Origin of the sequence: Vreelandella sp. F11, from assembly GCF_042466685.1 — a bacterium.
Taxonomy (GTDB): domain Bacteria; phylum Pseudomonadota; class Gammaproteobacteria; order Pseudomonadales; family Halomonadaceae; genus Vreelandella.
Map to the genome: position 1 here is coordinate 1,654,219 of NZ_CP170448.1, position 225,908 is coordinate 1,880,126.

At 55.1% G+C, this 225,908-nt stretch carries 212 protein-coding genes, 1 tRNA gene and 1 other RNA gene (2 of these 214 only partly in view); 126 read left to right on the plus strand and 88 right to left on the minus strand.

Features of this window, described 5'->3' with window-relative positions; all coding sequences use genetic code 11:
- The 5 genes in view from ACFIOZ_RS07425 to ACFIOZ_RS07445 are tightly spaced (at most 8 nt apart) and all read right to left on the minus strand, a layout consistent with a single transcriptional unit that may run on beyond the window.
- Positions 1-1,563 carry the beginning of an SDR family NAD(P)-dependent oxidoreductase gene (locus tag ACFIOZ_RS07425; RefSeq protein ID WP_386083048.1) on the minus strand. The gene continues 5,898 nt to the left of window position 1, outside the view, so the window shows 1,563 of its 7,461 coding nt (coding positions 1-1,563); it begins with the start codon at positions 1,561-1,563; its stop codon lies beyond the left edge, outside the window.
- Positions 1,560-3,185 carry an LTA synthase family protein gene (locus ACFIOZ_RS07430; RefSeq protein WP_386083050.1) on the minus strand — a complete coding sequence of 542 codons (1,626 nt, stop codon included), beginning with the start codon at positions 3,183-3,185 and terminating at the stop codon, positions 1,560-1,562. Before ACFIOZ_RS07430 ends, ACFIOZ_RS07425 begins: the two co-directional genes overlap by 4 nt.
- The gene (locus ACFIOZ_RS07435) at positions 3,178-4,011 is read right to left on the minus strand and encodes an SDR family NAD(P)-dependent oxidoreductase (protein ID WP_386084013.1); all 834 of its coding nucleotides are present in this window, start codon (positions 4,009-4,011) and stop codon (positions 3,178-3,180) included. Before ACFIOZ_RS07435 ends, ACFIOZ_RS07430 begins: the two co-directional genes overlap by 8 nt.
- An 8-nt stretch (positions 4,012-4,019) precedes the next feature.
- Entirely contained in the window at positions 4,020-5,261 is a 1,242-nt protein-coding gene (locus tag ACFIOZ_RS07440) for a capsule biosynthesis protein (RefSeq protein ID WP_386083051.1), read from the minus strand.
- A gap of 1 nt (position 5,262) precedes the next feature.
- Complete coding sequence (locus tag ACFIOZ_RS07445; protein WP_386083052.1) at positions 5,263-7,269, minus strand: capsular polysaccharide biosynthesis protein; 2,007 nt, start codon at positions 7,267-7,269, stop codon at positions 5,263-5,265.
- Between the two features lie 265 nt (positions 7,270-7,534).
- Here ACFIOZ_RS07445 and ACFIOZ_RS07450 point away from each other — a divergent pair, with 265 nt between their 5' ends.
- The 7 genes from ACFIOZ_RS07450 (at position 7,535) to ACFIOZ_RS07480 (ending at position 14,413) form a co-directional block, all read left to right on the plus strand.
- On the plus strand, positions 7,535-9,556 hold the full coding sequence (locus ACFIOZ_RS07450; RefSeq protein ID WP_386083053.1) for a sensor domain-containing diguanylate cyclase: 2,022 nt from the start codon (positions 7,535-7,537) through the stop codon (positions 9,554-9,556).
- A gap of 116 nt (positions 9,557-9,672) precedes the next feature.
- The gene (locus ACFIOZ_RS07455) at positions 9,673-10,620 is read left to right on the plus strand and encodes an AEC family transporter (RefSeq protein ID WP_386083054.1); all 948 of its coding nucleotides are present in this window, start codon (positions 9,673-9,675) and stop codon (positions 10,618-10,620) included.
- 89 nt (positions 10,621-10,709) lie between these two features.
- Positions 10,710-10,786, plus strand: a tRNA-Arg gene (locus ACFIOZ_RS07460).
- 541 nt (positions 10,787-11,327) lie between these two features.
- Positions 11,328-12,269, plus strand: coding sequence for a DnaJ C-terminal domain-containing protein (locus ACFIOZ_RS07465; RefSeq protein WP_386083055.1), 942 nt, complete (start codon positions 11,328-11,330; stop codon positions 12,267-12,269).
- A gap of 3 nt (positions 12,270-12,272) precedes the next feature.
- Positions 12,273-12,578, plus strand: a complete 306-nt coding sequence (locus ACFIOZ_RS07470) for a chaperone modulator CbpM (protein WP_386083056.1) — start codon at positions 12,273-12,275, stop codon at positions 12,576-12,578.
- Between the two features lie 283 nt (positions 12,579-12,861).
- Positions 12,862-13,347 carry a hypothetical protein gene (locus tag ACFIOZ_RS07475; protein ID WP_386083057.1) on the plus strand — a complete coding sequence of 162 codons (486 nt, stop codon included), beginning with the start codon at positions 12,862-12,864 and terminating at the stop codon, positions 13,345-13,347.
- Positions 13,348-13,411: 64 nt separating this feature from the next.
- Positions 13,412-14,413, plus strand: a complete 1,002-nt coding sequence (locus tag ACFIOZ_RS07480) for a GGDEF domain-containing protein (RefSeq protein WP_386083058.1) — start codon at positions 13,412-13,414, stop codon at positions 14,411-14,413.
- Between the two features lie 27 nt (positions 14,414-14,440).
- Here the strand turns inward: ACFIOZ_RS07480 and ACFIOZ_RS07485 are convergent, their stop codons facing one another.
- Entirely contained in the window at positions 14,441-14,767 is a 327-nt protein-coding gene (locus ACFIOZ_RS07485) for a TraR/DksA family transcriptional regulator (RefSeq protein WP_386083059.1), read from the minus strand.
- 149 nt (positions 14,768-14,916) lie between these two features.
- Positions 14,917-15,366, minus strand: coding sequence for a hypothetical protein (locus ACFIOZ_RS07490; RefSeq protein WP_386083060.1), 450 nt, complete (start codon positions 15,364-15,366; stop codon positions 14,917-14,919).
- A 462-nt stretch (positions 15,367-15,828) separates the two neighbouring features.
- On the opposite strand from ACFIOZ_RS07490, the gene ACFIOZ_RS07495 reads away from it, so the two are divergent.
- On the plus strand, positions 15,829-18,495 hold the full coding sequence (locus ACFIOZ_RS07495; protein ID WP_386083061.1) for a GNAT family N-acetyltransferase: 2,667 nt from the start codon (positions 15,829-15,831) through the stop codon (positions 18,493-18,495).
- A gap of 118 nt (positions 18,496-18,613) precedes the next feature.
- Here the strand turns inward: ACFIOZ_RS07495 and ACFIOZ_RS07500 are convergent, their stop codons facing one another.
- Complete coding sequence (locus ACFIOZ_RS07500; protein WP_386083062.1) at positions 18,614-19,315, minus strand: helix-turn-helix domain-containing protein; 702 nt, start codon at positions 19,313-19,315, stop codon at positions 18,614-18,616.
- An 885-nt stretch (positions 19,316-20,200) separates the two neighbouring features.
- Between ACFIOZ_RS07500 and hutC the strand changes: the two genes are divergently transcribed.
- Positions 20,201-20,914, plus strand: a complete 714-nt coding sequence (hutC, locus tag ACFIOZ_RS07505) for a histidine utilization repressor (protein WP_386083063.1) — start codon at positions 20,201-20,203, stop codon at positions 20,912-20,914.
- 65 nt (positions 20,915-20,979) lie between these two features.
- Here hutC and ACFIOZ_RS07510 read toward each other — a convergent pair whose 3' ends face one another.
- Positions 20,980-22,302, minus strand: a complete 1,323-nt coding sequence (locus ACFIOZ_RS07510; protein ID WP_386083064.1) for a YjiH family protein — start codon at positions 22,300-22,302, stop codon at positions 20,980-20,982.
- Between the two features lie 309 nt (positions 22,303-22,611).
- On the opposite strand from ACFIOZ_RS07510, the gene hutI reads away from it, so the two are divergent.
- From hutI to ACFIOZ_RS07535, 5 genes are all read left to right on the plus strand, one after another.
- Entirely contained in the window at positions 22,612-23,826 is a 1,215-nt protein-coding gene (gene hutI, locus ACFIOZ_RS07515; RefSeq protein ID WP_386083065.1) for an imidazolonepropionase, read from the plus strand.
- The gene (gene hutG, locus ACFIOZ_RS07520) at positions 23,816-24,763 is read left to right on the plus strand and encodes a formimidoylglutamase (protein ID WP_386083066.1); all 948 of its coding nucleotides are present in this window, start codon (positions 23,816-23,818) and stop codon (positions 24,761-24,763) included. Before hutI ends, hutG begins: the two co-directional genes overlap by 11 nt.
- Positions 24,764-24,844: 81 nt before the next feature.
- Positions 24,845-26,524, plus strand: coding sequence for a urocanate hydratase (gene hutU / locus ACFIOZ_RS07525; RefSeq protein WP_386083067.1), 1,680 nt, complete (start codon positions 24,845-24,847; stop codon positions 26,522-26,524).
- A 65-nt stretch (positions 26,525-26,589) separates the two neighbouring features.
- Complete coding sequence (hutH, locus tag ACFIOZ_RS07530) at positions 26,590-28,125, plus strand: histidine ammonia-lyase (protein WP_386083068.1); 1,536 nt, start codon at positions 26,590-26,592, stop codon at positions 28,123-28,125.
- A 92-nt stretch (positions 28,126-28,217) separates the two neighbouring features.
- Positions 28,218-29,564 carry a Na+/H+ antiporter family protein gene (locus ACFIOZ_RS07535; protein ID WP_386083069.1) on the plus strand — a complete coding sequence of 449 codons (1,347 nt, stop codon included), beginning with the start codon at positions 28,218-28,220 and terminating at the stop codon, positions 29,562-29,564.
- 661 nt (positions 29,565-30,225) lie between these two features.
- Here the strand turns inward: ACFIOZ_RS07535 and ACFIOZ_RS07540 are convergent.
- The 3 genes from ACFIOZ_RS07540 to ACFIOZ_RS07550 form a co-directional block, all read right to left on the minus strand.
- Positions 30,226-30,549 (minus strand): hypothetical protein, encoded by a 324-nt coding sequence (locus tag ACFIOZ_RS07540; protein WP_386083070.1) that lies wholly within the window; start codon positions 30,547-30,549, stop codon positions 30,226-30,228.
- A gap of 788 nt (positions 30,550-31,337) precedes the next feature.
- The gene (locus tag ACFIOZ_RS07545; RefSeq protein WP_386084015.1) at positions 31,338-31,697 is read right to left on the minus strand and encodes a helix-turn-helix domain-containing protein; all 360 of its coding nucleotides are present in this window, start codon (positions 31,695-31,697) and stop codon (positions 31,338-31,340) included.
- A complete protein-coding gene (locus ACFIOZ_RS07550) occupies positions 31,697-31,993 on the minus strand; it encodes a type II toxin-antitoxin system HigB family toxin (protein WP_386083071.1) in 297 nt (98 codons plus the stop codon). Before ACFIOZ_RS07550 ends, ACFIOZ_RS07545 begins: the two co-directional genes overlap by 1 nt.
- Positions 31,994-32,198: 205 nt before the next feature.
- On the opposite strand from ACFIOZ_RS07550, the gene ACFIOZ_RS07555 reads away from it, so the two are divergent.
- Together ACFIOZ_RS07555 and ltrA (ACFIOZ_RS07560) are read left to right on the plus strand one after the other, a co-directional pair.
- A complete protein-coding gene (locus ACFIOZ_RS07555; protein WP_386083072.1) occupies positions 32,199-32,600 on the plus strand; it encodes a CreA family protein in 402 nt (133 codons plus the stop codon).
- Between the two features lie 463 nt (positions 32,601-33,063).
- Entirely contained in the window at positions 33,064-34,452 is a 1,389-nt protein-coding gene (ltrA, locus tag ACFIOZ_RS07560) for a group II intron reverse transcriptase/maturase (RefSeq protein ID WP_386079569.1), read from the plus strand.
- A gap of 175 nt (positions 34,453-34,627) precedes the next feature.
- Here the strand turns inward: ltrA (ACFIOZ_RS07560) and ACFIOZ_RS07565 are convergent, their stop codons facing one another.
- The 3 genes from ACFIOZ_RS07565 to ACFIOZ_RS07575 form a co-directional block, all read right to left on the minus strand.
- A complete protein-coding gene (locus ACFIOZ_RS07565) occupies positions 34,628-35,200 on the minus strand; it encodes a CAP domain-containing protein (RefSeq protein WP_386083073.1) in 573 nt (190 codons plus the stop codon).
- The gene (locus ACFIOZ_RS07570) at positions 35,181-35,669 is read right to left on the minus strand and encodes a pyridoxamine 5'-phosphate oxidase family protein (protein WP_386083074.1); all 489 of its coding nucleotides are present in this window, start codon (positions 35,667-35,669) and stop codon (positions 35,181-35,183) included. The genes ACFIOZ_RS07565 and ACFIOZ_RS07570 overlap by 20 nt, the downstream gene beginning before the upstream one ends.
- A gap of 316 nt (positions 35,670-35,985) precedes the next feature.
- A complete protein-coding gene (locus ACFIOZ_RS07575; protein WP_386083075.1) occupies positions 35,986-36,375 on the minus strand; it encodes a lysozyme inhibitor LprI family protein in 390 nt (129 codons plus the stop codon).
- Between the two features lie 115 nt (positions 36,376-36,490).
- On the opposite strand from ACFIOZ_RS07575, the gene ACFIOZ_RS07580 reads away from it, so the two are divergent.
- On the plus strand, positions 36,491-36,754 hold the full coding sequence (locus tag ACFIOZ_RS07580; protein WP_386083076.1) for a DUF333 domain-containing protein: 264 nt from the start codon (positions 36,491-36,493) through the stop codon (positions 36,752-36,754).
- On the opposite strand, the gene ACFIOZ_RS07585 is transcribed toward ACFIOZ_RS07580, so the two are convergent.
- The 7 genes from ACFIOZ_RS07585 to ACFIOZ_RS07615 all read right to left on the minus strand — a co-directional run bounded on the left by ACFIOZ_RS07585 (position 36,751) and on the right by ACFIOZ_RS07615 (position 43,068).
- Positions 36,751-37,083 carry a hypothetical protein gene (locus ACFIOZ_RS07585; protein WP_386083077.1) on the minus strand — a complete coding sequence of 111 codons (333 nt, stop codon included), beginning with the start codon at positions 37,081-37,083 and terminating at the stop codon, positions 36,751-36,753. The genes ACFIOZ_RS07580 and ACFIOZ_RS07585 overlap by 4 nt on opposite strands.
- Before the next feature lie 103 nt (positions 37,084-37,186).
- Complete coding sequence (locus ACFIOZ_RS07590; RefSeq protein ID WP_386083078.1) at positions 37,187-37,468, minus strand: amphi-Trp domain-containing protein; 282 nt, start codon at positions 37,466-37,468, stop codon at positions 37,187-37,189.
- A complete protein-coding gene (locus ACFIOZ_RS07595; protein ID WP_386083079.1) occupies positions 37,469-38,800 on the minus strand; it encodes a metallophosphoesterase in 1,332 nt (443 codons plus the stop codon).
- Positions 38,801-38,827: 27 nt separating this feature from the next.
- Entirely contained in the window at positions 38,828-39,517 is a 690-nt protein-coding gene (locus tag ACFIOZ_RS07600) for a histidine phosphatase family protein (RefSeq protein ID WP_386083080.1), read from the minus strand.
- Complete coding sequence (locus ACFIOZ_RS07605; RefSeq protein WP_386083081.1) at positions 39,517-40,626, minus strand: HprK-related kinase B; 1,110 nt, start codon at positions 40,624-40,626, stop codon at positions 39,517-39,519. Before ACFIOZ_RS07605 ends, ACFIOZ_RS07600 begins: the two co-directional genes overlap by 1 nt.
- Positions 40,626-41,549: a GAK system ATP-grasp enzyme gene (locus ACFIOZ_RS07610; protein ID WP_386083082.1), complete on the minus strand. Its 924-nt coding sequence runs from the start codon at positions 41,547-41,549 to the stop codon at positions 40,626-40,628. Before ACFIOZ_RS07610 ends, ACFIOZ_RS07605 begins: the two co-directional genes overlap by 1 nt.
- The gene (locus ACFIOZ_RS07615; protein WP_386083083.1) at positions 41,542-43,068 is read right to left on the minus strand and encodes an aminoglycoside phosphotransferase family protein; all 1,527 of its coding nucleotides are present in this window, start codon (positions 43,066-43,068) and stop codon (positions 41,542-41,544) included. The genes ACFIOZ_RS07610 and ACFIOZ_RS07615 overlap by 8 nt, the downstream gene beginning before the upstream one ends.
- Before the next feature lie 207 nt (positions 43,069-43,275).
- Here ACFIOZ_RS07615 and ACFIOZ_RS07620 point away from each other — a divergent pair, with 207 nt between their 5' ends.
- From ACFIOZ_RS07620 to ACFIOZ_RS07630, 3 genes are all read left to right on the plus strand, one after another.
- Positions 43,276-44,511, plus strand: a complete 1,236-nt coding sequence (locus ACFIOZ_RS07620; RefSeq protein ID WP_386083084.1) for a GAK system CofD-like protein — start codon at positions 43,276-43,278, stop codon at positions 44,509-44,511.
- 4 nt (positions 44,512-44,515) lie between these two features.
- Entirely contained in the window at positions 44,516-45,496 is a 981-nt protein-coding gene (locus tag ACFIOZ_RS07625) for a GlxA family transcriptional regulator (protein WP_386083085.1), read from the plus strand.
- Between the two features lie 107 nt (positions 45,497-45,603).
- Complete coding sequence (locus ACFIOZ_RS07630) at positions 45,604-46,602, plus strand: ABC transporter substrate-binding protein (RefSeq protein ID WP_386083086.1); 999 nt, start codon at positions 45,604-45,606, stop codon at positions 46,600-46,602.
- A 9-nt stretch (positions 46,603-46,611) separates the two neighbouring features.
- Here ACFIOZ_RS07630 and ACFIOZ_RS07635 read toward each other — a convergent pair whose 3' ends face one another.
- From ACFIOZ_RS07635 to ACFIOZ_RS07650, 4 genes are read right to left on the minus strand one after another with little or no spacing between them, the layout of a single operon-like run.
- Positions 46,612-47,445: an alpha/beta hydrolase gene (locus ACFIOZ_RS07635; protein WP_386083087.1), complete on the minus strand. Its 834-nt coding sequence runs from the start codon at positions 47,443-47,445 to the stop codon at positions 46,612-46,614.
- A 2-nt stretch (positions 47,446-47,447) separates the two neighbouring features.
- The gene (locus tag ACFIOZ_RS07640; protein WP_386083088.1) at positions 47,448-47,903 is read right to left on the minus strand and encodes a thioesterase family protein; all 456 of its coding nucleotides are present in this window, start codon (positions 47,901-47,903) and stop codon (positions 47,448-47,450) included.
- The gene (locus tag ACFIOZ_RS07645) at positions 47,903-48,856 is read right to left on the minus strand and encodes an L-carnitine dehydrogenase (protein ID WP_386083089.1); all 954 of its coding nucleotides are present in this window, start codon (positions 48,854-48,856) and stop codon (positions 47,903-47,905) included. Before ACFIOZ_RS07645 ends, ACFIOZ_RS07640 begins: the two co-directional genes overlap by 1 nt.
- Complete coding sequence (locus tag ACFIOZ_RS07650) at positions 48,853-49,761, minus strand: 3-keto-5-aminohexanoate cleavage protein (protein WP_386083090.1); 909 nt, start codon at positions 49,759-49,761, stop codon at positions 48,853-48,855. Before ACFIOZ_RS07650 ends, ACFIOZ_RS07645 begins: the two co-directional genes overlap by 4 nt.
- Positions 49,762-50,025: 264 nt before the next feature.
- Between ACFIOZ_RS07650 and ACFIOZ_RS07655 the strand changes: the two genes are divergently transcribed.
- Entirely contained in the window at positions 50,026-51,306 is a 1,281-nt protein-coding gene (locus tag ACFIOZ_RS07655; RefSeq protein WP_386083091.1) for a PQQ-dependent sugar dehydrogenase, read from the plus strand.
- A 101-nt stretch (positions 51,307-51,407) separates the two neighbouring features.
- On the plus strand, positions 51,408-51,725 hold the full coding sequence (locus tag ACFIOZ_RS07660; protein WP_386083092.1) for a c-type cytochrome: 318 nt from the start codon (positions 51,408-51,410) through the stop codon (positions 51,723-51,725).
- Between the two features lie 61 nt (positions 51,726-51,786).
- On the opposite strand, the gene ACFIOZ_RS07665 is transcribed toward ACFIOZ_RS07660, so the two are convergent.
- The 4 genes from ACFIOZ_RS07665 to ACFIOZ_RS07680 are packed head-to-tail and all read right to left on the minus strand — an operon-like array spanning position 51,787 to position 57,744.
- Complete coding sequence (locus ACFIOZ_RS07665; protein ID WP_386083093.1) at positions 51,787-52,974, minus strand: lipocalin-like domain-containing protein; 1,188 nt, start codon at positions 52,972-52,974, stop codon at positions 51,787-51,789.
- Positions 52,971-55,472, minus strand: coding sequence for an ABC transporter permease (locus tag ACFIOZ_RS07670; protein ID WP_386083094.1), 2,502 nt, complete (start codon positions 55,470-55,472; stop codon positions 52,971-52,973). The genes ACFIOZ_RS07665 and ACFIOZ_RS07670 overlap by 4 nt, the downstream gene beginning before the upstream one ends.
- Positions 55,469-56,134 (minus strand): ABC transporter ATP-binding protein, encoded by a 666-nt coding sequence (locus ACFIOZ_RS07675; protein ID WP_386083095.1) that lies wholly within the window; start codon positions 56,132-56,134, stop codon positions 55,469-55,471. The genes ACFIOZ_RS07670 and ACFIOZ_RS07675 overlap by 4 nt, the downstream gene beginning before the upstream one ends.
- Positions 56,135-56,184: 50 nt before the next feature.
- A complete protein-coding gene (locus tag ACFIOZ_RS07680) occupies positions 56,185-57,744 on the minus strand; it encodes a diguanylate cyclase (protein ID WP_386083096.1) in 1,560 nt (519 codons plus the stop codon).
- Between the two features lie 352 nt (positions 57,745-58,096).
- On the opposite strand from ACFIOZ_RS07680, the gene ACFIOZ_RS07685 reads away from it, so the two are divergent.
- From ACFIOZ_RS07685 to ACFIOZ_RS07730, 10 genes are all read left to right on the plus strand, one after another.
- Positions 58,097-58,828 carry a GntR family transcriptional regulator gene (locus ACFIOZ_RS07685; protein WP_386083097.1) on the plus strand — a complete coding sequence of 244 codons (732 nt, stop codon included), beginning with the start codon at positions 58,097-58,099 and terminating at the stop codon, positions 58,826-58,828.
- Positions 58,829-58,935: 107 nt separating this feature from the next.
- Positions 58,936-59,895 (plus strand): C4-dicarboxylate TRAP transporter substrate-binding protein, encoded by a 960-nt coding sequence (locus tag ACFIOZ_RS07690; RefSeq protein WP_386083098.1) that lies wholly within the window; start codon positions 58,936-58,938, stop codon positions 59,893-59,895.
- Between the two features lie 93 nt (positions 59,896-59,988).
- Positions 59,989-60,483: a TRAP transporter small permease gene (locus ACFIOZ_RS07695; RefSeq protein ID WP_386083099.1), complete on the plus strand. Its 495-nt coding sequence runs from the start codon at positions 59,989-59,991 to the stop codon at positions 60,481-60,483.
- Positions 60,480-61,769 carry a TRAP transporter large permease gene (locus tag ACFIOZ_RS07700; protein WP_386083100.1) on the plus strand — a complete coding sequence of 430 codons (1,290 nt, stop codon included), beginning with the start codon at positions 60,480-60,482 and terminating at the stop codon, positions 61,767-61,769. The genes ACFIOZ_RS07695 and ACFIOZ_RS07700 overlap by 4 nt, the downstream gene beginning before the upstream one ends.
- Before the next feature lie 245 nt (positions 61,770-62,014).
- Positions 62,015-63,226 carry a D-mannonate dehydratase ManD gene (gene manD, locus ACFIOZ_RS07705; protein WP_386083101.1) on the plus strand — a complete coding sequence of 404 codons (1,212 nt, stop codon included), beginning with the start codon at positions 62,015-62,017 and terminating at the stop codon, positions 63,224-63,226.
- 14 nt (positions 63,227-63,240) lie between these two features.
- A complete protein-coding gene (locus ACFIOZ_RS07710) occupies positions 63,241-64,263 on the plus strand; it encodes a Zn-dependent oxidoreductase (RefSeq protein WP_386083102.1) in 1,023 nt (340 codons plus the stop codon).
- Between the two features lie 76 nt (positions 64,264-64,339).
- Positions 64,340-65,308, plus strand: a complete 969-nt coding sequence (locus ACFIOZ_RS07715; RefSeq protein WP_386083103.1) for a TRAP transporter substrate-binding protein — start codon at positions 64,340-64,342, stop codon at positions 65,306-65,308.
- A 115-nt stretch (positions 65,309-65,423) separates the two neighbouring features.
- On the plus strand, positions 65,424-66,002 hold the full coding sequence (locus ACFIOZ_RS07720) for a TRAP transporter small permease (protein ID WP_386083104.1): 579 nt from the start codon (positions 65,424-65,426) through the stop codon (positions 66,000-66,002).
- A gap of 2 nt (positions 66,003-66,004) precedes the next feature.
- Entirely contained in the window at positions 66,005-67,285 is a 1,281-nt protein-coding gene (locus ACFIOZ_RS07725; RefSeq protein ID WP_386083105.1) for a TRAP transporter large permease, read from the plus strand.
- Positions 67,286-67,288: 3 nt separating this feature from the next.
- On the plus strand, positions 67,289-68,752 hold the full coding sequence (locus tag ACFIOZ_RS07730; RefSeq protein WP_386083106.1) for a mannitol dehydrogenase family protein: 1,464 nt from the start codon (positions 67,289-67,291) through the stop codon (positions 68,750-68,752).
- Between the two features lie 112 nt (positions 68,753-68,864).
- On the opposite strand, the gene ACFIOZ_RS07735 is transcribed toward ACFIOZ_RS07730, so the two are convergent.
- The 4 genes from ACFIOZ_RS07735 to ACFIOZ_RS07750 all read right to left on the minus strand — a co-directional run bounded on the left by ACFIOZ_RS07735 (position 68,865) and on the right by ACFIOZ_RS07750 (position 73,339).
- Entirely contained in the window at positions 68,865-70,364 is a 1,500-nt protein-coding gene (locus ACFIOZ_RS07735; RefSeq protein ID WP_386083107.1) for a sodium:solute symporter family protein, read from the minus strand.
- A 233-nt stretch (positions 70,365-70,597) separates the two neighbouring features.
- Complete coding sequence (locus ACFIOZ_RS07740; protein ID WP_386083108.1) at positions 70,598-70,990, minus strand: RidA family protein; 393 nt, start codon at positions 70,988-70,990, stop codon at positions 70,598-70,600.
- Positions 70,987-72,474, minus strand: coding sequence for an N-acyl-D-amino-acid deacylase family protein (locus ACFIOZ_RS07745; protein WP_386083109.1), 1,488 nt, complete (start codon positions 72,472-72,474; stop codon positions 70,987-70,989). Before ACFIOZ_RS07745 ends, ACFIOZ_RS07740 begins: the two co-directional genes overlap by 4 nt.
- A 1-nt stretch (position 72,475) precedes the next feature.
- Positions 72,476-73,339 carry a MurR/RpiR family transcriptional regulator gene (locus ACFIOZ_RS07750; protein ID WP_386083110.1) on the minus strand — a complete coding sequence of 288 codons (864 nt, stop codon included), beginning with the start codon at positions 73,337-73,339 and terminating at the stop codon, positions 72,476-72,478.
- A 113-nt stretch (positions 73,340-73,452) separates the two neighbouring features.
- On the opposite strand from ACFIOZ_RS07750, the gene ACFIOZ_RS07755 reads away from it, so the two are divergent.
- Positions 73,453-74,661 carry an amino acid deaminase gene (locus ACFIOZ_RS07755; protein WP_386083111.1) on the plus strand — a complete coding sequence of 403 codons (1,209 nt, stop codon included), beginning with the start codon at positions 73,453-73,455 and terminating at the stop codon, positions 74,659-74,661.
- Between the two features lie 39 nt (positions 74,662-74,700).
- Here the strand turns inward: ACFIOZ_RS07755 and ACFIOZ_RS07760 are convergent, their stop codons facing one another.
- From ACFIOZ_RS07760 to ACFIOZ_RS07810, 11 genes are all read right to left on the minus strand, one after another.
- Positions 74,701-75,492 carry an IclR family transcriptional regulator gene (locus ACFIOZ_RS07760; protein WP_386083112.1) on the minus strand — a complete coding sequence of 264 codons (792 nt, stop codon included), beginning with the start codon at positions 75,490-75,492 and terminating at the stop codon, positions 74,701-74,703.
- A gap of 61 nt (positions 75,493-75,553) precedes the next feature.
- Positions 75,554-76,306, minus strand: coding sequence for a 2-dehydro-3-deoxy-D-gluconate 5-dehydrogenase KduD (gene kduD / locus ACFIOZ_RS07765; RefSeq protein WP_386083113.1), 753 nt, complete (start codon positions 76,304-76,306; stop codon positions 75,554-75,556).
- A gap of 24 nt (positions 76,307-76,330) precedes the next feature.
- Positions 76,331-77,161 (minus strand): 5-dehydro-4-deoxy-D-glucuronate isomerase, encoded by an 831-nt coding sequence (gene kduI / locus ACFIOZ_RS07770; protein ID WP_386083114.1) that lies wholly within the window; start codon positions 77,159-77,161, stop codon positions 76,331-76,333.
- A 33-nt stretch (positions 77,162-77,194) separates the two neighbouring features.
- Positions 77,195-78,469 carry a TRAP transporter large permease gene (locus tag ACFIOZ_RS07775; RefSeq protein WP_386083115.1) on the minus strand — a complete coding sequence of 425 codons (1,275 nt, stop codon included), beginning with the start codon at positions 78,467-78,469 and terminating at the stop codon, positions 77,195-77,197.
- On the minus strand, positions 78,466-79,008 hold the full coding sequence (locus ACFIOZ_RS07780) for a TRAP transporter small permease (protein ID WP_386083116.1): 543 nt from the start codon (positions 79,006-79,008) through the stop codon (positions 78,466-78,468). The genes ACFIOZ_RS07775 and ACFIOZ_RS07780 overlap by 4 nt, the downstream gene beginning before the upstream one ends.
- Positions 79,008-80,006 (minus strand): TRAP transporter substrate-binding protein, encoded by a 999-nt coding sequence (locus tag ACFIOZ_RS07785; protein ID WP_386083117.1) that lies wholly within the window; start codon positions 80,004-80,006, stop codon positions 79,008-79,010. Before ACFIOZ_RS07785 ends, ACFIOZ_RS07780 begins: the two co-directional genes overlap by 1 nt.
- 283 nt (positions 80,007-80,289) lie before the next feature.
- Positions 80,290-80,967, minus strand: a complete 678-nt coding sequence (locus ACFIOZ_RS07790; protein ID WP_386083118.1) for an HAD family hydrolase — start codon at positions 80,965-80,967, stop codon at positions 80,290-80,292.
- Positions 80,964-81,938, minus strand: a complete 975-nt coding sequence (locus tag ACFIOZ_RS07795) for a 2-hydroxyacid dehydrogenase (RefSeq protein WP_386083119.1) — start codon at positions 81,936-81,938, stop codon at positions 80,964-80,966. The genes ACFIOZ_RS07790 and ACFIOZ_RS07795 overlap by 4 nt, the downstream gene beginning before the upstream one ends.
- Positions 81,939-82,000: 62 nt before the next feature.
- The gene (locus ACFIOZ_RS07800) at positions 82,001-82,984 is read right to left on the minus strand and encodes a sugar kinase (RefSeq protein ID WP_386084017.1); all 984 of its coding nucleotides are present in this window, start codon (positions 82,982-82,984) and stop codon (positions 82,001-82,003) included.
- A gap of 85 nt (positions 82,985-83,069) precedes the next feature.
- Positions 83,070-84,086: a substrate-binding domain-containing protein gene (locus tag ACFIOZ_RS07805; protein WP_386083120.1), complete on the minus strand. Its 1,017-nt coding sequence runs from the start codon at positions 84,084-84,086 to the stop codon at positions 83,070-83,072.
- A gap of 115 nt (positions 84,087-84,201) precedes the next feature.
- The gene (locus tag ACFIOZ_RS07810) at positions 84,202-85,341 is read right to left on the minus strand and encodes an HD domain-containing phosphohydrolase (RefSeq protein ID WP_386083121.1); all 1,140 of its coding nucleotides are present in this window, start codon (positions 85,339-85,341) and stop codon (positions 84,202-84,204) included.
- Between the two features lie 486 nt (positions 85,342-85,827).
- On the opposite strand from ACFIOZ_RS07810, the gene ltrA (ACFIOZ_RS07815) reads away from it, so the two are divergent.
- Complete coding sequence (gene ltrA / locus ACFIOZ_RS07815; protein WP_386079569.1) at positions 85,828-87,216, plus strand: group II intron reverse transcriptase/maturase; 1,389 nt, start codon at positions 85,828-85,830, stop codon at positions 87,214-87,216.
- On the opposite strand, the gene ACFIOZ_RS07820 is transcribed toward ltrA (ACFIOZ_RS07815), so the two are convergent.
- The gene (locus ACFIOZ_RS07820; RefSeq protein ID WP_386083122.1) at positions 87,156-87,857 is read right to left on the minus strand and encodes a hypothetical protein; all 702 of its coding nucleotides are present in this window, start codon (positions 87,855-87,857) and stop codon (positions 87,156-87,158) included. The genes ltrA (ACFIOZ_RS07815) and ACFIOZ_RS07820 overlap by 61 nt on opposite strands.
- A 362-nt stretch (positions 87,858-88,219) precedes the next feature.
- On the opposite strand from ACFIOZ_RS07820, the gene ACFIOZ_RS07825 reads away from it, so the two are divergent.
- From ACFIOZ_RS07825 to ACFIOZ_RS07840, 4 genes are all read left to right on the plus strand, one after another.
- A complete protein-coding gene (locus tag ACFIOZ_RS07825) occupies positions 88,220-89,737 on the plus strand; it encodes an amidase (protein WP_386083123.1) in 1,518 nt (505 codons plus the stop codon).
- Positions 89,738-89,772: 35 nt separating this feature from the next.
- A complete protein-coding gene (locus ACFIOZ_RS07830; protein ID WP_386083124.1) occupies positions 89,773-90,612 on the plus strand; it encodes a methyltransferase domain-containing protein in 840 nt (279 codons plus the stop codon).
- A complete protein-coding gene (locus tag ACFIOZ_RS07835) occupies positions 90,609-91,613 on the plus strand; it encodes a methyltransferase (protein ID WP_386083125.1) in 1,005 nt (334 codons plus the stop codon). The genes ACFIOZ_RS07830 and ACFIOZ_RS07835 overlap by 4 nt, the downstream gene beginning before the upstream one ends.
- A gap of 120 nt (positions 91,614-91,733) precedes the next feature.
- Complete coding sequence (locus tag ACFIOZ_RS07840) at positions 91,734-92,462, plus strand: SIMPL domain-containing protein (RefSeq protein ID WP_386083126.1); 729 nt, start codon at positions 91,734-91,736, stop codon at positions 92,460-92,462.
- A gap of 33 nt (positions 92,463-92,495) precedes the next feature.
- On the opposite strand, the gene greB is transcribed toward ACFIOZ_RS07840, so the two are convergent.
- On the minus strand, positions 92,496-93,026 hold the full coding sequence (gene greB, locus ACFIOZ_RS07845; protein WP_386083127.1) for a transcription elongation factor GreB: 531 nt from the start codon (positions 93,024-93,026) through the stop codon (positions 92,496-92,498).
- A gap of 183 nt (positions 93,027-93,209) precedes the next feature.
- Between greB and ACFIOZ_RS07850 the strand changes: the two genes are divergently transcribed.
- The 6 genes from ACFIOZ_RS07850 (at position 93,210) to cysN (ending at position 98,487) form a co-directional block, all read left to right on the plus strand.
- Positions 93,210-93,869 (plus strand): hypothetical protein, encoded by a 660-nt coding sequence (locus tag ACFIOZ_RS07850; protein WP_386083128.1) that lies wholly within the window; start codon positions 93,210-93,212, stop codon positions 93,867-93,869.
- Between the two features lie 72 nt (positions 93,870-93,941).
- Complete coding sequence (locus ACFIOZ_RS07855) at positions 93,942-94,676, plus strand: NUDIX domain-containing protein (protein WP_386083129.1); 735 nt, start codon at positions 93,942-93,944, stop codon at positions 94,674-94,676.
- A 2-nt stretch (positions 94,677-94,678) separates the two neighbouring features.
- Positions 94,679-95,125 carry a DUF1249 domain-containing protein gene (locus ACFIOZ_RS07860; RefSeq protein WP_088698491.1) on the plus strand — a complete coding sequence of 149 codons (447 nt, stop codon included), beginning with the start codon at positions 94,679-94,681 and terminating at the stop codon, positions 95,123-95,125.
- Positions 95,125-95,889, plus strand: coding sequence for a metallophosphoesterase (locus ACFIOZ_RS07865; RefSeq protein WP_386083130.1), 765 nt, complete (start codon positions 95,125-95,127; stop codon positions 95,887-95,889). Before ACFIOZ_RS07860 ends, ACFIOZ_RS07865 begins: the two co-directional genes overlap by 1 nt.
- 161 nt (positions 95,890-96,050) lie before the next feature.
- Positions 96,051-97,043: a sulfate adenylyltransferase subunit CysD gene (cysD, locus tag ACFIOZ_RS07870; RefSeq protein ID WP_088698493.1), complete on the plus strand. Its 993-nt coding sequence runs from the start codon at positions 96,051-96,053 to the stop codon at positions 97,041-97,043.
- A 1-nt stretch (position 97,044) separates the two neighbouring features.
- Positions 97,045-98,487 (plus strand): sulfate adenylyltransferase subunit CysN, encoded by a 1,443-nt coding sequence (gene cysN / locus ACFIOZ_RS07875; protein ID WP_211593597.1) that lies wholly within the window; start codon positions 97,045-97,047, stop codon positions 98,485-98,487.
- A 69-nt stretch (positions 98,488-98,556) separates the two neighbouring features.
- Here cysN and ACFIOZ_RS07880 read toward each other — a convergent pair whose 3' ends face one another.
- The 3 genes from ACFIOZ_RS07880 to ACFIOZ_RS07890 are packed head-to-tail and all read right to left on the minus strand — an operon-like array spanning position 98,557 to position 100,843.
- Positions 98,557-99,366, minus strand: coding sequence for a substrate-binding domain-containing protein (locus tag ACFIOZ_RS07880; protein ID WP_386083131.1), 810 nt, complete (start codon positions 99,364-99,366; stop codon positions 98,557-98,559).
- 44 nt (positions 99,367-99,410) lie between these two features.
- Complete coding sequence (locus ACFIOZ_RS07885) at positions 99,411-100,142, minus strand: ATP-binding cassette domain-containing protein (RefSeq protein WP_386083132.1); 732 nt, start codon at positions 100,140-100,142, stop codon at positions 99,411-99,413.
- Positions 100,139-100,843, minus strand: a complete 705-nt coding sequence (locus ACFIOZ_RS07890; protein ID WP_088698498.1) for an ABC transporter permease — start codon at positions 100,841-100,843, stop codon at positions 100,139-100,141. The genes ACFIOZ_RS07885 and ACFIOZ_RS07890 overlap by 4 nt, the downstream gene beginning before the upstream one ends.
- A 157-nt stretch (positions 100,844-101,000) precedes the next feature.
- On the opposite strand from ACFIOZ_RS07890, the gene ACFIOZ_RS07895 reads away from it, so the two are divergent.
- The 12 genes from ACFIOZ_RS07895 (at position 101,001) to ACFIOZ_RS07950 (ending at position 114,640) form a co-directional block, all read left to right on the plus strand.
- Positions 101,001-101,915, plus strand: a complete 915-nt coding sequence (locus ACFIOZ_RS07895) for a substrate-binding domain-containing protein (RefSeq protein WP_386083133.1) — start codon at positions 101,001-101,003, stop codon at positions 101,913-101,915.
- 109 nt (positions 101,916-102,024) lie between these two features.
- Entirely contained in the window at positions 102,025-102,588 is a 564-nt protein-coding gene (locus tag ACFIOZ_RS07900; RefSeq protein ID WP_386083134.1) for a type 1 glutamine amidotransferase domain-containing protein, read from the plus strand.
- Positions 102,588-103,706: an App1 family protein gene (locus ACFIOZ_RS07905; RefSeq protein ID WP_386084019.1), complete on the plus strand. Its 1,119-nt coding sequence runs from the start codon at positions 102,588-102,590 to the stop codon at positions 103,704-103,706. Before ACFIOZ_RS07900 ends, ACFIOZ_RS07905 begins: the two co-directional genes overlap by 1 nt.
- A 143-nt stretch (positions 103,707-103,849) precedes the next feature.
- Complete coding sequence (locus ACFIOZ_RS07910) at positions 103,850-104,524, plus strand: zinc metallopeptidase (RefSeq protein ID WP_088698501.1); 675 nt, start codon at positions 103,850-103,852, stop codon at positions 104,522-104,524.
- Between the two features lie 260 nt (positions 104,525-104,784).
- Complete coding sequence (locus ACFIOZ_RS07915) at positions 104,785-106,890, plus strand: type VI secretion system Vgr family protein (RefSeq protein ID WP_386083136.1); 2,106 nt, start codon at positions 104,785-104,787, stop codon at positions 106,888-106,890.
- Positions 106,881-107,684 (plus strand): DUF4123 domain-containing protein, encoded by an 804-nt coding sequence (locus ACFIOZ_RS07920; RefSeq protein ID WP_386083137.1) that lies wholly within the window; start codon positions 106,881-106,883, stop codon positions 107,682-107,684. The genes ACFIOZ_RS07915 and ACFIOZ_RS07920 overlap by 10 nt, the downstream gene beginning before the upstream one ends.
- On the plus strand, positions 107,677-109,587 hold the full coding sequence (locus tag ACFIOZ_RS07925) for a hypothetical protein (protein WP_386083138.1): 1,911 nt from the start codon (positions 107,677-107,679) through the stop codon (positions 109,585-109,587). The genes ACFIOZ_RS07920 and ACFIOZ_RS07925 overlap by 8 nt, the downstream gene beginning before the upstream one ends.
- 22 nt (positions 109,588-109,609) lie before the next feature.
- Entirely contained in the window at positions 109,610-110,806 is a 1,197-nt protein-coding gene (locus ACFIOZ_RS07930) for a WD40 repeat domain-containing protein (protein WP_386084021.1), read from the plus strand.
- Positions 110,803-111,516 (plus strand): hypothetical protein, encoded by a 714-nt coding sequence (locus tag ACFIOZ_RS07935; protein WP_386083139.1) that lies wholly within the window; start codon positions 110,803-110,805, stop codon positions 111,514-111,516. The genes ACFIOZ_RS07930 and ACFIOZ_RS07935 overlap by 4 nt, the downstream gene beginning before the upstream one ends.
- A 72-nt stretch (positions 111,517-111,588) precedes the next feature.
- Entirely contained in the window at positions 111,589-112,047 is a 459-nt protein-coding gene (locus tag ACFIOZ_RS07940) for a hypothetical protein (protein ID WP_386083140.1), read from the plus strand.
- Positions 112,048-112,141: 94 nt separating this feature from the next.
- Positions 112,142-113,218 (plus strand): WD40/YVTN/BNR-like repeat-containing protein, encoded by a 1,077-nt coding sequence (locus ACFIOZ_RS07945; RefSeq protein WP_386083141.1) that lies wholly within the window; start codon positions 112,142-112,144, stop codon positions 113,216-113,218.
- A 297-nt stretch (positions 113,219-113,515) separates the two neighbouring features.
- Positions 113,516-114,640 carry a hypothetical protein gene (locus ACFIOZ_RS07950; protein ID WP_386083143.1) on the plus strand — a complete coding sequence of 375 codons (1,125 nt, stop codon included), beginning with the start codon at positions 113,516-113,518 and terminating at the stop codon, positions 114,638-114,640.
- A 79-nt stretch (positions 114,641-114,719) separates the two neighbouring features.
- On the opposite strand, the gene cmoB is transcribed toward ACFIOZ_RS07950, so the two are convergent.
- Positions 114,720-115,730, minus strand: coding sequence for a tRNA 5-methoxyuridine(34)/uridine 5-oxyacetic acid(34) synthase CmoB (cmoB, locus tag ACFIOZ_RS07955; RefSeq protein WP_386083144.1), 1,011 nt, complete (start codon positions 115,728-115,730; stop codon positions 114,720-114,722).
- Positions 115,731-115,732: 2 nt separating this feature from the next.
- Positions 115,733-116,476 (minus strand): carboxy-S-adenosyl-L-methionine synthase CmoA, encoded by a 744-nt coding sequence (gene cmoA / locus ACFIOZ_RS07960; RefSeq protein ID WP_386083145.1) that lies wholly within the window; start codon positions 116,474-116,476, stop codon positions 115,733-115,735.
- A 111-nt stretch (positions 116,477-116,587) separates the two neighbouring features.
- On the opposite strand from cmoA, the gene pgi reads away from it, so the two are divergent.
- From pgi to serB, 5 genes are all read left to right on the plus strand, one after another.
- Positions 116,588-118,270, plus strand: coding sequence for a glucose-6-phosphate isomerase (gene pgi / locus ACFIOZ_RS07965; protein WP_386083146.1), 1,683 nt, complete (start codon positions 116,588-116,590; stop codon positions 118,268-118,270).
- Between the two features lie 147 nt (positions 118,271-118,417).
- Positions 118,418-120,313 carry a DNA topoisomerase IV subunit B gene (gene parE, locus ACFIOZ_RS07970; protein WP_386083148.1) on the plus strand — a complete coding sequence of 632 codons (1,896 nt, stop codon included), beginning with the start codon at positions 118,418-118,420 and terminating at the stop codon, positions 120,311-120,313.
- 172 nt (positions 120,314-120,485) lie between these two features.
- Complete coding sequence (locus tag ACFIOZ_RS07975; protein ID WP_088698651.1) at positions 120,486-122,402, plus strand: methyl-accepting chemotaxis protein; 1,917 nt, start codon at positions 120,486-120,488, stop codon at positions 122,400-122,402.
- 74 nt (positions 122,403-122,476) lie between these two features.
- Positions 122,477-124,732: a DNA topoisomerase IV subunit A gene (parC, locus tag ACFIOZ_RS07980; protein ID WP_386083150.1), complete on the plus strand. Its 2,256-nt coding sequence runs from the start codon at positions 122,477-122,479 to the stop codon at positions 124,730-124,732.
- Between the two features lie 20 nt (positions 124,733-124,752).
- Entirely contained in the window at positions 124,753-125,673 is a 921-nt protein-coding gene (gene serB / locus ACFIOZ_RS07985; RefSeq protein ID WP_386083151.1) for a phosphoserine phosphatase SerB, read from the plus strand.
- Positions 125,674-125,732: 59 nt separating this feature from the next.
- Here the strand turns inward: serB and ACFIOZ_RS07990 are convergent, their stop codons facing one another.
- From ACFIOZ_RS07990 to ACFIOZ_RS08015, 6 genes are read right to left on the minus strand one after another with little or no spacing between them, the layout of a single operon-like run.
- Positions 125,733-126,119, minus strand: a complete 387-nt coding sequence (locus tag ACFIOZ_RS07990) for a Na+/H+ antiporter subunit G (RefSeq protein ID WP_386083152.1) — start codon at positions 126,117-126,119, stop codon at positions 125,733-125,735.
- Positions 126,120-126,162: 43 nt separating this feature from the next.
- Positions 126,163-126,432, minus strand: coding sequence for a K+/H+ antiporter subunit F (locus ACFIOZ_RS07995; RefSeq protein ID WP_386083153.1), 270 nt, complete (start codon positions 126,430-126,432; stop codon positions 126,163-126,165).
- The gene (locus ACFIOZ_RS08000) at positions 126,426-126,923 is read right to left on the minus strand and encodes a Na+/H+ antiporter subunit E (protein ID WP_386083154.1); all 498 of its coding nucleotides are present in this window, start codon (positions 126,921-126,923) and stop codon (positions 126,426-126,428) included. Before ACFIOZ_RS08000 ends, ACFIOZ_RS07995 begins: the two co-directional genes overlap by 7 nt.
- On the minus strand, positions 126,920-128,434 hold the full coding sequence (locus ACFIOZ_RS08005) for a monovalent cation/H+ antiporter subunit D (protein ID WP_386083155.1): 1,515 nt from the start codon (positions 128,432-128,434) through the stop codon (positions 126,920-126,922). The genes ACFIOZ_RS08000 and ACFIOZ_RS08005 overlap by 4 nt, the downstream gene beginning before the upstream one ends.
- Positions 128,431-128,763, minus strand: a complete 333-nt coding sequence (locus ACFIOZ_RS08010) for a Na+/H+ antiporter subunit C (protein WP_008958597.1) — start codon at positions 128,761-128,763, stop codon at positions 128,431-128,433. The genes ACFIOZ_RS08005 and ACFIOZ_RS08010 overlap by 4 nt, the downstream gene beginning before the upstream one ends.
- Positions 128,763-131,603 carry a monovalent cation/H+ antiporter subunit A gene (locus ACFIOZ_RS08015; RefSeq protein ID WP_386083156.1) on the minus strand — a complete coding sequence of 947 codons (2,841 nt, stop codon included), beginning with the start codon at positions 131,601-131,603 and terminating at the stop codon, positions 128,763-128,765. Before ACFIOZ_RS08015 ends, ACFIOZ_RS08010 begins: the two co-directional genes overlap by 1 nt.
- A gap of 171 nt (positions 131,604-131,774) precedes the next feature.
- On the opposite strand from ACFIOZ_RS08015, the gene ACFIOZ_RS08020 reads away from it, so the two are divergent.
- From ACFIOZ_RS08020 to ACFIOZ_RS08030, 3 genes are read left to right on the plus strand one after another with little or no spacing between them, the layout of a single operon-like run.
- Positions 131,775-132,665: an ion transporter gene (locus ACFIOZ_RS08020; protein WP_386083157.1), complete on the plus strand. Its 891-nt coding sequence runs from the start codon at positions 131,775-131,777 to the stop codon at positions 132,663-132,665.
- A gap of 16 nt (positions 132,666-132,681) precedes the next feature.
- A complete protein-coding gene (leuA, locus tag ACFIOZ_RS08025) occupies positions 132,682-134,388 on the plus strand; it encodes a 2-isopropylmalate synthase (protein ID WP_386083158.1) in 1,707 nt (568 codons plus the stop codon).
- Between the two features lie 33 nt (positions 134,389-134,421).
- A complete protein-coding gene (locus tag ACFIOZ_RS08030) occupies positions 134,422-135,540 on the plus strand; it encodes a hypothetical protein (RefSeq protein WP_386083159.1) in 1,119 nt (372 codons plus the stop codon).
- Between the two features lie 70 nt (positions 135,541-135,610).
- Here the strand turns inward: ACFIOZ_RS08030 and ACFIOZ_RS08035 are convergent, their stop codons facing one another.
- Together ACFIOZ_RS08035 and ACFIOZ_RS08040 are read right to left on the minus strand one after the other, a co-directional pair.
- Complete coding sequence (locus ACFIOZ_RS08035) at positions 135,611-137,692, minus strand: pyrroloquinoline quinone-dependent dehydrogenase (protein WP_386083160.1); 2,082 nt, start codon at positions 137,690-137,692, stop codon at positions 135,611-135,613.
- Positions 137,693-137,702: 10 nt separating this feature from the next.
- Complete coding sequence (locus ACFIOZ_RS08040) at positions 137,703-138,068, minus strand: hypothetical protein (protein ID WP_386083161.1); 366 nt, start codon at positions 138,066-138,068, stop codon at positions 137,703-137,705.
- Positions 138,069-138,306: 238 nt separating this feature from the next.
- Between ACFIOZ_RS08040 and ACFIOZ_RS08045 the strand changes: the two genes are divergently transcribed.
- Both ACFIOZ_RS08045 and ACFIOZ_RS08050 read left to right on the plus strand, forming a co-directional pair.
- Entirely contained in the window at positions 138,307-138,546 is a 240-nt protein-coding gene (locus ACFIOZ_RS08045; RefSeq protein ID WP_386083162.1) for a type II toxin-antitoxin system Phd/YefM family antitoxin, read from the plus strand.
- Between the two features lies 1 nt (position 138,547).
- Entirely contained in the window at positions 138,548-138,934 is a 387-nt protein-coding gene (locus ACFIOZ_RS08050; RefSeq protein WP_386083163.1) for a type II toxin-antitoxin system VapC family toxin, read from the plus strand.
- Positions 138,935-139,006: 72 nt separating this feature from the next.
- Here the strand turns inward: ACFIOZ_RS08050 and epmB are convergent, their stop codons facing one another.
- Positions 139,007-140,041, minus strand: coding sequence for an EF-P beta-lysylation protein EpmB (gene epmB, locus ACFIOZ_RS08055; protein ID WP_386083165.1), 1,035 nt, complete (start codon positions 140,039-140,041; stop codon positions 139,007-139,009).
- A gap of 178 nt (positions 140,042-140,219) precedes the next feature.
- On the opposite strand from epmB, the gene efp reads away from it, so the two are divergent.
- Both efp and epmA read left to right on the plus strand, forming a co-directional pair.
- Positions 140,220-140,786 (plus strand): elongation factor P, encoded by a 567-nt coding sequence (gene efp / locus ACFIOZ_RS08060; RefSeq protein WP_386083166.1) that lies wholly within the window; start codon positions 140,220-140,222, stop codon positions 140,784-140,786.
- 86 nt (positions 140,787-140,872) lie between these two features.
- Positions 140,873-141,853, plus strand: coding sequence for an EF-P lysine aminoacylase EpmA (epmA, locus tag ACFIOZ_RS08065; protein WP_386083167.1), 981 nt, complete (start codon positions 140,873-140,875; stop codon positions 141,851-141,853).
- Here epmA and asd read toward each other — a convergent pair.
- From asd to rsgA, 3 genes are all read right to left on the minus strand, one after another.
- Positions 141,850-142,683 carry an archaetidylserine decarboxylase gene (gene asd, locus ACFIOZ_RS08070; RefSeq protein WP_386083169.1) on the minus strand — a complete coding sequence of 278 codons (834 nt, stop codon included), beginning with the start codon at positions 142,681-142,683 and terminating at the stop codon, positions 141,850-141,852. The two genes, epmA and asd, sit on opposite strands and share 4 nt — an antisense overlap.
- Positions 142,684-142,864: 181 nt before the next feature.
- A complete protein-coding gene (locus tag ACFIOZ_RS08075; protein WP_386083170.1) occupies positions 142,865-143,707 on the minus strand; it encodes a sulfurtransferase in 843 nt (280 codons plus the stop codon).
- A gap of 18 nt (positions 143,708-143,725) precedes the next feature.
- Positions 143,726-144,745 (minus strand): small ribosomal subunit biogenesis GTPase RsgA, encoded by a 1,020-nt coding sequence (gene rsgA, locus ACFIOZ_RS08080; RefSeq protein WP_386083171.1) that lies wholly within the window; start codon positions 144,743-144,745, stop codon positions 143,726-143,728.
- Positions 144,746-145,308: 563 nt separating this feature from the next.
- Between rsgA and ACFIOZ_RS08085 the strand changes: the two genes are divergently transcribed.
- The 9 genes from ACFIOZ_RS08085 (at position 145,309) to orn (ending at position 153,935) form a co-directional block, all read left to right on the plus strand.
- Complete coding sequence (locus ACFIOZ_RS08085; RefSeq protein ID WP_386083172.1) at positions 145,309-146,334, plus strand: TRAP transporter substrate-binding protein; 1,026 nt, start codon at positions 145,309-145,311, stop codon at positions 146,332-146,334.
- A 58-nt stretch (positions 146,335-146,392) separates the two neighbouring features.
- Entirely contained in the window at positions 146,393-146,914 is a 522-nt protein-coding gene (locus ACFIOZ_RS08090) for a TRAP transporter small permease subunit (protein WP_386083173.1), read from the plus strand.
- The gene (locus ACFIOZ_RS08095) at positions 146,904-148,211 is read left to right on the plus strand and encodes a TRAP transporter large permease (RefSeq protein WP_386083174.1); all 1,308 of its coding nucleotides are present in this window, start codon (positions 146,904-146,906) and stop codon (positions 148,209-148,211) included. Before ACFIOZ_RS08090 ends, ACFIOZ_RS08095 begins: the two co-directional genes overlap by 11 nt.
- Before the next feature lie 12 nt (positions 148,212-148,223).
- The gene (locus ACFIOZ_RS08100) at positions 148,224-149,423 is read left to right on the plus strand and encodes a mandelate racemase/muconate lactonizing enzyme family protein (protein WP_386083176.1); all 1,200 of its coding nucleotides are present in this window, start codon (positions 148,224-148,226) and stop codon (positions 149,421-149,423) included.
- Between the two features lie 11 nt (positions 149,424-149,434).
- Complete coding sequence (locus tag ACFIOZ_RS08105; RefSeq protein ID WP_386083177.1) at positions 149,435-150,202, plus strand: SDR family oxidoreductase; 768 nt, start codon at positions 149,435-149,437, stop codon at positions 150,200-150,202.
- Positions 150,203-150,210: 8 nt separating this feature from the next.
- Positions 150,211-151,254, plus strand: a complete 1,044-nt coding sequence (locus ACFIOZ_RS08110) for an L-idonate 5-dehydrogenase (protein WP_386083178.1) — start codon at positions 150,211-150,213, stop codon at positions 151,252-151,254.
- A 94-nt stretch (positions 151,255-151,348) separates the two neighbouring features.
- Entirely contained in the window at positions 151,349-152,059 is a 711-nt protein-coding gene (locus ACFIOZ_RS08115; RefSeq protein WP_386083179.1) for a GntR family transcriptional regulator, read from the plus strand.
- A 39-nt stretch (positions 152,060-152,098) separates the two neighbouring features.
- A complete protein-coding gene (locus ACFIOZ_RS08120; RefSeq protein ID WP_386083180.1) occupies positions 152,099-153,073 on the plus strand; it encodes a 2-hydroxyacid dehydrogenase in 975 nt (324 codons plus the stop codon).
- Between the two features lie 256 nt (positions 153,074-153,329).
- Positions 153,330-153,935: an oligoribonuclease gene (orn, locus tag ACFIOZ_RS08125; protein WP_386083181.1), complete on the plus strand. Its 606-nt coding sequence runs from the start codon at positions 153,330-153,332 to the stop codon at positions 153,933-153,935.
- 4 nt (positions 153,936-153,939) lie between these two features.
- Here the strand turns inward: orn and queG are convergent, their stop codons facing one another.
- Complete coding sequence (gene queG / locus ACFIOZ_RS08130; RefSeq protein WP_386083182.1) at positions 153,940-155,067, minus strand: tRNA epoxyqueuosine(34) reductase QueG; 1,128 nt, start codon at positions 155,065-155,067, stop codon at positions 153,940-153,942.
- Between the two features lie 125 nt (positions 155,068-155,192).
- Here queG and ACFIOZ_RS08135 point away from each other — a divergent pair, with 125 nt between their 5' ends.
- The 11 genes from ACFIOZ_RS08135 to ACFIOZ_RS08185 all read left to right on the plus strand — a co-directional run bounded on the left by ACFIOZ_RS08135 (position 155,193) and on the right by ACFIOZ_RS08185 (position 168,291).
- A complete protein-coding gene (locus ACFIOZ_RS08135; protein ID WP_386084023.1) occupies positions 155,193-156,665 on the plus strand; it encodes an NAD(P)H-hydrate dehydratase in 1,473 nt (490 codons plus the stop codon).
- Positions 156,666-156,676: 11 nt separating this feature from the next.
- Positions 156,677-157,192: a tRNA (adenosine(37)-N6)-threonylcarbamoyltransferase complex ATPase subunit type 1 TsaE gene (tsaE, locus tag ACFIOZ_RS08140; RefSeq protein WP_386083183.1), complete on the plus strand. Its 516-nt coding sequence runs from the start codon at positions 156,677-156,679 to the stop codon at positions 157,190-157,192.
- On the plus strand, positions 157,183-158,646 hold the full coding sequence (locus ACFIOZ_RS08145) for an N-acetylmuramoyl-L-alanine amidase (RefSeq protein WP_386083184.1): 1,464 nt from the start codon (positions 157,183-157,185) through the stop codon (positions 158,644-158,646). Before tsaE ends, ACFIOZ_RS08145 begins: the two co-directional genes overlap by 10 nt.
- Before the next feature lie 18 nt (positions 158,647-158,664).
- Positions 158,665-160,560 carry a DNA mismatch repair endonuclease MutL gene (gene mutL, locus ACFIOZ_RS08150; RefSeq protein ID WP_386084025.1) on the plus strand — a complete coding sequence of 632 codons (1,896 nt, stop codon included), beginning with the start codon at positions 158,665-158,667 and terminating at the stop codon, positions 160,558-160,560.
- Positions 160,561-160,607: 47 nt separating this feature from the next.
- The gene (miaA, locus tag ACFIOZ_RS08155; protein WP_386083185.1) at positions 160,608-161,546 is read left to right on the plus strand and encodes a tRNA (adenosine(37)-N6)-dimethylallyltransferase MiaA; all 939 of its coding nucleotides are present in this window, start codon (positions 160,608-160,610) and stop codon (positions 161,544-161,546) included.
- A gap of 193 nt (positions 161,547-161,739) precedes the next feature.
- Positions 161,740-161,988, plus strand: a complete 249-nt coding sequence (gene hfq, locus ACFIOZ_RS08160) for an RNA chaperone Hfq (RefSeq protein ID WP_007114649.1) — start codon at positions 161,740-161,742, stop codon at positions 161,986-161,988.
- Between the two features lie 37 nt (positions 161,989-162,025).
- Positions 162,026-163,336, plus strand: a complete 1,311-nt coding sequence (gene hflX, locus ACFIOZ_RS08165) for a ribosome rescue GTPase HflX (RefSeq protein ID WP_386083186.1) — start codon at positions 162,026-162,028, stop codon at positions 163,334-163,336.
- A gap of 149 nt (positions 163,337-163,485) precedes the next feature.
- Positions 163,486-164,760, plus strand: coding sequence for an FtsH protease activity modulator HflK (gene hflK, locus ACFIOZ_RS08170; RefSeq protein WP_386083187.1), 1,275 nt, complete (start codon positions 163,486-163,488; stop codon positions 164,758-164,760).
- Entirely contained in the window at positions 164,761-165,657 is an 897-nt protein-coding gene (gene hflC / locus ACFIOZ_RS08175) for a protease modulator HflC (protein ID WP_386083189.1), read from the plus strand.
- Positions 165,658-165,799: 142 nt separating this feature from the next.
- The gene (locus tag ACFIOZ_RS08180) at positions 165,800-166,996 is read left to right on the plus strand and encodes an ATP phosphoribosyltransferase regulatory subunit (RefSeq protein ID WP_386083190.1); all 1,197 of its coding nucleotides are present in this window, start codon (positions 165,800-165,802) and stop codon (positions 166,994-166,996) included.
- Positions 166,996-168,291, plus strand: a complete 1,296-nt coding sequence (locus tag ACFIOZ_RS08185; RefSeq protein ID WP_088698541.1) for an adenylosuccinate synthase — start codon at positions 166,996-166,998, stop codon at positions 168,289-168,291. Before ACFIOZ_RS08180 ends, ACFIOZ_RS08185 begins: the two co-directional genes overlap by 1 nt.
- A 50-nt stretch (positions 168,292-168,341) precedes the next feature.
- Here ACFIOZ_RS08185 and cobO read toward each other — a convergent pair whose 3' ends face one another.
- Positions 168,342-168,941, minus strand: a complete 600-nt coding sequence (gene cobO, locus ACFIOZ_RS08190; protein ID WP_386083191.1) for a cob(I)yrinic acid a,c-diamide adenosyltransferase — start codon at positions 168,939-168,941, stop codon at positions 168,342-168,344.
- Positions 168,942-169,187: 246 nt separating this feature from the next.
- Here cobO and ACFIOZ_RS08195 point away from each other — a divergent pair, with 246 nt between their 5' ends.
- The 4 genes from ACFIOZ_RS08195 (at position 169,188) to ACFIOZ_RS08210 (ending at position 174,237) form a co-directional block, all read left to right on the plus strand.
- The gene (locus ACFIOZ_RS08195; RefSeq protein WP_386083192.1) at positions 169,188-169,673 is read left to right on the plus strand and encodes a YajQ family cyclic di-GMP-binding protein; all 486 of its coding nucleotides are present in this window, start codon (positions 169,188-169,190) and stop codon (positions 169,671-169,673) included.
- A 66-nt stretch (positions 169,674-169,739) separates the two neighbouring features.
- Positions 169,740-172,370: an aminopeptidase N gene (gene pepN, locus ACFIOZ_RS08200; protein WP_386083193.1), complete on the plus strand. Its 2,631-nt coding sequence runs from the start codon at positions 169,740-169,742 to the stop codon at positions 172,368-172,370.
- A 44-nt stretch (positions 172,371-172,414) separates the two neighbouring features.
- Positions 172,415-173,374: a lipid kinase YegS gene (yegS, locus tag ACFIOZ_RS08205; protein ID WP_386083194.1), complete on the plus strand. Its 960-nt coding sequence runs from the start codon at positions 172,415-172,417 to the stop codon at positions 173,372-173,374.
- A gap of 62 nt (positions 173,375-173,436) precedes the next feature.
- Positions 173,437-174,237 carry a hypothetical protein gene (locus ACFIOZ_RS08210; protein WP_386083196.1) on the plus strand — a complete coding sequence of 267 codons (801 nt, stop codon included), beginning with the start codon at positions 173,437-173,439 and terminating at the stop codon, positions 174,235-174,237.
- 69 nt (positions 174,238-174,306) lie between these two features.
- Here the strand turns inward: ACFIOZ_RS08210 and ACFIOZ_RS08215 are convergent, their stop codons facing one another.
- A complete protein-coding gene (locus ACFIOZ_RS08215; RefSeq protein ID WP_007114660.1) occupies positions 174,307-174,510 on the minus strand; it encodes a cold-shock protein in 204 nt (67 codons plus the stop codon).
- Positions 174,511-174,643: 133 nt separating this feature from the next.
- Between ACFIOZ_RS08215 and ACFIOZ_RS08220 the strand changes: the two genes are divergently transcribed.
- Entirely contained in the window at positions 174,644-175,300 is a 657-nt protein-coding gene (locus ACFIOZ_RS08220; protein ID WP_386083197.1) for a LysE family translocator, read from the plus strand.
- A 35-nt stretch (positions 175,301-175,335) separates the two neighbouring features.
- Here the strand turns inward: ACFIOZ_RS08220 and ACFIOZ_RS08225 are convergent, their stop codons facing one another.
- Positions 175,336-177,285, minus strand: coding sequence for a transglycosylase SLT domain-containing protein (locus ACFIOZ_RS08225; RefSeq protein ID WP_386083198.1), 1,950 nt, complete (start codon positions 177,283-177,285; stop codon positions 175,336-175,338).
- Positions 177,286-177,423: 138 nt separating this feature from the next.
- Between ACFIOZ_RS08225 and ACFIOZ_RS08230 the strand changes: the two genes are divergently transcribed.
- The 4 genes from ACFIOZ_RS08230 to sixA all read left to right on the plus strand — a co-directional run bounded on the left by ACFIOZ_RS08230 (position 177,424) and on the right by sixA (position 181,529).
- Positions 177,424-177,756: a YkvA family protein gene (locus tag ACFIOZ_RS08230; protein ID WP_386083199.1), complete on the plus strand. Its 333-nt coding sequence runs from the start codon at positions 177,424-177,426 to the stop codon at positions 177,754-177,756.
- 149 nt (positions 177,757-177,905) lie between these two features.
- Entirely contained in the window at positions 177,906-179,840 is a 1,935-nt protein-coding gene (gene htpG, locus ACFIOZ_RS08235) for a molecular chaperone HtpG (protein WP_386083200.1), read from the plus strand.
- Positions 179,841-179,950: 110 nt separating this feature from the next.
- Positions 179,951-181,054 (plus strand): NAD(P)H-dependent glycerol-3-phosphate dehydrogenase, encoded by a 1,104-nt coding sequence (locus tag ACFIOZ_RS08240; protein WP_386084027.1) that lies wholly within the window; start codon positions 179,951-179,953, stop codon positions 181,052-181,054.
- Positions 181,047-181,529 carry a phosphohistidine phosphatase SixA gene (gene sixA, locus ACFIOZ_RS08245; RefSeq protein WP_386083201.1) on the plus strand — a complete coding sequence of 161 codons (483 nt, stop codon included), beginning with the start codon at positions 181,047-181,049 and terminating at the stop codon, positions 181,527-181,529. Before ACFIOZ_RS08240 ends, sixA begins: the two co-directional genes overlap by 8 nt.
- A gap of 51 nt (positions 181,530-181,580) precedes the next feature.
- On the opposite strand, the gene gatB is transcribed toward sixA, so the two are convergent.
- The 3 genes from gatB to gatC all read right to left on the minus strand — a co-directional run bounded on the left by gatB (position 181,581) and on the right by gatC (position 184,878).
- Complete coding sequence (gatB, locus tag ACFIOZ_RS08250; RefSeq protein WP_386083202.1) at positions 181,581-183,035, minus strand: Asp-tRNA(Asn)/Glu-tRNA(Gln) amidotransferase subunit GatB; 1,455 nt, start codon at positions 183,033-183,035, stop codon at positions 181,581-181,583.
- The gene (gatA, locus tag ACFIOZ_RS08255) at positions 183,035-184,495 is read right to left on the minus strand and encodes an Asp-tRNA(Asn)/Glu-tRNA(Gln) amidotransferase subunit GatA (protein ID WP_386083203.1); all 1,461 of its coding nucleotides are present in this window, start codon (positions 184,493-184,495) and stop codon (positions 183,035-183,037) included. Before gatA ends, gatB begins: the two co-directional genes overlap by 1 nt.
- Positions 184,496-184,590: 95 nt before the next feature.
- Complete coding sequence (gene gatC, locus ACFIOZ_RS08260; RefSeq protein ID WP_386083204.1) at positions 184,591-184,878, minus strand: Asp-tRNA(Asn)/Glu-tRNA(Gln) amidotransferase subunit GatC; 288 nt, start codon at positions 184,876-184,878, stop codon at positions 184,591-184,593.
- A gap of 229 nt (positions 184,879-185,107) precedes the next feature.
- On the opposite strand from gatC, the gene ACFIOZ_RS08265 reads away from it, so the two are divergent.
- The 7 genes from ACFIOZ_RS08265 to tldD all read left to right on the plus strand — a co-directional run bounded on the left by ACFIOZ_RS08265 (position 185,108) and on the right by tldD (position 195,004).
- The gene (locus tag ACFIOZ_RS08265) at positions 185,108-186,145 is read left to right on the plus strand and encodes a rod shape-determining protein (RefSeq protein ID WP_007114671.1); all 1,038 of its coding nucleotides are present in this window, start codon (positions 185,108-185,110) and stop codon (positions 186,143-186,145) included.
- 24 nt (positions 186,146-186,169) lie between these two features.
- A complete protein-coding gene (gene mreC, locus ACFIOZ_RS08270; RefSeq protein WP_386083206.1) occupies positions 186,170-187,099 on the plus strand; it encodes a rod shape-determining protein MreC in 930 nt (309 codons plus the stop codon).
- Positions 187,099-187,587: a rod shape-determining protein MreD gene (gene mreD, locus ACFIOZ_RS08275; RefSeq protein ID WP_386083208.1), complete on the plus strand. Its 489-nt coding sequence runs from the start codon at positions 187,099-187,101 to the stop codon at positions 187,585-187,587. Before mreC ends, mreD begins: the two co-directional genes overlap by 1 nt.
- On the plus strand, positions 187,584-188,165 hold the full coding sequence (locus ACFIOZ_RS08280; protein ID WP_386083209.1) for a Maf family protein: 582 nt from the start codon (positions 187,584-187,586) through the stop codon (positions 188,163-188,165). The genes mreD and ACFIOZ_RS08280 overlap by 4 nt, the downstream gene beginning before the upstream one ends.
- A 70-nt stretch (positions 188,166-188,235) precedes the next feature.
- Complete coding sequence (rng, locus tag ACFIOZ_RS08285; RefSeq protein WP_386083210.1) at positions 188,236-189,699, plus strand: ribonuclease G; 1,464 nt, start codon at positions 188,236-188,238, stop codon at positions 189,697-189,699.
- Positions 189,700-189,701: 2 nt separating this feature from the next.
- Complete coding sequence (locus ACFIOZ_RS08290; protein ID WP_386083211.1) at positions 189,702-193,556, plus strand: YhdP family protein; 3,855 nt, start codon at positions 189,702-189,704, stop codon at positions 193,554-193,556.
- Positions 193,553-195,004: a metalloprotease TldD gene (gene tldD, locus ACFIOZ_RS08295; protein ID WP_386083212.1), complete on the plus strand. Its 1,452-nt coding sequence runs from the start codon at positions 193,553-193,555 to the stop codon at positions 195,002-195,004. The genes ACFIOZ_RS08290 and tldD overlap by 4 nt, the downstream gene beginning before the upstream one ends.
- A 23-nt stretch (positions 195,005-195,027) precedes the next feature.
- Here the strand turns inward: tldD and yjgA are convergent, their stop codons facing one another.
- Positions 195,028-195,549 (minus strand): ribosome biogenesis factor YjgA, encoded by a 522-nt coding sequence (gene yjgA / locus ACFIOZ_RS08300; RefSeq protein WP_386083213.1) that lies wholly within the window; start codon positions 195,547-195,549, stop codon positions 195,028-195,030.
- Positions 195,550-195,673: 124 nt separating this feature from the next.
- Here yjgA and pmbA point away from each other — a divergent pair, with 124 nt between their 5' ends.
- A complete protein-coding gene (gene pmbA / locus ACFIOZ_RS08305; RefSeq protein WP_386083214.1) occupies positions 195,674-197,014 on the plus strand; it encodes a metalloprotease PmbA in 1,341 nt (446 codons plus the stop codon).
- 18 nt (positions 197,015-197,032) lie between these two features.
- Here the strand turns inward: pmbA and ACFIOZ_RS08310 are convergent, their stop codons facing one another.
- From ACFIOZ_RS08310 to ACFIOZ_RS08355, 10 genes are all read right to left on the minus strand, one after another.
- Positions 197,033-197,302: an HPr family phosphocarrier protein gene (locus tag ACFIOZ_RS08310; RefSeq protein ID WP_088698562.1), complete on the minus strand. Its 270-nt coding sequence runs from the start codon at positions 197,300-197,302 to the stop codon at positions 197,033-197,035.
- Between the two features lie 45 nt (positions 197,303-197,347).
- Positions 197,348-198,280, minus strand: coding sequence for an RNase adapter RapZ (rapZ, locus tag ACFIOZ_RS08315; protein ID WP_386083215.1), 933 nt, complete (start codon positions 198,278-198,280; stop codon positions 197,348-197,350).
- Between the two features lie 91 nt (positions 198,281-198,371).
- Positions 198,372-198,842 (minus strand): PTS sugar transporter subunit IIA, encoded by a 471-nt coding sequence (locus ACFIOZ_RS08320; protein ID WP_386083217.1) that lies wholly within the window; start codon positions 198,840-198,842, stop codon positions 198,372-198,374.
- Positions 198,843-198,846: 4 nt separating this feature from the next.
- A complete protein-coding gene (gene hpf, locus ACFIOZ_RS08325; RefSeq protein ID WP_088698565.1) occupies positions 198,847-199,155 on the minus strand; it encodes a ribosome hibernation-promoting factor, HPF/YfiA family in 309 nt (102 codons plus the stop codon).
- 98 nt (positions 199,156-199,253) lie between these two features.
- Positions 199,254-200,669: an RNA polymerase factor sigma-54 gene (locus tag ACFIOZ_RS08330; protein ID WP_386083218.1), complete on the minus strand. Its 1,416-nt coding sequence runs from the start codon at positions 200,667-200,669 to the stop codon at positions 199,254-199,256.
- A 164-nt stretch (positions 200,670-200,833) separates the two neighbouring features.
- Complete coding sequence (gene lptB, locus ACFIOZ_RS08335; RefSeq protein ID WP_386083219.1) at positions 200,834-201,583, minus strand: LPS export ABC transporter ATP-binding protein; 750 nt, start codon at positions 201,581-201,583, stop codon at positions 200,834-200,836.
- A gap of 11 nt (positions 201,584-201,594) precedes the next feature.
- The gene (gene lptA / locus ACFIOZ_RS08340) at positions 201,595-202,089 is read right to left on the minus strand and encodes a lipopolysaccharide transport periplasmic protein LptA (RefSeq protein WP_386083220.1); all 495 of its coding nucleotides are present in this window, start codon (positions 202,087-202,089) and stop codon (positions 201,595-201,597) included.
- Positions 202,086-202,670, minus strand: coding sequence for an LPS export ABC transporter periplasmic protein LptC (gene lptC / locus ACFIOZ_RS08345; protein ID WP_386083221.1), 585 nt, complete (start codon positions 202,668-202,670; stop codon positions 202,086-202,088). The genes lptA and lptC overlap by 4 nt, the downstream gene beginning before the upstream one ends.
- Positions 202,671-203,213, minus strand: coding sequence for a KdsC family phosphatase (locus tag ACFIOZ_RS08350; RefSeq protein ID WP_386083222.1), 543 nt, complete (start codon positions 203,211-203,213; stop codon positions 202,671-202,673).
- 54 nt (positions 203,214-203,267) lie between these two features.
- Positions 203,268-204,254: a KpsF/GutQ family sugar-phosphate isomerase gene (locus tag ACFIOZ_RS08355; RefSeq protein ID WP_144814771.1), complete on the minus strand. Its 987-nt coding sequence runs from the start codon at positions 204,252-204,254 to the stop codon at positions 203,268-203,270.
- Positions 204,255-204,524: 270 nt separating this feature from the next.
- Here ACFIOZ_RS08355 and ACFIOZ_RS08360 point away from each other — a divergent pair, with 270 nt between their 5' ends.
- From ACFIOZ_RS08360 to hisD, 9 genes are all read left to right on the plus strand, one after another.
- Complete coding sequence (locus ACFIOZ_RS08360) at positions 204,525-205,346, plus strand: ATP-binding cassette domain-containing protein (RefSeq protein ID WP_386083224.1); 822 nt, start codon at positions 204,525-204,527, stop codon at positions 205,344-205,346.
- A gap of 53 nt (positions 205,347-205,399) precedes the next feature.
- On the plus strand, positions 205,400-206,200 hold the full coding sequence (gene mlaE / locus ACFIOZ_RS08365) for a lipid asymmetry maintenance ABC transporter permease subunit MlaE (RefSeq protein ID WP_386083225.1): 801 nt from the start codon (positions 205,400-205,402) through the stop codon (positions 206,198-206,200).
- 16 nt (positions 206,201-206,216) lie between these two features.
- The gene (gene mlaD / locus ACFIOZ_RS08370) at positions 206,217-206,681 is read left to right on the plus strand and encodes an outer membrane lipid asymmetry maintenance protein MlaD (RefSeq protein ID WP_386083226.1); all 465 of its coding nucleotides are present in this window, start codon (positions 206,217-206,219) and stop codon (positions 206,679-206,681) included.
- A gap of 90 nt (positions 206,682-206,771) precedes the next feature.
- Positions 206,772-207,413, plus strand: coding sequence for an MlaC/ttg2D family ABC transporter substrate-binding protein (locus tag ACFIOZ_RS08375; protein WP_386083227.1), 642 nt, complete (start codon positions 206,772-206,774; stop codon positions 207,411-207,413).
- The gene (locus ACFIOZ_RS08380) at positions 207,410-207,748 is read left to right on the plus strand and encodes an STAS domain-containing protein (protein WP_386083229.1); all 339 of its coding nucleotides are present in this window, start codon (positions 207,410-207,412) and stop codon (positions 207,746-207,748) included. Before ACFIOZ_RS08375 ends, ACFIOZ_RS08380 begins: the two co-directional genes overlap by 4 nt.
- Positions 207,749-207,841: 93 nt before the next feature.
- A complete protein-coding gene (locus tag ACFIOZ_RS08385) occupies positions 207,842-208,093 on the plus strand; it encodes a BolA family protein (protein ID WP_007114696.1) in 252 nt (83 codons plus the stop codon).
- A 10-nt stretch (positions 208,094-208,103) separates the two neighbouring features.
- Complete coding sequence (gene murA, locus ACFIOZ_RS08390; RefSeq protein ID WP_386083230.1) at positions 208,104-209,366, plus strand: UDP-N-acetylglucosamine 1-carboxyvinyltransferase; 1,263 nt, start codon at positions 208,104-208,106, stop codon at positions 209,364-209,366.
- Between the two features lie 43 nt (positions 209,367-209,409).
- On the plus strand, positions 209,410-210,063 hold the full coding sequence (gene hisG, locus ACFIOZ_RS08395) for an ATP phosphoribosyltransferase (RefSeq protein ID WP_386083231.1): 654 nt from the start codon (positions 209,410-209,412) through the stop codon (positions 210,061-210,063).
- A 13-nt stretch (positions 210,064-210,076) separates the two neighbouring features.
- On the plus strand, positions 210,077-211,399 hold the full coding sequence (hisD, locus tag ACFIOZ_RS08400; protein ID WP_386083232.1) for a histidinol dehydrogenase: 1,323 nt from the start codon (positions 210,077-210,079) through the stop codon (positions 211,397-211,399).
- 51 nt (positions 211,400-211,450) lie between these two features.
- Here hisD and ACFIOZ_RS08405 read toward each other — a convergent pair whose 3' ends face one another.
- Entirely contained in the window at positions 211,451-212,716 is a 1,266-nt protein-coding gene (locus tag ACFIOZ_RS08405) for a Do family serine endopeptidase (protein WP_386083234.1), read from the minus strand.
- 128 nt (positions 212,717-212,844) lie between these two features.
- Here ACFIOZ_RS08405 and ACFIOZ_RS08410 point away from each other — a divergent pair, with 128 nt between their 5' ends.
- The gene (locus ACFIOZ_RS08410; protein ID WP_386083235.1) at positions 212,845-213,606 is read left to right on the plus strand and encodes a Nif3-like dinuclear metal center hexameric protein; all 762 of its coding nucleotides are present in this window, start codon (positions 212,845-212,847) and stop codon (positions 213,604-213,606) included.
- A 55-nt stretch (positions 213,607-213,661) separates the two neighbouring features.
- Here the strand turns inward: ACFIOZ_RS08410 and ACFIOZ_RS08415 are convergent, their stop codons facing one another.
- Positions 213,662-214,120: a YhcB family protein gene (locus ACFIOZ_RS08415; RefSeq protein ID WP_386083236.1), complete on the minus strand. Its 459-nt coding sequence runs from the start codon at positions 214,118-214,120 to the stop codon at positions 213,662-213,664.
- 208 nt (positions 214,121-214,328) lie between these two features.
- Here ACFIOZ_RS08415 and zapE point away from each other — a divergent pair, with 208 nt between their 5' ends.
- The 8 genes from zapE (at position 214,329) to ACFIOZ_RS08455 (ending at position 220,704) form a co-directional block, all read left to right on the plus strand.
- Positions 214,329-215,513 (plus strand): cell division protein ZapE, encoded by a 1,185-nt coding sequence (gene zapE / locus ACFIOZ_RS08420; RefSeq protein ID WP_386083237.1) that lies wholly within the window; start codon positions 214,329-214,331, stop codon positions 215,511-215,513.
- Between the two features lie 176 nt (positions 215,514-215,689).
- A complete protein-coding gene (gene rplM, locus ACFIOZ_RS08425; RefSeq protein WP_022523919.1) occupies positions 215,690-216,118 on the plus strand; it encodes a 50S ribosomal protein L13 in 429 nt (142 codons plus the stop codon).
- Between the two features lie 13 nt (positions 216,119-216,131).
- Positions 216,132-216,521 carry a 30S ribosomal protein S9 gene (rpsI, locus tag ACFIOZ_RS08430; RefSeq protein WP_226249779.1) on the plus strand — a complete coding sequence of 130 codons (390 nt, stop codon included), beginning with the start codon at positions 216,132-216,134 and terminating at the stop codon, positions 216,519-216,521.
- 208 nt (positions 216,522-216,729) lie between these two features.
- Positions 216,730-217,329 (plus strand): ubiquinol-cytochrome c reductase iron-sulfur subunit, encoded by a 600-nt coding sequence (gene petA / locus ACFIOZ_RS08435; RefSeq protein WP_386083238.1) that lies wholly within the window; start codon positions 216,730-216,732, stop codon positions 217,327-217,329.
- The gene (locus ACFIOZ_RS08440; RefSeq protein WP_386083239.1) at positions 217,329-218,588 is read left to right on the plus strand and encodes a cytochrome b; all 1,260 of its coding nucleotides are present in this window, start codon (positions 217,329-217,331) and stop codon (positions 218,586-218,588) included. The genes petA and ACFIOZ_RS08440 overlap by 1 nt, the downstream gene beginning before the upstream one ends.
- Positions 218,588-219,355, plus strand: a complete 768-nt coding sequence (locus tag ACFIOZ_RS08445) for a cytochrome c1 (RefSeq protein ID WP_386083240.1) — start codon at positions 218,588-218,590, stop codon at positions 219,353-219,355. Before ACFIOZ_RS08440 ends, ACFIOZ_RS08445 begins: the two co-directional genes overlap by 1 nt.
- Before the next feature lie 149 nt (positions 219,356-219,504).
- Entirely contained in the window at positions 219,505-220,131 is a 627-nt protein-coding gene (gene sspA / locus ACFIOZ_RS08450) for a stringent starvation protein SspA (protein ID WP_088698587.1), read from the plus strand.
- 66 nt (positions 220,132-220,197) lie between these two features.
- Positions 220,198-220,704: a ClpXP protease specificity-enhancing factor gene (locus ACFIOZ_RS08455; RefSeq protein WP_386083241.1), complete on the plus strand. Its 507-nt coding sequence runs from the start codon at positions 220,198-220,200 to the stop codon at positions 220,702-220,704.
- Positions 220,705-220,780: 76 nt separating this feature from the next.
- Here the strand turns inward: ACFIOZ_RS08455 and ACFIOZ_RS08460 are convergent, their stop codons facing one another.
- The 4 genes from ACFIOZ_RS08460 to ACFIOZ_RS08475 all read right to left on the minus strand — a co-directional run bounded on the left by ACFIOZ_RS08460 (position 220,781) and on the right by ACFIOZ_RS08475 (position 223,938).
- Complete coding sequence (locus tag ACFIOZ_RS08460; RefSeq protein ID WP_386083242.1) at positions 220,781-221,353, minus strand: BON domain-containing protein; 573 nt, start codon at positions 221,351-221,353, stop codon at positions 220,781-220,783.
- A 64-nt stretch (positions 221,354-221,417) separates the two neighbouring features.
- Positions 221,418-222,008 carry a phosphoheptose isomerase gene (locus ACFIOZ_RS08465; protein WP_008958676.1) on the minus strand — a complete coding sequence of 197 codons (591 nt, stop codon included), beginning with the start codon at positions 222,006-222,008 and terminating at the stop codon, positions 221,418-221,420.
- A gap of 60 nt (positions 222,009-222,068) precedes the next feature.
- Positions 222,069-222,440: a YraN family protein gene (locus ACFIOZ_RS08470; protein ID WP_211593562.1), complete on the minus strand. Its 372-nt coding sequence runs from the start codon at positions 222,438-222,440 to the stop codon at positions 222,069-222,071.
- The gene (locus ACFIOZ_RS08475) at positions 222,430-223,938 is read right to left on the minus strand and encodes a penicillin-binding protein activator (RefSeq protein WP_386083243.1); all 1,509 of its coding nucleotides are present in this window, start codon (positions 223,936-223,938) and stop codon (positions 222,430-222,432) included. The genes ACFIOZ_RS08470 and ACFIOZ_RS08475 overlap by 11 nt, the downstream gene beginning before the upstream one ends.
- A 114-nt stretch (positions 223,939-224,052) precedes the next feature.
- Here ACFIOZ_RS08475 and rsmI point away from each other — a divergent pair, with 114 nt between their 5' ends.
- From rsmI to rsmH, 3 genes are all read left to right on the plus strand, one after another.
- Positions 224,053-224,910 carry a 16S rRNA (cytidine(1402)-2'-O)-methyltransferase gene (rsmI, locus tag ACFIOZ_RS08480; RefSeq protein ID WP_386083245.1) on the plus strand — a complete coding sequence of 286 codons (858 nt, stop codon included), beginning with the start codon at positions 224,053-224,055 and terminating at the stop codon, positions 224,908-224,910.
- Positions 224,911-224,942: 32 nt separating this feature from the next.
- Positions 224,943-225,313: RNase P RNA component class A (rnpB, locus tag ACFIOZ_RS08485), an RNA gene on the plus strand.
- Positions 225,314-225,380: 67 nt separating this feature from the next.
- Positions 225,381-225,908: the 5' portion of a 16S rRNA (cytosine(1402)-N(4))-methyltransferase RsmH gene (gene rsmH, locus ACFIOZ_RS08490; protein WP_386083247.1), read on the plus strand. It continues 429 nt past the right edge of the window; the window shows 528 of its 957 coding nt (coding positions 1-528); its start codon is at positions 225,381-225,383; the stop codon falls past the right edge of the window.

The following is a 225,908-nucleotide window of genomic DNA, read 5'->3' on the forward strand; positions in this document are numbered from 1 at the left end:
CTCCAGCGTAATAACGCTATTGGCTTCACCGGCGGCAAACTCGCTGAGTTGCGCAGCGGCTTCTTCCGCCGTTTGGGCGTACAGCAGCGCTCCATGGCTATGCTGGTCGCGGTGGTTGAACAGCGTATAGGCGATATCGTAAAAGCTGGCGCTGTCGTTTTCGCGTAAGTCGTTTTCACGCAGAAAGTTAGCCAGGGCTTCAGCGCTTTGGCTAAGCGCGGCTTCACTGCGGGCGCTAAGGCGAAGGGGTAGCGGTGTATCCGGCGTTTGTGGTTCGGGGTTTGTCCGCTCGGGCGGGCTTTCCAAAATAACGTGGGCGTTGGCGCCGCCAAAACCGAAGGAGTTCACGCCAATGACCAGGCGGCCCTGCTTCTTAAGCGACTGAGCCTTGGTAACCACCGAGATATTCCACTCATCAAACTTGATGCGCGGATTGAGTTTACGTATGCCAATGGTGGCGGGGACTTCGCGATGCTGAATGCTGTAGAGCGCCTTGGCCAGACCCGCCACGCCGGAGGCGGTTTCCAGGTGGCCCAGGTTGCTCTTTACCGAGCCAATCAGCAGCGGCGTTTTACGCTGCTGACCGAGTGCTTCACCAATTGCGCGGGTCTCGATCGGGTCGCCAACGGCGGTACCGGTGCCGTGGGCTTCCAGGTAGTCGATTTCATCCGGCGAGATGCCTGCCTGCTGGTAGGCGCGCTTCATTAAGTCAATTTGGGCGTTGGGGTTAGGCACCGTTAGGCCGGATTTATGGCCATCGGTGTTGACCGCAGAGCCTGCCACTACGGCAATAATGTTGTCGCCGTCGGCTACCGCTTGGTCATACTCCTTGAGTAGGAAAAGGCCTGCCCCTTCCGAGCGCACATAGCCGTTGCCCGCTTCATCGAATACCTGACAGCGGCCAGTGGGTGAGAGCATGCTGGCTTTGGAGAAGATGATAAAGCCATAGGGGTGGAGGTGCAGGCTAATACCGCCCGCCAGCGCCATTGTGGTTTCGCCACTGCGAATCGATTGGCAGGCCTGGTGAAAGGCTACCATTGAGGACGAGCAGGCGGTGTCCAGCGACATGCTGGGGCCATGCAGGTCAAATACGTACGACAACCGGTTAGAGGCAATACTGGAGGTGTTGCCGGTAGCGGTGGAGGCGTCAATCGCCGCCATGTCGTCTGCGATGCGATACGAGTAGTCGAGACTGGCAACGCCTAAAAATACCCCACACTGGCTGCCGCGCAGGGAGCTTGGCTGAATGCTGGCGTTTTCCATGGCTTCCCAGGCGAGTTCCAGGAGCATGCGCTGCTGGGGATCCATGTTGGCTGCTTCGCGGGGGGAAATACCAAAAAACTCAGCGTCGAACCCACTGATATCGCCCAGGCTGCCAGCGGCAAAGGTCACGCTGGTGCCGGGGTGGCGCTTATCCGGGTGTAAAAAGACGTCGTGGCTCCAGCGATCGGCGGCCACTTCGGTAACTAAATCTTTTTCGGCTTGCAGGTCCTGCCAGAACGTTTCAGGGGTGGTGCCGGGGAAACGATGGGCGGCGCCGATAATGGCAACGCGTTTAGTCATTCTTGCTCCTGAGGTTCTGGTTCTGCCTTGATCACATCGTTACTTATATCGTGTCCAAACACCTGTTTAAATAACTGGACACCAAGTTCGTTTGCGGCTAATTCGAGTGGCTCATTAGTCGTTTCCCAATGCGCCGTTGCCAACCGCTCGCTTGCTGCTTTCCAATCCGCTGATGACCATACCATGTAGGGGGTGCGGCTATCTGGAGGCGTAAAGTGCGCATACGCCTCAGGCAGAATCGGCACATGATCCCCATACCAGCCTAGCAGCCCTGGTCGCTTTGCAGTATTTAGCGAATTTTTAACGCTGGCTAGCATCTTGTCGGATTCACTTAAATGGTGCAAATAGACCGCCAAATCACGCAAATGATCGGGCAGCGGCCATGGCGCGTTGGGCAGCGTAGTGGCTAGCGTCGCCCGATTGGGGGCTTCTAAATGGAGCGGGCCGTGATTCTCCATGGTGATAACAAACACAAATAGCGGTCTATTATCGTCATCTTCAAGCAGCCGTCCAATCTTTCGTGCAACCGCCTGGTCACTAACGTACTGGCCACTTTTGTCGCTGCTCTTGAAGGCATTGATATCTATAAAGTGATCGAAGCCTAATTGGGGCATCACTTTGTGGCGAAAATAGAAGCTTGCCAGATAGGGGTGCACGCACACCGTGCGGTAGCCCGCTGCTTTTAACGCACTCGCTAAACTGGGCATTGGGTGGCGAGCAAGCGTGCGGTAAGGGTTGAACTGGCGCGCGCCCCACTGACTGGGGGCAGTGCCGGTTAACAGGGCACACTCGGTGCGCACTGTATTGGCGCCCCAGGCGGGTACGCTTAACGCGCCGTGCAGGCTGGCACTTGCGCGAGTGGCATCAAAGTGGGGGAGCAGGTCGCTGTGAACTTCTGCACACCAGGGGCGCGGGTCGAAAAACGATTCGCTCTGCACCAGCACTATATTGGGGAGTAGCTGCTCGCTTTGATGCGCGCTCGCCACCGCCGTTAAAGCGTGAAAGGGGGATTGCTCCGGCGCAGGCACGGGTGAGCGCATCAGCGCGACACCGTAAGCCCACAGGCTGGCGAATAGCCCCAAGCGGTATAGGTCGTCTGCGGGGCGTAAGGTAATGGCGGGGAGCCTGCTCACGCTCAATACCAGTAGAAAAGCGCCTGCCGCTATTAACCCCAACGCATTGGTTAAAAAACGGCTGGCACCCTCGCTGGTTACCAGTGAGCCTTCCCAGTAAAAGAAGCCGCCAATCGCTACCGCAGCGGCGCTGCTGGCGGCAATCGCCAAGCCAACCCCGAAGAAAGGCACGTAGAGGCGCGGGTGGAGAATGGCGTCCCAAAAGTATTCAAAGTCGTGGCAGATAAACGGCTCGTTGAGCGTATGGGATTTAGCATTGCTCGACTGCACGACGACCAGTTGCAGTGAGAGAAACACCATCAACGCAAACCACGGGCGCTGGAGTAGCAGCACCAGCACTCCGAAAAGCAGTAGCCATGTGCCAAGGTGGACACTATTGGCGGCTGCTCCGCGCTGCCAAAAAGGGCGCGGCCGCGGGCTGAGCAGGGCTTCAAACGCGCCGCTTATCAACAGCCCCAATAGCAGCGGCCCTATCAGCGCGCTAATCATGGGGCGTGTCTCCCGGGTGATTAAAGCCCAGGCGTTTGATCAGCCACTGAGAGACTCCTGCGGGCAGAACCGCCAGCCACCAGGTGCCAAAATTAAGCGGGAAGGGGAAGCTGATGCGTGCGCGGTTTGCAGTGATACCGCGCTTAATGACCTTGGCAGCACGCTCGGGGGGCCACTCCCAGGGTTTGGGGCCAGGCATGGCTTCACACATCGGTGAGGTGACATAGCCGGGCATGACCACCGTTACGCCGATACCGTGAGGCGCGAGCAGCCCACGTAGCCCTTCGCCATAGGCCTTGATACCCGCTTTGCTGGCGCTATAGCTGGGTGTAGTGGGTAAGCCGTGCCATGCTGCCAGGGAGCTGATCAGCACGAGCTGACCGCTGCCGCGGGCCTGCATGACAGGCACCAGGTGCTGCACCATGGCGATAGGGGTTTTCAGGTTAATATCCAGCAGCCCCTGTACGTCCTCCCAGGGCTCTAGGAGAGCTGGCCCTTGGGGGTGGGTATTCTTGCCCGCGTTGGCAATCACGATATCCGGTACTTGTTGGGCGCAGAGTTCGGACAGCCAACCTTGCAGGGCGTGATCATCGGTTAGATCGACCGTGGATAGGGTGACTTGAGCGCCTTGCAGGCGGCAAGTGCTGGCAATTGCCTCTAGCTTCTCCTGCTGCCGACCGTGCAGCACCAGGTGGGTGCCGGTGGCGGCATAGGCGTTGGCCAGAGCGCCCCCAATTGCACCAGTGGCACCGGTGATCAGCACGCAGCGGTTATTAGGCGGCTGTTTCGTCGTCGCTTGCTCAGTAGCGGTCACGGGTTCTGTTATAGAGTCAGTCACAGCAGCTTCTCCAGCGGCGACGGACAGGCTTCGAGTATGCGGGCGGCGTTATCCACGGCTAAGTCGATGCCGGGCTGGCAGTAGTAGCCACCGTTAACCTGAACGGCGTGCATGACGGTCTTGTGAAAATAGCCAAAAAGCTCGTCGTTGGGCGGCTGCGGCTGCTGCCAAAAATCCGCCAGCTCGCCTTGATAGGTCAGTCCATCTAAATTGTAGATCGGATCGCTCAGCGCATAGGTGGGACAGTTCTTCTCTAGCGATACGATGCCCACTGTGCTGTTAACGGTCACATTGCCCCTGGCGTGTTTGAGCAGGGCGTTGAGATCCCCCGACTCCAGGTAAACGATGCGCCCTTGCAGGCCATGACGCTCTTCAAGCTGTTTGATGATCTTGGGGTAATTGACCAGGCCCATATCCAAAGGGTGGTTCTTGATGCACAGCTGCGTCTCGCTGGGTGCATGTTTAGCGAACGATGCCATCACATCGTCCATCACTTCCTGCATACTGGCGTAGGGGGAGTGATCGCGAATTTGCGCATCGCTATTTAACTGCAGCGGCAGCATAAAATAGGGAAGACCGCTTTCGATTAGCGCTTTGATGCGCGCCGCATCGCGCTTTTTCCAAACCGCTTTTAGCTGTGCAAACCGCTTGATGTAGCCTGCGTACTCAACCGGAGCGGTGATTGGCGCGTGATTGCGGTAGTGCGGCGCGACCAGCGGATTGGCCAGCCCGGCCAAGTGGTAGCCCACATCGTGCATGGCGCGAATTTTAAAAGATGAGCGAAAGCGCACCGGTGCGGGTGGCTCGGGCAGTGCTTTGCCCGTCTCATAAAACCAATTGGGATCGCGGGGCAGCAGCGAGTGGCCGTTAACCCCTTCGCGCTCCAGTGTGATCCAGAAAGGGCGAAAGTAGCCCTCTTCAAACACATGGGTGCGTACGCCTGCGGCGGCGGCATTATCGACTGCGGGGCGGTGGATAGGGCGACGATCACCGAACACTACCTGGTCGGTGATGGCGTACTGCTCCCAGAGTGATTTGATATAGCCGGGTAATTCCGCGGTTGGGCCGCGATACAGGTGGCTTTCGCTGTGGGTACGCTGCCAATAGGCGATATCGCCCGCATTAAAGTTGACCTTAACGACTCGGTGCCCATCGTTAACCAAGCGCTTGGCCAAGCGCTGGTAAAAGGGTGAGCAAACGCCCTGCAAAAATAAGAATGCACGCTTCTGATGCTTCAACTCAATGCCTTCCGATCAACAAGTTACGATAACAGCGGTAGAGATGCTGTTTCCATGTAAGGATGTTTTTTTGGGTTTTTGCCTGTTCCAACAGGCTGACGACGGTTTCAGCATTGCATAGCTGGCGGGTCGTTGGGTCTACATAGCCGGGGTAGAGAATCAGTGTCCCGGCAACCAGCGCATCCAGCGAGAGTGAGCGCGTACGGCGTGGGCAGCTAAGCGCATCCTGCGTTAGGCCCCAGCCAGCATAAAATGGTAGCCCGTAGGTGCTGACTTCTCGCTGGCGCAAAAGTGCTTCAAATCCGGTCAAGGAGCTCATCGTATGCACTGCATCGACGCGCTCTAACAGGGTGGCGATGTCGATGTCGCTGGCATCTAGATCATACAGGCGTTTGGCACTGGTATCGAGTGCCCCGATACGCGCACCGCTCAATACATCTGGGTGCGCTTTGTAAACGATGTAGGCATCCGGATGGGCGCTACGTACAGCGTTCAATAGCCCGCTATTGGTATTAATGTGCGGCGAGCCGGTGGCAATGGATGCGTCGCTCTCGACTTGGCCGGGCACTAATATGGTGTAACGATCCTGGGGCAGCTCGACCTCTGACTGGCCGCGCACATTGTATTTGGATAGCTTGAGCGCCACCAGCCTTTCACGTAAATGCCGGGCGCGTAGCAGCAGGTCGTCACTAAAGTGGCTGCTATTGAGCAGTTCTTCCAAGTCGCTGGGCTGGCTGGGGTCGTAATAGATGCCTCGGGAATCAATCACCAGTGACAATGGTTGAGTGAGATCGACACCCAGCCCCACCGAGCGAATAAAGCCATCTTCCATGCGCCATACATCGGCCATGTGCTGCGCGTGCTGGCGTTTAAAGTCAGCATCAATGCGGCTTGACCACACCAGCTGCCGTTCGTCGGGCTGTTTGTTGGCTGCCAGTTCGGCCTGAAAATTCACCTTGGCAGCGGGGCCTAAAAAATCGCCAATAAAGCGCCGTTTCCATGAGGAGAAACCACACGCCCGCCAGCGGCCCTGGTAGCGCTCCTGCTGGCGCTTTTGGTCGGCGATTAAGGCAATCGTCTCTTCCAGCGTGGCGGACTGGCGGGTGTAAGGGTTGGCGTAGCGGCAGTAGCGTAGATAGGCGGCAGCAAACAGCTCAACTAATGTGCGTGTAACGCGACGGCGGGGGCAGGGCAACTGGTCATGGGTAAGTCCCCAGCCCGCGTAAAACGGAATGCCGAAGCAGTGTACCTGCTTACCGGCAAGCAGGGCCTCAAAGCCAAGCTGGCTGGTGACCACATAGACGTGGTCGACCTGATCAAATAATGCCCAGGGGTTAAGGTCTTCGCCGATTACCTGGCAGCGTGGGTGAGCCGCGGCGTTTAGCAGGTGGCCCTGTTTTTTCCCGGCGATGACATCCGGATGGATCTTGACCAGAATTTCGCTGTCCGGGTGCTCTGCTAACGCGGCCTCGAGCATTTGATCGAAGCTACTACCGCTGGCGCCACCGTAGTGAATAGAGGCGTCCCCGGCGGTTTGGTCAACCACCAGCACGCGCCCACGGCTGTTACTGTTAATCGGTTTGTCGGGGGCGTGGTTATATTTGGAGAGCCGGTAGTGGGCAATCAGCGCCATACAGCACTCTGCCTGGGCTAACTCCTCAGCGTCAAATGTGGCCGTATTTAGCCAGTTTTCTAAATCAGAAGGTCGCGATGCATCGTAATAAATACCGGTCTCATCGACCACCAGACTGTGCGGCTGAAAGCCGTTTACGCCTAACCCTAACGAACGTATAAAGCCATCTTCCAAGGCGATGTAAGCGAGTTGTCGACGCTGGGCATACCGCCTGGTGCGGACGCTGGTGGGCTTTAACCCCCAGCCAATCACCGCGTCGGGTTGGGGCTTTAGTGCACTTATTCTGATGAATTGGTCAAATTCGGACAGCAGCGCAGGCAGGGCAGCCAGCTTGCCAATACCTGAAGATGTGTAGCCTGCTGTTCGTTTCGCCATAAATAAGGTCGTGGTGAGGAATCAGGATAAGGTGTAGGCGGGCGAACATACGTGATTTGTAGGGGGTTATCAATTCAGGTTTTGTGAGTGTTCACTATTTTGTCTACCCCCGGCAATCATTTGCATGTTAATAAAATTGCCTCAAGTTTGGTTTGTTCAACGCGAATAGTTGCTACTTTTTTGGTAAGTTTGTCTGTTGCCTGTATCGTTGATACTGCTCTGCTGAACCTGGAGTGAAGTAAAGGATGCATAAAAAGGATAATCGGTGCGCTTTGCCCATCTGCTAAAAAAGCTATTTTCTTTCAGTTCGTTAAAGAGCCGGCTTCTGCTGGGGCTCTCCTTTACCTTGTTGTTGCTGATCGCGTTGGTGCTGGGCATGGCGTGGCAAATTGGTAAGACCATGGTGCAGGAAACGAATATGTCGCACCTGCGTTATGAAGCCACCTTGCTCGCTGATGAGGTCACTCAGCAAATCGATATGCGCTTTCAGGCGTTAGAGCGATTAAGCGAAATGATAGGCCCCACTGATGATGCGAGCTGGATCAGCCACCAACTGCGGCAGAACGATAGCCTAATGGCATGGTTCGAGGGAATTGTGGTGGCCAACCGCGATGGAAGGATTATTGCTGACTGGCCCGCTATCGTTGGCAGGGTGGGGCTCGAAACCGCTGAGCTTGAGTATTTTCGTATGCTGCGCGGTATTCGCCGCCCCTATGTTAGTGAACCTTTCGTAGGCCGGGCGAGCGGCATGCCAATGGTGGTAGTGGGGGTACCGCGTTTCACCGAGCAAGGCGATTTCGATGGCTTTATTGGGGGGATTCTTAGCCTGGATTCTGGGGGGATATTTAGCCGTTTAGCCAAAGTGCGTTTGGGTGAAAAAGGCTATGCAGGCGTTGCTACCTCCTCTGGGAAAGTTTTATACCACCCGAATAGTTCCTTTATTAATGCTTCTGTGCCCAGCAAGGAGTTTAACCCCTGGTTGGACTTGGCGCTGGATGGCTGGGAGGGGGATGCCGTAGGGCAGCTAGTGCAAGGGGAAATGGCGCTTCAATCCTACGCACAGGTCTGGTCTGCCGGTTGGGTCGTTGGTCTTTACTTGCCCATCTCTCAAGCGCAACTTCCGTTAGCAGATTTTATTAGGCAGCTATGGTGGACATGGGTGGTGCTGGTTTTACTCATTTTCCCGCTGCTTTTGTGGATGCTGGGTCGCGTGCTTTCGCCCTTGAGGCATTTGGAAAAACAGATTGGTGAAGTGGGGTTAGGGCATCGTGAGAGCGTCAGTCTGGCGACCAGGATGCAAGAGTTGCAGCAGGTGGCGGGCACCTTTAACCGTGTAGAAGATGAACGGCAACTGCTGCTAGGCAATCTTCAAGAGCGCGAGGCGTTTCTTGACTCGGTGCTCAATGCGGCGCCTCAGGGTATGTTTGTCGCCAATATTAAGGGCGACATTACCTATATGAACCCCGCGCTACTGGAGATGCTGGGCATATCCACTGACGTGCCCATGAAAACATGGCTTGAGCAGATTCATACAGACGATATCGACGGTGCGAAGGATATGTGGCTGCACAGTCTGCAAACCGGTAGCGATTTTGTCCGCCAGTTGCGCTTTTTACGTAGTGATAATGAGCTGCTGTGGCTGGATATTCATGCCCGTGTTGTTATGCTCTCCCAGGATGGGCATACCCTCGGTTTAGTGGGGGTCGTCAAAGATATTACCGAGCGCCGTCAGCAGGAAGCCATTCAGCGCTGGGAGGCGGAGCACGACCCATTAACCGGCCTGTTGAATCGCCGAGGCTTCGAGCGCCGCCTGGAAGAGGCGTTTGCCGACTTCCAAAAAACCAGCACCCCTTCAGCCCTTTTGCTGTTTGATTTGGATCACTTCAAACCCATCAATGACGAAGGTGGCCACGCGTTAGGCGACGAAATGTTGCGCCGTATCGCCCAGGTGGTTGCTTGGGAAGTGCGCCGTAGTGACCATGTGGCGCGCCAGGGGGGCGACGAGTTTGGCGTGCTGCTGCCCAGTTGTACGTTGGCTCAGGCAAGGAGAATTGCTGAGTCACTGCGTCAATCTGTCAGTGAAATCTCCGTTACCCATGCAGGCAAAGAGTACAGGGTCACCTTAAGTATTGGTGTGACTACCTTTGATGAGACTGATACCAGCATGGAGGATGTTTTAGCGCGAGCCGATGCCGGTAGTTACAAAGCCAAGGAGCACGGGCGTGATGGGGTGGTGGTTAATATGCCCAACGATGATGTCATGGAGCTCTTTGATCAGCTCAAGTAACCTCTGGTAAGCGTGCGTTCTGTGCGACACATCAGACGCCGCTTGCCAGTCGACAAACGTTGCCCGGCAGTACAGTATAAGCAGGCGCTAAATTTAAGGCTGACCGAGATACTGTTGTGAACCTATTTGAACTGTTTGCCCGCACGCTTGATGTCACGCTGCCTGTCTTCGCGATGGTATTTGTTGGCCTGGGGCTCAAGCGCTTGAAATGGATCGATAGCGCTTTTGTCTCGACCGCCTCGGCGCTGGTATTTAAAGCAACGCTCCCCACCTTGATTTTCCTCAGTTTGATAAAAGCCGACTTAAGCGTTGCTCTGGACGTTTCGCTGATGGTGTTTTTTGCGGTGGCAACCCTCGGCCAGTTTTTGCTCAGCTGGGCATGGGCGCACTACCGTGTGGCCCGCCAGGATCGCGGTATTTACGTTCAAGGTGCGTTTCGCGGTAACTGTGGGGTGGTGGGCTTAGCACTGGCGGCGGGGATGTACGGTAATTATGGCCTATCAGCGGGTAGCCTTCTGCTGGGTGTGGTGATTGTGATGTACAACGCGCTTTCGGTTGTTGTACTGGCATTTTACCAACCTGGTCAATCGACTGATTGGCGCAGCCTGCTCAAACATGTGGCCACCAACCCGCTGATCATCTCAGTGTTTGCGGCACTACCTTTTACCGCACTTTCGATCCCTCTGCCCTCCTGGGTGATCACCTCCGGCGACTATTTTGCCTCGTTAACACTGCCACTGGCGCTGATTTGTATTGGCGCGACGCTCTCCGTTTCGAGCATGCGCGACAGCAGCCAAGTGGCACTCGGCGCTAGCCTGATGAAGATGGTCACGCTCCCAATACTCTCCACGTTCGCGGCCTGGATGATGGGCTTTTCAGGCGAGCAGTTGGGCCTGTTGTTCCTATTCTTCGCCAGCCCCACCGCCGCCGCCAGCTTTGTGATGGTGAAGGCGATAGGCGGCAATGTGCCACTAGCCGCCAATATCATCGCCATCACCACACTGATGGCGAGCATTACCGTTACGCTAGGCATCTTCGCGCTGCGTTTGCTCGGCTGGATATAGCACGAATAGCTCTGCTAAATAGCCCAACGCGGTTGGCCCTACCTAAGTCGACGCGTTATACTACGCGCCCGCTAGTTAAGACCACGTTTGTCCCTGTAGCTCAGTAGGATAGAGCAGCCGCCTCCTAAGCGGCAGGTCGCAGGTTCGACTCCTGCCAGGGACGCCAGCGGCCATTCTTGAGACGTCCTGAGAAGGCCTAAAAAAGAGTACAATACTCTGAAATACATGGTTTTTTAGCTCATCAATGTTCCTCGCTGTTCCTTCCATATCCCGCTGCTAAGTGGTATACATTCCGGTATATGCCTCCATGGCACTAACCGCTCGACAGATAAACTCAACCAAACCAAGCACGAAAATTTTAGCCCTCAACGATGGCCAAGGATTAGGACTTATAATCTGCCCAATGCAGCCAACCCCGGCACCGCTGCGCGCTGCTTTCGCGGGTGCGCCTTAGGCTTACCACGCGCTACGAGAACCCATCGTTCCAGCTTCGTGCACATACCGTAGCGCGTGGTAACGAGAACGCGAGTTCAGCGAGCGTTTGAGGCACCCGCGGGAGGCGTCGGCACGACGCCCAGTGGCGCCCGACCAAACTTGTAAGCATGCAAGGTGAACCTCGACTATCCTTGAGTCATTTACTGCTTGTTACCCGGGATACTTGGCGGAACAGTGCCTGGAGCCCATTCCGACTGCGGGAGGCTCTCAACATGGAGTTTAAGGATTATTATCAGATGCTCGGCGTGGAGAAGTCCGCAACGTCCGAGGAGATTAAAAAAGCCTACCGCAAGCTGGCTCGTAAGTTTCATCCCGATGTGAGCAAAGAGCCGGATGCCGAGCAGCGCATGCAGGAAATCAATGAGGCCAAGGCAGTGCTGTCTGATCCCGAGAAGCGTCTTGCCTATGACCAACTGGCTGAGCAGTATCACTCTGGCCAGGATTTCCATCCCCCTCCGGACTGGGATGCAGGTTTTGAGTTCAGCGGGCGTGGCTTCGAGGAGGCTGACCTCGGTGAATTCAGTGATTTCTTTGCGAATATTTTCGGCCATGCGCGCCGCCCAAGAAGAGGCGCCGGCGGCTATCAAATGCGTGGCGAAGATCGTCACGCCAAGGTAGTTATTGATCTCGAAGATGCCTACCTCGGTGCTACCCGGCCGATCACGTTGCTTGTGCCACAGGCCGATGCCCAAGCTCGCGTCAGTTCTAAAGAACATACCCTCAACGTGCGCATACCCAAAGGCGTTAAAGCGGGCCAGCATATCCGTCTTACGGGGCAGGGCGGCCCCGGTGTCGGCGGGGGCTCTCCGGGGGATCTGTTCCTTGAGATCCACTTTACCCCCAACTCGCTTTACCGTGTTGAAGGGCGTGATGTGCATCAGACGGTACCGGTCACGCCCTGGGAGGCTGCGTTAGGTGCCAGCATTGAAATCCCCACCCCTTCCGGGGGTGTGAAACTAAAGGTGCCTCCTGGCTCTCAAACAGGGCGCCGGTTGCGCTTGAAGGGGCGTGGTATTCCTGGGCCTGAGCCGGGCGATCTATATGTGGAATTAGAGGTCGTACTGCCCCCAGCCGATAGCCATAAGGCACGGAAACTCTACGAAACCATGGCGCGGGAAATGTCTTTTGATCCGCGCCAACGTAAGGGAGGCTAAGCCATGGTACAGCGAGCTACTATTAGCGGTGATCTAATTGATGAGGCGACCCTGACACTTGATGAGTTGGCGCGTGCCTGCTCAGTTGAAACCGACTGGGTCATCGAGCGTATTGAGCGTGGCTTACTGGCTGATGGTTCGCCTTTTGTGGCGAGCTGGCGTTTCACCAGCTTTGATTTGATCCGTGCCCGGCGTATGCATCAGTTGGAACGCGATTTTGAGGCCGTGCCCGAACTTGCCGCACTAACGGCCGACCTAATTGAGGAAAACCAGCGACTTAAAGATCGATTGCGCGCTGCTGGGCTGTGAGGAAATCCTGCCCGATAGGGTGGCCAGTGGTGTCGCCTGTATTAATTAGTGCTTTTGTTTATGCGCAAATGCAATATTAGCATTAATACGATATCTTAATTTTGGTGAAAGCACACAATAAATAAATTAATGGTGATGGTTGGGTTTTTTTAATTAGTTTTTTGTATATTTTTAACCGCGATATAAAAGTTGACCTATGTCATAGAAAGCTGGCTTTGTTTCACTCTAGTATGCACCCGTGGGTACCAATTTCCCTCTTTTTTATTGCCCAAAGGTCGTGATCATGAATAATTTAGCAGCTCTTTCTCTTCTGCCTCAAGAGCAGTTAAACTTAGCCTATTATAATGAAGCTAGTGAGCTAAACCGCTATAAATGGCTAGCCCTTACTTTTCTACCTTTTGATTCATCGGTTAGTCGCTTGATGAATGCGATTAGCATGGAGTGTGTGCACCGCCTTTGTAATTTACAGGAGGTGGCTAGGAAAATGGATCTCTGCGCTTGCGTTAATGCTGAGGGATTAGGAAAAAAACCTTTGCTCAATATAAAAGAGCAGCACTTTTTTGTAGTGAATGATCAAGTGGGAGACCAAATTCTCGCTAAAGCTGAAGAGGCTGCTAAAAATTCGTGCACGTTTTTTGGCTGGTTGCTAGAGACCAATGCCACTCCTGAGTTACATAATACTTTATTCGAATTTGTAACACAGAAAAATAATGAGTTTCGCGTCATACAGGAGTGTCGCGAACAACGTTCTATAGGTTTTTATAAGTAGCTTGTGGTAGTCAAAGCTGAAATAGAGTGTTGTATATATGTACTCATATCAGTGAGGTGTGTTCATGCTTTCTTCAGTATGTAATAAACCGGATTTTTTTAGCTGTTTTGATTGCGATTTTAATTCAGTGGCTAAAAGCCTTTGGGAGTGTTTCCCTAAAGAGATGATGATCGTACGTGTTACTGAACGAAATCACTATATCATTGAAGAGATTAAGCATCTGCAACCTGCTGGATTTAGCAACCATCTAATAAGTATGGGTAAACCTTTCAGAAATCTACTTCCACCACCCCTAGCCGAGGAGTTGATTGTAAACTGCACACGCTGTGTTAAAGAGGGAGTGCCTGTTAATTTTGAAGTGGCGGGTGGTTGCTTCAATACAGGGTGTGACCAGCACAGCTTTAAGCTTCTTCTATTTCCTATCATGCACCAACCAGGGGTAGTGTCGCATCTACTCTGTATCGTCTTGAACTCAGATATGACCAGCATGACGCAGGTTGCAGCATACTCCGAGCAAGAAGTGGAGCGCCGGGTTATAGAGCGTACCGCTGAGTTGGTAGCTACCAATTTGCACCTGACCTACCTGGCTACCCATGATGGCCTCACTGAAACGTATAATCGACGCCATCTCCTTGATTTGGCAAACACTGAGTTCAAGCGGGCTGCTCGTTATGGCTTATCGCTCTGTGTGATGATGTTGGATATTGACCACTTCAAGACTATCAATGATGAGCAGGGACACGCGGCGGGTGATCATATGCTGAAAACTCTTGCCCATGCGATGCGTTCCACGGTGCGCGATTGGGATTTGGTGGGTCGTTACGGTGGGGACGAATTTATCATCATATTACCTGAAACCGATATCCAAGGCGCCCAGGTGATAGCAGAGCGACTGAGTAACACGCTGCAGGGTGCCAGGCTATATGTCAGCATTGGCATCGCCACGCTTGAACTGAATGATCGCTGCATTGATGATTTGATCAACCGTGCCGATCACTTGCTACTGAATGCCAAGCGAAACGGCCGCAACCGTATTGAATGTACTTCTTATGCGCTCACAGCCTAATGAGTACTGAATTAATAGCGCATCACTTTATGGAGTGGCGCACTCGTTGCAACGCGTCGCGTAAGGTAAGGCCTGGAGGCGGTGAATGTCTATTACTTCGCCACACACCTCACAGCGCTCTCCCACGTGGGCGTCAATACGAGAGATGGCTTTTTCAATTTGGGTAAGCTCAGCATGTGCTTCATTGTCCAAAAGGTCGACGATATCATCACTCTGAATTTGAGGCGCCTGTTCTTCCAAATCTTTATCTAAGGCGCCACTTCGCTGGTGCTGATGTGCTTCGTAGCGTTGTATACGTTCGAGCGTTTCTATCCGGAGTTCTACAAGCGCTCTTCTTCTTTCATTTGTAATCATGGTACACCCTTAGTGCTTAATAAAAAGTAAAGAAAGCTTCACTTTATTTGGTGTCATTGTCTCATGTTCAGTTATTTGGCCAGAAATTATTTTAATGAAAAATTAGCTTTGGTAGTTTTTGAAACTCGTGAGTGCCTTTAGTTAGAGCGCTAAAGATCTTCAAGCTCTTGCGCGTCACGAACCATGCGCATTGCTTCATGCTGTTCAAGAGTGAGGAGATTGTTCAGTAGCTCATTTGCAACTACTGTCTCTGCACGTAGCGCCAAATAGCGATAAAGCTCAATGATTTTGTTATGTATGGTTACGATTGAGCGCATGATTTCTGCGAAGGTCATGCTGCTGTAATCTATGTTGTCGAGTGCAATAGCGTGCTTGTCGAAATACTCAACGCACCATGTGTGAATAGCAGCTGACTGAGCGTCTTGCTCACTCAGTGCCAAGACACGGCTCAGCTCTTTTTCATGCAGTGATAGATAATCAAGCAGCATGAGCACTTTTTCATTTTTTGTTGAAAGCGATGCCTTTTCTAAGCTATTAGCTAAGTTAGTGTGTAATAAGCGCGTCATCTTCAACAATTGTTGAACAGTTTCGACTGACATGATTTGTCCAGCTTTGGTTAGAGTTTTGATTTTGTAGGTTTTTCGTGGCCTATGTTTCGCATCAAAGACACTATTAGGATGTTCTCGTTAAACTCAAACACCTTATGCATTCGCCCTATGGTTACGTCAGCTATATCATTCGTTACTTTATACTTGAGTGCGTTCAAGGTTTTTTGAGATGTTTGACTTTAAAGTTGTCATGATAGTCAATTTTTTACACCCAGGACTTAAAGAGAGTATAGACGCTAATAGGCACTTGTCTTACCATTAATCAATGCTTTGATGCTGTAGATCAATGTTTTTGCTGTTAATAAACCGTTACGGCAACAAGTAGTGTCATACAATGATTTAGTCCACGTCATTTCTCGCTAAACGCCAATGTGAGCGTCGATTTTCTTGATTCAGGTGACTTTACAAACGATGTGAGGCGTCCCGAAATCCCACGATGATCGGAGATTTTAGATGTCGATTCGCAATTTAGACGTGCTGTTCTCTCCTGACACAATTGCGCTCATTGGTGCTAGCAACCAGCCTGGATCGGTGGGTGCCGTGTTGGCGCGCAATTTACTCTGTGCTGGTTTTGCCGGGCCGGTACTCACCGTCAACCCTAGTGAGCGTGCCATTCGATCAACCCTGAACTACCACTCTGTTAGTGAGTTACCGCTGACTCCTGATCTGGCAATTATCGCGACCCCGCCGGAGAGCGTGCCGGGCTTGATCAAGGAACTTGGCGAGCGGGGCTGCCGTGCGGCGGTGGTTATCACCGCAGGCTTTGGCGAAGGGGAGCAGGCGGATGGAAAGGCGCTTCAGCAGGCAATGCTCGATGCGGCACGCCCTTATCTAATGCGTATTGTAGGGCCCAACTGTTTGGGTATTTTGGCTCCTCACAAGGGTATCAATGCCAGTTTCGCTCATCTTACCCCTCTGAAGGGCGATATCGCTTTCGTTACCCAGTCGGGGGCTGTGGCAACATCGATCCTCGACTGGGCGTCAGCGCGCGGTATCGGCTTCTCGTATATCATTTCGCTAGGCGCAATGAGCGATGTTGATTTTGGCGATGTGCTCGACTTCCTGGCGCTTGACCCAAAAACGCACTCCATTCTGCTCTACGTCGAGGCCATTTCCGGCGCACGTAAATTCTTGTCGGCTGCACGCATGGCTTCACGAAACAAGCCGGTCGTGGTGGTGAAAGCCGGCCGCAGTGATGCAGGTGCCAAAGCGGCGCTTTCGCATACTGGGGCTCTGGCGGGATCCGATGCTATCTATGACGCTGCCTTTAGGCGTGCGGGAATGCTTCGGGTGAAAACCCTGGATGAGCTATTTCAGGCGGCAGGAACGCTTGCCACGGGCATCCGCGTCCAGGGAGAACGGCTGGCTATATTCACCAACGGTGGCGGGGTCGGTGTGTTAGCCGTGGATGAACTGATCGATGTGGGTGGCCACTTGGCAGAGCTCTCCGAGGCAACCTTGGCGCGTTTGAATGCCGTGTTGCCCAAGGCTTGGTCACACGCCAATCCCGTTGATATTCTCGGCGATGCGTCGGGCCAACGCTATGCAGAGGCGGTTGACGTACTGCTTGATGAACGCGGTGCTGATGCGCTCTTCGTTATTAACTGCCCAGTCGCGGTTACCGACAGCCTGGAGGCTGCTCAATCGTTAATCACGACACTTGAGAAACATCAGCTACCCGTTTTGACCTGTTGGCTCGGCGAAGGCGCGCCCGCAGAAGCCCGACGACTGTTTGCGGAGAAACGTATCCCCTCGTATGGCACGCCGGAGCAGGCGGTTCGTGCCTTTTTGCACCTCTCCAGCTACTGTCGCAATCAGCGAGCCCTTATGGAGACGCCAGCGGCTGTTTCTGATCTTATTACCATCGACATGGCTAGCGCGAACGCGATCATTGATCGTGTAACTGATGAGGGTCGCAGTGTACTGACGGAACCCGAAGCATCAGCTGTCTTGGCTGCCTATGGCATACCTACGGTGCCAGCCATGTTGGCTCGCACGCCGGAGGAGGCCAGTCACGCAGCAGAGCAGCTGGGCTTCCCGGTTGTGCTGAAAATTTTGTCGCGCGATATTTCTCACAAGTCTGATGTCGGGGGCGTGCAGCTAAACTTGGCTTCGGGCGAGGCCGTGTCTCTGGCGGCCGAGAATATGCTTAGGGTCATTCACCAGGAGGCTCCCTCGGCACGGGTCGATGGTTTCAATGTGCAACCGATGATTCGATGTCCAGGGGCGCATGAACTCATTTTAGGCGTCGCTGAAGATCGCGTTTTTGGCCCCGTGATTCTGTTTGGGCAGGGTGGTAAAGCCGTTGAAGTCATTGGTGACCGCGTGGTTGGTTTGCCCCCGCTTAACTCACTGCTGGCTCAAGATATGATCAGCTCGACACGCATATCGCGTCTGTTGAAAGGCTATCGTGATCGTCCGGCCGCTGATTTGGAAGCGATCACGCTCACGCTGATAAAATTGTCACAACTGGCCAGCGACTTGGAGCGCGTAGTCGAACTGGATATCAACCCGCTGTTGGCTGATGCTTCTGGTGTGATGGCTTTGGATGCGCGCATCGTGATTAGGGTCGGTCAGCGACAACGGCTGCCTATGGCCATCCGACCTTATCCCAAGCAGCTCGCCCAAACAATCATGACACGCAGTGGCCAAGCCTATTGCTTGCGCCCCATACGCCCCGAAGATGAATCGGCGCTGGTTCACATGCTGGGCCAGTCTTCTCCCAGTGATGTGCGGTTGCGCTTCTTTGCAGCCATCAGAAAGTTTGACCATGCTTTTGCGGCGCGACTAACTCAGATAGATTACGACCGGGAAATGGCCTTTGTAGCGATACCTTCTGGAAGCGACGAGATTGTGGGGGTAGTGCGCCTGTCTGCCGATCCCGATAAAGAGAAAGCGGAGTTTGCGGTCATGGTGCGTAGTGATTTTAAAGGAACCGGGCTGGGTTATAGCCTTATGCAGCAGATAATTGATTTTGCCCGCATGAACGCGATTAAGCAGATATTTGCGGATGTGCTGCGGGAGAATCACCCAATGCTCAAGATGGTAAAAGAGTTTGGATTTCTGGTGGTGCCAACGGATCATCAGGTGGATAGCGTCACCGTCGTGCTTAATTTGTAATGGAAACTCGTCTCCGAACCGAATGTTATGCGTGGTCAGGCCAGCACAGCTAGGCTTGTTCACTCCTTTTCTTGTCTGGCGGATGGTTAACTCTTTCGCATGGGCAATGGCGATAAATTCACTTCCTTTTTGCAGCTATAGACGCTAATGCATCAGGGTTTACTATGCAGTACTCATGACCACGTGCTGTTAATATTTCTTGCTGCTGAAAGCGACTGATGAGGCGACTTAGCGTCTCTACTGCCATACAGAGATAATCGGCCATTTCTTGTCGCGACATGGCCAGCCTGAAAGAGTAGGGCGAATAGCCCCGAGCAAAAAAATTCCTCGACATCGCAGCAAAAAAAATGGCTAATCTGACGTCTGCAGGCTGGCTAATCATTTGCCACATTCGTGAGTGTTCAATGCTCATGGCCTGACTCAAACAGCGCAGCAATTGCATATGGCTAGTTTGAAGGTTGGGAAACTCTTCAATTCGTCTAAAGGGAATGTGCAGTAAGCCTGATGTTTCAATGGCAATTATGGTGCCTGCATAAAATCCCTCGCCAATAGCATCTAGGCCAATAATTTCGTCAGGTAGAAAAAAGTGTGTGAGCTGCTCATTGTCGCTTTTACACTGAAGCGTTTGTTTTAGCATGCCACACTGCACGATGTATAAGCCTTGGAAAGGATCTCCTTGGTATAAAAGAGTTTTTTTTCTACGCAAGGTTAATATAGATTGAGAAAGTTTTTTCAATTCTTGTACAATTAAAAGAGAGGAATGACCGGAAGTCATACCTTGTTTGATATACGGCTTATCCAAACCAGCTGTCGTTTCCATACGTTTTACCCCAGGTTCTGCAATAAAATTTCAGTGCAAGCTCCGTGAGCCACGAACGTTTTTTAAAAATGGTTTTATTGAAAAGATTATAATTCAAATGGTTATGTGATTTTTGATTTATTTTAGACGTTGGCGAAGTTAAGCGTAGATGATGCTGTTAGTTATGCAATGCGAAAAGGTAGTTATTTTTATATTTGAAGTCTATTTCAGTAATTACTTTTTGTGATGACTTTTAAGTTAAGAAAGAGGGTGAGATGTCATCAATATTAGGTAGCTCCCCGAAGGTGCTTTTTTGCCAGTTTATTCAGTCTTGGCGTTTCGCTGGCGAACTGATGCTCAATTTATCTCGCCGAAAAGAAAACTTTGTTCATGGCTGCTTCACATAGCTCCCCGGTGCATCTTCTAATGGCGGATAGTCGTTTGACCCTAGAGTTGGCATTCTAACCAGAGGCCCGGAGCGTTTCTCAAGCCAGATTTGCCACTCCTCCCACCACGAGCCTAGCTGCATGGTTGTGCTCTCAAGCCAAGTGTCGGGGTTGATATAACTATCGTTTTCATGCGCCACCGTCATTCGGTAGTGCCGGTGAGAGTGCTCAGGAGGGCTAATAATGCCCGCATCATGGCCGCCGCTGCTGCTGCAATAAAAAACTTTGATAAAGCACGTTGTATGGATAGACGCGCCAGCTAGGGTCGCGAAAGCGACGATCCTGAGGTAAGGGGATAATACAAGGGGGGAGCGACGACCCTTTGTCTTTATGGCTCCTTAATAAAAATTGCATCTTGGGTTGGCAAGTAGCAGGTGTTGTCCTGGCACTAGTGTGCTTTGTTCACCAAGGCGAGTAAGATAGCTGTATAGACAAACGGTCTTAATCGAAAAGGAGCTTCATGACGCGTTCTCCCCTCTACCAGCAGATCCGTCAACATCTGTTGGATAAGATTCAGTGTGGAGATTGGCAGCTGAATCATCAGATACCTACGGAAGAGCGGCTGGCGAAAGACTTTGGCGTGAGCCGGATGACGGCTAATAAGGCCATCAGGGATTTGGTGCAGCAAGGGTACCTCGTGCGTCAACCCGGTGTCGGTACCTTCGTTACCGACCGTAAGGTTGAGTCCTCTTTGGTGGAGGTATACAACATTGCCGAAGAAGTACTTTCGCGTGGGCATCGATACAGTAATAAGGTCATCACCCAAGAGGCGATTGAGGCAGATGATGAAGTGGCGCTGCGCTTAGGCGTGAGACTTGGCAGCCGGGTGTTTCATACCCTCTTGGTGCACTATGAGAATGACATTCCGATTCAACTTGAGAACCGTTACGTCAATCCTCGTTGGGTGCCGGATTATTTGGACACCGATTTTTCGCGCCATACACCTAACGAAGTGCTGGTCGCCGCTTGCCCCATAACGGATATGGAGCATATCGTTGAAGCGGTGCTCGTGGATGAGCAAACCGCAAAGTGGCTAAGTATTGATACCCAGACCCCCTGCCTGAGCATGGTGAGGCGTACCTGGTCTGATGAGCATTTGATTAGCTATGCGCGCCTGCTCCACCCTGGCGACCGCTATAAGTTACGCTCCTCCCTGCAACGAAAAACCGCCTAAATCGATGTTAAAAGCTCAGCGAGGTCGGTTCCTTCGACCTCGTGATTTGTCATTAATGCCAGCATTCAACTGATCAGTGACTGAACCAGGTAGCCCGCGGGCACCGCAAGTAGCAAGCTCAATGCAACGCGAATAAACCACACGATGAGCATGCGGCCTACTGAAAACGGAATAGTGGTAGAGAGAATGCAGGGGATGGAAGCAGAAAAGAACAGCACAGCAGAGACTGATACCACGCCTGCCGCGAAACGGGCGACGAATTCGGCCTCGGCCATCAGTAGAGCCGGTAAGAACATTTCTGCCAACCCGGAAGCAGATGCCTGGGCCAGTGCCGCGGCGTCATCTAACCCCCAAATGGCGACAAAGGGGTAAAACAGCCACCCCAGCCATTCAAATAAAGGTGTGTATTTGGCGACGAGCAGCCCGATTAAGCCTACCGACATGATCGACGGCAGGATGCTGATAGCCATTATCAACCCTTCTTTAAAATTGAGCGCTACGCTGCGGTGAAGGCTTGGCGCGTTGGCGGCAACCTCCGTGCCTGCTTGCCAGGCAGTACTTAAGCGCTTCCCCGCGATTGCCTCCGGTTCTCCGTCACGCTTATGGTCATCCATGTTTGCCAGAGGCGGCAGTCGTACCGTGACCGCCGTGACGATGAACGTAATCACCAGGGTGAGCCAGAAGTACAAATTCCAAACGCTCATAAGATCCAGCGTACGCGCCACGATGATCATGAACGTTGCCGACACCGTGGAAAAACCGGTGGCGATGATGGCGGCTTCCCGGGCTGAATACTGTCCCGCTTGATAAACCCGATTGGTAATCAATAGCCCGATCGAGTAACTACCCACAAAAGAAGCAACGGCATCGATTGCCGAGCGCCCAGGCGTTCGCCAAATGGGCCGCATGACCGGCTGAACCAGTACGCCAATCAATTCCAGCAATCCATAGCTGATCAGCAGTGCCAGGAAAATAGCACCAATGGGTACGATTAAACCTACCGGAATCACCAGTTTTTCAAATAAGAAGGGCAGCATATCCGGTTCGTGCAGAAATGCTGGGCCCCAGCCCGTTAACGCCATGACGGCAATAACAACACCGATGATTTTCAGTACGGTAAAAATGCTTTCGGTCACTGTTCGTCGCCAATAGCCTTTGAAAAGTGGGTAGGCGGCGCCCGCCACGATCATCACTAACGCATAAATGCCGCTGTAATCGCCCATCAAAGAGCGCAGCCCTGTGACCATATGGTCAAGCAGGATAGTGCTTCGCCCACCTATCTCGATGGGAACAAAGAAAATCAGGATACCCAGTGCGCTAGGCACAAACAGTTTAAAGATAGTGGCAGCGCTAGTTCGCTGCTTGGAAGGCGGGTTCATGGGCTGCATGGGTAGGCCTCTCATTGTGAGGTTATCGTTCTGATGACTTGGGCTTGTTTTATGTATATACAATAAGCTAACCCCATACAGCATTTGCGCATAGCACTTGGCAATAGACATTAGTCTAGTGAGGTGGACGTTAGACGATCTTTTGTTTGTCAATTTATTAAGATAAGTATTTGTTATTTATGTGTTTTACTTATTTTTTGGCGTTTTTTTTAACTTTGCAACTGCTTATTTGCTTAGTTCATTGCTTGACGAAGTAATCCGGCATGGGCTTAATTGTATATACATTGTGTTTGCTCCAAGGAGACCTCCATGGCTAATAACAAACAACGCTACATTTGGCGCGATATCAGTCTCTTCGATGGTCTGAAAACATTGCCTAAGCCCATGGCTGTGATTACTCAAGGTGAGCGTGTTGTCACCATGACGCCCATGGATGGCTTCGATGAGTCACAGGCTGATGGTTGTCATGACATGGGGCGGGGCGGCGTGATGACACCCGGCCTGGTGGATTGCCATACGCATTTGGTGTTTGGCGGAGCGCGCGCGGACGAATTCGAGGCGCGTTTGGAGGGCGCCAGTTATGAAGAGATTGCGCGCCGCGGCGGAGGCATTCTGAGTACCGTTTATGCGACCCGGGAAGCGAGCGAACAAGCCCTCTTCGATGCCGCCTTGCCACGTCTTAAAGCGCTGGTTGAGGAAGGCGTCACTACGGTCGAGATCAAATCGGGCTATGGCTTGGACGTGGCTAATGAACTGAAGATGCTGCGGGTTGCCCGGCGTTTAGGTGAAGCGTTGCCAGTGCGGGTATTGACGACCCTGTTAGGCGCCCATGCCTTGCCGCCGGAGTATGAGAACGATAGCGACGGCTATATCGATCTGGTCTGCAATGAAATGATTCCTGCCGCAGCTGCGGAAGGGTTGGCCGATGCTGTCGATGTCTTTTGTGAAAAAATCGCCTTTTCAGTAGCGCAGTGTGAGCGGGTTTTCAAAGCAGCGCAGGCCCATGGCTTACCCATCAAAGCGCATGCCGAACAGCTCTCTAACTTGGGTGGCGCCGCGTTGGCAGCCCGCCACGGCGCATTGTCCGCTGACCACATTGAGTATCTTGACGACGCCGGTATTGCTGCCATGCGCGAAGCAGGCAGCGTGGCCGTCATTCTCCCCGGCGCTTTCCACACCCTGCGTGAAACGCAGCAGCCGCCCATTGCGGGGCTGCGCGAAGCGGGCGTGCCGATGGCTGTGGCCACCGACGCCAATCCAGGCAGCTCGCCGCTATTTATGCCCACGTTAATGCTCAACCTGGCGTGTACGCTGTTTCGCATGACGCCCCAGGAAGCACTGGCGGGGATGACCGCCAATGGTGCTGCCGCACTAGGATTGAAAGGGCAGGGGCAGCTTCACGAAGGCGCGGTGGCGGATCTGTGTATCTGGGATATTGAGACACCCGCTGAGCTGGCCTACGCGGTGCAGCCAGGTCGCCTACGGCAGCGTGTCTATCAGGGGGAGTTAACCCATGGCCGCTGATACGCCCATTGATATGGCGCTCTGGCAGGGGCGCACGGATCCTGAACCCGATAGTGACCGTTGGCACCAGCGTATCGAGCCGTTAACCAACAACGCCGCGCAGGGTTGTGCACTGCTGGGTTTTGAAAGTGATGCAGGTGTTGCGCGTAACCAGGGCCGCACCGGCGCTGCTGAAGGCCCTAATGCGTTACGCCGTGCGCTGGCGCCGTTGGCTTGGCATCGCACTGCGCCTGTTTATGATGCCGGCAATGTGCGCTGTGTTGATGATGCGTTAGAGGCAGCGCAACAGACGCTGGCTGATCGTCTGACGTCACTATTAACCGCTGGCCACCTGCCAATTGTGTTGGGTGGTGGTCATGAAGTGGCTTACGCCAGCTGGCTCGGTCTGGCGCAGTCTTTTATGCCCAAAAAGGCGCCGCCGCGGATTGGCATCATTAACCTGGATGCGCACTTCGATTTGCGCGATCCAGTGCATATTCGCTCCTCAGGCACCCCCTTCGCCCAGATTGCCGATAAGTGCCAAGAGTGGGATTGGTCGTTTCGATACGCCTGCCTGGGGGTAAGCCGCGCTGCGAATACGCGCGCCTTATTTACCCGCGCCGCCGCGCTCGGAACACTGGTTCGCGAAGATCGCGAGATCGAAGCGCTACGCCTTGATTCTATCATCAGAGACGTACAGCGCTTCATCGCCAAGTGCGACCACATTTACCTAACCATTGACCTGGATGTACTGCCTGCTGCCGAAGCCCCCGGCGTGAGTGCGCCTGCCGCACGCGGTGTCTCGCTTGCCTTGATTGAGCCGCTGATTGAAGCCGTGCGTGACAGCGGCAAGCTTCGCCTGGCGGACTTGGCAGAGCTTAACCCCAGCCTGGATATCGACAGCCGCACCGCCCGAGCGGCGGCTCGGCTCGTGCATTTGCTGACCTTAGATAACTGAATTTAGTGAGCTAACCCTGAATAAGTGCCAGGGCACAACTTAGACCAACGAATAACGAACAGAAACACAAGGAATGACGCCATGCCAACCAACGATAAACGTCACGATGCTTCACGTAAGATCATTGCCCCGACCGGTACGGAACTCAGCTGTAAGAGCTGGCTGACCGAAGCGCCGCTTCGTATGCTGATGAACAATCTCCACCCGGATGTTGCTGAAAGCCCGGAGGATTTAGTGGTTTATGGCGGTATCGGCCGTGCTGCCCGTGACTGGGCGTGCTACGACAAAATCGTCGAAACGCTGCAGCGCTTGGAAGATACCCAGACGCTGCTAGTGCAGTCTGGCAAACCCGTCGGTGTCTTCGAAACCCATAAGGATGCGCCTCGGGTGCTGATCGCCAACTCCAATCTGGTCCCCGCCTGGGCGAACTGGGAGCACTTCAACGAGTTGGACTGCAAAGGCTTGATAATGTACGGCCAGATGACGGCAGGTTCATGGATCTACATCGGCTCCCAGGGCATTGTACAAGGCACCTATGAAACCTTTGTTGAGGCAGGGCGGCAGCACTACGACGGTGAACTCAAGGGGCGCTGGATTCTGACCGCTGGACTTGGAGGCATGGGCGGCGCCCAGCCGCTGGCGGCGACGTTGGCCGGTGCCTGTTCGCTGAATATCGAGTGTCGGCAGGCAAGTCTCGACTTCCGCCTGCGCACCCGTTACCTGGATGAACAGGCTGACAATCTTGATGATGCCCTGGCGCGTATTGAGCGCTATACCGCCGAGGGTAAAGCTATTTCTATCGGCCTGTGCGGTAACGCTGCGGATGTGCTGCCGGAACTGGTTAAGCGCGGCATCAAGCCGGATATGGTCACGGATCAGACCAGCGCACACGACCCGCTGCACGGCTACTTGCCTTCCGGCTGGACATGGGAGGAGTACGTGACCCGTGGCAAGTCCGAGCCTGAAACCACCGTGAAGGCGGCCAAGCAGTCGATGGCGGTGCATGTGCAAGCGATGCTCGACTTCCAGAAGATGGGCGTACCCACCTTTGATTACGGTAATAACATTCGGCAGATGGCAATGGAGGAGGGGGTTGCCAACGCCTTTGATTTTCCGGGTTTTGTGCCTGCCTATATTCGTCCTCTCTTTTGCCAGGGTATCGGCCCCTTCCGCTGGGTGGCGCTCTCCGGGGATCCTGAGGACATTTATAAGACCGACCAGAAGGTCAAAGAGCTCATTCCCGACGACCCGCACCTGCATAACTGGCTCGATATGGCGCGCGAGCGGATTAGCTTCCAGGGGTTGCCAGCACGTATTTGCTGGGTGGGGCTTAAAGACCGTGCCCGCTTGGGGCAGGCCTTCAACGAAATGGTCAAGAGTGGCGAGCTAAAAGCACCGATCGTTATTGGTCGGGATCACCTCGATTCGGGATCCGTTGCCAGCCCCAACCGCGAAACCGAGGCGATGATGGATGGTTCTGACGCCGTTTCCGACTGGCCACTGCTCAACGCACTGCTCAATACCGCAGGCGGTGCCACCTGGGTATCGTTACACCATGGCGGCGGGGTAGGCATGGGCTATTCCCAGCATTCTGGCGTGGTGATTGTGTGTGACGGCAGCGATGATGCCCACGCCCGCTTAGGCCGTGTGCTGCGCAACGACCCGGGCACCGGCGTGATGCGCCATGCCGATGCTGGCTATGACATTGCTAAACAGTGCGCTCAGGAAAATGGTCTTGATTTGCCGATGCTTAATCAATAAAGCCCGCACAAATACAACAGTTGAGAAGGTGGGATGACCACCTTCCTGTCTCTATAGGCGATCAAATGAAACATCTCGACATTCAGCCCGGCAAAATGACCCTTGCCCAAGCCCGCCAGATCCATCAAGCGCATGTGCCTGTTACGTTACCGGAGAGCGCCAGTGCGGATATACAGCGCAGCGTTGATTGCGTTAACCGGGTCGTTAGTGAGAACCGCACGGTTTACGGCATTAATACGGGGTTCGGCTTATTGGCCCAGACCCGCATTGCTAACGAAGACCTTGAATCGCTACAGAGCTCTCTGGTGCTTTCTCATGCCACTGGCGTGGGGGTGGCGATAGATGATGCCCTGGTGCGTTTGATTATGGTGCTCAAGGTCAACAGCCTAGCAAGAGGCTTCTCCGGCATCCGCCGTGAGGTCTTGGATGCTCTGGTGGCACTGATCAATGCCGAGGTTTACCCGCATATTCCCCTTAAGGGATCCGTCGGGGCATCCGGTGATTTGGCGCCCCTGGCGCATATGAGTGTTGTACTGCTGGGCGAGGGCAAAGCCCGCTACAAAGGGGAGTGGGTTTCCGCTGAAAAGGCGTTGGAAATCGCTGGACTGGCGCCCATCACGCTGGCACCCAAAGAGGGCCTGGCGCTGCTTAATGGCACCCAGGTATCCACCGCCTATGCCTTGCGGGGCCTGTTCGACGCCGAAGACCTGTTTGCTGCGGCGACGGTGTGCGGTTCGTTAACCGTAGAAGCCACGCTTGGGTCACGTTCACCCTTCGATGCCCGGATTCATGAAGTGCGTGGCCAGCGCGGCCAAATTGACGCCGCCGCCGCTTACCGCCATCTGCTCGGTGAAAGCAGTGCCGTCGGTGACTCCCATGCTAACTGCGATAAAGTTCAGGATCCCTACTCGTTGCGCTGCCAGCCACAGGTGATGGGCGCTGTGTTAACCCAGATCCGTCAGGCGGCCGAGGTGCTCGCGTCGGAAATCAACGCGGTCTCTGATAACCCGCTGGTGTTTGCCGAGCAGGATGACATTATTTCCGGCGGTAATTTCCATGCTGAACCGGTAGCCATGGCCGCTGACAACCTGGCGTTAGCTATCGCCGAGATCGGCTCTCTTGCCGAGCGGCGTGTCTCCTTGATGATGGACAAACACATGTCGCAGCTACCGCCATTTTTGGTTGAGAATGGCGGGGTCAATTCCGGGTTTATGATCGCCCAGGTCACCGCCGCGGCGCTGGCGAGTGAAAATAAAGCCTTGGCGCACCCCCATAGTGTCGACAGCCTGCCTACCTCGGCTAACCAGGAAGACCATGTCTCAATGGCGCCCGCCGCCGGTAAGCGGTTGTGGGAAATGGCGGAGAATGTGTGCGGCATTTTAGCCATCGAATGGCTGGGGGCGTGCCAGGGGCTGGACATGCGCCAGGGCTTGACCACTACCCAGCCGCTAGAGCAAGCCAGGCAACTGCTACGCGCCCGCGTCAGCCACTACACCCAGGATCGCTTCTTCGCGCCGGATATCGAAGCCGCCAGCGACCTGATACGCGAGCGTACGTTAACCCCATTGGCTCATCCGCATACGCTGCCAAGCCAGGTTTAAGGCGTTTTATGCTTCCCTATGGCGAGAGGCTGTGACGACCCAATGCCATAGGGAACGCACTATTTACCATCTAACAACAAAGTAGGCTTTTCATGAATGCTATCGTTCTGGCTATCCTAGTGATGGTCGGCTTGAGTCTTGCGCGCGTTTCAGTTGTGTTTGCGCTTATCGTCGCCACGCTGGTTGGTGGGTTATACGCGGGTATGCCGATTGGTGAGATCCTTGACGCCTTTAATGAGGGGCTGGGTAATGGCGCCACCATCGCGCTCTCTTATGCGGTGTTAGGGGCCTTTGCCGTCGCTTTATCGCGCTCTGGTATCACCGAGCTACTGGCCAGCCGGGCCATTAGGCGCTTCCAGCTAGATGAGTCTGGGGGGAGCCGCCGCACGGTTACCTATACACTGCTGGCGGCGCTGTTAGCCGCGGCAGTCAGCTCGCAGAACCTGATCCCTGTCCATATTGCTTTTATTCCAGTGCTGGTGCCGCCGCTGCTAAAGCTGATGAACCACCTGAAGCTTGACCGGCGACTGGTGGCTTGCGTGATTACCTTCGGTATCACGGCGCCTTATATGTTACTGCCCGTTGGGTTTGGGGCGATATTCCTGAATGACATACTGCTCGCGAACCTCAACGAAAGTGGCGCGGCGCTGGGATTGGAAGTGACCCGCCAAATGGTGCCTCTGGCGATGGCGATTCCCATTGGTGGCATGGCGTTAGGATTAGCGGTGGCTGTGTTCTGGAGTTATCGCAAGGGGCGAGACTATGAAGATCGTGAGTTGGCACATGGTGATAAATCGCCCCAGGAAGCTGCGCTTTCTCTAGCCGGGTGGCAGAAGGCCATGTTGGTTATTTCTCTGGTAGGTACGGTCACCGTGCAACTGATGACGGGCTCTATGGTACTGGGCGGTATCTTCGGTTTTGCTTTGCTCTCCATGAGTGGCGTTTTCCGCTGGCATGAGCAGGACGGTATCTTTACCGAGGGAATGCGCATGATGGCCCTGGTCGGCTTTATCATGATCTCAGCGGCAGGTTTTGCCAGTGTGATGCAAGCCAGTGGCGAGGTGGAAGGGCTGGTGGCGAGTTCTGCCGAGCTTATCGGCGACAATAAAGGGCTGGCCGCATTGATTATGCTGTTGGTAGGGCTGTTTATCACCATGGGCATCGGCTCTTCGTTTTCGACCATTCCCATTATTGCTTCGCTCTATGTGCCTTTGGCTTTGAGTTTTGGCTTTTCACCCATGGCGACAGTAGCATTGGTAGGCACGGCCGCCGCCCTGGGCGACGCTGGATCACCCGCGTCAGACTCCACCCTAGGCCCCACCGCAGGCCTCAATGCTGATGGGCAGCATGACCACATCTGGGATAGCGTGGTGCCCACCTTTCTGCACTACAACATTCCGCTGATTGTATTTGGCTGGGTTGCTGCCATGGTGCTTTAGTTCAGTTGAAGGGGGCTGCTCGCAATACGATCTCGACGACAGTGCTACCTAATCATTTGCCCGTTTATGACCAACGCCCCGCCTTTGTGCGGGGCGTTGGCGTGTTAGGAAGGTTAGCGGGTTGCAAACGGCGGAGTTGATATATGAGTTGGTGTATTTTAAATTAAGTTATTTAAAATCATATTGTTATGTGGTTTTTAGACTCCTGCCAGGTACGCCAACGGGCTATCTGCGAATTATTTCCCCTGACTTTTTTCTCCTTAACATCTAGTGATGATGTGCGTTGGGCAAGTATTTGCCTGCTTTGATGCGTAATAGCTATTAGATTTTGCTCTTCACCTCCATACTGCAGCCACGAATAATAATTAAAGGGAAAGCCCGTGCTTATCAAAGCAATGATGTTGATGCTGGCGCTATGTTTCGCCAGTGTGGCAAGCGCTGAACAAACGCCTGACATGTCTGGTGAATGGGTAACCCAAGCCGAACTTATCGTGAGCGGTGAAGAAACCGAGTGCGACCTAGTGTTTGATACGATACCCGAAGAGCTTTTATTTACTCAGGGCGGATGCTGTCGCACCTGCTCCAAAGGAAAAGCATGCGGTAACTCATGCATTAGCCGTAACTATACCTGCCATCAACCGAGAGGCTGCGCTTGCGATGGTTAGGTCAAGGCATTAGGCAGCGGAACGACGCCCAAGGGCACTTCAGCCAAACCCTGCACCGCTGCGCGCTGCTCCCGCAGGTGAGCCGTAGGCTTACCACGCACTACGAAACCCACCGACTTAGCTTCGTGCAGACACCCGTAGCGCGTGGTAACGAATCTCGCGAGGGACGAGCGTATGAGGCATCCGCGGGAGGCGGCGGAACGACGCCCAAGGGCACGGAACCAACTCTGCCCACACAAGCCAAACCCCGGCACCGCTTCGCGCTGCTCCCGCGGGTGCGCCGTAGGCTTACCACGCGCTACTAAATCACGCTTGCACATGAAGGCGTGGATTCCAAGGGAGTGTGCACGTTATGCATATGGCCGAGGCACGTAATCACCCCACCGAAATCGAGTGAGTGCACATACCCGTAGCGCGCGGTAACGAAGAACGCGAGTTCAACGAGCGTTCGTAGGCACCCGCGGATGGCGGCGGAACGACGCCCAAGGGCACCACACCAACCCCGGCACCGCTGCGCGCTGCTCCCGCGGGTGCGCCGTAGGCTTACCACGCGCTACAAACCCACCCAAATCAAGTCAGCGCACATTCTGTAGCGCGTGGTAACGAATCTCGCGAGGGACGAGCGTATGAGGCACCCGCGGGAGGCGGCGGAACGACGCCCAATGGCACTTCAGCCAACCCCCAGCACCGCTGCGCGCTGCTCCCGCGGGTGCGCCGTAGGCTTACCACGCGCTACTAAATCACGCTTGCACATGAAGGCGTGGATTCCAAGGGAGTGTGCACGTTATGCATATGGCCGAGGCACGTAATCACCCCACCGAAATCGAGTGAGTGCACATACCCGTAGCGCTTGGTAACGAAGAACGCGAGTTCAACGAGTGTTCGCAGGCATCCGCAGCGGCAGCCCGGCACGAATGGCGGCGGAACGGCGCCCAAGAGCACCGAACCAACACAGCCTGCACAAGCCAAACCTTGGCACCGCTGCAAATGGAGTAATTACCGAGGCTGGACGATTTGGATAGCGCTCAAGCCTAACCCCAATCATTCGCTAGCGTATGGCCAACGCCCCGCCTTTGTGACCTGCACCCCAAAAGTGGGACAGTAAAAACTAAGCGGCCTGACTCATCAAGCTCTCATAAGGGATTCGAAGCCCCTCATGCAGGTTCTTGATCATGCGAAGGCTGAGTTTTCGCTTACGGTTCAGCACCTCTGAAACTCGTCCGCTAGAGCCGATGTATGCTTCAAGATCGCGCGGCGTTAGCCCCTGCTGCTCCATGCGGAATTTGATCGCCTCAATAGGATCAGATGGCCCGATGGGAAAGTGTTTGTCCTCGTATTTCTCTATGAGGATTGAGAGCACTTCGATCTCGTCCGCTTCAGGAGTGTCTGGCTCAGCAGCCCAAAGCGCCTCAAGACGAGCAAATGCGCGCTCAAGATCAGCATCGTTATGGATAGGTTGGATGTTCATCATATTGTCTCTGCATCGACTTGATCGTACTGGGCGTGGGTGCCAACGAAACGAACCCAGGCAATTTGCTGCTCATACCGAATGGAGAGTATGACTCGGTACTTGTTGCCGCCGATATTGAAAACAACACGGCCACCTTTAAGGATGCTGGCGGTTCCAATATCGGCCTTCAACTGTTGTGGCGTTTCCCAGGATGCTCTGAGCATCATGTTGTACCACTCGGTTAATGGGGTCTTGGCGTCGTCATAGCCCTGCTCCCAAAACTCTTTCAGTGTGCGCTTCGCTATGCCCCTCATGTTTTCTACCGTTTTGGGAGTAAAGCCTGTGTTCAATTAATTATAGGGCTTGTTTTCCTCCTGCCAAGACGCCAATCACCTTGCTCAATTCGCTTTTTTCTCGACCTCCACCATCATTTTTCCGTTCATTCCCCAACAACTACGCGCATCAGGTATCCTCTCTGCATGCCTATCCCCCGGCTAACTAATCCCAAGGAAGCTGCCCATGTTGTTGCCTAAACGCGTTGCCTTTACATCGCTCATTGCCATGTTTGCGCTACTGCCACCCACACTGTTCGCCCAGGATGCCCACATCGGCAGCGTGCGCACGGAGTTCAAGCTGCTGGGCCCGAACAACACCATTGAAGTGGAGCGCTTCGATGACCCGAAGGTTGAGGGTATCTCCTGCTACCTCTCTTACTCACAGATTGGCGGGATCTCCGGTGCGGTGGGGCTGGCTGAGGAGGCCAGTGAGGCGAGCGTGGCGTGTCGCCAGACAGGGGAGATTGTCTTCGACCCTGCGGAAGTAGAGGAGCAGGAGGTGATTTTTAGTCAACGCCGCTCGGCGCTTTTCAAGAATATGCGCGTCGTGCGCATGCATGATGCGGAAACCCAGACCTTTGTGTAGTGCGCCAGGCATGGCGCGCAGCGCCTTGACCGGCGCTGTTCCTGGGGGTGGTGCTTCAGGATGACTTGGGGGTGAAAGTCCCCTGCACGCCCGGCAAGGGGAAGTGCTAGCCGACGGCAAGGGTGTCCCTCGCGAGGGGGAATCCAAAGGCAGCCCGAGGCAAAACGCTGGCCTGACGAACAGGAAGCGGATACGAGGCGTCATGGCGGGGTAAGGTGGCTACACTCACCAAAGCCCGATACTTGCACGGAACGCCATGACGTAAATCCGACAGGCATAAGCGGGAAGGTCGCGCGTCTTACCCTGGGAGGTCTGGTGGTCTGCCACGGTGCTACCGGCGTCGAGAGGCGACGGGATGGATCACCAGACGTCAGCCGAGGCCATAGTAAGTGCCGGTTCACCACGGCACCAAGGGCCGAACATGAAGAACCGCGAGTAGGCGATAACGTCTCGAGGATCGATCATGAAGACAGACCATGACGCGAATACCGTCACTCACCCAGAGGGGCAGGGGCAGTACTCCGAGTCCCAGCCGGTGAGCGTCGAGACGAGCCCGGCGTCGTTATCGTGGACGAAAGCGGAGCCAACCTCGCTCATGGAACGGGTCGTTGACCCGGAAAACATGGAGCGAGCTTACCGTCGGGTGGTTGCCAACAAAGGCGCACCGGGTGTCGATGGCATGATGGTGTATCAGCTAGCCGACCACCTAAAGACGTACTGGCCAACGCTGCGCGAGCGGCTGCTGGCCGATCAGTACCACCCCAGCCCGATCCGAGCAACCACGATCCCTAAGCCCAAGGGTGGGACGCGGCAGCTCGGTATTCCCACGGTTACCGACCGCCTAATCCAGCAAGCGCTGTCCCAGGTACTGATGCCGATCTTCGACCCGGGCTTCTCCGAGTCGAGTTACGGCTACCGCCCCAAGCGGAGCGCCAAGCAGGCCGTCTCGGCCATGAAGGCCCACGTCACCGCCGGTCACCGCTGGGTGGTCGATCTTGACCTGGAAGCCTTCTTCGACCGAGTGAATCACGACCTGCTGATGGCACGGGTCGCGCGGCGCGTTGACGACAAGCGTGTACTGCGTTTGATCCGTCGCTATCTGGAGGCGGGTATGTTCCAGCATGGCTTGCCCACGCCGAGGCGGCGGGGGACACCCCAAGGCGGGCCCCTCAGCCCGCTACTGGCGAACATCCTGCTGGACGACATGGACAAGGCGTTGGAACGCCGAGGCCACCGCTTCTGCCGCTACGCCGACGATGTACAAATCTATGTACGGAGCCGACGAGCAGGCGAGCGGGTCATGGGCAGCTTGAGTGAGTATCTCGAGAGCTCACTTCGGCTGACGGTCAATCGCCGTAAAAGTGCGGTGGATCGGCCATGGCTACGCGGATACCTGGGCTACAGCCTCACTCGGCACAAGCAGTCGAAACTGACGCTCGCCAAGACAAGCCTGACACGCATGATGCAGCGTGTCCGTGAGATCCTGAAACGTGGCAGGGGGCGTAACATCCAACGGGTAATCGAAGGGTTGAGGCCAGTCCTACGAGGATGGGCTAACTACTTCAATCTTGTTGATGTGAAACGCCCCTTGGAAGCACTGGATCAATGGATACGCCGGCGCTTACGCGGCCTGATCTGGCGACAATGGAAACGCCCATCGACTCGGCGTCGGAAGCTGCGAGGGCTAGGCCTAGACGGGCACCGCGCCTGGAAATCGGCGGGGAACGGTCGAGGCCCCTGGTGGAATGCCGGGGCTTCGCACATGAATCAGGCCCTGCCGAGGAAATGGTTTTATGACCAGGGACTGATCTCGGTACTGGATACGGTAAGATGGCTTAAACGTTCTGCATGAACCGCCGTGGTACGGAACCGTATGCCCGGTGGTGTGAGAGGACAGGGGAGGCGACTCCCCTTCCTACTCGATCCTAACCTATAGCACCAAACTGGTCGATGGCTCGCCTAAAAACGCGATTACGGCTGTTCACTACGGTGATTTAGGAGGCGGGCAATAATTGACTCGTGGGCGCTTAGCGCGGGTTGCCGAGCGTTTGTGTCCAGTAGGTTGAATAGCGCGACTCTGGATCTTCGGCTTTCGCCATGCCCATTTCGGTGAAGGCGTTATTCATAAGGTTGCGGCAGTGGCCGGGGCTGTCTAGCCAGCCCTCTACCGCGGCAGAAACAGAGGTGTGGCCCGCGGCGATATTCTCACCCACGGCTTGCCATGTGTAATCCTGATTGCCCACCCGTTGCTCGATACCTGCGCCCTCCGGGCTGGTATGGCTAAAGTAGTCATTCTCGGCCATATCTTTGGAGTGGCTTTCGGCCGCCGCTTCAAGCTTGCAGCTCCATGTTAACGGCTCTGCGGCCTCAAACTGTTGGTCACCGCATTGGCGTGCTTGGCTACGCGCTTCGTTGACTTGAGAGAGCATTGCCTGCTGCCGGTCGTTGGGGGCGCATTCACCCTGAGGGGGAGCATCATCACTCCGGGGCTGATCATTGGCCCATGAGGTGGATGCACCCATGAGCATGATGATGATCAGGCTGAAAAGCGCCCCGGCAGTGGGGCGCTTGGGTAGCAAGTTACCCACCGAACTTTTCATTCTCACCAAGATCCGGGGTGGCATCCTTTTTGAGGTTGGCTTTGGCGATTTCGTAAAGCTGGAAAGTTTTACTCTCTTTGGCTTTCCAGTGCTCGCCCATCTCAACTTTAATTTCCAGTAGGGCAACGTCTGGGTCGTCTTTACCTTCCGGGAACCAGGCGGCGATGAAGGGGTTCCAGTATTTCTCGATCAGTTCGCGGTTATCGGTCAGGTTGGCTTTGCCCGACAGCGAGACGTAGACGCCATCTTCCTGGTCGGAGAAGCTAAGGCACACATCGTGGTCGCTTTTGGTTTCAAACACCTTTTCGGCACTGCGGCGGGTGAAGAACCACAGGGTGCCGTCGTACTCTTCCTGCACTAGATGCATCGGGCGTGCCCGGGGCGTGTCGTGATCTAGGGTTACCAGCATGCCGACTTTAATATCTTTGATCATCTTCCAGATCTTCTGCTTATGCTCTGGGCTGGACATAATTTCACTTTCCTTATGAAATGGATTTATATATGAACACGACCATCTTTGTGTATATGGCCTGTATAAGGCTAGCTGTTATTTTCGATAACAGCAAACCGAGTCTCCTGCATGCCCCACGGCGGATGCAGGCGCTTATTCCTAGGCTCTGTCTGAAAACTGGCTGCGCTCGACCATACGGCGTTAAAAATCGACTCGTGCGCGAGTCCGATCAAAGTACTCATTTACAACACGTAAACTCGCGCGCGAGTCCGATCCGTCTTTTCGCCGATTTTTGCCTTGTCTGGCCTTCGCTCACCGACTTTTCAGACAAAGCCTAGGGTTGCATGAGTGCTTCGAGCTCATCTGCGCGGTTGGTCGTTTCGGTGAGTACGCAAGAGTTGGCACTGATCCGCGCCAAGGTGCCACCTTCTGGGTTGGCATAAAAATCACAGTTAGCCTCCTTATACGCAATCCAAGCTCGCTGGGCGGTTAGCAGTTGCTCTTGACGACTATCACTCAACTGGCTGCGCAGTTGCTGGTAGTTGTCGTTGAGCCGCTTATCTTCGCGTTCAAACTCTTCGGTAATGCAGGCCACAATGTCTACGGTGGTGACCGCGCTTTCCAAACAGGCATCATGAGACTGCCGGGCTTCTTCACCATAAACGACAGCACTCGCCAGTAGAGTAGTGCTGAACAGGCAGAGCGGAAGTAGGGAGTGTTTCATTAGGCTTTTTCTCTATTTCGGTGCTGACACTGGGTTACTGGGATTGGCAACTTCGTCATTGATCTACGAATATGAAGGGTAGTCGATGAAAGGCTAGGGACGAAGGAAGATCACAATGTCGGGATGTATGGGTAACCTATATCGCTACTTAGTAATGCCAGCAGGACTACTGCTACTCGCCGGTTGTGCCAACGGCGGGGGTGGCCCGGATTCTGAAAACCAGATGACGCAATATGCCGCTGAATACTGCAGAAGCCTCGGCGGGGAGAATGAAATTCGCGAAAGCAGCCTGGGCACCGGTCGCTACTGCCGCTTGCCTGATGGCCGGGTTGAAAATGAGTGGAAGCTATACCGTACTGAGCGTCTCGATAATGACTAGCTGGCGTTTTTTATCGCATTCTTGGCGGTACGCCGTTTTTTAAACTCAATCAGAACTGCCAGCAGCCCGCATGCCAGTGCTGGCAGCAACACATCAAGCACTGAGTCTAACGTCCACGCACCCCAGACGCCTTCAAACATACCGACCGGTAGCGTTTCGCCCCACGCCCAACCACGGTGAATGCCTAGCCGGTATTCGTGCTGTGCAATCTCGCGCCCGAGCAGTATTGCCACCGGAATAACACCAGCCACACGTGCAGAAACAAACGGCAGTAGTGAGAGCTGAATAAGTAAAGCGATAATAACGTGCTCTAAATGTGTAACGTCCATTTCCATGCTCCTACCGCCTTTCCTGAGCCGAAAGGGCTCTGGCGTAAACATGGGCATCATACTCCCATATTCATGGGGGTAGGGCTCGGGACGTCTGTGGAGCCTAGCGTTTACCCGCTTTGGTTTTAATTCTGGGTGGCGTATCGGAAAGCGCTTTCTCTTTGGTGCGCCACTTAATCTTTACTTCCACCTCCTGTTTGTCGCCTTCATCGCTGGCACGTAGGGAGACTTGCAGCAGCTGCTGGGGCGTCAACACTAGCTCGCCTTCGCTCTCCTGGAAGGCAAGCTCGCCCTTATTGATTGCATTTGCCAGGGTGATCAACAGCTCCTGGGTTGCCTGACGATCCAGCAGCGAGTCGTGGCTGAATTTAGTTTTGGACTTCATTTAGTGGGCTCCCGTCAGTTTTCCTTTGCGGCCAGGTTTGAATACTTTTGCCTGAGGGTAATCACAGCTCAGGCCAACTACACCGCGCTTTTTGTCGATTAACGTTACCCCCACACCGCAGCCATCAAGCCCCTCGTTTTTACGCGAATGGGTGTCTAGGGTGATATCGGCTTCAATATGTATAAGGCCGTTTTTAAGCGTGACCCGCTGGCCAAAGTGTTGGTTGATATGGCCGTGAACCAGCACTTGAATGCCTGCCTGCCGGGCGGTATAGGCGCCGCGGGGCGTAAGGGGCAGGTCGGCTTTACGATATTTGGTTCTGAAGGTGTTGGCCAAAGAGCCGTAATAGAAACTGAACAGATTCTGGTGCATCAGGTTTTGTTTGAAGGCGCGGTTGGCATACTTGACGCCATGATTGGCGAGTAGTTCGGTCATATGGTCATCAAGGCCTGCATGCAGAAACAGAAAAGAGCCGCGCTTTTTGACCAGCCGCATGCGGCTGAAAAACCAGCTAAACTCCCCCGACTTTTTGAGGAACAGCGAACGGCACTTCATAGCGGCGGCGTAGACTTGGGAGAGCGACAGGCCATTTTTTGCACAGTGCGCTTCAAAGTTCTGGGCTTTGGTCGTCATCTTGCTAATTTCACGCGCTATGCCCTCATCCGTTAGGAACCCGGCGGCATAGAAGGGGAAGTTCTCGAACCAGTCACTGCCTGGAAACAGCGCTTGTCGGCACGCCTCCTCAGACGGTAAGCCTTTGTCCCACTGGGTGTCGGCCAGGTATTGATCGAAGACCTCCTTGAATAGTGGCACCACCTTTTTACCCATGCGCACAAAAAGGTGCTGGCTACCGGCGTCTGTGTCGCGTTCCAGAGAAAGCAGCCCCATCAGCAGACGCAGGTCATGGTTACCGGCCAGCAGGGTTACCTTGGCGTTGAGGCGGTATAAGTGGGCCAGGCTGCGCAGCATCATCAGATTGCTGGGGCCTTTATCCAGGCAGTCGCCGCCCACCACGATGTCGGCTTTTTTGCCGAATTGGGTCAGTGCATATTCACACAGGTGAGCACCATCGCGTTCGATCACCCCGGCGGCAATCAGCGATGCTTCAAAGGCCTCGGCATCCGCATGGGGGTCTGAGATAAATACCACCGGCTTTTTGGGCCAGGAGAAGCCTTTTTTCTGTGTGCGCTTGGCAAAGGTGCTTAGCGCCTCATCATGATTGACCGAGCTGGAATCATTGGGCCAGGGCGTCCACTCCGTTGGCAGGCGAGCTAAGATGGCACTGTGATAGGGGTGGTCGGTTACGTTTGGAATAACATTGAACGCGGTCATGGAAGCCATCTTGTGGGTCGCTATTGTTTAATCGAGTGGGTCAGCCGACTGGCGCCGTTTCCAGTTGCCGTACAGTTGGTTCCAGCCTTGGTGATGCCGCTCGAAAACGACCGGATGACCATGAAACATACTTAACCGTTTAATATCGCCGAAGGGGATGACATTTAAATGATAGCTCGCGTGGCGAAGGGAGGCGCCGTGGCCCACCACCAGTTGTAGTTGCTTACCCGCAAACCGTGGCGATGGCGCTAAAAGCGTTTGTAGATGGGCAGCAACCCGCTCACCAGCCTCTAACAGGGACTCTGCGCCATCGAAAGGTAGTCTAAAGTCGCTGGTTGATTTCCAGCCCGCTGGAAGCGGCTCAAGGCGGGGGTCTAAAGCAACGATGCGCTCTATTTCCTGAACGCTAAGGTTGGCCAGCGCCCCAACGCTGCGTTCACAAAGTGCCGAGACGCTACATAAACGGGGTAGTTGTATAAAAAACGGGGCTAGCTCTTCCCGGTAGATCTCGGCGGTTTGCCAGGCTCTTAACAGCGTCGAGCAGTGTATCTCGGCATTGAGCTGATAGCCTGATGTGGCTAGCCATTCACCGAATTGCTGCGCCTGCTCTCGAACCTCTTCCGCACCTTTTTCCGTGAGGGGGTAGGGCTGCAGGGCGCTGGGCGTATCCGCCAGCTGTGCATACTCGCCGTGGCGAATCAGCGCCAGCGCCACCATTAGAGAATGCCCCTCTCTTGGAGTAGCGCAATGGCCCGTGCAAAGTCGATAGCACCAGTGAGACGCAGCACGTCAACGCCCGCTAGGTGGTCTGCATAGGTCTGGGCAGATTGGGCTTGCTCAGCAGGAAAGCTGCCATCCGCTTGCTGAAAAAACGGCCCTGGGCTTTTGCGTAAGCCCTCAAGCGCCTCAGGCGTTTGGGTGATATCCACGCTACTCAGGGCTGTCGAGGCGGTAGCGTCTAATGCCCAGTCCAGCAGTATTAGGTGTTTGAGCGTGCCGGAGAGAGCGGTTTTACCCTCGCCATAGGCGTTAGGAATCAATACATCGTACTTCTGCTCAATATCCCATAGCTGGCTTTTGGGCATGCCGGTAAATCGGTCGCGCTCTTCAGTGGGCAGTATGTCGCTCAAACGCGGCGAGTTGATCAGCGTGCCTGGGTTAACGCGGGGGTGTTTGGCGACCCCAAGGGCGTTTATCTTGCCGTTTGCGGGCTTAAATAGAATCCGGTCATTGGAGAGAAAGCGTGCTTTGGCGGTTTCCAGCGCTTTCAGCATCAGTGTCGATTTACCGCCACCGGAACTGGCGGCAATGGCCGTGACGTCGCCATCGATATCGAAAGCCGAGGCGTGGCCGAGCAGGTAACCATGGCGTTGGTGATGATTGAGAAACTGGTTGTTAATAAAGTTGATGACTTGTGAGGGGTGCCTGGTTAATTCACCCAGCGCGACCGGCGCCGTTAGCGACTGGAACAGCACCATCCCGGTGCGTACTTTATGAATCCAGCGCCCTTGGGGCGTATCCACGTAAGCCTCTTTCAGGCCCAGCGGGCTGGTTCTGGCCCGCTTGACCGCTATCCACTCACGGCCGCTGGTATCCACCTGCTGATCCAGTAGCCATACCGGTAGCTCTGGCTGGTCAACGGTATGGACTTCTTTCGGGAGCAGACCAGACGCCGTTAAACCAGCATAGTAAACCTCCAGGTGGTCAAGAATGGCCGGCTGGTCGGCCCGTACGCGCACCGTTAAACCATTGAACGTCAGCGGTAGCGCATAGTGACACGCGGCCTTGGCCTGAATGATGTGCTGGTCGTCAAAAAGGTTGATCATTAGCCTGCCTCTGCTGTTGCTGCCTCTGCTGTCTCTGTCTCAAGTTGGCTCAGCACATAGTCACTCAGCTTTTCGGCGGCATCGATCCCACACCCTTTTTTGGCGCCGCTAAACCCGCCAAAGGCGGAGACCTCAAACACCACGGGGCCTTTGTCGGTCAAGGCAATGTCCACAGTGGTAAAGCTGAGATCGAAGCATGCCTGGGCTTTACGGCCAAGTTCAATCAGTTCAGGGCTGGCCTCATAGCGTTGGTATTTGCCGCCGCTGTGGATCGTCGTGTTCCAGGCTTTGCCATCGCTAACACGGGCATAGGTGCACAGATACTCGCCACCTAGAAATACCATGCCTAGATCCTGTCCGCCCAGGTTCACGAACTGCTGAAGGTAAAACAGGCCATGCTTCGCCTTAAACTTTTCAAGCTTTTGGGTGTTGGCTTTTACACCGTCTGCCGCTTTGAGCACTACCATGCCGCGGGCTTTGGTTGAGTAGAGCGGCTTTAGGATCGCTTTGCCGAACGCTTGAATCGCCTCCAGCGCTGCAGCCGTGCTCTCGGTAACTCGCGTTGCGGGCAGCGGGACGCCGCCTGCCGCCAGGGCGGCGGTGCCTTCCAGTCGATTAATCAAACGGCTTACCTGGCGTGGGCTGCTAAAACAGCGCACACCCTGTGCTTCGAGGCTGCTGAGCATGCGGAGTCGGTCATCTGCGGCAGGGGAGTAGTCGGCGCTTATTTTTTTGATGATCACCCCGTCAAGTGTATTGAGCAGGGTGTCCCGATAACGCAACTGGCCGGTTTCAAGCTCTAGCACGACGTCCGCCATATCGATGACGCAACGGTAGCCGGTGCGCTGCTCTAAATGCGTCGCCAATACGTCGGTTGACCATTTGCCAGGTATCCCAATGACTGCAATCCGCTTATTAATCACTAAAAATGTCCTCTAGGGGAAGCCGGTACTTCTCAATGTTTTCAGGGTTTAGAAGCGTCACTGCCTCTAGCAGATAGCTCGCTCTAAGGGCGAGTCTGGTGGCAAAAGGCTTGTCATAAATAAAGCGCGTGGAGGTGGCAAAGGAGCGACCTAAGGCGATCGCTAGCCGGGCGTCAAAATGTGTATCGCTATTCTCCTTGGCAAACCGGCGAGCAAACTGATAGAGCTGCCCGATTAATGCCATTAATTCGGCTCTAGGGCCAGCATCCATAATGGGGAGTCGATAAATCGACGCCATCAGTACGGATAGATCCTGCACATAATCAGAGTAGGAGGCGCGGTGCAGGTCAATGAAGTAGATGCGATTTTTGAGGTCGTCATAAATGAGGTTATCGACGTTAAAGTCGCCGTGGATCAGTACTGAAAATGGCGCCCTAAGCTGACTCTCAAGAGGCTCAAGTCGATCAATCAGCTCGTCAAAGCTGGGGCGGGTCAGCCCACAAATAGTCTGGCGTTCGTTAAACAGCGTCGGGTGGGTGTGGCGGGTTTCCGGCATGCGTTTACGCAACTGCTGCATATACTCGGCTTGCGCGGGTTCTGGCGTGCGCGAGCTCTTCCAGATTTTTCTCAACGTCCGCTGGAGTGTGCGGATAAGTTGCTTGGCGGATTTCCACTGGCCGTTTAACAGCAGTGATTCAAGGGTTCGGCCAGGGAGGTGCTCAATGACCATTGAACCCAGCTCGCCCCCTTGCTCCACATGGTGCGAGAGCACCGTGGGGGCCACCTTGGGGTAGACCCGCTTCCATTGATCTACTCCGTACAGCTCTTCAATGACTTTCTGACTTTCACCCTCTTTATAGACGGCCATCCTGTTGCCGGAGGCGGCGTGCTCGGCTTTCAGCGTGGCGATGGTGCTGCCGCTGCGGGTAAGTGCCAGCCGCTCAACGGTAAATTCGTCGCTCTGGGCGGTCATAGCATGGGCGGCGTCTTGCAACTGCTTGTAGTTTTGTAAGCGTACAGCGGGGCCAAAGTTAGCGGCGAGCAGGGCGTCGGCGAGTTCTGAGAGCAGGTGGATCATACGGTGAAGCTGAAAATCCACCACGGCGCTGTTTTTGACGCCTGAATTGTCAGGGGCGAAAGCCGTCGTTAAACGGTTAGTTATTTTGGGTATTCGACGACCTATTTTAAGGCCTTGGCGAATGTTCGCGTCATCGACGTTAATGATCACCAGCTTCAATGATTTACCAACCAGCCGAAGCAGCTTGGCGTACTCTTTTCGTGACTTATCAGGAAGCTGTTTTAGTGCTTTGATGGCTGTGAATTCAAGGCAGGCTTGGCCAAGCTGGTCAAGCAACCGGGCTAAACGCTCAAGGGATTTGGATTGTTGAAAGCCCTGTCCATCGACTTTGCGTCGCTGCACATCCATGGCGACGGCAAGCTCGACCTTCTCCAGCAGTGTGCTTCTATACCCTTTACGATTGATGAGGCGCTGCGCGAGAGGTTGACTAGACTGAGTCACATAAACTTCAAGTAACTCGAAGTGATTTTCAACTTCGAATCGTAGAAAATAGAAATGCTCCAAAATCGACGTATTGATACGCTGCCTCACCGAGATAAAGTGCGCTTAACTAATTTGGCCACACTTGGCCCCACTGTTTTAGTGTCATCAGTATAAATAACCGTGCCGTCATTTACGTTACATGTTTCTTACAGTTCAAAGAGTTGTATGAAAAAAAGACGTTTTACCTGTAGCCGGATGTGCCTGCCCCGTGCGCTCGACAGGGGGTGGGATCTACGCCTGGCCCGATACCGAAAAGCCCCCGAGCTGGGGCCGAAAATACTCTTCTTCAGTGGCGGTACGGCACTGAAAGGCTTTTCAGAAGTATTGACGGACTATACCCATAACTCCATTCATCTGGTGACGCCGTTTGATTCGGGGGGCAGTTCGGCAGAGTTGCGCCGGGCCTTCGCGATGCCTGCCGTGGGTGATCTGAGAGCACGCCTGCTGGCGCTGGCGGATGACTCAGTGACTGGCCACCCAGAAGTGGCTGCGCTTTTTTCCCATCGGCTAGCGGCGCAGGGGGAGGATGAGGCAGCGGTAAAGGCAGCCCTGGAGCAAAACCTGCAGGCCCTTGTCAGTGCTAAGCACCCGCTGCTTAAAGCGATCGCTGAGCCTATGCGATCACTGATCCAGAGCTATATCGCTGCCTTCTACAAACATATGCCAAAGGATTTTAGCCTCGCTGGCGCCAGTGTGGGGAACCTTATCTTGACCGGCGGCTACCTGATTCATGAGCGCTCCCTGGATCCCATCGCCTTTCTATTTGGCCAATTGATCAAAACTCGCGGCACCGTTCGCACCACGACGGATGCCAACCTTCAACTGGAGGTGTTGCTAGCGAATGGGCGAAAAATTATCGGCCAGCACCGCTTTACCGGCAAAGAGATGGCTGAAATCGATTCGCCTATCCAAGCGATAAAATTATCCGGTGAGGCGGACGATATCGATACCCTGGATGCCTCCAAGGTGTGCAAAGAGACCCGTAACCTTATCGATTCGGCAGAGCTGATCGTCTTCCCACCGGGCAGCTTTTACAGCAGTGTCATTGCCAACCTGCTGCCCAAAGGGGTGGATAGGGCGTTGGCTAAAAACCCGTCAGCCCAGGTGTATGTGCCGAGTCTGGGCACGGATCTTGAAACGCTTGGCATGACGCTGGTGGATCAGGTTCAAGTGCTCAATGCACACTTGTCTGGCACACTGGAGCCCTTGTCGTCTAAGCGCTCTTCCATTGATTTTTTACTGTTTGATTCGCAGCTGCTGAGTGTTTCTCCCCAACAGATTGAGACGATCCGCGATGAAATGGGAATACAAGTGATTGACCTGGATCTTGCGCCGGAGGACGCCGACAGCCACCGTTATGATGACGTTAAGCTGGCTGAAGCGCTGCTGGGGTTGACCTGATTTCATGCGTCTTAATTATCAAGGCCCGCTGCCTGAAATGGTCGGATTTTTACTGCTGCCGCAGTTTTCCATGATGGCCTTTTTTGCGGCAGTGGAGCCGCTGCGTATTGCCAACCGCATCGCCCATCGCCCGCTGTTCGACTGGACATTGATCAGCGCTGATGGCGGGCCGGTGACGGCATCTAATGGCATGACTCTGATAGCCGATCAAGCAACGGCGGAGGTGCACCATCTGCCTTCTCTGGCAGTGTGCAGCGGCTTCACTCCTGAGGCGCACCTTACCCGGCCGTTAATGGCCTGGCTGCATCAGTTGGATCAGGCGGGCTGCTGTCTGGGCGGTATCGATACTGGGGCGTTTCTGCTCGCCGCCACCGGGTTGTTAAAACACGAACGTGTGGCGCTACACTGGGAGAGCCTGCCCGCCTTTCGCGAGCGCTTTCCGGGCATTGATACCACCGATGAGCTTTATGAGTTGGGCGAACGACGCTTCTCCTGCGCAGGTGGGGCTGCGGCGATGGATATGGCGCTGGAAGTGATTGCGCGGCGGCATGGGGCGAAGCTGGCCATCGACGTCTCCGAGCAGCTTATCCATGATCGGATCCGTACCCGCAGCGATCAGCAGCGCATGGCGTTGGTGAAGCGCTTAGGCACGCATAACCGGCGGGTTGTGGAGGCGGTGGCGTTAATGGAGCAGAACCTTGAAGAGCCGCTCCCCCTTGACGAGATAGCCAGCCGAGTAGACGTATCGGTGCGCCAGTTGCAGCGCTTGTTTGAGCAGGAGCTCAACGAGTCTCCGCGCCAGTGGTATTTGCAGCTACGCGTTAAACGCGCCCGGCGGCTGCTGGCGGAGACCGATCTCGCGGTGCTGGCGGTGGGCGTAGCCTGTGGGTTTAATTCCTCATCGAGCTTTGCGCGTACCTTTCGTGCCCATTACGGCTACTCGCCCCGGCAGGTTCGTGCTGGCATGGCGGGAAAAGACCTTTAAAGCGCACTGAGTGTCGCTTAATGTCTGGTAATCGTCGCCTATTGTCTAGTAGTAGAGGGGAAGCCGCGCATACTAGCTAAACCCAACTAATAAAGAGGTTTAGCCAAATGTCGGTCACTGCTCTCTCTATCACCACCAGCTCTGCCACCACCAGCTCTGTCACCACCAACTCTGCCACTACCAAGACGCTGTCGTTGACGGCGGGCTTTTTACTCTCTGCGTTTGCCGCCACCCCTGCCATGGCGGAGCTTGATGAACTGCGCTTTGGGGTGCCGCCGTGGCCCGGGGTTACAGTGAAGTCCGAAGTGGCCGCCCAACTACTTGAGGCCATGGGGTATGAGACCCGCCAGCAGGATTTAGCCGTGAGCGTCATTCTGGAAGGCCTGACGCGTAACGATCTGGACATCTATTTAGGCGGCTGGTACCCGGTTCAGACCGATATGGTCGAGCCCTTGGTGGCCGATGGCAAAGTAGAAAAAGTGGTTTCCAATATCCGCGGCGCCAATTCGGGGCTAGTGGTTCCTCAGTATGTGTACGATGCCGGCGTTACCACGGTCGCGGAGCTAGCTGAGCACCGTGACCGCTTCGATGGCGAAATCCAGGGCATTGAAGCGGGCACCGGCATTAATGATGCCATTCTCAACGCCATCGATAACGACCTTGCCGGGCTAGGCGATTGGCAGCTCCGCGAAAGCTCAACGTCGGCCATGCTGGCCCAGGCTGAGCAGAAAATGGCGGATGAGGAGTGGGTGACCTTTGTCGGCTGGGAGCCCCACTGGATGAACGTGAGCTTCGATTTGGCCTACTTGGCCGATAGCGATGGCGCGGGCGTGGCTTCTATTGAAAGCACGGTATGGACGATTACCCCTGCCAGTCTGGCGGACGACGCGCCGGAGGTTCACCGTTTCCTGTCGCAGTACGTGATCGATATCGAAGACCAGAACGAATGGGTACACGAGTATAGCTACGAAGACCGCCCGGCGGATGAAGTGGCCCATGAGTGGATTGGTAATAATCTAGACACCGTGGCTGAGTGGCTCGACGGTGTCAAAACCCGCGATGGCGAGTCCGCGATTGAGCAGGTGCGGGCCCAGTTCGACGCTTAAATAGTTTATTTATCCATCAAGCCGCTGCTTGAGTGCGTGGCAGAAATCCTGCCACGCACTGCCCATTTCGGGGAGCTGCGATTGGGCGTGAAGGGCTGCGTGTACCATCTGCGGCGCACAGCGATAGCCCACGGAGGCGCCTGCTGCTCGCCAGTTGGCCACTGCGGCTTCGATGGGCTGAGTTAGCGGGTCGTGTGCGACTGTCAGGATTTCCATGCTCTGGGTAGGAGAGTGGCGATCCCGCTGAGTGGCGATAATCTCAGGGCACTGTCCGCGAATACTGAGCACATCGTGGCGCGAAAGCAGTGGGGCATCTTCACCCAGGCAAGCTGGCGAAAGTTCGCCAACGGGCGGGTAGATTAATCCCAGCGGCGGCGCTTCACTTAGCGGGTGGGCAAGGTCGATAGCTAGTCGCCCTCCAGCGCTGTCACCCACCAGGGCAATAGGTTGAATGGCTGTTAACACCGTTTGGCACTCTGCCAGCATGGTGGGGTACGTTACTTCCGGTGCCAGTCGGTAGTTAACGCTGACCACTTCGCGCTCAAGCTGGTGGGCCAAGCTGGCAGCAGGGCCATGATGGCTCTCTGTTGAGCCGATGGTAAAACCGCCGCCATGTATAAACAGCACGCACCCCGGCGCTTGCTGCTGAGGAGTAAAGCGGCGCACGCTCACACCACTAATAATGCTATCTTCGACCCGCATACCGGCCGGGTCGGGTGGGGCGAACGAGCGGCAGAGCTTGTCGTAAGCGCGCCTTGCCTGAGGCAGGGGCTGCTCCTCCATGACTGCCAGCCCTGCGCTAAAGCGCTGAATAAAGGCGTCTACGTTCATCGCTACTGTCATCCTTAGCGCCGTATACCGATGGTGCGCCCGGCAAGTTCTGGCCAGGCGCCGCTATCTACTTTGGGCAGTGCTGCAATGCGATTCACGACCGCTTCAGGAAACGGGCTTGGACGTCCAGACGCTTGTTTCATGCCCATTAGCATCTGCTCGCTGGTCGCTACCAGGTTGTCTTCGTCATCGAACAGGGTGAAAAAGAGGTGCAGGCGCTTTGTGTCGCTATCGAGCAGTGTAAGACCTACGTTTAGCGCTTGGCCTTGGTGTGCCTCGCGGCGGTAGCAGAGGTGCGTTTCCAGGGTATAGATCGTGTAGCCGTAGTGCTCACGGCCCGCTTCATCCAGCCCAATGTGGTCAATCAGTGCTTCACAGGCCAGGGAGAAGACGCGGGCGTACTCCGCGTCGTTCATATGCCCGTTGTAGTCGACCCATTCGGGAGCGACCTGGGTTTTATAAATGATCATTAAATGCGTCCTTCCAAGCCTTCGGCTTCCGGCCAGTATTTTTGCACTACTTCAAGCAGCTCGACCAGGAAGTCATCCCGGCGGCGGTCAAGGGTAGCCACTGATCGACCCGCGGCCTGATGTTCACAGCCTTCTACCACTTTATCAATCAGTTCGTCGGTGAGTTCCGGGGCTTCCAGCTTGGTCCAGGGCAGTTTTAACGCCGGGCCGAACTGCTCCAGCATATGGCGCATGCCCGGTTCGCCGCCCGCCAGGTGGAAGGTCAAGAAAGTGCCCATCAACGGCCAGCGCAGCCCACAGCCGTAAACCACCGCCGCATCGATCTCTTCGGTGGTGGCCACCCCATCGTTAACCAGATGCAGGGCTTCCCGCCACAGCGCTTCCATTAAGCGGTCGGCGATATGGCCCTCTATTTCACGGCGAACCACTAACGGCCGCATGGCGAGGGCCTGATAGCGTTTCTGGGCGGTGGCAATCTGCGCGGTCTGGGTTGATTCGCCGCCCACAAGCTCCACCAGCGGTAGTAAATACACCGGGTTGAAGGGGTGAGCGACGATCACGCGACCAGGCGCTTGCTGGCACTGCTGCTGCAGGTCGGTGGGCTTAAAGCCGGAGGTAGACGAGCCAATAATAACGTCCGGCGCGGCAGCGGCATCAATGGCGGCCAGAATTTCTTGCTTAAGCGGTAACCGCTCGGGCACGTTCTCCTGAATCAGATCAGCGCCGCTCACGGCCTCTTCTATTGTAGCCACAAACGTTAGCCGCTCAGGGCTGGCATTAGACGACAGGCCTAGCTGGGTTAACGAAGGCCAGGCGTTGTCGATAAATGCACGGGTGCGCGTAGGTGCTGATGGGTCTGGATCAAACGCAACCACGTCCCAGCCTTGGGCGAGGGCGCGGGCAATCCAGCCATTGCCAATCACGCCGGTACCAATCACGGCTAAACGGCTCATGCGTCACCTCCTGCCGGAGCGCGCAGCTCTGGGTCACGTAACCTAAGATGGGCGCGGGTTTCTGCAGGTGTCATTACCCGGGCGCCGAGGTTTTCAATAATGGTTGAGGCTTTTTCGACCAGTTGGCCGTTAGTGGCCAGCACGCCTTTCTCTAAAAACAGATTGTCTTCCAACCCCACCCTGGCGTGACCGCCCAGCAGCACCGCCTGGGCGACCATGGGCATCTGATGGCGGCCAATGCCGAACGCTGCCCAGTTGGCGTTTTCTGGTAACTTGTTGCGCATGGCGAGCATGGTTTCGGTGTCTGCTTCGGCGCCCCAGGGTATGCCCAGGCAGAGCTGATAGAGTGGATCATCATCGATCAAGCCCTCTTGCTGAAGCTGGCGGGCAAACCAGACATGGCCCAGATCAAAGCACTCAAGCTCCGGCTTGACGCCTGCGGCTTGCACCAAACGGGCGTGTTCGCGTAGCCAGTCAGCGGGATTCACGTAGACCATGTCGCCAAAGTTGAGGCTACCGCAATCCAGCGTACACAGCTCGGGGAGCAGCTCACCCACCGGGGCGTGACGTTCAGCGGGCGTTTGAATATCGGTGCCTGGGCCGCCGCGGGTCGGGTCTGTGGCATCCGGTATCCAGTCGCCGCCGCCGCCAGCGGTAATGTTCATCACAATACCCTCATCCGCCTCGCGAACGCGCTCCATCACTTCGCGGAAATGGTCGGTCGAGTGGCTGATGCCGCCGGTTGCCGGGTCGCGAACATGGATATGCGCAATGCTGGCCCCGGCGCGTGCAGCTTCAATGCAGGAAGCGGCGATAGCCTTGGGCGTGACGGGTACGTTGGGGTTTTTAGCGATGGTATCACCTGCGCCTGTTACGGCGCAGGTGAGAATGACATTGCGATTCATGGCGAGCTCTCTTGTCAGCAGTTTATTCGCTTACCAGTGTGTCGCGGTGGGCAAACATTAGTTGTCGTAAAGCGACATTCGCTATACACAAAATGCAGTTTTGACCCTCGCTAATTAATTCACTGCTCCGCACTCCAACTCCTCACTCCTATCTCCTCATTATGGGAGCGGTAAATATTGACCGGCATGGCTGCCGATCTAAACTGAAAAAGCCCATGGCAAAGTTGATAACAATTACAAACAACACTAGGAAGGAGAGACCCCATGTCCCATAAACCCACTCTGCGGCCGCTGCCCGCAATCATCGCTTCGGCGATGATTATCGGCTTGCCCGCCATTGCGACTGCCAACAATGCGCCTGAACTCAGCCAAACTGAGGTGTTAACCGGTCTTGAAAACCCGTGGGATATGGCCTTTCTGCCAGATGGGACGATGTTTTACACCGAACGCTGTCGAGGGCTGTCGGTAAGGCTACCCGATGGTGAGGTAGAGCACCTGCTAGGCATGGAAGGCACTGACGACTATGCCACCACAGCGGATGATCTTGTCTGCGAGGGGCAGGCTGGTATGAACGGTGTTGCGGTCGATCCTGATTTTGACGAAAACCGGACGGTCTACGTCTACTCTGCTTCCAACATGTCTGAGCCACGCACTAATCGCGTGCTGCGCATGACAGTGAATAGTGATTTTGATGAAGTTTCTGATCGCACTGATATTGTCGATGACATCCCGTACAAACCCGCTGCCACTGATCATCCGTTTGGCGACGCTGGTGCTCATAATGGGGGCCGTATCCGCTTCAGTCCCGATGACGGTTATCTTTATGTGACCACTGGCGATAACCATAACAGTGAGCTCCCTCAGTCACCGGAACTTCTTGGTGGTAAGGTGCTGCGTATTGACCGGAATGGCGAGGCTGCCGAGGGCAACGAACCGCCTGAGGGTTTCGATCCACGTATCTATACCTACGGTCATCGCAACGTACAAGGTATCACTTTCCACCCGAGCACAGGTCAGCCGATCGTGACCGAGCATGGCCCCTGGCATTCGGATGAGATCAATGTGCTCGTTAATGGCGGCAACAGTGGCTGGGATCCGCGTCCTAACATGGCGGGGCGTGGTGATTGCCCGGACGATTACTGCGGTTATGAACCCAACCAGACCGAAGGGATGGATCCCAAAGAGCGGGCTGCTTATATGCCGGTGACCGACTTGGAAACCTACCCCGATGCCATGAAGCCTGCCTGGGGTAATGATGGTCTTTCGCAAGGTATGGTGGCTACTGAGTTTTTAACCGGTGAACAGTGGGGGGATTGGGACGGACGTCTGCTGGTTGGCTTTATGGGGATTGGTTTTGGCGGTACGCCGGTGGGTCAACGCATTAATCTAATCGATATCGCGGAAGATGGCCTTTCGGTCAACGACGTTGCCGAAATGCCGGTGCCCATGGGGGCGGCCCGCTTCCGATCATTGGTGCTGGGGCCTGATGGTGATCTCTATACGGCAGTTGATGAAGGCAGCATTTACCGTATCACTCCGGAGTGAGCTATAGGCAGCCGCGCTGGCGTTTGGCAGTGCGGCTGCGCACTCACCTTAATCTGGCTCAAGCTTACTGTTCAAGACCACTCTACCGGGAAGAGGTCACCATGAAGATATTTCTGTTTTGCGTCACTGCGACGGCGTTGGCGATGGGGTCGGCTACTCTAGAAGCGGCAGATAAGTCCGCTGGAGCCACACTCTATGCGGACGCATGCGCTCAGTGTCACGGCCCAAGCGGAAAAGGAATGGCGAGCTTTCCATCGCTGAGCGGGCGGGACGCAGATTACATCACTTCGCGTCTTGAGACGTACCGGGCGGGAGAAAAGGTGGGATCAAACTCCTTCTTAATGATCCCCAATGCCACTGATTTGTCTGATGATGATATCGCTAACCTCGCCGCTTACATCGTAGATAATGCCGAGTGAATTAGCTTTGTGTATTAGCTCTGTGTATTAGCCCTGTGCATTGGCAACACAATTCGCCATGTTAATACCCGGTCATTTCCAGGTAACCTACGCCACGTGGTTCGCCGCTGGCGCGGTCGTTGACCACCACTTCACCTTCCCAGTAGGGCACGCTGGTGGTCATCCAGCGGTTGGCGTGGGGTGCTTCGATATTGATATCGAGCCCAACTGAGGCTATTTCCAGTCGCCAGCGGGTGGGTACTTCGCGACCGGCGACGGATGAAGTTGCCAGTGGTGTTAGTGTGATGTCGTCGGTGGCTAAAGGTGTGGCGTCGCCTTGTGGGGTAACCCAGGTACCGGAGCGGTAGTCCGCATCTTGTTCGGCTTCAGTGTCGTCACTACTGTCACCACCCCCACGTAATTGAAACGCCATCAGCTTGTGGCCGTCATTCAGGTGAATCGAGAACCAGTCCCAGCCGGATTGGCGGGCATCAAGCAGTTGGCTACTCCATTCACGATCCAGCCAGCCGCGGCCGCTGACGGACTTAGTTTCGCCGTTAAGGGTGACATCGCCCTCTATCTGCCAGAAGGGCTGGCTGTAGTACATCGAACCTTGCCCATTGGCGGCTTTCTGGCTGAACCCCTTTTCACCGTGAAAGACGAGCGGCCCCTCGGTAGTAAGCGTCAACGTATAGCCAAAACGCGACGTATCTTCGCCGCTGTAAGCGGAGAGGGTGAGATCATTGAAGTCGGCATTATCGACCTTTCTAGTCGCTTTAAGCTGCCAGTCGTCTAACCAGGCGTGGAACGGAGTAGCGATAACGCCAGCCTGAGCATCGTGGGGTTGATAAAGCGGGGCTTGGGAGTGGCTGCGCCCAAAGCGCTCGGCAACGTGATGCTGCTCGCCTTGGGAGATCGCCATATGCGCCATCCAGAGTTGGTCGGCTGCCCAGGGCGTGGGTTCGGGGCGCTCGCCGGGCGGCATAAGTGCCTGACGAAACAGCGTCCACTGCAGGCCGAGGGGCACACCGTCGGCGTCTTCCAGATTAGCGGTGAGGTACCACCACTCGATACGGTAATCCGGGTGGGCAGCATGATCTTGGGGAAAGCGAATAGCCTGGTTGGGTTCTGCATGCTGAAAACCCTCTGCCGTTTGCCCCAAACCGGCAAAGCCTGCGCTGCTGTTGGTTGGCTGCTCTTCCCCACAGCCGTAGAGCGCCAGAGAATTGCTGATAAGTAGGCTGAGGCTCAACCATCGAAGTAAGCTCATTGATTGGCCTCTTCTGCCAGTAAGGCCCGTGGCGAGGCGCGCCAGAAACGCAGCGTAGGCAGGGCAGCCGCCAGTAGGGCGACACCCACGGCGGTCGCCAGGGTAACGGCCATTTCCCAGGGGAATAGGTAGAGCGGCAGTCGCCAGCCAAAAGCGGCCACATTGATGATAGCCACTAAGCCCCAGGTAATGGCGATACCCAGCGGAATCGCCAGCAGGCCGGTCGCTAATGCAGCGCCACCGAGTTGGGCCAGATTCAATGGCGCCAACTGCGCACGGGGAACGCCCAGCGCCCAAAGAGGTGCTAACTGTTGGCGCCGGCTGCGTGCCTGGGTCAGCAGACTGGCGAGCAGAGCCAGGGCTGCTACCGCTAGGGTCAAGCCATTGAGGGCGCGGGTAATAGTAAAGGTACGCTCAAAAATCTCGGTGGCGACACGCTTGATATCCCTTTGATCACTCAGCGCATCGCTGCCGAGGTCAAAGCGTTCGCCCAGGGCTGCACGTAGTTCATCAACATCCGCGTTATCACTCAGCACTAAGCCCATGGAGCTTGGCGGCGCATCAAATCGAGCGGCAAGCTGGGGCGATGCCATCAACACCTGCCCGCTGGGGTTGCCGTAATCGGGATAAATAGCGGCGATGGTCAGCGTTTCATTGGCGCCCGGCGCGCTAAGGGTTAGCTGGTCGCCAGGGGAGAGGTTCTCTGCGGTGGCGAGCTGCTCGTTGATAAACATGGCGCCCTTGCTAAAGGCTGCCCAGGCGGATGAGCGGCTCTGCTCGGTGGCCAGCAGCGGCCAGTGTGGGGTTAATGATTCACCTGGGGTAATGCCGTAAAGCTCGATGGGCGAGCCTATTAAACGGCTGCCTTCTGGCGTGGTGGCGGCCTGCAGCGTTGCGTCACTGCGCCGAGTCAGCAGCCGTTCAGACACCTCCGGGCGGCCAGCGAGCCAGGCGTCGATCTCTGCGTACTGCTCGCTGGGGGCATTTAAATAGAGCGGGGCGACCAGGCGCTGATCAAGCCACTCTAAAAAGGTGAGGCGAAAGCCGCCAACCATACTGCCGACGCCCAGATTGGTCGCTAACGCAATGAGAAGTGCCATCATGGCCAGTGACAGCCTGGGTAACTGTAGCTGCATATCCGCCATTGCCCAGTGGATAAGTGGGCGCCGCCGGGCAAGATGGGCCAGCCCTTTCAGCAGTAGTGCTAATAGGGGGGGAAGCCATAGCGCGCTGGCCAATAGCAGTGCGGCAATCAGCCCGAAGCCCGCCATCAAACCATCGCCAGGGGGCTGAAAGCGTAGCCAGGCATACAGCGCTAGCGCAATACTCAAGGCGAGGGTACCGCTGATGCTCATCAGCGTTAATTGACGCCGGTAACCGCGGCGCCAGGCCTGCATCTGGCCTAACTCCAGCATGTTCAAGCGGGCAGCGCGCCATAACACGCCGCTGCCCGCCAACAGTAGCCCGCCAAGACTAACCGCCAGCCCACCGACCCAGTAGTGCCAGGGCAGGTTGAGATCTTGCCCCACGCCTGCACCATAAAGCGAGCCCAGGGTCGCCGCGACATCGGGCAGTAGCAGGCGTGCCAGCCAAACGCCGCTGGCAATACCGGCCAGAGCGCCGATCAGGCCGAGCAGGATTAGCTCTAAACTGAGCGCTAAAACTAAGCGGCGCCCTGATACACCCAGCACCCGCAGGGTGCGCAGCATGCCCAGGCGTTGCTCCAGCGCCAGACCTAGCGCTGCCTGAACAATAAATAGCCCCACCACCCAGGCCAGTAGCCCCAAAGCGGTAAGGTTGAGATGAAAGCTTTCCGTTAGTTGTCCGGGGGAGGCAACCGTCGTGGCGCGGGTGAGGGTTAATCCGGCCGGTGCTTCCGCTAGTGCCCCCGGGGCGGCCACCATGCGGGTAATCTCGTTACCGCTTTCAAGCAACCGCGCCGCCGCTGCCATATCCATAATCAGCGTGTTCGGTGGAAGCGCTGGCGATAAAATCAGCGGTGGAAGTTGCTTGCCATCGGCTAAGGTTGGGGTGGCGCCTGATGCGCTTTCGCGCGTTATCCCCAGAGCTATCAGGGCGTCAGGTGCTAGGCGTGTTTGCCACGGGGAAAGTAGAAAGTCATTTAGCGACGCAGAGGTATCTGCTTGAGCAAACGGGTTGTCACCGGACAGGGTGAGTGGATCAATGCCGATCAGCGTGAGCCGGGTGCCATCCTGGGTAACGATTTCCCCCTCCAGCATGGGCGAAACGGGCAGGCCTGCCTGGCGCAGGGCGAGATACTCGGCGCGGGTGAGTGGGGCACCATCGCGGCGCTCAAGCTGATCGAGTTGGGTGGCAAACAGTGCATCGGCGCGGGCGTAGCTCTCTTTTGCTGTAGCATTGATCGCTTGGATGCCGCTCCACAACGCGCTGGCAACCCAAAGCCCAAGTAGCAGCATGATCAGTTGGCCAGGATGGCGCCGGTAGTGGCTAAGTAGCGTGGATAGAACCTGGGTCATGGTGCCGCGTCTAGTAGGCGACCGTGGCGCAGGCGAAGGCAGCGATCTAGCGGTGCCGCCACTTGCAGGCTGTGGGTGACGATGAGCAGGGCGCACTGGGTTTCGTGGACGAGGCTTAATAACAGTTCAAGCACTTCGCCTGCCGTGGTTTCATCCAAGTTACCCGTGGGTTCGTCGGCCAGCAGGAGGGCCGGGCGGGGAGCCAGGGCACGACCGATCGCTAAGCGCTGCTGCTGCCCACCAGAGAGCTGTTCTGGGTAGCGTTTCTCCAAGCCTGTCAGTCCTAGTCGCTCAATCAAGTAGCCTGCCCAGTCGGCGTCATCGCGCTTGGCTAAGCGCGCCTGCAAGCGCAGATTGTCGATCACCGTTAGGCTGGGGACTAAATGAAACTGCTGGAAGACTAACCCTAATTGCTCGCGGCGTAGCTTGGCGCGGGCGGGCTCAGGTAATGAGGCGACGTTCTGGCCTTCAAGGGTAATTGTCCCTTGGTCGGGGAGATCCAAACCAGCGGCAAGATGCAGGAGGGTGGATTTGCCGCTCCCGGATTCACCCATTAACGCCAGGCTTTCTCCTCCGGCCAAGCGTAGGGAGACATCTTCGAGTACCCTTAGCGGCCCCTGTGGCGTCGCGTAGGTTTTATGTACCTGACGAAGTTCCAGCATAGAAGACTCATATATTGCTATAGAGGGAGGCGTTCCAGTAATAAAAAGGGCTAGTCGTTAATAGGCGTGACCATCGCACCCCGATCTCCGTATATCGCTATGCCACCGCGTCCTGTGTGCTTGATGAAATACATACTTTTATCGGCCGCATCAATAAGCTCATCCGCACTGCCAAATCCACCGTCATCCAAACAGGCGATACCGATGGATACGGATACATGAATGGGTTCCTGATCATCGTGTGCCATCGGCGTTTTTGCCAGCCGCTGGGCAATTCGTTTAGCGAATACCTGGGCTGACTGTGCATCTTCATCTGGCAACACGACCAGAAACTCTTCGCCACCCCAGCGCCCTGCAAGATCGCCGTCACGAATGAGCGACTGTAGCGTTTTGCCAAATGTTTGCAGCACACTGTCGCCCATTTGGTGGCCGTATTGATCGTTTAGCTTCTTAAAGTGATCAAGATCAATAAACACTACGGACATGATGCGTGACTGTTGCTGACACAGGACAAAGCGCTTGTGCATCTGCTCTTCAAGCCAGGATCGGTTGGCAAGCCCGGTAAGCGTATCTATCCGGGAGCGCTCTTCCAGCTCATCTTGCCGCTGACGAAGGGAGGCGAGTTCTGCTTGCTGGGTATCAAGGCGCGCTTTGAGCTGTAACGTTTGTTGAAACAGCAGCTGCTGAGCCTCAGCCAGTAGCGATTCGTTGTTCTGCAAAGGGGGAGCCGTCATCTGCAGCATGTCCGCCAGAGCAGGCAACTGTTCCTGAATATTCTCTAGCAAATGCCGTAAAGAGATCGTTTGGGCGCTCTGGTAGGTTTCAAATTCCCGCACCACGGCGACTAGCGATTGCGCTGGATGGGAAGAGAGCCAGGCGTCGGCAATGGAACCAGAGAGCTGAACGCACAGCTTGTCGGGGGCGTTAATGTCGTATTCGCTGTGACTGTCGCAGATTCGCTGTGCCAGTGGCGTCGGAACTCCCCACTTGGCGGCAAGCCAGGCGCCTACCTGTGAGTGATCACAGCCAAAGAGCCGCTGTTCCGACTCCGATAGCTGCCGATGAGAGAGTGCGGTTTCTGTATAGAGATTGTTGCTCTCTTTAGGGTAGGTTGCCCTTAATGCCATGATGCCAATGTCTTGGAGCAAGGCTGCCGTAAACACGGGCCCCGCCATTTCGGGGCAGAGATAGATGGCAAGGTGACGGGCTGCTAATGAAGCAATGATGGAGCGCATCCATACACGCTGGTAATGAACATCAATGCCCCTGTTTTGAAGCAGGCTGAAACTCATTACCGCTGCCAGCGTGGTGTCTAACCCCAGACGAGCCGTCGCTTCCTGGCAACCATGCACCTTTGTATGGCTACGCGAGAAAAAGGCGCTGTTGGCCAGGGTAATGATCCGTATGGTCAAGGCAGGATCACGCTCTATCGCATTAGCGTACTCGTTTACTGAGGGGTGCTCAGTGCGGGCTATTTTCAAGACGTTGATAGCGACCGATGGCAGACTGGGAAGAGCCGGACAGTTAATTAGATCTGCTACCAAAAATGGCGGTAATTCAGTCGATAAGACCAAGTCTTTCGAATTATCACTTGCCTGGATGGCCTGCATTATTCTCTCCTGGCTCTCATCGGCTTGCAGCAGCCCAGCCTAAACTTTTCCATGTCACTTGCCTCAGGGCAGTGATAATAGAATTCATTCGTTTGTATTAAACCATTTTAGGCGCTAGCTGGTTAAATACCTACACATAAATGCCTGCAACGTTACAGAACTACAGTCAAAAAATACGCTAAGCCAAGCTGTTATGTAAGATATTTCTTTGAATTTGGTGTTTGTCAATTCGTTAGATGTGCGACTAAAGGGTAAACCATTGACCCTTTTTTTATTTTAATACCACTACCATACTAGTCATATCAGTTTTCGCAGCTAACCTACACGTGCTGCTCTATCAGGATCAGGTGCAATGCCCACAACATTACAAACGCTTTGGCAGGAAACCCACGATGGAGAATCGGTACGCCAACGGCTATTTCACGTGCTGAGGCAGTCAATTATCCAGATGGTGTTGGCACCGGGGCAGGCGCTATCGGAGAAGGAGATTGCGAATTTGTTTACCGTCAGTCGCCAACCTGTGCGCGAAGCGTTTATTCGCCTTTCTGAGTCAGGCCTGGTGGAAGTTCGTCCCCAACGGGGCACCTATGTTGTGCGCATTTCGCGCCAAGCGGTGCTGGAGGCGCGATTTATTCGTGAGTCGCTTGAGGTTGCCATTGCTTTAGAGGCAGCTAAATGCACGCTTCCATCAAGCGTATTAATGGAGTTAAACGAGCTGATTGAGCGCCAGCGTGGCTGCATTGAGCGGCAAGATCATGACCGTTTTTTCTTTCTTGATGAGATGTTTCATCGCACCTTGGCAATCTCTGCGGGGCAAACCATGGCGTGGAACGTGATTGAAGATGTTAAAGCGCAGTTAGATAGGGTGCGGTATTTGAGTATTCCTGATTCGACACCCATCCCCAAACTGGCAGATCAACATCAGGCCATAGTGGACGCGATATCGGCTGGGGATACTGAGGCGGCCAAGCAGGCAATGAGTACCCACCAGCGTGAAATACTTCATTCGCTACCTGAACTAGAGCGCCGCTTTCCAGAATTGTTTGAAAATGTGGGCATCAATGCTCATGCGCTATCTATATAAAACCCGCTTGAGAACAACAAAAAAGCAACATAGGCCGCATTACGAAGGATCAGCCAGAACTGGTTGGTAAATCATCAATAATAAATGAAAGCCTTTAGGAGCCTGAAATGAAACTCACAAAATTACTTCCTGCTGTAGCGCTGATTGTCGCAAGCCATTCGGCTCACGCCGCGTACCAGCTTAATGTCTCAATAGCTTTGAGCCCTCAAGATCCTATCGCCCAGGCAATGGAGAGTGCTAAAGAGGCGATTGCGGAGCGCTCAGAGGGCGAGTTGACCATTCAGATTTTTCCCAATAGCCAGCTTGGTTCAGACGAAGACGTGATCGAACAAATTCGTAGTGGCGCTAATATCGCTATCTTAGTTGATGCTGGTCGCTTGTCGGAGTATCAACCCGAGCTAGGTATCTTGAGTGCCCCTTATTTAGTCGAAGATTATCATGACTATGATCAAATCACCTCGTCTCCGCTCTACCTGGATTGGGTAGAGAGTATGGCTGAAACAAGTGGTTTACGACTGCTCAATTATAACTGGTTTCAGGGGTCGCGGCAGATGCTGACCCAAAATGAAGTAAAGACACCTGATGATTTAAGTGGTGTGCGTATCCGCACTATCAACTCACCTGTTTGGGTGAAAACCGTTGAAGCGATGGGCGCTACTCCAACCCCACTGCCTTGGTCAGAGGTTTACTCAGCCCTACAGCTAGGGTCGATCGATGGGGCTGAAGCACAGCTCACCGCCGCTGAAGGTCAAAACCTGCATGAAGTTATTACTCATGTGGCATTAACCAACCATATCCATTTGATGACCGGTATTGCCACTTCCGAACAGTGGTACCAAGCATTACCTGATGAATTACGCACTATTCTAGATGAAGAGCTGCTAAAAGCTGGCGGAGAGGCCAGCGAAGCAACTGCAGCAGCCCAAGCCTCAGTGCGGATGCGTATGGTGCAGGAAGGCGTAACGTTTTCTCAGGTTGATATGGACGTCTTTAGAGATCGCATGAGCAGCGTTTATGAAGAGCTAGGTTACAACCAGTATCGTGATCAGCTGCTTTCTAAAGAGTAAGTCTAAGCCCCTGCCTGCCAGGGCGGGGCACCTCTCTTTCCTCTTTGCTATTACTTAACTATCCAGATGCCCGTATAGGGCGAGGAATGCTGTATGTGGCATTGGTACGATAAAGGTGAGGAGTGGCTGGCTATTATGCTACTCGGTGGTACCTCTCTCACCATGTTTGTTAGCTCAGTGGCTAGAGCAATAGGAAATCCTTTTGCAGGAGGTGCTGAGCTTGCGCAATTTCTGTTTATTTGGACTGCTGTGTTAGGCGCTGACATTACTCTGCGCCAGGGTGGTCAAGTAAGAATAGATGCGCTTGTTATTCGTTTGCCTATTAAGTTGCAGCTCATTATTACCAGCCTGTGTGTTGGCATGATGATGCTCTTTTTGGCTCTTTTAATCTGGTATGGTTATGCCTTAGCGACCTCCAACTGGCAACGGCCTATGGGGGTGGCAGGGCTAAGTTACGGTTATATCACCCTGGCACTACCCGTTGGCGCTGGCTTGATGTTGATTTCGTTACTTCGCCGTATCTTCACCAATGGCATTATCGGCAGCTTAGTGGCTGACGATGATGAACAGGTGGAGGAAGCGCTATGACGGCCGCGTTACTATTAGGATTCGGCCTGCTTTTAATGGCCATTGGTATGCCCGTTGCTTTTGCCATTGGTATTGCAGGCTTCTCTTACTTCTTATTACCTGAGACATTTTTGCCGACCAGTATTGCTGTCCAACGCATTGTCTCGTCAACGCAATCATTTCCCCTGCTGGCCGTTCCACTGTTTATCTTCATTGGTCATCTGATGAACGCCAGTGGGATTACTCCCCGCTTGGTTCACCTTTCGACCCTATTAGCGGGATGGATGAGCGGCGGTTTAGCCCAGGCAAGCATTGTTTTGAGCACATTAATGGGTGGGGTTTCCGGTTCTGCTGTGGCGGATGCCGCCATGCAATCCCGCGTGCTGGGCAAGAGTATGATCAAGGGCGGCTATTCTGCGGGGTTTACCGGCGCGGTACTCTCCATCGGCGGGTTAATTACTGCGACTATCCCGCCCAGCATTGGCTTGATTCTGTATGGCTACCTTGGCGAAGTTTCCATCGGGCGCCTGTTTATTGCAGGCCTGGTACCGGGCTTCTTATTAATGGTGGCGCTGATGGTGACCACTTACATCATGGCTAAACGCCGGGGGTATCAACCGGTTAGGGAGAAACTACCTACGGGGAGTGAAGTGCTCAAAGCCTTACGTAGCAGTATTTGGGCAATCCTCTTCCCCGTATGGCTTTTAGTCGGTATTCGCTATGGACTGTTTACTCCTTCAGAGGCGGGCGCCTTTGCCGTCGCTTACGCCTTATTGGTGGGGTGCGTGATTCACCGTGAAATGGGGGTTAAAGAGATACTTAATGCCATGCGTGCCAGTGTAAGAGATATTGGCATGATAATGTTGATTATTATGTTTTCAGGCATTATTGGTTATGTCGTCTCTTTTGAAAGGGTGCCGCAAACAATAGCAGAGCTAACGCTAGGGGTATTCTCTAGCCATATAACGCTGTTGCTGGCAGTGTCAGTAATTCTTGTCTTTCTAGGCATGCTGCTAGAAGCCACTGTTGTTGTCATGTTGTTAACCCCCATTCTGGTGCCCGTTATTAAAGCTGCTGGTGTTGATCCTGTTCATTTTGGACTGTTAATGATGACGCTGGTTACGTTCGGCGGTATGACACCTCCTGTCGGTATTTCAATGTATACCGTATGCGGGATATTACGCTGCTCATTCTATGAGTATAGCCGTGAGTTACTGCCGTTTGTCTTTGCTGTATTTGTGGTTGTGCTGGGTATTCTCTTCTTCCCCAATGTAGTGCTGTTTTTGCCTAACTTACTGCTGGGCTAAATCTGCCTATAAAAGTCTCGTTATGAAGGAGTGAAAATGATGTTAAAAGATAATGTTGAGTTCATGGGTAATGACTTTCTGTTAGACGATGAAGTAGCCCAGCGGCTTATCATAAGCACACAGCAATTATGTCGATTTTGATGATGATTCTGGTCGGCGAGATGATGCGTACAGTGCGTTACCACTATGTGCAGTGTTACTTATTTGAGCGTTAATTTCTTCTTACCTCTTGTGATGGGCTCACTATGATCATTAGCGATGCATACTTAATTGTAACATCCCCAGGCCGCAACTTTGTCACACTGAAAATTGTTACCGAATCGGGCGTGTATGGGATTGGCGACGCCACTTTAAACGGCCGCGAGATGGCAGTGGTCGCCTATTTGGAAGAGCATGTATTACCCACACTGATTGGGCGTGATGCCGGTCGTATTGAAGATATCTGGCACTACCTTTACCGCGGCGCTTACTGGCGGCGCGGGCCTGTCACCATGAGTGCCATTGCCGCTGTTGATATGGCGCTTTGGGACATTAAGGCAAAGCTTGCAGGCATGCCGCTGTATCAATTGCTGGGCGGCAAGAGCCGTGACCGCGTTATGGTCTATGGCCATGCAACGGGGCGTGATATTGACGCCTGCCTGGAGGAGGTAGCCCGTCATGTGGATGAGGGCTATAGAGCGGTACGCGTGCAAGCTGGCGTGCCCGGGATTGCCAGTATTTATGGGGTCGCTAAAAAAGATGGCGAGCCGTATGAGCCTGCCGATGCTGATTTGCCCGCAGAGCACGTCTGGAGTACCAGTAAATATTTAAATCATGTTCCCAAGCTGTTTGCCGCCGTGCGTGAGCGCTTCGGTGAAGACCTGCACGTGCTGCACGATGTGCACCACCGCCTGACGCCCATCGAGGCCGCCCGCTTAGGCAAGGAGGTTGAGCCCTACCATCTATTCTGGCTTGAGGACTGCGTGCCGGCTGAAAATCAGGAGTCGTTTGGGCTTATTCGACAGCACACTACCACGCCGCTGGCCGTGGGCGAGGTCTTTAATAGCCTGTATGACGCCAAAGCACTGATCGAGAATCAGTGGATCGACTATATACGCGCCACCCTAACCCATGCGGGTGGTATTACCCATATGCGCCGAATCGCCGATTTAGCAGGTCTTTACCACGTGCGCACCGGCTTCCATGGCCCAACGGATCTTTCGCCGGTGTGCCTGGGTGCTGCCATTCACTTTGATACCTGGGTACCCAATTTCGGCATTCAGGAGTATATGCCGCATACCAGCGCCACTGATGAGGTCTTTCCCCACGATTACCGCTTTGAGGACGGCCATTTCATTGTCGGCGAAAAGCCGGGGCACGGCGTTGATATCGACGAGCAACTAGCTAAGCAGTACCCCTATAAGCGCGCCAGCCTGCCGGTGAACCGGTTGGAAGATGGCACTCTGTGGCACTGGTAAGGAGGGTTTCAACAATGAAAGCATTTCAGGTCAAAGCGCCACACGACTACCAAGTGGCTGATGTTGAAGTTCCTGAGGTTGCCAGCGGGGAGGTACTTGTTCGAGTAGCCTTCGCCGGTATCTGCGGCTCGGACATGCATATCATTCATGGCGACAACGCCTTTGTGCGCTTTCCGCGCATCACGGGTCATGAGTTCGCCGGGGTAGTGGAAGCGGTAGGGGAAGGGGTGGCTGACGTCGCTGCTGGGGATCGCGTGTGTATTGATCCGGTCATCAGTTGCGGCACCTGCTACCCATGCCGCATTGGGCGCCCCAACGTATGCAGTTCGCTTGAAGTGATCGGCGTGCATCGCGATGGCGGTTTTGAAGAGTTTGTGGCGGTTCCTGCGGCTAACGTACACCGCCTACCTGAACATATCGGGCTAGACGCCGCTGCGCTGGTTGAGCCTTATACCATTGCTGCCAACGTACTTGATCGCATGCAGCCCCACCCCGGCGACCGGCTCATGATTTTGGGCGCGGGCGTGATCGGGATGACGATTCTGCAGATGGCCCTGGCCAAGGGCATTGAAGATGTCATTGTCACGGACGTTATCACTGAGCGATTAGCCGTCGCTAAGCAGCTTGGTGCCTCACAGGTATTTAATAGCCGCGAGCAGGATATTGAAAAAGAAGTGCTCGCTCTCACCCAAGGCGAAGGTGTGCCGCTGATTGCCGATGCGGCCTGCGTGCCAGCGCTGCTACCGCAAATGCTGCGTTTAGCCTCGCCAGCAGGGCGCATTGGACTGCTGGGCTTTAGCGTTCAGCCCAGTGACCTTGTACAGCTAGAAGTGATTAAGAAAGAGCTGACCCTGGTCGGCTCGCGACTTAACAACCGTAAGTTTCCGGAGGTGCTTGAGCTGATGGCCAGCGGGCAGTTGGATCCGTTGGCGTTAGTCAGCCACCGGCTGCCACTCAGTGACATGCCCAACGCCATCGACATGCTTGATCACCGGCCAGAAGAGGCCCGTAAGGTACTGATTCAAATTAGTGCTTAAGGGTAACCACGCCAACTCGCGCGCAACTAACAGCCGCAATCAATAATTAACAACATCCGTGTGTAGGAGAAAGATAATGATCAAACAACTTATCACCAGCGCTGTTATTGGGGCCGCCATGCTAGGTAGCCACTCATTAATGGCGGCAGATTACACTCTGCGCTTTGGCCATTTAGCCAACGAGCAGAACATATGGCACCAGGCCGCCGAGAAATTCAAACAGGAAGTCGAAGCAAACTCTGACGGGCAGATAGAAGTACGTATCTATCCCAGCGAGCAGTTGGGCAACGAGATGGATGTAATCAACAGTATTCAGCTGGGCACGGCGGATATGACGATTACCGGTGAGAGCTTACAGAACTGGGCGCCTAAAGCCGCGATGATGGCGGTACCTTACGCCTTTCGAGACTCTGAACACCTTCATGCAGCGGTGAATGGTGATATCGGTGCTGAGATTGAAGCACAAATCACTGAGCGCACTAACCTGGTGCCTCTGGCGTGGTTTGAGCGTGGGCCACGTGAGCTGACCTCCAATCGGCCTATCCGCACGCCTGATGAGCTGGACGGGCTGCGCCTGCGCGTGCCTAACGTGCCGCTGTTCGTTGATACCTGGCAGGCAATGGGCGCACGTCCAACCCCAATGGCGTTTAGCGAAGTATTTACCGCACTTCAGCAGAACACCCTGGAAGGGCAAGAGAACCCGCTTAGCCTAATTGAGAGCGCCAGCTTCAACGAGGTGCAGGACTACGTCAATATGACTGGCCATGTGCGCAGCTGGATCTACGTAGTGATTGGCCGTAATCAGTTTGAAAGTATGCCGGATGAGCTCCAGCAGGTAGTGCGAGACGCTGCTCAAACGATGCAGGAGTACCAGGCCGAGCTCTTCATTGAGGATCAAGAGCGCCTCGAGCAAGCGCTTCAAGAGCGTGGCATGGAGTTCGTGGAAGTCGACGTCGATGCCTTCGCAGAGAAAGCGCGCCCCGCTGTTCTTGAGGCCTTAACTGACGAGCAGCGCGAACTCTTTGACGCTATCCAGGACTTGTAATGCCGTTTGTAAGGACGCTGGTAAGGCGTTGTTAGTGAATTGGGAATGAATATGGGCTGGCATTCGCCAGTCCATTCTCTAACGGCACAAGCAGCTTGCCCATGAGGAATCGGTTATGAACTCGGATCAAAAAGCGCTTGAACAGGAAGCGTTAGAGAGTCTGGCTTCAATGTCGGCGGTGCCTAAATTTAAAGGCCCCATTGGGCGCGTCATTGGTTGGGTTGACACGTGCTTGCTGACCTTGGCCGTTACGGCGCTGATTGCGATTGCCGCCACGGTACTGCTACAAATTTGTTCGCGGCTATTTTTGCCATTTTCGATAGCCTGGACGGAAGAGCTTTCACGCTATCTGTTTATTTATATGGTGGCGCTATCCGCTGGTGTGGTGCTGCGTCAGAACCGCAACATCAGCGTGGAGCTTTTTCATCACCTGCTAGGGCCGCGGATGCAGGCGGCTTTTCAAGTGTTGATCTGTGCGCTGATAGGTCTATTCGCCTTTATGGTGCTGCCTTACGCTTGGCAGTATGCGCAAAACGGGGCTTGGCAGACCTCGCCAACGCTGCATGTTCCCATGCTGTATATCTTTTTCTCAACGGTGGTCACCTTTGCGCTACTCCTGGTTTACAGCTTGCTGGGGTGTCTTGAGGGAATGATCGCAATGTGTCGCTCCTCTGCCTCCCTTCAGGAGTCCTAAGCATGGAAGTTATTATCCTCTTTAGCGTTTTCCTGGTTTTGCTGTTGGTGGGCATGCCCATTGCGTTTGCATTGGGGTTAGCGTCGCTCTCTTATCTGCTGCTTGAAGGCATTTCATTAACCATTGTGCCGCAGCGTATGTATGCGGGTATCGACACCTTCGTGCTGCTCTGTATCCCCGGTTTCGTGCTGGCTGGCAATTTAATGAATGTGGGCAATATTACCGATCATATTGTGCGCTTCTCCAACGCTCTGTTAGGCCATATTCGCGGCGGCCTTGGCTTGGCCAACGTGGCGGGGTCGATGATTTTTGGTGGTATCTCCGGTACGGCGGTTGCCGATTCCGCCAGCATCGGTTCGGTGATGATTCCCGGTATGGCGCGCTCGGGTTATGACAAGCCGTTCGCCGCTGCGGTCACCGCTGCTTCGTCAACCGTTGGGCCCATTATACCGCCCAGCGTGCCGATGATTATCGCCGGGTCGCTGAGCGGTATTTCGGTCGGACGGATGTTCCTGGCAGGCGCCGTGCCGGGGCTTTTAATGGGCCTCGCCATGATGGTCACTGTCTATATTCTTGCCGTTCGCCGTGGCTACCCTAAAGAGCAGCGAGTGCCTTTTTTGCAACTGCTGCGCGAAGCCAAAACAGCCTTCTGGGCGCTGCTGATGACCGTGATTATTCTCTACGGCATTATTGGTGGCTTCTTTACCCCCACTGAAGCGTCTATTGTGGCTTGCCTCTATGCGTTGGTCGTCGGCATGTATGTCTATAAAGGCCTAACGTGGAAAAAGCTCCCGACGATTTTATCTGACACCGTATTGACCTCTTCGGCACTGCTGCTGATGGTCGGTTTGGCGAACCTGTTTGGCTGGATACTGACCAGTGAACAGATCCCTCAGATGATTGCCTCACTGATTCTCTCTATCAGCGATAACCCACTGATTGTTTTGCTCATCCTTAATCTGATTCTGCTGTTCGTCGGCGCTTTTATGGAGACCATCGCCGCCTTAATAATTCTATTCCCTGCATTGGTGGGGGTCGCCACTGGCGTCGGTGTTGATCCGGTGCATTTTGCAGTGATCGCGGTGTTGAACCTGATGATTGGACTAACAACGCCACCGGTGGGCGTGTGCCTATTCGTGGTAGCGGGGATTGGCAAGCTGCCCATGTTGACGGTGGCAAAAGCCATCGTGCCTTTTTTGCTGTGCAACTTGGCGGTGCTGTTGCTGGTGACCTATGTCCCGGCAATTTCGCTTTGGTTGCCTAACTTGCTAATGGGAGAGTAGTTGATGATGGCTCCAGAGCTTATTGAAGCAATTCCGAAAAGTGGTCAGATGGGTATTGTCCATTTGGGGTTAGGCGCGTTTCACCGCGCCCACCAAGCGGTCTATCTAGAGCGTTATCGACAACGCAGTGGCGATGGTGAGTGGGGGGTCTGTAGCGCGAATTTGCGCTCTAGCGTGGGTTTAGTCGACGGCTTGAGAGCAGCAGGGCATCGCTATCATGTAGCGGAGTACGCCGATAGTGAGAACATTACGCTGCGGGAAATTGGTGTGATTGAAGAGACGCTTTTCTCGGGCCGTGATGGCGCGGGTAACTGGAGCCGAGACCGAGAGGTACTACTGGCACGAATGGCCTCTGCGGATACCCGTGTCGTTACGTTAACAGTCACTGAGAAGGGCTACTTTTTAAACCCCGCGAGCGGTGAGTTAAAAGTCGATGACCCAATGATCATCGGTGATATTGCCTCGCCCCAACAGCCGCGAACGGCCCCAGGCTTATTGGTAGAAGCGTTGGCTCAGCGGCGTGAGGCTGGCATTGCCCCCTTTACCGTGCTCTCTTGCGACAATATGCCAGATAACGGTAAGCGGACACGCCAGGCGGTGGTGCAACTAGCCGAGCATCGTGACGCAGAACTGGCCAGTTGGATTGCCAGTGAAGTAGCGTTTCCCTGCAGCATGGTGGATCGCATCGTCCCCGCGATGACGGATGCCGACTTTGAGCGCTTAGCGGCGCTGGGAATTTCCGACTCAAATGCGGTGGTATGCGAAGCGTTCACGCAGTGGGTGGTCGAAGATACCTTCTCCCAGGGACGACCCGACTGGGAAGCTGAGGGCGTTGAGATGGTGGCAGATGTGGCGCCGTTTGAAACCATGAAACTGCGCATGCTCAATGGTAGCCACTCCTTGCTTGCCTATATTGGCGCTCTCGCAGGTATCGAAACGGTTTATGACGGCATCAATCATGTCGAGCTTCGGGCGCTATTGCGCCGTTATATGCTTGAAGAGGCGGCGCCTACGCTTGAGATGCCCGAGGGAATCGATTTAGACGCCTATGCCGACTCGCTACTGGCACGCTTTGCCAACGACAGCTTGCGCCATCGCCTGCAGCAGATCGCTATGGATGGTAGCCAAAAACTTCCGCAGCGCTGGCTCTCTGGCGCGAAGGAGCGTAGCGCCGCAGGACAAACATCGCCCTGCGTGGCGTTGGGGATGGCGGCCTGGATACGCTATACCGCGGGTCATGACTTACAAGGAAATAGTCACCGCGTGGATGATCCGCTAGCCAAGCGCTTTGCAGAGTTGCACCAGACATATGGTCGCGATCCCAGCGCGCTGGTAGCGGCCTATTTAGCCATGGACGATGTGGTGCCTAGCGCATTGGCACAAGACGAAGCCTTTGCGCAGGCGGTGCTGGCGGCATATCAAGCACTAAGCCATGGTGGATTGAGTGAAGCACTAGCGGCGCTATAGTTCTGTTAAATAAGCTCTGTTAAATAGTTCTGTTAAATAGCTCCGTTAATAGCAAAACCCCACTGATCGATTCAATCAGTGGGGTTTTTTATTGTGCACTTATGGCTAACGATTAGTGAGGGGCAGCGGGCGCTTCAGCGTTCGTGAGAGTCGGTTCCGGCACTTGCTCCATACGCTTGCGCTCTTGGTCAAGAATCGCCAGCGCCTGGGCAGAAGTGACGCGGGAAGCGGGCGTCACTAGACTAACAATCACACCGGCTATCAGCGCTACTAGCACTGCGGGGATGCTGGGGTTACCCCAGAAGGCTGTCCAGTCGCTATTGGCGATAATCGTCAAGGAAGTCACCGAGGCGCAAATCAGCGTAGCGATAGCACCCTGCCAGTTATAACGAGGCCAGAAGCGGCCCAGCATGGCACTCACAAACAGCCCTGAAAGAATCGTCGAGATCATGCGGGTGATATAGGTGATGACATTGTCCGAGGCCAGTGCGAATAGCAGCGCCAGACCAATAGTCGCCACAAGCGCAATCCGCGAGAAGCGCACCACGTTGCGCGCTGAGGGCGTGCGGCCTGTGGCCAGCACATAGAGATCGCGAATTAGTGTGGACACCCCGGCGATGGCATCGGAGCTGGCGCTCGACATCGTAGCGGAGAGGCCCGCTACCAATAGTAGTAAACCCAGCCCAAGCGGCATGATCTCTGTGGCCAGGAAAGGGAAGGCGTAGTTGCTGTTTTCAAGCCCAGGGTTAAGGGCATGGGTGGCCATACCAATAATCGCGGGAATGATCGAGAAGCCCAGATAAAGAACGCCAGTGATTAAGAACGAACGGCGTACCGACCCAACTGATTTACCTGAGTAGATACGCTGACGGAAGGAGGGGGTCGCCAGCACGCCAATCGCAATAACGGCGGCTAAAGAGAGCGCTGGCAGGGCGCCAATCTGGTCAATACCTAGAAAGCTGGTGGCGCCTGCATCCATGCCCGCCGTAAGCCCCGAAAAACCGCCAACTTCTATCAATGCCAGTACCGCCATCAGTATAAACCCTGCAAACAGCACAACCGCTTGGATGGTGTCCGTCCAGATAACCGCAAAATATCCCCCCACTACGCAGTAAATGCCGAAACCTAGCGCCACCAGAATGCGCGCCGTGGTGAGATCAATACCTGCCATCCAGGAGAGGTAGAGGCCGCCACCAAGAATGTGCGCCCCCAGCCACCCTATACAGGCGATATAGATAAGTAGCGCGACCACATTGCGTACCAGCCGATTCGCACCGACGTAATAGGCCAGCTCCTCACTCATGGTCATAAAGCGAAATTTACGTACGGGAGCAAAGCAGACCGCGAGCAATAGAATACCCACGGCACCCCCAAGCCCGTATAAAGCACCTGCCCAACCGTTTGCGTAACCGAACCCAACGGCGCCCATGCTGGAGCCGGTGCCCACCATCGTCGCCACCGTGGTTCCCACGGTAAGAAAGAGTGGAACGCTTCGCCCGCCGAGTAGAAAGTCGTCACCGCTACCGCGTTTATGCCTTGAGACCCACCATCCGAAGGCGATCATAGCGATAATGTAGAGCACGAAGGTGACAAGGAATATTTGACTGTTCATGTTAACCTCTTATCGTTGTGTATCCGGCCGTTGCCGCGGCCGAAGGTAGACAATGGAAGCGATTACCGCGGGGCTTTTATCCTAATCGCGCGGTAATCTGGCGCTGCACCCTTGCCGGGGTGTGGCGCTTTTTTTGGAGCTTTTTTCGTGATGCTTTTTTCTTAGTGTTTAGGCTTTATTAGCGTCTGGATTGGGTTATACCTGAATATGCATAGCGCTTAACTTACTGAGTACTAGGCGCGATCAGCGCGGTAGCACTTCACGTCAACCTCCACTTTGCAATCCACCACCAAGTCTTGAACGCTACAGATACGCGCCGGTGGGTTGTCGCCAAAGACCTCCTTAAACACCTTATTGAAAGAGGTGAAATAGCGCGCATCGGTGAGTACGGTGGTGACATGCACGACGTCTTCAACGCCATACCCGGCTTCCTGCATAATGGCCAGGCAGTTATCGAAGGCGAGACGGGTCTGCTCAACAATGCCGCCTTCAACGACTTCGCCGTCGGTCATGGGTGTTTGGCCAGAGACGTACAACCAGCCGCCTGCCTCTACGGCGCGGGCAAAAGGCAGCTTCTGACCGCCGGTGCCTACACCGCCTTCGGTGCCGTATCGAGTAATGCTCATGGGGTTTGCTCCTGATTGGGGTGAAAGTTGGGTATTGATTGAGAAATACGTTCTGTTCTGCGCAGCATCCTGCCAGCGCGTTGGTCTGAAATGGCGCCGTGTTGATAGGCGATTTTGCCGTTCACTATGACCATTTCGATGCCTTTAGCGGCCGCGATGGGGTTCTCGTAATTGGCCGTATCCTCAAGAGTCGTGAGATCAAAAAGGGTGAGGTCTGCATAGGCGCCTATGCGGATCACGCCGCGATCCGTTAAGCCAAAATTGGCCGCTGAAAGAGAGGTCATTTTGCGCACCGCTTCCGACAGTGGCATTAGCTTTAAATCGCGGCTGTAGTGGGCCAGCACGCGCGGAAATGCACCCCAAAGGCGCGGATGTGGATGCGGATCGTTCGGCAGGCCGTCGGAGCCCACCATGGCGAGCGGGTGCGCTAACACCTGTTGCATATCCGCTTCGCTCATGTTGTGGTAAACCGCGCCCGCAGGCTGTAGCTGCCTGGCAGCGTCCAGCAGTGACACACCCCACTCGGCGGCGATTGTTTTTAGTGGTCGACGCGCCTGCTCCGGGTGCGGGGTCGACCAGGTAATAGTGATCTCTATTTCGTCCGTTACCTGGCCCAGGTCGAGAGTGGAAGAGCCCGCGGTGTAGGGGTAGCAGTCGCAGTGAGCATGTTGGTGTTGGGCGGCAGCTTCCAGTTTGCTCAGCGCCTTACCCGCGCCTCCCCAATTGCCCGCGCCGGCGCATTTAAGGTGCGAAATTACCAGCGGTACTTGGCCATCACGAGCGGTGGCAAACGCTTCGTCCATGGCCTCCAGCAGGCCCGCGAACTCATCACGAAGGTGTGTTGTATAAACGCCTCCCGACTTGCCAACGGCTTCTACCAGGGGAGCCATTTCGGTGGTCGGTGCCTGTATCGCATTGCGGTAGGCAAGCCCAGAGCTCAACCCCAGCGCGCCTTCCTCAAGCGCTTGGCGAAGCAGGGTTTCCATTTTGGCGACTTCTTTCGACGTAGCGGGGCGAGCAAAGCTATCCATTACCTGGCTGCGAAGACTGGTATGCCCCACCAAAGCGGCAACGTTAATGCTTGGTTGAGCGGCGTCTACGGCGTTGGCGTAATCGGAGAAGCTTGGATAGCGGAAATCCTCTAGCTTGCCCAGTAAATTCATTGGGTCGGGGACTTCACTGGCGAGTGTCACCGGACTTGCGCTGATACCGCAGTTGCCTACGACTACGGTGGTGACTCCCTGGGTCAGCTTGGGCAGCATTTCGGGTGTACGAATTACATTGGTATCGTCGTGGGTATGCACATCGATAAAGCCTGGGGTCAGATAGCGCTCTTCGGCATCGATAATCGTCGTTGCGGTGGCATAGGGCATAGCGCCGATAGCGCAGATACGCTCTCCCTGAATAGCTATATCGGCACGGAAATGAGCAGCGCCTGAGCCATCCAGGACGTTGGCATTACGAATCAGCAGGTCGTAAACCATCCTAATCTCCTAATGGCTGGCGATTGTCGCCACCGCGATGATCATCCAGGCTCAGCTTGAGGCGGCGCAATTTGGTACGCGAGCGTTCGCGGTGGCGCATGGCAAGTTCAAGTGCCAACACATCAACGACCGCCAGCATGGCGTAACGGGAAGCCGAAGGGTGGTAGATAAAGTCGGTCTCTCGGGAGGTGATCGGGAGCACAATGTCGGATGTTTCGGCTAATGGAGAATTCATTGCGGTTATCGCAATCACCTTGGCGCCGTACTGTTTTGCGATCTTTGCTGACTCCACCATCTCTGGTGTGTAGCCAGTCACCGACAGCACGACGACTACATCATCAGGCTCAAGAGTGGACGCCACCATGCGGGGTAGCAGTGCTTGAGGGTAAGCACAGATCGCATAGCCAAGGCGTACCAGGCGAAACTGAAGCTCTTGGCAGAGAATGCTGGAACCACCACCGGCGCCAAACACCAATATCTGACGGGCTTTATCTAACTGTTCAACTGCCCCGGTCACATCGGCTTGGGCGAGTAAGTCGCGGTTAAGCGCGAGGGTTTGCGTAGCAATGTCATACACCACGCTTGAGCTGTCTTCAGGCGTGGCTTCTTGAATAAAACGACGACCAGCGGCTAAGGCGCGGGTTAAGCGTGTTTTTAAGTCGCGCACGTTAGTACAGCCGATGGCGCGGGCAAAGCGTGTGACGCTGGCGTCGCTGACCCCCGCGCGCTGGGCGATGTCACTGATACTTGCTTCGGTGACAAATTCGATGTCAGCAAATATTAGCTCAGCAACCTTCTTTTCAGCGTCGCGGAGGGCAGCAAAGTCAGTGGTAATGCGTGACAAAATGTCGATTTCTTGGCTCACCGTGGACTCCTAATGGTTGCCTGATTTAAAAAGTATGTTAGTTTCTAACTTGAAGTCAATAGTTGTGAAAATATCTAACATTGATGCTTATTAAAAAATGAGGATGCGGGCGAATGCAGACAATGGCGTTAGCGGTTGATAAAGGCGGTGTGGAATTGGGTTCAAACCTTCTGTCAGGTGTCAGCCTGCCTGCCGCCGTGGTGCATGAAGGCCCCCTGAACCATAACGTAGAGTGGATGCAGCGCTTCGCAGAAGCTCACGGCGCTCACTTGGCGCCCCATGGCAAAACCACCATGACGCCCGCGCTTTTCGATCGTCAGCTTCAGGCGGGTGCGTGGGGGATAACACTAGCCACTGCGCCCCAGTGCCGTGCGGCCTTCTCTAATGGCGTCCCCCGTTTGTTAATGGCCAACCAACTGGTCGGCCAGGCCAATATGGCCATTATTGCCACTCTGATTGAGCAGGGCGCTGCGTTTTACTGTGTGGTCGATAGCCATGAGAACGCTCGCCAGCTCGGGCGCTTTTTTGCTGAACGGGGCATGGCGTTATCGGTGCTTATTGAGGTGGGGGTAGAGGGTGGCCGCTGTGGCTGCCGCAACCAGCAGCAGATTCTTTCGCTGGCGGAGGTAATTGCTAATGAGCCAGCACTTTCTCTGGTGGGCTTGGAGGGCTATGAGGGTGTGGTTCACGGGGATAATCCCGAGGCCGGCATACGTGCCTATGCTAAATACCTGGTGGATATTGCCGTCGAGCTTAAAACTGCTGGGCTCTTTGCTGAAGAGAGCCCGATTGTCACCGCATCAGGTTCCGCCTGGTATGATGTGATCGCAGAAGCCTTTGACGGCGCACCGCTGTATGGCAAGTTTACCCCTGTGCTACGGCCTGGTTGCTACGTCGTCCACGACCATGGCCTTTACCGTGAAGCGCAATCAGCGGTATTAGATCGCCGGCCGGATTTGCAGCAGGGACTTGAGCCTGCCCTGGAAGTCTTTGCCCAGGTGCAGTCGCTTCCCGAGCCTGGGCTTGCCATTGTGGCGCTAGGTAAGCGTGATATTGGTCATGACCAGTTACCGATTGCGCTCCGTCGGTTTCGTGAAGAAGGCGACCCCGTGCAGTCCTTGTCGGTGGATGGCTGGGAGGTGACGAAAATTATGGATCAGCACACCTTTGTGCGCCTTCCGGAAGGGGCTCAAGATGTCGAGGTCGGTGATATTGTTGCCTTTGGCGCCTCTCATCCCTGTTTAACCTTCGATAAATGGCGCCGGATACTGTTAGTGGATGATCAACTAAACGTTAAAGAGCGTATAGCCACCTACTTTTAGAGTGCTGTTATTGCGAGCGACGTGATAGAGAGAGCAGATTTAGCTCGCTGATGCTGGTAGGCGCCCACCAATAGCCAGCGTCAGGGCGTCTGCCAGCTCCCCTAACTGCTCCCGGCAGCGGTCGATGCTGGGAACTTCCCGGTGCATCGCTTCTGGAATCAGCGTGAGGTAAGGGATGGTGATAACGGCTTCGATAACGTCATGAACCCCAAAGACGGGGAAGCTGATATTGGTTAGCCCCTGGACTTGAGGGCTTGGCCCCACGTGGTAGCCACGTTGGCGAATCGGATCAAATAGCGCCCGCGTTCGGTCAACCTCTTGTTGGGTTGCATCGCTGGCGGCGAGAATGCGCTCACGGCGTTGCTCATCCAAAAAGGCCAGCATGACGGCCCCTGAACCAGAGCCGCATATATCGATTTTGGCCCCCAGGCGCAGCCCAAAGCCCATCTTGTCGGGGTTTTCATACTGGGCCACTACCAATAGATGACCAGGACGAGCAACGCTAAGGTGACACGACTGGGAGATGTCATGGCACAGCTCTTCCATGCGTGGCAGCGCGGCCTGTACTAACCGTTTGGTGGGCGGGAAGCGGTGGGCCATTTCAAACATCTTAAGCGTTAGCTGATAGCGGCTACCGCTATCATCCATGCTAACGTAGCCACGATCCCTCAGTACCATCAGCATGCGGTACATCTCATTGGTTTTACGGCCGATCTGCTCGGCAATCGCTTGGGTGCTTAGCGGCTGGGGGGATTGGGCAAGCAGCTCCAAAATATCCAACCCTTTCTCTAAGGCAGGGGCGTGGTACTGCGTTTCAGCCTTCTCCTTCATTTAAGCTCCCTTACGTGATTGCCTATCGCTCGTTGATCGTGGCGTTAACCAAAATGCTTGGTTAGCGTGCCAGCCAGCCGCCGTCTACCGCCAGGGTATGCCCATGCACGTAGCGGGCGGCATCGGAGCATAAGAATATCACAGCGCCGGCTAAGTCTTCTGGCGTGCCCCAGCGTCCGGCGGGGATTCGGCCAAGAATTTCAGCATGGCGCTGGGGGTCGTCGCGCAGTGCTTGGGTGTTGTCGGTGGCCATATAGCCAGGGGCGATGCCATTAACGTTGATGTCATGGCCCGCCCACTCATTGGCGAGCAGACGCGTTAGACCGAGAATGCCGCTTTTGCTGGCGGTGTAGGAGGGCACACGAATGCCGCCTTGAAACGACAGTAATGAAGCGATATTGACGATCTTGCCCGGCGCCTTGCGCTCGATAAGGTGCTTGGCAACCTGCTGGGCGAGAAAGAAAGCGGCTTTCAAGTTAACGTCAATGACGTCATCCCAATCTTGCTCTGAAAATTCAACGGCTGCCGCCCGGCGAATAATCCCCGCATTGTTGACCAGAATATCCACCTTGCCCGCTTTCGCGATCGCCTGTGAAACAATCTCGCTAGGCGCTTGGCTGCCTAGCTCAGCCGTAATGTCGTAAAACTTGCGCCCTAGGGCCTCGACCTGCTGGCGGGTGTCATCAGCAGGGCTGCGGTTGACCCCCACAATATCGGCACCCGCCTCTGCCAGTGCAATGGCAATTCCCTGGCCCAGCCCTTTGTTGCAACCAGTCACCATGGCAACTTGGCCGTTCAGTGAAAATAGTGTCATTGGTCACTCTCCCTAAGTAGTGGTTTAGCGCAGCTCTTTGGAAGCGATAAAATCCATATCATCGTAGGTCAGATTTTCACCGCACATACCCCAAATAAAGGTGTAGCGGCGAGTGCCAAAGCCGCAGTGAATCGACCAGCTGGGGTGAATCACGGCTTGTTCGTTGGCAACCACGATATGCCGGGTCTCTTGGGGTTCGCCACACAGGTGGAACACCACGTCGTCTTCGCTCAGGTCAAAGTAGAAGTACACTTCCATACGCCGTTCGTGGGTATGACAGGGCATGGTGTTCCACATACTGCCGGGCTCTAACTGGGTAAGCCCCATGGAGAGCTGGCAGGTATCCAGTACATCGGTATGCAAGTACTTATTGATGGTACGCACATTGCCGGTTTCGGGGTCGCCAAGGGTGGTGGGCGAGGCATCTTCCGGGCGGACATGGCGAAGCTGGTAACGTACATGGGCAGGCGTTGAGTTGATATAAAAGCGCGCAGGCTTGGTTGCTTCGAGGCTCTCAAAGCTGACCTCACGACTCTCTTTGGGAATATACAGGCCGTGGTGGGTGCCCAGCTCGACCGTTTCACCGTCGACAGTAATGCGCCCGGGCGCGCCAATGTTAATAACGCCCATTTCCCGCCGCTCTAGAAAATAGTCAACGCCAAGCTCTTTGCCACAGCTCAGGGTCAGCGGCGAATCAGTGGGCACCGCGCCACCCACAATAATTCGGTCAACGTGGCTGTAGGTGAGCGACAGTTGGCCTGGCACCATAATCTGGGTGACCAGCATTTTGTCACGCAGGCCCTGGGTATCGAGGGTTTTAAAATGATCGCTATGAAGCGCTTGGCGAATATCCATATGAATTTCCTTTAATGGTAAAAGTAAATGGGCTCACGAGAACAGCGTGAGCGGCCACAGGGTGATGGCTGGAAAGGCAATGACCAGCAGCATCACCAGGAGGTTAGCGAGCAGAAACGGCAGGGCGCCGCGGAAAATACGCCCAATCGAGAGGCCGGTGATGGAGGAGCAGACGTTCAGGCACATGCCCACCGGCGGCGTGACCAAGCCAATCGCCAGACCGCTAATCAACAGGACACCAAACTGCACGGGTGAAATATTGGCCAGGGCAAGCACCGGCAGCACCACTGGGGTAATCAGCAAAATCGCGGGGGTTACATCAATAAAGGTGCCGATCAGTAGCACGGCAGCAGCAATTACCAGCAGGAGCAATATCGGGGTAAGATCCAGCCCGCCTAAAAAGCCTGCCAACAGCTGGGGAATCTGCTCCATCGAGAGAATCCACACGTATAGCTGGCTCATGGCGATAATGATCATTACCGTGGCGCTGGTCATGACGGCAGAGCGAAACAGTGCAGGCAGTTCACGCAATTTGAGGCTTTTAAATACTACCAATGCCAGGATCAGCGCATAGCCCACGCCTAACGCGGCAGACTCAGTGGCCGTAGCGACACCGCCGACCACCGCACCCACTACAAACAGAGGAATTAATAGCGCGAGTACCGCACGCTGAATCACCTGACGGCGCTGTTGCGGGTTTAACCCTGCGTGGGCACGGGGGTAGCCTTGACGACCGGCCATTAGTGCAATGATGCCCATCATCAGCAGGCCAATGAGTAGACCGGGGATAAGGCTCGCCATAAACATGGTGCCGATAGACTGCTGCGCGGTAACGGCGTAGATCACCATAGGCACACTGGGGGGAATAATCATGCCCATGGTGGAAGAGGCCACGGTAATGCCGCTGGCGGTTTCGACGCTGTATCCCTTGCGTGCCATCTCCGGAATCATGGCGGAGCCCACCGAAGCCGTATCCGACACTGAAGAGCCCGATATGCCGCCAAAGATCATCGAGGTCGAGATGTTGACATGCCCCAACCCACCTGGAAAACGGCCTACCAACATCAAACAGAAGTCGATTAAGCGCGCGGTAATGCCTGAGGCGTTCATCACCAAACCCATCAAAATGAACAGCGGCAGGGCAATCATGGTGTACAGATCCATCCCGGACAGTACTCGCTGGGGCAGCACGCCAATCAAGCCTGGCTGCATGATCAAGAAGTAGACCAGCCCCGAAAGCCCTAGCGAATAGGCGATGGGCACCCCAATCAACAGCAGCACCATCAAGCTAACAAGCAGTAAAATCATGCCTGGCCCTCCTGCGCGTCTTCGCGTTGAGCGGAGGGGCGCTCTCCACCCACTAGCACCGCCAAGGAGAATAGAATGACCAGTAGCGCGCCAATGGGGACACTGATTTGCACTACCCAATTAGGTACATCCAGCACGGCGGAGCGGAAACGACCCACCTGCCCAATCCAACTGATGCTGAGCCATGCCAAATAGCCATTGAATAGCATCACGAGACAGTGGCGTAAGCGGTTCAGCCAGACGGCTATTGCCGTAGGCAGTGCATCCACAAGCACGCTGATGCGGATATGCTCGCCGCGCAAAATGGCGACCGATGCCCCCAGTGCGGTGGAATACACAAATAGAAAGCGCATCACCTCCTCAGCACCGGCAAAGCCAATGTTGAATACGTAGCGCAGTATCACCAGTGCCAAACAGAGCAGGAAAACCGCCGCAATTAATGCGGCGATCAGATTTTCCAGCAGGCTAGCGAAGCGGCGCATTACCCGCATCAAGGCGGTATCTTCCGCCATCGGCTGCGCCAGTGGAGGTGGATTCATTACTCCAGTACCTCGGCTTGATCGGTCAGTGCGAGCAGTTGCTCTAACTGCTCCTGGCTAAAGTCACCACGCTCAACAAAGTGCTCCCAGACAGGAACGACGGCATCTACAAAGCCTTGGCGGTGTTCATCGGCGATGCCATTAATGCTCATGTGCTCGCCAAGGGTTTCGAGGTAGTTGGCTTCGGAAGCGAGCCAAATTTCGTTGGAGCGCGTCATCGTCTCCTGAGCAACATCGTCGACGATCATCTGCAGCTCTTCAGGTAGCTGGTCGTACCACTGGGCGCTGATAAAGAAAGGGTCAGGATGGATTTGCCAGTTCAGTAATGACATGTACTCCTGAGCTTCATGGAACTTCATATCGGCGATATTGGAGGGCGGGTTTTCTTGTCCATCGACCACGCCGGTGCGCAGCGCCATATAAGTCTCGGTGTAAGGCACTTGCTGGGGGGAGGCTCCCAACGCTTCAAATGCCCGCAGCGTGGGTGCCAGTGGCGGGGTGCGAATCTTCAAACCACGGAGGTCATCCACTTGATTAACGGCGCGAACGTTATTGGTTAACTGGCGCATACCGCCTGCAACGCCGGTCACCGGTATGTGCAGCTGACTTTCACGTGCGCCTTCATTAATGGCCTGGCCAAGCTCGCCCTCCATAACGTCAATGGCTTGTTCCGGCGTGGTGAACAGGAACGGCATGGTATAGATCAGGTAGGCGGGGTTAGCTTGAGCAAACAAACCACCGCGATAGCCTTGAATAAGCCCCATTTGGACTTGCTGAAGTACATCCTCCTCCTTCCCCAGGGTGCCATTGAAATAGAGTTCGACGGCGATGCGCCCATCACTGCGCTCTTCCAGCGCTTCTTTGAAGTAGCGCATGGACTCAGAGCGCGGCGCCTCATCGGTTTGCGAATGAGCGTACTTGAAGGTGAAATCGGCAGCTTGAAGCGACGTGGTGAAGCCAATCGCGAGGCTGGCCATCATTAAGTGGGTTAGGCGCATGGAAGGCTCTCCGTTTTATTGTGATGTTCTTGTTGCGATGCGATGGTTTTCTCAAATATAAAATCTGTTTTTATATTTGATGTAAGGCCAAGCTTAACGTCATTCCTGTGTAGGTCAATGCTTGGGCTATGCGACATTGGTCGCGATGCGTATTTTCGGTGCAGAGGGAGGGAGTTATAAGCGCACAGGGGCTATCGTCGGCAGGCACGGAAAACATGCCTGTCGAGAGCGGGTGTTGGAGAGTTGATTAGCGGCAGTTGATCAGTTAATCAAGCAACCGTGATCAGGCGTTTAGGCGCGCAATGGCGGTGGGAAGCTCGCTGGCATGGTGGATACCAATCGCGCCCTTAGGTGTTACTTCCTCGTTGGGGAAGTGGTTGAGGTGAATGACATGCATGCCCGCCGCCAGCCCAGCTTCCACACCCACCGCCGCATCATCGATCACGACACACGCTTGTGGTGCGTAACCCATGGCGGCAGCCGCCTTGCGATACAGCTCGGGGTCGGGTTTCCAGACGTTGAGGGTATAGGCGCTGAAGAGCCTGTCGGCAAAATGATGGCCTAGCTCGGTGCTCTCCAGGGCGCAGCGAATTTTGCGCTCGGGGCCATTGGATACCACGGCCTTGGGGTGGCTGCTTAATTCTTCCAGCGCGGCGGTCATACCAGGGATGGTCACTAGCTCGGCGCGCATACGGGCTTCCATGCGCGCCCGCATACCTGCCTCAAGCTGGGGAAAGGCGTCTTCTGCCAACGCCTGGAAGCGCTTTTCCAGCGTTTGTACGATGGTCTGGAAACGTACCCCGCGAAACTCATCCATATATTGCCGTGCTGAGAAAGGTAAACCGAATTCGGGCAGAATATCGCCCATCACCTCGGCAAGCAGTATTTCGCTATCCACCAGGGTGCCATCGCAGTCAAACAGTAGGCAGAGAGGTGTGGTCGTATTCAGCGCAGAATTCATGGATAGACTTCCTCGTTGACTAAGCTGATAGGGCGTTCACCCTGAAGCGCCAGGCGGATATTGTCCACCGCCCGTTGGGCCATGGCGTCACGGGTTTCATGGGTGGCAGAGCCGATATGGGGCAGGGCGACCACATTGGCCATCTTTGGCAGCGGTGATGAGGCAGGCAGTGGCTCCTGCTCAAAGACATCCAGCCCGGCGGCTTGAATAACGCCGTTTTCAAGGGCGTGTATTAAGGCGCGCTCATCAACCACTTTGCCGCGGGCGATATTGATGAAAATGCCCGTTGGCTTCATTTGAGCGAACTCCTGGGTGCCAATCAGGTGTTCGGTCTCGGCAGTTAGCGGCACCGTGACACAGACAAAGTCGGCCTCGGCCAACAGCGCGTTGAGTTCGCGGCGCTGCGCGCCAAGTTCGTGTTCGAGAGCGGGTTTAGGAGAGGCGTTGGAGTAGAGCACCCGCATGCCAAAGCCCAGGGACCCGCGCCTGGCAACGGCCTGGCCAATACGGCCAAATCCCACCATGCCCAGGGTTTTGCCATGTATATCGCTGCCAAACAGCGCCGGGCCAATACTGGCTTGCCATTTACCTGTTTTCACCCACTCGGCTAACTCTACCACCCGCCTCGCGGTGGCCATAATCAGTGCAAAACCGGTATCGGCGGTGGTTTCGGTCAGCACATCCGGCGTATTGCACAGCATAATGCCGCGCTTAGTCAGTTCATCAACCGGGATGTTGTCGTAGCCAACCGAGATGGTGGCAATGACGTTCAAGTTGGGCGCTGCGTCCAGCAACTGGGGGGTAATCGCCAGGCCGGAGCCAATAATACCGTGTGCCTCCGCTAACAGAGCGCGATTTTCAGGGGCATCAAGGGCGCTGGTTTTCGGCAGTACAGCCACTTCAAACAGATCGCGAAGCTCAGCCAACTGAGCATCGCTGAGCCGTCCTTGAACCACGAGGCGTTTTTTCATTGTTATCTCCTTAGTGAAAACCTGCTTTCGAGAAACTGTTTATCAGAATACGACTTGGTGCATTAGACGTTAGGGAACTCGGCTTCAAGCGCTTGGAGTTGCGCTCGGTTAGGCAAGCCTTCCATATCTCCCACTACCTGGATAGCCTGGGCGCCAATTAAGTTGCCGCGTTGGGCTGCCTGGCGAGCCGTGCCTCCGTCCAGCAGGGCACTGATGACACCGACGGCAAAACCATCGCCTGCGCCTACGGTATCCACCACCTCCGCTACCCGGCAGCCAGGTACGGTAAAGTTCTTCTCTTGGCCGTCCAGGTTGCCACGATAATAGCTGCCTTCCGGGCCTAGTTTGATAATCACCGCTGAAGCACCTTGATCCAGATAGTAGCCTGCTATGTCGTAAGGCGTCTGCTGCCCGGTGAGCAGTTGGCCCTCGGAAAGCCCTGGTAGAACCCAGTCGGCAAGGCTGGCGAGCTCATTGAGGGTCGAGCGCATAATGCTTTCGCTGGACCAAAGTGATGGTCGTAAATTGGGGTCAAAGGAGATGGTAGCGTCGTGGGCGCGGGCCTGTTCCATCAAGTGATGGCTAAGCTGGCGGGCGCTCTCTGATAGCGCCGGGGTAATGCCCGTCGCGTGAAGGTGGTTAAGCGCCTGAAAGTCGACCTCCTGGGCGTCGTCGATAGTGAGATGGCTGGCAGCACTGCCACGCCTGAAATATTCGACTCGCGGGTCGGCGCCGTCCTGGGCGCGCTCTTTAAAGAGCAGCCCGGTGGGGTGCTGTGAGTCGGCATGAATATAGCGGCCATCGATACCTTCCGACGTTAAAGCCGCCTGGATAAAATCGCCGAAGCTATCGGTGCCCACTCGGCTTAACCAGCCCACGTGAAAACCCAGCCTTGAGAGGCCAATCGCGACATTGTTATCGGCACCGGCCAAGCGCCGGTGAAAATGCTCAATGCTGGCTAAACCGCCCGGCGTTTCCGCCACAAACATGGCCATGGCTTCGCCAAAGGTAAGAATTTCGGGTGGGCTAGAGATAGGGTGGGGCATGCTCATTACTCTCTTTGTGCTGTTTATTATCATTCAATGGGAACGATACCATTTTTGCGACGCTTTTCTAGCGGTGACTTAAAAATTAGCGCTGGGTAGAGCCTCGTTCAATCAGGCTAGGTGCAAAACTTACCGTGGTCGGCAGTGCCGACGTATGTGGCGCAATGCGATGCATCAAGCACTCAACCGCCGTTTTGCCGATCACATCGGTGGGCTGGGCAAGCGTGGTAATACCGGGAGGAACCAAGGCGCACCAATCGAGCTCATCAATTCCCATCAAACCTACCTTGCCAAGCGGTAAGCCCAACTGCTGAAACAGGCGAGTCACCGCTAGGGTGGCATTGCCGTTACCACATAAAACGGCACAAGCGTGCTGCTGATGGGCGACTAAAAAGTCGCTTAGCGTTTGCTGCGATGCCGTGCCTTTGGCGGTGGCAAGCAGTAATGCTGCTTGATGCAGACCTCGCTGTTCGGCAGCTTGATGAAAACGCGAAAAACGCCTTTGTCGCGTGCTTGACTGCTCTGGCGCTTCGCTAACATACAGCACGGCCTGGTAGCCTTGATCGGCTAAGTGTTCGAGCGCCATATCAATCGCCAGGTGATTATCGAGCCCGACCACTTCCGCCGCCACATGGTCGACTTCCCGATCTAGCAGCACGATAGGGGTTCCCTGGCTGATAAAGGTGTGCAACTGACGTTCGGGGCTGCCGGAGGCATTCACCACCAGCCCTTCGACTTGGTACGCACCAAGGAGGTCTAGGTGCTGGTGCTCCTGTTTCGGGTCATTGTCGGTATTACACACCACCAGCGAGTAGCCGTATTGGCGGCAAGCTTGCTCGACCCCGTGAGTGATGGCAACGGAAAATGGGTTGCGGATATCGGCAACTAACATGCCTATTAATTTAGAGCGCCCACCTTTTAGTCCGCGCGCCATTTGATTTGGCTGGTAGCCAAGGGTGCCTGCCGCATGGGCGATGCGCGCCTGAAGTGAGGGCGATAGCCGGTCTCGCTCTTCGCCAAAATAGCGGGATACGCTGGTTTTAGAAGCGCCAGCTAGTCGGGCTACTTCAATAATGGTGGAGCGACGTGAAATGGAAGACATAAACCACTTGAGTGAATGGTATCGATCCCATTTTGAGCAATCACTGATTACTTAGCAACGACTTTTGAGAGTGACTATGTTTAAGCGTGGCTATGTTTAAGAACGGTAAGCCTAGCTATGCTTTTTTCATGTTGACACTATAATCGCTAGGGTTGACCGTCCCTTCGAGTCGACCAATCTGGTTAAAATCGTTACTAAACAGCACGGTATCAATGGACGTATCCCTAAAAGCCAAATTTTTAACCACGTCTACTTTACAAGGCATGCCCTTTGCATCTACATCCACAATCCAGGCTAGAAAACCGTTTGAAAACCTAGCCAGGCTGCCGATAGGGTAGAGGCCAAAGTGCTGGATATACTCAACCAGCAATGACTTTTCATACGCCTCAGGGCGGCTATTGACCCACCGGTAGGCGTCCAAAGGTTGCTGTGGGTGCTGTCCATTACGTTCATGGGTCAGCTTGTTGATTATTTTGATAACACTCATTAAACGCACAACGTCTGATAACCCTTCTGCCTGTATGCCTTTGGGGTAGCCGCTGCCATCAAGCCGCTCGTTTGCATTGAAGATAATGTCGCTGCACGTTGGGCTGGGTGTCCAGTTGAGAACCGACAGTTTTTTGCTAAGCGCATGTACGTGCTGCTTGAGTATCTCCCCTTGTGACGGCGACATGTGGATTTTCAGTGAGGGCAACTCTTCACTAATCAGTAGTGGTTTACCCATGGTATGAAGTAAGGCGCCCGCGACTGCCTCCCGCGTTTGGTAGGCATAGGGGTCACGGCTAATCAGCATTATGGCGAGCTGGCTAGCGACTTGGATAGCGTGGCGTACCCACTCGGGCTCATCATGCAAATACGTTAGCGCATACTGTAGGGCTTTGCGGTCATGGTTGACCATATACAGAATGCTGTCTACACACTCATATAAAATTTCATCGGGTAATAAATGTTTATTTTTCATAAACATCAACATGATTTGGAGCTGCTGGGCTATTTCGAGGACGCCTCTCAGTAAGGGGGTATGTTGCGTACTGACTACCTGGTCATGCTCTTCTTGACGCTGCATTTTTTTCTCTTTCGCATCGGCTATAAACAGTTTTGATCTTGCCCGCGCGTTATGTTGAGTGCCCGAGCGTAAAGCGGCCTCGAATTCAGCTTCAGCAACGTAATGGAATAGCGTTTCCGTGGAGGTGGGACTCATATCGATGAACTCTATGCCAACGGCGGCATGGCCATGATTGCCAAAAGGGCGCATATGACGTATGCGCCCTTGAGTAGTGCGCCAGGCATGGCGCGCAGCGCCTTGACCGGCGCTGTTCCTGGGGGTGGTGCTTCAGGATGACTTGGGGGTGAAAGTCCCCTGCACGCCCGGCAAGGGGAAGTGCTAGCCGACGGCAAGGGTGTCCCTCGCGAGGGGGAATCCAAAGGCAGCCCGAGGCAAAACGCTGGCCTGACGAACAGGAAGCGGATACGAGGCGTCATGGCGGGGTAAGGTGGCTACACTCACCAAAGCCCGATACTTGCACGGAACGCCATGACGTAAATCCGACAGGCATAAGCGGGAAGGTCGCGCGTCTTACCCTGGGAGGTCTGGTGGTCTGCCACGGTGCTACCGGCGTCGAGAGGCGACGGGATGGATCACCAGACGTCAGCCGAGGCCATAGTAAGTGCCGGTTCACCACGGCACCAAGGGCCGAACATGAAGAACCGCGAGTAGGCGATAACGTCTCGAGGATCGATCATGAAGACAGACCATGACGCGAATACCGTCACTCACCCAGAGGGGCAGGGGCAGTACTCCGAGTCCCAGCCGGTGAGCGTCGAGACGAGCCCGGCGTCGTTATCGTGGACGAAAGCGGAGCCAACCTCGCTCATGGAACGGGTCGTTGACCCGGAAAACATGGAGCGAGCTTACCGTCGGGTGGTTGCCAACAAAGGCGCACCGGGTGTCGATGGCATGATGGTGTATCAGCTAGCCGACCACCTAAAGACGTACTGGCCAACGCTGCGCGAGCGGCTGCTGGCCGATCAGTACCACCCCAGCCCGATCCGAGCAACCACGATCCCTAAGCCCAAGGGTGGGACGCGGCAGCTCGGTATTCCCACGGTTACCGACCGCCTAATCCAGCAAGCGCTGTCCCAGGTACTGATGCCGATCTTCGACCCGGGCTTCTCCGAGTCGAGTTACGGCTACCGCCCCAAGCGGAGCGCCAAGCAGGCCGTCTCGGCCATGAAGGCCCACGTCACCGCCGGTCACCGCTGGGTGGTCGATCTTGACCTGGAAGCCTTCTTCGACCGAGTGAATCACGACCTGCTGATGGCACGGGTCGCGCGGCGCGTTGACGACAAGCGTGTACTGCGTTTGATCCGTCGCTATCTGGAGGCGGGTATGTTCCAGCATGGCTTGCCCACGCCGAGGCGGCGGGGGACACCCCAAGGCGGGCCCCTCAGCCCGCTACTGGCGAACATCCTGCTGGACGACATGGACAAGGCGTTGGAACGCCGAGGCCACCGCTTCTGCCGCTACGCCGACGATGTACAAATCTATGTACGGAGCCGACGAGCAGGCGAGCGGGTCATGGGCAGCTTGAGTGAGTATCTCGAGAGCTCACTTCGGCTGACGGTCAATCGCCGTAAAAGTGCGGTGGATCGGCCATGGCTACGCGGATACCTGGGCTACAGCCTCACTCGGCACAAGCAGTCGAAACTGACGCTCGCCAAGACAAGCCTGACACGCATGATGCAGCGTGTCCGTGAGATCCTGAAACGTGGCAGGGGGCGTAACATCCAACGGGTAATCGAAGGGTTGAGGCCAGTCCTACGAGGATGGGCTAACTACTTCAATCTTGTTGATGTGAAACGCCCCTTGGAAGCACTGGATCAATGGATACGCCGGCGCTTACGCGGCCTGATCTGGCGACAATGGAAACGCCCATCGACTCGGCGTCGGAAGCTGCGAGGGCTAGGCCTAGACGGGCACCGCGCCTGGAAATCGGCGGGGAACGGTCGAGGCCCCTGGTGGAATGCCGGGGCTTCGCACATGAATCAGGCCCTGCCGAGGAAATGGTTTTATGACCAGGGACTGATCTCGGTACTGGATACGGTAAGATGGCTTAAACGTTCTGCATGAACCGCCGTGGTACGGAACCGTATGCCCGGTGGTGTGAGAGGACAGGGGAGGCGACTCCCCTTCCTACTCGATTTAAATGCCTCTCCATTTGGAAATTTTAGCGTTACGCCTGGAAGTATCTGATCGACAGACAGTGCAATGCTATCTTCGAGGCGCACATCCACCATACAGCCGCCCACTGAAAGGTTGCGCACTTTACCTTCTATATTAAGTTCATGGGCAAACACTTCCAGGTAAACGCGAGCCTGCATGCCAAGGACAAAAGGGACTCTTAATGCACCACGGTTATCGGAGGAAAAGATCGAGTGGGGGAGTTGGCACGTTAGGTGGTAAGTGTCGGGGTCTATTTGAATAATATGAGCAGGAACGTGCTCGATATTATAAATTTCTTCAGCATCATACCCATGCCGTGAAGCTTCTATATCAAACGATATGGTGTCGTTATTTAGGTAAGGAGAGAGCGAAAGACCCGCGTACTTTATCTCTAACGTGATTTTTCTATTATCAGGCTCAACTTTAATAGCTGTCGCCGCTATGGATTGCGCAGCTTCCTTAGAAAAAATCGTAATGGTGTGGTCTTTATCGAACAACGATTTCATTATTTGGCTGGTAGTATTGTGAATAGTCGTATCGATAAGCATGCAAATTCCACCCTTTGTATTGTTTTTGTAAAGCTAGGTGACTTTGGTTGTCTTTTTTGATCAGCCCCCGTCGGAAATATTAATGAGATACCTGCTAATAACCTTCTAGTTGATTAGCTAGTATTCCGAAAGCATTTGCAAACCTATATCAATAGATTTTTTTTATCAATAATCGTTTTTTGATAGTTTTTGTTTTGGGGTGGGTTGCAATGACACCAGCCAGGGTGACATTGAAAGCCAGTTTCGAGCAAATAAGGTAACTACCCGCCTTAAATGTTGGTACGACAGCGCATATGCTGGAGCGCTGATGGGAGCGATATGCATGCTCTCTGCTAGGTTGAGGAAAATATAAGGCTACTATCATGCACCTTGACGAGTACCAGCAGTATGACGCGATGGGCTTAGCCGAGCTAATCCGTTGCCGTGAAGTCAGTCGGGAGGAGGTGCTTGAAGCGGCCCTAACGGCTATTGAGAAGCTTAATCCTTCATTAAATGCTTTGGTAAGAACGCGTTACGAGCGTGCCAGACAAGAGAGTCAAAAACTTCCGACTGATACTCTATTCGGCGGAGTGCCCACCTTAAGTAAAGATCTGTTGATGGGCCTAGCCGGTGAGCCACTGGCCTTTGGAAGCGCATCTCTATCCCAGTGGTGCCCCAAGGAAGATGCGTTACTGATTCAGCGTGCAAGAGCCGCTGGCTTGGTCATCGTAGGGCAGACAGCCACCCCTGAACTTGGTTTGATGGGGATTACTGAGCCGAAAGCTTATCCGCACCCCCAAAACCCTTGGCGGGCTGGGTACTCGCCTGGAGGCTCCAGTGGTGGGGCCGCGTCAGCAGTGGCGGGGGGAATCGTACCCATGGCCCTCGCCGGGGATGGTGGAGGCTCTATTCGTATTCCTGCCAGCTATTGTGGGCTGTTTGGTTTTAAGCCTTCGCGGGGCCGGGTTCCCCTCGCGCCTGCTCATGGTGAGGTATGGCAAGGTGCGGTCATTGAGCATGCCGTGACGCGTAGCGTTCGCGATAGCGCCGCCCTCCTTGAACACACCAACGGTATGGCGGCGTCGGGGCCCTATCCGGTGCTGAAGGAAACCGGCTATGTGGCTGCGTTGTCGGTTCAGTCTCCGCCGTTGCGCATTGCCGTCTCGCTGGGTGAGCCGTTAAGCCGAGGCTTGGGAACGACGTTAAGCTGTGAGGTTCGCTTGGCGGTTGAGAAGGCGGCTACGGCGCTGGCAGCGATGGGACACGAGGTCGAGTGGTGTGACCCGCCCGTTGATGGAGAGGCGCTCGCCGATAGTTATCTCACCCTCTATTTGGGCCATTTGGCCGCGGATCTTACCTGGGTGAGTCAGCAAACCGGGGTACCTGTCCACAAGCTCGATATTGAGCCCTCAACCCGTGCCATTGGTCGGTTAGGCACAAAGCTTTCCGCACGGGATTACGAATTGGCTAAACGCTATTGGCATATGGCAGCCGAGCAGATGAGTCGGTTTCATCAGCGCTATGACGTCCTGATCATGCCAGTCGCCGCAGACTCAGCTCCAAAAATTGGCGAGCTTTACCCGTCAGTAGCGCGAGAGCGGATGATGGGCATGTTGGCGATGCCGGGGTTGCCATCTCTGGCGTTGAAGGCGGGTATGCTGAAACGTTTGGCGGTAGACGCCCTCAGCCGAACGCCGTATACCCAGCTAGCCAACCTCACTGGGCAACCTGCCATGTCAGTGCCTATGCATGTAGCGGCCAACGGTTTGCCGGTTGGCGTTCAGGTGGTGGGCCGCCTTGGCGAGGATAAACAGCTGCTTCAGCTTGCTGCTGCCATGGAGCAGAATGAGACCTGGCAACACTTCTCCCCCCAGCAGGCGTTTCGCGCCCAAGCAGGGTAAACTACGCCGCTTTGATGCGACGCTTGGTCTTATGCATGCACCCCAACGATAAATTAATCAATGCCGAATTTAAAAGCTATCAATTAACCCAGGCTGGGGATCGCTATTTTGATGGTTTAGCCGATAAGTTTTCGCGTTCGCTCTATCAAGCGCCGCGTGGCGAGCTGCGTTTAGCCATGCTGGACTATCTGTTGCCGCAAATGCTCACTTTGAGCCACCAGAAAGTACTCGATGTCGGTGGTGGTCTGGGCCAGCAAGCGGCATGGTTTGCTGAGCGTGGGCACCGGGTAACGATGGCTGAGCCTTCAGCGGATATGCTGAACTACGCAAAAACCTGGCACCGAGACGCTAAGACATTGCCGGAAGAGGCCATCACTTACCTGCAGGCGCCGCTGCAACAGTTAACCCAGCATGTCCCAGGCTCATGGCCGCTGATTACCTGCCATGCCGTGTTGGAGTGGTTAGGTGACCCGCAAGCGGCGCTGGCTACCTTGAGTGATTTATTGGCACCGGGTGGTCAGCTTAGCTTGATGGTGTTTAACCGCGATGCGCTGCGCTTTTCCAATGTGGTCAAAGGCAATCTTGAGAAGGCGTTGAGCGACCGCTTGGCGGGGAAGGGCAAGCGCCAACGGCTGACGCCTATTTCGCCGGTTAGTCATGTCGAGATTGAGCAGTGGAGCGCGGATAACGGCTTAATGATAGACGCCGTTGCCGGTATCCGCGTCTTTCAAGACTACTTGCGTCACTCTCCCGACGCGCCCGCAGAAACGGAAACGCTGCTGGCACTGGAGAAACAGTACTGCCGCTATGACCCCCACTGGCGGCTGGGCCGCTACCTGCTTTATACCCTAATTAAACCGGAGATCGTTGAATGAGTGCCCAAGCCCCAGCGTGCCAGCTGTTAGAGCGCCAAAAAGATAACTATGCTGCGCTGTGGGCCATTGGCCCGCCAGTCGATAGCTGGCTGATTGATCAATCGACGGGGGTGGTCAGTGGCGATTTTGACGCACTGCGTGAGTGGCAGGCGAAAGGCAAGCAGACCCGAACGCCTTTTGACTTAGCCGCGGGCGAGCCCTTTGGCAAAGAGATTGTGCTGTTTTGGCCGAAGGCGCACCAGTTAGGTATATGGTGGCTCAAGTGGTTATGCGAGCAGCTGCCTGAAGGGACAGCCATTGAAATTGTCGGTGAACACCAAGGTGGCATCAAACGCGTTCCTAAGATGCTTGATGAGTTGGGTATGCCTTGGGATAAACGCGACAACGCGCGGCGCTGCTCTTTATTCGCTACGCGTACTGTTTCATTGGATTCCTCCAGCGACAGCGCTTGGCAAACGTTTGAGACGTTAGGTTTAATATTACTTAGCCACCCGGGCGTATTTGGCCACGGCAAAGTGGATGAAGGCACGCTGTTACTGTTGGAGAGCTTGGAAAGTAGCTTGCCGAAAAAACCGCTCAAGGTGCTGGATATGGGCTGTGGTGACGGCATCATTAGTGCCTGGCTGGCCCAGCGCGGCCACCATGTGACCGCTGTAGACGTCAGTGCCTTTGCGGTAGAGGCGTGCAAGCGCACTTTGGCAGCAAATGGACTAGAGGGACGAGTGTTCAGCAGTGATGTATTCAGCGCGCTTGAAGGCGAGCAGTTTGACTGGATCGTTAGCAACCCGCCTTTTCATAAAGAGCGCGACATCAGCTATGGCCCCAGCCAGCGTTTGATCAGCGCGGCGCCAGAGCATCTCAACGTGGGAGGGCGGTTGATCCTGGTAGCCAATGGCTTTTTGCCCTATCCAGACCATTTGCAGCGCGCGTTTCAGGATTTCCAGACCCTGGCGGATAACCGCCGCTTCAAGGTTTACGGTGCGATTAAGTCAGGGCGTTAGAGCTAACGCATAGATATTTACTCAAACTTGCCACAATCAGCTGCCGACGACCGTACCTTTAAGGACTATGATGCAAATAAGTAGTCGTTAATTTAACGGTAGTGAGCGGGAGTGACGGAGATGGCGGGAAGTACTCGAAATACGGTGGTATTGGGCAGCGCTGTTCTGCTGGGTGGGCTGCTGGCGCTGGGGTTGGTATGGAGCGGTAGTTATATCAAAGGCGCTGCGGAAGTGTGGCAGCAGTCGTCACGAAGCGTCACGGTGCGCGGCTTAGCCGAGCGAGAAGTGCCAGCGGATTTGGTGCTGTGGCCGTTCAACTACAGCGTCAGTGCCAATAGCTTGAGCGACCTTGAGCAGCAGTTAACCAACGATGAGCAGGCAATTCGCAATTTCCTGGAGGCGCAAGGGTTTGCCTCGGAGCATGTTAGTTCCACTCCGCCGCGGATTACCGACCAGTTTAGCAATCAGTACGGTGGCCAGCGCCCGGATGAGCGCTACCGCGCGGAAGCGACGCTGCTGCTGCGCTCCCCGGATGTTGAGGGTGTCATCGAGGCGATTCCCAATGCGACCTCTCTGGTGCGAGAGGGGGTACTGCTCTCGCCCAACTACGAATACCGCACGGAGTTTCTCTTTACCGGGCTTGACGCGATCAAACCTGAAATGATTGCTGCGGCCACGGCGGATGCGCGTAACGCAGCCCAGCAGTTTGCTGAAGATTCCGGTAGCCAGGTGGGCCAGATTCGTCAGGCGACCCAGGGCTACTTTTCCATCGAGGACTTGGACAGCTACACGCCGCAAACCAAACGTGTTCGTGTTGTCACCACCGTGGACTATTCTTTACAAGACTAGCCTTTACAAGATTGGGCGATAAAGGAGCAGCGGCTAGGCGGTGTAGTCGATGGCGGTGATGGTATAAAACGTATCACCGTTAGGCGTGAGCACTTTTGCGTCATCACCCACCTGTTTACCGAGCAGTGCTTTGGCCATGGGGGCATCGATACTGATCCAGCGCTTTTTGGTGTCGATTTCGTCGTGGCCAACGATTCTGAGGTGCACCTCACCGCCATTTTCATCCTCAAGGCTGACATAGGCGCCGAAGAACACTTTACTGGTGTCGGCGGGAAGGCGATCAACGATTTGCAATTCATCCAAACGTTTTGTCAGGTAAGTGATGCGGGCGATAACGCGGTTCAGCTCTTTTTTGTTATAGGTGTAGTCGGCGTTTTCACTGCGGTCGCCCTGGGCGGCTGCTTCGCCGACCTTGGCAGAAATAGCCGGACGTTTGACCCGCGACAGGTGATCCAAAATAGCGCGCAAGCGAGCCGCCCCTTCTGGGGTAATCAGGTTGCTCTTAGGGGCTTGACGCGGATCTTTGGCTGGATCACGCCAGCGGGTCATGTTGCGGCCTTTCATTTACCTATTCCCCTTATGTTTCGAGCTATCTACCTTACGTTAATTGCGCGAAGCAACCAAACAGCATGCTAGTGGTAAATCATTCAAACGTTTGTTACATTTTTTGCTATATTGAGCGAGAGGCCCGCTATGGGTAGGTCTCATGAACGGTTTCAGCAGGACAACAATAATTTAGGAGTAACTATGCGCAGTCTCTCTTTTTCAATTAACGCTTTACCACGCTCATTCATCGCCGCCGTCATTGGCAGCGCGTTGATGTTGTCACCGCTTACCGCTTCTGCGTTTGAAGGTGAGCTCTTCTCGCTTAAAAACAGATGGGAGCATACCGTGACGGAACTCCCCGCCAACGAGCGGGAGCGCACGTTAAAGGCGTTGGCAGGTGAGGCGGAGCAGTTGGCCGAGCAGCACAGTGATGAAGCTGACGTACTTGTCTGGCAGGGGATTATTCTGGCTTCTTATGCCCGGGAGCGTGGCGGTTTAGGCGCGTTAGGCATCGCAGGCGATGCGCGTGATGTTTTAGAAAAGGCGATCGAACTTGACCCCCAAGGGTTGAATGGCTCTGCCTATGTGACGCTCGGTGCTCTATATGACCGCGCACCGGGGCGACCACTCGGTTTTGGCAATAGTGATACCGCTGAGCGCATGTTCCAGCGTGCCCTGGAAATCCGCCCAGACGGTATTGATGTGAATTACTACTATGCCGCCTTCCTGAAAGAAGAGGGCAATGAGCAGGCCGCTCGCGAGCACGCCCAGCGTGCGGTTAACGGTACTGCCCGTGACAACCGGCAAGTCTCCGATGAAGCGCTACGTCGTGATGCCGAGGCGCTACTTAATCAGCTGTAATCCCTCCGCTGAATTGGCATTCCCGGTGGCAAGCATTGATAATAGCGCGATTATCACCACTGGGAGTGCCTTATGGCGTCCAACTCCAAGAACGAATCTGTTCAGAATACCCCTTTTCAGAACTCCCCTTTTAAAAACACGGCGCTTAGTGTTCCTGACTTCAAGCGCGATGATGTTGAGCTGCTGAAACGGGAAACGCTCCACCAGGGGTTCTTCCGCCTGGAAGCCTTGGAGCTTCGCCATCGGCTGTTTGAAGGCGGCTGGAGCGAACCCATGCGTCGCGAAGTGCACAATCGCTTTGATGCGGTGGGGGTACTGCTCTACGACCCTGAGCGTGATGCGCTGGTACTTATTGAGCAGTTTCGTGCCGGCGCCATTGATGACGCCGCCTCTCCCTGGAAACTCGAACTCGTAGCCGGTTTGGCAGAAAAAGGTGAATCGCTGGAGGATGTGGCGCGTCGCGAGGCGTGGGAAGAGGCGGGTTGCAAAGTAACTGAGCTGACCAAACTTCACACCTATTACCCAAGTCCGGGCGCCTGCAACGAGCAAGTGACACTATTTTGTGGTTTGGTAGATACCTATGGGTTAGGGGGAATTCATGGCTTGGATGAGGAGCATGAGGATATTCGTGTTCACGTTATGCCGTTTGCCAACGCCTGGGAACTCTTAACACAGGGGCGGCTCGACAACGCCATGTCGTTAATTGGTCTACATTGGCTGAATAGCCAGCGAGCCTCACTACGTGCCGCTTCTCAGCGAGCGTTGCCGAAAAGTGAAACGACGAAAAGCGAAACAGACAAGGAGTGAACATGGCGAGAACGGCCTATGTCACCGATTTAAAATCGCTCCAAGGGGAGTGCAGCGCCAACTATCTGCGTTTGGTGCGCCTGGTGGGCGATATGGAGGCCGGCCAGCGTCGTGATATCGCCCTGCGCGGTGATAAACACTATTTCGGTGATCTGCATCTCTATATTCAAGAGCAGGCGCCTTACACCACCATGGTGGATGTTTCTCAGACCGGCCCGCTTGATACAGTGTTGGAGGGGCCGCGCATGCGTGTGCATCTCTATCACGATGTGCGCATGGCGGAAGTCACCGATTTTCAGCGCGAACGCCACTTTAATGGCCGTTACCGCTACCCCAACGCCCGAATGCATCAGCCGGATGAGAAGCTGCAGCTCAACCGCTTCTTAGGTGAATGGCTGGCTCATGGGCTTGCTCATGGTCATACCATCGATGTGCCGGAGATACCCTAATGCGTGTGGTGCAAATTACCGACGCTCATCTCTACGCCGATATCGAAGCGCGTTCCCGAGCGGGAATTCCCTGGCGACAGTTTCAACAGGTATTGAGCGCAGTCGTCGCCGAGAAGCCCGATATCGTGCTGTTTACCGGTGATATTAGCCAGGATGAGTCAGCCGCTTCCTACGCCTTGGCAGTACAGGCGCTGGAGCAGTTGCCTTGCGCTTGGTACTGGCTGCCGGGTAATCACGATCAGCCTGCGTTCATGGCGGCCGAACGGCCGATGGTCGATCAAGTGGACTTGGGGTCGTGGCGCATTCTGCTGCTCAATACCCAGGTCGCGGGCAAACCTTTTGGGGAGCTGGGCAGCGAGCGGCTAGCCAAGCTGGCTGAGCGGTTAGAGGAGGATGACAGGCCCACCCTGATTGCCATGCACCACCCGCCGGTAGATGTGGGCGCGGTGTGGATGGATGCTATTGGCCTACAGGATCGCGATGCATTTTGGCAGCTGCTAAGCCGATACCCGCAGGTCAACATCATCCTGTTTGGTCATACGCACCAAGCTTATGCCGAGCATCATGTTTTAGGCGTAGGTAAAAGCAAAGGTGAGGTGACTGTTGATGTTTATGGCTGCCCGGCGATGGCGGATCAGTTCCTGCCCGGCGCTGAGCAGTTCGCTATTGATGAAGCTTCCCGCCCTGGCTATCGGGTAATTGATTTGGGGTGGAGCGATGCCTTGGGAAGCGAGTGGCAGAGCTGGATTGAACGCATCGATTAATAGCCTTATCGCACTATTAATCTTCTATAGGTGATTTGGGAATAAAAAGATAGTTATTAATTCTTTTGGGTTATTATCAACTCGGCGTTACCCTACCTCCATTCGAACATACAATATTCTTTAGCTTAAGTGACGAGCTTGTTCTTGTGAGGTAAGGGGCCATGACCCAATTGTCTACTATTTCTTCAAAGGAGCGGTCTTCAGCGACACGCTCTGCCGCGCCACAGCAGGAGGCTTTCAATACCCCTGATGCCGCGCGCTTGACCCACCTCAAACAGTTAGAAGCCGAGTCTATCCACATTATCCGTGAAGTCGCCGCCGAGTTCGCCAACCCGGTGATGATGTACTCCATCGGCAAGGACTCATCGGTCATGCTGCATTTGGCGCGGAAGGCTTTTTATCCTGGTACACCGCCGTTTCCGTTGATGCACGTGGACACCACCTGGAAGTTCCGCGAGATGATCGAGTTCCGCAACCGCATGGCTGAAGAGGCGGGTATGGAGCTGATCGTGCATACCAACGAAGAGGGGCGGGCCGCCAATATCAACCCTTTTGATCACGGCAGCGCCAAGTACACCGATATCATGAAAACCCAAGCGCTCAAGCAGGCGCTGGATAAGTATGGGTTTGATGCCGCTTTTGGTGGTGCGCGTCGGGATGAAGAGGCGTCCCGGGCCAAAGAGCGCGTCTATTCGTTCCGCGATAAGTATCACCGCTGGGATCCCAAGAATCAGCGCCCTGAGCTTTGGAACGTGTATAACGCCAAGGTCAATAAAGGTGAATCAATCCGCGTGTTTCCGCTCTCCAACTGGACCGAGCTGGATATTTGGCAGTACATCTATTTAGAGTCGATTCCCATCGTGCCCCTCTACTACTCGGCGAAGCGGCCGATCGTCGAGCGCGACGGTATGCAAATTATGGTCGATGATGACCGACTGCCGCTGGCGCCTGGCGAAGTGCCGGAAATGAAGTCAGTGCGATTTAGGACACTGGGCTGCTATCCGTTGACCGGTGCGGTGGAGTCCGAAGCGGCGACGCTGCCGGAAATTATTCAAGAGATGCTGCTGACCCGAACCAGTGAGCGCAGTGGCCGTGCCATTGACCGCGACCAAGTGGGCTCAATGGAGAAGAAAAAGCGCGAGGGGTACTTTTAATATGTCTCACCAATCCAATTTAATTGCCGACAATATCGAACAGTACCTGCACGAGCACGAAAACAAAGATCTGCTGCGCTTTATTACCTGCGGCAGTGTAGACGACGGCAAATCGACGCTGATTGGCCGCCTGCTTCACGACTCGAAAATGATCTTTGAAGACCAACTGGCGGCGATTACCCAAGCCTCTAAAACCAGCGGCACCACCGGCGATACCGTTGATTTGGCGCTGCTGGTGGATGGTCTGCAATCGGAGCGCGAGCAGGGCATTACCATCGATGTGGCGTACCGCTTTTTCTCCACCGATAAGCGCAAGTTTATTATCGCCGATACGCCAGGGCACGAGCAGTACACCCGCAACATGGCCACCGGTGCTTCAACGGCCAGACTGGCAATTATTTTGATCGATGCCCGCTACGGTGTGCAAACCCAGACCCGCCGTCATAGCTTTATTGCCGACCTGCTGGGTATTCAGCACCTGGTGATTGCGGTTAATAAGATGGATCTGGTGGACTTCTCCGAGCAGCGTTTTAACGAGATCGTCGATGAGTACCGCGCTTTTGCCACTAACCTGCAGGCGCCGGATATTCGCTTTGTGCCGATGTCGGCCCTGAATGGCGACAACGTGGTCAATCGTAGCGAACAGACGCCCTGGTATTTTAGCGACGGTTACCAGGGGAAAACGCTGATCGAGCTATTAGAGAGTGTCGAAATCACCCGCGATCAAAACCTCAGCGATTTGCGCTTACCGGTGCAGTACGTGAACCGCCCGAACCTTGATTTTCGCGGTTACTGCGGCACTTTGGCCGCGGGTGTACTACGCCCTGGTCAAGCCGTTAAAGCACTGCCTTCGGGTAAAACATCCCGGGTTGCACGGGTAGTTACTTTTGATGGCGACCTTGCGGCCGCTTATCCCGGTCAGGCCATCACGGTAACCCTGGAAGATGAGATCGATATCTCCCGTGGCGACTGGCTGGTGGCGGCGGATAGCGAACTGCCGCTCTCCAACACCTTTAAAGCCGATATTGTCTGGATGCAGGAAGAGGCGTTAACGCCGGGCAAACTCTACGATTTCAAACTGGCGACCCGGGATCTTTCCGGCCAGGTAAGCGCGATAGATTACCAAATCGACGTCAATACCCTGGAAAAACATGCCACTCACTCGCTGGGGTTAAATGCCATTGCCCGCTGCGACGTGGAGCTGACCGCTGCGATTCCCGTGGATGACTACCGCACCAGCCCAGGCACCGGTAGCTTTATCATCATTGACCGGCTGACCAACGTCACCGTAGGCGCCGGTATGATCCGCGGTACTGCGAGTGAGACGACAACCACATCCCCAACGACCGACTGGGCGGCCTTCGAGCGCGATCTGAATGCTTTGGTACGTAAGCATTTTCCCCACTGGGAAGCGAAAGATATTAGCGGCTTGTTTAACCGCTAAATATCATCGCTTAAAGCAAAACGGCACGCTTTTAAGGCGTGCCGTTTTACTATAGGGGGGCTTGCAAGTTTACTCAGCGTTAGGGAAAAACAGCTGCTGGCCATCCACTTCATAATCCGCAATCGCTTGCTGGCCCTGTTCGGAAACCAACCACTCATGCCACTGGGCGGCGAGATCATGCTTTAGGTGCGGGAAGCGCTCGGTTGAGAGCAGCAGGCTGCCGTACTGGTTAAACAATCTCTCATCGCCTTCAAACAGCAGGGTAAGGTCTTGTGGGTTGTCAAAGGCGACCCAAGTGGCGCGGTCGGTAAACGTATAGGCATCCATGCCCGCGGCGGTATTCAGCGTGGGGCCCATGCCGCTACCCAGTTCACGATACCATTCACCCTGTGGCGTAATGCCCGCATCTTCCCACAAGCGCAGCTCCGCGCGGTTGGTGCCGCTATCGTCCCCGCGTGAGGCGAAGGGGGACTCGCTCTCGGCAATGCGCTGCATGGCATCGATAACGGTCTCGCTCTTGCGGATGCCCGCTGGATCATCGCTGGGGCCAACAATGACGAAATCGTTGTACATCACATTGAGTCGTTCGGTGGCGTAACCATCGGCCACAAACTGCTCTTCACCGGCGGTGTCGTGAACCAGCAGGCTATCCGCATCGCCACGGCGGCCAATTTCGAACGCTTGACCGGTGCCTACAGCGACCACGCGCACATCAATCCCGGTTTCTTCGCTGAATGCGGGGATGATAGCGTCAAACAAACCTGAGTTTTCGGTCGATGTGGTCGACGCCAGCGTAATGTAGTCATCGGCTGCCATGAGTGTTGCGCTGAATGTAAGTCCCAGCGTTCCTGCAGTGATAAGCGCGGTAGTCTTATTCATGTTCGTGCTCCTTGTTGATAGTTTATTCCACGGCCAATTCAGGGCTACCAAACCAGTTCGCCCCGAATAAATGCCCCCGCTTCACGCGAGGTGGGGGCGGTTAAAAAAGCGTGGGCCGGAGTGTGTTCGAGCAGTTCCCCGTTATGCATAAACACAATGTCATCGGCTAGACGGCGTGCTTGGTGCAAATCATGGGTGGTCATGACGATACGAGTACCGCTGTGATGAAACTCCTGTACCGCATCTTCGACGGCCTTGATGGCCGCAGGGTCGAGTGCCGAGGTGGGTTCATCTAAAAACAGTACTTGGGGGTTGAGCAGCCAGGCCCGCGCCAACGCTAAACGCTGCTGCTCGCCGCCGGAAAGCACCCGCGCAGGCCGTTTGGCTAGGTGTGCTAAGCCAAACTTCTCAAGGGCACTCATCGCCTGGGCTTTTCGGGGTAATGTAGTCAGCTCTGGACGTGCTGCTTTGTTGATGGCCAGCACATAGGTGAGATTATCCAGCGCTGAGCGGCGTAGCAGCACCGGGCGCTGAAAAACCATCGCTTGCGCGGGCTGCTCACCTTGCCAGCGGACTGATCCGCTGGTAGGCGTTAATAGGCCATGGGCCAAGCGCATTAATAGGCTTTTGCCTGCGCCATTCGGCCCCATTATTAGCGTTCGCTGGCAGCCAACCAAGCGTAGTGAGGTAGGTTTGAGCAGCGTATGCCCGCGATGGATGAAGCCCACGCTATCGAGTTCAAGGGGAGCGACGGGGGGCATATGACGTGCGTTCATCCCAGCCGCCTTTTTGCCGTTTCACCAATGATATGGGCGATCGCGTTAATCATGGTGACCAGGGCGAGCAGGATGATCCCCAAACCTAGCGCCATGGGCAGATTGCCCTTGCTGGTTTCCAGCACAATGCTGGTGGTCATCACCCGGGTGACACCATCGATATTGCCGCCCACAATCATTACCGCGCCCACTTCTGCGCTGGCCCGGCCGAAGCCTGCCAGGATCACCGTTAATAGCCCAAAGCGCGCATCCCATAGCAGGGTGGGGATCATACGCAGGCGCGTCAGCCCCAATGAGTTCAATTGTTCGGCATACTCGCCGTGGAGCGCCTCGACCTGCTGGCGGGTAAGGGCGGCGATAATGGGCATTACCAGAATCACCTGAGCGATCACCATCGCCGTGGGGGTAAACAGCAGCCCCCACTCGCCCAGGGGGCCTGCGCGCGAAAGCAACAGGTAGACACAAAGACCAGCCACGACGGGCGGTAAGCCCATTAGAGCATTCAGGGCGACAATCACGACGTTACGTCCAGGAAAGCGCCATAGCGCCAGGGCGGCGCCTAAGGGCAGGGCTATCAGGCTGGCGATCACTACCGCCATCAGCGATACCTGCAGCGAGAGCGTTACAATGGAGATGAGCGCACTATCCATACCCAGGATCAGGGCGAGGGCGGTACTAAAAGCGTTGTCACTGGTCAGCATTGAGCGTCGGCATCATTGTTGTTTGGGAGCTGTTGTTTGAGAAATGGCGTGTAAAAACAATTGCGCAATAAGTGGCATGATGTACCGTTAAGGGACTAAATGCACCCAGACCTGAAATTGGTGCAGTTTTATGCAGTCTTAAACAAGGGGCAGCGGTGTGCCACGCAATGAGGTCTCCATCGCGATGTTTGAACGACATGCTTATTTGACTACCGCAGAAGTCGCTGACTACCTGCGCTTAAAAGAGCGCAAAGTGTATGACCTGGTGCGCCAAGGTCAGATTCCGTGTAGCCGGATAACGGGAAAGCTGCTGTTTCCCCGCCAGCAAATAGACCTATGGGTGTTAAATCACTTGGAAGGTGATCAGGCGCAGCGCTTAACAGTGCCGCTCGTGGTGGCTGGTAGTCAGGATCCGCTGTTGGAGTGGGCTATTCGAGAAAGTGGCTCTGATCTGGCGATGCTCTGCCAAGGCAGTGGAGACGGCGTACGGCGATTGCTTGACGGCAAGGCCATGTTAGCGGGTATTCATCTGCTCGATGCTTCCACCCAACGCTACAACGAACCCGATGCACTCGGCTTAAGCGGCATGCGTGATCTATTGATAGTGCGCTGGGCCAAGCGTCGCCAGGGGCTGCTTTTGCCAGTTGGCAATCCGCTGAAGATCACCAGGCTGAGTGATTTAAACCGAACCGGCGTCCGTGTGGCTCATCGTCAGCCAGATGCTGGGGCAGCAAGGCTGCTGAGCTGTTTGCTAAGCCAAGCAGCGATAGAGAGCACGGCGCTGAACTGGGCCCCACACGCCTCCTTAAACGAGGATGATTTGGCGCTCAGCATTGGTCAGGGCGAGGCCGATGTTGGGCTGGGGGTTGAAGCCGCTGCCCATCGCCAGCAATTGGACTTCGTTCCCCTTTGCGAGGAGCCGTTTGATTTAATCATGCGGCGTCGCAGCTATTTCGAGCCTTCTATACAGCGTCTGTTGGCGTTTGCGCATCAAGCCCGCTTTGCGGAGCGTGCAGCACAGTTAGGTGGTTATCATCTCGCTGAAATAGGTAAAATCGTACATAACGCTTAGCGCAGTGCCGATAGCCTCGATTCATTAGCAGGGTAGCTTGACGCTGTTACTATATGCGCCACACTAGTGGAGCGTTACAGACGCAAATCATCACGAAAAGGAGAGCATGATGAAACAAGCACTGAATGGTAAACGAGTGGCTATTTTAGCCGCCGCTGGTTTTGAAGAGTCTGAGTTGAGCGTGCCGCGTGCCGCGCTGCAGAAAGAGGGCGTTGAGGTTCACGTGGTTACTCCCGATGGCAAGGGGATTAAGGCTTGGGCGGAAACCGACTGGGGTGATACCTACGAAGCTGATAAAGCCCTTTCAGATGTCAATGAGTCTGACTACCACGCGTTGGTACTGCCCGGTGGCTTATTCAATCCCGATGAGCTGCGCACCAACGACGAGGCATTAAGCTTTGTAAAGGCGTTTTTCCAAGTAGGTAAGCCCGTGGCAGCGATTTGTCATGCCCCATGGATATTGATCAATGCAGGCGTAGTGGAAGGACGTCGTATGACCTCCGTTCCTAGCGTTGCACAAGACCTGCTCAATGCTGGTGCTGAATGGGTGGATGAGCCTGTCGTTGTTGATAGTGGGCTAGTGACCAGCCGCACACCGAAAGACTTGGATGCCTTCAATGCCAAGTTATTTGAAGAGCTTCAGGAAGGGCGTCACTCCGGTCAACACGCTTGATGGGCATACTGCGCCAGTGGGCAAGCTTTGTTAAAAGGCTTGTCCACGTTATTGCCAAACCTATTAAAGGAGACAGTGGCCGCGGTGGCATGGTGGTTCATCCCTACCGTGGCTACGGTTCCCAGCAGGAAATATTTGTCATGGGGAGGGTGTTTCGCCAGGCGGCGCTTGGCCGGGCGATCCCACGCCATGGCATTTGGCGCGATACCGCAGATGTAGCGCGGCGAATTTTGCGCCGTGGCCTTGCCGATGCGCAGGTGGAAATACACATAGGCGACAATCAGCTCTGCGTGGGGACGGATCGCGATGGCTATTTCGATGTGCACCTGCCGATCAGTCACGCGCTACCCATTGATGTCTCCTGGCACCGCGCCGATATTTTGGTGCACTGCCCCCATCAAACCCCAGTGCGCACTCACGTTGAAGTATACGTACCGCCTCCCGAAGCAGATTTGCTGGTGATCAGCGATATCGATGACACCGTGATGTTTACCGGCGTGGCGGAAAAGCTCAAAATGCTATACCGACTATTTGTCAAAAAACCCCACCGCCGCACCGCTTTCCCTGGAGTGGCCTCGCTCTATCAAGCACTGCATCGTGGCGTGAGTGAGCGCGCCGAACGGCCCATCCTGTATGTCTCCCGGGGGCCTTGGGCCATTTACGAAATGCTCGAAACCTTTTTTCAGATCAACCGCATTCCCGTTGGGCCGATTATTTTTTTACGCGAGTGGGGCATCTCGTTGCGCCGCCCATGGCCGCGGCGTGCCGAAGAGCACAAGCGTGATCTGATCGACCGCATGTTGACCCTCTACAGCGAGATGCCCTGCATTCTGATCGGCGACAGCGGTCAGCACGATCCAGAAGTCTATTTCGAGATCGTGAAAGCCTACCCTGACCGGATAAAAGCCATCTATATCCGCCGGGTGGATAAAAACCCCAAGCGTGAGCAGGCTATCCAGCGGTTGCGGGATGAGTTGGTGGATACCCAGTGTGAACTGGTGTTAGCCGCCGATAGCGTTCTGATTGCCGAGCATGCCCACGCTCAGGGCGATATCTCTGCCCACGGCTTAGCGGCGGTCAAGCGCGACGTGGAGGAGCATCGCAACACGCCTGCATAACCCCACCCTCACACAACGCTGTTGCCAAGCCAGTCCCCATGGTAAAAGCTAAGCTGATAAGCACTCATCTGATAAGCGCTAGGCTGAGAAAAACTGTTGACCGTCGGTTGTCTAACGGCGGTTGTTGATGGATAGAGACTGCCATGGTTGTTCTGCTGATCATTTTCGCACTGGTTGTTTTTGTGCTTCCCAATGCATGGGCCAAGTGGGTGCTCAAACGCCATACTCGTGGTCGTGACGATTATCCTGGCACTGGGGCAGAGCTTGCCGATCATTTGCTGCGCCGACTGGGTATTGAGGGCGCGAGTGTCGAGCGCACCGAGTTCGGTGACCACTACGACCCGGAAACCCGCTGCGTGCGGCTCTCCCCGGATAATTACGACGGCCGTTCGCTAACCGCCGTCACCGTCGCTGCCCACGAGGTAGGCCACGCTATTCAGCACTATCAGGGTTATGCACCGCTGCTGGCGCGCAGCCGGTTAGTGGGTGTGGCTCAAAAAGCCGAAAAACTCGGCGCTATACTGATGATGGCCGCGCCTTTTCTATTTCTACTAACGCGTTTGCCGGGTGGTTTGGCGATAGTGATTGCTATCGCCGTCATTAGCTTTGGCACCGCCGCATTGGTGCATCTAGTGACCCTGCCGGTCGAGTTCGATGCCAGTTTTAACCGCGCACTGCCGCTGCTTAAAGAGTACGTGCCGCCTTACGATATGCCCGGCGCCCGCCACGTACTCACCGCTTGCGCCTTTACCTACGTAGCCGCCTCGCTCGCCAGTGTTATGAACCTGGGGCGCTGGCTGGTGATTTTACGGCGCTAGGTGTGTTGTGCCTGAATTCAGGTTTTCAGTGCCACTGATGACTACAAAACTATATCTCAATGTTGCTCTGCTATTGCTAAAAAGCGTTGCTAAGTGAGGGAGTGCTGAGATGTCTGTAAGCCATCTCTTAAAGTTTTGTAAGAGATCTCTTACATGCGTGTAAGAGATCTCTGTAACTTCTCTGGAAGGGTTGCGCTTCGCTTTTGGCTCGCTATGCTGAGCATTTCTCATTAGCGAATGATGGTTCATGGAGCGGCATTATGCCTGACAGGATGGGGGCGGATAAGACAGGCCTTCAATTCACCCTAACGTTACCGGGGGTGGATGATGTGGCGGTGATCGACTTCAATCATCGCGAAGTGCTCTCCCAACCCTTTGAGCTGGTGCTCAATCTAGCCAGCCGTGATGGCAGCCTGGACGCCGCGGAGCTGCTGGATCGTGAGGCGGAACTGACTATCTGGCAGGATGGCGAACCGCTGCGCCGAGTGCACGGTATCGTCAGCGAGTTTGGCCAGGGTGACCGCGGCCATCGCCGTACCTTCTACTCGCTGGTGCTGCGCCCAGCGCTCTGGCGGCTTTCACTGCGTCAGAACTCGCGTATTTTCCAAAAGGTCGATCCGCTCACCATCATTAATACCCTGTGCGATGAGCGGGGGATTACCGATGTGGGATTTTCGGTAAACCGCGACCTAGCCGAGCGTGAGTACTGCGTCCAGTACCGTGAAACCGACCTCACCTTTATCGAGCGCCTGGCCGCCGAAGAGGGCCTGTTTTACTTCCATGAATTTGCAGAGGGTAGCCATCGGCTGATCTTCGCCGACGACCCGCAGGTACTGACCAACCTCGGCGAACGCACTTACCACAGCCGTGCAGGCGGCACCGCCCCCAGCCGCCATGTGCGCAAACTCAGCCATACCGCCCGTGTGGCGACCGCGTCCGCCACGCTGAAAGAGTACAGCTTTAAAAACCCCGCTTATGCGCAGTTGCATGACCACCTGGGGCGCGACGTAGAAGCCCATGGTCAAAACGCGGACTACGAACACTACGACTACCCTGGCCGCTATAAGCAGGACGCCTCCGGCCAACCGTTTACCCGTATTCGCCTGGAGCAGCTACGCCGCGAAGCGATGACCGCCAGCGCCGAAAGCGACCTCCCCGAACTGGCCCCCGGCCTGCGCTTTACGTTGATGGATCATGACAGCGATAGCCTGAATCGCGACTGGCAAGCCATTGAAGTGCATCACTTCGGCGAGCAACCCCAGGCGCTGGAAGAGGATGGAATGACGCACAGTGATGCGAGCGGCATGACGCGTTATTACAACCAGGTCACTCTTATCCCCGGCGATACGCCCTGGCGCGCCACCGCCAATCCCAAACCCCGGGTCGATGGTCCCCAGGTCGCTTTTGTTGTCGGCCCCGAAGGCGAAGAGATCCACTGCGACGAACACGGCCGGGTCAAGGTACAGTTCCCCTGGGATCGCTACGCAGAACCCAACGACACCGCCAGCTGCTGGGTGCGGGTTGCCCAGGGCTGGGCAGGTGGCGGCTACGGCAGTATCGCCATTCCGCGTATTGGTCATGAAGTGATTATCTCGTTTTTAGAGGGCGACCCCGATCAGCCGCTGGTCACCGGGCGCACCTACCACGCGGTGAATACGGCGCCTTACCCGCTGCCGGAACACAAAACCCGCACCGTCATCCGTACCCAAAGCCACAAGGCCGAAGGCTTTAACGAGCTGCGCTTTGAAGACGAAGCAGGCGAAGAGCAGATCTGGCTCCACGCCCAGAAAGACCTGGAGCTATTAACGCTTAACGACCGCACCGAAGAGATCCGCAACGACAGCCACCTCAAGGTGCACAACGACCGCATCAGCGAGATCGACAACGACGATCACCACACCGTACATAACAACCGCCACACCCAAGTAGATGGCGACGACCACCTGATGATCGATGGCACCCGTCATGAAAAAATCGGCCGAGCGCAACTGCTGGAAGCGGGACAGGAAGTGCATCAAAAATCAGGCGGCAAAACGGTGATTGATGCCGGAGCAGAGATCACCCTCAAGGCCGGGGGCAGCTTCGTCAAACTTGATCCCAGCGGGATTACCATCGTTGGTGCTCAGGTCAAGTTCAACTCTGGGGGTAGCCCCGGTGTGGGGAGTGGACAGGCGGTAATGGAGGCCTTGTTACCCGGGCATGTAGCAACCGAACGGCATGAACGCATTGCCCCCTTACAGCAAAACCAGCTAATGACAGCGGCCCTGCAGGGCGCTGCGGTGGTTGAGATATGCCAACGGCTGAAGGACGGCAATAACGATAATGTGCATCGCTGCGCCCTGGGAGATGAATGCCCATGCCGCTAAGCACGACTCCGTTATCGGTCTTTTACTTGGTCGACTTGGCGCTATATCCACAGCTGCTGCGGCAAATTTTCGAAATAGACGAAAGCCCCGTCTACGAGCGGCTGTATTTGCAAACGGCTTACGCCCAGCATGCGCAACAAGGGCCAATCTTGATCAGCTTTTCCAATGATCGTGCCCATGTTATCGCTGCCAACTGGGTGGCGCAGGGCGCCGCTATCGAACTGCATAGCGATGCAAGCCTGCCAGAAGCCGCCGCGCATTACCGGCAATTAACCCATGTCGACCGACAAACTGGTCCTCCTGCCCTGTTTCGTTATGCCGATTCACGACTATATGCCGGGTTGGCCAGTGTGTTGACCGAGGGCGAAACGCACGCACTGCTAGGCCCGATTACCGCTATGAAGGGCGTTGCCAACGGTAAGGCATGGCGGCTTGACTCTCCAGCACCTGATGATGAACCGCTGGGTAAGTTCAGGTTGACCGTTGATCACGAGCAGGCTCTGCAACGCGCGCGGGATCAAGCGTTCTGCCGGCAGTTGGCCAATGATTATGGCGTTGCGTATTCGCTAGCGCAGCAATGGTTGCAACAAATGAAGGCGCTATCTCTCTCGGCAGAGTATGCGTGTTGGGAAGGCTGCCAGCTACTTGCCGCATCAGACTATCTTGCGCCGCTCTCGCCAAGTCAGATAGAACAACTGAAGACACACAAGGGATCTCGGCAGGCAGTGCTGGATGAGTTACAGACGTTAGTCAGTGCGCAAGCCCCTCAACCGGATGGAGCCCCCGATGACTGAAACACTCTCGCCCCCGCGATTACAGCCCAGCCGAACAAGCCTGTTGGGCGTCACGATGCCTGCCCACTGCAGCGTGGGCGTTACCGTATTGATTGTGCATCGCGATACGTTGGGACGTTATCTACCTGAAGGCACGTTGGTCAGTTTAAAAGATTCTGCGGGCAAGACCGTCAGCGCGACCATTGATGCTGAGGGCGTTAGCCGTCATGAAGGGGCCTCGCCTAATAAGGTCGCTTGGCAACTAGTGGATGCCCATGGTCTGCATTTGGTGGCGGTCAACGATGAGCCGCTGGATCCATGCCGAGCAGCGGCGGCGCCACCTGCAGTCGATATTGCCATGGATGAAACGACAATCCAGGCCACCTATCTGCCCCCGCCTATTAGTCTCAATCTGCGCGATGAAATGACATCGCCCGAGGCCGATTTATTAACTGAAGAGCAACTGGAACAACTGCGTTTGGCGGGCAATAACGCCACGCTGTTCTTGCACGGCTACAACGTGCCGCTAGGTCAGTATGGTACTTTTGCCTCCTGGGAGAAGCGCAGCGATATCAATGCTGAACCGCTATTAACCACTGCTCATCGGGCAAGTAGCGCCACGATTCTTCAAGATATAGACAAGGTAAATATCCAAGTACCTGTCGCGAGAGGCAAGATAGCGAACAACCTATATCATACGCCGACCGAAAATGGATCGGATGAATATCGTGAGGCGTATTGTAACGGCAGTGGTGCCTACAACTGGTTCGTTCACATGGAACATCAGCTCAACCGTGCTGCCGGAATGACCGAAGAAGACTGGCGCCCCTATACGCGCATGGTGGGAATCGCGTGGTTTGGCGATACGGGCAGTGTCGATTTCTTCCAGGCTGAACTCAATGCGATGGCTGCCGGGCGGCGGTTGGTCGCCTTGCTTGAACAGCTTGATGACGCAGGCATTGCCATCAATATCATTAGCCACTCGCTGGGTGCGCGCGTGGTACTCACGGCCCTCAATCTGCTCGGTGAACAGGCGCGCCATCAATGGGTCGACAACGTTTATTTATGGGAACCGGCGGTGGCCGATAACGCCTTGGTCAACGATGCCTCCCAGGATAGCCACCCGTTGGGTATGGGCGTATTCCCCGACGCCCACAAGGCGGTGCGCAAGGTGGTGGTGTTGCACTCTGAAGAGGATGGCATTCTCGGGCCGCCGCCTGAGGACGCACGTTCCTTCTGGCAGCAGGTAGCGGAAGTCACCAGCCCCGCTTTGCGGGGCGCACGTTGGTTGCAAGATATCTTCAGCGCCGATGATATGCTGGATGAACTCATCGGTTCGGCGGGAGGCGCCTACGGCAAAAAGTGGTGGATATTTCCCGCTGGCCTATCGACACCCTTCATCCGTTACTACAGCGATAAAGCCCCGGCCGATACGGTGAGTCCGCCCGTGCCTCAGCCCATGCCGGTCGGCCCTGACCCATATGGCGAGGATCGCGCGGCACGGGCTTGGCAGGCATTCAGAGAGATGGCGATTGAGGAAGCGCGCGCCGCAATCGCCAGCGCCGACCCCTTACCTACCTATGACCTGCTGGCACCCCTCGCCCACCATGCCGTGGTGAGCGAAGAGCAGGCCGCCGCCTATATCGATACCCTGCAGTGGCTGGTGGGCAGGAATTGGCGAGCAGGGAAAGCCCCACGTGCAGCGTTGGGGAGTATTGGGTTTGATGCAGTGAGTGCTGAAAGTGAGTTTATAAGACTAAGGTTGGCTAATGAGGCTTATGATTTCGTTGATCAAACCCGCTGGTTATTCAACCATTCGGGAATGAAAATTCCTAGCGCTGAAGTGTTTGAGAAGAGCTATCAAGAAGGAATTGTAAGGCCATTAATAAGGGATAGCGGGTTTGGTGACTATGAACCAATCTAGGAAAAAAATTATCGGTTTAGGGGTGATCTTGTTCATTCTTCTGGCTTCAGGGGTAGTGGCCTGGCGGTTAATGAACAGTCTTGAACCGGTTACCGCGCTCGGGGTATCTAGCGACGGGAGGTATGTAGTCACTACGCACGAAGATGGCGCGTTAGTGCTTTGGAATGTCGAGGAAGAAAAACGAGAAGTGTTGTCCAATGAAGCCAATATCTACAGCGCTTACTTTATTGAAGGGGGCGATGTATTCCTATGGCAGGATCAGGATGATGTTGTGTATGTACAGCGTGTCGATGGGGAAATAGTCGAAAAATTCGAGCACTTTTCCACCTATGGGCATGTGATGGACTCAACCTTTTCCGATTATCTGGCATCTGATATCGACTGGAATATCTTCCATGGGAATGGAGACGACATGCGGCCTGTCATGCAAGATGGCGTCTCACCCAGTTTTAAAGGGTCGGGAAAGATACTAGAGCTAACTCTTTCGGAGCAAGGAGGTAAATTCGTATCGGCAGGGTTGGGAGACCGTGAGAGCCCAAGCGTCGACGAGGTGCCTGCAGTGGCACCTGAGCGTAGATTCAGCAACTATACGGGCGTAACTCTATGGGATCTCGACACCTTTCAGCCTATTGCCATGCTGCCTGGGAACTCGTTTAAGGTAGATGCCACGATCAGTCCGAATGGGGAGTGGGTGGTCAGTGGTGATGAGAATACTTTGGGTTTTTTCTGGGATACAAATGCACCACAAAAGCGCCGCCGTATGGCTGACTACCTCAGTGGTGTTTTCCTAGAAGACCTTCCAGAAGGTTTGGCAACAGATGAGTACTGGGATAAAAGTAAACTTATTGATGTTCCAAGAAAAAATAAGCCTGATGAGCACGGCGTTTATCGTCCGCTAGCTACGCCAACTACCATTGGCATTGCCTTTATCAATGGCAGCGAGGAGTTCCTGCGTATTGGATACAGCCAGTATCGCAGCGATGGCTCCAGCCAAACCTATGCCGCTCTGTTCGAAGCAGGCAACCCCTGGCCCCAGGCGTATCTTGATTTGGGTACGGATCCTTTTCCCTCAGTGAATGATTACTCCCGCAACCTGAGCATCGATTCTGCGCCTGACGCCAACCTGTTGGTCACCGGCCATGCTTTTGATGGCGGTATCACCGTGTACCGTTATGATCCTGAAGAGCGAACGCTAACCAAGGAGTGGGTGGGGAGGTGATGCTGGAAGGGGGCTTAGCGAGAGCCAAACACCGCCGCCGTGAGTTGGCCGTTATCATCCTGGTGGTTATAGCCGCTGGTGCTTGGCTCACGCTTAGCCGCCTGGAGCCGATCACCTCGCTAAGCGTCTCGAGCGATGGCCGCTATGTGATCTCTGCCCACGAAGACGGGGCTTTGGTGTTATGGGATATCGATTCCCAGCAACGAGCGAAACTGGCGGATAACGCCAATCTTTATAGTGCTTATTTTATCCCCGAAGGTGACGTTTTTCTGTGGCAGGATCAGGACGAAGTGGTACATGTGCAGCGCGTTGATGGGGAAGTGGTTGAGGAGTTTAAGCACTTCCCGACCTATGGGCATGTGATGTCCGCCGATAGACAGCACTACCTTTCCAGTAACCAAACCTGGAACATTTACCATGGGCATGGCGATGCGTTACGTCCCGTTTTGCGCGACAGCCAAAGCCCCAGCTTTACTGGCACCGGGCAGGTCTTGAACCTCTCAATGGGCGGCGATTTTTTTGTCTCTGGAGGCTCGGGAAGCCCAGGGGGAGAGCTTCACGACTCCCCGCCGGTACGGGAAGAGGACGATTTTCGTTTTTCCTCCAGCTACGGCGGGGTGACGTTATGGGATATTGATACTTTGGAACCCGTAGCTAAATTGCCGGGCAACTCATCCAAAACCTATGCCACCGTTAGCCCGGACGGTTAGTGGGTGGTCAGCGGTGATGAGAATACCATCGGGCTTTTCTGGAATACGGATGAACCTCAAGAACGCCACCGAATGGCTGACTATGATAGCGGTGTTTTGTTAGATGATTTGCCAGATGGGCTACCAGAAGAGGATTATTGGGATGCCAGTGAATTAATTGATGTCCCAAGGAAGGAAAAACCTGATGAACATGGTATTTATCGCCCGTTAGCTACGCCAACGACTATTGCCATTGCTTTTATCAATGGCAGTGAGGAGTTCTTACGCATCGGTCATAGCCATTATCGTAGTGATGGCACTAGTCAAACCCATGCCGCCCTGTTCGAGGCAGGCAACCCCTGGCCCCAAGCGTATCTTGATTTGGGTACGGATCCTTTTCCCTCGGTCAATAACTACTCCCGCAACCTGAGTATCGACTCCGCGCCTGATGCCAACCTGCTGGTCACCGGCCATGCTTTTGACGGTGGTATCACCGTGTACCGTTATGACCCCGAAGAGCGCACGCTAGCCAAGGAGTGGGTGGGGCGTTGACATTGACAAGGGGCTCAATAAGAGCCAAACGTCGCCATCTCAAGCTAGCAACCGTAACGCTGATTTAGCTATTTTTGGGTTAGCGAGTGGTGGCATGTGGGAGCGCATTAGTAACGATTTTATGAAGGAAGACACCCCTTACGGGCCGGGGGATTTTCGGATGCGTGGTGAGCAGATTTTGTCAATGAAACTCACAAATCCTGAAATAACGCTTAAGTCACGTGATGAGTGGAGTGATCCTAATAGAGCAGAACCCACAGCGGAATGGATGGGCAAACCCGGCGAGTCCGCCAACCGCCGCACAGTACGTATTCTCGCGGGTTCGCTTGAGGAGGGCGTCGAGCGCCGATTTGAAGAGCCTGCTCAGCAGGCCGACTGGTGGCTGTCTCCGGATTGGAACACCCTCTATCTCGCGACGGCATGGATGGACTATCACATGAATCCTGCACCAGGCGAGCGCTACACGCCGCAACTCACCCAACTCTTTAAATCTACCGACCAGGGTGAGTCCTGGGAGAAGTTACGCTGGCCAGAAGATCAAAATATTTCGACATTTCGGTTTCTCGATGCCCAGCGGGGCTACCTGATTGGCTGGGGCCCCCACGTATGGCGTACCGAGGATGGCGGTGAGCACTGGAAGGAAATCCCTGTGCCATCGACAGCACGTGATCCAGAAAACGAAAGGAAGCGTTTCGATTTAGTCGCCCTCGGTCAGGATAACGTGCTACGTATGACTTTCTTCGATCAAGCGCGAGGCGAAAGCGTTATCTACGCACTGCCGTGGGGGGAAACCGAGCCACACTTTGAAGTAGCGGTAGGCGATTACGGTGTTAACGATATTGCCGCGAATGAACAAGGAGAGGTCTACATTCTCGCCCGTAAAGGAAGGCCCACCTCCTTAATGCCCAAAGAGCAGCTGGTGCATCACCCTACTTCGATCTGGCACTGGAATGATGATCGACTCACTGAGCTGCATGAGTTTGACAGTAACTTGGTGGGCTATGCCTTATACATCACACCGGAAGAAGGGTTGCTTTTTGATGGCGTGAACGAAGGCAGTCTGCTGGGCAAGGACGTGACTGCGGTTAGCTACGATGGTGGTGCTGACTGGCGAATAGAAGATGAAGGCCGTAGCGCCCAGGGAGGCTACTACGACACCCGCACGGGCTAGCGTTGGCGGGTGTCAGGCTATTCACTTTATCGGCGTGAGATTCCCTAAATTGTGCGGTGTTAAAACTATTTAAAACGCCTGATAAAGCAGGGGTAATATTGCTTTTGCTACTCAATAGTAGATGTTGTGACTATAAGCCAATATAAGCGAGAAAATGATTGGAATTTCGAGTGTTGTATTAATTTTCTTAGTTTCGGGGGGGGTAGGCATGCGATGGCCTCTATTTCTTCTGATTACCTAGCTTTCAGTGTTGGCTGGAAACCTAATGCTTTAAAATGATAGTAAAATCGAGGTGTTATGGCTGATAAAATTAAGGACGATACATTGCTCTCAGAGATAGAGTGTTCCTCTGATGGCTTTGAATCTTGTTATTCGAAAACTGCATTTAGATTAGACTCTATCCCCTCTCAGGAAAGTGTGTTTGCGGATTATAGGCTAAAGAAAAAAGTTTTTGTCAAACGCCTGGGTTGGTCTGCTTACTTAGGGGTTAATCCTACGGAATACCAGTATTCTGAAACTCCATCAGAGCTTTTTATGGATCCTCAGCGCTGGAAAGATTGTGAAGCAAACGAGTCACGTTGGATAATGAGAATAGACGAAGAGTTTAATGATTTCGTTGTAATAAAAAGTTTTTTTAAAAGCTTGGGCGGTGATTGGCTTAGGCTTTGGAGAAGTAGAGATTCGTCAGATGAAAAATTTTATTTCATGGTTGCAGTTTTCCTAATTATTGCTTATAAGATTGATCCGTATGCTCTGCTAGCCATTGTGCTAAGCCCTCTAGGGCTGATTGGTGTAATTGTAGTAGTGACATATTTAGCAATTAAATGGATGGATAATGACCACAAATACCATAGATTAGCTCTAAGTGGTTTGAACGAATTTCATTTCTCGCGTAAGACTGGGAAGGTAATCGCACCATGGGGAGAGTTCCCATTTTATGAATTTGATGCTTATATTGCCAGGAAAGTAAGTTTCTTAGGCGATCATAAGTACTCTTTGCGAATAATTCATCGTTATCCTAATAATAGCCGTTCCCCAAGTTCGAACCAGCCACTTGATTTTATAGTAGAGGTAGATGGAGGTGTCGCGGAGCATCAAGCAGCATGGGATATGTTATGTCGTTATATGGATGTGACTCAACCTCTTCCCGATATTCCTCAGTTAGAGCCATTTCGCGATTTAGATTTTACTACCAGGCTTCATGATAAAGAAGGAAAGAGAACAGTCGCAAGCGCTCATTGGCAAGATTTTTACGAGCAGGTTAGCCGGAAAGAGCTAGAGGAAGCGAGGGCTTCTCATCGATTAGCTGTCAAAAATACAAAATGGAAAGGAAGAGAAAACCTAATGATCAGTTTGGCCCCTAATTATTTAGCGATAGAAGAAGAGCTAAACCTGGAAATAAAAAGTGATGGAACTCCATGAGGGCGAGTATGATGGCTTAAAACTATGGCTTTCGGCTAAGCCCCATTTGAAGTTGCCGCTGGGGCGGGCGACATATTATCTACCCCGGCTTATTCGCCAAAATCACCGCCCTTCTGGGCGCAGGGTAGCCTTCGATTGTGCGGGTGCGGTCTTCAGGGTCAAGAAAATCCGCCAGCGACTGGTAGGTCATCCACTCCGTCGATCGCTGCTCGTCTAACGTGGTAACGGCTTCGTCCACCACGCGCACGTTGGTAAAACCACAGCGTTCCAGCCAGTGGCACAGGGCTTTGGAAGAGGGCAGGAAGTAGACGTTGGGCATGGCGGCATAACGCTCGCCGGGCACAAATACGGTCTGCTCGTCGCCTTCGACTACCAAGGTTTCCAGCACCAGCTCGCCGCCCGGAACTAACGCGGCTTTTAGCTGCTGAAGATGTTCCAACGGGGCAGGGCGATGGTAGAGCACGCCCATGGAAAATACCGTATCGAAAAAGCCCAGATTCTCGGGCACATCTTCGATGCCCACTGGCAAAAACTGTGTTCTGCCCCCGTCAGCATCGCCAACGAAATGGCGTACCGCCTGAAACTGCCAGTAGAAGCGCGGTGAAGGGTCGATCACCAACACAAAGGCCGCGCCAGCACCTGCCATCCGCCAGGCGTGGTAGCCGCTACCGCCGCCGACATCGAGCACTTTGCGATATTTTAGCGGTGCAAGGTGTGGCGCCACTCTTTGCCATTTCCAGTCCGAACGCCACTCGGTATCAATATGAATGCCACCCAGTTGAAAAGGGCCTTTACGCCACGGGGCGAGCTTTCTTAGCAGGTTAAAGCACTGGCGCTGCTGGCTATCGCTAAGATCAAGATCAACGCTGACGGTGTCGTTATTTAAATCCACGCGTCGCTCGGCGGGTAACGCTGGAAGCTTGGCCACGGCTTTCTCCCAGGCGGATAAATCGCCATGGCGGTTACGGTCAAGCCCGTGCGCTAGCTGCTCGGGAAGCTTTGCTAGCCAGGGGATCAGCGAGGCATCAAGCGTGGCTTGATCCAAAAACGCCTGATAAATCGCGCGATGATCGTCGGATAACGGCGCCACCTTTAACCCTCCTTAAACGCAATTAGCGAGGCAAAGTTGAGGTACTGAAACCAGGTCATTGAGCGCGGAAATCCGGCTTGCTTCAGGCGCCCATGCAGCGCGTCAAGCGTGTCGGGCACTAGCACATTCTCAAGGGCGGTGCGCTTCTGGCTGATCTCTAAATCGCTGTAGCCATTGGCGCGCTTAAAGTCGTGGTAGCGCTCGACCCGCCAGGCGTTGTCGCGCTCGTCGGCATCCACTGTTTTCTCCGAGAGAATCAGTACGCCGCCAGGTTCCAGTGCTGCATAAAGCCGGGTTAATAGCGCATCACGGTCTGCCGCAGGCAGAAATTGCAGGGTAAAATTGAGAATGATCATGCCCGAAGGCGCATACTCCAGGGTGCGAATGTCGGCTTCTTCTACCTGCATAGCGTACGCTGGGCACTCGTCAGCAAAGGTTTGCCGAGCCTGGGCGACCATGGCAGGGGATAGATCAACGCCCGTATAGCGAAAGGCGTCAGGCGCCAGCGCCCCTGCCAGTGCAAGGCCGGAAGCGCCCAGCGAGCAGCCCAGATCATAGACATGGGCGCCATGGCGCAGGTGGCGCTGGGCAATTAGGCTCAGCATGCCGAGAATTTGCCCATAGCCGGGTACCGATCGGCGGATCATGTCAGGAAAGCAGGCGACTACCTTTTCATCGAAAGAGAACCGCGCTACTCGGTCAAGGGGTGTCGAAAAGATAGCGTCACGGTAAGATGCATCACTCATGGGCAAGCCGGGATTATGGAAAAGGCGTGCTAGTTTACTCGCCCTGAATTGACTAGAACAGGCCTGTTTTAAGAGCCCTGCTGCAAGGATCGACGCCACTGGAGAAGCCATATGGCCTCAGCATCAAGCGCTACACCCGATACGTTGCCAGCATGGCAGACGTTAAAGCATCACGCTGAAACGCTGCAGCACGTTCACCTAAAAACGCTGTTTGGCACCGAGCCCTCGCGCTGGGAGAGCTTTACTCGCCAAGTGGCGGGCTTGACGCTGGATCTCTCTAAGCAGCGCTGGGATGACGATACGCTCGAGCATCTGTTTACGCTGGCCAGCGAAGCGGGCGTTCCCTCTGCTATTGAAGCGCTGCTGAGCGGTAAGCGAGTGAACGTCAGTGAGAATCGCCCGGCATTACACACGGCGCTGCGTTTGCCCGCCGATGCGACGCTTGAGTTGGAAGGTGAAGATATCGTCGCCGCCGTGCACGAAAGCCTTGCCCAAATGGAGCGTCTGGTGTGTCGGCTGCACGCAGGACAGTGGCGCGGTGCCACCGGCAAGCCGATTCGGCATGTGGTTAACCTGGGCGTAGGCGGTTCAGATCTGGGCCCATTAATGGTTACCCATGCCTTGTCGGATTTCCGTCCCAAAGATATTCATCCGGTGGAGGTGCATTTTGCCTCTACCATGGATGGCTCCCAGTTAGCGGATTATCTGAGCCGGTTGAATCCTGAAACCACCATCTTTGTGCTGTCGTCCAAATCGTTTACCACTATTGATACGCTCTCTAACGCCAACACTGCCCGTGAGTGGCTCTTGAGCCGCTTGACCCAGCATGGGGCGACGCCGATTAGCGCTGAGCTGGTGGTCCGTCAGCACTTTATTGGTGTATCGGCGAGCCCTGAGAAAATGACTGAATGGGGCATTGCGGAGGATCACCAGTTAACCTTCTGGGAGTGGGTAGGCGGACGCTACTCGTTATGGGGCACCATTGGGCTACCGATTGCGTTGGTGGTCGGCATGGCGAATTTCCGCGAGTTTTTAGCTGGCGCTCACACGATGGATCGCCATTTTGCTGAAGCGGAAATGTCGGAGAACCTGCCCGTGCTGTTGGCGTTAGCGGGCATCTGGAACGTCAATTTTCTGGATATTCGCGCGCACTCCATTCTGCCGTATGATGGCCGCTTGGAGTATTTCGCCGCCTACCTTGAGCAGCTTGAGATGGAGTCCAACGGTAAATCGGTCACTCGCCAAGGCCAACCGGTAAACTACTCCACCTGCCCGGTGCTCTGGGGTCAGCTTGGCCCCAATGCTCAGCACGCGTTCTACCAGTTGCTGCACCAGGGCACTCAGCCGGTAGTATGTGATTTTATCGCGCCGCTCAAGCGTTATGACGAGGTGGAAGACCCGGATACCCGCCGTCACCTTAAAACCCAGCACCGTTTGGCACTGGCCAACTGCTTTGCTCAGTCCCGTGTTCTTATGCTTGGCGATGACGCCTTGGAAGATGACGGCCCACGGCCGGAACACAAGCGCTACCGCGGAAACCAGCCCTCGACAACGGTGCTGCTTGACCAGCTCACCCCTGCGACCCTGGGATCACTTATCGCGCTTTACGAGCACAAGGTCTTTGTTCAGGCGGTGATTTGGGATATCAATCCGTTCGACCAGTGGGGCGTTGAGTTGGGTAAACAGATTGCCACCGATACCCAGAAAATCATCGACGGTGATGGCGACCTATCGCGGATGGATGCCTCAAGCCGTGGGTTGATTGAAGCATTTTGGGCGGCGGAGCAGGAGTGACCTATCCCCGGCGCCCCTATTATGAAACATGGCTAGATATACAGCTTTTTGCTTTTCCGCTATCCTGTGCGTCTTTGCAAGCCGCCAATTACTCGTTTCAGCATTCAATATGGCTGCCAGTACGATTTTTCAGGGAACCGACGTTACATGACCCAGTTTGATGCCTCCCAGTACGGCGCGAGTTCCATCGAAGTCCTGTCGGGCCTCGAGCCGGTACGTAAGCGTCCCGGTATGTATACCGACACCACTCGCCCCAACCACCTTGCCCAGGAAGTCATTGATAACAGTGTCGATGAGGCGCTAGCAGGCCATGCCACCCAAATCAGCGTTGTGCTGCATAGCGACGGCGGGATCGAAGTGCAGGACAATGGCCGGGGTATGCCGATTGACCTGCACCCTGAGCATGGCGTATCCGGCGTTGAGCTGATTTTTACCAAGCTGCACTCGGGAGGCAAATTCTCCTCCACCAGCTACCGCTTCTCCGGCGGCTTGCACGGTGTTGGGGTTTCGGTGGTGAATGCGCTATCACGCCGACTGGATGTCGAAGTCACCCGCGATGGCGCCCGCCATGCCATGGCCTTCGAGTTCGGTGAGAAAGTCGAAGAGCTGCATGAAATTGGCAAAGCGGCCAAGCGGGCGAGTGGTACGCTGGTGCGTTTCTGGCCCGATGAGAGCTACTTCGATAGTCCCAAGCTAGCGCTAACCCGACTGAAGCATTTGCTGCGCGCTAAAGCAGTGCTCTGCCCCGGCTTAAAAGTCACCTTGGTAGAGCCTGATGGCACTTCTACCGAGTGGGAGTTCGCCGATGGCCTGCGCGACTATCTCGTTGAAGCCACCGACGGCTATGAAGTGCTGCCCCGAGAGCCCTTTGTTGGCCACTTTAACGACGACGAACACGGCGTGGACTGGGCGATCCAATGGCTACCGGAAGGCGGCGAAGCGCTGCTGGAGAGCTACGTTAACCTGATTCCTACGCCCCAGGGCGGCACCCATGTAAACGGCTTCCGTTCCGGGCTATTGGACGCACTGCGCGAGTTCTGCGAATACCGCAACCTGTTACCCCGCGGCATCAAACTCACCGCCGATGATCTCTGGGAACGCACTTCCTTTGTGCTCTCGGTGAAGATGCTCGACCCCCAATTTGCCGGGCAAACCAAAGAGCGGCTCTCGTCGCGAACGATTGCCGGTTTTGTTTCCGGGGTGGTTAAAGACGCTTTCTCGCTATGGCTGAACCACCACGTGGATCAAGCCGAGGCGATTGCCGAGCTGGTGATCAGCGCGGCGCAGAATCGCCAGAAAAAAGCCAAAAAAGTCGCCCGTAAAAAGGTCACCTCCGGCCCGGCGCTACCCGGCAAACTGGCGGACTGCTCCGGCCAAGACCCCGCCCAAAGCGAGCTGTTTTTAGTCGAGGGGGACTCCGCCGGCGGCAGTGCCAAACAGGCCCGCAACCGGGAAACCCAGGCGATACTGCCGCTGCGCGGTAAAATCCTGAATACCTGGGAAGTGGAGACCCACGATATCTACGGCTCTCAGGAGGTGCACGATATCGCGGTTGCCATTGGTGCCGACCCTGGCAGCGCTGATCTGGAAAAACTGCGCTACCACAAAATCTGCATTCTCGCCGACGCCGACTCCGACGGCCTGCACATCGCCACGCTGCTGTGTGCGCTGTTTGTACGACACTTCCCGAGCTTGGTCGATGCCGGCCACGTCTATGTGGCGATGCCGCCGCTTTACCGCATCGATCTGGGGAAAGAAGTGCACTACGCCCTAGATGAGAGCGAAAAGGCCGCCATTCTCAAGCAGTTGGCCAGTAAGCGCGGCACACCCAATGTGCAGCGCTTTAAAGGCTTGGGTGAGATGAGCCCGCTGCAGCTACGTGAAACCACCATGTCGACGGAAACCCGCCGCCTGGTGCAGCTCACCTTGACCGATGGCGATGGCACCATGGAAATGATGGATATGTTGCTGGCCAAAAAACGCGCCGCTGATCGCAAAAAGTGGCTGGAAGATTATGGCAACCTCGCTGATATCGAGGTGTAGATAAAATAGATAAGCGTTAACAAGGCGTTGTTATAGTAACGCGCGCTCTAGCCGATAGTTGAGTGTGGGGCTCAAAAGTTTAAAAACGTAATAAACCTACATTCATTTCTAGGGGGGAAGGCTTTTGTTTAACACGATATCTAGACAGCTAACGCTGGCCGCACTCGCACTTATGCTACTAATGGCCGCCAGTATCTACGCCGTGATGGCGTGGCGTGGTCAACCGCTGGTGATTGCAGCAAGCCAGTCATTGGTGGATCGAACAGGCGGTTCGATCGTTAACGCTTTGGACGCGCAGTTGTCGCGGGTTGAAGGTAATACATCGAGCCTTGCCGCCTTGGCTGAGTCGTTACCTCGCGAAGAAGAACTTTATTTGCAAGCCTTCCCAACAGTGGTAGATGACAATCGTAATAGCGTCATTGTCGGCGGCGGGATTTGGCCAGAGCCCAATGCATTTGAAGCGGGGGTTGAGCGTTTTAGTTTCTTCTGGGCAAGAAACGAGCAGGGCGGACTTGAGTTTTTAGATGACTATAACGCCCCCGGTATGTCGCCTTATCATGATGAAGAGTGGTACAGCAGTGCCCGTAATGCCGAACCGGGTCAGTGCGTATGGTCAACGGCGTATCGTGATCCTGCCACGGGCGTGGCAATGGTGACCTGCAGCGTCCCTTACTATCTTGATGATGAGTTTGCGGGCGTTGCCACTATTGATATGCAGTTAGAAGGTGTGGCCGAGTTCTTGACTGAAAACGGCGGTGCGACCGGTGGTTATGCGTTTGTGCTTGATAGCGCAGGGAATGTCATTCATTTCCCCGGTGCTGATCTGGAAACGGATGAGATGCAGGGTTTAGCGAATTTAACGGGCAATATGCCCTGGCTGCAGCCGGTTATTGATGGCTTAAATGAAGGGCGCGATGAAATCAGCGTTGAGACCGCAGGGATCCTGGATGCTCCCGCTTCGGTGCGCTTGTTTGATATGCAGGATACCGGTTGGACGCTTGGGTTAATGACGCCGCAAGAGGAAGTGACGGCGCTGGCACGTACCCTAACGCGTGATTTGCTGGTTGTCATTCTGCCCCTGTTAGCGCTGTTGCTTGCACTTGGTTGGTGGGGTGGCCGCATCCTGTTGCGGCAAATTCGCAGTACCACCCTGCAGATTGATCAGTTAGGGCAGGGTGGCTCTAGCCGTGAGCTGACTATTTATCGCGATGATGAGATTGGCGAGCTACGCAGTGCTGTAAACCGCTACTCGGATAAATTGCAGCATCTCTTTGGCGACGTGCGCAGCGTAGCGGATGCCATCGCCAGTGAATCGTCGGAAATTGCCGCGGGCAATACCGAGCTTTCTAGCCGCACCGAGCAGCAGGCAGCGTCGTTGCAAGAGACCTCTTCCACGATGGAAGAGATGGCTGCGACGGTGAAGCGCAACGCTGATAACGCCCAAGAGGCGGATCAGCGGGCGAAAGAGTCAGCGGAAAAAGTTAAACAAGGTGGTGAGCAGGTATCGCGGCTGGCGCAATCCATGGAAGCGATCAACGAAAGCTCTACTGAGGTTTCGTCGATAGTCGATGTGATTGAAAACATTGCTTTTCAAACCAATATATTGGCGCTTAATGCCTCCGTTGAGGCAGCGCGTGCGGGTGAGCATGGCCGTGGGTTTGCCGTGGTGGCCAGCGAAGTTCGCGAGCTGGCGTCACGCAGTGCTGCCTCGGCCAGAAACATTAATGGGCTGATTAAAACCACCTCTGAGCAGATTGCGACCGGTAGTGGCTATGCTCAAGCCGCTGAATCTGCCATGAAAGATATAGTGGTGGCGATTGAAGAGGTAACCGCGCGGATTAGTGAAATCAGCCAAGCGTCTGGCGAGCAGACCAACGGCATTGATGAGATCAATCGGGCGGTTACCCAAATGGACACGGTAACTCAACAGAACGCTGGCTTGGTCAGCCAGGCCGCTGGTGCCGCCAATGAGCTGTCGCTCCAGGCCCAGCGCTTGAAAGGGTTGCTGGATGAGTTTCACGGCAATTCTCAAGCGGCTTCGCTGCCACACGAGACGAAGGCACCAAACGAAAGGTATCAATTAACATAGCGAGCCATGTTAAGTGGCCGCGCGTCCGCTTATCAGCCGCCCCGACTGGGGCGGTTTTGTTGTCAAGGTAGGATATGATCGACATGGATATTCAAGTAGCGGAGGGCGACGTCGAACGTCTCTCCCTGCGCGATTACACCGAAAAAGCGTACCTCGACTACTCGATGTACGTCATTCTCGACCGCGCCCTGCCCAACATTGGCGATGGCATGAAACCCGTGCAGCGGCGAATTATTTACGCCATGCGCGAACTGGCGTTGCACGCCAACGCCAAGTACAAAAAGTCGGCGCGTACCGTCGGTGACGTACTGGGTAAATTTCATCCCCATGGTGACAGTGCCTGCTACGAAGCCATGGTGCTGATGGCGCAGCCGTTTAGCTACCGCTATCCGCTGGTGGACGGTCAGGGCAACTGGGGGAGTCCCGACGACCCTAAATCCTTCGCCGCCATGCGTTACACCGAGGCCAAACTCTCCAAGTTTGCCGAAGTGCTGCTCGGCGAACTGGGCCAAGGTACCGTCGATTGGGTGCCTAACTTTGATGGCACCATGCAGGAGCCGCTGGTGCTGCCTGCAAAGCTACCCCATGTACTGCTCAACGGCGGTACCGGGATTGCCGTGGGAATGGCCACCGATATTCCGCCCCATAATGTCTCGGAAATTGTCGAAGCGACTTGCCATCTGCTGCGCAACCCCAAGGCGACCACCGCCGATTTGATGGAATTCGTGCCCGCGCCGGACTTTCCTACCGATGCGGAAATCATTACCCCGCCGGCTGATCTGCGTAAGCTCTACGAGTCCGGCCGGGGCTCGGTCAAACTGCGTGCGCGCTATGAGCGCGAAGAGTCCAATATTGTGATTACCTCGGTGCCCTATCAGGTCAGCGGTGCCAAGGTGCTGGAGCAGATTGCGGCGCAAATGCAGGCCAAAAAGCTGCCCATGGTGGCTGACCTGCGCGATGAGTCGACCCACGAAGAGCCCACCCGCCTGGTGATCGAACCTCGCTCCAACCGCATCGACGTTGAATCGCTGATGGCCCATCTGTTCGCCACGACGGATCTGGAAAAGAACGTGCGGGTGAACATGAACGTGATTGGCCTGGATGGCCGCCCGCGGGTGATGCCATTGCCCGAAATGCTGGGTGAGTGGCTGCAGTTCCGTCGTAGTACGGTGCGCCGCCGGTTGGAGCACCGCCTGGGCAAAGTCGAAGATCGCCTGCATATCCTCGAAGGCCTGCTAATTGCCTACCTGGATCTGGACGAGGTGATCCGCATTATTCGTGAAGAGGATGATCCCAAAGCATCGCTGATAGCGGCCTTTAGCCTCTCGGAGCGTCAAGCGGAAGCGATTCTAGAGCTACGCCTGCGTCACCTGGCCAAGCTCGAAGAGATGAAAATTCGCGGCGAGCAGGATGAGCTGGAAAAAGAGCGCAAATACCTACAGGGCCTGCTGGGCAGCGAAGCCAAGCTCACCACCCTGATCGAAAAAGAGATTCGTGCGGCGGGTAAAGAGCACGGTGACGAACGCCGCTCACCGCTGGTAGAGCGCGAAGAGTCCAAGGCGCTCTCTGAAGTCGAACTGATGGGCGCTGACCCAATTACCGTGGTGCTTTCCGATAAAGGCTGGATTCGTGCGGCCAAGGGGCACGATATCGACCCCGAGGGCCTCTCCTATAAAGCCGGGGATAGCTTCCAACTGGCGGCGAAAGGCAAAACCAACCAGCCGCTGGTGCTGCTGGATGACACCGGGCGTGCCTATACGCTCTCGGCGCATAATCTGCCCAGTGCCCGGGGCCAGGGGGAGCCAGTTACCGGGCGCGCTAATGTCGCCGCCGGGGCAAAAATGGCGGGGCTGTTGTTTGCGCCACCCGAACGACGCTTTGTCCTCGCCACCGACGGTGGCTATGGCTTTGTGGCGCGCCTCGATACGCTGACGGGGAAGAATAAAGCCGGTAAAGCGGTGCTTAGCCTGCCCAAAGGCTGCAATGTCATGGCGCCGGTTGAAGTGCCTGAGGGCGACGAGCTGTGGGTGGCCTCGGTGTCAAACGAAGGCCGGCTGCTGCTGTTCCCGCTAGATCAACTGCCTGAGATGTCTAAAGGCAAAGGCAATAAAATGCTCGATATACCCGGCCCCAGGGCTGCGCGTCGGGAAGAGTTTGTCTGCGGTCTTACCGTACTGGCGTCTAACGATGCGCTAATGATTCACGCCGGTAAGCGCAAGCTAACCCTCAAAGCCGACGATCTGGCCTATTATCGTGGCGAGCGTGGCCGGCGCGGCAGCAAGCTGCCCCGCGGCTTCCAAAAAGTTGACCGTTTAGAAGCAGGGGAATAAATAATGGTAGGAGCTAATTAATGGCAAACGGCGACTTGATTCTAACCGTTTTAGCGCCGCGACTCACCGCGGAGATTCAGGCTCAGGTAGACGCGCTCATCGTGCAATTTGGGCTACAGGAAAAGAGCACCCAGCGCCTTGCCGATACACAGCAGGGTGAGGACATCGACTGTGTTGAGCGGCGTCTGGTAGGTGAGGTAGATGTTGAGGCCGTGCGCAACGCTGCACGGGTACTCAGCGAAACCCTAGGCGTGGATATTGTTATCCAAGCAGATACCCGCGATCACGTTCAGCCCCGTTTGGTCTGCTTCGACATGGACTCCACGCTGATCAAAGCCGAAGTGATTGACGAACTGGCGCGCCGCCACGGCGTGGGCGAAGAGGTCGCCGAAGTCACCGAGCGTGCCATGCGCGGCGAGCTCGATTTTAAAGCAAGTTTCCGCGAGCGGATGAGTAAGCTGGACGGTTTGGATGAGTCGGTGCTGGAGCAAATTGCTGCGGAGTTGCCGCTGATGGACGGCGTTGAGCGGCTGATGGTCAACCTAAAACGCTTGGGCTACCGCACCGCGATTCTCTCTGGCGGCTTTACCTACTTTGCTCTTCACTTGCAGGAGAAGCTAGGGTTTGACGAGATCCATGCCAATGAGCTGATCATCGCAGAGGGCAAGGTCACCGGCGCAGTCAGCGAACCGATTGTCGATGCCGAACGCAAAGCGGAACTGCTCGAAAAGATCGCGCTGCGGGAGGGCTTTAGCCTGGAGCAAACGATTGCTGTGGGTGATGGCGCCAACGATCTGAAAATGCTGGCCAAAGCGGGTATGGGCATTGCGTTTAGGGCCAAACCTATGGTGCGTGCCCAGGCGCGTCAGGCGCTTTCTACATCGAGCCTTGATGGCGTACTCTATCTGCTGGGCTACCATCAGCGAGATTTAACGTCGTAAAAAAGGCGGTGCCACTGGGCACCGACTTTTTTTATATGTTTTAGAGACTCTATTCGTTTTTAGCCATGGCCTTTATCCGGGTGCGGAACCGGTTTGTCGCCGACTTCTTCAGATTTCAGCTCTACCGGCTTACCGAGGGTTTTCTCGGCGTGTTTTAGCTTCAGGTGCAGCCCTGACTTGGCCAACAGATGGGCGCTCACCGGGGCGGTAATGAACAGGAACAGCGTAATCAGCAGCTCTTGAGCATCCGGTTTACCGTCGATGCTCCAGAAATACATCATCGAAGCGATCAACATACAGCCGATACCTAGAGTGGTGGCCTTAGTCGGCCCGTGCAGGCGCATATAAAAGTCACTTAAGTGGGCCATCCCTAGTGAACCAATAAACACAAAAATGCCGCCAGCGATCAGCAGCAGTGAAATAAGCGCTTCGATAATTATCGGCATCGTTCCTCCTGATGCATATTCATCATTCGACAGCTCATGTTCATCATTCGATGATGTCTCCACGCAGAATATATTTACATACCGCCACGGTGCTGATGAAACCTAGCATCGCGATCAGCAGCGCCGATTCGAAATAGGTTTTGCTGTTCAGCCACAGCCCCAACAGCACAATGAGTGCAATCGAGTTGACGTACATGGTGTCCAGAGCCAGCACGCGGTCGGGTAGGCTGGGGCCGATGGTCAGTCGGTAGAGGTTCATCAACAGTGCCACCACTACCAACGCTAAGGTGATATACAGCGCAATGCTCAGCATTCGTAAATCTCCTTGAGCGGGCGTTCGTAGCGCTCACGAATCTGGTTAATCAGCGCCTCTTCATCGTCGACATCTAAGGCGTGAATCAGCAGCGACTTGCCATCCAGGCGCAGATTGGCGGAGACAGTGCCGGGAGTCAGGCTAATGGTGCTAGCCAGCAGCGTGATAGTAAATCGATCCTCTAGCATTAATGGATATTCAACAAAGTGAGGCTTCATCCTTCGCCAGGGGTTGGCAATCAAATATGCGACTTCGAAATTGGCCACTACGATATCGCCTAGTACTCGAAACACAAAGCGCAGTAGGGCGAGAGGCTTAGAGATCCTTGGGCGCGCATCCCAAAAACGGTAGGTGAGCAGCGGGATCAAAATGGCTAACGAGCCACCGAGTACGAATTGACCAAAGGCGTAACTGCGTACCAGCAGCAGCCAAACGACTAGCAGTAGTATCGATAAAACAGGCGTGGGTAGCCAGGAGCGCGGGGCGATCATGGGGCATCTCCAGCAGCATTGGGCAGTAGCGTGCGAATCAGTACCTGTGGGTTGGCTAATTGCTCAGCCGTGGCTTGAGTATAGCTACTCACTGGCCCTGCCAGGACGACTAGCAACGGGGCTGCGCTCAGTAGCCAGATAACGCCAAACCACTGGCGACAGGGCAGCGGGGTGCCGCTGGGGGTGCCCCGGTGGCTGCGCCAAAATAGCGTCGAGCCCGCCCGGGAAAGGGCAATTAGCGAGGCTAAACTGGTTAGCAGCAGCAGTGGCCAGAGCCACAGGCGCTGGGTGCCTTCGGCGGCATTAAGCATCAGCGCTTTGCCGAAAGCACCGGAAAATGGCGGGACGCCTGCCACGGCGATAGCGCCGACAAAGAACAGCATGGCGATTGCTGCGCCCTGTACCATCGGGCGACCCTTGACCAAGCGAGTACCCGCTTTGCCGCGCTGTAGGCCAATCATTTCCGCTAACAGAAACAGCCCCCCGGTGATCAGGGTGGTGTGGATCAGGTAATAGAGTAGCGCAGAGACTGCCTGGGGTGAGCGCATCCCAATACCTGCCAGCAACGTGCCCACAGACACAAGTACAAGGTAAGCCACTAGCAGGCGCAGATCTCGCGCGGCCATTACCCCAACGCCTGCGGCTGCCAGGGTGCCGAGCGATAGCCACCATACCCAGGGCTGCTCCAGCGCCTCCAGGCCACCAGCGCTATCGCCAAAAATAAGTGAGTAAACGCGCAGAATGGCGTAAATACCCACTTTGGTCATAATGGCAAATAGTGCCGCCACTGGAGCGGGGGCGGAGGCGTAGGCTTTGGGCAGCCAGAAGTAGAGCGGCAGAATGGCAGCTTTTAAGCCAAATACTACCAGTAGCATCAGTGCCCCAGCGCTCACTAAGCCGTCACGCTCTGCTGGCAGGTCAGCGACCCGGATGGCCATATCGGCCATGTTGAGCGTGCCCGTGGCGCCGTAGAGAATTCCCACCGCAATCAGAAACAGCGAAGAGCCCGCCAGGTTGAGCACCACATAGTGGACGCTGGCCTGAATGCGTGCCTTACCCCCGCCGTGCAGTAGCAGGGCGTAAGAAGCTAGCAGCAGTACTTCAAAGAAGACGAACAGGTTAAACAGATCCCCGGTTAAAAAAGCACCGTTAATGCCCAGTAGTTGCCACTGAAAAAGACCATGAAAGTTGCTGCCTTTTTCGTCGTCACCGGCGCAGGCAAACACCACTGCGCCAACGGCCAGAATGGCGGTCAGCAGCAGCATTAACGCCGAGAGGCGATCCAGCACTAACACGATACCGAACGGGGCTTGCCAATCGCCCAGGGCGTAGTAAGTAATCTCTCCGCTGGCGGCTTGGCGTAATAAGCCAATCGCTACTAACAGCAGCAGTGCGGTGGCAGCAACGCTCACCGCGCGTTTGTAACGTACTAATCCCTGGCGCTGATAGAGCAGTAGAATGCCCGCCACTAACGGTAGAACAACAGGGAAAACAATCAGGTGCTGCATCATTCTCGGTCTTCCTTTTTACCGTCTACGTGGTCGTTCCCCACTTCACTGCGCGCCCGCATCGCCAGAATTACCACAAAGGCAGTCATGGCGAAGCCGATCACAATGGCGGTGAGCACCAGCGCCTGGGGGAGCGGGTCGGCGTAGTTAGTTCCTTCAGACACAATAGCGGGGCCATCAGTGGTCAGGCCGCCCATCGAAAACAGGAACAGATTGACGGCGTAAGAGAGCAGTGTGAGACCTACCACCACCGGAAAGGTACGGCCTCGCAAGGTCAAGTAGAGGCCACAGGCGGTCAATACCCCGGTGGTCATTGCATAGAGCAGTTCCATTAGCGAGGCTCCTTGGCAGAAGGCGTTGCAGCGCTGGCGTCAGTCTCTTTTTCCGAGGCTTCGGTCACCGGGCGATGGGCGGTGGTGACTTTGCCCAGGTTGGCAAGAATCATCAGCGTAGCGCCCACTACCGCTAAGTAAACGCCCAGGTCAAAGAGCAGCGCGGTGGCCAGTTCAAAGGTACCGATGAGCGGTAGGGTGAAGTAGCCGAATGCTGAGGTTAAAAACGGGTGTCCGAACAGCCAGCTACCCAGCCCGGTGAGCGTAGCAATTGCTACCCCGATAACCGCCACGGGTTGGAAAGGGAAGTCCAGGCGCTCTTGCGCCCACTCTACGCCCCGCGCCATATACAGTAGGATCAAGGCAACAGCGGTAATCAGCCCGGCAATAAAGCCGCCACCCGGCTGGTTGTGGCCGCGCAGGAAGATAAATGCAGAGACTAATAGTGCCAACGGCAGTAGCGTCATGGAAATTGACGTGAGTACCGCCGGGTAACGGTCAGGCGACCATACCCGCCCTTCGCCGTCACTGTGCGGCATAAATAGACGTAAGCGATTCAGCAGCTTAAAGATAGCCAGGCCCGCGATAGCCAGTACGGTGATTTCACCCAGGGTATCAAATCCACGGAAGTCGACCAGAATCACATTGACGACGTTGTAGCCGCCACCGCCGGGCTTACTGTTCTCTACAAAGAAGCTGGAAATCGACAGCGTCTCCCGGGTCATGACGGCGTAGTTAAGACTGGCGATCACCAAGCCTAGCGTGCCTGCCAGCAGCATATCGCGAACGTTGCGTAGTGGGCTGGATTCCCGTGGTGTCTTCTGCGGCAGGAAAAACAGCGCCAGCATCAGCAGAATCATGGTGACAACCTCCACCGAAAGCTGTGTCAGCGCCAGATCCGGTGCCGAAAAGCGCGCAAAGGTGAGCGCCACAAATAGCCCGACGACCGATAGCATCAACAGAGAAATCAGCCGGTAGCGGTGGGTGGCAGCGGTGGCCACACCGCCAAACATCAACATGCCAGCACCTAAAATGAGCACTCCATCCAGCGCTTGATTGCCAGCAGCGCCCGTTAAGTCAGTGATCTGAACCAGGCCAACTCCACCCATTACTAGGGCGCCCAGCCAGAGCCAGCCAACATAGCGCTGCAGCGAGTTGCCTTCCAGGGCAGCGATAAGCTGCTCGGCGCGGTAACCGATAGTAACGAGGATGCGTTCAAACACCCGGCGGGCATCGACCCCTGCAAATTGCTGGGTAAACCGGCGCACATCACTATGTCGCCAATACAGCGCAACGCCGACAACAAAGGCGAGCAGGCTCATAATGAGGGGCAGATTCACGCCGTGCCAGATAGCCAGGTGGAAATCGAGTGGGCTACCGATCACTGCTTGGCTGGCGAGCGCTAACACGCCCGTTGCCATAAATGCTGGGAATAGGCCGACCACGACACACAGTACAACTAATATTTCCACCGGCAGGCGCATTAGGTGGGGTGGCTCATGAGGTGATTTTGGAGGTGCTTCACGGGCCGGTTTGAAGAAAACGGCATGCACTAAACGCAGCGAATAGGCCACAGAAAGAATGCCACCGAGCGCCGCTAGCGCAGGTAATAACCAGCTTAATCCTCCCAGAACCGGGGTTGCCAGCGCCTCGGTGAAGAACATCTCTTTGGATAAGAAACCATTAAAAAGCGGTACGCCCGCCATCGCTGCCGCCGCCAAGGTGGTCAGTAGCGCCGTTACCGGCATGGCTTTTTTCAGGCCACCCAGCTGCTTTAGCTCCCGCGTGCCGGTTTCGTGATCGATAATGCCGGCACTCATAAACAGCGCGGCTTTAAAGGTGGCATGATTCAGAATGTGAAACAGCGCAGCCAAAATCGCCATGGGGCTGCCGATGCCCAGCAGCACGGTGATCAAGCCTAAATGGCTAACGGTGGAGAACGCCAAAATACCTTTCAGGTCGGTTTTCATCAGCGCAAACCAGGCGCCATACAGCATGGTGACGATACCGACCAGGGAAACGGCCACGCTCCACAGCTCGCTTCCCGCGATGGCGGGGTGCAGACGTGCCATCAGGAAAATGCCCGCTTTCACCATGGTGGCCGAGTGCAGATAAGCCGATACTGGCGTGGGCGCCGCCATGGCATGGGGTAACCAAAAATGGAACGGGAACTGGGCCGATTTGGTAAAGGCCCCCAAGAGTACTAAACCCAGCATAAGCGGGTAGCGGGAATCCGCTAGAATCACGTCGCCGCTGGCCAATACATCGCCCATGTTAAAGCTGCCCGCCATATCCCCCAGCAGCAGTAGCCCTGCCAATAGTGCAAGCCCCCCCGCACCGGTGACAGTAAGCGCCATACGAGCGCCTTTACGTGCGTCGCTGCGGTATGACCAAAAGCCAATTAACAGGAACGAGGAGAGGCTGGTTAATTCCCAGAACAGCCAGAGCAGAATCAGGTTGTCCGACATTGAAATACCCACCATTGATGCCATAAATAGCATCAGGAAGGCGTAGAATCGGCCAAAGGGCTCATCTTTGGCTAAATAGTAGTGCGCATAAAGAATAATCAGCAGGCCAATGCCGAGTATCAGCAGGTTGAACAGCAGCGATAGCCCATCCAGGCGAAACGCTAAGTTCAGCGCCAGTTCAGGCATCCAGGTGGCCGAAAAACGCAGTTGCTCGCCATCTAGCAGGGCTGGCATGTTGAGTAGCGTCATTACTAAGGCGGTAGCGGGCAGCACCGCCGTTGCAAGGGAACAGAAACTTCGCCCACGCTGTGCGGTGAGTGCCGGTACCAGTACGCCTAGCAGAGGCAATAAGGCTATCCAAAGCAGTGTCATGGGGTCATCCAGCGGCTAAATAAAAAGTCAAAAGGGTACCAACAGGGCGCCCATGAAGGCGTTCTGGTGGCGCAGCATACATCAAGTGAAACAACAGGATATCACTTGTGTAGCAGGCGTGTAATTTTAGTATAAAGTGTGCGGATTAACCGTTGAGAGATTTTTTGTTACATGAGTGAGTCCTTTACTACCTGGCAGGCCCGTTTCGAAAAGCTGCGCTCCAACAAAATTTTTGAAGCGGTGGTGATTGCCATAATCGTCATTTCTGCCCTTGTCATCGGGGCGAAGACCTACGATGAAACCACGAAGGTCGAGCAATGGCTGCTCTATCTCGATATCGTCGTAACGATTTTTTTCCTGATTGAAATTTTAATCAGAATGGCCGCAGAGCGCAGCCTGCTTAGCTTTTTTAAAAAGGGTTGGAATGTTTTTGACTTCCTGATTGTCACTGCCAGCCTAATTCCCATGGACGACTCGGAAATGGTGCTGCTGGCGCGGCTGCTGCGTATTTTCCGGGTGCTACGCCTGGTCTCGATGATACCTGAACTTCAGATGCTCCTTAGCGCCCTGGTGAAGTCGGTGCCGCGAATGGGCTATGTAGTGCTGTTGATGTTTATCATTTTTTACATATACGCCGCCATTGGCAGTTTTCTATTTCACAATGTCGACGAGGGGCTGTGGGGTAACATCTCCCTGGCCATGCTCACGCTATTTCAGGTGGCGACGTTTGAGAGCTGGGCCACCGCCGTGCTCTATCCCGCCATGGAGGTTTACCCCTACGCCTGGATCTATTTCTTAACGTTTATCTTTTTGAACGCCTTTATCTTTCTCAATATGATGATTGGTATTGTGCTGGATGTGATGCAGAAAGAGAGTGCGCAAATGGCGCTGGACAACGGCGAGGGCGAAGAAGCCGAGTTGCAGTCGCTACGCAATGATGTTCGCGGGCTGAAAGCGCAGCTTGATCGCATGGAATCAGCCCTCGCTCAAGCCTACTCGACAGCCCCTAAGCACCAGAATGACGCGGGCGGTAAGCACACCGATAAGCCCACAACAGATTGATTTTAGGAGAGCCGCCATGATGTTGACTGACCCTGCCAAAAAGTACCGCCCCTTTGTGGCCGTTGATCTGCCCGACCGCCAGTGGCCGAGCAAACGTATCGAAACGGCGCCTATCTGGTGCAGCGTTGATTTGCGCGACGGCAACCAGTCGCTAATCGACCCCATGGATCAGGAGCGTAAACAGCGCCTGTTCGACATGCTGCTCAGCGTTGGTTTTAAACAGATAGAGGTAGGCTTTCCGTCAGCATCCCAAACGGACTTCGATTTTGTGCGCTCGCTGATTGAGCAGGATAAAATTCCTGAGGATGTGACCATTCAAGTGCTAACTCAGGCGCGCCCGCACTTGATTGAACGCACTTTTGAAGCCTTGAAAGGCGCCAAGAACGCCATTGTCCACGTCTATAACGCCACTGATCCCATGTTCCGCCGGGTGGTGTTTAACGTTGATAAGACTGAGTGCGTGCAAATCGCTGTGGAGGCGACACAGCAGATCCGTGCTCAGATGGATGCCGCACCAGAAACCAACTGGACGTTTCAGTACTCTCCGGAGCTCTTCACTACCACCGAGATGGACTTTGCCGTCGAAATTGTCGAAGCGGTTATGGAGGCTTACGGCAGCAGTGCCGATCAACCCATGATCGTCAATTTGCCAGCGACGGTGGAAGTCGCCACGCCGAACAACTATGCCGACCAGATTGAGTGGTTCTGCCGCAACGTCAAAAAACGCGACCACCTGATTGTCAGCGTGCACCCCCATAATGATCGCGGTACCGGCGTAGCGGCGGCAGAGCTAACGCTGATGGCCGGGGCCGACCGGGTTGAAGGCACGCTGTTCGGTAACGGCGAGCGTACCGGCAATGTCGATATCGTCACCCTGGCGATGAATATGTACACCCAGGGCGTTAACCCTAAGCTCGATTTTTCCAATATCACGCCCATCATGCGCGAAGTGGAGTACTGCAACCAGTTGCCGGTGCATCCCCGCCACCCCTACGTGGGCGACCTGGTGTTTACCGCCTTCTCCGGCTCCCACCAGGACGCGATCAAAAAAGGCATGGCGGATCGCCGCGCTAATCCAGATGCAGTGTGGGATGTACCTTATTTACCTATCGATCCGCTCGACGTGGGCCGCAGCTACGAAGCCGTTATCCGGGTTAACAGTCAATCGGGTAAGGGCGGTGTTTCTTACCTGCTTGAGCAGGAGCACGGTATTGAGCTGCCGCGTCGCCTTTCGATTGAGTTCAGCCAGGTAGTGCAGGAAGTCGCTGAGCGCACCGGGCGCGAGATCACGTCGAAGATGATCTACCAAGCGTTCGCGGATGAGTATCTGGAACAGCGAGCACCCTTTGGGTTGGTGAGTCACCGGCTCTCTTCTGAACCTGATAGCCCCAAAGTGACACTGGAAGCCATTGTGGAGACTGATGGCAGCCGCCAAACGCTCAGCGGTGAAGGCAACGGACCGCTAGCAGCCTTTATTAAAGCGCTGGCCGTCGCCGGACATGATGTGGAAATCATTGACTACCACGAGCATTCCCGCGGTCAAGGCGCCGATGCTGAAGCTATAGCTTATGTGGAAGTACGTATCGATGGCAAAGCGGTGTTTGGTGTAGGCACCGATGAGAGCATTACCAGTGCCTCCATGAAAGGCGTCCTTAGCGCGATCAATCGCCACCACTCCACCCAGCCCGCGGCGGCGAACGTGACGGCAGAGACGTTGGGATAATAGGCGATTGCCAACATAACAAGGTGGAAAGCGATGCGGCCCTGGCAGATCATAGTGTTAATCGCGTTAGTGCTGGCTGGGTTAGCATCAGCCGTGGCTTCCCACGAGCCGTTTGAGTCCAAGCTAGTGCGCCTGGAAGCTCAGCGGGCGCTGCCCAGTCTAGAGGCATCGCTTCAGCAGGAGTCGCCAGAGATTAACGCGCTTTTGCTTAGCTATTCATCCGACCAAGCCTTATGGATGAGCGCTTCGCTGGCGATGTTACGCCATGGTAATATAGCCCGCGATGTGCTGGTGGAGTACGGCTTATCGCCTCAGTTCCAGCAGGTGTTGGTGCGTTTTGGCGCTGACGCCGTACTGCCCATCAGCTACTTTAGCCACCACGATGTTGCAACGCTCAGAGCGCAGCACTGGGTTGGTGAGCGCTACCAGCAGCTTAGCCGCTGGTGGAGCGATGAGGAGGGCGGTGCGGGTTCAGCGTTCACGCCTTACCGTCGTGGCCAGATGGGCATTGCGCTGCTAGATGCCAATGGCCACGCACTGCTTAACCAGTTTGTGGTCAGTGAGCAAGGTGAGGTTGAGTGGTTGCAGGGTGAGCGAGTCGTCGCAGGCGTCGGCGATTTCTTTACCAGCGGGCTACGCGATCTTGAAAGCCAGTGGCGCCGCGGCGACGCCATTGGCGCAGCCGATTTAGGCTGGGCGGGTGTCGATCTACTGGTCATGGCCAGCACCGTTAAGGTGCTGCGGGCGGGCAGGACTGCCCGAGCTGCGCGGGTGGGGAGCGTTGAAGCCCAGGGCGCTCGCGCTGGCTTGGGCCAAGGCGTTGTTGCTACCAGCGGGCGTTTTGCGACCCTGCCGCGCATGGCCAAGATTGCTGCGGTAGCGGGTACTGCCTATGTGGTGGTTCGCCACCCAAGCCTAGTCAGCGCGCTGGGCGCCAACCTTTCTACCTGGCTAGGCTGGCCGGTATGGTTGGGCCAGTTTCTTATTTGGCTGGTTGTGCTACTGCCGGTGCTGATAGTGGCGCGATTTGCTTATCGCTGGCTATTGACGCCGCTGCTGTGGCTTTTAGTGCCGTTGATACGGGTATGTTTTAAAACGGCTAACCATGCGTTAGCCAAACGTACTCCAAGGCAAGTCGACGAAACTAACTAAGAAGATGAGATGTAACATAAACGGGGCGACCTTAAGGCCGCCCCGTTTTGCTATTGGTCAACCGCAAGCGCTATTCCGGCAGGGCATAAACGGCGATCTGATCACCTACCTGATCTTTCAGGATGCTGTTGCCACCGGAAATAAAGGCAACATACTGGCGACCATTGTACTCATAGACCGCGGGGTTGGAGACGGAGGGTGCCTCGGTCTGATCCGACCACAGCTCCTCACCAGTTTCCAGCGAGTAGGCGCGCACCTTGGCATCCATGGAAGCGCCGATAAAAACAACGTTACCCGCGGTCACTGCCGGGCCACCGATGGTGGGCGAGCCCCAGCTCTCAGGCATAAAAAAGCCATACTGTTGGGATACGCCCATCGGACGACGCCATTTGATATCACCTGTCGTCATGTCGAGGGCGACAAGCTCACCAAAGGGCGGTTCCCAGCAGGGCATGCCCCACCGATTGAGCGCGACCTCTAAACGCATCCCATAGGGCGCGCCTTCCTGAGGGGCAAAGCCACTCTCGTTGCCGGATGTTCTATTAGCTGCCTCATAATCCTCACGATTATACAGCTTTATGTACTGCACAATATGCGAGGTGTTGACGATGGCGGTCTGGCTTTCGGGGTCAAAGGCGACGCCGCCCCACTGTACGCCGCCCGCACTGATGGGAAATCCAAGCGTGCCTTCGCCTTGGGTCGTCGGCGGGGTGTACATACCTTCATAGCTGAGATCATTCCAGAGCGCAGAGCACTCCCCAAAGCTAACTGCATCAGCCAGCGCCCAGACGTTGGGTTTCTCGGACTGATCTAACAGTGGCGCGGGCTTGGTCGGAAAGGGTTGGGTCGGCGCATAGACTTCGCCCTCAACACTACCGTCGCCGCTGGGTACTGGGCGCTCCTCAATCGGCCAAACATCTTCGCCGGTTTCGCGATTGACCACGAATAGAAAGCCCATTTTGGTCGCCTGAATCAGCGCCGGGATCTCTTCACCATCGACGGTAATGTCCATCAGCGTTGGGGCGGCGTTAATGTCGTAATCCCAAATATCGTGGTGAACCCACTGCCGCGACCAAACCACTTCGCCGGTCTCGATATCCACCGCGGTGGTCGATGTGCCTAGCGGCACTTCTTCGGTGCGGTTACCGCCCCAGTAGTTCGGTGAAGGGGAGGAGACCGGCAAATAGACTAGGCCAAGCTCTTCATCGGCGGACATATGCGTCCAGACATTGGCGGTACCACTCTGCTCGCGCATCTCATCAGAGAGTGCCTGGAACGTCCATTCGAGCTCGCCGGTGCGGGCATTGATTGAGAATACGGTGCCAGGGGGCGCCTCTTCATAGGCCCAGTCCATGCCTGCCCAGCCTAAAATCAGATGATCGCCCACCACGGTAGGTGGCTGTAGCAGCGACAAAGGCCATTTTTCATTGGTGTCATTCCACTGGTTGGCGTCGAGCACGCCGTTATTGGCAAAGTTTGCGCACTGTTCACCGCTATCGGCATCGACCGCGAACAGTTGCGCATCCATGGTGCCCATGTAGATGATCTTTTGGCAGGGCTCGCCTGCTTCCGGGGTGTCCGCTTCCCAATAAGCCACACCGCGATTCTTCAGGGCGGGCTGGGTCAGCGCTTCGAGAGAGGATTGCGTATCGAAGCTCCATTTCTCTTCGCCATTCGCGGGGTCTAGGGCCAGAATCCGGTAGAAGGGGGTACCGATATACAGCGTCTCATTGGCAAACACCGGCGTGGCAGACCAAACGGTTGCAGGTAAATCCCCGGAACCATCAGCAACATCCCCAGTGTGCACTTCCCATACTTTTTCCAATTCACCAACGTTGTCGGTATTGATCTGATCAAGCGGGCTATATTTCTGGGCGTTAAGCTGGCCGTGAAAACTGTCCCAGGTGGGTTCGCCAGGCACCAGTGGAATGGGGGCGGCGCTAGCCGCTTCTTCCTGAATGTCGTTCTCTTGCTCCCCTGGCGATGCCTGTTCACCGGACGGTTCTTGAGCTGTGGATTGCTCTGTATCTACTGACGGCTCCTGAGCGAGTAGCGGCAAGGGCGTAAAGCAAATAGCCAGGGCGGTAACCGCGCCTAAACCCGATGTAACAAATTTAAACGGAGTGCTCGGGGAGGGCAATAAAGTTGGCATGGGCAGCTCCTTAGGTGTGGGTGAGGCGTGCGTGACGGGTTGGGCGGATCATATCCACAATCAAACCGATCAGGCCGAGCACCATGGCAGCGCCAATCCACCACTGATGGAGCAGCATTGCGGCGAAAAATGTACCCCCGAGACCTATCAGAATGAGTACCCGCAAGGTAATGGAAGCTCCACGCCCTTCTGCAGCAGCAAGAAGTAGGGCCAATACTGCAAGCGCGATACAGGCCACGATGGCCACCAGCGCGCCGAGCGTTCCGGTAACCCCGGTCAGCGGCGTGAAATAGGCATACAGAGCGATGGCAAGTCCGGCGAGTGAGGCTATCAGAAGGACGATAGCGCCCGGTTTTGATGAGAGGGGTGACGACATAACGTGTTGGCCTCCTGCTGAGTGGAAAGCCTGACATCGAGGCTAACTCAATGTCAGAAATCGTTAGCACTATAACTTTAGCAGAAAACGGAACCTTTATGATCTTGGGGACGTGACTTGATCAAAGGGTGCAACACGTAGCGCTGTTTTTTCCAGTGGAGGTGAGGCATTGCAAAATTGCCTATCTCGCATAAACTAAGCTAGTTGAACTAAGTCGAGTTTCTCTGGAGAACTTCATATGGAAGCTATCAACATACACGAAGCCAAAACGCGCCTGTCGCAGCTAGTCGCGCGGGCTGCCGAGGGCGAGGGGTTTATTATCGCCAAAGCGGGTAAGCCGATGGCGCGTGTAACGGCGATTGACAGCCCCGCACCGGGTCAGCAGAAGCGGCTGGGTTTCTTGGCGGGCCAGTTTAAAGTGCCTAATGACTTTGATCGGATGGGGCAGGAGGAAATAGCCGAGATGTTTGGAGGCTGATGTGAATCTGCTTCTGGACACGCATATTTTGCTCTGGGCGGCGGCGTCACCCGAGCAACTCTCGGCGGATGCGCTATCGCTGATCAATGACGAGAATAACCGGCTCTACTTTAGTGCCGCCAGCATCTGGGAAGTGGTGATCAAAAACAGCCTGCAGCGCCCTGATTTTCAAGTTGACCCGCACTTATTGCGAAGGGGGTTGGTGGATAATGGTTATTTAGAACTTCCCATCAGTTCACTGCATACACTTAACGTCGCTCATTTACCTCGCATTCATAAAGACCCCTTTGATCGGATTTTGGTGGCCCAGGCTGAGGCTGAGGGTTTTTTGCTGCTTACAGCGGATGAGTGGGTGGCTCAGTACGCTGGGCCTATCCGAAAGGTGTAGCGAACGTTTTGCTTTAAGGCTTCAACACTGAGCCACTCAAGCCTCTCAGCGCCGCTGTTTCTTTAAATTAAGTCACAACGGCGTTTTACTCCCGTTTCCAGGAATTTCCCGCACCAGACGCGGCATTAAGAACCCCGGCAAATGATCGCGTAGTTGCGCAACAAGCTCGCGGGCTTCATGATCCGGCACATCAAAATGCGCAGCGCCTTGCACGGGGTCTAATACATGTAGGTAATAGGGCAGCACACCTGCTTCAAACAGCCGTTCCGATAGTGTGGCTAACGTAGCCACGTCGTCGTTTATGCCGCGCAGCAGTACGCTTTGATTGAGTAGTGTGGCACCCGTCTGTTTGAGGCGCGTGCAGGCGTCGATCACCGCTTGGTCGATTTCATTGGCGTGGTTAATATGCAGTACCACGACTTTTTGCAGGCGTGTCGACGTTAGCCAGCCAAGTAGGGCGTTATCAACTCGGGCGGGAATCACCACCGGCAGGCGGGTATGAATGCGTAGCCGCTTAAGGTGTGGGATGCTTTCCAACTGCTCGACCAGCCAGGCTAGTTGGCGGTCATTGGCAGCCAGCGGGTCGCCGCCAGAAAGAATCGCCTCGTGAATTGTGGTGTCGCTGCGTAGGTAGTCGAGTGCTTCCTGCCACTGGGCTCTGGATGGAGAGTTGTCGCTATAGGGAAAGTGGCGCCTAAAGCAGTAGCGACAATTAATGGCACAGTTGGGGCTGGCGATCAGCAGCACCCGGCCCGCATACTTATGAATCAGCCCTTTCGCGGGCCGGTGGTCGGCCTCTTCCAGGGGGTCAACGACGTAGCCCTTAGGCGTGAGCGCTTCTTCGCCTAGCGGAATCACTTGGCGCAGCAATGGGTCGTTTATGTCTGCATAGGCTATCCTGTTGAGGTACGCCTCGGGCACACATACGTCAAACAGTTCGTGCCCTATTTGAGCGCCCGCCACCCAATCGCGGCTTAGTCCCAGCCGTTCGCATAGGGTTTGCGGGTCGCGAATGGCATGGGTAAGCTGCTGCTGCCAAGTGGAATCCGCCAGTGGGTCGCGATGGCTTTGCGTTTCAGACGCGGCAATAATGATGTTCTCCTGCAAAAAAGCCCTCCTTCGGGTTATCATGCGCGCACTTATTTAACGACGCCATTTGCAACGCTGCTGGTATATAGCTGCTGGCATATAGCTGCTGGCATATAAACCTGCTGACGGCGGCAACGTATGGCTTCGCGCAGCACCTGTTGAAACAAATAACTGAAATGGATGATTGAGAGACATTATGGCGAACTATTCTACCAACGAATTCAAGGCCGGTCTGAAAGTAATGCTTGATGGCGATCCTTGTTCGATCGTTGAGAACGAGCTGGTCAAGCCGGGTAAGGGGCAGGCGTTTAACCGCGTTAAGCTGCGCAACCTGATGACTGGCCGCGTAGGTGAGAAGACTTTCAAATCCGGTGACTCGCTGGAAGGTGCCGATGTCATGGATTTGGAGATGGAGTATCTCTACAACGATGGGGATATGTGGCACTTCATGAAGACTGATGGCTCGTTTGAGCAGTATGCGGTAGAGAAAAAAGCGCTGGGCGATACCATCAAGTGGCTGAAAGAGCAGGTGCCCTATATCATTACACTTTGGAATGATAAGGCCATTTCCGTGACGCCGCCTAACTTTATCGAGTTGGAAGTTGTGGAAACAGATCCCGGTTTGAAAGGCGATACGGCACAGGGTGGCTCTAAGCCTGCAACGTTGTCCTCTGGTGCTGTGGTGCGTGTGCCGCTCTTCATTAACCAGGGTGAAGTGTTGAAAATCGATACCCGCAGTGGGGATTACGTCTCCCGCGCTTGATCGCTTTTCAGAGCGCTTGCATCTCTTAATGGCCACGTACAAAGCGTGGCCATTATTATTTAAGGTGGTTTTTCCAAGGAGTCGTCATGGCCATTGATTGGCAACCCTCAGCGTCTTTAGAAACGCTGCGCGAACGGGCGCGGTTAATGGCCAAAGTGCGGGCTTTTTTTGCCCAGCGTGACGTGCTGGAAGTGGAAACCCCGGTGTTGGGGCAGGGGGGCAGCACAGATGTGCACTTGGTGTCGCTGCACACCCAGGCGCGCACGGGTAGAGGCCAGCGACGGCTATGGCTACAAACATCTCCTGAGTTCCATATGAAGCGGTTGTTGGCCGCTGGTAGTGGCCCCATTTTTCAGCTTGCCAAAAGCTTTCGTGACGGTGAAGTGGGGAGCCGTCACAATATCGAATTCACCATGCTGGAGTGGTATCGGCCGCAGTTTACGCTGGAAAAGCTGATTGATGAGACCGCTACCCTCATCATATCGTTGCTGCCAAGCTTCCCCGGCCCGGTTGTGCATTACCGCTATCGGGAGCTGTTTCATACCCACTTAGAAGTTGACCCCTTTACCACGTCACTGGATAAGCTGCGCTCGTTAGCCGCTGAGCGTGGGCAAATGTCTGCTAAAACGCTGGCCGGTGAGGGGCGCGAAACGTGCCTAGACCTGTTGATGAGTATGGTGATTGAGCCCCAATTGGGAAAGGCTGAACTAAGCGTGGTGGTTGATTACCCGGCCAACCAGGCAGCCTTGGCTCGCCGCCATCAGGATGCTGACGGTGAGTGGGTGGCTTCCCGCTTTGAGCTCTACCTAAACGGTATTGAGTTGGCCAATGGTTACGATGAGCTGACCGATGCGGCTGAGCAGCGTGCGCGGTTTGCTGCAGACAATGCTGAGCGCCGTCGTTTGGGATTGCCGGAAGTGGATGTCGATGAGCGTCTGCTTGCCGCGCTAGCGCACGGGATACCTGAAGGTGCCGGCGTCGCGCTGGGAATTGATCGTCTTATCCAATTGGCACTGGGCAAAGCACGCCTGGAAGACGTGCTTACGTTCTCAACGCCTATTTGCTAGTGGTCACCTAGCGATTCGCCCATGCTAACCATCGTTGCAAGGGGGCGCTCTTCGAAGTTGACGGTTTTGGCAAAGCACATTACCACCGTGGAGCCGAGCTTGAAGCGTCCCATCTCGGCACCTTTTTCTAGCCTAATGGGCTGCCCAAACTGCATGCGCTGGGGATGACCCGAAAGCGGCGTTACTTGCCCCGACCAGACGGTCTCGATAGCCGCGACAATCATCGCGCCGACTAGCACCATGGCCATTGGGCCGTGTTCGGTATCAAAGATACATACCAGGCGCTCATTCCGGGCAAACAGCCCCGGTACATAGTTGGCGGTGGCTTGGTTGACCGAGAATAGCCGACCCGGTACGTAGATCATCTCCCTGAGTGTGCCGGTGACCGGCATATGTACCCGGTGGTAGTCCCTTGGCGAGAGGTAAACCGTGGCAAAGCTGCCGCCTAGGAACTCTTCTGCTAGCGCTGTATCGCCGCCCAGTAGGGTTTGCGCTGAGTAGGTGTGGCCTTTCGCTTGCACCAGTTGACCTGCCTGCAAACGCCCATATTGGGAGAGGGTGCCATCGGCGGGGCTGAGGATGCCTTCGCCCAGTGGGCGGGCATCGGCTTTTAGCGCGCGGGTGAAGAAGTCGTTAAAGGTGGCGTAGGCGGTGGGGTCGGGCTCCAGCGCTTGGCTCATATCGACATTAAAGCGTTTGATAAACGCTTTGATCAGGGTGTCTTTCACCCAGCGGTTATCGCACTGGGCGAACTTGCCGGTCAGGCGCGAGAGCGCATGGTGAGGCAATGGATACTGAAGTAGCGAAAAGGCTTTTTGGGAAAGAGTCACAATAATATCTTCGTAGCAGTGGCTAAAAGCCTGAATTAGCTGGCATCACAGCCCTGGCTAACTCAGCAATACGTAACGCAGACACGCTGTAAACCCATCCCTGGGCGCTCGGCTTTTTCATCCCTGAAAAAGACGGTCTGCTTATACGTATTCCTGACGCCAGGGCGCAAACTGTCGAGCATCACTTCTCAATGGGTGTGTCGTCACGGTTGCCCCATTCACCCCAGGAACCTGCGTAGCCACGCATATTAAAGCCTAGCGCTTTGCCCACTAGCCAGGTAAAGCTGCTGCGGTGGTGGCTTTGGCAGTGGGTAGCAATTTCCATTTCCGACGTCAGGCCTAGGGCGCCCAGCTCGGTGATCAGCTCGGCGTAATCGCGGATGCGCAGTGCACGATGGCGATCCATGGCGTGGAGCCAATCCATATTGACGGCGCCAGGTATGTGGCCCAGGTGCTTGTTGTTACCGCGCACCCCTTCATACTCATCCTTGGAGCGTGCATCCCATACCGCGAATTGCCTGTCGTTGAGCTTCTCTTTGATCTCGTCGTAGGTGATCAGGGCATTGGGGTTGAGAATCTCCGCATGGTATTCGCTGGGCGATGGAGCGGTCGGTTCGCTGCTCTCTTCCAGTCCAGCGTCGCGCCAGGCGTGGATGCCGCCGTTCAAGTAGGAGTAGCGTGTATGGCCAATCAGATCCAGCGTCCATAGCAGGCGCGCCGCCCAGCCGCCGCCCTCGTCGTCGTAAGCCACGACGTGGGTGTCGCGGGTCAGGCCAAGGGCGCTGAATAGCCGCGATAGCGCTTCTACGCTGGGAACGTCGCTGGGCACTGGCCCTTCGCCACGCATCAAGTAGCGAAAATCGAGAAAAATAGCCCCAGGCACATGGCCCTGGCGATAGCTGTCGCCGTTGACCGGTACATCGATAATCAGTAGATCAGGATTATCCAGGTGCTCTTGCAGTTGTTCGGGTTCAACGATTAGCGGCAGCAGGTTGGCTTCCGACGATGGGCGCTCAATACTCATGGGTAACTCCTGTAAGCGTTAGCTGTCTAGGCTATCGAGAATGCGCCGATAGCTGGCAAAGCGTGCTGGATGAATCTTGCCTGCCTCGACCGCCGCGAGTAAAGCGCAGCCTGGCTCATTACGATGCCTGCAGTCACGGAAGCGGCAGTAACCAATATAGTCGTGAAACTCAATAAAGCCGTCGGTGACTTCCTGCTCGTTGAGGTGCACCAGGCCAAACTCGCGAATACCCGGTGAGTCGATGAGATCGCCGTCGGCCACCTCGGCGCGGCTCATGGTATAAAGGCGTGCCGTGGTGGTGGTGTGAGTACCTTTGCGGGAGTCCTCCGAGAGTGCGCCAATACGCAGGGTTTCGTTGGGTAGCAAGAGATCAATCAGCGATGATTTGCCGACGCCGCTTTGGCCAACGAATACCGAGGTGCGCCCTTCGAGTTGGCTGCGCAGTTCATCTAGGCCAGTTTCTGTGGCGGTGGTGGTGCGGACGACGGGGTAGCCCAAATCGCGATAGCGCTCGAGTAGTTTACCCAGCTCACCGCCATCTTCTGGCAGTAAATCGGTTTTATTGAGCACCAGCACTGGCGCAATGCCGGTGGCTTCCGCGGCAACTAAATAACGGTCGATTAGGTTGGCGTGGGGCGCGGGTTCCGCTGCGAATACGATCAACAGCTGGTCAATGTTGGCGGCCACCGGTTTGAGCAGGCCGCGGGCGTCGGGGCGCTTAAGTACGCTGTCGCGCTCTTCCCGCGCCACCACCACGCCCGAACCTTCTTGACCAGCGCGCCATATGACCCGGTCACCAGTGACCAGACCGTCCAGATTGGCGCGTAAGTGGCAGCGCACCGGTTCATTGTCGCTGTTGCGCACTTCAAGGGTGCGCCCGAAGTGAGCGACAACACGTCCCGGCTGTTCGGCGCCGTATTCGCCAGCGGCGAGTTTTTCAGCATCCTGCACATCGCGCTTTTCAGCGCGCTGGGCACGTTCTGCCTGGACTTTCTCGACTCGCCACTGCTGCTGGCGACTTAATTTACGTTTGCTCATGACCACCTGATGATCGGTACAATAGCGATCATTGTACCTACCAACTAGCCAAACTGTCCTGTATAGCTGCTTGAGGAGCTAATTAAAGTCGCTATTTGATTACTTTTCTGTTGTGTCACTCATCAGGTTGCCTCCCATTCGATTACCACGTTCAGCGCCATAGCAGCCCATTAACAACGCTAAATCCAACAGAATGATGGGCAGGGTAGGGCGTTTGTTTTGCCTGCATGAACTGCCTCGTGAGCTCATCAATTAGTATAATTCCACGTAGTGACACGCTCCGCCTTCCTTGTAAAAGCCAAATTAAATTACCCCTCTACTTCGAATGTAAGCAATTTCTGATGTTTCCGTAACAATATGTTTTATATATGAAATGAAATTAATTGTTGGACGGTGTTTTTGGTTTCCGGCCGGGGAGTATAGGTTTGTAGAAGATAGCCGACACCAGCTTCTTATTAGTACTCAAAAAATCCTTGCCAATGGCTATTTGACATCCCGATCTTCATGCTGCTATTAATATTTTGTGATATATCACAGTATGAATTGAAAATATGGAGCAGCTTATGAAAATTATAAAAAGATCTATCGTTGTAGCGCTTGGCATCGCTTTTCTTACGCCTTTAACAAACAGTTATGGGCAGGATGTGACAGTTCTAAACTTCCAAACACATCACAGCTCCTCATCATTACAAGGGACGGCTCTTAACCGATTTGCTGATTTAGCTAACGAGATGTCGGGCGGGAGTTTGGATATAAAAATGCATACAGACTCAGCAGTGGTGAAAGCATCGGAGGCATTTGAGTCGGCGAGCATGGGGATTATTGATGGTGATGCAACAGGGGCGGGATATATAACCGGTAAAAACCCAGCCTTTCAATTTTATGGCGATATCATGGGAGGATACAACACGCCTTACGAGTTAATTGGTTGGTACAAAGATGGTGGCGGTTTAGAGCTAGCTAACGAACTTTACCACCAATTTGATATGCACTTGATAGGGGTGTTTATTGCTACACCTGAATCGCTCAGCTCAACTTCAGAGTTAGCTGGCATAGAGGATCTCGATGGGTGGAAGTTTCGATCCCCTCCTGGTATGGAATCGGAAATTTTTGCCAGTTTAGGCGCTGGGCCGGTTGTTATGCCCTTTGGTGAAGTTTTTACTGCCATGTCTACCGGAACCGTTTCTGGAGCGGATGCCTCCACTCTCGCTGTGAATAAAGGGTTAGGTCTCTACGACATCGCAGAGCATGCAACTTATCCGGGATTTCATTCAATGCCGATTGAGCATGTGGCGATAAATCTTGATAAGTGGAATAACCTTAGTGGAGCTGAACAACAAATACTCCGTTCTGCTGTTGATACTATTGCTTTGGAGATAGTTCAAGACTCTACGATGCTTGATCGGCAAGCAGCAGCAGAGCTTAGGCAAGAAGGCGTGACCCTACACGACTGGAGCGAGGAAGACCGCCAGGCCTTTAGGGAAGCAGCTCAACAAGTGTGGGAAGATTGGTCGACACGTAGTCCTGAAGCCAAGGCTGCATATGACTCTCACATTGCCTATATGAACAAATTAGGCATCCTTGAATAGATAAAAATATCAATAATCCGAGGTCGCTTGGCCTCGGCTTACTCAAGGAGAAACCTCTATGTCGCCCCTCATGCATAAGTCATCAATTGCCAAAACAGTAACTGCCCTTTTTTCTTTATTACTACTCGTTATTGTAGCCGTTACTTTTTACGAGGTGTTGGCCAGGTATATATTTAAATCCCCCACACTGTGGGCCAATGAGTTGGCGCTATGGTTATCTGCGATTCTTTATGCGGCGGCAGGTGTCTATGCGATGCAGCTCGATCAGCACCTTCGCATTACCGTCCTATACGATGCTTCGCCATCTTGGCTAAAGCGAGTATTCGACTGTATTCAGCTTATTTGCGTGCTGACCTACTGCTTGGCGGTATCCTGGTTCGGCTGGCCCAGCTCTTGGAAAGCATTGGCGACGTGGGAGCGCTTTGGAACCGCTTGGAATCCTCCCATTCCTGCGACAGTCAAGCCTGCCATAGTGTGTGCAGCACTGATAATAGCGATCTACGCGATTATCAATTTTATTAAAAATATGCGGGGGATCGACACTCGCTCACTGGCTGAGGAGAAGGGACGTGTCGATTGAATTAATTACCCTAGTACTTGTTCTTGGCGTTCTATTCCTGATGGCGATAGGTGTGCCGCTAGCCTTTGCTGCGGGTTCTCTTGCGATCACAATCGCTTACTTTAATTATGGTACTCCTGTTATCGCCATTGCCCACAAAACAATATATGGGTTGGCTACGGAGTATGCTTTGCTCTCAATTCCGCTGTTTATATTTATGGCGACGCTTTTAGAGAGATCGAGAATAGCCCACGACCTTTACAATAGCCTCAATAAGTTATTTGGGCATAGAAAAGGTGGCGTAATGACCGTTACGCTGGTGATATCCATATTTATGGCGGCTATAAGTGGGATCATTGGTGGTGAAATAGTGTTGCTAGGTCTAGTGGCGCTACCTCAAATGTTGAGACTGAACTACGATAAGAAGTTAGCAATTGGCGTCATCTGTGCTGGCGGATCCTTGGGGACAATGATACCCCCGTCAATTGTACTCATTGTTTATGGGCTTACTGCCGAAGTCTCAGTACATAAACTGTTTCTCGCTTCATTTGTCCCAGGCTTTGTGCTAGCGCTTGCCTATTATGCTTATATCTATATTCGCTGTACGTTAAATCCAAACCTAGCCCCAATGCCCGAAAAAGCAGAAGTCGAAGCAATTGGTTGGAAGGATGTCATTCATGGCTTCCTTCCGTTTCTGTTGCTAATTTTTATAGTGTTTGGATGTATCTATGGAGGCGTAACATCGATTACAGAAGCAGCTGGTATAGCTGTGGGCGCCACCCTTATGGTGATATATGCACGTAAAGAGCTTTGCAAAGAGCTAGTGTGGCAGGCGCTTAAAAGAACGCTTCTGTCATGCGGTATTATTTTATGGGTAACTTTTGGCGCAGCAGTCTTGATTGGAATATACAATCTCTCAGGAGGGCAGCAGTATGTTACTAGCTTTATTGCAGGGCTAGGTATTTCTCCTTTTGCAACTATCCTGGTTATGATGCTGGTGTTTTTTGTGCTGGGTCTTTTCATGGATTGGATTGGGATACTGCTTCTTACAATTCCTATTTTTGTACCCATTGTAACCCATCTAGGTTATGACCCAGTATGGTTTGGAGTACTGTTTTCATTAACGATGCAAGTTGCATTTTTGTCACCTCCATTTGGTCCAGCTGCATTTTATTTGAAAAGTGTTGCCCCGCCTGAGATTAGCCTTCAGACAATATACGCTTCGCTTTGGCCATTTATGCTTATACAAATAGCAATATTGATATTTATATTGGCATTCCCTGATGTGGCACTTTGGTTACCGGCCTTACTTAGCTAAAAAGGATTGAAAATGAAAATTACAGCGATAAAAACATATCGATTAAAAGAGTTTTCCAATGTGCTTTGGGTACACGTTGAGACGGATGCGGGTATCGTCGGCTTAGGTGAAACATTTTATGGTGCTGGTGCTGTAGAAGCCCATATACACGAAACACTCTCCGAGCGGTTGTTGGGCAAAGACCCTCTTCATATTGAGGCTTTGCACAAAGAGATGGTATCACTACCCATGGCGCAGTCTTCAACAGGCGCTGAATACCGTGCAGCCTCTGCTATTGACATAGCTCTCTGGGATATCTTTGGTAAAGTATGTAACCAGCCAGTCCACCAAATGTTAGGAGGGCTGTGTTGGGAGAAGATTCGCATATATAACACATGTGCTGGTTACCGTTACGTTCGAACTAACAATATTAAGCCAGTTTCAAATTGGAATTTAGGTGCTGCGGAGGGGCCTTATGAGGATCTGGATGGCTTTATGAACCGCCCTGCGCAGTTAGCTGAAAATCTCCTGGAGTCGGGTATTACGGCAATGAAAATCTGGCCATTTGACCCCGCTGCTGCTGAGACGCGTGGCCAGTACATCACCTCATCGCAAATGAAAAAAGCGATAAAACCTTTCGAAGAAATACGTAAGGCTGTTGGCGATGAAATGGACATCATGGTTGAGTTTCATTCTCAGTGGAATTTGCCGACTGCAAAAAATATAGCTAAGGAATTGGAACAATTTAATCCCACTTGGTATGAAGACCCCATTCGAATGAACTCACCGCAAGCACTGGCTGAGTTTGCCGCTTCTACCTCTGTTTGGACGTGTGCCAGTGAAACGCTTGGCTCTCGTTGGCCCTATAAAGACATGCTGGATCGTGACGCAACCCATGTGGTTATGGTCGATCTCTGTTGGACCGGGGGGTTAACAGAAGGGCGCAAAATAGCCTCCCTTGCCGAAACTTGGCATCGCCCTTTTGCTCCTCATGACTGTATTGGCCCGGTGGGATTTGTGGCCGCCATTCATATGTCGTTTAGTCAGCCAAACACGCTCATTCAGGAGAGTGTAAGAGCTTTTTATCGAGGCTGGTATACCGAACTGGTAACGGCGGTACCCAAAATCGAAAATGGCTTTGTATACCCTATGGAGGGGCCAGGGCTTGGCGTTGAGCTTCTGCCCACTTTCTTTAAACGCTCCGATCTGAGCGTGAGAAAAACGTCACTTTAAAGGAGACACCCATGGCAACGAATCTTTTTGACTTAACAGGTAAAACCGCTCTCATTACAGGTTCTTCACGGGGTTTAGGCCGCGCCTTTGCCGAGGGGCTTGCTAGCGCTGGAGCTTCCGTCATTCTTAACGGGATGAACCAAGAGCGGCTAGAAGCTGCTGAAAGAGAGATGACTCAGAGTGGCTATCATGTCGAAGTCGCTGCTTTTGATGTCACCGATGAAAGCGAGGTTAAATCAGCCTTCGCTAAATTCGATAAAGCGGGTATCAATATTGACATTTTGATTAATAATGCCGGAGTACAGTTTAGAAAACCGATGGTTGAGCTTGAAACATCCGATTGGCATCGTGTCATTGATACTAATTTAACCTCAGCTTTTGTTGTTGGCAGAGAAGCGGCAAAGAGAATGATTGAGCGTGGTTACGGAAAGATCATTAATATTGGATCCCTAACCAGTGAACTAGCCCGCGCAACGGTTGCTCCCTACACGGTAGCCAAGGGCGGGGTAAAAATGCTGACTAAGGCGATGGCTGCTGAGTGGGGAGAGCATGGCATCCAGGCTAACGCCATTGGGCCTGGTTATATGTTGACTGATATGAACGAAGCCTTAACCTCAAACCCAGATTTTGATGCATGGGTAAAAAGCCGAACACCTGCCCGTCGCTGGGGAAAGCCTGAAGAACTTGCAGGTACAGCCATTTACCTTAGTTCTGCTGCTTCAGACTATGTTAATGGGCAAATAATTTATGCTGACGGTGGCATGATATCAGTGCTATAGGGGGATTTATGCAAACGATTGTCATACACGCCCCCGGCGACTTACGCGTCGAAGCGCATCCAGAAGCGCATCCGCCCGGCCCAGGTGAAGTAAAGGTCGCCATTAGTAAGGGTGGTATTTGCGGTTCTGATCTACATTACTTCCATAACGGTGGTTTTGGTAAGGTTAAGCTGCAAGAGCCTATGGTTCTGGGGCATGAAGTAGCCGGTGTTATCACCGAACTAGGCATGGGTGTTGCCCATTTAAAACTGGGCGATAAGGTGGCTGTGAATCCTTCGATGCCTTGTGGCGCATGTCACTATTGTCTGCGTGGTCAGCGGAATCAGTGCGAGGATATGCGGTTTTTTGGAAGTGCCATGCGGTTTCCTCATCAACAGGGACTGTTTCGCCAAAATGTCACCATTCCTGCACAACAACTCTACCCGCTACAACCCGAGACTGACCTGACGTATGCTGCCTGTGCAGAGCCTTTAGCCGTCTGTCTCCATGCAGTACGTCAAGCTGGCTCTCTGGTCGGGGGGAACGTATTAGTTTCGGGGTGCGGGCCAATTGGCTGCTTAACGGTGCTATCTGCTGCTCGCGCTGGGGCTCACTATATTACCGCGACAGATCTTTCTGATGCTCCTTTAGCGATTGCGACTCAATTAGGCGCGCATCGCAGTGTCAATCTCAATAGCCAACCAGATGCGTTGGCTTCCCTTGCTCAAGGGAAGGGTAGCCAAGATGTTATCTTTGAATGCTCGGGTAGCCCCAAAGCACTTGCGTCGGCATTAGAGATTATTAAGCCTGGCGGCACTATAATTTTGGTTGGTTTAGGTGGTGAGATCCCATTTCCCTTAAATTTAGCGGTTGCTAAGGAGGTGAAGATGATGGGGAGCTTCCGTTTTGACGAGGAGTTTTCCCAGGCTGCTGACCTAATTGATAGAAGGGTGGTTGATTTAAAACCTTTCGTATCTTCAGTTATACCTTTTAGAGAGGCAAGGTCTGCTTTTGAGCTAGCGTCTCTGCGTGAGAAATCGATGAAAGTTCAGCTTGATTTTGATGAGCGCTGAGTACTCATGTTTTTCACCAGGCCTAATATTTTATTTGATAAGTTAGTGTATGATTGATAAGTGAGTTTTGTCCGATAACAATGGCTAAGTATATATGAGTAGCAAACCTAGTAATACGGGTCAGAATCTGCTTGATCTTGCCTATGATAAGCTTGAAGAATTAATTGTCACCTGTGAGCTAAAGCCAGGCAGCCATCTTAGGATTCAAGACTTACAAACGATGACAGGCTTTAATCGAATGCCGGTCTATCAAGCAACAACGCGGTTGTCTGCTGATACGCTAATGATTATTCATCCACGACAAGGTATCCAGATTTCGCCAATAGACTTATCTCGTGCTTCATTGCTGCTTAACTTACGTCGAGATCTCGAAAGGTTCGTCATATCACTAGCTAGCCAAAGAGCAAGCGACGCGCAAAGAAGTCAGTTTCGCCACATAGCTAACTTGTTAAAAACAAGCGAGTCCTTAACTATCTCTGAGTTCAATGCGTATGATAGCAAAATAGATCAAATGGTGCTTTCTGCGTGCGGTGAACCCTTTTTGCAGTATACGCTTAGACCTTTGCATACTATTTTTCGAAGAATTGGCTGGATTTATCATTCCTATACCGCCGGTGGGAAATGTCTTGATAGTACTGTGGAAGGCCATATAGCCGTTCTGGATGCCATACTTTCAGGGAAGCCAGAAAAAGCCGCACTTGCTTCTGACAAGTTGATCGACTTTGTCGAAGATATGTTGCCTATACTAGATAATGAATTACCTCCTAGTGTCTTTGATGTGAGAATGGAGTTTAATCAACCTTAGTTTAATCAATCTTAGTTTAATAATAATGCTGGAGCCTTTATGAACATAGTTTTTCATGGAAAGAATGCCCAAACGTTTTTCGATGGTTTTGAGAACCTTCTTGAGGAAAATCACTCCATAAAGCTGTTACCAGATACGCTCGAATCTGATGAAGATATTGCTTGCTATACCAGCGCCGATGTCATTGTTGGCGTAAAGCATGATTTATCGCTACCTAGCTTAAAAACAATAAGGTTGTTTCATGTCCCGGGCGCGGGCTATGACGGTTTAGATTTCTCCCTGCTCCCAAGCAAAACAGTGGTTTGTAATTGTTTTGGGCATGAGCAAGCGATCATTGAGTATGTCATGTCGGCCCTTCTGCTTAGGCATGTTCCAATAACCGATGCCGATGAAAGGTTAAGAAAGGGTGACTGGAAGTATTGGGCCGGTGGTGCATCAGGCCTACGCACTGAGCTATCTTCTGAGTCTATAGGTATCATCGGTTATGGGCATATTGGAAAGGAATTGGCAAAAAGGGCCCATGCTTTTGGAATGGAGGTATCTATTGCAAATAGAAGCAGGATTGAAGCGTCTAGCCATATAAAAAAATCTTATGCCCTTGATGACCTCTCCTCTATGTTGAAGGATGTCGATATTGTTGTTAATACGCTCCCTCTGTCTAAAGATACCGAAGGTCTTATTGGCCATAAAGCATTTGAGGATATGAGAAGTAGTGCTGTTTTTATCAATGTTGGTCGTGGCCGCGTGGTTGATGAAGAAGCACTATTTGACGCCCTCAAGGAGTCGCGGATTGCTAGCGCAATCATAGATACTTGGTATGTCTACCCTACAGCCTCAGAGGCTAATCCTCTACCCGCTTCTTTACCTTTCCATGAATTAAACAATGTGATGATGACCCCGCACATGTCAGGGTGGACGTACGGTACGGTAAAGCGCCGCCAATTAACGATGGCACGTAATATTAATAAATTATCCAAGGGTGAAGGCGATCTTGAAAACACTGTTTCTACCTGAATGAAAATTAAATCAGAAATCCGGTTTTGAACCTTTACCCATAATTAAAGTGATATGGTTTACTGATGATAATATAGTCTCAGCGGCCGATGTGGGGCTGTTCCCCCTTGTGCCAAAGTGCGAGAATTTAGAGGGCCTGTGGACGTTTCGTCGTGACTCACGCTGAAACGACCACAGGCCCTTATTTAACTGTCAGCGTAAAATTAAGGCACAATGGCAGGATTTGACGAGCCATTTAGGCAGAAGGGTAACGGTAATGAGCAACGAAACAACGGATGCAATGAGCGCTAAAACAGCGCCCCGTGATGATCTGCTGGTGTGGATCGATCTAGAGATGACCGGTTTAGATCCCAATAAAGAGCGCATCATTGAAGTGGCCACACTGATTACCGATGCGGACTTGAACGTCGTGGCTGAGGGGCCAGTCATTGCAGTGAAGCAGCCCGATAGCCTGCTGACGCAGATGGATGACTGGAATCAGAAAACCCACGGCGAATCAGGTTTGGTTGCACGGGTAAAAGCCAGCAAGGTGGAAACTGCTGAAGCCGAACAGCAAACCCTGGCGTTTCTGCTGCAGTACGCGGTGGCGGGCTCGTCGCCCATGTGCGGCAACAGTATCCACCAGGATCGGCGCTTTCTGGAGCGTGAGATGCCTGCACTGCTCAATTTTTTCCACTACCGCAATCTTGATGTGTCGAGCATAAAAGAGGTGGCCAAACGCTGGAATCCTGGAGCGCTGGCGGGCTTTAGTAAGCGGAATGTGCACCTGGCCATGGACGATATTAAAGAGTCGATTGCTGAACTTGCCCACTACCGCAGCACGTTTTTACGTGTTGATCAAAGCAGCGACGAAGAGGAGTAACTGTTTAAGGCGCGTCAGTGGCAATGCGTTGACCGCGCTTGAGACGCTGCTCCTCAAGTGCCCAGGCAACATGTTCACGCACAAGATCGCTGGGGTAGGCTCTGCGTGCAACTAGTGCGGCTTCCACGGCCTCACTCCAGGGCGCATTGCCCAGGCCAATGGCGATATTGCGCAGCCAGCGCTCGTAGCCAATGCGTCGGATGGGGCTGCCGGCGGTTTTATCCAGAAATTCCGCCTCGCCCCAGGCAAACAGGCTGATAAGCGATGCCCGGTCTAAGTCATGGCGCGGGGCAAAGTCATTTTCCTGGGTAATACGGGTAAAACGGGTGAACGGGCATACCAGTTGGCAGTCATCGCAGCCGTAAATACGGTTACCCATGGCGCGGCGATACTCGACCGGAATCGACCCGTGCAGCTCAATGGTGAGATAGGAAATGCACTTGCGTGAGTCGACTACTTTGTCATCAACGATGGCGCCGGTGGGGCAGGCTGTGCGGCAAGCGCTGCAATTGCCACAGTGTTCATGTTCAAAAGGCGCATCTACGGGCAGCGGCAGGTCGGTATAGAGCTCACCCAGGAAAAACAGCGAGCCCGCTTTAGGGTTGAGCAGCATGGCGTTTTTGCCGAACCAGCCCAGTCCCGCTTTTTGCGCCAGGGCGCGCTCCATCACTGGCGCTGAGTCGACAAAGGCGCGATAGCCGAACTCACCGACTTCCTGCTCAATTTTTTTTGCTAATAGGGCTAACCGTTTGCGAATAAGCTTGTGATAATCACGCCCTAAAGCGTAGCGGGAAACATAGGCGCGGTTGGGCTGGCCGAGTACTTTTGTGCTCTCCACTTCGGCGGGCAGGTAATCCATGCGCACGCTGATAATGCGCTGAGTGCCGGGTTCCAGCTCTGCGGGGCGGGTGCGCTTGGTGCCATGTTTGGACATAAAGCCCATTTCACCGTGGTAGCCCTCTTCCAGCCACGCGTCCAGGTGAGCTTCATGGGCCGACAGCTCGGGATCGGTGATACCCACCTGCTGAAAGCCCAGCTCTTGCCCCCAGGTTTTAATCAGGTCGGCCAGGCGAGTAAGCGTTGCATTGGACAATGCTTGGCTAGAATGTGCAAAGGCAGTGGAATTCGGCATGGTTATTCAAACAAGTCAGTCAAATAGGTAGTCAATCAATAGCTAGACGTAGGCGCGCTATGCTAACGCATCGTCAGCCATCACAACATGCGAAAGGAGCGATCGTGACAGTCCCGAACACTTCCATGCTACGCCCCCTCTATAAAGCTGCCCAGGTGCGGGAGCTTGATCGTCGCACCATTGCCGGTGGTATCGAGGGGTTTGCGTTGATGCAGCGTGCCGCCTCAAGTGCCTGGCATAGCTTTCGATCCCGCTGGCCCCAGGCGCGTAGCATCACTGTGTTATGTGGGGGCGGGAATAATGGTGGCGATGGGCACGTGCTGGCCGCGCTGGCCATGCAGTCTGGCCTGAAAGTGCAGCGGATAACGCTCAAGAGCGTTGAAGAGCTAAGCGGAGACGCGGCGCGTGCCGCTGAGTTGGCCACATCTGCGGGGGTGGGCTGCGAGGAGTGGCACGCCGGTATCGAACTCACTGGTGAAGTGATCGTCGATGCGCTGTTAGGTACCGGGTTGACCGGAGCGGTAGAAGGGCGTTTCAAGCGCGCTATTGAAATGATCAACGCCTCAGATCAGCCAGTGCTGGCGATTGATATTCCTTCAGGCCTGGTCGCCGATACTGGCGATGTGCCAGGGATTGCCGTAAAGGCCGCCTGCACGGTGACTTTTATCGGCGATAAGGTGGGGTTGCATACGGGGGATGCGCCGGCTTATACCGGCGAGATTGATTTTCGCCCCTTGGGTGTCAAAGCTCAGGCCTATTTCGACATCCCCCCTACGGCTTGGCGGCTTGATGATTCGCTGTTGGCAGCGGTATTTGCTCCACGTTTGCGTACCAGTCATAAAGGCGACATGGGCCACGTGCTGGTGATGGGCGGAGCCCCCGGTTTTGGCGGTGCCGCGCTGCTGGCCTGTCAGGCCGCAGCACGTTTGGGAGCAGGTAAAGTGAGTTTGGCAACGGCGCCTGAGCATATTGTCGCCAGCTTGGTACGCTGCCCGGAAGTGATGGCGCATGGCATACGCGGTGGCGCTGAGGCTGCAGAGTTGCCCAATAACGCTGATGTCATAGTGATCGGCCCAGGGCTTGGTCAGGCGGCCTGGGGGCAGGCAGTGTTGCAGAGCGCGCTGCAGGCAGACAGGCCGCTGGTGGTGGATGCCGATGGGTTGAACCTGCTGGCGCGCCAGTGGCCGGATGTGCGTCGCGATAACTGGATATTGACACCGCACCCGGGTGAAGCCGCGAGGCTATTAAACTGTTCCGTTGCCGATATCCAGTCCGATCGACCCGCTGCGGCCCAGGCGCTGCAACGCGCCCGGGGTGGCGTGGTCATTCTAAAGGGCGCGGGCAGCTTAATCGCAGGCCCCACAGGCTTGGTGGTATGCCCTTACGGTAATCCGGGCATGGCTAGCGGCGGTATGGGCGATGTGCTCAGCGGCATGTTGGGTGCGCTGATTGCGCAGCTTGGCGACGTAGAGTTTAGCGCCTGGCTGGGGGCCATGGTGCATGCGCTAGCGGCAGATTGCGCAGCCCAGCAGGAAGGCGAACGTGGCCTGCTGGCCAGCGATCTGGCATCCTATGCGCGAAAATTGATTAATCCGTGAAGGCAGCCCACATGCAGGTGCAATTAGACAGTGAAGAGGCCCAGGTCGCCTTTGGCGAAGCACTCGGGCAGGTGTTGCAAGGACGCGGGCTCGTCTATCTAGAGGGGGAGCTTGGTGCCGGAAAAACCACCCTAACCCGGGGGATTTTGCGCGCTTACGGCCATCTCGGTGCGGTTAAAAGCCCCACTTATACGTTGGTAGAGCCTTACGAGTTGGGCTCTCAGCGGGTCTATCATCTAGATTTGTACCGTCTGTCGGATCCGGAAGAGCTTGAGTTTATTGGTGGTCGTGACGTACTGGCCGACGATGCGCTTAGCATTATTGAGTGGCCCAGCCGAGGTGAAGGATGGTTGCCCGCGCCTGACCTTCACCTAACCTTGGAAGTAATGGATCAAGGGCGTTTAGTCTCATTGGTCGCGGGCAGTGATCATGGTGAGAGTATATTAGCCACCTTACAAAGTCAGGTAAGTAAAGCAAGTAAGCTAAGTTCCGACCAGTTGGAGAGTGGTGTGACTCAATGGAAATAAAGGGCATAGCGGCACGCGTATATCGCTTACTGGCCGCCAGTTTTTTTGCCCTGGCAGCGGTTAATGTTCAAGCGTCCAGCGTAGACAGTATGCGTTTGTGGGCGGCGCCAGATCATGCCCGGCTGGTATTTGACCTCTCAGGGGCTGCCAATGCCAACGTGTTTTCACTGGAGAATCCAGATCGGTTGGTGATTGATTTGGATGATACCCAGATGAATACCGACCCCAGTACGCTGCCTTTGCATGATAGTGCGATTGCCTCGGTGCGCACGGGCGTACGGGAGGGCGGTGGCCTGCGGGTGGTGCTGGAACTTAACCGTGAGATTGAACCGCGACATTTTACTCTGGCGCCTAATGATCAGTACGGGCATCGCTTGGTAGTGGATCTCGAATACCCCGGCGAAAGTGCCGTCGAGAACCCCATTGATCCTATTGAGGCGATGATTCGGGATCAGGAAATTCAGGCCCAGCGGGCGTCGGCGCAAAGCCAACTGCCGGGCAGCGTGGAGACGCCTACTGACTCAGTACCGGTTGAAGTGCAGGAAGCCAAGCCGCATCCGCGTAGAGACATTATTATCGCCGTAGATGCCGGACACGGCGGTGAAGACCCAGGGGCTATCGGCCCCGCCGGTACCCGTGAAAAAGACGTGGTGCTGGAAATTGCCCGGCGTTTAGCTGCTGAGGTGAATGGAACGCCAGGCTTTAAGGCGGTGCTAACCCGGGATGGTGACTACTATATTGGACTGCGGCAGCGCACCGCACTGGCTCGTGAGCAGAAGGCGGACTTCTTCGTCTCCATCCACGCCGATGCCTTTACCAGCCCACGCCCTCATGGCAGCTCGGTCTATGCACTGTCGCAACGTGGCGCCACCTCGGAAACCGCCCAGTGGCTGGCCGACAGCGAAAATCGCTCGGATCTGATCGGCGGCGTCGATGGCAATCTCTCTTTACGTGATAAAGATCAGGTACTGCGTGGGGTGTTGTTGGACTTGACCATGACCGCAACCCTAAACGATTCGCTCTCTATCGGCGGGCAGGTGTTGGAACAGTTAGGGCGGATTAATCGGCTGCACAAGTCAAGGGTAGAGCAGGCGGGGTTTATGGTGCTTAAATCACCTGATATCCCCTCGCTGTTGATTGAGGTTGGCTTTATCTCTAACCCTGACGAAGAGCGTCGCTTGCGTGACCCGGTGCATCAGTCAGGGCTTTCCCAGGCGATTTTCAGTGGCTTACGCGACCATTTTCAGCGCTACCCGCCGCCAGCCAGCCTGCTAGCCTGGCAGCGCGATAATCAACGCCAGCCGTCGGGTAACGAGTACCGTATTCAGTCAGGGGATACTCTGTCAGCGATTGCCGTGCGCCATGGGGTGCCGGTGAATCAACTGAAGCAGGCCAATGACTTGAATGGTGACGTGATCCGCGTAGGCCAAGTGTTACAGATTCCCCGCTCATGAGGTTTTGTAGTGACTGACATGACCGCTACCGTACCGCGCATACAGGTACTCGACCCACGGCTGGCCAACCAGATTGCCGCCGGTGAGGTGGTTGAGCGTCCTTCATCGGTTACCAAAGAGCTGATAGAGAACGCGATCGATGCAGGTAGCCAGCGCATTGAAGTGGAAATTGAGCAGGGCGGTGCTCGGCTGATTAAGGTGCGCGATGACGGCATTGGTATTGGCCAAGAGGATTTGCCGTTGGCCCTGGCCCGCCACGCCACCAGTAAGATCGGCAGTTTGGAGGACTTGGAAGGCGTTAGCTCGCTGGGCTTTCGCGGCGAGGCGCTGGCGTCGATCAGCTCCGTCTCCCGGCTGGAACTGATCTCCAATGCCGAAGAGGATCCCCGCCATGGCTGGCGGGTGGTGGCGGAAGGGCGGGGCATGGACGCACGGGTGACCCCCGCACCACACCCCCGTGGCACCAGCGTCGGCGTGCGCGACCTGTTTTTTAATACGCCTGCCCGGCGCAAGTTTCTGCGCACAGAAAAGACTGAGTTTGCCCATGTGGAGGAGGCGTTTCGCCGCCAGGCGCTATCCCGTTACGATATTGCCTGGGTGTTGCGTCATAACCAAAAAGTCATTCATCAGCTTCCAGCGGGTCACTCTGCGGCGGCCCGAGAGCGGCGGATTGCCTCGCTGCTGGGTAAGAATTTTATCGAGCACGCCCGCTACATTGAGCGTGAAGCGGGCGGTTTGCGGCTAAGTGGCTGGGTGGGCCTGCCCACCCATTCGCGCTCCCAGGCCGACCAGCAGTACTTCTTCGTTAACGGACGGGTAGTGCGTGATCGTTTGGTCGCCCACGCGGTGCGCCAAGCCTACCGCGATGTGCTATTTAACGGTCGTCATCCGGTGTTTGTGCTCTATCTGGATCTCGACCCGGATGTGGTGGACGTCAACGTTCACCCCACCAAGCACGAAGTGCGCTTTCGTGATGGCCGCATGGTGCACGATTTTCTCTACTCCAGTCTTCATCACTCTTTGGCGTCCGCAAAACCCGCCGAAAGCCTTGAAGAGGGGGAAGACGATGCACCAGATGCACTGCCCCAAGGCGAGGCTTTTGACGCGAGCATTGAGCAGCCTCGTTGGCAGCAACAGGGCATTGCGCTGACCCACTCGCCGGATCGCCACCCAGGTGCCGAGCGAGTGCGCCGCTTTATGCAGGGCTATCAGGCGCTCCATCCCAATCATGAAGAGACGCTGTTAACGCCACAGCCAAGCGCCCCCCGGCAAGATAGTGAGGTGCGTGAAGCGCCGCTGGCGATGCCCGATAATGACCCCACTGCGCCGCCGCCGCTGGGGTTTGCCTTGGGGCAGTTACACGGTATTTATATTCTTGCCCAGAACGCAGAGGGCTTGGTGTTGGTGGATATGCACGCCGCCCACGAACGCATTGTCTATGAGCGCATGAAAACTCAGCTGGCCGCGGCTAAAGGACTGGATGCGCAACCGCTGCTGGTGCCCGTTTCCATCGCCGCCAGCCGGGCTGAAGTGGCCACCGCAGAGAGCGAGCAAGAAGCGATTGCCAAACTGGGGATTGAGCTGGATATCGCCGGGCCGGAAACGCTACTGGTACGTCAATTGCCCGCCTTGCTTGCCCAAGCTGATCCTGAGGCGCTGGTACGCCAGATGCTGGAAGAGCTGGCGCGGTATGGACGTACCCATCAAGTCGAGGCTCGCTTGCATGAACTGCTCTCCACCATGGCTTGCCATGGCAGTGTGCGCGCTAACCGGCGGCTAACAATTGATGAAATGAACGCGCTACTACGCGATATGGAGCGCACCGAGCGCAGCGACCAGTGTAATCATGGCCGCCCCACCTGGACGCAGATGGGGCTAAAAGCGCTCGATCGTTTATTCTTGCGTGGGCAGTAGCTGCGCAGGCAGTAGCAATCACCCTTTTTCTTACCTAATGGAAACGCATGGCTGATACGCGCCCCTGGGCGATTTTTTTGATGGGCCCGACGGCCGCCGGGAAAACCGATACCGCCATGGCGCTGCACGAGCGCCTTGGGCATGAGCTGATTAGCGTTGACTCGGCTATGGTGTATCGCGGTATGGATATTGGCAGTGCCAAACCCAGTGCGGCGGAGCTTGCCCGCGCGCCCCATCATCTGATCGATATCCGTGACCCCGCGGAGCCCTATTCGGCCGCCGATTTTCGAGTAGATGCGTTTTCGCTTATGCGACAAATCAGCGCGGCTGGCAGGGTGCCATTGCTGGTCGGCGGTACCATGCTCTACTTCAAGCGGCTGGTCGAAGGGGTTGCAAACCTGCCGTCTGCAGACCCCGCGATTCGCCAGCGGCTTGAAGCCCAGTGGCAGGTCGAGGGGCTAGCATCACTGCATCAACAGCTCGCTCAAGTGGATGCGGTGTCCGCACAGCGCATTCATCCCAATGACCCGCAGCGCCTCATGCGCGCACTGGAAGTGTACTACGCCAGCGGGCGTCCAATGAGTGAGCTGTGGGCTGAGCAGCAGCCGGAAACCTTTCCCTGGCGCGTGTTGTCGATAGCGTTGGCGCCTAGTGATCGTCGTCTGTTGCATCAACGTATAGCCCAGCGTTTCGAAGTAATGTTGAGTGAAGGCTTGATAAATGAGGTCGCTGCCCTCAAAAAGCGTAATGACTTGCATTTAGGCCTTCCGGCGATGAAGAGTGTGGGTTATCGACAAGTGTGGGAGCACCTAGAGGGCGATTACGATTATTCCTCTCTTGTTGAGCGAGGTGTGATTGCAACTCGTCAGCTAGCCAAGCGTCAATTAACCTGGCTAAGAAGTTGGCCTGAGCTTAATTGGGTGGATTCTCAGCGTTCGGACGCGCTGGATCAGGTGCTGAAACTCGTGCGTGACAGCGGTGCTTAGCGTAAGATAGTCCTCTAAGATAGTAATTTAGTAAGCGTGTGTTTTCGATTGGCTGAGCGATTGGGCCTTTCGAGTACCATGAAGCTCTTCGGGCATCACTTGGCCTTTCGGGCAGTAGATAACAGGGCGGCGTAGCACCAGTAGGGCACGCCATTTGATAATTAACCCCAACGACAGTTTTAGGGAGAGCAACATGTCCAAAGGGCAGTCCCTTCAAGACCCGTACTTGAACATTCTGCGCAAGGAGCGCATTCCGGTCTCAATCTTTTTGGTCAACGGCATTAAGCTGCAGGGCCAGATCGAATCCTTTGACCAGTTTGTTATCCTGCTGCGCAATACCGTCAGTCAGATGGTTTACAAACACGCTATTTCTACGGTTGTTCCGTCTCGCAACGTACGCTTGCCTGCGCAAGACCCGGCAGAGCAGGATGCGGAGATTTAACACCGCTAGAGAAGCAAGAGAGTCCACGAGGTATTGATTGTTTTTCGAACGCCCAGACGCCGGTGAAACGGCAGTTCTTGTTCACGTCGATTTTCATGATGAACAAAAACGTGAAGACCCGGGTGAGTTTTTAGAGCTCGTACGCTCTGCTGGTGCAGAGCCTGCGACTTTACTCACTGCTAGCCGCCACCGACCTGACTCGCGTACCTTTATTGGGTCAGGTAAGTTGGAAGAGCTGCGAGCACTGCTCGCAGCTCACGAGGCCGAGCTGGTGATCTTCAACCATAGCTTAAGTCCCTCTCAAGAGCGCAATGTTGAGCAAGAGCTCAAATGCCGGGTGCTAGACCGTACCGGTCTGATCCTCGATATCTTTGCGCAACGGGCACGAACCCATGAGGGTAAGCTGCAAGTAGAGCTTGCCCAGCTTGAATATATGTCGACTCGTCTAGTGCGCGGGTGGACGCACCTTGAGCGCCAGAAAGGCGGGATTGGTCTGCGCGGGCCTGGTGAGACGCAGCTTGAAACTGACCGTCGCCTGCTGCGTGGACGGATTAAATCGATTCATAAGCGACTTGATAAAGTACGCAGTCAACGCGACCAAAACCGTCGCGCTCGTGCGCGCGCTGAAATTCATAGCGTATCCCTGGTAGGCTACACCAACGCAGGTAAGTCAACGCTATTTAACGCCTTAACCAATTCCGAGGTGTATGCAGCCGATCAGCTGTTTGCGACACTCGACCCTACTCTGCGGCGGCTTGAAATTGATGACGTTGGCCCAGTAGTGATGGCCGATACCGTGGGCTTTATTCGCCACTTGCCGCACAAGTTGGTCGAGGCGTTTCAAGCGACGCTCCAGGAAGCTTCGGAAGCGTCGCTGCTGGTGCATGTGATCGATGCCGCAGACCCTGACCGCGAGCTAAACGTGGAGCAGGTGGAGCTAGTGCTTAAAGAGATCGGCGCAGATGATGTGCCGGTACTCAAAGTCATGAATAAAATTGATAAGCTCGATAGTGCCCCTCGCATAGAGCGTGATGGTCATGGCGTACCCGAAGTGGTTTGGCTCTCTGCCCAGCAGGGGCAAGGGCTGGAGCTGCTGCATGAGGCACTCAGCGAGCGCTTAGCCAATGATGTTATTGGCTTTTCGCTGACACTGACTCCCGAGCAGGGTAAGCTGCGAGCAGGGTTGCACGAGCTTAATGCCGTTCGTGAGGAAGCGTTTGACGAGCAGGGGCATTCGGTACTTGATGTGCGTTTGCCGCGGCGTGACTTTAATCAGCTGATGGCCCAGTTAGGCGAGCGGGCCAACACTTATTTACCTGAAGCGCTGCGTGAAACCGATGAGTGGTAAATGACTTGATTGCCCATCTTGTTGCGCTGCATGTATGCTGCTTTGTATAAAAATGGTACAAGGTTTTTAGAGCAATAATATCAAAACGCGGTGGTGCCGTTTAAATGCGATGCCACCCGCGTTAGCGAATACCTTAGTGGAGACGAAGTATGGCCTGGAATGAGCCTGGTGGTGGCAACCAGCACGACCCTTGGAGTAGTGGCGGCCGACGCGGTGGAAACGACGGCGATGGAAACCGTGGCAATAATAGCGGTGGCGGCAACAACGGCAATAAGGGGGGGGACAACCAAGGCCCTCCCGATCTGGACGAAGCGCTGAAAAAGTTCCAGGACAAACTCAACGGCATGTTGGGCGGGGGCAAGAAAGGGGGTGGCAAGAAAACCGGCGGTGGCGGTAGTGATAAAAACCGCAACCCCTTTGCACTTCCAGGCCTTCTGATTGTCATTGCGCTGGCGGTCTGGGCTGCGATGGGCTTCTACCTCGTGGATCAATCCGAGCGTGGGGTTGTGCTCCGCTTCGGCGAATACCAAGACGTCGTCAACCCCGGCCTTCAGTGGAATCCGCCGCTGATCGATGATGTGCGTATGGTCAACGTGACCCGTGTACGCTCTCTGTCACAAACACAGTCGATGCTGACGCGTGACGAAAACATTGTCGAAGTGGAGATTTCTGCCCAGTATCAAGTGGCGAACCCTCGTGATTTCGTACTTAACGTTCGTGATCCTGCTATCTCGATTGAGAATGCGCTGGATTCGGCGCTACGTCACGTTGTTGGCGGTACCGATATGATCGATATCCTTACCTCGGGTCGTGAGATTCTAGGTAGCTCGGTCGCCAGTCGTCTGCAGTCTTATCTCGATAACTATGGTGCTGGTATCCGTCTACAAACCATCAACATTGAATCCACTTCGGCGCCCGCGCCGGTGATTGACGCCTTCGATGACGTAATCCGTGCCCGCGAAGATCGTCAGCGTACGATCAACCAGGGTATTGCCTACGCCAACGCCATTATTCCTGAAGCCCAAGGTCAGGCGCAGCGTATTGTTGAGCAAGGCCAGGGTTACCGTGAGTCGGTCGTTGCTGAAGCACAGGGTCAAGCCAACCGCTTTAACTCGCTATTGACCGAGTACAGCAATGCGCCCGAGATCATGCGCGAACGTATGTACCTGGACACGATGGAAGAGGTGTTCGGTAAAACGCCGAAGGTGCTGCTGGATGTGAGCGAAAACGCCCCGTTGATGTACTTGCCGCTGGATCAGATGAGTGGCCGGAGTGGTGCTCAAGGTCGTACCTCAACAGGCGGCAGTGCCAATAGCGATGAGCAGTTGGATCCCAGTGTGCTTGAGCGCTTGCGCAACACCCAGGGCAGTTCCAGCTCTTCATCCAATACCAATAGTAGCTCCATCCGCAGGGAGGGCCGGTAAATGATTAATAATCGATCCCTGCTGATTGTTGGTGGTCTGGCTGCCGTTGCTTGGCTGGCGAGTAATACGCTGTATGTGGTCGACGAAACCGAACGCGCTGTTAAGCTGCGTTTTGGTGAAGTCATCGAAGAGAATATTCAGGCTGGCTTGCATGCCAAAGTGCCGATCGCACAAACGATCCGTAAGTTTGATGTTCGTCTTCTAACGCTGGACACCGATACCAGCCGTTACCTGACGCTCGAGCAGAAAGCAGTGATTGTCGACTCCTACGTTAAGTGGCAGGTGGTTAACCCCACCCGCTATTACGAGGCAACAGCGGGCGATGAGCTGATGGCTATCCGCTTGATTCAGCCGCGAGTAGATGAAAGCCTGCGTAATGAATTTGGTCGCTTGAACCTTCAGGAAATTATTGCCGAACGGCGTGATGATCTGATGATCGGTCCCACTGAAGAGCTCGATTCGCTCATGCGTGAAGAGCTTGGGGTCGCTATTCGGGATATCCGCATCAAGCGCATCGATTTGCCTGAAGATGTCTCAGCGGCAGTGTTTGAGCGTATGCGCTCCGAGCGTGAGCGTGAGGCGCGTGAATGGCGTGCTCAGGGTCAGGAAGAAGCCGAGCGTATTCGCGCCAACGCGGATCGCCGTCGCCAAGTACTGTTGGCCCAGGCCAATGAGCGCGCCGAAACACTGCGCGGTGAAGGTGATGCCCAAGCCGCTGCGATCTTCTCTGAAGCGTATGGTCAGGATCAGGAGTTCTTCTCTTTCTGGCGTAGTCTCAATGCCTACAGCGAAAGCTTTGCCGATGATGGCAATCTGATGGTGCTAGAGCCGAGTAGCGATTTCTTCCGCTATTTGCGTAGCGCTGAACCCGAAAGCGGTGAAAGCAGCGGCGAGTAAATCGCCATTGGCCGGTGCTCCTCGTCTTGGTTTGTTGATAGCCAAGCGGGGTTCACCCAGCCAATAAACGTGATAGAATTTATTGACCGGGCGTCGCCCGGTTTTTTTGTGGCTCCTATTCTTCAAGTTCAAGGCAATCGTCATGACCATCGCTGACCGCTGGCTGCTGCCCGACGGCATGGATGAGGTGCTTCCGCCTCAGGCAAGCCGTATGGAAGAGCTGCGCCGTGCACTGCTCGATCTTTACCACTGCTGGGGCTATGACCAGGTCATGCCGCCACCAGTGGAGTTTTTAGACTCCCTATTAACCGGCACCGGTACGGATCTGGATCTTCAGACCTTTAAGCTGACCGACCAGTTAACTGGTCGCATGATGGGCGCCTCGGCGGACGTCACGCCACAAGTAGCGCGTATGGATGCCCACTCGCTGAAGCGTCAAGGGCCGGTACGCCTTTGCTACTGCACTAACGTGCTGCGTGCCAAGGCGGATCAGCATCAAGGCGGGCGTAGCCCCGTGCAGGTGGGCGCGGAGTTATTTGGTCATGCGGGGCTTGAGGCAGACAGTGAAATTATTCACTTGGCGCTGGCCAGCATGAAAGCCGCAGGTGCGGAAGAGATTCACCTGGCGCTTGGGCATATCGGCATCTACCGTAGCCTTGTCGAAGCTGCAGCGCTCAGCGACGAGCAAGAGCGCGCGCTATTTGAGGCGTTGGCGCTAAAATCACCGAGCCAACTAGCGCAACTGGTGGATGCTAGCGTTAGCGACCCGGCATTAGCTGACATGCTGTTAGCGCTGGGCGATCTGCACGGCGGTGCGGATATTTTACGCCAGGCGCGTGAGCGTTTTGCGGGGGCGCCAGCCTCGGTGACAGCCGCACTGGATCAACTGGATGCGCTTTATCAAGGCGTGCTGGCACGCTTTGATGTATCGCTCTACTTTGACTTGGCGGAGCTGCGCGGCTATCAATACCACACGGGTATGATGTTTGCCGCTTATGTGCCGGGCTATGGCCATGCGCTGGCTAAAGGCGGGCGTTATGATGATACAGGGCGGGCTTTTGGTCGTGCCCGCCCGGCCACTGGCTTCTCAATGGATTTGAAGCAGTTGGCATCGCTGGCGTCAGCATCCCCGAGTCGTGGGGCTATTTGGTCGCCCGCTAAGCAGGATGAGTCGCTCAACGCTGCCATTGTCGCGCTGCGTGAGCAAGGGGAACGCGTGATTCAAGCGCTGCCAGGGCAGCGTACTGGGCCGGCGGAGCATGAGTGTGACCGCCGTCTTGAGCTTATCGACGGTCGTTGGCAGCCAACGGCCCTGACACAAGAGACGAGTGCATCATAATGGGTAAGAATGTCGTAGTGCTGGGCACCCAATGGGGTGATGAGGGCAAGGGTAAAATCGTTGACCTGCTGACTGAATCCGCCTCTGCCGTGGTGCGTTTTCAAGGTGGTCATAACGCCGGTCACACGCTGGTCATCGACGGTGAAAAAACCGTGCTTCACCTGATTCCGTCCGGCGTTTTGCGTCCAGGCAAAACCTGCGTGATTGGTAATGGTGTGGTGCTTTCACCTGAAGCGCTGATCAAAGAGATCCGTGAGCTGGAAGCCAAAGGTGTTCCGGTGCGTGAGCGTCTGCGCCTGTCGCCTGCTTGCCCGCTGATTCTGCCTTACCATGTGCGCCTGGATCAGGCTCGTGAAAAAGCCCGTGGCATTGCTAAAATTGGCACCACTGGCCGGGGCATTGGTCCTGCCTACGAAGACAAAGTCGCTCGCCGCGGCCTGCGCTTAGGCGATATGTTGCATCGCGAACGTTTCGCTTCAAAACTGGGCGAAGTGCTTGATTACCACAACTTCGTGCTGGTGAACTACCATGGCGAACCGGCAGTCGACTTCCAGGAGGTGCTGGATACCGCGATGCAGATGGCCGAAGAGCTGCGGCCCATGGTGTGCGACACCGTGAGTATGGTGCACGACCTGCGCAAAGCGGGTGAAAATATCCTGTTTGAAGGTGCCCAGGGTTCGCTGCTGGATATCGACCACGGTACCTACCCCTACGTGACCAGCTCCAACACCACCGCAGGCGGCACGGCCACCGGCTCTGGCGTCGGCCCTCTTTATCTGGATTACGTGCTGGGTATCACCAAGGCGTATACCACTCGTGTGGGGTCAGGCCCGTTCCCCACGGAGCTGTTTGACGTCGATGGCCGCCACCTTGCTGAGCGGGGCCATGAGTTTGGTGCTACCACTGGCCGTGCCCGCCGCTGTGGCTGGTTTGACGCCGTGGCGCTGCGTCACGCAGTGCAGATTAACTCGGTCTCCGGCATCTGCCTGACCAAGCTGGACGTGCTGGATGGCTTGGAAAATATCCGCGTTTGCGTTGGCTATCGCAGTAAAGATGGCGACGTGCTGGAAACGCCGGTGGATTCGGAAGGCTACGAAGCTGTCGAGCCGCTTTACGAAGACCTGCCGGGTTGGAAAGAGTCGACGCTTGGCGCTAAAAAGGTAGAAGATCTACCCGCCAATGCCCGCGCTTATATCAGCTACCTCGAACAGCAGGTAGGTACCAGTATCGATATTATTTCCACCGGTCCAGACCGCATGGAAACCATCGTGCTGCGTAACCCTTTCGACAGTTAAAAGCGGTTTAAGCGGTTCAGAGGGGCAACTTAGTTTGCCCCTCTTGCATATTAGAAGTCGATTCCCCTACGCGCCTGTAGGCCATTGTTAAAGGCGTGGCGCACTTCCTGCATTTCGGTCACCGTATCGGCCATGGCAACGAGTTCGCGGTGAGCGTTGCGGCCGGTAATAATCACTGTCTGCTCAACAGGGCGACTCTCCAGTGCCTGTTTAACGGTTTCGATCTCCAGGTAGCCAAACTTGAGCATATAGGTGATTTCGTCGAGTACCACCAGATAGGTTGCTGGATCCGCCAGCATACGCTCAGCCTCTTTCCATACGTCCTGGCAGGCGTCGGTGTCTGCTTGGCGATTTTGTGTATCCCAGGTGAAGCCGGTCGCCATGATTGCCACTTCTAGATTGGCATCCTCCTCCAGCCGATTACGCTCGCCGCACTCCCACAACCCCTTGATAAACTGAACCACGCCTACTTTATAGCCGTAACCCAAAGCGCGGGTGACCGTGCCCCAGGCAGCGGTTGTTTTACCTTTTCCGTTACCGGTGTTAACGATGATGAGGCCCCGTTGCTCGTTGGCGCTGGCGACTTTCTCCTCTACGCGCGCTTTAAGCTTCTCCATAGAGGCTTTGTGGCGGGTGTCGCGGTCACTCATGGTATCTCCTGGTAAAAGGGCAGACTGACAATAGTCGCTTTTATAAAATGCTAGCCTAAGCCATCCTCAGAGAGTTGAACATCTTTACGGCTGCCCTTGAGGATAATTTTTGTATAGATATTTTCCATGTTTCGTGAACCTTTGTCTTAATAATTCATGCCGAAAACCAACAAACAGCAACAGAATTGGCCCCTGGGGGGCTGGCTGCTCTAGAATAGGGGGTCATGTCTTGCCAGGAATTACACCATGCCCTCATTTGATATTGTCTCAGAGTTCGATAAGCACGAAGGCGCTAACGCCGTGGATCAGGCCAACCGAGAAGTGCAGTCGCGGTTTGATTTTAAAGGGGTCGACGCCAGCTTTACCCTTGAAGGCGACAAAGTACAGCTAGAAGCGGAAGTTGATTTCCAGCTTAAGCAGATGCTCGATGTACTGCGCGCCCGGCTCATCGCTAGGGGCATCGATGCCCGCTGTATGGATATTCAAGACCCGGTACTCTCCGGGGTTAAGGCGCGCCAGGAAGTCGCTCTCAAGGAGGGGCTGGACGCTGCAGAAGCCAAAGACGTCGTCAAGCGCATCAAGGCCAGTAAACTCAAAGTGCAGACGCAAATTCAGGGTGAGAAGGTGCGTGTCACGGGGAAAAAACGCGACGATTTACAAGCTGTGATGGCGCTGCTGCGCGGAGAAGAGGGGCCGGATTTGCCGCTCCAGTTTGATAACTTCCGCGACTAGCCCGTGGTATTTAGCTTTCGAACATTTTAATTATGTAATATTCGTTTTATACAGGAGTCACGCACTATGTCTGATCCGCAGCCGGTTTATTTAAGTAACTACCAGCCGCCCGCCTACCGGGTAACTCATACCGAGCTGACGTTTGATCTTGACCCCGCCGCGACCCGAGTGAAAGCTCGACTATTGATGGAGCGGCATCCAGAGGCTGCCCCTGACGCACCGCTCGTCTTGAATGGCGAGCACCTAAAACTGATCTCCCTGGCGATCGATGCAACGCAGTTGGATGCCGCTGCTTATGAACTAGACGATGAAGGCCTGCATATTGCGCAAGTGCCCGAGCGCTTTGTGTTGGAGAGCGAGGTTGAGCTTGCCCCGCAGGAGAACACGGCGTTAGAGGGGCTCTACCAATCCAACGCTATGTACTGCACCCAGTGCGAAGCGGAGGGCTTTCGGCGAATTACCTTTTATCCCGATCGCCCGGACGTCATGGCGACCTTTAAGGTCACCGTGATCGGGGATCAGCAGCACGAGCCGATTTTGCTCGCTAACGGTAACCCGATCGTGCGCGGGGAGCTGGAGGGCGGTCGTCACTTTGTTACCTGGGAGGATCCGCATCCCAAGCCCTGCTACCTGTTCGCCCTGGTGGCAGGCAACCTGCATAGCGTAGAGGATCACTTCACCACCATGAGCGGGCGTGATGTCGCACTGCAGATTTGGGTGGAAAAAGAGAACCTGGATAAAACCGAGCATGCCATGGCCTCGTTAAAGCGCGCCATGGCGTGGGACGAGCAGGCATACGGCCGTGAGTACGACCTGGATCTGTTCATGATCGTGGCCGTCAATGACTTCAATATGGGGGCGATGGAGAATAAAGGGCTTAATATTTTTAACTCCGCCGCGGTACTGACTCACCCCAAAACGGCCACTGATGCGACTTTTCAAAATGTGGAAGGCATTGTTGCCCACGAATACTTTCACAACTGGTCGGGCAATCGTGTCACCTGCCGCGACTGGTTTCAGCTCTCGCTTAAAGAGGGCTTTACGGTCTTTCGCGACCAGTGCTTCTCGGCGGATACCAATTCTGCGCCGGTTAAGCGCATTCAGGATGTCTCCTTTTTCCGCACGGCGCAGTTTGCCGAAGATGCTGGCCCCACGGCGCACCCGATTCGCCCTGACCACTATATTGAAATTACCAACTTCTACACCCTGACAATTTATGAGAAAGGGGCCGAAGTCGTACGCATGCTGCGTAATCTAGTGGGGGAGGAGAGCTTTCGTCGCGGCTCCGATCTCTACTTTGAACGCTTCGACGGTCAAGCGGTGACCATTGAAGACTTTGTCGGCTGTATGGCGGAAGCCTCCGGTGAAGATTTCAGCCAGTTTATGCGCTGGTACTCCCAGGCAGGAACCCCGGATATCGACGCCCATGGGGAGTACGATTACGTGCAGGGTGAGTACCACTTAACGCTGCGTCAGCGTACGCCTGCAACACCGGGCCAACCAGATAAGCTGCCGCTGCATATTCCAGTGCGCATGGGACTGGTGGGTACCAAATCGGGTCAGGATCTCACCCTGACGCTCAATGGTGAAAAGATCGGTAAAGATGCGGTGATTCATCTGCGCGAAGATGAGCAGACCTTTGTGTTTACGGATGTGGCTGAAGCGCCGGTACCCTCATTGTTGCGCGAATTTTCCGCCCCTGTGAAGCTGCATTACCCCTACTCCAGAGAAGACCTCGCCTTCTTGTTGACCCACGACAGCGATGGTTTCAACCGCTGGGATGCTGGTCAGCGTTTGGCGCTGCTGGCCCTGGATGACCTGATTGCCGCTCACCGAAATGGTGTGGAAAAGGTCATGGATAACCGCGTAGTGGATGCCTTTAAGGCGCTGCTGAACGGGCCTATGAGCGATAAGGCAGTATTGGCAGAGATGCTGACACTGCCCTCCGAGGCGTATATCGCCGAGCAACAGCCCATCGTTGATGTTGACGCCATTCACGCGGCCCGGGAGTTTGTGCGTCAGTCGTTAGCCATGGCGCTGCGCGATGAGTTTATCGCCATCTACGAAGCCAATATGTCAGAAGACGCGTATGCGCCGACGCCGGAGCAAATAGCTCAGCGCAGTCTGAAAAACGTGGCGCTTGCTTATCTGATGTCGATTGAAGATGAGCAGGGCCTGGCGCTGTGTGAAGCGCAATTCGCCTCCGACCACAATATGACCGATGTGCGTCAAGCGCTTACCCTGCTGGTACACAGTGACCGCGATGATTTGGCCTCGCCAGCACTCAAAGCCTTCGGTGAGAAGTGGGCCCATGATCCGCTGGTGATGGATCAGTGGTTCACTGTCCAGGTCTCCCGTCCTCAGCCAGATGTGCTTGAGCGGGTGAAGTACCTGATGCAGCATCCTGCATTCTCACTTAAAAACCCCAATCGAGTTCGCGCGCTGGTCGGCGCCTTTGCTCAGAACCGGGTCAATTTCCACCGTTTGGATGGTCAAGGCTACCAACTGCTGGCTGACGTGGTCATCGAACTCAACCGGCTTAACCCGGAAATTGCCGCGCGGCTGATTACACCATTAACCCGCTGGCAGCGCTTTGATGAAACCCGTCAAGCATTGATGCGGTCGGAGCTTGAGCGGATTAAGGCGCAGCCACTCTCTTCAAATGTTTACGAGGTGGTCGAGAAGGCATTGGCATAAGGTATTGCTATTAAATATGTATTCTAAGGAAAGGAATAACAACAGTGACAGACTCTCAGCAACACTATTTACTGATTATCAATGGTAAATCCGCCGGTAATCCGGCATTGCGTGAAGCAGTCGATGAACAGCGCCGGGCAGGGATGCTGATTACTGTTCGCGCTACCTGGGAAGGGGGCGACGCTGCTGACATTGCTGAGCACTCTGATGCTATGGGCATTACCCATGTAATTGCCTGCGGGGGCGACGGCACCGTCAGTGAAGTGATGAACGGGCTGATGCGTTTGCCCCATGACCGACGGCCTGTGTTGGGCGTTGTGCCCCTTGGCAGTGCCAATGACTTTGCTACTTCCGTTGGTTTGCCGCTGGAGCCAGCGGCCGCTCTGGCTGCTGCTCGGGAGTTAAGCGCCTATCCCATTGATGTTGTGCGCGTCACTGCAGGCACTGGGGGCGAAACGGCCACCAGCTACTATATCAATATGACGACCGGTGGGTTTGGCGCTGAAGTGACGTCATCAACACCCAAAACCTTAAAGCGGCTGCTTGGGGGCGGGGCCTATTCAGTGATGGGGGCGCTAAAAGCTTGGCGCCACCGCAGCTACCGCGGCACGCTGCATTGGGATGAAAAAGAGGAGAGCGCGTCGCTACTGCTCCTGGCGCTGGGCAATGGCCGCCAATCAGGAGGCGGGCAGGTATTGTCACCCCGTGCCAAGCTGGACGATGGCCGGTTGGACGTACTGTTGGTGAAAGACTTTCAGTCGGTAACCGAGCTGACCAAGCTCATTAGCGAGCTGCAAAGTTTTCCCTATGATGGGCGGTTTGTGCGCTATTTCACCACGACCCAGCTGACGTTAACCACCCAGGGAAATGATTCGCCATGGCCACTCACGCTCGATGGCGAGGCGCGCTACTATGATCAGTTCTGCGCGGAAGTCGTGCCCCTTGCGCTGCGTGTGCTACTACCTGAGGAGTGCCCGCTGCTCTCCTCGACCAGTCAACCTTAGCTCTGTTGACGACTGATTTAACCATGGCCCAGATTTTTAACGTTATATAGGAGAAGAACCCAATGGCAAATCGCGTGTGGATACCCGCATTCGCCGCCGTGGCACTACTGTTGAGTGCCTGCGGTGATTCCCAGGAAGATCCCAGCGTGACAACCGATGATAATTCTGCGGTGACGGATGAAGCAACGACCCGGGATGAGGGGGCTGGCGCAGAAGAGGCGCCGGAGGCGGCTGAAAATTCAGCAGATATAGCCACTCCCGAAGAGGTAGAGGATGATATTGAAGCACGTCAAGCCTCTGAAGAACTTGAACGGGCGGAAGCGCTAGAGAGTGACACTCAGCCTGACGACACCTCTTCCAGTGACGTTGCAACGGCTGGTGGTGAAGAGGTTGAAGCGGGAGAAGATACGCTGGCAGCGAGTCCTGAAGATGTACTCGATGAAGAGAGTGCAATGCCAGGTGAGGCTACCCGCTCGGACGTGGATGACATTATTGCTGAAACCGAACGCCGCTTTGAAGAGGCCGAACAGCGGTTAGAGGAGCAGTTTCAGGAGGTGGAGCAGCAGTCGCCGACTTTGGAGCCGATGGAAAGTGAGGACGTTTCGCCCAGTTGGGACACCGAAAGCAGTTTGCCAGAGCGGACGCCGTTGCAAGATGATCGCGAGGCAACCGATGTTGACGCTTTGATTGAGGATACCGAACGCCGCTTTGAAGAGGCACAACAACGACTTGAAGAGCAGTTTCAAGAGCTGGAAAATCGAGAGGCCGAGAGTGGTGCGGTCGTTGAATCGTCAGGCGAGCTTGATAGCACAGCAAGTAGCCAGGAAGCCGATGATGCCGGTGAGCCTCAGAGTGAGAGGTAAAGTTTGGGTGATTACCGTCAGGCAATAAAAAAGGCCCGCGTTTGCGGGCCTTTGTCCATCCGTTAGCAATTAAGCTGGGCGGATGTTGGAAGCCTGAAGGCCTTTTTTACCCTGAGTCACTTCAAAGCTGACTTTTTGACCGTCTTGCAGGGTCTTGAAGCCTTCAGCTTGAATTTCGGAGAAGTGGGCGAACAGATCGTCTCCGCCGTCATCAGGAGAGATGAAGCCGAAGCCTTTAGTATCGTTGAACCACTTAACAGTGCCAGTTGCCATTTTCTATTTCCTTAACGTGCTTAGTAATCACGGGCAACTCAATTGTTCACCCGCTACAATTACTCTAGATGTAAACACGGCTGTCGTCCAGCGACATTCCTAAGATTTTTTATTTCGTTGCGAGCAGGCTTAAATGATCGAGTTGGGTTTTATTGATGCGCAGTTTATTTCCTTTTTGGTAGCGATCACGCTGTTAACGATCAGCCCCGGTGTCGATACACTGCTGGTGATTCGTAACACGGCGCGCGGAGGCATCCGTGATGGCGTCACTACAAGTGTCGCTATCTGTTGCGGCCTGTTTGTACATGCCACGATTTCAGCGCTGGGCATCTCGCTGATCCTGCTGCAATCGGCATGGGCGTTCCATATGCTGAAGCTGGTGGGAGCGGGTTATCTCATTTGGCTGGGTATTACCAGCTTGTTAGCCGCGCGGAAAGGCCAGCCACTGCCGATTAATGGAGTGCTAGAAGGCGTGCCTGCCGTTTCACGCTGGCAGCCAGTCAAAGAGGGCTTTTTGTCCAATGTGTTGAACCCCAAAACCGTGGTGTTCTACATGGCCTTTTTGCCTCAGTTCATCGCTCCCGGCGACCCTGCTTTACTGAAATCGCTATGGCTGGCGGGAGTGCACTTTATCATCGCCAATATTTGGCAAATCAGCGTGGTAATGATGGTAGGAAGTGCCGGCAAATGGTTGGCTAACGCCCGTTTTGCGCAAGTGCTTAATGCCGCGACAGGCAGTGTACTGGTGGTGTTTGGTATTCGGCTGGCCTTGACACAGCGCCCGGTATAGACCGGGCGCTGATAAGGTTGTGATTAGAGAAAGGCTTAGCGGCGGGCGAGCAGGGCTCGGTCGTAGCGTACCTGCTGCTCGTTATCGCTAAGCAGTGAAACGCCTTCACTATTGCCGCCGTTGGCGAGACTCTCAAAAATCACCCGATAGCTAAGCACCGCCTGCACGTAGTCGCGGGTTTCGCGGAAGGGAATACTCTCAACAAAAAGGTCAAAGGCTTCCACTCCGTCCCCCAGCCACTGATCGACGCGGCCAGGGCCTGCATTATAGGCCGCTGCGGCGGCCAGTCGATTGCCCTGGTAGCGCTGCAGCTTGTCGCGCAGGTAAGTGCTACCCAGGCGAATATTAAGCTCTGGGTCGAGCACTCCGTAGGGGCCAGGATCGCTAATGCCCAATTCGCGGCTGACCTGGCTGGCGGTGCCGGGCATTAGCTGCATTAACCCACGCGCCCCGGCGGGTGAAAGGGCGTTAGGGTTGTAAGCGCTTTCGCGCCGGGTAATGGCCATCAAGAGGTACGGGTCTACGCCGGTGCGGCGACCCCAGTGTTGAAAGCTGTCGTGGTAAGCCTGGGGGAAACGCCAATCCAAGGCATCCCACATTTCAGCGGCAATGGTGGTTTGAACCAGGCGTGCATGCCACTGCTGCTGTGCGGCATAGTCGGCGAGTGCGCGTGCCTGTTGTGGCGAGCCGCTCTGTACCGCGTGCAGCCACTCGCTGTTGGCAAGACCGTCCTCGCCAATGCGTAGCAAAGCCTCGGTGCGCTGAACGGCGGGGAGTTGGGCAATGCGCTGGCGCGACGCTTCGTCAAAATGATTGCGTTCAAGGTTCAACTGATAGGGTTGGCCGAGCTTTTCTGCTGCCGCGAAGCCGTAAAAACTGCGATCCTGCGCAGCCTGCTGATAGCGAGCTTCGGCGGCTTGCTGATTGCCAAGCTGTCCATTGGCGCGGCCTAGCCAGTACTGCCAACGGCTATTCTCCTGCTGATTGATGGGCATCTCAGCAATCCAATGGATCACTCCGTTCCAATCGCGGCCCGCCAGCGCATGGCGAACACGCAGCTCTAAGACGCGCTCGCTTTCAAGGCTGGGTAGCACGCTGTCGACCCAGCTTAGCGTGCCAGGTACATCGCGCACCAAGGCATAAAAAGCCAGCTCTTCCTCGATGGCTTGGCGGTCACTGGGCAGCAGGTTTAAACGCGGCGAGAGCGTCTGCCAGGCGGCAAAAGCGGCTGACGTATCTTCACGGATGAAGCGTTGCATGGCCGCTCGGTAGAAGCTTGCCGTGGCGGCACACTCTGGGCCTAAGCAGGCAGGCGCCTGGGTGATCGCGCTGCTGCGTGCCGTGACGTTATCCACCGTTTCTAATGCGGTTTGCCATTGGCCACTTAATAGCCTGCCAAGATAACTTGAGAGGCTCGACTCTCCCGCCTGCCAGGCGAGCATCTTGCGTTCCCAAATAGCCGTGGCATCGATGGTGCCGTTCGCACGCAAGCGATCAAATAGCGGGTCGCAGGCGTCAGGCTGTGAGCTGCCTACGCGCCATAATTTTAACCCTGCCTCGCTCGCCAGTTGGGGTTGAGATGCGAGCAGCGCCGTGTAGTAGTAGCACTGGCGAGCGGTGCCTGCTGGCTCACCATCGGCCACCGCGAGCAGATCGCTATAGCGTCCTGCGTGGCCATATTTTGCAATCGCTTGACCACGCATCCACACCGCGAGAGGGGAGTCGGCGTGCTGGTCGAGGAATTGATGCACTCGATCAGGGGACACGTTCGGCAATTGCCCCCTTAAACGGTGGTACTCCACGTAGCCGCGTAGCGGGTGATCTGCAATTGAGCGCTCATCGACACGTGCCCACTGCTGCTCGCGGGCAGCGGCAAGGGCGTCGCGTAACTCACTATCAGATGCAGCCCACGAAAGTGCAGGTAAGCTCGCCAGTAGTGCGGTACATAGCACTCGGGCGGTATGGCGAAATGGCGAAACCAGCATGGTGCTCTCTCTCTATAAATCGGTGTCACTTAATCAGGGCTCTGAAGTAGCCCACGCAAATTGCGGTGCAACCGCTACACTGAACGAATACCAGCGGTCATGATCTGACAGCCTAGATACTCAAAGGATCTAATTTCGATGGCCCCATTATCCACTTGGTGGTTGCTGCGTCGACTCAAATCCCGCGTTTGGGCGACAAAACGTATTGTGCGCGCTTTAAAGCTGTTTATCCCCATGACCCGCGATGTAATCCGTGGTGAGTTTCGACCGATTCCCTGGTCAGCTTTTGGCATGATGACATTAGCGCTGGGCTACCTGGTAATGCCATTTGATCTGATCCCCGATTTTCTGCTGCTTATTGGTGTCGTTGACGATGTGCTGATTGTCGGCTGGTTGCTCAATCGCATCGACCAGCGTCTGGAGGGCTATCGGGACTGGAAATATAGCGATCCCGACATGACGCCTTCTTAGCTTATGTCTTCTCTTAACGCTGTTTCTTCACTCTGGACTGCTTGAAAAAGCGCGGCTTAACCCCATATCAGGCTCACGATACGACTTTTTATGCCCCTGCCCTATGGCGCAGGGGTAATTGACCAACGTGAGCCACAAGGGATAAGCGCATGACTACAGCTACCCACGAACAAGCGGCTGATAAATCAGCTAACCACGAAGAGACGCTAGGCTTTCAAACGGAAGTCAAGCAGTTGCTGAATTTGATGATTCACTCCCTGTACTCCAACCGGGAGATATTCCTACGCGAGCTGATCTCAAACGCAGCAGATGCCTGTGACAAGCTTCGCTACGCGGCGCTGGATAACGACGCGCTCTATGAAGGTGATAGCGAGCTGCGCATCGAAATCGAGCATGATAAAGAGGCCAACACCATCACCTTGCGTGACAACGGTGTGGGTATGAATCGCGAAGACGTGATCGCCAACCTGGGCACCATCGCGCGCTCCGGTACCGCCGAGTTTCTCAAGCAGCTCTCCGGTGAGCAGCAGAAGGACGCCAAGCTGATCGGTCAGTTCGGCGTTGGTTTCTACTCAGGCTTTATCGTTGCTGATGAGATTTCGGTGCGTACCCGCAAGGCGGGCACGCAAGCTTCCGAAGGCGTTGAGTGGCGCTCAAAAGGCGAGGGCGAGTTTACCGTTGCCGATATCGAGCGTGCTCAACACGGTACGGAAATCACGCTTCACCTGAAAGATGACGCCAAAGAGTTTGCCGACGACTATCGCCTGCAGGGCTTGGTGCGCAAGTACTCGGATCATATCGAAGTTCCCGTACGCATGCCGAAAACCGAAACGGCGAAGGACGACGAAGGCAATCCTATCGAGGGTAGTGAAGTAACTACCTGGGAAACCGTTAACGAGGCGACGGCGCTCTGGTCGCGCCCCAAAAGTGAGGTCTCCGACGATGAGTACAAGGCGTTCTACAAGCACGTTGCCCACGACTTTTCGGATCCGTTGACCTGGAGCCATAACAAGGTTGAGGGCAAGCTCGAGTATACCAGCCTGCTTTATGTGCCGGGTCGCGCACCCTTTGATCTGTTTGAGCGCGACGGTGCCCGTGGCGTCAAACTCTACGTTCAGCGTGTGTTTATTATGGATGACGCTGAACAGTTCTTACCGCTTTATCTGCGCTTTATCAAGGGCGTGCTGGATACCCGCGAGCTGTCTCTTAACGTCTCCCGCGAACTGCTCCAGCAGGATCCCAATGTCGATAAAATCAAATCGGCGCTTACTAAGCGCGGATTGGATATGCTCAAGAAGCTGGCCAAAGATAAAGAGCAGTATCAAACTTTCTGGATCACCTTCGGTAGCGTATTGAAAGAAGGGCCGGGTGAAGATCCCTCCAACCGCGAGAAAATCGCTGGTCTGTTGCGCTTTGCCTCCACCCATACCGATACGGCTGCTCAGGAACATGCGCTGGCAGACTATGTTGAGCGCATGAAAGAGGGCCAGCAGAAGATTTACTACGTGGTGGCGGATAGCTTCAATGCGGCGAAAAATAGCCCGCATCTGGAGATCTTCCGCAAAAAAGGCATCGAAGTGCTGCTGCTGTCTGACCGTATCGATGAGTGGCTGATGAGCCATCTCACCGAGTTCGATGGTAAAACCTTTGCCGATGTGGCCAAAGGCGAGCTTGACCTTGGCGATGTGGAAGACGAAGCAGAGAAGAAAGCGCAGGAAGAGACCGCTAAAGCCAAAGAGGATCTGGTTAAGCGTGTTAAAGACGCGCTAAGCGATGGCGTCCAGGAGGTAAAAATCACCCACCGTCTGACCGATTCCCCCGCCTGCGTCGTGCTGCCTGAGCATGAGATGGGCTATCAGATGCGTCGTATCATGGAAGCGGCTGGTCAGCCGCTGCCCGAGGTAAAACCGATTTTGGAGCTTAATCCAGACCATGCGCTGGTGGCTCGCCTGGAGAGCGCTGAAGGCGACCTGTTTGGCCAGTTAGCGCATATACTGCTGGATCAGGCCATTATCGCCGAAGGTGGTCACTTGGATGACCCCGCCGCCTATGTGAAGCGTCTGAATAGCGTTCTGACGGCCTAATAATCTACGCTGCGCTAACGACGACGGCCCGCTTGGTTAACCCCAGCGGGCCGTCTGTTTTGATAGAGTAGGGTAATACGTTCTGCAAGACTTATTGGGACACTATTATGATGGCTGAGCAGCAAACCAATGGTGCAGTGCCCGCCCGTGTGGCGGTACTGGGGGGCGGTAGTTTTGGTACAGCGCTGGCGAGCATTGCCGCCGATAACGGTGCCCGGGTTCGTCAATGGATGCGCGACGAAGCGCTGGTCACGCAAATTAATCAAGAGCATCGCAATGGGCGCTATCTGCCGCATTACGCAATGAATACAGCAGTAGAAGCCTCGACCGACCTTAAAGCCGTGCTGGCGGATGCCGAGCTGGTGTTGATTGCCATTCCCTCAAAAGCCTTTCGCAGCGTGGTGCAGGCGGCAAAAGCGTGGCTACGACCAGAGCAGATACTGGTCAGTACCACCAAGGGAATCGAGCAGGAGGGCTTCCTGCTGATGAGCCAGGTACTCGAGCAGGAAACAGGTTTTAGTCACATTGGCGTGATTGCGGGCCCGAATTTGGCCTCTGAAATTGCCGATAAGCAGTTGACCGCGACGGTGATTGCAAGCGCAGACCCGCTAACCCGCACCCGCGTACAGCAAGTATTGGGCTGCCGTTACTTTCGGGTCTACGCCAGCGATGACCGCCATGGCGTTGAGCTGGGCGGTGCGCTGAAAAATATTTATGCGATTGCCGCCGGTATGGCGGCGGCGCTGGGCATGGGCGAGAACACTCGCAGTATGCTGATGACCCGCGCCTTGGCGGAAATGAGCCGCTTCGCCGTTGCCCAGGGAGCGAACCCGATGACCTTTTTAGGGTTGGCGGGGGTGGGGGATTTGATCGTTACCTGCTCGTCTAACCTATCGCGCAATTACCGGGTTGGCTACGCCATGGGTGAAGGCCGCACGCTGGAAGAGGCGGTTGATGCGCTTGGTCAAGTCGCAGAAGGTGTGAATACCGTTAAGCTGGTATGCGCTAAAGCGAGTGAAATGGGCGTTTATATGCCGCTGGCGGAAGGCCTTAATCATGTGTTGTTTGACGGCGTGCCTGCTCAGGAGATGGCGCGCACCCTGATGATGGGCGAACAGAGTAGCGACGTAGAGTTTATCTTGCCCCGCGAAGCCGTACAGCAGGCTCATCGGGATCAAGCTCCTGCTAAGAACAGTGGAGGCAGCAATGTCTGATGTGCTGATTATGCGCCACGGGGAAGCCGCGCCGGGGTATCCGGATCAGGCGCGCCGATTGACCCGCCACGGCGAGCTGGAGGCCGAAAAAATGGGGCGTTGGCTGGCGGAGCGTTTGGCATCGGGGGAGCTGTGTATGCCGAGGATTTATGCCAGCCCCTATGCGCGGGCGCAGCAAACCGCCCAAAGGCTCTGCGCTGCGCTGGAGACGTCGCTTGAAACGCTGGATTTTATTACTCCGGATGACGCACCGGGCGCGGTAAGCGACTGGCTGCTTGAGCAGCCTGAAGGCGCACCAATAATACTGGTCAGCCATATGCCGCTGGTAGGCGAGTTGGCGGGGTTATTGGTTGAGGGCAGCCCGGCCCAGGGTGTGGGCTTCCCAACCGCTGCCATCGCCGAGCTTGAGGCCGAGGTGTGGGCAGCAGGCTGTGCGCAGTTGAAGCGATTTACTCAACCCAGCCAGCTACTCTAGTCCAGATTGGTGCCATTAAAAACGGCTGCCTGAGCAGCCGTTTTTAAGTTTTTACAACAACGCGTCGAGCTTCTCTTTAAGCAAGCCATTGACCTGCTGCGGGTTGGCGGTGCCCCGTGATGCTTTCATCACCTGACCCACAAAGTAGCCAATCATCTTGCCGCGTTTTTCCGGCTCCGAGTCGCGATACTGAGCGACCTGGGCAGGGCTGTCGGCGATCACCTGATCGATCATCGCTTCGATAGCGCCGGTGTCGGTTACCTGCTTGAGGCCTTTCGCGTCGATCACCTCGTCAGCGCTTTCACCCTGGCCATTCCACAACGCCTGAAAAACCTCTTTAGCGGCTTTACCGTTAATGGTGTCGTCCAGTACGCGGCTGATCAGCTCGCCTAACTGGCGCGCTGAGATCGGGCTATTGGCAATGCTCAGGCTTTCGCGGTTAAGCGCCCCGGAAAGTTCACCCTGTACCCAGTTGGCCGCCTGCTTGGCATCGCCGCACTCGCTATGCACCGCTTCAAAGAATTCAGCCATATCGCGACTGGCGGAGATCACGTTGGCGTCGTAAGCAGAGAGGCCCAGCTCACTCTGGAAGCGCTCGCGCTTATCCGCCGGTAGTTCGGGCAACTGGCCACGCAGGTGATCCAGGTAGGCCTGATCCAGCACCACCGGCAGCAGGTCGGGGCAGGGGAAGTAACGGTAGTCGTTGGCCTCCTCCTTGGTGCGCATGCTGCGGGTTTCATCACGGTCAGGGTCAAATAGACGGGTTTCTTGAACCACGCTGCCGCCATCTTCAATCAGCTCAATCTGGCGCTCTACCTCAAAGGCAATCGCGCGCTCGACAAAGCGGAAGGAGTTGACGTTTTTAATCTCTGCACGGGTGCCAAAGGCTTCCTGGCCTTTGGGGCGTACTGAAACGTTCACGTCGCAACGCATTGAGCCTTCCGCCATATTGCCGTCGGAAATACCCAGGTAGGTCACGATGGAGTGAATTGCCTTGAGATACGCCGCGGCCTCTTTGGCGTTGCGCATATCGGGCTCGGAGACGATCTCCAGCAGCGGCGTGCCCGCCCGGTTCAAGTCAATACCGGTCATGCCATGAAAATCTTCATGCAGCGATTTACCGGCATCCTCTTCCAGGTGGGCATGATGAATGCGGATACGCTTGGTGCTGCCATCTTCCAGGGTAATTTCAACCTCGCCAGGGCCGACGATGGGGTGGTACATCTGGCTGGTCTGATAGCCCTTGGGCAGGTCGGGGTAGAAGTAGTTTTTACGGTCAAATACCGAGACTTCGGCGATATCGGCATGCACCGCCAGGCCAAACTGCACGGCCATGGCGACGGCCTGCTCATTAAGCACTGGCAGCACGCCGGGTAGGCCCAAATCCACTGCACAGGCCTGGGTGTTTGGCTCAGCGCCAAACGCCGTGGAGGCGCCGGAGAAAATTTTTGAACGCGTGGCGAGCTGAACGTGGACTTCAAGCCCAATAACGGTTTCCCATTGCATTAGGCGTACTCCTCTGCAAAGGCAGGACGTTGTAAGTGCCAGTCGGTCGCTTGCTGAAACTGGTGGGCGACGTTAAGCAACTGCGCTTCGGCAAAGTGGGTGCCCAGAATCTGCAGGCCGACGGGTCGGCCGCCGGCAAAACCCGCCGGTACGCTGATGCCGGGGATGCCTGCTAGGTTCACCGCGATGGTGTAGATATCCTGCAGGTACATCGACACCGGGTCTTTTTTGGCACCCAGGTCAAAAGCTGGGGTGGGTGAGGCGGGGCCCATCAGCACATCGACATCTTCAAAGGCGTCCAGGAAGTCCTGACGGATCAGGCGGCGCACTTGTTGGGCCTTGGTGTAGTAGGCGTCAAAGAAGCCTTCAGAGAGCGTGTGGGTACCGATCAGGATGCGTCGCTTCACCTCTTCGCCAAAGCCCTCTGCACGGGAGCGGGTATACAGGTCGATCAGATCGCTGGGATTGTCACAGCGGTGACCGAAACGCACGCCGTCGTAGCGGGACAGGTTCGATGAGGCCTCGGCAGGGGCGATGACGTAGTAGGCCGGAATCGCATAGTGGGTATGCGGCAGGCTAACTTCGCGTACCGTGGCGCCCAAAGATTCGTAAACTTTTACCGCTTCGCGGACGGCTTTCTCGACCTCTGGATCCAAACCATCGCCAAAATACTCTTTAGGTAGGCCGATCTTGAGGCCCGAAAGGGGCGCATTCAGGCCCTCCACGTAATCGGGGACGCCACGGGCAACGCTGGTGGAATCGCGGCCGTCATGGCCAGCGATGACACCCAGCAGGTGGGCGCAATCTTCGGCACTGCGTGCCATGGGGCCTGCCTGATCAAGGCTTGAGGCGTAGGCAATGATGCCAAAGCGCGACACGCGGCCATAGGTGGGCTTCAAGCCGGTAATCCCGCAAAACGCCGCGGGTTGACGAATCGAGCCGCCGGTATCGGTACCCATGGCGGCGGGCACCAGACCCGCCGCGACCGCTGCTGCACTGCCGCCAGAACTGCCGCCGGGCACCGCAGTGAGATCCCAGGGGTTTTTGACCGGGCCGTAGTAGCTGTTTTCGTTGGAGGAGCCCATGGCGAACTCGTCCATATTGGTTTTGCCCAGGCTGATGGTGCCCGCCGCGTTAAGTTTTTCCACCACGGTGGCGCTGTAGGGGGCGATAAAATTATCCAGCATTTTCGAGCCGCAGCTGGTTTTTACACCCTGGGTACAAAAAATATCTTTGAGTGCCAAGGGGATACCTACCAGCCGCCCGGCGTTGCCCGCCGCTCGCGCTTTATCGGCGATTTCCGCCTGCTGCAGCGCCTGCTCGGCGGTCACGCTGATAAAACTATTCAGCTGGCCGTCAGCCTTTTCAATGCGCTGTAAATAGTGAGCGGTCAGCTCGCGGCTTGAAAACTCACCGCTTTTTAAGGCGGCTGCGAGTTGCGTTAAGGTTTTCTCATGCATGACCCAGAAGCTCCGTTCAGGGGAGAAAAAAATGGCAATAGTGGTGGCTTAATTAAAGGTGCCTGCGCCGTTACGCAGCGTGCTACTCAATGCGTTTATTCAACGACGCGGGGCACGAGATACAGGCCATTTTCCACCGCCGGAGCACAGCGCTGAAACGTGTCGCGCTGGTTGGTTTCCGTTACTTCATCGGCGCGCAGTCGCTGGGTCGCATCCAGTGGGTGGGCGAGCGGCGTCACGCCTTCGGTATTGAGGCTTTGTAGCTGGTCGACCATGTCCAGAATCCGGCTTAGGTCGTCTACAAAGCCGCTGGCTTGGTCATCGCTGACGGCGAGTCGGGCCAAGTGAGCAGCCCGGCGCACATGAGATTCTTCAAGCGCCATGATCGAGAATTCCTCGTTAACGTGATGGAACATAATCCGCTTTCAGCGGTATACATACCGATATCAAAAAAACGTCTTGTGTCGCAGACGTGGAAAATAGCCGCAAAAGGTACCACATTTTGACCCCAACGGGCAGTGTTAGGCGCGACTCGTGCTTGCTGCCAAGGGGTTGCGGTGATACCGTTTGCATCCGCACAGGGTTCCCGGTCTGCACTAGGTAACAACATCCATGTTTAAACGTTTGAGGGGGCTGTTTTCCAGCGATCTATCGATCGACTTGGGTACGGCCAACACACTGATTTATGTTCGCGGTCGCGGTATCGTGCTCGATGAGCCTTCCGTGGTTGCTATCCGCCAGTCTGGCAATATGCGCAGCGTCGCGGCAGTTGGTACTGATGCCAAGCGAATGCTGGGGCGTACGCCGGGTAATATTACCGCGATTCGGCCAATGAAAGATGGCGTTATTGCCGACTTCACCGTCACCGAACAGATGCTTCAGCACTTTATTCGTAAAGTCCACCAAAGCACCTTCTTAACCCCCAGCCCCCGTGTGCTGGTGTGCGTTCCTTGTATGTCAACGCAAGTAGAGCGCCGGGCGATTCGTGAGTCAGCAGAAGGTGCCGGCGCCCGCGAGGTGTTCTTGATTGAAGAACCCATGGCGGCGGCGATTGGCGCAGGCCTTCCGGTCGACGAAGCGCAGGGGTCGATGGTGGTGGATATTGGTGGTGGTACCACTGAAATCGCGATCATCTCACTCAATGGCGTGGTCTACTCCGAGTCTATTCGGGTGGGTGGCGACCGTTTTGATGAAGCGATCACCGCTTACGTGCGTCGCCATTACGGCAGCCTGATTGGTGAGGCCACCGCCGAGCGCATCAAAGAAGAGATTGGCTGTGCCTATCCAGGCGGTGAGCTGCGTGAAATTGATGTGCGCGGTCGTAATCTGGCCGAAGGCATCCCGCGCAGCTTTACGCTTAACTCCCACGAAACCCTGGAAGCGTTGCAAGAAACCCTAGGATCTATCGTGGCCGCGATCAAAAGCGCCCTTGAGCAGTCTCCGCCGGAATTGGCCTCAGATATCGCCGAACGAGGCTTGGTATTGACGGGCGGTGGGGCGCTGTTACGCGACCTGGATAAGCTGATCGCTGAAGAGACAGGGCTGCCGGTGATCGTTGCCGAAGACCCGTTGACCTGCGTTGCTCGCGGCGGTGGTAAAGCGCTGGAGATGATTGATCAGCACACCTTTGAGTTGCTGTCGAGCGACTAATCGCAGCGGTTAATTGCGGGGGGATTGCCTATTAAACCGCTGTTTTCGCACGGGCCACTGCCGGGCTACCGGCTGTTTTTTTGCGTCCTGGCTGCCAGTGCACTGATGTTTGTCGACCTGCATTTTACGCGCATGGAGCAAGTGCGTGCGCAAATGTCGATGGTCGTTGCCCCAATTCAATGGGTTGTTAGTGTGCCTAGCGACCTGTTGAATTGGGGGTCGCTTGCGCTCTCCGATCAACAGGCATTGGTGGATGAAAACCGCCGCCTGCGCGAGCAGATTCTTACCCTCTCTCATCGTGGCCAACGGCTGGCAAATCTGACCGCGGAAAACAGCGAGCTGCGTGAGCTGTTGAACGCGGCTAAGCGCCGTGACATTCCCTATATCACGGCTGAGCTGCTGTCGCTGGATAACGACCCCTTTAGTCACCAAATGGTGGTTAATCGCGGCCATCGTAACGGTGCCTACGTAGGGCAGCCGGTGATCGATGCCTCGGGTTTAGTGGGGCAAATTACCGCGGTCTCTGCCTACTCCAGCCGGGTGTTGCTGTTAGCCGATGCCAGTCATGCCTTACCGGTTCAGTTAAATCGCAATGGGCTGCGCTTTATCGTCCAAGGGGCGGGGCGTTACAGCAGTGTTAACGTGATGTACGTGCCAGATACGGCGGATATCCGTGAAGGCGATTTACTGACCACATCAGGATTGGCGGGACGCTTTCCACCGGGTTACCCCGTGGCACGTGTTACCGAGGTCTATCACGATCCTGGCCAGCCTTTTGCGCGTGTGACGGCTGAGCCAATGGCTCAACTGCAGCGCTCGCGTCACTTCTTACTGCTTTTTCCGCCTCCGCGAGCAGAAGTGGATGAACACGCCTGGGATGAGACGCTGGATATTTCATCAGAGGCTTTACGCTCTTCGCTTCAGCTCGCTAATCCCGATCAAGAGGTGCCCTGATGCCACGTGCACCGGTTGTGCCAATTCTGGTTATTTGGCTAAGTCTATTGCTGGCGTTGTGTTTGCAAGTCATGCCGCTGGCGGATGGCTGGCAGGTGTATCGTCCCGAGTGGCTGGGGCTAATGCTGATCTACTGGTGTATGCGCACCCCCGACAGAGTCGGCGTTTTTCATGGCTTTGTGCTAGGCATTTTAATGGATTTGATTGAAGGCACTGCGCTGGGGCAGCATGCGCTTATCTATGCGCTCTTGGCATTTCTCTGTGCTCTGGTCTATCCCCGCTTTCGGGCCTATTCGCTGGTACAGCAGTCGGCACTGGTGCTAGTGCTGCTAGGGTTGATGCAGCTAGTCGCCCAGTGGCTGCGCACTATCGTGGGGGATTTTTCAATTCATTTAGCCTTTTTGATACCTGCGCTGATCAGTGGGTTGCTGTGGCCGTGGCTAGCGACGATGTTTCAAGCCTTAGAACGTCGGTTGGCTGCCTCATGACCGCGCCTGTTTTGTGCTTGGCGTCTGCGTCTCCCCGCCGTCGGGACTTGCTCGCATCCATTGGTGTGCCGGTTGCCGTTTACCCTTGTGATATTGACGAAACACCGCTGGTTGGCGAGTCGCCTCACGCCTATGTGCAGCGCCTGGCGGTTGCCAAAGCCGAGGCGGCTGCTCCCTTAACCGATCTGCCTACGCTAGGTTCAGATACCGCTGTGGTGGTCGATGGGCGTATTCTAGGTAAACCGGCGGATTTTAATGAGGGTGCCGAGATGCTGCGCCTGCTTTCAGGGCGGTGTCACGAGGTACTTACCGCCGTGGCGGTGAGTGGGCCCGAGGGGATGCTCTCCTGCTGTGTGGCCACCCAGGTGACCATGCGTGAAATAAGTGCAGATGAAATCGTTGCCTACTGGCGCACCGGCGAGCCGGCTGATAAAGCTGGCGGCTACGCAATACAGGGATTAGCAGCCATATTTGTAAAACAGATTCAAGGCAGTCACTCGGCAGTGGTAGGACTACCGCTGTTTGAAACGACGCACTTGCTATGCCGACAGGGAGTGCCTATCTGGCAGCGCGTTTAATTCCCTTGAATAGAGGGCGTCGCCGCCTGTATCGCTGGCAAGGAATACGTCAACCAACAAGGAATTTTGCATGAGCGGTGAAGTTCTCATTAATTTAACGCCAATGGAGACCCGCGTAGCGCTGGTTGAAAATGGCGTTTTGCAAGAGGCACTGATCGAGCGTTCCCGTCGGCGTGGCATCGTGGGCAATATCTACAAAGGCAAAGTGGTTCGTGTACTGCCTGGCATGCAGGCTGCCTTTGTTGATATTGGCTTGGAACGGGCGGCATTTATCCATGCCCACGAGGTCATGCCACCCGGCACGCCCCTTGATGAGCAGCAGACCATCGGCCAGTTGCTTCATGAAGGTCAGGCGCTCGTGGTGCAGGCCACGAAAGACCCTATCGGTAGCAAAGGGGCGCGCTTAACCACCCACCTCTCGATCCCTTCCCGCTATTTGGTGTATATGCCGGATTCGCCTCATCATGGGGTTTCCCAGCGCATCGAAGATGAGCGCGAACGCGAGCGGTTAAAAGCCCTGCTGGATAGCAGCGTGGCAGAGCAGACGCTGGAAGTGACGGGAGGCTTTATTGTTCGTACTGCCGCCGAAGGGGTGGGGGATGATGAGCTAAAAGGCGATATGCACTTTCTGCTGCGGCTATGGCGCAAGGTGAGCGAGCGTAAGGTAACTGCGACACCACAAAGCGTCATTTATGATGATTTACCGCTGTTTATGCGCACGTTACGCGACGTAATGCGCGACGATATTGAAAAAGTGCGTATCGATTCGCGGGAGAATTTCGTCAAGCTGGTAGAGTTCGCCAAAGAGTTTATGCCTGATGCGGTTGAGCGGATTGAGTACTACCCCGGCGAGCGACCCATCTTTGACCTCTACAGCGTCGAAGATGAGATCCAGAAAGCGTTGGGGCGCAAGGTACAGTTGAAATCCGGTGGCTATCTGGTGATTGATCCCACCGAGGCGATGACCACCATTGATGTCAATACCGGTGGTTATGTTGGCCATCGCAATCTTGAAGAGACCATTTTCAAAACCAACCTTGAGGCGGCCACGGCGATTGCCCGCCAGCTTCGTCTGCGCAACCTGGGCGGCATTATCATTATCGACTTTATCGATATGGTTGATGTTGAGCATCAGCGGCAGGTGTTACGTGTGCTTGAGAAAGCGTTAGAGCGCGATCACGCCAAAACCAAGTGCACCGGTGTCACCGAGCTTGGCCTCGTTCAGCTTACCCGTAAACGTACCCGGGAAAGCCTGGAGCAGACGCTCTGCGAAGCGTGCCCCACCTGTAGTGGCCGGGGCACGCTTAAAACGCCTGAAACCGTCTGCTACGAAATTTTCCGTGAGATTTTGCGCGAAGAGCGTGCCTACAGTGCTGAAACCTACATGGTGCTTGCGTCGCAGCCCGTTGTTGACCGCTTGCTAGATGAAGAGTCAGCGGCGGTGGCCGACCTGGAGACGTTTATCAATAAAACTATCCGTTTTCAGGTTGAGCAGCACTACTCCCAAGAGCAGTACGATATTGTGCTGATGTAACCATGCCTACTCGTTCGCTGGTGCGTTGGAGTTTGCTAATCGTCGCCTGGTTGCTAGGCAGCGCCGCTGTGCTGCTGTTGCTGCTGCGTCTGACGATTAGCCAATCCGATGCCCTTACCCCCCGTATTGAAGCGCTGCTTGAAGCGCGTATTGGCGTGCCGGTCACGATTGAGCATCTCTCGCTTTCTCTGGCTCGGAACGACCTGTTGCTGCGTCTTGACGGCGTGAGCGCTGAAACCCCAGAGGGTCAGGCGCTGTTTTCCCTTGAGCATGCGGGTCTGCGTTTGGATACCTGGGCGTCACTTGTTCATATGGCGCCCATTTTTAGCGATGCCCGCATTAGCGGTACCGAGTTTCATCTCTATCAAGGCACTGGAGCGGCTTGGCAGTGGCCAGAGCCCGCTGAGCTACCGCTATTGATGGCGCCAGATCCTGAAGTGGATCTGGCGACCATCGATGATTGGGCGGGGTTGATTTTGCGCCAACGCCTGTGGGTGGAAGACACCCGCGTGGTGCTGCATGGCAAGCAGGATACCGTGCTGCTGCATGCCCAAACGCTGTTATTGACTGGCGATGAGCGGCGGACACGGCTGGAAGGTGCTATCAATATTGCCCAATCGTTACAGCAGGCGCGCGAAGTGGCACTGCCGGCGGCTGAAATGAAAGTTGAGATGCAGCCTGGAAAACGTGGCTTTAGCGACTTTTCGGCTGCGCTGCAACTGGATATTCAGCTTGATCAGTTAGTCGTTCTGGCTGATATGTTCCGGCCTGATCACGCGGCCTATTTGGAGCAGGCTGGCGGCAGTGCACGGCTGTGGGGGCGCTGGAGTGCCGGACGTCTCGAAGAGGCCCGGGTTGCGGTCGACGTTCCACAATTGACGCTTCGTCATAATGTCCAGTACGCGGTATTAAGGGATATTGAAGCCAACGGCCTGTGGCAGCGGGATGGCGATGGGGGCGAGGCGTGGTTAAGCGGCGATGCGGATAGCGTGGAGTGGGCCCAGCCCCCCGGCGGCAGCGTTGGGCCTGCCCTACCGCGCCACTGGCACGCCACGCACCAGCCAGGAGAGTGGGAAGTTCGCACCAGTGCCTTTGAGCTCGCCTCGTTAACCGCTTGGCGCGACTATGTGTTGCTACCTGAGTCCGTTACGCGGGTATTGCAGACTCTCGCCCCTCGGGGGCAAGTGGAGGGGCTACATGTTGGACAACAGGATGGCCATTGGGGGGTGGATGCCGCGCTAACGGGAGTAGAAGTCTCTCCGTGGCAGCAAGCACCCGGTGGCGGTCCGCTGGATGCCTGGGTGCAGGCGCGAGACTTCCGCGGCCGCGTGCTGTTTAGCAGTAATGGTGCAAGCACCCTCTATTTTCCCGAGTTTTTTGCCGCCCCCATGCAGCTGCGACGTGCTGAAGGGGAAGTTGAGTGGGTATATGATGGCCCCAATACCATGGTGAGTGGTAAGCGGTTAAGCGTCGACTGGGACGGCGCACAGGTAGAGGGTGGCTTTGGCTTGGTGACCGGTAATCAGCGTGGGCATTTTGGCTTAGAGCTGGACTTTAGTGACGTGGATGCTGTTGAGCGCCCGCTGGCCCAGTGGCTGCCGCTAAGTGTCATGGATGACGAGCTTCGCGAGTGGCTGCTCAATGATATTGGCGGCTATGTCAGCGAAGGCTCGCTGCAATTAAGCCAGCCACTAGGCGAAGGAGCCACTGCCGAAGACTTTACCGCGACGCTCGCGTTGGCAGTCACCCAAGGGCATTTGCCGATTGCTCCAGGCTGGCCGCGCCTTGACGATGTGGAGGGGCGTCTTAAGTGGCAAAACAGGGTGTTGGAGGCTGAAATCGATAATGCTCAGAGCCATGGCGTCACCGCTTCAGAGGGTGAGCTAGTAATGGAGGATGAGACGCTCAACCTTTCGGGTCAATTGCAGGCAGATGGGCCAGCGCTGGTGTCGTTTTTACAGGCGATGCCCGAGATTGATCTGTCACAGTTGGGTGATTTGCGGGTGTCAGGAGACGTGAATGGTGATATTGCACTATCGTTACCGTTGCAAAATCCCGAGGCGCTTCGACTGGAGATCAATGCCCGACCGCGTTTCTCGCAAGTGGTTTATCAGCCGCTCGATCTACGTCTTCAATCGGTTGAGGGGGATCTCGCCTGGCTGCAGGATGGTGAGAGTACAGGCCTCATAGGTGAAGCGAGTGGGCAGTTGCTTGGCGGCTCTATCAACGCTGATATTGATACTCAGCGCAACGGTATACAGCTTCAAGGGCGAGTCGCCACCGGGGCGCTTTTTACACTTGCGGGGTTGGATGGTGGCCGGGGGCGTATGCCGTTAGAAGGGGCGCTAGAGTGGCAGGGCAGTGTCGCCCTAACACCCACACCCACTCTGCGCTTGGAGAGTCGTTTAGTCGGCGTCACCAGCCATCTACCCGAACCCTTTGCAAAAACGCCACAGCAGGCTTGGCCCTGGACATTAACCGCCGATATGGACACAAAACGTCTCGAAAGCCGCCTCGCTGATATTGCTTCTGCACGACTGCAACAGCTTAACGGCTCGCTTGCTGGGACGTTAAATTTAGGTAGCCGGGCGGAGCGCCTGCCCGACTGGCCCTCCCAGCCTGGGGTTAGTCTCGACGCTGCCGTACCTCGAATTGACCCGCTAGCGTGGCAGCAGGCGATTGCACCGCTAATGGCAGGCGGGCCACCCAGCACGCCAGGCAATGGCACTCAAATGCCGTTGACAGTCTCGATAGCCACCCCCTGTATGATTTACCAAAGGGAGTGTTTAGGTAGTCTTAACGCCTCGGGCAATATGAACGATGGCCGGGTGGATTTGGGCCTAAGCGGTAACCTCGTCACCGGGCGCTTAAACTACGATGCTCAATCACCACAACCTTTAGATATGGCCATTGAAGCGCTGGCGCTTGATCGCTTGCTGGCTTTAGCCAATGTCGAGCATGACAGTGACGCACCGATGCCAGACTCATGGATGGAGTCGGTCGAAACGCAGCGTAAGGAGCCTGTGGCCATTCCTGCTTGGCTAGCCGACGTGCCCAATGGACGACTGCGCCTAGCCGAAATTGCCATGGGGTCGCGCCGCTTTGGTCCCTTGACCGCCTACTGGAAAACCGACGGCGAGCGCTTTTCGCTGACTCCCGTTGGCTTAACCCTGGGGCAGCTCTCGGCGCGCGGCGAGCTGCACTGGGAAGGGGATGCCGTTTCCAGCCATACCCGCGCGGACATTACGATTCAGGGCGGGGATATCGGCACCGCCCTTGAACGACTTGACCAGCCGGTGGCCATGCGTAGCCGCAGTACCGATGTGACCGCTTCTCTAGACTGGCCGGGCGCGCCTTGGCAGTTGGAGTTAAGCCGTTCGGATGGTTATATCAGTACCGATATTCGTGATGGCAGCTTTGTCACTCTGGAATCGGCACCTGCGCGTTTAATCGGCTTGCTCAATTTCGATAATATTTTACGTCGTCTCCGCTTGGATTTTTCTGACGTTACCGGCCGCGGCACGGCATTTGACCGTGTTAAGGGGACGGCTGATGTTACCGGCGGGCTGCTGACGCTACGTGGGCCATTGCAAATTGATGCCCCGGCCACCACCCTAACGCTCACCGGTAGTGTCGATCTGGTGACGCGTGAACTTGACCAGCGGCTTGGCGTCACACTACCAGTAACACAAAGTTTGCCGATTGCGGCGATTGCCGTTGGCGCGCCCATCGTGGGTGGCGCACTGTTCCTTGCCGACCAGCTGTTTGGCGACGCCCTGGATCGTGCCACGACACTCCATTATCGCGTGCGAGGCCCTTGGACTTCGCCGCAGGTTACTTTAGAAGGCCCCCAATGAGCGTATATAAAAGTGATGTAGATACGGCTGCCGACATTCTGTTGACCCCTGGAGGTCTCGATTTAGAGGCCTTGGAGACCGGGCTGGGCTACGCCATGGGCGCGGGCATTGACTACGCAGACCTCTATTTTCAGCGTACCTGGCAAGAGGGCTGGGTACTGGAAGATGGCGAAGTGAAAGAGGCCAGCTACAGTATTGACGGTGGCGTCGGCGTGCGCTCACTGGCAGGTGAAAAAACCGGCTTTGCCTACTCCAACCAAATTACGGCCGATGCGCTGATGGATACTGGCCGCACAGCGGCAGGTATTGTGCGCAGTGGTCAACGCCTACCTGGGCAGAGGGTTAGCTCTGTTTCCGCTATGTCGCGCTATGCGGGGATTGACCCCTTGGCAGGCCTTAGCGCCGAGGACAAAGTCGCCATGCTAAAGCAGGCGGATCGCGTCGCCCGTGCGGCGGATCCCTCTATCAGTCAGGTCAGTGCGTCCCTGTCTGGCACTTATGAAGTAGTCCTGGTGCGGGCTAGCGATGGCACCTTGGCGGCGGATATTCGCCCGCTGGTGCGCTTTAATGTCAGCGTTATCGCGGTAAAGAATGGCCGTCGTGAGCGGGGCAGCGCTGGCGGTGGCGGCCGTTACTCCATGGCTAAACTGCGCGATGACCAAGTTGCCGAGCAGTACGCTAAAGAGGCGGTGCGCCAAGCGCTGGTCAACCTGGAAGCCGTCGATGCCCCCGCGGGGCAAATGCCCGTGGTGCTGGCGTCGGGGTGGCCGGGGATTCTGCTCCATGAGGCCGTCGGTCACGGACTGGAAGGAGATTTTAACCGTAAGGGCAGTTCCGCATTTGCTGGCAAGATGGGCCAACGTGTTGCCGCTAAAGGCGTGACCATTGTCGATGATGCAACGCTGGCGGATTGTCGTGGCTCCATGAGCGTGGATGACGAAGGCACCCCAGGACAATATACGCCGCTTATCGAAGACGGCATTTTGACCGGCTATATGCAGGACAAGCTCAATGCCCGGCTAATGGGTATGGCGCCCACTGGCAACGCGCGACGCGAATCCTTTGCGCACTTACCCATGCCGCGTATGACCAATACGGTCATGCTAGCGGGCCAGGATGAACCTAGCGATATTATTAAGAGCGTTAAGCGCGGTATTTACGCGGTGAGCTTTGGTGGAGGGCAGGTGGATATCACCTCGGGCAAATTTGTCTTCTCCGCCAGCGAAGCCTACCTAATTGAAGATGGTAAGGTGACGGCGCCAGTGAAAGGGGCCACCTTGATTGGGAACGGGCCGGAAGCGATGCAGCGTGTCTCCATGATTGGCCACGATATGGCGCTGGATACCGGCATCGGTGTGTGTGGCAAAGAGGGGCAGGGTGTGCCAGTAGGTGTCGGCCAGCCCACCCTGAAATTGGATGAGCTGACCGTCGGCGGTACTCAGTCTTGAAGGGCGGTCTTAATGAGCCGCCTTTAAAGAGAGAGGGTTTCGCGCAGGTGTTTGAATAGCTTGCGCGAGCTGGTGGGTGGTTTGCCCTGCTCGCGTTCCCGCTGGGCGTTGCGAATCAATTGACGCAGGGTCTGGCGGTCGGCATCGGGGTGCTCCGCCATAAACAGGTCGACAGCAGGATCGCCCTCATCAATTAAGCGTTCCCGCCATTTTTCCAGGCGGTGAAACGCGTGGTCGCGCTGCTCCTGCTCTTGGTCGATGGAATCGAACACGGCTTGAATGGCGGTGAGATCCTCTTTACGGATTAACTTGCCGACATACTGCATATGGCGACGGCGACCTTCGTGGGAGCGAATGCGCGCAGTTTCCTCGATAGCACGCAGCATATCGTCAGAGAGGGGGAAACGGGCGCGTTCCGCCGGTCGCATGGCGATTAAGGTTTCCCCAAGTGCCTGTAAGGCATGCATTTCGCGTTTGAGTTGCGACTTGCTAGGGCGTTCTTCCTGCTCTTCTGTTTCTACGGGATCGGGACGTTGCTTACGCATAGTGTGACTCACAGACAAGATTCGTGGCGGGATTATACCAGCTGCGAGTACAACATTGATTCACCGAAGAGACTCTCTTGAAAGACATTCAGTTGAGAGACATTCGGTTGAAAAAGGAGGCCGTATGGCACAGGCATTTGATGCAACCGCGCAGCAGTCGCTTTTGACCGCCCGAGCCGAAGAGGCGCTAGCACTGGCGAAGCGCTTGGGCGCTGATGCTGCCGAAGTGGGTGCAAGCGTTGATCAGGGCATCGGCATTAGCGTGCGCCTTGGCGAAGTTGAAACGGTTGAGTTATCCCGCGACCAGGGCATAGCCGTCACGCTTTACGTGGGCCAGCGTAAAGGCAGCGCTTCTTCCACTGATGCCAGTAGTGCCTCGATTCAGGCCGCCGTAGAGAAAGCGCTCTCGATTGCCCGCTATACCGGTGAAGATAAGGCCGCAGGGCTGGCCGATGCCGCGCTGATGGCCACCGAGCTGCCCGATCTTAAAGTGCACTACCCCTGGGCGCTCACTACGGACGAGGCGATCGAGCTGGCGCTTGCCTGTGAGCAGGCGGGGCGTGACGTAGAAGGTATCTCCCAGTCAGATGGCGCGTCTCTTTCCAGTGGCGAAGGGGTGCGCGTTTATGCCAATAGCCACGGCTTTTTAGGTACCCAAAAGGGCAGTAGCCACTCACTTTCGTGCATGCTGATAGCTCAAGACGCCAGCGGTATGCAGCGCGACTACGACTACACTTCTGCCCGCGACCCCAAGGCGCTGCGTGACCCCGCGGAGGTAGGGCGCGAAGCCGCAGTTCGCACGCTGCGCAGGCTTGGCGCTAAACGCCCACCCACGGGCACCTTCCCGGTGCTGTTTGACCCCTCGCTGGCCAGCGGGTTAATCGGTCACCTTCTCAGTGGATTGGCTGGTGGTGCGCTCTACCGTCAGGCCTCGTTTTTGTGTGACCGGCTCGGCACACCGCTGTTTCCGGACTGGTTTAGCCTAGAAGAGCGACCGATGGAAATTGGCGCCATGGCCAGCTCGCCGTTTGATGGTGAGGGCGTGCAAACGCGTAATAATCGCTTTATCGACCAGGGACGCATTGCCAGCTATATGCTCTCTTCCTACAGTGCTCGTCGCCTTGGCATGCATACCACTGGCAATGCCGGAGGAGCGCGTAATGTGCGTTTGGCGGCGCCACTGCAATCACGCGAAAGTCTGCTGCAGGAGATGGGGCGGGGGATTTGGGTGACGGAACTGATGGGGCAGGGCGTCAACGGCGTCACCGGCGATTACTCCCGGGGGGCCGCAGGCTTTTGGATCGAAAACGGGAAGGTGCAGTACCCCGTTGAAGAGTTCACCATTGCCGGTAACCTGGAGCGGATGTTCACTGGCCTCGTCGGCATTGGTGATGACACCGATACCCGCGGCAGTGTTCACACGGGTAGCTGGTTGATTGATGCCATGACCGTGGCGGGGGACTAGCAAGCACAAGCTATACGGCTACTGATCCTCCTCAAAGCGGGCGTCGAACAGCGCTTGAATCGCTTCAAGCGCCTGTTCGGCATCATCGCCTTCGGCATTGATCTTCAGCTCTGTACCGCAAGGGGCTGCCAGCATCAGCAACGACATGATGTTGGCGGCGTCAGCGACCTGATTCTGCTTGTAAACATGTATTTTAGCCGAAAACTGTTGACCGCATTTGACCAGTTTTGTCGCCGCGCGAGCGTGTAGCCCGCGTTGATTGGTGAGTGTGAGTGTTCGTTCTGGCACCCTGGTTCCTTTTCGCCGAGTGGTGTCATTAATGGATAGACGCGTTTAAGAGGTCTCTGGTCGCTCGTTAGTTGGAGCAGAGCTGACGAGGGTGGCGGCTGACTGCTTGCTTAAGGTGTAGTGTAACCCCAGCTCGCGGTGGCGCAGTTGTACTTCGCCCATGCAGGGAGCCAACTTTTCCGCTAACTTCTCGACCATGTAAACCGAACGGTGTTGGCCACCGGTGCAGCCAATCGCGATGGTCATGTAGCTACGCTGGCTATTTTGGTAAGCGGGTAGCCAACGCTCCAGCCAGCCCAGAATGTCATTGCTCATGGCGTCAACGATCGGGTAGCTGCTTAGAAAAGCCACAATGTCAGCGTCGCGACCTGTGAACTGGCGCAGCGTCGGATCCCAATAAGGGTTCGGCAGGCAGCGCACATCGAAAACCAAGTCAGCGTCTAACGGCACGCCGCGTTTGTAACCAAACGACTCGAGTGTCAGCGTAAGCTTATCGCTCCGCTGATGCGCGACCTGGTCGGTAATGCGACGGCGTAAATCGTGCACCGATAAACGAGATGTATCGATCAACAGATCGGCCAGATCGCGAATATCCTCCAGCGTCTCCTCTTCTTTGTTGATCGCCTCTTCCAGCGTCATCTCACTATCCCGGGTCAGCGGATGGCGTCGCCGAGTAGCGGAGTAGCGCTCGAGCAGTATGCGCGCATCGGTGGTCAGGTAGATAACCTGGAAGTCGATTTTACGCTGGCGTAGCTCTTCCAACAAAGCGGGCAGGCGCTCTAGCGCGCCTGGCAAATTACGGGCATCAATGCTGACCGCCAAATGGGTGCGGTCACCCTGGTCGCGTATTTCGTCCACCAGCGATCCCAGCAACATAGCGGGAAGGTTATCAATCGCGTAGTAGCCAAGATCTTCCAGCGCCTGCAGAGCGATGGATTTACCTGACCCGGAGCGGCCGCTAATGATCACCAGTTGCATAGAGTCTCTCTGCCTTGGCCATGCTGCATTTGAAGGGGGCGAGCCAAAAATAAACCTGCCGCGATGAGCCTCAAGCAGACTTTAAGATCGATTAGGCTGCTGATTGCTCACGAATTTTGGCGGTGATGAGCTCAAGAAGTTCACGTTGACTGGCCGTTTTACGCAGTTGCTGGCGTGTGTCCGCATCATTCATGATGGTGGCTACTTGGCCAAGCAGTGAGAGGTGCGTGTCATCTGCTTCTTCGGGCACCAGCAGAACAAACACCAGGTCTACCGGGTCGCCGTCGATAGCGTCGAAATCAATCGCTTCTGACAGTTTTAAAAAGCCAGCGATAGGGGCTGTGCAGTGGGGGCTACGCGCATGGGGGATAGCCACACCGTTACCAATACCCGTACTGCCCAAGCGCTCACGGCCGATTAAACGGCTAAACACTTCTTGGCTGTCCAGGCTGGGAATATTTTGGGCAATAAAGGTGCTGTAAAACTCCAGCACCCTTTTTTTGCTGCCCCCGGGTACGTCAAACAGAACGCGTTCCGGGGGGAGTATGGTTTCCAACGTCATTGAATTAACGCACGCCTGCGCCTTGGGCGCGAGCTTGTGCTTTTTCCTTATGTTTAACGAGTTGACGGTCGATTTTGTCCGCTAGGGCATCGATAGCGGCGTACATATCACTGTCCATGGCTTCCGCATGTAAATCCGCGCCTGCGGCGTGCAGCGTACAGGCGGCCTGCTGGCGCTCTTTCTCCACTGATAAGGTGACTTGCACCGTGGTTATATTGTCGTAGTGGCGCTCTACACGCTCAAGTTTTTCGTTGACATAGTCACGCAAGGCGTCAGTCAGTTCTACGTGATGACCAGTGATATTAACTTGCATTGACGTACTCCTTATCCATCGGACTGTACTTCGATTGTAACCCTTTTTGCCGCGTTGCAAAGCCCTTGTCGAGAGTTTCCCTTAAACGGCATCAGGGTCTAGCGTAAACGGCGCCGTTCGCTGGAGGAGGGGATGCCCATGGCTTCGCGGTATTTAGCCACCGTGCGACGCGCTACCTGCACCCCCCCTTCGCCTAATAGCGTGACTAAGCGGCTGTCAGAAAGCGGTTTGCCAGGGGGCTCCTCTTGAATGAGTTTTTTGAGCCGCGCGCGGATGGCGGTACTGGAGTGGCTGTCGCCATCCTGGCTGCTCACTTGGCTGGAGAAAAAGTACTTGAGCTCAAATACACCGCGTGGGGTATGAATATATTTCTGCGTCGTTACCCGTGAGATAGTCGATTCGTGCATCTCAACGGCTTCAGCGATATCTGCCAGTATCAGCGGCTTCATGGCCTCTTCGCCGTGCTCTAAAAAGCCAATCTGACGGGTGATGATTTCACGACCCACCCGCAGCAGCGTATCGTTACGGCTGGAGAGACTCTTGATCAGCCAGCGCGCTTCCTGGAGGTGCTCTTTGAGAAACTGGTTGTCATCGCTTTTGTCCGCACGCTTAATCAGGCTGGCGTAGTCGGGCTGAATACGCAGCCGTGGTAGGGCCTCAGGGTTGAGCTCCAAATGCCAGCCTTCGTTATCGTGGCGGACGACTAGGTCGGGGGTCACATAGCTGTCGTCGGTGTCGCCGTAGGCGCTGCCTGGGCGAGGATCCAGGCTGCGAATCAGTAGAATGACATCGGCCAACTGTTCGTCGTCGAGCCCTAGGCGGCGTTTCAGCAGGCGCATGTCATCCTTGCCGAGCGCTTCAAGAAACTGACGCACTAGGCGGCGGGCGGGTACCAGCAGCGGCGTATCGTCGGGAAGAGCGGCAAGCTGCAGCATTAGGCATTCACGCAAGTCGCGGGCAAATATGCCGGTTGGCTCAAACTGCTGCAGCTTAAGCAGTGTGGTTTCCACTTCCCGCTGACTAAGCCCATCAATACCCTGGGCTCGTAGGCCTTCACGGATATCGTTAAGTGGCTGAGTCAGGTAGCCGTTTGCATCTAGTGCGTCGATTAGGCTCTCCGCGACAAGCTGCTCGCGGGCGCTGAAGTCGGTCATGGCAAGTTGCCACAGCAGGTGCCCATGTAGGCTCTGTCCGGCCGCTTGGCGTTCAAAATCGGGGCCTTCGCTGCTGCTACCTCCCTGGCTACCCATATCTTGATAGGTATCGGACCAGTCGCTATCTACCGAGAGCTCCGTAGGGATGCTCTCTGACCACTCTTCTTCCTTAGGCTCGCTGACAGCCTGCTCACTAAATTCATCCTCCTGCTCCAGCATGGGATTGGCATCTAGAGCCTGCTGAATTTCTTGACGAAGATCCAGCGTCGAGAGTTGCAACAGCGCAATCGCTTGTTGCAACTGGGGCGTCATGGTCAGCTGTGTGCCGATACGCAGTTGGAGAGAAGCTTTCATGACCATCTGAGAACCACTCGTTAATCAGAAGGCTCCACACTAGTGCGAGTGAGTGCCTGGTGCAAGTGCAATAAGCATGCCATTGGTAGTAAAGTTGTTGCAGAGCGCTATTTACAGAGCCAAAAAATAGGTTTATGGGCAGGTGGTGATTGTAGGCACAGTTGATTAGTTTAAAGGCGAAAATCAGCACCCAGATATACGTCTCTGACCTTCTGATTATCGAGAATGGCACTTGGTGAGCCGCTGGCAATGATTTGCCCATCACCGACGATATACGCAATATCGCAAATATCCAGGGTTTCACGCACGTTGTGGTCGGTGATCAGTACACCGATATGGCGCTGCTTCAACGCACGGATGATGGTTTTAATCTCGCCTACCGAAATGGGGTCTACGCCCGCAAAGGGCTCATCCAGTAAAATAAAAGCGGGTTCGGTGGCGAGCGAGCGGGCTATTTCGACTCGCCTGCGCTCACCGCCTGAAAGGCTCATGCCTAGATTGTCGCGAATATGAGTGATATGAAAGTCTTCGAGCAGCGCTTCCAGGCGCTGCTCCCGCTCGCTGCGATTAAGCTCTTTGCGGGTTTCGAGGATTGCCATAATATTATCGGCAACCGAAAGTTTGCGGAAAATAGACGCCTCTTGAGGGAGGTAGCCGATGCCCGCCGCGGCGCGTTCGTGCATGGGGGCGCGGGTTAAGTCCACATCATCGATGCCTACTTTGCCAGCATCGGATTTTACCAGCCCGACAATCATATAGAACGAGGTGGTTTTGCCTGCACCATTCGGGCCAAGTAGGCCCACAACGCTGCCTTGGCAGATCTCTAGGTTAATATCTTTAACCACCCGACGCCGTTTGTAGCTTTTAGCCAGGTGGTGGGCATAAAGGGTTTTGATCGGCGCAGTGTCAGCAGTGGCCACAGCTTGGCTCCCTATTGTTCAGGCTGAAGGGTCATTCGAATGCGCTGGGGCTCGCTGCCGTCAACGTCAGAGCGTGCTTGAATCACTTCACGGTCAATAAAATACTCAAGACGCCCGCCGGTAAATTTATCCTCTTGTTGGGTCAATTCGGCTTGGTCAATCAACTCGACGCGGCGTTCCGCAACGTGATAAATGATCCGCCGTGCCCAACCCTCGGTGGGGCCGTCCTGGCCTTCACCCTGATGGCGCAGATAGGCGCGCTCACCGGTGGCTGTTGCTGTTGAGAGCTCACCAGCCTCGTTACGTTTGATCTCTACCCGCTCGCCCTGCAGCTGCATTTCGCCCTGGCGAATGTCCACGTCTCCACTATAAACGGCGGTACCCGCCCGTTGGTCGAGATCCAAGCGGTCGGCCTCTACTTCAATAGGCGCCTGCTGTGAGGTTTGGGCCAGCGCTGTTAGCGGCATCGCGAGCGCAAAAAGGGCGGTGTAAACAAGTGCTTTCATGGCGACTCCTCTCTAGATTGCTTGGCCGGGGGGTGTGTACCGCGTACATTATCCGTTAGGCGAACCCGGCTATCGTTAAGCCACACGTCCATACGTGAAGCACTCATTTGCTGGGGCGGTTGCTGCAGCATGACCGGTGTATCACTCCAGGCATGCTGAGTTACCCCATCATAATGCAATAGCTCGGTATCTAGCTGCCAACCTTCATCGGGTGCTATCAAACGTGCCGAGCCTGACAGCAGCAGCGACTGGGTGGCGGTATTGAGCGTGCCTACATCCGCGCTAGCCAGCCATTGACGATCCTCATTGTCGTAAAGCAGCGCTTCGGGCTCTTCTGTCCAGGTTTCGCTTTGCTGAGGCGTATGGATAAGGCGCGGGGTTTTCAGCGACTGCAGGACGTTGCCATTATCACCAAATAGAGTGATTTCAGCATTTTCCAATACGTGGCCTGGCTCTTGAGCCTGCGCTTCTGGATCGATGCTGGTGTCTTGCGGCCCGCGGGGGTCAAGCCATACCAGTAGAGCCCCCAGCGCTATGACCAGCCCAGCTAACCAGATATGCACTTTAAAGCGCTTAATCATTTACGTGCGGCCGTGGAGGTAGGTGTCAAGCACCGCGCCCCAGTGCCCTTGGGATTCAAGCAGCGTATCGCAGATTTCGCGCACTGCACCGTGGCCACCCAGACGCTCGGTGATCCAGTCGGCGTGAGTATGCATATAATCCGGTGCATTAGGGACGGTAATACCGACACCGCAACGCTTAATGGCCGCTAGGTCGGGTAGATCGTCACCACAATAGGCCACCTGCTCCAGCTCGATATCGAGGCGCTGGCAAAGCCCGCGCAGGGTCGCCAGTTTGTCCTCACAGCCTTGATGGACATGGTCGATGCCCAAGGCAGCAGCGCGTTGACTTACCATAGGTGAATCACGACCGGTAACCAGCGCTACATGCACGCCAACGCGTTTGAGTAGTTTTAGCCCATGACCATCCTGGGTATGGAATGCCTTGATTTCGATTCCATCGGCCTGAAAGTAGAGACGGCCATCAGTGAGTACGCCGTCAACATCCAGCGCCAAAAGGCGTACACGGCGGAGACGATCAAGTAGCGCAGCAGGTAGGGACATAGAGCCTCCATATCAGTAAATTCGTAAAGCCAGGCGGAGTAAAACGCCGGTAGATTAAATAACGCCGCTGGCGAGCAGGTCATGCATATGTAGAGCCCCAATAGGGCGCTGTTGTTCATCGACCACCGCGAGCGCGGTAATACGGCTCTCCTCCATGATGCGTACCGCTTCGGCTGCCAGGATGTCTGGGCCGATGCGTTTACCTGGCCGGGTCATAACGTCGTCAACGCGCACATCGCGCAGATTATGGAACTGATCCAGCGTGCGTCGCAGGTCGCCATCGGTGTAGACCCCGGCGAGGCGCCCATCGCTATCCACCACGCAGGTAAAGCCAAGCCCCTGCCGGGTGATCTCCAGTAACGCATCGCGTAATGGGCTTCCCAGTGCGACCTGGGGTAGTCGCGCACCGTCGTGCATTAGATCCCTAACGCGCAGTAACAGGCGCTTACCTAAGCTACCGCCAGGGTGGGAAAGAGCGAAATCTTCAGCGGTAAAGCCGCGTGCTTCCAGTAATGCAACCGCCAGTGCATCGCCCAGGGCGAGAGCAGCGGTGGTGGAGCTGGTGGGAGCCAGGTCGAGCGGGCACGCTTCACGCTCAACGCCACTATTGAGATGGGCGTCAGCGTGTTTGGCAAGCGTGGAGTGGGGGCGCCCGGTCATGCTCACCAGTGGTGTGCCCAAGCGTTTGAGCAGCGGCAGTAGAGCAGTGACTTCGGCGGTTTCACCTGAATTAGACAGTGCTAGCACTACATCTGCGCGGGTGATCATGCCCAGGTCGCCGTGGCTGGCTTCGCCGGGGTGAACAAAAAAGGCCGGTGTGCCCGTGCTGGCCAGTGTTGCTGCCAGCTTGCCTGCAATATGCCCCGACTTGCCCATGCCCGTCACCACCACGCGGCCTTGGCAGGCGAGGATCAGCTCGCAGGCGCGGTCAAAGCTTTCGTCCAGTTTAGCCTGGAGGCCCCCGATCGCTGCCTGCTCAATTTGCAGCGTACGCAGTGCGCTTTCGCGTAGTAGGCTGGATGAAGCAAGAGGCTGGCGCATAGCGTTTTCTCTTAACAATTGAAAATGAACAAAGTGGTAACCGCCAAGAATAACATCTCGATACCCCTAATAGGCAGTAATTGAGGTCGTTACTCAAGCCGACTGCTGTTGACGTGCTATATAAGGAGCGGCCATTCGCACCGTAACGTCTTGTAGCGTTATAGTACGATGTTCGATAATGTTTTAGAAACACTGTTTTCTAACTGCGGTGGCAGCAAGTAGGGTATGCTATCTAGCCTTTGCTACGCCTCGTTAAGAGTCAACTGATCCATGACAGATGCACCCTTTATAGAAATTGAAGAGCTCTATTTCACTCGTGGCGATCACGAAATTTTCCGTGGTGTGAATATGACCATACCGCGGGGTAAAGTGACCGCGATCATGGGGCCGAGCGGTACCGGTAAAACCACGCTGCTAAAGCTGATCGGCGGGCAACTGACGCCGGAGAGTGGGCGAATACTGATTGACGGGCAGGATGTGCATAAGCTTTCGCGGAAGGCGCTGTTCACGCTACGCAAGCGGATGGGCATGCTGTTTCAGAGTGGTGCGCTGTTTTCCGATCTGGATGTGTTTGAGAACGTTGCTTTTCCGCTGAGGGTGCATACGGATTTGCCCAATACCATGGTGCGCGACCTGGTATTGCTCAAACTGCAGTCAGTCGGCTTGCGCGGTGCGCGACACTTAACACCGGCTGAGCTGTCCGGGGGTATGGCGCGCCGGGTGGCGTTGGCCCGTGCGGTAGCGCTGGATCCGGAGCTGATTCTGTACGACGAGCCGTTCGTAGGCCAGGATCCTATCTCCATGGGTGTATTGGTGCAGTTGATTAAGCGTCTTAATCAAGCGCTGCAGCTCACCTCTGTGGTGGTCTCTCATGATATCAAGGAAACCTTGAGCATTGCCGACTACCTCTACCTGATTGCTGATGGTCAAGTGGTGGCTCATGGCACCCCGCAAACGTTGGATACCAATGAAGATCCGCGGGTTAGTCAGTTTATCCATGGTGAGCCCGATGGCCCGGTGCCATTCCACTACCCCGCCGAGGCGTTTTATCGCGATATTCTGGGTGACCCCCCGATGAGACAGAGAGGTTAGGTGGCAACGTTAGCGTCAATGCACACATGCAGGGTAAATAAAGGGCAGGGTTAATGCAGTCAAAATTCTCTAGCAGCGCCGCGCGTATCACCCGGCTGGGGCGCCGGGGGTGCGACTTAATGGAAGCATTGGGTCGAGCGGGTGTGTTTCTATTTCAGTCAGCGGTGGGGGTGCCTTCCCGAGAAGGTTGGCGATTATGGTTACACCAGATGCACTTTGTTGGCGTGCTTTCGTTAGCTATTGTGCTGGTGTCTGGACTGTTTATCGGCATGGTGCTAGCGCTACAGGGCTACACCATTCTGGTCGATTTCGGCGCTGAGCAGGCGCTGGGTCAAATGGTGGCGCTTTCGCTATTGCGCGAGCTGGCGCCAGTGGTGGCGGCACTGCTGTTTGCTGGTCGGGCGGGCTCTGCGCTTACCGCCGAGATCGGTTTAATGAAAGCGACCGAGCAGCTCACCAGCATGGAGATGATCGGCGTTGATCCGCTGCGTCGTGTGGTAGCCCCGCGCTTATGGGCAGGCTTTGTGTCGCTGCCTATTCTGACGGTGGGGTTTAGCGTGGTGGGTATCTGGGGGGGATACCTGGTGGGGGTTGAGTGGCTAGGCGTTTTTGAGGGTTCCTACTGGAGCAACATGCAGGCCAGCGTGGCCTTTGTTGATGATATTGGTAACGGCATGATCAAAAGCGCTGTATTTGCCCTGGTGGTGACCTGGATTGCAGTGTTTCAGGGGTTTGATTTGGTGCCGACTTCTGAAGGTATCTCGCGTGCTACGACACGCACAGTAGTGTATTCGTCCCTGGCAGTTTTGGGGCTTGATTTTGTATTGACCGCCATCATGTTTGGCGGCCTTTAATGGCTGGAGCAGTTTCATGAAACGCAGTAAAACCATGGAGTTCGGTGTTGGCCTGTTTATGGTGGCAGGTATCCTGGGGCTCGTGTTCCTCGGCTTACGTGTTAGTGGACTGACGTTCTCTGCGCCCTCGCAGTCATTTCAGCTAGAGGCCAACTTTGCCAATATTGGCAGCTTAAAGCCCCGCGCCAGGGTCACTATGGCTGGCGTGACGGTGGGGCGGGTGGAAGCAATCGAGCTGGATACCGAGTGGTTTGATGCGCGGGTTGTGCTAAGTCTGAACAGCGAGCTTGAAGGTCAGCTTTCCAAAGACTCGATCGCCTCTATCCTGACGGCAGGCCTGTTGGGTGAGCAGTACATTGGTCTTAGTGTGGGCGGCGACCCTGAGATGTTGGAAGATGGCGACACCATTCGCGACACCCAGTCGGCGCTGGTGCTGGAAGAACTTATCCAGCAATTTGTGTCCAATATGGCGAGTAACTAGTGTTTTAAATGGTAGGCACGAATCCAGTGTGATAATGGGCCCAGTGCAATAACGGGTAGGGAGATAATGGTGATGAATGGAGTGAGCTTGATGTTGGGTCGTTGGCTCTTGGTGGTAAGCATGGTGGCAGCGTTTATGGTGCCACTGCAGTCTCAGGCGCAGTCGCAGACGCCAGAAGCGATGATTCGCGAGAACGTCGAGTCGCTGATGGCAGATCTACAGGGGCGTCAGGATTATTATGCCAATAACCTTAACGAGCTCGAGGCGTTAGTGGATAGTAACCTCGATCAAGTAGCAGATTTTCGCTATATCGGTGCCAGCGTGATGGGCAACTATTTCCGCAACGCTTCTCCGGAGCAGCGCCGTCGTTTTGTGGATGTGTTTCGGCAAACGCTGATTGATACCTACGCCCGCGGCTTAGTGACGTTTGATTATGAAGAATTACGAGTGCTGGACTCCCAGCAGGCTCAGCGCTACGACGACCAGGCCAGTGTGGCTATGGAAGTAGTGGCCAGCAATGGCCAAGTGTACCCCGTAAGCTATAGCCTGAGGCTCTCCGACGGCGAGTGGCGGGTAGTGAATGTGATCGTTAACGGCATTAATTTGGGCCTGACGTTCCGCAATCAGTTTGATCAAGCCATGCGTGAAAACAGCCGTGACTATGATGCGGTTATTGACGGCTGGTCGCCTGAAGTGGGCGTTGAGGAGCTTGAGCAGGGAGGCGATGCGTGACAGCGCTGTTTTCACGCCCCGGCGTCACGGTGAGTGAAGAAAACGCCACCCTGCTTGTGGCCGGCGATGTGGAAGTCACCCTGGCGGCCGACTTGGCCGCCAGTGGTGTTAAATGGCTCAAGCAAACCGAACTAACCACGATCAGTTTAGATTTTAGTCGCGTTGAAAAAGCCAGCAGTGTTGCTATTAGCGTGCTATTTGAATGGCTGCGCATTTGTCGGCAGCGCGGTATTCAGGTTCAATCCATTCTTTTGTCAGCGCCGCTACACCGGCTTGCCTCCCTGGCTGAGTTGGATGCTTTGATTGAGCAACCAGCCACTACTCTGGCCGTTTAACGCTGCGGCATCGCCAAGCGCACTGCTTTTCTTTATTATGTCGACCCAATTACGTTCATTAATAACGATGACCCCAAAGGAGTTCTCTGCGTCATGCAACCCAATGAGGTAAAAGCACTGCTTGAATCCCGTATCGACGGATGTCAGTTCCATATCCAGGGTGAAGGCTGTAACTTTCAGGTGATTGCGGTTGGCGATGCCTTTGAAGGTCTCTCTCCGGTCAAACGTCAGCAGCTTGTTTACGCTGCGCTGAGCGATGAGATCGCCTCGGGTGCCCTCCACGCGATTAGCATCAAAACGTTTACTCCGGCGCAGTGGCAAACTGCACCGGAAAACGTTCAATAACGGTCGCCCCATGGATAAGTTAATCATTACCGGCAACGGATCGGTAGACGGTGAAGTGTGGGTGAGCGGTGCCAAAAATGCGGCGTTGCCTATTCTGTGTGCCAGCCTGTTGGCCGATGGCCCCGTGGTGATTGGTAATTTGCCGCACCTGCAGGATATTACCACCACGCTAGAACTGCTTGGCCGCATGGGCGTTGAGCCGGTGATGGGCGAGAAGCTGAGTATTCAGTTGGATGGATCCCAGGTTACCCAGTGCCACGCGCCCTATGAGCTGGTTAAAAAAATGCGTGCCTCCATCCTGGTGCTGGGCCCGCTGCTTGCCCACTTCGGTAAAGCCGATGTGTCGCTGCCCGGCGGTTGCGCCATTGGCTCGCGCCCTGTGGACCTACACATCCGTGGTTTGGAAGCTATGGGGGCGGAGATTCGCGTGGAGGCTGGCTATATCCGCGCGCGGGTCGATGGTCGACTAAAAGGGACGACTATCTACTTTGATACCGTGACAGTGACCGGAACTGAAAACCTGCTAATGGCGGCCACCTTGGCCGATGGCAAAACCGTTCTGGAAAACGCGGCCCGCGAGCCTGAAATTGTCGACTTGGCCGAGTGCTTGATCAAAATGGGCGCTAACATCAGCGGCCATGGCACCGACACTATCACCATCGAAGGTGTCGAGAAGCTGCACGGCTGCGAACACGATGTCATGCCTGACCGTATCGAGACGGGCACTTTTCTGGTTGCCGCGGCGATGACCGGTGGGCGGGTGAAGGTTAAGCGTACCCGCGCCGACATCCTGGATGCCGTTATTGCCAAGCTGGAAGAGGCGGGTGCCGAAGTCACCAGTGGCGATGACTGGATTGCCCTGGACATGCACGGTAAACGCCCTAAGGCGGTCAATATTCGCACCGCGCCCTATCCGGCGTTTCCTACCGATATGCAGGCGCAGTTCGTGGCCATGAATGCCGTGGCGGTGGGGCACTCTCGGGTGGTCGAGACCATTTTCGAAAACCGCTTTATGCACGTTCAAGAGCTCAACCGCATGGGCGCCAATATCGTGCTGGAGGGTAATACCGCCTTGATCGAGGGGGTCGAGAAGCTTTCCGGTGCGCCGGTAATGGCCACCGACCTGCGCGCGTCTGCTTCGCTGGTGATTGCGGCCATGATGGCCGAGGGCGAAACCCTGGTGGATCGTATCTATCACATTGACCGTGGCTACGAGTGTATCGAAGAGAAACTGCAGCTGCTGGGTGCGCGTATTCGCCGTATACCCGGCTAAGTTATGCTATGAATCCCTGCATTCGAATAACGACGGGCCAACGATGAGTAAGCAACTGATTTTAGCCCTCTCAAAGGGCCGTATTCTGGAAGAGACACTGCCGCTGCTAGCCGATGCGGGGATTTCGCCTGCCGAGGATCTAAGTAAAAGTCGCAAGCTGCTATTTGACACCAATTTGCCTGACGTGAAATTGGTGATTATCCGTGCCACCGACGTTCCCACCTACGTTCAGCTGGGGGCGGCCGATGTCGGTATCGCAGGTAAAGATGTGCTGCTTGAGCACGGTGCCGAAGGGCTTTATGAGCCGCTGGATTTGGAGATTGCCCGCTGCAAGTTGATGACCGCGGGCGTGACCGGCGAGCTGCCGGCCCGCGCCCGGCGTCGGGTGGCGACGAAATTTGTTAACGTGGCGCGACGCTATTACGCCGAGCAGGGCATCCAGGCCGAGGTAATCAAGCTCTATGGTGCTATGGAGCTGGCGCCGTTAATGAACCTGGCCGATGAGATTGTCGATATCGTCGATACCGGCAATACCCTGCGGGCAAATGGCATGGAGCCGCGTGAGCTTATTGCCCATATCAGCACCCGGCTGGTGGTGAATAAAGCCGCCATGACCATGAAGCATGAGCGCATTAAGCCGCTACTCGACCGCTTGGACAGTGCGGTCAAAAAGCGTCAGACCCAGCTTGCCGAATGATGTGAGGTGACCCATGAGTGAACGCCAACAGACGACTGCTACGATTTCACGCCTATCGACAAGCGATGCTGCCTTTCACCACCGGCTTGATGAGTTGTTGGATTGGGAGGGGGTGTCTGATAAAGCAGTACAAGCGCGGGTAGAAGAGATTCTTGCCAGCGTAAAGCAGCACGGCGATGCGGCGGTCGTGGAAGCCACTAATCGCTTTGACCGGCTTTCTGTTACTTCCATGGGCGAACTGACGTTAACGCCCGAACAGTTGGAGAGAGCCTTTAATAACTTGCCTGCTCAGCAGCGCGAGGCACTCTCCAGTGCCGCCGAGCGGATTAAGCGCTACCACGAGCGTCAAAAGCCTAATTCCTGGCAATATGAAGAGGCGGACGGCACGGTGCTGGGGCAGAAAGTCACCCCGCTGGATCGCGCCGGTATTTATGTTCCGGGGGGTAAAGCGGCTTACCCCTCCTCGGTGTTAATGAATGCAATCCCTGCCCATGTGGCCGGTGTGCGCGAAATCGTTATGGTCGTGCCTACGCCGGACGGCGTGCTCAATGAGCTGGTGTTGGCTGCAGCTCATTTGGCGGGTGTCGACTATGTGTTCACGATTGGCGGCGCCCAGGCGGTCGCAGCGCTTGCTTACGGCACTGAAAGTGTACCCCGGGTCGATAAAATTGTCGGTCCTGGCAATATTTATGTGGCCACGGCTAAGCGTGCGGTATTTGGTCAGGTGGGCATTGATATGATTGCCGGGCCTTCGGAAATTATGGTGGTTTCCGATGGGTTGACCGACCCCGATTGGCTGGCGATGGATCTATTCTCTCAGGCCGAGCATGACGAAGATGCCCAGGCGATCCTGGTAAGCTGGGATGCTGAGCACTTAGATGCCATCGAGGCGGCGATTGAAAAGCTGCTGCCGAGCTTGGAGCGTGAAGCGATTGTGCGTGAATCTCTGCGCCGACGTGGCGCCTTGGTGCTCTGTCAGGACGCCCAAGAAGCCATTACGCTGATTAACCGGATTGCTCCTGAACACCTGGAGCTCTCCGTCGCCGCCCCCGATACATGGTTAGACGATATTCGCCATGCCGGGGCCATCTTCATGGGGCGTTACACCGCCGAGGCGCTGGGTGATTACTGTGCTGGGCCGAATCACGTGCTGCCTACCTCTGGCACGGCGCGCTTCTCTTCGCCGCTGGGCGTTTACGACTTCCAGAAGCGCTCTTCGATTATTCACTGCTCCGCAGACGGCGCTTCAGAGCTGGGTAAAATCGCCTCGGTATTGGCACGGGGGGAGTCACTAACGGCTCACGCCCGTTCAGCGGAGTACCGGATCCGCGGCTGATACAGCGATACTGATACATACAGGGCCACTCCAGCGTGCTCATATTGCAAACTATGAGTCGCGCTGGCCGGGGGTCTCTTGATTGATAGGGATGGTCGGTAGCGGGCGTTCTCCCACTTCCAGCGTCATTTCCATCCGCTCACCACTGCGCACAATGGTTAGCGGTAGTGACGTGCCGGGCGGGATTGAGGCAATTTCGCTCATCGTCGAACGGGCATCCAAAATCGGCTGACCATCGACGGCAAGGAGTACGTCTCCGGGTTCCAGGCCTGCTTTTGCGGCGGGGCCGCCGCTGACTACGCCGGCGACGATCACCCCTTGTGGTGTCTGCAGCCCAAAAGAAGCCGCCAGTTCACGTGATAGCGCCTGCGCTTCAATACCCAGCCAGCCACGAATGACGCGCCCTTGAGTGACCAGCTCATCCAGAATGCTGTGAGCAAGGTTGGCGGGAATGGCAAAGCCAATGCCCTGGGAGCCGCCGGAGCGCGAGAAAATCGCCGTATTGATTCCCACCATGGCGCCTTCGGGGTTGACCAGTGCGCCACCTGAATTGCCTGGATTGATGGCGGCATCAGTTTGAATAAAGTCTTCGTAGGCGTTTAACCCTAAATGATTTCGCCCGGTGGCACTAATGATGCCCATGGTGACCGTCTGGCCGACGCCAAAAGGGTTGCCAATCGCGAGCGCTACATCGCCTACAGCTACGTCGGCTGAGTCTGTCAGTTCAATAACCGGCAAGTCGTCCAGGTTGATTCTCAGGACGGCCAAATCGCTTTCAGGGTCTGTGCCGATCACCTCTGCAATGGTTTCGCGTCCGTCACGTAGGGCGACCTGGATTTCATCAGCGCCGTTGATGACGTGGTGATTGGTCAGTACGTAGCCGTCCTCGCTGACAATAACGCCAGAGCCCAGGCTTGAGAGCATGCGTTGATGGGTTGTAGCGTCATCTCCCTGGCTATCAAAAAATTGCTGAAAAAATGGATCTGACATCAGTGGGTGCTGGTCGCGCTCAACGATGCGGGATGAGTAAATATTTACCACCGCCGGCGCGGCTTGCTCCACTGCCTGAGCATAGCTGACGGGGCCTTTGTTCCGGGAAAGCGGCGCTGCCTGATGAATTTCAGGCGCAGGGCGGTTAGGGTTGGGCTCTACCACTGCTGGCGTCGTCGAGATGACCGGCGCGGCGACTTGGGGGGCTTGAGGCGACGAGTCACGAAACGGGTTGGGCAGCTGCTCGGGGAGTGCGAAGAGAATCACCACCGCGAGCAGCACGCCAGTGATAACAGGCCATAAATAAGGCAGCACGTAGCGTCGCATGCGATCAATTCCTTAACGGGTCGGTCTCACTGTTCGCGATAAAAAGCAGCGAGTTTTACAATGGTTTTATGGTAACACTTTCTTAGCAAGTACCTCACGGGTGCAGTTCAATCAATCAAGGGTGCAATATGATTCATCGTGACCAATTAGTGGCAGCCTGTGACCATCAGTTGCGTGCGACAGAGTTTAAAGATTTTACCATTAATGGTTTACAGGTAGCGGGTAGCGAGCAGGTTAAGCGCGTCATGACAGGCGTTACTGCCTGTCAGGCACTACTGGATGAAGCCGTTGCCTGGCAGGCTGATATGGTGCTGGTGCATCACGGCTACTTTTGGAAAAACGAGCCCGTGGCGATTACCGGCATGAAGCAGAGGCGGATTAAAACCCTGCTGGAAAATGGAATCAGCCTGCTAGCCTATCATCTGCCTCTGGATGCTCATGCTGAGATGGGAAACAACGCGGAACTGGCCAGACGTCTTGGCTGGAAGGTAGAGGGGTGTATTGATGGCGAATTGGGGGAGGGGCTGCTGTGGTCAGGGCGTTTGCCGCAGCCGCATTCGATCAATGAGCTGGGGGCGCAAATAGCGCAAACCTTGCAGCGTGAACCTTTGGTTATTGAAGCCCCGCAGGTAGGCGCTATTGAGCGCATCGCCTGGTGCACCGGTGGTGCGCAGGACATGATCACTGACGCCTTTGATGCTGGTGCGCAGGTTTTTGTTTCAGGTGAAATATCCGAAAGGACGACTCACTTGGCGCGAGAAATGGGGATTCACTATATCGCCGCAGGGCATCATGCCACCGAGCGCTATGGGGTTCAGGCGCTGGGCGAGTGGCTAAGTGATGAGTACGGCGTTGAGCACCGCTTTGTGGATATTGATAACCCGGCATAACGCTGTCAGTACCCTGAAAGGCAGCTAGCGTATGCCGGGGGCAGTCATATGTCGTTTAGTAGCGTGGAGGCTGGGGCGCTGTTGCCTCTTTGCCCTTCAAGCCAAAGTCTTCCGACAGCGTGCCGCCTTTGCCATCCGCGTAGTCGCGGGGCATGGCAGGGGTGCTGGCGTCCGTCGCTGTCTGCTGCTCTCGCGTTGAATCGATGCCCGACAGATCAAGGCTAGGCTGAATAGCAGCGTCGCGAATATCCCACTCCGCGGCGTCCTCTTTGAGCTGAAGCTCTAGCTGGTTAGCTTCATCGCGGATATTGCTTAGACGTTGATAAATACCCGTTAAATGACTGCCAACGCTGCTCTTCATCTCGGCAATCTGGTGTTCGCGTTCGAGCAGCTTTTGGCGCATGGAAGCAGCCTCGCGCTGACCTTTGCTTAAGAGGCGAAAAGCGACCGCCCCAACGATCAGGCCGACGATAAAACCGATTATGGCAAACGTTAATGGTGAGCTCGCGTCCACAGTGTTCTCCCTGGCGCCTTGAATATAACAGTTAGGCTGCTTTAGCTAGCAGCTTAAGAATCGAACAGGCTGCCATTATAGGCGTCACTCAGCCGGTTGGGTCAATCCGCTCATGCGCTTAGATGTCTCTACAGGTATAATCACACCCTTCTTGAGGTTGCCAGTGGTTGAGCTGGCTGCTGCCTTACATGCTGTAGGAGGCGAGTGCATGTCATCATTATCTGCGGGTAGGGCAACGTCAAAAACGCGCCCTGCATCGCCTATAGAGCGCTATCGGGCTGACTTGGAGCGCGATGATTTTCAATACGATGCGGCCCAGGAGTTGGCGGTCAAGCATCTTCAGCGGCTTTATGATGAGCTTGTCGCGGCACCCACCACCGCCCCCAAAGCCCTGGTCGCCCATAAAGGTCTAAAGGCTAAAATGGCTGGGTTGATGGGCAAGAAGCTCTCATCATCTGACGAACCTGTTCTGCCTAGCGTCAAGGGTCTCTACTTTTGGGGTGGGGTAGGGCGCGGTAAGACCTACTTGGTCGATACCTTCTATGAAGCCTTGCCCTTTCCAGACAAAATGCGCACCCATTTTCATCGTTTTATGCAGCGCGTTCATAATGAGCTGACCCACTATAAAGGCGAGAAGAATCCACTCACTCTCATCGCAGGTAAGTTTGCCACCGAGGCGCGGGTTATCTGCTTTGATGAGTTTTTTGTCAAAGACATTACCGATGCGATGATTCTTGCCAATTTGCTGGAGGCGCTGTTCGAGCGAGGGGTAGTGTTAGTGGCGACCTCTAATATTGTGCCTAATGATTTGTATAAAGATGGCCTTCAGCGGGCGCGTTTTTTACCCGCCATTGAGCTGGTAAATCGCCACTGTGAGGTGGTTAACGTCGACTCAGGGGTTGATTATCGGCTCCGGGCGTTAGAGCGGGCGGCGATCTTTTATTCACCGCTGGATGAGGCGGCTGAGAGTGAGTTAGCGCGTAGCTTTCGGGAAATTGCCGGCCACGAAGGGGAGTCAGACGCGTCGCTAGAGGTAAATCATCGCGTACTTAAAACGCGCCAGCTGCATGATGACGTTGCATGGTTTGAGTTTCTTGAGCTCTGTGATGGGCCGCGTAGTCAAAATGACTATATTGAGCTGGCCCGTGAGTTCCATACGGTGTTGGTTTCCAATGTAAAGCGTATGGGGGCCAGGCAGGATGACCAGGCGCGCCGCTTTATTAATATGGTGGACGAGTTTTATGATCGCGGCGTGAAGCTGCTAATGTCCGCAGAAGCGCCGATCGAAGAGCTTTATAGCAATGGAAAGCTAACGTTTGAGTTCCAGCGGACTCTCTCTCGCCTCCAGGAGATGCAGTCCAAGGAGTACCTGGCACTGGCGCACAAGCCTTGAGGGGTGTCGGCTCAGTAAAAAAGTCACGAAACGGCTTAACTTGTCAGCAGCCTTACTGTAGAATGCCGCCTCGCTGCATGTTGCTGGTGTAAGTCAGCAACCAAAAAGAATAGGGATGGTGCTTCGCCGTACAACGGTGTAAGTCACCCAATACATTTAATCTGGTGATTTCATCCATGAAGACGTTCAGTGCTAAGCCGCAGTCCGTCCAGCGCGACTGGTATGTAGTCGACGCTACGGACAAAACGCTCGGTCGTCTGGCAACCGAGATTGCTCGCCGCCTACGTGGCAAGCATAAGCCCGAATTTACCCCTCACGTTGATACTGGCGACTACATCGTCGTGATCAACGCAGAGAAAGTCCACGTAACCGGTAATAAGGCGAAGGCTAAAACCTACTACCGCCACACTGGTTACCCGGGCGGTCTGCGCTCTATGACATTCGACAAAATGCTTGATCATGCGCCCGAGCGTATCATTGAGTCTGCCGTTAAAGGCATGTTGCCGAAAGGTCCTTTGGGCCGTGCCATGTACACGAAATTGAAAGTGTACGCTGGCGACGAGCATCCGCATGCTGCCCAACAGCCGCTTGAACTGAACCTCTGAGGAAATCTTCGCCATGACACAGCAGTATTACGGTACCGGGCGCCGCAAGACTTCCACCGCTCGCGTGTTTATGAAGCCGGGCTCTGGCAAAATTACAGTCAACGACAAAGATCTCGACCTCTATTTCGGTCGTGTTACCGGTCGTATGGTTGTTCGTCAGCCGCTTGAGTTGACTGAAACGTTGAACCAGTTTGACATCTTCGTGACTGTCGCTGGCGGCGGTGGCTCTTCTCAAGCTGGCGCTATTCGTCACGGCATTACCCGTGCCCTGATGAACTACAACGAAGACCTGCGTCCTTCGCTGCGTGCCGCTGGCTACGTAACGCGTGATGCGCGTCAAGTTGAACGTAAGAAAGTCGGTCTGCGCAAAGCACGTCGTCGTCCGCAGTTCTCCAAGCGTTAATTTCTACGCTATGCGGCAAAACGCCCAGGTCTTCGACCTGGGCGTTTTTTATTGGAATATCAAAAAATTATATTGCTTGTACCACTATGGTCACGAGCGGTTGTTCTTGTGCACAGCGCTTTGTTTTTTTACCATAGAGCGTAATTAATATTCGTCGTCGCAAGACGCCTTTGCGGCGGAACGGGTAAGCTGATGGGAGAAACCTGAAATGGCAGATAACGGCGTAAACAAAGGCCGACGCCGTTTCCTCGTAGGCGCCACCTCCGTAGTGGGTGCGGTAGGTGCTGTCGGGGTTGCGGTACCCTTTGTGGCTTCTTGGCAGCCTAGTGCCAGGGCAAGAGCGGCGGGCGCTCCCGTTCAAGCAGACATATCCAAGCTTGAACCCGGAGAGCGGATGATCGTCGAGTGGCGAGGGCGTCCGATTTGGATCATCAATCGCACACCTGAAATGATTGAGCGCACTGAGTCGCTCGGTGAGGGGGTGCTCGCTGATCCAGAGTCAGCCGTGCCACAGCAGCCTGCTTATATTGAAGGGCATATGCGCTCAATCAAACCTGAGATTGGGGTGTTGATCGGCATCTGTACGCATTTGGGCTGTTCGCCGCTCTTTCGTCCGGAGCCCGATGCTGAGGGTGTCGGCGTTGATAACTGGCCGGGTGGCTTCTTCTGTCCTTGCCATGGTTCTCGCTTTGACTTGGCTGGTCGCGTGTTCAGCAACGTTCCCGCCCCAACCAACCTTGAGGTGCCACCCTACCGCTTTGAAAATGACGATATCATTGTCATCGGCGAAGATGAGGAGACTGCCTAATGGGTAATCCGAATAAAGCCAAGGCGGAAAAGGGCATCATGCGGTGGGTGGATGATCGTTTTCCTGCTACTCAGATGTGGCAAGAGCATCTCTCCAAGTATTACGCGCCGAAAAACTTCAACTTTTGGTACTTCTTTGGCTCGCTAGCACTACTGGCACTGGTTAACCAAATCCTGACCGGGGTTTGGCTGACCATGAGCTTTAACCCCTCCGCGGAAGGTGCGTTCGATTCCGTCGAATACATAATGCGCGATGTGGAGTGGGGGTGGTTGATTCGCTATATGCACACCACCGGCGCCTCCGCGTTCTTCCTCGTCGTCTATCTGCATATGTTCCGTGGCCTCTTGTACGGTTCTTACAAAGCGCCCCGTGAGTTGGTGTGGGTCTTTGGTATGACGATTTACCTAGTGCTAATGGCGGAAGCCTTTATGGGTTACCTGCTGCCGTGGGGGCAAATGTCCTACTGGGGTGCGCAGGTGATCATCTCGCTGTTTTCGGCTATCCCGGCGATCGGCCCCGACCTGGCGCAGTGGGTACGAGGCGATTTCCTGATTTCAGGCATTACCCTCAACCGGTTCTTTGCCCTGCATGTGGTTGCACTGCCAATCGTCATTCTGGCGCTCGTTGTGCTGCACATTATTGCCCTGCATGAAGTGGGTTCAAACAACCCAGATGGCATTGATATCAAGCAGAAGAAAGATGAGGCCGGTGTGCCGCTGGATGGAATTCCGTTCCATCCCTACTACACGGTAAAAGACCTTGTGGGTGTGGCTGTGTTCCTGTTTGTGTTCTGTGTGGTGGTGTTCTACTTCCCAGAGGGCGGCGGCTACTTTATTGAGCGGCCTAACTTTGATCCTGCGAACCCGCTTCAGACGCCTGATCACATTGCGCCGGTTTGGTACATGACGCCTTTCTACGCCATCCTCCGCGCGATAACCTTCTCGGTATTTGGCTTAGACGCTAAGTTCCTGGGCGTTATATTTATGGGTGCGGCGATCGCGATCCTGTTTGTTCTGCCCTGGCTGGATCGTAGCCCCGTGCGCTCTATGCGCTACAAAGGCTGGATGTCGAAAGTCATGCTGACGCTGTTTGCTATCAGCTTTGTCATCCTTGGGGTTTTGGGTGTGTTGCCATCGACAGAGGGCAGGACGCTGCTAGCTCAGGCGTGCACCGTGATTTACTTCGCCTTCTTTGTCTTGATGCCGTTCTACACCAAGCTGGAGAAGACTAAACCCGTTCCGGAAAGGGTGACTGGCTAATGAAAAAGTATCTATTTGGACTCCTTTTCGCCTTAGTGCCAGTAACCGCGATGGCTGCAGGAGGCGCCAGTGTGCCTCACTCGATGGATCCTGATCTGCACGATCAAGCCTCGCTGCAAAATGGCATGAAGCTCTATGTTAACTACTGCATGGGTTGCCACTCGCTTCAATACCAGCGTTTTGCTCGTGCGGCTGACGACTTGGGAATGCCTCAGGATCTGGTTGAAGAGAATCTGATCTTCTCGCCTGAGTTGGCCTATAACGATCAGATGCACAATGCCATGAACAGTGGCGACGCGGAGAGTTGGTTCGGTGCGCCGCCGCCCGACCTATCGCTTAAAACACGTGTGCGTGGAACCGACTGGATCTACTCTTACCTGCTTGGTTTCTACAAAGATCCTAGTCGTCCCACGGGCGTCAATAATACCGTGTTTGACTTGGTGGCGATGCCTAACGTGTTGGAGCCGCTGCAGGGCGTGCAGGAGCTGGTGTGTGCTGAAACGGATCACCCGGTTGCAGGCCAAGAGCCCGACGCGTTGTCGGGCAAGTACCAGTCTTGTGATGTGCTGCAAGTGACCGAGCCGGGTGCGCTCGAGCCTGCTGAGTTTGAGGAAGCGATGTATGATCTTACTAACTTCCTGGCTTATGTAGGTGAGCCCTCCAAGCTTCAGGCCCAGGCGCTGGCGCCTAAAGTGCTGATCTTTATCTTTATTTTTGGTGTGATAGCTTACCTGCTCAAGCGTGAGTACTGGCGAGACATCCACTAATTAGTAGTAGCTGATGGTCAGTGGGGCGCACGGCGTAAGCCGTGCGCCTTTTGCTTGTCAGCATGGCAATAAAGCAAAGCAGGCTAGCTTCCCCTAAGGTAGCGCTGGCGTGTTATTATCCAAGATTGTTTTGATGTGAGGATGCTTTCATGGGTGTTGTGGCCAAGCGGTCGTCGATGATCTTTTACTCAGGTAGTGATGATCATTTCAGTCATCGTGTGCGCATTGTGTTGGCCGAGAAGGGGGTTGCCGTCGATATCGTCGATGTGCTCGATGAAAAACCACCGGAAGAGCTGGCAGACCTCAACCCGTACAACAGTGTGCCGACACTGTTAGATCGTGACCTGGTGCTGTATGAATCAAAGGTTATGATGGAGTACTTGGATGAGCGTTTCCCGCATCCTCCGCTGTTGCCTGTTTATCCAGTGGCGCGCGCGCAAAGCCGCCTATGGATGCACCGCATTGAGCGCGAGTGGTGCCCAATGGTTGATTTAATCCGCAGCGGTGGAAAGAAAGAAGCGGATAGAGCGCGTAAAGAGCTGCGTGAAAGCTTGATTGGCATATCGCCGATTTTTGAAGATATGCCTTATTTCATGAGCGAAGAGTTTACGCTGGTGGATTGCTGTTTGGCTCCTGTCTTGTGGCGTTTGCCGGATCTCAATATCGAGTTGCCTGAAAAGCAGGTTAAGCCGCTGCTGTCCTACATGTCACGAGTATTCGAGCGTGAAGCGTTTAAGGCATCTTTGAGTGAGCGTGAAAAAGAGATGCGCGCTTGAATTCATTTGGCTCCTGTGTGCTTGGTAAGGGCAGGGAGCCTTTCTTGTAAGGAGGAGGGAGTCTAGATGAAATCGAGTCGCCCCTATCTCGCCCGAGCACTCTATGAGTGGTTGTTGGATAATGAGCTAACGCCTTATCTGGTGGTTGACGCTACCTTGCCTGGCGTGGAGGTGCCCCGTCAGTTTGTTCAAAACGGTCAGATCGTTTTGAACGTGGCACCGACCGCCGTGCGTGATCTTTTTATGGAGAATCAGGCGATAGGCTTTAATGCACGCTTTGGCGGGCAGCCTATGCAGGTGATGATACCGACCGAGGCGTTAATCGCTATCTATGCTCGAGAGAATGGTGCTGGTATGGTCTTTGGCCATGAGCCTGAATTGGGCGAAGGTGCCGAATCCTTTGGCGATATTGAGGAGGAGGAGAAACCCTCTACCAAGCCTGAGCTGTCGGTGACTGAGCCGGTTGCTGAAAATCCTGGTAGCGATTCTAACGCTTCAAGCGAAGACGCTGATAAAGAGGCGCAAGCAAAGAGCAAGGCGAAGAAAAAGCCGACCCTGCGGGTTGTTAAATAGCCTAGGGTCACGCCCACAAAAAAGCCTCGCTTAATAAGCGAGGCTTTTTTGTGGCTACCAGAGGTCGCTGGTGTGGTTAGTCGAGGTAATCAAATACCTTTACGATCCGCTGAACGCCGCCAACTGAGGAGGCTGCGTTGACAATGCGGTCAGCCTCTTCACGGCTAACACGGCCCATCAGGTAAACGCTGGCATTTTCAGTGGTGACCTTTATTTTTGAAGAGTCGATGCGGTCATTAGTTGCCAAATGGCTAACGACATTAGTGGTTAGCCACGTATCGGCCAGACGTTGGCTTGCTGGTAGGTTGGCGGCAATGGTTAACTCGTTATGAACCCGGTTAACGCCGCGTAGGTTGCTGGTCACGTCTTCCGCCATGTCGCGAAGCTCTTCGCTAGGCACTTGTCCCACCAGTAGTACAACGCCGTTATAGCTATGGGCGCGTATGCGTGCGTCTGCCAGGCGTGCATCCGCGCGCTCCAGGGCTCGTCCTACTTCACGCTCTATGGTCGTGTCGACGGCTTCCACATCGTCACTGCGCTGGGCGTAGTTGGACTGATTGGAGGCTGAATTATTGGCGCAGCCAGTCATGAAGAGCGCTGCACAAAGCATAGCTACCATTAGGCCGCGGGAGGAAGGACGTTGGGTCATCGGTATGACTCCTTGAGGCTAGCAGTTAAAAACATCGTGGTTGTGGGGACGCAGTAAAAAACGACTAAGCGCTGCCAAATAGCTGTTCATCGATAAGATCGCATAAACAGTGAATCACCAGTAGGTGAACCTCCTGAATACGCGCCGTCGATGTTGCCGGGACGCGAATCTCGCAGTCATCCTGGCCTAAAAGCGACGCCATATCGCCACCGTCGCGGCCGGTGAGGGCGACCACTGTCATGTCGCGATCATGGGCAGCTTGAATGGCTTGGACGATATTGCCCGAATTACCGCTGGTGGAGATGGCTAACAGTACATCACCTGGCTGTCCTAAGGCGCGAATTTGCTTTGAAAATACCTCATTATAGCTATAGTCATTGGCAATTGAGGTCAGCGTAGAGGTATCGGTAGTCAGTGCCAGTGCGGGTAGGCTGGGGCGTTCACGCTCAAAGCGATTGAGTAACTCCGAAGAGAAGTGCTGGCTATCGCCAGCGCTGCCACCGTTGCCGCAACTAAGAATTTTCCCTTCGCTAACAAGGCACTGCACCATCATTTGGCTGGCTACTTCAATAAACGGCGGGAGTACTTCGCTGGCATATGTCTTGGTGTCGATGCTGGCGTTGAAGTGGCCGAGTATCCGAGATTGAAAGTCCATCAGGGCTTCCTGGTTAAATTTGAGTGTTAAAAACCGTTTTAAAAAAAGCTTCAAAAACAGTTAAAAGGCATCGAAGGCGGCTTTCACCCAATCAAATTCGAGGTTGGGCGGCTTGCCCGTTATCGCCAGGATATCAAAGCGGCAGGGCGATGAAAGCCCGCCGCGGGCGATATATAGCCGTGCCGCACGTACGAGGCGCTGCTGCTTCTGGTAAGTGACGGTTTCCAGCGGGTGCCCGTAGCGCGTTGTAGTGCGATGTTTAACTTCAACAAACACGAGAATATCGCCGTCTCGCATGACCAAGTCAAGCTCACCCCCTTTCACGTAGTGGTTCTGCGTAACGAGGGTGAGTCCCTGTTGGCGCAGCCATTGAGCGGCAATTTGCTCAATGGCTGCGCCGCGGGCACGGGCAGTGTGGGCGTTAGTCGTCACTTTCGTCCAGGTTAGGAATTAAAATAGGTGATGGAACGCCATTCTGGAATTTCGCCCATGGCAGTTCACGGTAAATGCGTCCATCGTCACGCAGATAGAGCGTGCCGGTGCTTCCATTGAGACCGTTGAGCTCGTCAAGATTGGTAAAACGAAGGGCCAGTTCGTAAGCATCCACGCCCATGGCCATTAGGCGAAACATGGAAGCGTCCGATTCGTCGCGCAAGCTCCGGTAGGTCGCTGCAAAAGGGAGAGCTTCTTCGCCGCCAACGGCCGCATCAGGGATCTGCCAGGGAATATCCACAAACATGACATCGTTAAGATCTTGATCCAGGCGCGTCTGCAGACGCCCTTCGTGTAAGTGTGAGGTGGCATAGATCGGCAGGTTGGGAGCGTAGTAGTAATCCATGGTGGGTGGTACCTGACGTGCATACTCAGGTAGGGCGAGTAAAAAGAGTGCGTCAATGTTACTAAGACGAGCGCGATCACCGCTGACATTGAGGGCGGTTTGCACGGCGTTGGAGACCGAACTCTCTGGGTTGTAGCGCACGGCATTAGTGATTTCGCCGCCCTGGCTGTGCCACTCATTCCAGAAGGCTTCGCCTACCCGTCGGCCCCAGCCGTTATCCGGAACCATCATAGACATTTGGCGGTGGCCATCCTGCCAGGCGCGGCGGGCAACCTGGCGTGCTTCATCTTCGGCCGACAGGCCATACTGGAAGAGGCGCTGGGCCTGGTTGTTGTCGCCGCTGCCATAGTTGAGTGCCAGTGTCGGCAGCGGCACGCTGTCGCGTTGCTCTAGCTGGGTGACCTGATCTTTATCTAGTGGGCCGATGATTAACTGCGCATTCATCTGCTGTGCGCGGTCATAAAGCTCATCCATTGAGTAGCGCGAGGCGTCCAGGAAGCTCAGCTCGACGTTGCCCCCTTTGACATCATGGTGTTGACGCATGGCAGAGGCGATGGTGTTGGCGACACTGCTGAGTGGGCCTGATTCCGGCAAAGCAACAACGATACGGCGTATCGCCTGCCCTTCAAGCTCAGGCAGGGCGACACTAACGGCGCCGCTGGGTTGATCGAGCGCCTCGCGAGCCCAGCGTTGGCGCTCTTCAAGCCTCTCCTGCTGACTGGCCTGCATCGGTAGTTCGTCGTCAAGCACTTGGGTGGCGCGAAGCACCGCGCGCGGCTCGTTCAAAGCACGGGCGAGCTCGGAAAACAGCAATGCCCAGCGTACCCGATCGGGCTCTGATAGCAGGCTTTCATCGATCCCGTCGGCGGTTTCAAAGGCTCTGTCGCGCTCACCTTGGCGGGCCAGAATATTCGCCGCTTCCAGGCGTGTCTTGGCGGCTTGTTCTGGTGCTTGCTGTTCCGCTTGGCTGAGTAGCTGCCCAGGATCTTCATCGGGCGCACGATCTACCACGCTAGGCGACTGCATCGCACAGCCAGCAACGAGAAGTGCCATGAGGGCAGCGGCGAGTAAGCCACGTAATGACTGTTTCATGTATCCTTCCTTAGGTTTCCATTTGCGCTGTCGCTGCTTGTCAGCGATTGACCAAGCCACTGCACAAGCATAGCGCACCAGCAGGGCAAGCCATCAACGAATTGAGAGTCAACAATGACAGACGATAATCCGGGCACATTGTACGTGGTTGCCACGCCAATTGGGAATTTGGATGACTTAACCGCGCGTGCCGCTCGGGTATTAGGGCAAGTTTCGCGAGTTGCGGCTGAAGATACCCGCCATAGTGGGCGCCTGTTGGCGCACTTGGGGTTGAATAAACCTATGCTCTCTTTGCATGAACACAATGAAGCGCGCCGTGTGGATACGCTAGACAGTTATCTCGCTGCAGGCGAAGATATTGCCTTGATCAGCGACGCTGGAACACCACTCATCAGTGATCCTGGCTTTGTTCTGGTGCGAGAGTTACGCGCCCGCAATCGCCATATTGTACCTATCCCCGGCCCCTGCGCACTGATTACGGCGCTATCCGGGGCGGGGATGCCGACAGATCGTTTTGTGTTTGCTGGTTTTCTGCCTGCCAAGTCTGGCGCACGCCGCCAAGCACTGGAGGGTTGGAAAAGCCGCGAAGAGACGCTGGTGTTTTATGAATCCCCTCATCGTATCGTGCACACCCTTGAAGCGTTGCAGGAGCAAATGGCGGGGCGCGATATGGTGCTGGCTCGTGAGCTAACCAAAACCTTCGAAACCTTTCTGCATGGTACGCCTGAATCCTTGTTGGAGCGTTTAGCGGCCGATCCTAATCAAGCCCGCGGTGAATTCGTGGTGATTGTCGCCGGCGCCCCGCCGGTGGCACAGAGTGAGCATCAGGATATATCGGCAGATACCTTGCTAGAGGCGCTGTTGGCAGAGGGGGTTGGTGTAAAGCAGAGTGCTGCGATTGCGGCGAGAATGCTCGGTGGTCGTAAGCAAGTCTGGTACGCGCGTTTGCAAGCAATTAAAGGTGAGCATTGAGGCTAGCCGAGGGCGCTGGTATGCTTGCCGCCGGAGTTGGCCAGACAGTCGCCGCTGATACCCCTCAAAAGGTGTTGGGGGAGGAAAGTCCGGGCTCCATAGGGCAGAGTGCCAGGTAACGCCTGGGCGGCGTGAGCCGACGGAAAGTGCAGCAGAGAGTAGACCGCCTAAGCCCCTGAAATAAACCTCTGGGGCCGGTAAGGGTGAAAGGGTGCGGTAAGAGCGCACCGCGCGCCTGGCAACAGTGCGTGGCATGGTAAACCCCACTCGGAGCAAGACCAAATAGGGATCCAATGGCGTGGCCCGCGCTGGATCCGGGTAGGTTGCTTGAGCGCTGTGGTAACGCAGCGCCTAGAGGAATGGCTGTCCACGACAGAACCCGGCTTATCGGCTGACTCCCCCATTTCCACTTTAGGGCGTGCCTGCACGCTCTTTATTACGTTGTCTCTAACATCTTGTGTGAGAAAAAAATGCCTTCTCCTGACGCTGAACAGGTTGCTTCCCGCTTTCGCCATACCAGCGTACTACTGGAGGGGGCTGTCGATGCCCTTGTTCACGATACGCAGGGTGTCTATTTAGACGGGACTTTCGGGAGAGGCGGTCACTCACGGTTGATTCTTGATCGTTTGGATGCCCAAGGCCGGTTGCTCGCTATGGATCGTGACCCCCAGGCAATTGCTGCGGCCGCAGAAGTAGACGATCAGCGCTTCCAGATTACCCAGCGTGAATTTGCTCAGCTTGGTGAGTTTGCTCGTGAGCAAGGTCTGTACGGCAAACTGTCAGGGGTACTGCTTGATGTTGGCGTTTCATCGCCTCAGTTGGATGACCCCGAGCGCGGCTTTAGCTTTATGCGCGATGGGCCGCTAGATATGCGTATGGATCCTACCCAGGGGCAAAGTGTGGCTGATTTTCTGGCCCGGGCCAGTGAAGCAGACATTGCCTACGTATTCAAAACCTATGGCGAAGAGCGCTATGCCAAACGTTTGGCCCGCGCCGTG

What these genes read in the sequence shown, in the direction of transcription:
- ACFIOZ_RS07430 (WP_386083050.1), bottom strand. Translation starts at nt 3,185, where the DNA reads ATGATTAGCGCGCTGATAGGGCCGCTGCTATTGGGGCTGTTGATAAGC.
- ACFIOZ_RS07445 (WP_386083052.1), bottom strand. Translation starts at nt 7,269, where the DNA reads ATGGCGAAACGAACAGCAGGCTACACATCTTCAGGTATTGGCAAGCTG.
- ACFIOZ_RS07465 (WP_386083055.1), top strand. Translation starts at nt 11,328, where the DNA reads ATGGAGTTTAAGGATTATTATCAGATGCTCGGCGTGGAGAAGTCCGCA.
- ACFIOZ_RS07470 (WP_386083056.1), top strand. Translation starts at nt 12,273, where the DNA reads ATGGTACAGCGAGCTACTATTAGCGGTGATCTAATTGATGAGGCGACC.
- ACFIOZ_RS07475 (WP_386083057.1), top strand. Translation starts at nt 12,862, where the DNA reads ATGAATAATTTAGCAGCTCTTTCTCTTCTGCCTCAAGAGCAGTTAAAC.
- ACFIOZ_RS07480 (WP_386083058.1), top strand. Translation starts at nt 13,412, where the DNA reads ATGCTTTCTTCAGTATGTAATAAACCGGATTTTTTTAGCTGTTTTGAT.
- ACFIOZ_RS07485 (WP_386083059.1), bottom strand. Translation starts at nt 14,767, where the DNA reads ATGATTACAAATGAAAGAAGAAGAGCGCTTGTAGAACTCCGGATAGAA.
- ACFIOZ_RS07490 (WP_386083060.1), bottom strand. Translation starts at nt 15,366, where the DNA reads ATGTCAGTCGAAACTGTTCAACAATTGTTGAAGATGACGCGCTTATTA.
- ACFIOZ_RS07495 (WP_386083061.1), top strand. Translation starts at nt 15,829, where the DNA reads ATGTCGATTCGCAATTTAGACGTGCTGTTCTCTCCTGACACAATTGCG.
- ACFIOZ_RS07500 (WP_386083062.1), bottom strand. Translation starts at nt 19,315, where the DNA reads ATGGAAACGACAGCTGGTTTGGATAAGCCGTATATCAAACAAGGTATG.
- hutC (WP_386083063.1), top strand. Translation starts at nt 20,201, where the DNA reads ATGACGCGTTCTCCCCTCTACCAGCAGATCCGTCAACATCTGTTGGAT.
- ACFIOZ_RS07510 (WP_386083064.1), bottom strand. Translation starts at nt 22,302, where the DNA reads ATGCAGCCCATGAACCCGCCTTCCAAGCAGCGAACTAGCGCTGCCACT.
- hutI (WP_386083065.1), top strand. Translation starts at nt 22,612, where the DNA reads ATGGCTAATAACAAACAACGCTACATTTGGCGCGATATCAGTCTCTTC.
- hutG (WP_386083066.1), top strand. Translation starts at nt 23,816, where the DNA reads ATGGCCGCTGATACGCCCATTGATATGGCGCTCTGGCAGGGGCGCACG.
- hutU (WP_386083067.1), top strand. Translation starts at nt 24,845, where the DNA reads ATGCCAACCAACGATAAACGTCACGATGCTTCACGTAAGATCATTGCC.
- hutH (WP_386083068.1), top strand. Translation starts at nt 26,590, where the DNA reads ATGAAACATCTCGACATTCAGCCCGGCAAAATGACCCTTGCCCAAGCC.
- ACFIOZ_RS07535 (WP_386083069.1), top strand. Translation starts at nt 28,218, where the DNA reads ATGAATGCTATCGTTCTGGCTATCCTAGTGATGGTCGGCTTGAGTCTT.
- ACFIOZ_RS07540 (WP_386083070.1), bottom strand. Translation starts at nt 30,549, where the DNA reads ATGTGCAAGCGTGATTTAGTAGCGCGTGGTAAGCCTACGGCGCACCCG.
- ACFIOZ_RS07545 (WP_386084015.1), bottom strand. Translation starts at nt 31,697, where the DNA reads ATGAACATCCAACCTATCCATAACGATGCTGATCTTGAGCGCGCATTT.
- ACFIOZ_RS07550 (WP_386083071.1), bottom strand. Translation starts at nt 31,993, where the DNA reads ATGAGGGGCATAGCGAAGCGCACACTGAAAGAGTTTTGGGAGCAGGGC.
- ACFIOZ_RS07555 (WP_386083072.1), top strand. Translation starts at nt 32,199, where the DNA reads ATGTTGTTGCCTAAACGCGTTGCCTTTACATCGCTCATTGCCATGTTT.
- ltrA (WP_386079569.1), top strand. Translation starts at nt 33,064, where the DNA reads ATGAAGACAGACCATGACGCGAATACCGTCACTCACCCAGAGGGGCAG.
- ACFIOZ_RS07565 (WP_386083073.1), bottom strand. Translation starts at nt 35,200, where the DNA reads ATGAAAAGTTCGGTGGGTAACTTGCTACCCAAGCGCCCCACTGCCGGG.
- ACFIOZ_RS07570 (WP_386083074.1), bottom strand. Translation starts at nt 35,669, where the DNA reads ATGTCCAGCCCAGAGCATAAGCAGAAGATCTGGAAGATGATCAAAGAT.
- ACFIOZ_RS07575 (WP_386083075.1), bottom strand. Translation starts at nt 36,375, where the DNA reads ATGAAACACTCCCTACTTCCGCTCTGCCTGTTCAGCACTACTCTACTG.
- ACFIOZ_RS07580 (WP_386083076.1), top strand. Translation starts at nt 36,491, where the DNA reads ATGTCGGGATGTATGGGTAACCTATATCGCTACTTAGTAATGCCAGCA.
- ACFIOZ_RS07585 (WP_386083077.1), bottom strand. Translation starts at nt 37,083, where the DNA reads ATGGACGTTACACATTTAGAGCACGTTATTATCGCTTTACTTATTCAG.
- ACFIOZ_RS07590 (WP_386083078.1), bottom strand. Translation starts at nt 37,468, where the DNA reads ATGAAGTCCAAAACTAAATTCAGCCACGACTCGCTGCTGGATCGTCAG.
- ACFIOZ_RS07595 (WP_386083079.1), bottom strand. Translation starts at nt 38,800, where the DNA reads ATGACCGCGTTCAATGTTATTCCAAACGTAACCGACCACCCCTATCAC.
- ACFIOZ_RS07600 (WP_386083080.1), bottom strand. Translation starts at nt 39,517, where the DNA reads ATGGTGGCGCTGGCGCTGATTCGCCACGGCGAGTATGCACAGCTGGCG.
- ACFIOZ_RS07605 (WP_386083081.1), bottom strand. Translation starts at nt 40,626, where the DNA reads ATGATCAACCTTTTTGACGACCAGCACATCATTCAGGCCAAGGCCGCG.
- ACFIOZ_RS07620 (WP_386083084.1), top strand. Translation starts at nt 43,276, where the DNA reads ATGAAAAAAAGACGTTTTACCTGTAGCCGGATGTGCCTGCCCCGTGCG.
- ACFIOZ_RS07625 (WP_386083085.1), top strand. Translation starts at nt 44,516, where the DNA reads ATGCGTCTTAATTATCAAGGCCCGCTGCCTGAAATGGTCGGATTTTTA.
- ACFIOZ_RS07630 (WP_386083086.1), top strand. Translation starts at nt 45,604, where the DNA reads ATGTCGGTCACTGCTCTCTCTATCACCACCAGCTCTGCCACCACCAGC.
- ACFIOZ_RS07635 (WP_386083087.1), bottom strand. Translation starts at nt 47,445, where the DNA reads ATGACAGTAGCGATGAACGTAGACGCCTTTATTCAGCGCTTTAGCGCA.
- ACFIOZ_RS07640 (WP_386083088.1), bottom strand. Translation starts at nt 47,903, where the DNA reads ATGATCATTTATAAAACCCAGGTCGCTCCCGAATGGGTCGACTACAAC.
- ACFIOZ_RS07645 (WP_386083089.1), bottom strand. Translation starts at nt 48,856, where the DNA reads ATGAGCCGTTTAGCCGTGATTGGTACCGGCGTGATTGGCAATGGCTGG.
- ACFIOZ_RS07650 (WP_386083090.1), bottom strand. Translation starts at nt 49,761, where the DNA reads ATGAATCGCAATGTCATTCTCACCTGCGCCGTAACAGGCGCAGGTGAT.
- ACFIOZ_RS07655 (WP_386083091.1), top strand. Translation starts at nt 50,026, where the DNA reads ATGTCCCATAAACCCACTCTGCGGCCGCTGCCCGCAATCATCGCTTCG.
- ACFIOZ_RS07660 (WP_386083092.1), top strand. Translation starts at nt 51,408, where the DNA reads ATGAAGATATTTCTGTTTTGCGTCACTGCGACGGCGTTGGCGATGGGG.
- ACFIOZ_RS07665 (WP_386083093.1), bottom strand. Translation starts at nt 52,974, where the DNA reads ATGAGCTTACTTCGATGGTTGAGCCTCAGCCTACTTATCAGCAATTCT.
- ACFIOZ_RS07670 (WP_386083094.1), bottom strand. Translation starts at nt 55,472, where the DNA reads ATGACCCAGGTTCTATCCACGCTACTTAGCCACTACCGGCGCCATCCT.
- ACFIOZ_RS07675 (WP_386083095.1), bottom strand. Translation starts at nt 56,134, where the DNA reads ATGCTGGAACTTCGTCAGGTACATAAAACCTACGCGACGCCACAGGGG.
- ACFIOZ_RS07680 (WP_386083096.1), bottom strand. Translation starts at nt 57,744, where the DNA reads ATGCAGGCCATCCAGGCAAGTGATAATTCGAAAGACTTGGTCTTATCG.
- ACFIOZ_RS07685 (WP_386083097.1), top strand. Translation starts at nt 58,097, where the DNA reads ATGCCCACAACATTACAAACGCTTTGGCAGGAAACCCACGATGGAGAA.
- ACFIOZ_RS07690 (WP_386083098.1), top strand. Translation starts at nt 58,936, where the DNA reads ATGAAACTCACAAAATTACTTCCTGCTGTAGCGCTGATTGTCGCAAGC.
- ACFIOZ_RS07695 (WP_386083099.1), top strand. Translation starts at nt 59,989, where the DNA reads ATGTGGCATTGGTACGATAAAGGTGAGGAGTGGCTGGCTATTATGCTA.
- ACFIOZ_RS07700 (WP_386083100.1), top strand. Translation starts at nt 60,480, where the DNA reads ATGACGGCCGCGTTACTATTAGGATTCGGCCTGCTTTTAATGGCCATT.
- manD (WP_386083101.1), top strand. Translation starts at nt 62,015, where the DNA reads ATGATCATTAGCGATGCATACTTAATTGTAACATCCCCAGGCCGCAAC.
- ACFIOZ_RS07710 (WP_386083102.1), top strand. Translation starts at nt 63,241, where the DNA reads ATGAAAGCATTTCAGGTCAAAGCGCCACACGACTACCAAGTGGCTGAT.
- ACFIOZ_RS07715 (WP_386083103.1), top strand. Translation starts at nt 64,340, where the DNA reads ATGATCAAACAACTTATCACCAGCGCTGTTATTGGGGCCGCCATGCTA.
- ACFIOZ_RS07720 (WP_386083104.1), top strand. Translation starts at nt 65,424, where the DNA reads ATGAACTCGGATCAAAAAGCGCTTGAACAGGAAGCGTTAGAGAGTCTG.
- ACFIOZ_RS07725 (WP_386083105.1), top strand. Translation starts at nt 66,005, where the DNA reads ATGGAAGTTATTATCCTCTTTAGCGTTTTCCTGGTTTTGCTGTTGGTG.
- ACFIOZ_RS07730 (WP_386083106.1), top strand. Translation starts at nt 67,289, where the DNA reads ATGATGGCTCCAGAGCTTATTGAAGCAATTCCGAAAAGTGGTCAGATG.
- ACFIOZ_RS07735 (WP_386083107.1), bottom strand. Translation starts at nt 70,364, where the DNA reads ATGAACAGTCAAATATTCCTTGTCACCTTCGTGCTCTACATTATCGCT.
- ACFIOZ_RS07740 (WP_386083108.1), bottom strand. Translation starts at nt 70,990, where the DNA reads ATGAGCATTACTCGATACGGCACCGAAGGCGGTGTAGGCACCGGCGGT.
- ACFIOZ_RS07745 (WP_386083109.1), bottom strand. Translation starts at nt 72,474, where the DNA reads ATGGTTTACGACCTGCTGATTCGTAATGCCAACGTCCTGGATGGCTCA.
- ACFIOZ_RS07755 (WP_386083111.1), top strand. Translation starts at nt 73,453, where the DNA reads ATGCAGACAATGGCGTTAGCGGTTGATAAAGGCGGTGTGGAATTGGGT.
- ACFIOZ_RS07760 (WP_386083112.1), bottom strand. Translation starts at nt 75,492, where the DNA reads ATGAAGGAGAAGGCTGAAACGCAGTACCACGCCCCTGCCTTAGAGAAA.
- kduD (WP_386083113.1), bottom strand. Translation starts at nt 76,306, where the DNA reads ATGACACTATTTTCACTGAACGGCCAAGTTGCCATGGTGACTGGTTGC.
- kduI (WP_386083114.1), bottom strand. Translation starts at nt 77,161, where the DNA reads ATGGATATTCGCCAAGCGCTTCATAGCGATCATTTTAAAACCCTCGAT.
- ACFIOZ_RS07775 (WP_386083115.1), bottom strand. Translation starts at nt 78,469, where the DNA reads ATGATTTTACTGCTTGTTAGCTTGATGGTGCTGCTGTTGATTGGGGTG.
- ACFIOZ_RS07780 (WP_386083116.1), bottom strand. Translation starts at nt 79,008, where the DNA reads ATGAATCCACCTCCACTGGCGCAGCCGATGGCGGAAGATACCGCCTTG.
- ACFIOZ_RS07785 (WP_386083117.1), bottom strand. Translation starts at nt 80,006, where the DNA reads ATGCGCCTAACCCACTTAATGATGGCCAGCCTCGCGATTGGCTTCACC.
- ACFIOZ_RS07790 (WP_386083118.1), bottom strand. Translation starts at nt 80,967, where the DNA reads ATGAATTCTGCGCTGAATACGACCACACCTCTCTGCCTACTGTTTGAC.
- ACFIOZ_RS07795 (WP_386083119.1), bottom strand. Translation starts at nt 81,938, where the DNA reads ATGAAAAAACGCCTCGTGGTTCAAGGACGGCTCAGCGATGCTCAGTTG.
- ACFIOZ_RS07800 (WP_386084017.1), bottom strand. Translation starts at nt 82,984, where the DNA reads ATGCCCCACCCTATCTCTAGCCCACCCGAAATTCTTACCTTTGGCGAA.
- ACFIOZ_RS07805 (WP_386083120.1), bottom strand. Translation starts at nt 84,086, where the DNA reads ATGTCTTCCATTTCACGTCGCTCCACCATTATTGAAGTAGCCCGACTA.
- ACFIOZ_RS07810 (WP_386083121.1), bottom strand. Translation starts at nt 85,341, where the DNA reads ATGCGCCCTTTTGGCAATCATGGCCATGCCGCCGTTGGCATAGAGTTC.
- ltrA (WP_386079569.1), top strand. Translation starts at nt 85,828, where the DNA reads ATGAAGACAGACCATGACGCGAATACCGTCACTCACCCAGAGGGGCAG.
- ACFIOZ_RS07820 (WP_386083122.1), bottom strand. Translation starts at nt 87,857, where the DNA reads ATGCTTATCGATACGACTATTCACAATACTACCAGCCAAATAATGAAA.
- ACFIOZ_RS07825 (WP_386083123.1), top strand. Translation starts at nt 88,220, where the DNA reads ATGCACCTTGACGAGTACCAGCAGTATGACGCGATGGGCTTAGCCGAG.
- ACFIOZ_RS07830 (WP_386083124.1), top strand. Translation starts at nt 89,773, where the DNA reads ATGCACCCCAACGATAAATTAATCAATGCCGAATTTAAAAGCTATCAA.
- ACFIOZ_RS07835 (WP_386083125.1), top strand. Translation starts at nt 90,609, where the DNA reads ATGAGTGCCCAAGCCCCAGCGTGCCAGCTGTTAGAGCGCCAAAAAGAT.
- ACFIOZ_RS07840 (WP_386083126.1), top strand. Translation starts at nt 91,734, where the DNA reads ATGGCGGGAAGTACTCGAAATACGGTGGTATTGGGCAGCGCTGTTCTG.
- greB (WP_386083127.1), bottom strand. Translation starts at nt 93,026, where the DNA reads ATGAAAGGCCGCAACATGACCCGCTGGCGTGATCCAGCCAAAGATCCG.
- ACFIOZ_RS07850 (WP_386083128.1), top strand. Translation starts at nt 93,210, where the DNA reads ATGCGCAGTCTCTCTTTTTCAATTAACGCTTTACCACGCTCATTCATC.
- ACFIOZ_RS07855 (WP_386083129.1), top strand. Translation starts at nt 93,942, where the DNA reads ATGGCGTCCAACTCCAAGAACGAATCTGTTCAGAATACCCCTTTTCAG.
- ACFIOZ_RS07860 (WP_088698491.1), top strand. Translation starts at nt 94,679, where the DNA reads ATGGCGAGAACGGCCTATGTCACCGATTTAAAATCGCTCCAAGGGGAG.
- ACFIOZ_RS07865 (WP_386083130.1), top strand. Translation starts at nt 95,125, where the DNA reads ATGCGTGTGGTGCAAATTACCGACGCTCATCTCTACGCCGATATCGAA.
- cysD (WP_088698493.1), top strand. Translation starts at nt 96,051, where the DNA reads ATGACCCAATTGTCTACTATTTCTTCAAAGGAGCGGTCTTCAGCGACA.
- cysN (WP_211593597.1), top strand. Translation starts at nt 97,045, where the DNA reads ATGTCTCACCAATCCAATTTAATTGCCGACAATATCGAACAGTACCTG.
- ACFIOZ_RS07880 (WP_386083131.1), bottom strand. Translation starts at nt 99,366, where the DNA reads ATGAATAAGACTACCGCGCTTATCACTGCAGGAACGCTGGGACTTACA.
- ACFIOZ_RS07885 (WP_386083132.1), bottom strand. Translation starts at nt 100,142, where the DNA reads ATGAACGCACGTCATATGCCCCCCGTCGCTCCCCTTGAACTCGATAGC.
- ACFIOZ_RS07890 (WP_088698498.1), bottom strand. Translation starts at nt 100,843, where the DNA reads ATGCTGACCAGTGACAACGCTTTTAGTACCGCCCTCGCCCTGATCCTG.
- ACFIOZ_RS07900 (WP_386083134.1), top strand. Translation starts at nt 102,025, where the DNA reads ATGAAACAAGCACTGAATGGTAAACGAGTGGCTATTTTAGCCGCCGCT.
- ACFIOZ_RS07905 (WP_386084019.1), top strand. Translation starts at nt 102,588, where the DNA reads ATGGGCATACTGCGCCAGTGGGCAAGCTTTGTTAAAAGGCTTGTCCAC.
- ACFIOZ_RS07910 (WP_088698501.1), top strand. Translation starts at nt 103,850, where the DNA reads ATGGTTGTTCTGCTGATCATTTTCGCACTGGTTGTTTTTGTGCTTCCC.
- ACFIOZ_RS07915 (WP_386083136.1), top strand. Translation starts at nt 104,785, where the DNA reads ATGCCTGACAGGATGGGGGCGGATAAGACAGGCCTTCAATTCACCCTA.
- ACFIOZ_RS07920 (WP_386083137.1), top strand. Translation starts at nt 106,881, where the DNA reads ATGCCGCTAAGCACGACTCCGTTATCGGTCTTTTACTTGGTCGACTTG.
- ACFIOZ_RS07925 (WP_386083138.1), top strand. Translation starts at nt 107,677, where the DNA reads ATGACTGAAACACTCTCGCCCCCGCGATTACAGCCCAGCCGAACAAGC.
- ACFIOZ_RS07940 (WP_386083140.1), top strand. Translation starts at nt 111,589, where the DNA reads ATGGCTGACTATGATAGCGGTGTTTTGTTAGATGATTTGCCAGATGGG.
- ACFIOZ_RS07945 (WP_386083141.1), top strand. Translation starts at nt 112,142, where the DNA reads ATGTGGGAGCGCATTAGTAACGATTTTATGAAGGAAGACACCCCTTAC.
- ACFIOZ_RS07950 (WP_386083143.1), top strand. Translation starts at nt 113,516, where the DNA reads ATGGCTGATAAAATTAAGGACGATACATTGCTCTCAGAGATAGAGTGT.
- cmoA (WP_386083145.1), bottom strand. Translation starts at nt 116,476, where the DNA reads ATGAGTGATGCATCTTACCGTGACGCTATCTTTTCGACACCCCTTGAC.
- pgi (WP_386083146.1), top strand. Translation starts at nt 116,588, where the DNA reads ATGGCCTCAGCATCAAGCGCTACACCCGATACGTTGCCAGCATGGCAG.
- parE (WP_386083148.1), top strand. Translation starts at nt 118,418, where the DNA reads ATGACCCAGTTTGATGCCTCCCAGTACGGCGCGAGTTCCATCGAAGTC.
- ACFIOZ_RS07975 (WP_088698651.1), top strand. Translation starts at nt 120,486, where the DNA reads ATGCTACTAATGGCCGCCAGTATCTACGCCGTGATGGCGTGGCGTGGT.
- parC (WP_386083150.1), top strand. Translation starts at nt 122,477, where the DNA reads ATGATCGACATGGATATTCAAGTAGCGGAGGGCGACGTCGAACGTCTC.
- serB (WP_386083151.1), top strand. Translation starts at nt 124,753, where the DNA reads ATGGCAAACGGCGACTTGATTCTAACCGTTTTAGCGCCGCGACTCACC.
- ACFIOZ_RS07990 (WP_386083152.1), bottom strand. Translation starts at nt 126,119, where the DNA reads ATGCCGATAATTATCGAAGCGCTTATTTCACTGCTGCTGATCGCTGGC.
- ACFIOZ_RS07995 (WP_386083153.1), bottom strand. Translation starts at nt 126,432, where the DNA reads ATGCTGAGCATTGCGCTGTATATCACCTTAGCGTTGGTAGTGGTGGCA.
- ACFIOZ_RS08000 (WP_386083154.1), bottom strand. Translation starts at nt 126,923, where the DNA reads ATGATCGCCCCGCGCTCCTGGCTACCCACGCCTGTTTTATCGATACTA.
- ACFIOZ_RS08005 (WP_386083155.1), bottom strand. Translation starts at nt 128,434, where the DNA reads ATGATGCAGCACCTGATTGTTTTCCCTGTTGTTCTACCGTTAGTGGCG.
- ACFIOZ_RS08010 (WP_008958597.1), bottom strand. Translation starts at nt 128,763, where the DNA reads ATGGAACTGCTCTATGCAATGACCACCGGGGTATTGACCGCCTGTGGC.
- ACFIOZ_RS08015 (WP_386083156.1), bottom strand. Translation starts at nt 131,603, where the DNA reads ATGACACTGCTTTGGATAGCCTTATTGCCTCTGCTAGGCGTACTGGTA.
- ACFIOZ_RS08020 (WP_386083157.1), top strand. Translation starts at nt 131,775, where the DNA reads ATGAGTGAGTCCTTTACTACCTGGCAGGCCCGTTTCGAAAAGCTGCGC.
- leuA (WP_386083158.1), top strand. Translation starts at nt 132,682, where the DNA reads ATGATGTTGACTGACCCTGCCAAAAAGTACCGCCCCTTTGTGGCCGTT.
- ACFIOZ_RS08030 (WP_386083159.1), top strand. Translation starts at nt 134,422, where the DNA reads ATGCGGCCCTGGCAGATCATAGTGTTAATCGCGTTAGTGCTGGCTGGG.
- ACFIOZ_RS08035 (WP_386083160.1), bottom strand. Translation starts at nt 137,692, where the DNA reads ATGCCAACTTTATTGCCCTCCCCGAGCACTCCGTTTAAATTTGTTACA.
- ACFIOZ_RS08040 (WP_386083161.1), bottom strand. Translation starts at nt 138,068, where the DNA reads ATGTCGTCACCCCTCTCATCAAAACCGGGCGCTATCGTCCTTCTGATA.
- ACFIOZ_RS08045 (WP_386083162.1), top strand. Translation starts at nt 138,307, where the DNA reads ATGGAAGCTATCAACATACACGAAGCCAAAACGCGCCTGTCGCAGCTA.
- efp (WP_386083166.1), top strand. Translation starts at nt 140,220, where the DNA reads ATGGCGAACTATTCTACCAACGAATTCAAGGCCGGTCTGAAAGTAATG.
- epmA (WP_386083167.1), top strand. Translation starts at nt 140,873, where the DNA reads ATGGCCATTGATTGGCAACCCTCAGCGTCTTTAGAAACGCTGCGCGAA.
- ACFIOZ_RS08075 (WP_386083170.1), bottom strand. Translation starts at nt 143,707, where the DNA reads ATGAGTATTGAGCGCCCATCGTCGGAAGCCAACCTGCTGCCGCTAATC.
- rsgA (WP_386083171.1), bottom strand. Translation starts at nt 144,745, where the DNA reads ATGAGCAAACGTAAATTAAGTCGCCAGCAGCAGTGGCGAGTCGAGAAA.
- ACFIOZ_RS08085 (WP_386083172.1), top strand. Translation starts at nt 145,309, where the DNA reads ATGAAAATTATAAAAAGATCTATCGTTGTAGCGCTTGGCATCGCTTTT.
- ACFIOZ_RS08090 (WP_386083173.1), top strand. Translation starts at nt 146,393, where the DNA reads ATGTCGCCCCTCATGCATAAGTCATCAATTGCCAAAACAGTAACTGCC.
- ACFIOZ_RS08100 (WP_386083176.1), top strand. Translation starts at nt 148,224, where the DNA reads ATGAAAATTACAGCGATAAAAACATATCGATTAAAAGAGTTTTCCAAT.
- ACFIOZ_RS08105 (WP_386083177.1), top strand. Translation starts at nt 149,435, where the DNA reads ATGGCAACGAATCTTTTTGACTTAACAGGTAAAACCGCTCTCATTACA.
- ACFIOZ_RS08110 (WP_386083178.1), top strand. Translation starts at nt 150,211, where the DNA reads ATGCAAACGATTGTCATACACGCCCCCGGCGACTTACGCGTCGAAGCG.
- ACFIOZ_RS08115 (WP_386083179.1), top strand. Translation starts at nt 151,349, where the DNA reads ATGAGTAGCAAACCTAGTAATACGGGTCAGAATCTGCTTGATCTTGCC.
- ACFIOZ_RS08120 (WP_386083180.1), top strand. Translation starts at nt 152,099, where the DNA reads ATGAACATAGTTTTTCATGGAAAGAATGCCCAAACGTTTTTCGATGGT.
- orn (WP_386083181.1), top strand. Translation starts at nt 153,330, where the DNA reads ATGAGCAACGAAACAACGGATGCAATGAGCGCTAAAACAGCGCCCCGT.
- queG (WP_386083182.1), bottom strand. Translation starts at nt 155,067, where the DNA reads ATGCCGAATTCCACTGCCTTTGCACATTCTAGCCAAGCATTGTCCAAT.
- ACFIOZ_RS08135 (WP_386084023.1), top strand. Translation starts at nt 155,193, where the DNA reads ATGCTACGCCCCCTCTATAAAGCTGCCCAGGTGCGGGAGCTTGATCGT.
- tsaE (WP_386083183.1), top strand. Translation starts at nt 156,677, where the DNA reads ATGCAGGTGCAATTAGACAGTGAAGAGGCCCAGGTCGCCTTTGGCGAA.
- ACFIOZ_RS08145 (WP_386083184.1), top strand. Translation starts at nt 157,183, where the DNA reads ATGGAAATAAAGGGCATAGCGGCACGCGTATATCGCTTACTGGCCGCC.
- mutL (WP_386084025.1), top strand. Translation starts at nt 158,665, where the DNA reads ATGACCGCTACCGTACCGCGCATACAGGTACTCGACCCACGGCTGGCC.
- miaA (WP_386083185.1), top strand. Translation starts at nt 160,608, where the DNA reads ATGGCTGATACGCGCCCCTGGGCGATTTTTTTGATGGGCCCGACGGCC.
- hfq (WP_007114649.1), top strand. Translation starts at nt 161,740, where the DNA reads ATGTCCAAAGGGCAGTCCCTTCAAGACCCGTACTTGAACATTCTGCGC.
- hflK (WP_386083187.1), top strand. Translation starts at nt 163,486, where the DNA reads ATGGCCTGGAATGAGCCTGGTGGTGGCAACCAGCACGACCCTTGGAGT.
- hflC (WP_386083189.1), top strand. Translation starts at nt 164,761, where the DNA reads ATGATTAATAATCGATCCCTGCTGATTGTTGGTGGTCTGGCTGCCGTT.
- ACFIOZ_RS08180 (WP_386083190.1), top strand. Translation starts at nt 165,800, where the DNA reads ATGACCATCGCTGACCGCTGGCTGCTGCCCGACGGCATGGATGAGGTG.
- ACFIOZ_RS08185 (WP_088698541.1), top strand. Translation starts at nt 166,996, where the DNA reads ATGGGTAAGAATGTCGTAGTGCTGGGCACCCAATGGGGTGATGAGGGC.
- cobO (WP_386083191.1), bottom strand. Translation starts at nt 168,941, where the DNA reads ATGAGTGACCGCGACACCCGCCACAAAGCCTCTATGGAGAAGCTTAAA.
- ACFIOZ_RS08195 (WP_386083192.1), top strand. Translation starts at nt 169,188, where the DNA reads ATGCCCTCATTTGATATTGTCTCAGAGTTCGATAAGCACGAAGGCGCT.
- pepN (WP_386083193.1), top strand. Translation starts at nt 169,740, where the DNA reads ATGTCTGATCCGCAGCCGGTTTATTTAAGTAACTACCAGCCGCCCGCC.
- ACFIOZ_RS08210 (WP_386083196.1), top strand. Translation starts at nt 173,437, where the DNA reads ATGGCAAATCGCGTGTGGATACCCGCATTCGCCGCCGTGGCACTACTG.
- ACFIOZ_RS08215 (WP_007114660.1), bottom strand. Translation starts at nt 174,510, where the DNA reads ATGGCAACTGGCACTGTTAAGTGGTTCAACGATACTAAAGGCTTCGGC.
- ACFIOZ_RS08220 (WP_386083197.1), top strand. Translation starts at nt 174,644, where the DNA reads ATGATCGAGTTGGGTTTTATTGATGCGCAGTTTATTTCCTTTTTGGTA.
- ACFIOZ_RS08225 (WP_386083198.1), bottom strand. Translation starts at nt 177,285, where the DNA reads ATGCTGGTTTCGCCATTTCGCCATACCGCCCGAGTGCTATGTACCGCA.
- ACFIOZ_RS08230 (WP_386083199.1), top strand. Translation starts at nt 177,424, where the DNA reads ATGGCCCCATTATCCACTTGGTGGTTGCTGCGTCGACTCAAATCCCGC.
- htpG (WP_386083200.1), top strand. Translation starts at nt 177,906, where the DNA reads ATGACTACAGCTACCCACGAACAAGCGGCTGATAAATCAGCTAACCAC.
- ACFIOZ_RS08240 (WP_386084027.1), top strand. Translation starts at nt 179,951, where the DNA reads ATGGCTGAGCAGCAAACCAATGGTGCAGTGCCCGCCCGTGTGGCGGTA.
- sixA (WP_386083201.1), top strand. Translation starts at nt 181,047, where the DNA reads ATGTCTGATGTGCTGATTATGCGCCACGGGGAAGCCGCGCCGGGGTAT.
- gatB (WP_386083202.1), bottom strand. Translation starts at nt 183,035, where the DNA reads ATGCAATGGGAAACCGTTATTGGGCTTGAAGTCCACGTTCAGCTCGCC.
- gatA (WP_386083203.1), bottom strand. Translation starts at nt 184,495, where the DNA reads ATGCATGAGAAAACCTTAACGCAACTCGCAGCCGCCTTAAAAAGCGGT.
- gatC (WP_386083204.1), bottom strand. Translation starts at nt 184,878, where the DNA reads ATGGCGCTTGAAGAATCTCATGTGCGCCGGGCTGCTCACTTGGCCCGA.
- ACFIOZ_RS08265 (WP_007114671.1), top strand. Translation starts at nt 185,108, where the DNA reads ATGTTTAAACGTTTGAGGGGGCTGTTTTCCAGCGATCTATCGATCGAC.
- mreD (WP_386083208.1), top strand. Translation starts at nt 187,099, where the DNA reads ATGCCACGTGCACCGGTTGTGCCAATTCTGGTTATTTGGCTAAGTCTA.
- ACFIOZ_RS08280 (WP_386083209.1), top strand. Translation starts at nt 187,584, where the DNA reads ATGACCGCGCCTGTTTTGTGCTTGGCGTCTGCGTCTCCCCGCCGTCGG.
- rng (WP_386083210.1), top strand. Translation starts at nt 188,236, where the DNA reads ATGAGCGGTGAAGTTCTCATTAATTTAACGCCAATGGAGACCCGCGTA.
- ACFIOZ_RS08290 (WP_386083211.1), top strand. Translation starts at nt 189,702, where the DNA reads ATGCCTACTCGTTCGCTGGTGCGTTGGAGTTTGCTAATCGTCGCCTGG.
- tldD (WP_386083212.1), top strand. Translation starts at nt 193,553, where the DNA reads ATGAGCGTATATAAAAGTGATGTAGATACGGCTGCCGACATTCTGTTG.
- yjgA (WP_386083213.1), bottom strand. Translation starts at nt 195,549, where the DNA reads ATGCGTAAGCAACGTCCCGATCCCGTAGAAACAGAAGAGCAGGAAGAA.
- pmbA (WP_386083214.1), top strand. Translation starts at nt 195,674, where the DNA reads ATGGCACAGGCATTTGATGCAACCGCGCAGCAGTCGCTTTTGACCGCC.
- rapZ (WP_386083215.1), bottom strand. Translation starts at nt 198,280, where the DNA reads ATGCAACTGGTGATCATTAGCGGCCGCTCCGGGTCAGGTAAATCCATC.
- ACFIOZ_RS08320 (WP_386083217.1), bottom strand. Translation starts at nt 198,842, where the DNA reads ATGACGTTGGAAACCATACTCCCCCCGGAACGCGTTCTGTTTGACGTA.
- hpf (WP_088698565.1), bottom strand. Translation starts at nt 199,155, where the DNA reads ATGCAAGTTAATATCACTGGTCATCACGTAGAACTGACTGACGCCTTG.
- ACFIOZ_RS08330 (WP_386083218.1), bottom strand. Translation starts at nt 200,669, where the DNA reads ATGGTCATGAAAGCTTCTCTCCAACTGCGTATCGGCACACAGCTGACC.
- lptA (WP_386083220.1), bottom strand. Translation starts at nt 202,089, where the DNA reads ATGAAAGCACTTGTTTACACCGCCCTTTTTGCGCTCGCGATGCCGCTA.
- lptC (WP_386083221.1), bottom strand. Translation starts at nt 202,670, where the DNA reads ATGATTAAGCGCTTTAAAGTGCATATCTGGTTAGCTGGGCTGGTCATA.
- ACFIOZ_RS08350 (WP_386083222.1), bottom strand. Translation starts at nt 203,213, where the DNA reads ATGTCCCTACCTGCTGCGCTACTTGATCGTCTCCGCCGTGTACGCCTT.
- ACFIOZ_RS08355 (WP_144814771.1), bottom strand. Translation starts at nt 204,254, where the DNA reads ATGCGCCAGCCTCTTGCTTCATCCAGCCTACTACGCGAAAGCGCACTG.
- ACFIOZ_RS08360 (WP_386083224.1), top strand. Translation starts at nt 204,525, where the DNA reads ATGACAGATGCACCCTTTATAGAAATTGAAGAGCTCTATTTCACTCGT.
- mlaE (WP_386083225.1), top strand. Translation starts at nt 205,400, where the DNA reads ATGCAGTCAAAATTCTCTAGCAGCGCCGCGCGTATCACCCGGCTGGGG.
- mlaD (WP_386083226.1), top strand. Translation starts at nt 206,217, where the DNA reads ATGAAACGCAGTAAAACCATGGAGTTCGGTGTTGGCCTGTTTATGGTG.
- ACFIOZ_RS08375 (WP_386083227.1), top strand. Translation starts at nt 206,772, where the DNA reads ATGTTGGGTCGTTGGCTCTTGGTGGTAAGCATGGTGGCAGCGTTTATG.
- ACFIOZ_RS08385 (WP_007114696.1), top strand. Translation starts at nt 207,842, where the DNA reads ATGCAACCCAATGAGGTAAAAGCACTGCTTGAATCCCGTATCGACGGA.
- murA (WP_386083230.1), top strand. Translation starts at nt 208,104, where the DNA reads ATGGATAAGTTAATCATTACCGGCAACGGATCGGTAGACGGTGAAGTG.
- hisG (WP_386083231.1), top strand. Translation starts at nt 209,410, where the DNA reads ATGAGTAAGCAACTGATTTTAGCCCTCTCAAAGGGCCGTATTCTGGAA.
- hisD (WP_386083232.1), top strand. Translation starts at nt 210,077, where the DNA reads ATGAGTGAACGCCAACAGACGACTGCTACGATTTCACGCCTATCGACA.
- ACFIOZ_RS08405 (WP_386083234.1), bottom strand. Translation starts at nt 212,716, where the DNA reads ATGCGACGCTACGTGCTGCCTTATTTATGGCCTGTTATCACTGGCGTG.
- ACFIOZ_RS08410 (WP_386083235.1), top strand. Translation starts at nt 212,845, where the DNA reads ATGATTCATCGTGACCAATTAGTGGCAGCCTGTGACCATCAGTTGCGT.
- zapE (WP_386083237.1), top strand. Translation starts at nt 214,329, where the DNA reads ATGTCATCATTATCTGCGGGTAGGGCAACGTCAAAAACGCGCCCTGCA.
- rplM (WP_022523919.1), top strand. Translation starts at nt 215,690, where the DNA reads ATGAAGACGTTCAGTGCTAAGCCGCAGTCCGTCCAGCGCGACTGGTAT.
- rpsI (WP_226249779.1), top strand. Translation starts at nt 216,132, where the DNA reads ATGACACAGCAGTATTACGGTACCGGGCGCCGCAAGACTTCCACCGCT.
- petA (WP_386083238.1), top strand. Translation starts at nt 216,730, where the DNA reads ATGGCAGATAACGGCGTAAACAAAGGCCGACGCCGTTTCCTCGTAGGC.
- ACFIOZ_RS08440 (WP_386083239.1), top strand. Translation starts at nt 217,329, where the DNA reads ATGGGTAATCCGAATAAAGCCAAGGCGGAAAAGGGCATCATGCGGTGG.
- ACFIOZ_RS08445 (WP_386083240.1), top strand. Translation starts at nt 218,588, where the DNA reads ATGAAAAAGTATCTATTTGGACTCCTTTTCGCCTTAGTGCCAGTAACC.
- sspA (WP_088698587.1), top strand. Translation starts at nt 219,505, where the DNA reads ATGGGTGTTGTGGCCAAGCGGTCGTCGATGATCTTTTACTCAGGTAGT.
- ACFIOZ_RS08455 (WP_386083241.1), top strand. Translation starts at nt 220,198, where the DNA reads ATGAAATCGAGTCGCCCCTATCTCGCCCGAGCACTCTATGAGTGGTTG.
- ACFIOZ_RS08460 (WP_386083242.1), bottom strand. Translation starts at nt 221,353, where the DNA reads ATGACCCAACGTCCTTCCTCCCGCGGCCTAATGGTAGCTATGCTTTGT.
- ACFIOZ_RS08465 (WP_008958676.1), bottom strand. Translation starts at nt 222,008, where the DNA reads ATGGACTTTCAATCTCGGATACTCGGCCACTTCAACGCCAGCATCGAC.
- ACFIOZ_RS08475 (WP_386083243.1), bottom strand. Translation starts at nt 223,938, where the DNA reads ATGAAACAGTCATTACGTGGCTTACTCGCCGCTGCCCTCATGGCACTT.
- rsmI (WP_386083245.1), top strand. Translation starts at nt 224,053, where the DNA reads ATGACAGACGATAATCCGGGCACATTGTACGTGGTTGCCACGCCAATT.